This is a genomic window from Streptomyces sp. NPDC041205 (assembly GCF_055591765.1).
Map to the genome: position 1 here is coordinate 21130 of NZ_JBVIZH010000004.1, position 230686 is coordinate 251815.

The following is a 230686-nucleotide window of genomic DNA, read 5'->3' on the forward strand; positions in this document are numbered from 1 at the left end:
CGACGCCCACACAACTTACCGAGTTGGTGTTTTGGGGCTTGCGTTTTTTGGGCGGAGTTTAAGAGTAGAGGGAGGGGATTGAATCCGGGGTCCGGGGGACACAAGGCCCCCCTCCCCCCCCCGGCACTCGGGCTTCTCGGTCAGACGCCCGCCAGACCTGCCAGTACTCCAAACCCGAGCGGCAGCACGAACGCGCTGCGGCTCTGCGCGGGCCGCGTTCCGCCTTGTCCGCTGAGGTAGTTGGCGAGTCCGGCTGTAACGATGCCGAAGGTCACCGCGTACAGCAGCGTGTCCGCCGCTGACGCATCGCTCCACCCGTGGGCGAACAATGCGGTGATCGTCATTGAGCCGCCGAACAGGGCCGCGCCGATCAGCGCGTCACCGCCGGTGAACACCAGGGGTTGTGTGCTGCCGTGGCGTTGCTGGCGCCAGACCTGGAAGACCAGGACGGCTACGAGGACTACTTCGACCGCCGTGGCGAGCACGAATGATGCCTTGAATGCGATTTCCATGGGTCATTGCCCCTCTTGCTCTTGACGAGCAGCTCAGCCGCATGCGGTGGCGACCGTGGCCAGGCCTGTGACTTCACCGAAGATGGCAACGAGGAGCTTGATCCGCTCCTCCTTGTTGCCAGCCTGCACGATGAGCTTGGCGCCCTTGAGTACCCCGCCGAACTTGGTGGCCTTGGTGACCAGGAGCGCGTTACCGGCGATGAACGCACCAATGGCTCCTACACACTTGGTCACCTTCCACGCGGTGCCCCAGTCCCAGCCCAGCGTCCGGACTCCCTGCCCGTCGAGCTTGGCTCCGTCGAGCTTGGCCAGGGCGGCGGCCTGGGCATTCTTGTCGCCCGGGTACATCGCCTCGACGAGCTGCTGGTTCGTGGGGTTGGGCGGAAGCGCCCCCAGGCGCTCGTCCAGCCCTTCCTCGACAATCTGCGGAGCGTCCGCCGCCTCGGCCACCGCACCCAATGTGACCGCTGCCGCTGTGAGTTCGGCGCTCTGGGCACGCTCGGCCTCGGAGGCGGAGGCCATCGGCCCGGCCACTCCGAGAGCGACCGCGGCGGCGACGCCGGCCGTGGTGGCGCGCAGAGTGGTTCTCGATATCGACATGTGTGTCCCCTCGTCTCATCGCATCGCGATGGGCCCGAGCCGGTTGAAGTCTCCCTGGTCGGGGGAGCCGAGGCGCCGGGCGTGGCTGGATTCTTTCGCTCGACTTCCCGAGGAGGCAATGGGGTTGAGGGTTATATGAGGTTCAGGCGGCGGCGGAAGTAAGAGGGTTGGCCAAGCCTCATTTCATTTAAGTTCGGATCAGAAAAAGATGGAGGCAAGTCGCCTGCCTGAACCGGGAGATACTCCGGATCACGAGCCAAGAAGCTGGCAATCATGCAGTTCAGATCCTCGTTGGGTGCTCGCACCGGTAGTGAGGGGATGCGGCTGGCCCAGCCTGGTCCCGTCGTTCGACCCTTGTGAGCAAGCCCGCGTGCACAGCGCATTCGACCGGTTGCCCCACAGCATTGGCCCCTCACATACGTGGGCCTGTTGGCGTTGAGTGGCAAGGCGGCCGGGACGGAGACGTCTTCATGTGTGGCGCAAAGTAGCTATTCGGTCTCGACCCGCCTGTGACCCTGCACCACCAACATCAGCTGTCGGCGTGCGCGATGGCCGTCCGGGGACGGGGCCCTGAGTCGCATCGCCCGAGCGCGGGGAGCGCCAGCACGCGGGGACTACGCCAGCTGGGAGCCCTGCTCGTGGATCTCCCGGGACAGCCAACCTAGTCCTTGGGGAGGAAGTGCCTCGGCGTACGCCGCTCGCGGAACGAGCCCGGAGTGATGCCCACGCGGCGGGTGAACAGTCGCGTGAAGTATCCCTGGTCCTCATAGCCGACGCGGCGGGCGATTGCCGCGACCTTGAGGTCGGTGGTGGCCAGGAGGTGTTTGGCCAGGTTGAGGCGGATGCCGAGGATGAAGTCCTTGGGCGTGCACTGGGCCAGTTCGCGGACCGTGTCGCGCAGTTCGGGCAAGGTCATCGACAGCTTCCGGGCGTGCTCGGCGACGGGTATGGGTGAGCAGGCCGCGTTGGCGAGTGCCTCGAGTACGGTGGGCCCCTCCCGCTTGGCGCCGATCCGACTGCGACGGATGACGGTCAGGATTTCGTGCAGGCCGGCGGTAATCGCCGTGCTGAAGCAGGGCTCGCTCTCGTCGCACACCATGGCCAGCTTCTGGACGACGCGGCGGATCGGCTCGGCCGAGGCGAGCGGGACGATGACCTCGCCGCGGGGGAGGAGGTTCTGCTTTCCGCCGTGGGCCTCGATCGCCCCCGTGGGAGTGAGTCCGGCTCTCAAGCCTGCGAGGGCCGAAGGGTGTTGAGGGGCATGGTGGGGGGTGGGGGAGGCAGACTCCTCGAACTCGACGAAGCATTCCGACCAGCCTGGCGCGTGTGGTCCGAAGCTGTGCTCGATGCCGGGCCGCAGCCACAGGAGGACGGGCGCGAACACGCCGACGGGGTCGCACCCTTCCCACGCGAACCAGCCCGTCCCAGAGGCGATCACCAGCGCGACGGGGTGATCGAGGACGCGTGGGCCGACGGCAGGCAGGTATCCGGATCGCATGCCGAGCGCCGTGCAGGCCAGCGGTGGCGGAGGCTGGATAGTCGGCGGCGTGAACGAGCGCCGCCACTGGGCACCGCGCTCGTGCCCGGGAGCCCTACTCCGCGCTCCGCGCACCGACGATCACCCGCCCCGGCGCGAACTGGCCCTCCTGCGATCGAGCTGGCCTGCGGCGGTGTGCCGTAGCACTGGCGATTGACGTTCGCGCAGGGTCATACATGGTCGTTCACGCACTCCGCGCGGTCGTGTCTTCTCTCCGGTCTGTGCCGACAAGAGGTTGTCAGACGTACCGTCATGTTCACTCCCGTACCGTCGTCGGTCTCGACTCGTGCGACGCAGATGGATCAGTCCATCAACTCCGGGGAGCGGTAGGGGCGTTGAGTATCCCGCTGTGTTGTGAGTTCGTTATCCGGAAGCGTTGCGCCACGGACCCGGAGGATCAGTCGGTCTCCGCCAGCACGTGATCCACCTGTGCCGGTGACTGCGCGCGCTCGATCCCCAGCAATACCCGCTCCGGCTGCGGCCCTGTCCGCGTGCGCAGCCCGCACCGCTTCGGCCTTGCCGTCCCGGGTGACCGGACCGCAGGCCAGACCTTCGACGCGGTGGGCGGCTCCTGAGCGGCGGTAAGGAGGACGTGCTCTTCACGGCACTCACCGTAGAGATGTGTTCGTCCTCCAACAAGAGAAAGTGAGCTCGTTCATCGGCCAAAGCTGCCGACAAAAGTCCATATGTGGGTTCTGCTTTCGTCCTTGACGGTCCAAAGGTCCCCCGGGACATTGCCAGTCATGCTGAAGATGCGAGACGTGTCCAAGAGCTTCCTCGGGGTTCGAGTGCTCCATGGAGTGTCACTCGACCTCGCGCCGGGGGAAGTGCACGCGCTGGTGGGAGAGAACGGCGCCGGCAAGTCGACGCTGATGAAGGTGCTCGCCGGTGAGTACGCACCGGACCACGGGAGCCTCACGCTCGACGGGAGGGTACTGGCCTTCTCCCATCCCTCCCAGGCCCAGGCCGCCGGAATCGGTCTGATCCACCAGGAGTTCGCCCTCCTGCCCCACCGCACTGTCGCCGAGAACGTGTTCTTGGGACGCGAGCCGTTACGCCGCGGACTCGTCGACCGCCGCCGGATGGAGCACCGCACAGCCGAGCTCCTGGCCGAGCTGGACGAGACGCACATCGCCCCGGGAATGCTGGTCAAGGACCTGTCCGTGGCCCGCCAGCAGACAGTGGAGATCGTCAAGGCGCTGGCCGCCTCTGACGTCCGCGTGCTGATGATGGACGAACCGACGGCCCCGCTGGCGGACAACGAGGTCGAGTCGCTCTACAGGCTCGTCCGCCGCCTGGCCGGGCGCGGCATCGGCATCTTGTACATCTCCCACCGGCTGCGGGAGGTCTTCGACCTCTCCCAGCGCATCACCGTCCTCAAGGACGGTCACAGGGTCACCACACTCGCCACTGCCGAGACCAGCTCCGACGAAATCGTACGGGCGATGGTGGGCCGTGACCTCGGCGCCTACTACCCGCCCAGAGCCCGACCGGAAGAGATCGGCGAACCGCTGCTCGCGGTCTCCGGTGGCGGCAACGACCGTTTGGACGAAATTGAGTTGACCCTTCTGGCAGGCGAAGTCACCGGTGTCGCCGGGCTGCAGGGCGCTGGACGCACTTCGCTGCTGCGTGCCCTCTTCGGAGCCACGCCCTTTACCCGGGGACAAATGACCGTTGCTGACCGGCCGTTGAGACCCAAGAGCCCTCGGCAGGCCATCCGCGGCGGCGTCGCGCTGGTCACCGAGGACCGCAAGGGGGAGGGCCTCGCTCTGCGACAGTCCGTGCGTGACAACGCGCTGCTGGTCACCCGTGCCGTGCCGCGTCGTGGATCATCCGACATAGGTGGGCTGTTGAGGCGGGTCGAACTGCGCGCCCGCGGTGAGGACCAGGAGGTGCGCTACCTCTCCGGCGGCAACCAGCAGAAGGTCGTGATCGCCAAGTGGCTCGCCGCCCGCCCCCGGGTGCTCCTCTTCGACGAGCCGACCCGGGGTGTGGACGTCGGAGCCAAGGCCGCCATCCACACCTTGGTCCGCGAACTCGCCCGTGAGGGCATGGCAGTCGTGATCGTCTCGTCCGAACTGCCCGAGCTGATCGGGATGAGCGACCGGATCCTCGTCATGGCCCACGGCACCCTCGCGGGGGAACTCCCCGCCGGTGCCACTGAGGAGCAGATCATGCGCGTGGCCACCAGCGAGCAAGCGAAGGAGTCCGCCGCATGACGGCCTTACAGACCCAGACGCCTCGAGGAGCGTCCCCGGCGCGGACCACGAGAAGAACCCTGAAGTTGAGCGATCCCGTCGTCGGGGTCTGGCTGGCGGCGGCCGCCGTCACACTCATCGGCTGGATCGTCGTCGCCCTCGACGGCGGCGACTTCCTGACCCGCGCCAACATCACCAGCATCCTGCAGAACAGCGTGGCCCTCGGACTGGTGGCCGTGGGCCAGTCCGTGGTGATCCTCACTGGCTCGCTGGATCTGTCGGTGGCGTATCTGATCAGCCTCGGAACCCTGGTCGCCGCCGAGACCATGCAGGACGGCAGCGTCGTCACAGGTGTCCTCGCCGTGCTGGCACTGAGTGCGGGTGTGGGGCTCGCCAACGGACTGATCGTCACGGGGTTGAAGGTCAACGCCTTCATCGCCACGCTCGGCACGGCGTTCATCCTGCGCGGCTACGTCGAGGACAACTACACGGGCCCGTCCGGCGAGGTGCCCGCCTCCTTCCAACACCTCGGCTATGACCGTATCGGACCCGTCCCGGTCTCCCTCTTCCTGCTCCTCGCGGTCGCCGCCGTGCTCTGGCTCGTCACTCGACGTACCCGATGGGGCCACCACATGTACGCCACCGGTGGCGACGAGCACGCCGCCCGGCTCTCCGGCATACGCACCCGGCGCACTGTCGTCGCCGCGCACGTCCTGTGCTCCCTGTGTGTGGGCGCCGCAGCACTGTTCCTGGCCGCGCGCCTCGGTGCGGGCGCGCCGTGGGCGGGGACGGAGGCGCGTTACGACCTGGAATCCATCGCTGCCGTGGTGCTCGGCGGGACCGCGTTGGCCGGCGGTCGCGGCGGCGTCGCCGGGACGCTCGGCGGTGTGCTGGCGCTGTCGGTGCTCGACAGCGTCTTCAACCAGCTGGCGGTCGACCCCTTCTTCAAGAACGTCGTACGCGGCGTTGTGATCATCGCGGCTGTGGCGTTGTACGCGCGGCCACCACGCCGCACTTCAGTCGGGAGGAAGCCCGCATGACCACGGCAACACCCGCGGCTGCACTGGTAGTTCGCGCCGGGAGACGCCTGGGCGCAGGCGCACCCGTATACGTCCTGCTGGGGCTTCTGCTGATCGGCCTGGCCGTCTCCGACCCCGGTTTCTACGAACCCGACCGGTTCCTGGCCTTCATGAAGCGTGCCGCCCCTTTGGTGATCCTGGCCGCGGGCCAGTACCTGGTCATCGTCTGCGGCGAGTTCGACTTGTCCGTCGGTGCTGTTGTCACCGTCGGCGTGGTCGCGGCCGCCGAATTCTACGGCTCGTACCCGGACGCCCCCTGGTTCCTCGTGACCCTGGGACTGCTGGTGGCGGGAGCGATGGCCGGGCTGCTGAACGGTCTGATCACCACGGTGCTCAGAGTGCCGTCGTTCATCGCCACCCTGGGCATGATGCTCATCCTCGAAGGCGCGGTGTTCTTCTGGACCGGCGGCTCCCCGCACGGCGCGCTACCGCAAAGCTTCCGTGAGTTCGGCCGCGGCACCGCCGGCGGCTGGCTGCCCTGGGCGGTGCTCGCCTGCCTCGTCACGGGAGCTTTGGCCGTCTGGCTGATGCGCTCGAACTACGGGCGCACGCTGATCGCCACGGGCGACGCCGAACGGACCGCCGCCCTGGCGGGCGTACGGGTGGCCCGCGCCCGGACCCTGGCCTTCGTCCTCTCCGGTACGGCGGCCGCACTGGCCGCCGTACTCGTCGCGGGATTCTCCGGCGTCTCGGCGCAGGCGGGCCGGGGCTACGAGTTCGAGGCCATCACCGCCGTGGTGCTCGGCGGAGTGGCGCTCGGCGGTGGCCGGGGTTCGGTCGTCGCCGCCATGGCGGGCGCGTTCTCCCTGCAGGCGCTGTTCACACTGCTCAACCTCCAGGGCGTCTCCGGCGCTCTGGAGTCCACCGTCCAGGGGTTCATCGTGATCGCCGCCGTGGGACTGGGGGCCGCCGACTTCTCCCGGCTTCGCCGCCATCGCACTCACCCGTCAAAAGGGGACGCAGCATGAGCCGTATCCGTCATCGCAGTCTGCCCATCGTCGGCGCGGTGCTCACCGCTGTCCTTGCGGTCGCCTCCTGCTCCTCCGACCTGCCGGAGGAGGCACCCGGCGACGGGGGCGGCTCCTCCGCACCGTCTGGGCAGAGCGGCGACGGCACAGAGTCGAAGTTCTTCGACAAGCGCGAGTACGAGCGGCAGCTGTCGCTGGCCGCGGCGGCCGCCGAGGGGCCTGCGGACAAGCCGTGGGAGCAGATGCTGGAACCGAAGATGATCGATACCGCCCAGTACAAGAAGAAGGGCTCTGGAGGCGTGCACCTCTGCTTCTCCAACGCCGGTGTCTTCAACCCCTGGCGTCAAGTCGGCTTGAAGAACATGAAGGCCGAGGCGAAGCTCCACAAGGAGATCACCGACTTCTCCGTCCTGGACGCCCAGGGCAAGGACGACAAGCAGATCTCCGACATTCAGGAGCTCGCGGGCAAGAACTGCGACGCGCTCATCGTCTCGCCGAACACCACCTCCACCCTGACCCCCGCCGTCAAGGCGGCCTGCGGCAAGGTGCCGGTCATCGTCTTCGACCGCGGGGTCGAGACGGACTGCCCGGTCACCTTCATCAACCCCGTCGGCGGCTACGCGTTCGGCGCCACGTCCGCCGACTTCCTGGTGAAGAAGGTCAAGCCCAAGGGCAAGGTCGTGGCGCTGCGGATCTCACCCGGGGTCGATGTGCTCGAGACCCGCTGGTCCGCCGCGAAGGCCGCCTTCGACAAGGCTGGGCTGAAAGTCGCGGAGGTCAAGTTCACCGACGGGGACCCCGCCAAGACGAAGTCGATCGTCGCCGACGCCATCTCCCGGCACGGCAGCATCGACGGCGTATGGATGGACTCCGGGGCCACCGCCGTCGCCGCGGTAGAGGCGTTCGAGGACGCCGGAGCCGACGTGCCACCGATCACCGGCGAGGACCAGCAGGACTTCCTGGAGGCATGGAAGGACAAGAAGCTCACGGCCGTCGCCCCGACCTACCCGACCTTCCAGTGGCGCACCCCGGTCATTGCCGCACTGAAGATCCTCAATGGTCGGCAGGCGCCCGAGGAGTGGAAGCTGCCGCAGCCCGCCGTCACCGAGGACAACCTCGATGAGTACCTCAACCCCGGCATGCCACCGCTGCACTACGCCATGTGCGGCTGCCAGCAGCTGCCGGGCTATCCGAAGGGCTGGGGCGGCAAATGAAGAAGTCCCAAGCCCGGGGCCACGGACCGGACTTCGCGCCGCCGCTGGGCGCCAACCCCTGGATCTGGCACTCACCGGTCAGCGGCTCCGCGCTGACGAAGACCCTGCCCAGGCTGTCCGCCTGGGGCTTCGACTGCGCCGAACTACCGCTGGAACAGCCGGGCGACTGGCGTCCGAAGGCCGTCACACGGCTCCTTGAGGACACCGGTCTTGCGGCCTCGGCGATCATCGCCGTCATGCCGGCAGGACGTGACCTGGTTCGCGCAGCCCCCGCGGTTGTCCGCGCCACGCAGGACTACCTGCTGCGGTGCGTGGACGCCGCCCATGAGGTGAGCTCGCGGGTCGTCGCCGGTCCCGTCTACGCCGCCGTCGGCCGCACTTGGCGGATGGACGAGGTGGAGCGGGCCGCGGCGTACGCGCAGTGGCGCGACAACATCGCCCCGGTTGTGGCGCACGCCGCCGACGCCGGGGTGAGGATCGCCGTCGAGCCGCTCAACCGGTACGAGACCAGCTTGTTCAATACCGTGGCCCAGACGCTCACCGCGCTCCACGGGCTGCCCGAGGGCACGATCGGCATCGCCCTCGACACGTACCACCAGAACATAGAAGAACACTCGCTGCCGCAGGCCGTGCGGGCGGCCGCGGGACGCATCGGCCACGTCCAGGTCTGCGCGAATGACCGCGGGACGCCTGGTGCCGACCACCTGGACTGGTTCGGGTTCCTCGACGCCTTGCAGGAAGCGGGCTACGGCGGAGACCTGTGCATCGAATCCTTCACCGCCCACAACGCCAGCATCGCCGTCGCCGCCTCCGTGTGGCGGCCGCTCGCCCTTAGTCAGGACGCGATCGCGACGGAGGGGCTGGCCTTCCTGCGCCGCACCCTCGCGCGTGAGCGTCGGCAAGCCCCGACAAACCCACCAGAGGAGTAGCGATGAAAGCCTTATCCAGACGCTCGATCCCGGTGCTGCTCAGCGCCGGGCTGGTGACGGCGGGCGTGGCCGCACCAGCCACAGCAGACCCGGACGGTCTGGACGTCCTGCTGTTCACGAAGACAGCGCCCGGAGCCTATCGTCACGACTCCATACCCGCGGGCATCAAGATGTTCGAGGAGTTGGCGGGACCGCGGGGATGGGAGGTGACGAAAAGCGAGGACTCCGCGGTCTTCAAGGACGACGAACTCGCCAAGTACGACGTGGTGGTGATGCTCCAGACGTCAGGCATGGTGTGGGACAACGACGCCCAGCGCCAGGCGATGCAGAAGTACGTGAACAACGGCGGCGGGGTCGCGGCGATCCACAACGCTCTCGACATGGGCATAGAGAACGACTTCCCGTGGTGGGACAAGCTGGTCAACGGCGGTGCCCACATGCCCACCCACTCGCCGGGCGTCCTGCAGGGCACCGCCAAAGTCGCCGACCGCGTGCACCCCTCCACCAAGACGCTTCCCGAGCGCTGGAAGCGGGCGGAGGAGTGGTACAACTTCGACAAGAACCCCCGGGGCGACGTGCACGTCCTCGTCACCGCCGACGAGACCACGTACACCCCGGGCCCCGACGCGATGGGCGCCGACCACCCCATCTCCTGGTGCCGCGACGCCGAGGGCGGCAAGGTGTGGGCCACCGCCATGGGCCATGAGGCGGCCGCGTACAGCGAAGAGGCCTTCCGTGACCACATCGTCGGCGGCGTGGAGTCGGCGGGAGGCAAGGTCGCGTCGGACTGCGGCCCGACGACCTGGTCCAACTACGAGAAGGTCGCCCTCGACGAGAACACCGTCGGGCCCGCCGCGCTGGACGTGGCCAAGGACGGCCGGGTGTTCTACGCCGAGTACGGCGGCAAGGTGAAAGTGCACAAGCCGGACTCCGGTGAGGTCGTCACCGCGGGCACCCTCGACGCGTACACGGGTGGGGAGGACGGACTGACCGGCCTGGCGCTCGACCCGGACTTCGCCGCCAACAAGTGGATCTACCTGATGTACTCGCCGGCAGGCGGCACGGAGGACATCGCGCGTGTGTCGCGGTTCACCGTCGAGGGCGACTCCCTGGACAAGGCCAGTGAGAAGGTGCTGATGAAGGTGCCCTCGTCGCGGCAGGCTCCCGAGCCGGGGCACACCGGCGGGTACATCGCCTTCGGACCCGGCGGCAACCTGTACATCGGCACCGGCGATGACACGGAGCCGTTCCGCTCCGACGGGTACGCGCCGATCGACGAACGCGCCGGACACGCGGACAACGACGTCCAGCGCACCTCGGCCAACACCAACGACCTGCGCGGGAAGATCCTGCGGATCCATCCGGAGCCCGACGGCACGTACAAGATTCCGTCCGGCAACATGTTCGCGCCGGGCACGGCGAAGACGCGGCCCGAGATCTACGCCATGGGCTTCCGCAACCCGTTCCGGTTCTCTGTCGATCCGGCGAACGGCACGCTTTACGCGGCCGACTACGGAGCGGACGCCGGGAACGACGACCCGAACCGCGGGCCTGCGGCGATCGTGGAATGGAACGTCGTCAAGTCACCCGGCTTCTACGGCTGGCCGTACTGCGTCGGCGACAACATCCCCTACAACGACTACGACTTCGCGACCGGCAAGTCGGGGGAGAAGTTCAACTGTGCCAAGCCGGTCAACAACTCGCCGAACAACACGGGCCTGACCGAACTGCCGGCGGCCAAGAAGGCCGACGTCTGGTACGGCAACGGCGCGAACGGCAACAAGTTCCCCGAGATGGGATCAGGAGGCGAGGCGCCTGCGGCATTCCCGGTCTACCACTACGACGCCGACAACCCGTCGGAGACGAAGTTTCCCGCCTACTTCGACAAGACGCCGTTCTTCGGCGAGTGGTCGCGCAACAAGCTGTGGGAGTTCCGGCTCGACAAGGATGGGAAGCTGCTGAAGATCAGCGACTTCGTGTCGAAGATGAGCTTCAAGTCACCGATGGACATGAAGTTCGGTCCCGATGGGGCCCTCTACCTGCTGGAGTGGGGCACCGGCTTCGGCCGGGACAACCCGGACTCCGGTCTCTATCGCATCGACTACACCAGAGGTGACCGTCGGCCGGTCGCGAAGGCGACGGCGAATCCGACCTCGGGCAAGACCCCCCTCGAAGTGAAGTTCTCCAGCGCGGGCTCGAGCGATCCGGAAGGCAGTGCCCTCACCTACAAGTGGGTCTTCGGTGACGGTGGCACCTCGACCGATGCCAACCCGACGCATACCTACGCCGCCAAGGGGCAGTTCACCGCGCGCCTGAGCGTCACTGACTCCGGTGGCAAGACCGGGACCACCAGTGTGGTGGTCACCTCGGGCAACACTGAGCCGTCGGTCAAGCTGTCCATCCCGAACGGGGGCATGTACGACTGGGGGGACTCGATCCCGTACACCGTGGACGTCACCGACTCCGAGGACGGCACGGTGGACTGCGCCAAGGTCAAGACAGTGCCCTCGCTGGGGCATGACGAGCACGCACACGACTCCGACGCGATCAACGGGTGCTCGGGCACGATCAAACCCGAGACCGACACGGGACACGCCAACCTCAACTCGTTCTACGTCGCAACCTCCAGCTACACCGACAAGGGCGCCGCCGGGGTGCCCGCGCTGACCGGCAGTACGAAGGCGATCCTGCAGCCCAAGCACAAGCAGGCCGAGTACTTCAGCCGCCAGTCCGGAGTGCGCGTGGTGTCGCAGTCGGGTGCCGAGTCCGGCGCGCGGATCGGCGACATCAGCAACAACGACTGGATAGCCATCAAGCCGGTCAACTTCACGGGCATCAACCAGGTGTCACTCAGGCTCTCCTCACCCTCCGGCGGCGGAACGGTCGAACTGCGCGACGGCTCGCCGACGGGGCAGCTGATCGCGTCGGTTCCGGTGCAGAGCACCGGCGGCTGGGACACGTACGCGAGCACGGCGCCCGTGGACATCACCAGGCCCGGCGGGAGCACGGAGCTGTTCATGGTGTTCAAGACGCCGGGGAACAACGCGTACGACATCGACTCCATGAAATTCATCGGACCGGGCCTCGGCGAGGGGGGCGCCCCTGGAGCGAAGTCGATCGTCGGCATCGGCGGCAAGTGCGTCGACGTCGACAAGGCAGGCACCGCGAACGGGACAAAGGTTCAGCTGTGGAGCTGCAACGGCGGTGCCAACCAGAAGTGGTCCGCCGCCGGAAGCACACTGCGCGCCCTGGACAAGTGCCTGGATGTCGATGGGCCAGGCGGCACGGCGAACGGCGCGAAGGTACAGCTCTGGGGGTGTAACGGCGGTGCCAACCAGGGCTGGGACGTGCAGCCCGACGGCACGATCCGCAACCGGGGCAAGTGCCTGGACGCCAAGGGCGTGAGCAGCGCCGACGGCACTGAGCTGATCATCTGGGACTGCAACAGCGGTGCCAACCAGAAGTGGGTCCTCAAGTGACTGGCTGTCCAGTGACCGGCTTGCACTGACACGACGCGTTCGACGCGAGCTTCGCCAAGGGAGCGCCACCGGTGCGAACCATGTCCGCCTTGCGAACCGCACCGGTGGCACTCAGCGCAGTGATCGCGATCTGTCTGCGCCGCCCCGGCCAAGCGCTCTTCCCGGCAATGTCACTGGATCGGGGCTCGTGCACGGGAAGGCGGCGCCCGACGCCACCGGTACCGGCGCGCAGTGGCGGGTGATCTCCGACATCACCAGTGGCCGCGTACGGCTCATCGGCGGCGATGTCACCGGCGCCGCCGAATCGCTGACCACCGCGCTCAGCGAGGCTGTCCGCCGGCGCCTGCCCCACCAGGTGCAGCGCGTCATCCGCACCGCCGACGGCCACCTGCCCGACGTACGGGACAGAGCCACGGTGGCGCTCGACGGCCTGCGACAGGAGATGGCAGCCTGAACCCGCCTCGGCAACCATCGTGCCGAGCGTCGCCTCGCCGGATGCTGCTTCCGGTTGCATGGGTGCGGTCTCCCCTCGTAGCGCTGGAACGGGACGGCTGACGGAACCCGCGACGCCTCGGCCATCACATCGGGACCCAGCGCGGTGCGGGCGGGCTGCAGCACGGTACGGTCCTCAGCTGCCGGAGGTCTGCTCGGCCAGGGCGTTGAGGAGCGCTGAGCGAGCTCCTTCGCTCCGGCGGGACGGATGCGTTCAGCGAGCGCGAGGGCCGTACGGTAGTGCTCGCGGGCGCCGATGAGCCCGCCGGCCTCCATCGCGATGTCGCCGCGTAATCGGTGCACGCGGAACCGTCCCCGCAGGCTGCCGGTGGTTGTGAAGTCGTCCTCGGCGACATCAAGCAGGAGCCTGACGTTGGCGCCGAGGAAGACGTACGCACGCACCAGGACCAGCAGCGCGCGACCGGCCTTGACAGCGTCGCCCTCGCCGCCCAGGGCGACGTGGGCAGGCCCCCCACCCTCGATCGCCCGGCGGGTGCACTTGTCCTCCAGGTCCATCTCGGTCTGGACGATGCGCGTCAGGGCCACGGCTCTGCGGTCCGAGATGGTCTCGCGGATCCTCAGGGCCTGCTCCAGCAGCGCTTTGGCGCTTTCCCGGTCTCCGTTCGCCTTCGGGCACAGGGCCAGTTCCTGCCTGACCTGCGCGACGGCTCGCTGGCCACGATCGCGCTGGACGGACCCTCCTCCGCCCGCGTGACGCCGACCGGCAGGCGGGCGTCGGGTCACGCGCACAGCGCGGTCCCCAGATGGGTAAGCACCCGATTCAGGCGGGCACGGTTGTAGCGGTAGAGGTGCAGGGCGTGGTCGGACACGGCGTGGGTGTCGGCGTTGTCGATGACCTTGACATGGTCAAGTGCGGCCTCGAGTCCTCCGGCGGCGTACGCGCGGTCGATGCGCTGAGGTCCGCCCTGGCGCGGCTTGTTGAATCCGGCGGTTGCGGCGAGAGCGCCGTGTTGTCCTAGATGGTCGGCTGCATGCCGTGCGAGGTCGACGAACCCGGCATCACGCAAGGTCAAGTCGGGCCTGGTGTCAGTGCGGCGGCTCCCGTGGGCGTCCACGTAGGTGCGCTGGACCATGTGTGCTCGATCACTGACCTTCTCCCAGTCGGGCAGGGCGATCGGTTCAGGACGGGCGACGTAACTGTTGGTGTCACCGGCTGCGAATGTAGCCACGCCGGTTTGGGCCTGGGTGGTGAGCCAGCCCGTTTCGGTAAGGCGCTGGTCGGCGTCGAACCAGCACATGTGGAAGGAGATGAGGTTCAGCGGCACAGGGCAATCGTCGAGTGTCACGGCGACGTGGCAGGGGTGGAGCCACCAGGGCTTCGCACGAGGCCGGACTTCCGCCACCTGGAACATGTCGGGGCGTAGGTACACGGCCGTTGCGATGTCCGCGTCGGCGTCCGGGTTGGGTGCGGACAGGAACCCGCGGAGCTTCAACCGCTTCTCGGTAGTGTGCATGAGCTGGTTGCCCCGCTCCCGACTGAACTTCGCTTCCTGCTGTAGCAGTACGTCCGGGCCGCCGTCTCCGAGGCTGGCGACAATGTCGACCGCGCAGTCGCGGCGTTCGCCATTGCGGCCGCCATCTGCCTCGATGTTCCAGACGGCGATGTCGACGGTGCTGGCGTCCATGAAGTCCTTCATCCCTAGATTTGTTAATTGCGTTTGGGGCGAGATGAGGTGATGGGTGAGCAGGTAGTCGGGCTTGAGCCTGCGGGTAGTCGACTCGGGTCAGTCGGCGAAGACGTCATCGAGGGCGTCGAACGGGTCGTAGCTGATCCCTTCGGCCGCGGGCGCGCGCGGAAGAGCTTGGCTGAACACCCTGGTGGCCTCGCCGTTGGTGGAGGCGGGCTTCCTCATGCAGTGGGCTGCGGTGGCGTCGTCGACGGTTACCAGCACGTCGCTGATCCGGCGCGAACGGCCGACCCAGACCAAATCGGGGGCGAAGTACACCTCGAAGGCGGTGTACCTGGGTTCCGAGAGTGTCCTCACTACGGCTCGTGTGGTGGCCGCGGCGAAGGCCATCGGATGCTTCTCCCACTTCGCGACTGCTGACCGGTGCCGCCCCGGTGCACGGTACTCGTAGCGGCGGACCTGCCGGTGGAGGAGTTCATGTGGGGGCGCGCTCCCGCTTGTCGAGTTGCTGGCCTAAGGAAGCGAACCACCTACTCGTAGCGCCTGGAATGGGGTTGAGGGTTCACGGGTGGTCAAGGTGGTCAAAGATCGTTTATCGGCCACCCGTTCGCTCTGGCAGGAATCGCTACGCAAGCGCGCGGCCCTTGATGCCCCGCGCGGGCCACCGGTGGCCCGCGGATGCTTCAGTCAGCCCGTAACTCCCCATCGTCCGAGCATGGTTAAGGGGCGGGGACGGGTTCACAATGAGCCACCTAGGGAGTCTTGGCGATTCCTTTGCCTCACGATGAGTGCTCACCGGCCTCACCCGCCTCACCGGTCATGGTTCGCCCTGCGGGCTGAAACTGCACGTGCTGCAGCAGGAGGCCGAAGTGCTTCATGTGAGTCCGACGGGCGTCTGGGAGTAGCCTTCCTCCGCTGATCCTGCATCGTCGCGGTGGAATGGCTGCCCGTCATCTTGGCTGCAGCGAAACGTAGTTGCGCACTGGCGTAAGGCTACGGTCTGGCCGGCTGCGGGCGAACGTAGCTTGGTCAACGTGGTCAAAGATCCTTCTTGTTGGCGGAGGCGCAAGGATGGCGCGGGAGCGGAACGAGAAGTTAGCCGCACTGTTGGAGGAAGCGAGCTGGTCACGGGCCCAGGCGGCGAACGCGTACAACCGAGTGGCCGCTGAGGCTCTGAACGGCGAGGTACTGGAGAACTCCCAGATCGGCCGCTCCCACGTGAGTATGTGGGTCGGCGGGACCAAGCCGACCGGTGTCGCGCCCGCTATCTTGATTCAGGCACTGTCCCGTCGCTTGAAGCGTGAGATCACGCCACAGGAAGTCGGGTTCCCTGGCGCGGTCCCGCAGGCGCTGGGGATGCTGGACTGGAGCGTTGATCCGCTGATCGCGCTGAACGACTTGGGGAGTGGCGTGGACGCGGATCGGCGTCGTTTGCTCGCGGGGTGCATGTACTCCGCAGCGCCCCTGATATTGCCGGACGAGTCGTGGTGGGCCGCCATGTCGCAGCCTCCGTCCGAGAAGCCCTCGACCGGAAAGCGCGTCGGCCAGGGAGATGTGGAAACAGTACGAGAGCTGACACAGGCTTTCTCACGCCTGGACCAGCGGCGTGGCGGCGGACACGGCCGACGCGCAATCGAGGAGTACATGAAGGCGGAAGTGCTCCCCTTCCTCCACGGCCGGTTCGCCTCGGACGAGACGCGCCGCTCGATGTTCGCGGCCTCAGCGGAACTCACCTACGTATGAGGGTGGATGGCGTTCGACAACAGCGAGCACGCCGTCGCACTCAGCCGGTTCAACACCGCAGTGAAATTGTCGGCCCGCGCAGGAGACGCACCACTGAGCGGACACATCCTGCGGGCCATGGCACACCAAGCACTCGACCTGGGACACAGCCGCGAAGCCCTCCAGATCTCACGGCTCTCTGTCAGCGGAGAGCGGTACTCCGCGGCTACGCCCCGCGAACGAGCGCTCCTGGGCGTCGTGCACGCCCGAGCCCTGGCGGCGAACAAGCTCAGAGCGGAGGCCGCCCGTGCACTCCTGCGGGCCGAGGACGACCTGTCCAACGCACACGACGGAGTCGTAGAGCCAGACCGCACCTTCTTCTTCGGTGAGGCTTCCCTCGCGCACGAGACCGCGTGCAGCCTGCGAGACCTCGGTGACCACAAGGCGGCGGTCAAGCAGTTCCGGTGCTCCGTGCGTACCCGCGGGGCGGCCTTTCGGCGCACGCACGCCGTCACACTCGGATACATGGGCGCGACACAGCTTGCGCACGACGGCGTTGAGGAAGCATGTGCGACCTGGACCAGCGTCCTGGACACGAGGGAGGACGGAATTCATTCCGGACGAGCCCGTCAGGCGGTCGTGGACATGAGGGTTCTGCTGTCGCCCTACCGCAGGCGTGGCATTCCTGCGGTGGGTGCGCTCGATGCACGCGCGGCCGCTTACCTGGCCCAAGTAGATTGACCGTACCGTCATTGAGGCAAGACGAAGGGCTGGCACACAACCTTGGAGATCAAGCCGATTGGAGAAGTCGTCGAGGGCCGCACCGAGGTTGCCGACGACTACTGGGGCGGCATCGAGTCCGTGATCCAACTCCACGAGTCCGAGTTCCCCCTCGATTCCGTACAGGGCCTCGAGGAGTTTTCCCACCTGGTGGTGGTGTGGCACTTCAACCTGGCCTCGCCCGACGACGTTGAGTACCACGCCCGCAGCCCACGAGGGAACGTGCAGTGGCCGGCAACGGGGACGTTCGCGCACCGCAATCACCGGCGCCCCAACCAGCTGGCCCAGAGCTTCCCCCGGCTCCTCAAGGTCGACGGACTCACATTGCGGGTGACCGATCTGGACGCTGTGGTCGGAACGAAGATCTACGACATCTCGCCGTACTTCGCCGAGTTGGGCCCGCTAGGATCTATCCACGAGCCTGCTTGGCCTGGCGAGATGCTCGCTGACTACTGGTCGAGTAAGGCGTGACCAAGGCATAGCCGGAGCCGAGTGGCTGCCTCGGCCGGGGCGCTCGGTATCGAACGGCATCGATACCGGGGTTCATGTTGCTGAGCCGTCGGGGTGCCTGCGGTGTGCACAGGGACCCTTGGTAACGGCCGAGGGCCTGCCGCTCGCGATTCTGGGCCCTGTGCTCGGCCTGCACTCGGTCGCCGTTGCCCAGCGGCGCCGACGCGTCGCGGCCGACTGGACCGCCTGAAGGTTGTCCCGTATGGGGCTGGGGTTATCCCGTGAGGGCCATGCTGTGCAGGCGTGCAACGCCGAGCATGGTCTGATGGACGCCGCTGCCCTTGAGCCGGCAGTCCCGCAGAACCTTCCAGTTCTTCAGCCGGGACAAGACATTGATGTGTGAGGGCTCAGGACTTGCTTGACGTTCCGTCCTCAAGACTCTCTTGACGCGGCTCGCGTGATTGACGGCTCGGCCATGCTTTGATCCGAGTGACGGGCTTGTCGCTGGTGCGGGGGAAAACGGCCAGTTCCGTGCCGTTGTGGACGACGCGGAAGTGGGTGTCCTCCACGATGACGTTCACGGTCTTGCCGCGGTGCGCGTAGCCGATCAGTAGTGGTTGACGGGCCACCATCACTCGACCGGTGCTGAAGGTGGAAGAGACTCGTTCGTCGTGGTTGTCCCGTGTCGGGGTGCGGCTTGTCCTCAACCGCGATCTGCTGGACCACTGCGGCTGTCCGTAGGCCGGTCTCCTCCGGTCGCGACGCCGCACCTGCTACGCCGGGCCTGCCAAGGAGCGGGCGATAGTGAACTGGCGTTCCGCCTCGGTCGGGTCGCCCGCCGCCGCGTAGGTGTGGCCCAGGCGGCGGCGTACCTCCATCTCCAGCGGTCTGCTGGTGTGTTCGGTGAGCGTGGCCAGGGCCTCGCGCTGGAGGGCGATGGCCGCGGCCAGGTCTCCGCGGCCGTGTTCCGCGGCGCCGAGCAGGGACAGACTCGTCGCGCGCAGTTGCAGGTCACCGACCTCCTGCGCCAGCTCCGCCGCGCGCCGCGCCAGGTCCTTGACCTCCAGGTGCCGGCCGAGTGCCAGGTGGGCCTCGGCGGTGAAGCACAGGGTCTTGCTGATCATTCTGGGGCGGCCGATCTTCTCGGCGAAGGTGAGAGAGGTGGCGTAGAACGTCAGTGCCTTCTCGTGCCGGCCCTCCTGGTCGTGCAGGGCGCCGAGCTGGCAGCTCGACATCCCGGCCAGCCAGTCGTCGTCGAGCCGGGACGCGAGACCCATGACCTCGCTCAGGTGGGCCGCCGCCTCCGGAAGACGCCCCAGTGCGCGTTCCGCGGCGCCCATGACGGCGATCGCACGGGCCTGCTCGCGCAGGTCGCCCCGGGCGCGTGCGATGCTCAGCGCGTCGGCGCACCAGGCGTACGCCTGCCCGAAACGCCCCTGGTAGATGTCCGCGATGGCCAGGCAGTTGCGCAGGGAGGACGGCATCCGCCGGTCCTCGGCCAGGTCGGCGCCGGGCAGCGCGAGTTCCAGGGCGGAGCGGCACTCGTGATAGCGGCCCTGCCGGACCAGCGGGTCGACCAGCGACTCGGCGATCCAGCAGGCGTGGTCACGCTGCCCCTTGGCCGCCGCGAAGGCGACCACGTCGAGGAGTTGGCCGCCCGCCGCCTCCAGCCACGCGTCGGCCTCCCGCCAGTCCGCGAAGGGGGAGCCGGAGACGTCGGGGCCCGTCGGATACCCCTCGGGCCCCCAGTCGCTGGCGATACGCCCGGCGGCCGTATACAGGTGCAGTACGGCGGCGCGGTCCGCCGCCGCCTCCTCCGGCGCGGTGGCGGCGAGGCGGCGCGTGTGATCGCGTACGAGATCGTGCAGCCGGTAGCGGCCGGCCCGCGGCTGCTGCAGCAGGCTCGCGTCGACCAGCCGCTCCAGGAGGTCCTCGGCGTCGTGGAGCGAGCGGCCCAGCATGACGGCGGGGGTGAGCCCGTCGAACTCGGCGGTCGGCGCCTGGCCCAACGCCCGGAACCCGCGGCGCAGTTCGGGGGCGAGCAGGTCGTAGGACATCCGGAAGGCGGCCTCCACGCTGCGGTCCTCCGCCCATAGCTCACCGAGCCGGCGCTCGTCGTCCGACAACCGGCCGACCAGGTGTGCCACCGTCCAGGACGGCCGGTTCTGCAGCCGGGCCCCGGCGATCCGCAGCGCCAGCGGGAGGCCACCGCAACGGCGGGCGAGCTCCTCGGCGGCCGCCGGCTCCTGTCCGGCGCGCGTCTCGCCGAGCAGGCGCGTGAGCAGGGCGACCGCGTCGCCGGTGTCCAGGGGGTCTACGGTGATCCGCAGGTCGGCGTCGAGGCCGGGCAGGCGCTGGCGGCCCGCCACGAGGACCCTGCTGCCCGGCCCCGCGGGCAGCAGGGGGCGTACGTGTTCCGCGCTGCGGGCGTCGTCCACGACCAGCAGAAGACGCAAGGAACTGGTGGCCGCGCGCCAGGCGGAGACCAACTCGGGGAGCTCGTCGGGGAGTTCGCCGTCGACGCCGTTGACTGCGCGCAGCAGCTGATGGAGGGCGCGCTGCGGGCGCAGGCTCTCGTGCGGGGCGCCGTGCGTGTGCAGGTCCACGAACAGACAGCCGTCCGGGTACTGCTCGTGCAGCGTCCAGGCGGCCCGCACCAGGAGCGCGGTCTTGCCGACGCCCGCCGTGCCGTCGACGGCGGCCACGGAGACGGATCCGGCGGGCACCGGCGCGGTGAGCAGGCCGAGCTCCGCCTCCCGGCCGACCAGCCAGGCGGTGTCACCGGGGAGTTCGTTGCGGCGGGGGCGTGTGGGGGGTGGGGTGGAGGGTGCGGGTGCGGGTGCGGGTGCGGGTGCGGTGGCGGGCGTGGGGGTGGGTGCTGTGGTCGTGGGCGGTGTCCCTGTGGCGGCGGGGGTCGGGGGGCGGGACGGCTCGGCGCCACCGAGCAGCACGGGATCGTCGCGGCGCAGTACCGCCTGGTGCACGCGGCGCAGTTCCTCGCCGGGCTCCACGCCCAGTTCGTCACGGAGCCGGCCCCGGGTCTCCTGGTAGACGGCGAGCGCTTCGGCCTGCCGGCCGCCGCCGTACAGCGCGCGCATGCGCAGGGCGGCGAGTGGTTCGTCGTACGGCCGCGCCATGGGCGCCGCAAGGAGTTCGTCCAGGGCCTCCGCGTACCGGCCGAGGAGCACCAGGCACTCCACGCGCTCCTGGTGCAGGGTGCGGCGCTGCCTGGTGAGGCGCCGCCGTTCGGCGTCGGCGAGCGGGCCGGGCAGGCCGGCCAGCGGCTCTCCGCGGAACAGGCACAGGGCCCGCGTGCACGCGTCGAGGGCGGCGGGAAGGTCCCCCGCGGCCTTCGCGGCGCGTATCGCGCTGCTGCGGCCCGCCAACTCGCCGATGTCCGTCGGGACTTCGCCGAGTACGGGAGCGGGCGCGGACGCGGGCAAGGGTACGGGTACGAAGCGGTAGCCGCCGCGCTCGCCGCGGATCACGGAGGCGGTGGGGGCGGTGCCGGGGGCGTCCAGCGCTTTGCGCAGGGGGTAGACGTAACTGGGCAGGACGCGACGGCCCGTGCCCGGCGGTTCGAGTCCCCATACGTCGTCCAGGAGTTGCTGGTGGGTGACGAGCGTCCCGGCGCGGAGGACCAGCGCGGCGAGGACCGCCTGCCGGCGTACGGGTCCGAGATCGAGCGGGACCTCGCCCCGGTGGGCGGTGACGGGGCCGAGGAGGGTGAGACGCAGCGGGCCTTCGGCGGCGCGGGCGCCATTTGTACTGGCGGGGCGGATGGCCTCCGCCGGGGCCGCTGCCGGGTTCGTCCTGGTCCTGTCCGGCGGAGTCGGTGCTGGGCTTGGGTTCGTGGTGGACGTGTCCGGTGGGTTTGCCGCCCCGCGCCGGGCGGTCGACTCCGCTGAGCCTGGCGCCCCGTCCCGGCCGGCCGCATCCGCTGGCCTCGCCGTGCCGGTCGTACCTGTCTGGTCCGTCGTGCCGGTCGTGCCGGTACAACCCGTCGTACCCGCCGTACCCGGCGCGCCTGCGGTACCCGACGCGCCAGGCCCACCCGGAATACCCGTCCTGCTCCAACCCACCGCTATCTCCCCCGTGGTCTACGCACCGTCCCGCGGTTCCCCGTTATCCCCGCGGCCACCGAATCCTCTGCTTCAGCAGAATTTCATCGGCATTGCAGTGTCTCGCGAGAGGGTTCGGCGCGTCGTGTCCGGTCCCGGTCGATCTCCGTTCCGGCCTGCCTCGGTACGGGTTCCCGCCGTCCCGAGGGTGTGAACCGTAGGAAAGCGAGCTGCATCGTGAGTGAGAACCCGCAGGTGAACCCCCCACAGGGGTTCGGCCAGGCGTACCAGGGTCCCGGCCAGGCGCCGCCTCCGATGCCCGGTCAGGCGCCGCCGCCCGTCCCGCCGCAGGCGCCGGGTGGCGCACCATCGGCCTGGTCGCAGCAGGTACCGCCCGGCGGTCCCGGCGCGCCAGGTGGCCCCGACGGCCCGGGAGGCCCCCGCGGCCGCTCGCGTGCCTGGCTGATCGGTGGCGCCGCGGCACTCGTCGTCGCGGTGATCGTCGGCGTGGTCGTCGCCACGTCTGGGGACGACGACAAGGACACCGCGTCGGGCAAGCCCACCGGCCTGCCGGGAGGCGTCGCCAAGCCGAAGGGGCCGCCGAACGAGGAGTCCTCGGGGGGCAAGGCGTACACCAAGGTGCCCAAGGGCTGCGAGCTGATCAAGCCGTCGACCATCGCGAAGATCGCCCCCGGCGCCACGTGCACGCCCGGTGTGACGGACGAGGGCGACCTGGCCACGATGATGACCAGGATGCCGAGTTGGGACCCCGCCGGCTCCGGCGCCGACTTCCAGAGTCTGGACGTGAACCTCACGGTCGGCCCGTCGGCCAAGTCGATGTACGACATCAACAAGAAGACCGCCATGAAGGTCATGGGGCCCACGCACAAGGTGGAATCCCGTGAACTCAACGGGCTCGGCGAGGAAGCCGTCGTCGTCCACGCCGTCGATGACACGCTGGTCTGGGTGAAGGTGCTCACCCGCAACGGCAACGCCACGATCCGCACGGAGTTCGTCTACAGCACGACGTCCTCCGACCGGACGCAGAAGCAGACCGAGGCGGACGCCATCACCGCCGCCCGTGACGTACTCGGCTCCCTGAGCTGACCGCTCCGGCCACGACGTGCGCATCCAGCCCCGCGGAGGCGGCGATCCCAGGGCCACGCCCACGCCCACGGCCGCCCGGTCCGACCAGCCCCCGCACACCACCGTGCCGCAGTCACCCGCCATGCCGACGCCGACCCGGCCGGTCACCACCGCCGCGGAGCCATCGGCCGGGGTCCAGGACCGGGCTCGGATTCGGGCCCACGGGCAGCAGAGCCCCACCCGCATCGGCCCCTACGAGGTCTTCCAGCTCCTCGGCGAGGGCGGTATGGGCCGGGTGTTCCTGGCCAGGTCGCCGGGGTCGTGGCTGGTCGCCCTGAAGGTCATCCGGCCCGAGTACGCCGAGGCACCGAACTTCCGCGGGCGGTTCCGGCGCGAGGCCGAGTCCGCGCGCCGCGTCAGCGGCTTCTTCACCCCGCCCGTGCTCGATGCGGACGCGGACGCGCCGCAGCCCTGGCTGGCCACGGCCTGCGTCCCCGCGCCCTCGCTGCACGATGTCGTACGCGGCTTCGGCGTGCTGTCCGAGCCGGGGCCACGAGCCTTGGGCGCCGGTCTCGCGGAGGCACTGCCCGCCATCCACGACGCGGGCATCGTGCACCGCGACCTCAAGCCCGGCAACGTACTCATCACCGAGGACGGGCCCCGCGTCATCGACTTCGGCATCAGCAGCGCGGTGGACGCCACCCAAGTGACACGTACCGGTGCCGTGATGGGGACGCCCGGGTTCATGGCGCCCGAGCAGATCGTGTCGAGCCGCGACGCCGGGCCTGCGGCCGACGTCTTCTCGCTGGGCTGCGTCCTGGTCTTCGCGGCCACCGGCAGTGAGCCTTTTCAGCATTGACGCTCCAGGGTGAGGACGGCGGCGGCGATGACGGTCATGCGGTTGGGACTGCAGCGGGCTTTGCGGAATATTCGCCAGGACTTCAGTCCCGCGATGCAGCGTTCGACCGGTGCGCGTGCCGCTGACAGGGCCCGGTTGATCGTCCGCTGGGTCGTGGTGAGGTCCTGATGAGGAAGCCGTCTGATCGGGGTCGTCACCCAGGAGCCGGCCCCGATGTAGGCGCGGTCGGCGAGGACGGGAACGCCCTGGCGTTCGCAGATCCGGATGATGCGGTGGGTGCGGGCCGCGGTCAGGTCGTGGGTGCGGCCGGGCAGCGCCGGTGAGATCCACAGCAGCTTGCCCGCGGGATCGGCCACGACCTGAACATTCACGCCGTGACGACGGTGCTTCTGCGAGAAGTCGGCCCGGCTGTCGCCGACGCGGTCGCACTCGGCGAGCGTCCCGTCGAGCAGGACGTGATCAGGATCGGCCTCTCGCAGGATCCGCAGCAGTCCGGGCGCCCGGCGGGACAGGTGCTCGACGACGGCTGTCACGTAGGCGTGTGCGGTGCCGACGGATATGCCGAACCCGGCGGCGATCTGCGCGAGTGTGTCGTGCCGGCGAAGGTAGACCAGGCCCACGAGCGCACGCTGGTGGGGCGGGAGCTTGCAGCGTCGGTCACCCTCACGGGTGACGATGAGCATGGATACCCACTCGACCAGGGCGTGAGGCAGGTCGAGTGCGGCAGGATAGGGAACCAATGAGCTTCTTCGAGGTGGCCACCGATCAGGTGATGGTTCGTGAGCCGCAACGAGCGAGGCCCCCGGGCTGTTGATCGAGATGTCTGACGTCTCAATCATGCTGCTCGGGGGCCTCGTTGGTCATCTATCCTGCCGCACTCGACCTGCCTCATGCGCTCGTGGAGTGGGTCACCATGCTCATCGTCACCCGTGAGGGCGACCGGCGCTGCAAGCTCCGCCTGTCTCAGCGCGCGATGGTGGCACTGGTGTACCTGCGCGAACACGTCACCCTGGCGAAGATCGCTGCCGGGTTCGGGATCAGCGAGTCCACCGCCCACGCCTACACCAGCGCGGTCATCCATCTGCTCGCCGAGCGTGCGCCGGGCCTGCTGAAGGTCCTGCGCGAGGCGGACCCCGACTTCGTCCTGCTGGACGGCACCCTCGCCGAGTGCGACCGAGTCGGCGACTCACGCGCGGACTACTCCCACAAGCACCGCCGGCACGGGGTGAACGTGCAGGTGGTCACCGATCCGGGCGGGGGACTGCTGTGGCTCTCGCCCGCGCTACCAGGCCGGGCCCACGACCTGACCGCCGCCCGCATTCACCCGGTCATCCGTTTCTGTGAGCGCCAGGGCGTCCCCATCCTGGCTGATCTCGCCTACCAGGGCGGTGGCCCGTGGTTGACCACGGGCCACAAACGCAGGCCGCTTCAAGAGCTCACCCCCACCGAGAAGACCGTCAACCGCGCCCTGGCTGCGGCACGTGCACCGGTCGAACGCGGCGTCGCCCGCCTGAAGTCCTGGCGGATCTTCCGCAGATCCCGATGCAGCCCAAACCGCATGACGTCAATCGCCAAGGCGGTCCTCACCCTGGAGCGGCAACGCTGAAGAAGCTCAATGAGGCTCCTGCGCTGATGAGTTGAGACGTCGAACACCTCTCTCAACGGCGCAGGAGCCTCGTGCGTTGCGGGATGCCAGCCCATCACCCGATCAGTGGCCACTCTGAAAGGGCTCAGTTCGTCGCCCAATGCCAGAGCTGGGTCCCTCGAAGGTCTATATCGGGTGTTGGAGGATTGCCTCGGCAATTACACAGGAGTGGCCGAAAGGGTGGGATCTGTTGGCCGACAACCACAGCTTTCTAACGCAGTGTTAACGAACCGGAAGTGGTCGCGGGAGGCGGTAGAGCGACGCCACCTCGCTCTTCGCACACGCCTGTGAGTCTGTCAGCGGAAGGCGGCACACCTCTCCGTATGTTTGCAAGCAAGACCCACACCCGCCCGTGGCGCGACAGCTTCATGCACCGACCCACCTGATGAACATAGGGACTGCGTGCTCATCCCCGCCGCGGCTGTTCACGGCCGCCGTATGCAGATCGGCGACTCCGCGCGCAGGAATCGCCGCAGGCCGAGGACCGTTTCCGGTTTCCGCCGCACGAATAGCGCATTCTTTGCCAGCTCTGCTGCACCTACTCGCCGGGTGCGAGGCCCGCGACCGTCGTCGGGCCGAACGACGTATTCGGGCCGCCCACTTCCTGCAGAAGAAGTCCTTACGCGAGTTCGACTACACCGCCGACCCCAACATCGACTCGGCCCGTTATCCACGACCCCGCCAGCTGCGACTGGTGGAGCCCCTGACGCCTGCCCCAGCCACGAGGGGCGTTAGATCGCGGGCTGCAGGCGTCCCCACATGAGAGCTGTACCAGGACGTGCTCCGGCCGGTCGGATGCAGAGGGCAGGCCGTCGCAGCTTGGTCGAGGTCGTCAGGCTGAAGGGGGCGGGGAGGGCCCCTTCGCCAGGCCAGGTGCCTGCAGATGATCTTTGACCACCTTGACCGCCTCCGGGCCATCGCCCCCATGTTGAAATGTCGGGTTGCGCGTTCCACTTGTGAGCCAGGTACTCGACAAGCGGGAGCGCCCCAGATGAACTTCTCCACTGGCGAATTCGCCTACCCGCCGGGACAGCCCGGGGCAGACGGTGCAGCCCGTCCAGGCCCCTGCGCAGGCGTGATCGCACCACTGCCTCAGCGCTCCGTCGACTCCGCCCGGATGATTCCGCCCGCCGGAGAAGCCGCCTTCACCACCCGCACCGAGACGATCAGCCACGAGGACGTCGCCCTGGACATGCGCGACCTCGCCACCCGGGTCCGGAGCCTGATGGGCTTTCAGAGCGGCCACCCGGTCCGCCTTCCGCTGGGCGGGCGCCTCTTCGACGTCGTGGCCACCGCGAGCGGTGATGCCGCGCGGGCCGTCGTCCGGCTCATGGACGAGGTACAGATCGACGGCTGCGGACCTGTGATCGAAGACCCGGTCAGGTCGTGGCTCTACTGGCTCGTACCGCCGGGCTCCAGTGCACAGTGGGCGCCGCACCGCTACGGCGCCTGTCTCGGACGGCCGCACGAGATCGCCCTGCCGCCCCTTGACCATGTCGATCCACCCGGTCAGTACTGGCTGCGGCCCTTCAAGAGCGATCGCCTCGTGCCTCCAGCCCCCCTGCGGGACTACCTCGATCGCCTGCAACCCGCCCCCGTGCCGCACGAAGCGCTGCTCGCGTCCCAGCTGAGGTTGGCGTGAGGCGGCGACATGACCTTCGGCGACCTCTCCCTCAGCGCATACCTTCCGTACCGGGACGACCACTGCGGCGCGTTCCTCCCGTACGAGGACGACCCGAAGACTCCCTGGAATCAGGCTCCGCGGCTCGAGGGCCTGCGCGTCGACTCCATGCAGGAGCTGTTCCAGGAGCACGACCGGACCGGCGCCAGGGTCAGCGTGGCTCCGTACGTGGTGGCAACCTCCAGCGACGAGCGGCGTGCGGCGCTGCAGCGGCTCCGGCGGTTCGCTACGGACGAGCAGGGCTGGGACGTCGTACGGACTTCGTTCACCGACTCCGATCCGGCCTCGCCCATCGAGTATCGCTCGAGGTTCGGGGCCGTGTGCCGCTACGTCGGCCTGGGGCTTGCCAGCGGCGTGCTTGCTCCGGGGCGTCCCGACCTCACCTTTGATGACCCAGCGTTCGAGCGCGTCCTGACCTACCTCCACAAGCGCCAGGCGTTTCTGGCCTTCCTGCCTCTCCTCGGTGGCCGAGGGGCAGAGCAGTGACTGTCTCCCACGACATTCCGCCGACCGACCCGGTGAATTCCCTTCGACCAGTAGGACCATCGCCGAGGCGGCCCGGCCTGGGGTGGCGATGCCGCGCCACGAGACCCCGTCGCACCCGAGTACGCGCTGATCGGCTGCATGAAGGCGTTGCCTCCTACGTTCCGTGAGGACGCTCGCGTATCAACGCGCCCAGAGCTTCGTCCTGCATCGGGCGGGGCCGACCGCCATCGCGTCACTACGAGTTGTGGCCGTACACACCCATTTCACCGCCCGCGCCGTGCATTTCCTGCTCGACGTGGCCAAAGAAGGCAGAAGCCTATGAGTCCTGAGCAGCACTCCCCAGACCTGCAGGGCGACAGCGCCCTCGACTTCGCGGCCATCGGCCGCACCGTGGGCCACGCCCTCGCTCTGCTTCCCCCGCCCAGCGGCGACGACATCCTCTTCCATTTCTATGGAGGCGAACCGCCCGAATACACCACGGAGGAGCTGACCAAGATGCTCCTGGCCGACCTGTCGACGCTGCTGTTCGCTTGCCAGGAGGTCCCCGTGGAGGTGTGGGACGGCGAGCCCAAACAGATGCTGCTGAGCATGGTCCAGGAGGGCCACGCGCTCATCGAGAGGCGGCCTGTGGCCCCGGACGCCGCCCACGCCTATGACTACCTTCAGCGGCTCGCCCACGCCACCAGAGCCCTTGCCGTCGTTGCCTACAGAACGCGATAGACCATCGCGCACCGCTGACGGACGTCGCCTTATGCCTTCGGGCCTGAGGAGCGCGTGCGGGCGGAGCCCGACACCTACGGATGGTGCTCGGGCATCAAGAGGGCTGCGCGCGTCCGTGGCCGCGCTGTCCTCGTCGTATCTCCCGCGTCGCGTCCGTGGCCCAAGACCTGCTGGTCGTGACGTCACCGATTTCCACCGAGCCGAAGGGCACAAACACGTGACCACCTGTGACATCCGCCATGAATCGGACCGGCATCCGGAGCTTACCCATCAGGTGGGCGCGATAGCCGAGATAGTGGCGACTGCTGTGGAGAAGATCACCGGACTCTCCCTCGGCGGCCGTCCTGTGATTCGCATCGTCGGGCACGAGGAGTTCATCACCGAAGCGATGATGGAGCGACGGCGCCAGGCGGCCCTCGACACGAAGCAGTTCAGCTTGTCCCACGAGGCGACCAGGGCCCTGCGTTCCCGCCTGGACACTGAGGAGACGGAACTGCGGCTGTCCTGGATGGGCAGTGGCGCGCAGACCATCGCCAACGTCGCTGGCGAACCGCAGGCCTTGATCGCGCCCGAGTCCTTTCACCACGCCGGCTTCGGGACCGAGGAGATCACCAAGGCGCTCGCGCACGAGCTCGCGCACGTTGCGCAACACCATGCAAGCCGCGGCCGGGCGTCCCTCGCCTACAACACCCTCCGGCCGGACCTGTACGGTCTCGTCGACGTCGCAGTCGGGCACCTGCTGCACGGCCACGCGGTGTGGACGGATGAGCGCGTCACCCAGCGCGTGGTCGGGCATGCAGTCGAGCTGCGGCCCACCGGTCGGGAGACGCCCGAGTACCTTGCCATGCGAGACCGGTTCGCGGAGCGGATGCGGGATTCCGAAACCGCGTCCGCGCACCCTGCTCCGTCGCCGGATGCCTACGACGACGGTGCCCAGTTCATGACGGTCGTCATCGAACGGCTGGGAATCGCGGCCTTCAACACGGTCTGGGGGGACCTGTCGCTCACACCGACTACCCGGGAGATCAAGGACCCCGACCGGTGGATCCGCCGACTGGCCCAGGACGCCCGCGCTCTGAGCACGACCCAGGAGAACACGTGATCTGGTGGTTCTTGTGGCGTCTTAAGCCTCCCGTTCTGGTCCCGGGGGCATTTCACCAGAACGCGTCCACCGCGCGTTCCCCGCCGGAGAGGCAGAACGCGGGCACGTAAGACCCCCTGTTTCCTGGTCACAGCACAAGCCGCAGCCGGAACGTGACGGAGCCCGGGAGCATGTCCAGCTCCCGGGCTCCAGCTTGCCACCCATTTGCGCACACCGGCGGCGTTTAAGAACCGCGGGTCATGTTGAGATCGACGTGTTCTGCCTTTGAACTACAGCGCCACGAGAGAGGCGCCGGAGGGACTTGAACCCCCATCCGTCGATGTTCGCCCACGCTCGGTCGATCCGGTGTTCGGCGGCGAATACTGAGACTGGAGCGAGAATCTGAGTTTCATGGGGCCGCCTCTGCCAGGCTTGGGCCACCCCCGCACGTGGTGCGGGGAGAGGGATTCGAACCCCCAACTGACACCCCTTCATCAGCTTCAACATCAGTTTCAGCTTGCGCTCATCGCGCACCCTCCGCTCGCGACGGAGGGCGTATGTGGGGGCTACCGGAAGAGGTAGCCGAATACCGCGTCGCCGACCCGCTGGTCGGTGACCTCGGTGTTGTTCGCCTCCTCGCGGGCGAACTTGACGGACTGCTGGAGCTTCTCGACGCGGTCGAGGAGCTCGTTGACCCGCCGGGCGGGCAGCGCGCCGGAGAATTTCACCGTAGTCCAGTAACCGACCGGGACGTCCTCGTAGTACACCTCGACCTGCGCCGGGTGCTTATCCGTGGCCTCGGCCTTCACATGGTTGCGCGGAACCTTCTTCGTGCGGATGGTCCGCACCGGGTCCGTCTTCCACGAGTCCGTCGAGGGGTCCAGGTTCCACGACTCGGAGGCGTCGAGCACCGGCAGCTTGCGCACGAAGGTGTGCAGGTCGGTGAGTTGCTTCTCCAGGAACAACAGGTACGGGACGGGCACCTGGGGCAACAGCACCGTACCGTCAACCACCACGTCCGCGACCGCGGACCGGTTCGCCCAGTCCTTCGTCGCGGTCACGTCGAAGAGCCGCGTCAGCGTCCCGGCGGTCGCCCGCAGAGCGTCCTCGGCCTTGATCTGCACCCGCGTGGACTCTGGTGGCAGCTGCTCGCCCTCTTCGTCCTTGGGCTGGTAGGTCCGGGAGATGCCGGCCAGCAGGGCGGGCTTCTGCACATCCTGGTGAGCCTGGGTGAGCTCCTGGAGAGCCTTGGACTTGACGCCCTTTTCGACTGCGATGATCTGATTCAGCTTCGGCACACGGCGAACCTACCAACTCCGTGCCGTACGCACATCCGATTAAACGCCTGGCTGCGAGGGCGGGGCGGCGAGTGTGAGCCCGGACCGGGGCGCGAAGGTCACCAACCGTAAGGCGGCCGCCCGGCCGGCGACCCGTGCGGTGCATCGCAAGGCGGAGGGCCACGGCTCCTACCGGGGACGTACCTCGGTGGTCCGACAACGCGTCGAGGTGCAGTGTCGGCCGTCGCGACATGGTGAACCTTCGCGGTCACAGCCCTTAGCCTCGATCTTTCGCTTGGGGTGATGCGGCGTGGTTGATCGTCAGTTGCTGTGTGGCCGAGGTGTTTTCGGTGTCTGGGCATGGCGGAGTCCCGGCGCGGTGGTCGGGTTCTCCAAGGTCCTTCACGTCGTGGGCGGGCCGGGGCCGGTTGATCAGGCGGCGGGCCGGGGCAGTGCGGCGAGCCGGTGGAATGCCGTGGCCAGTTCGCTTCTCCAGGGCCAGGTTGCCGATATCCGCAAGCGCAGGGGGCGGCCGCCTCGGGTGAGACGGGCGGCGACGTGCAGCAGCCGATAGCGAAGTCTCTTCGGCTCGGCGGTGGCGAGTTCGCCGTCCAGCAGTAGGACGCGTGTCCAGGCGGGCAGGTCGATTGCCGCGAGGCTGAGCTCGAGCCAAACGGTGTTGATAGCGAAGTCGCGGGAGGGGAAGCGGCCGAAGCCGGTGTCCTTGCCCGTGCGAATGTGGTCCTCGACGGTTGCATGCCCGCGGTGGCGGGCCTCCAAGAACTGCGCGGAGCCGCCGCCGGAATAGGAGGTGTCGGTGAGGAGCACCCGATGGCGCAGGCCCTCATCCTGGTCGAACAGGGACAGTTGGGCACCGGGGTGCGGGCGTTCGCGGCGCGCGATGATGCGGGTGCCGGCCGGGTAGCCTTTCAGGTCGACCATGCCGGTCAGCTCGGTGACCTCGGCCCCGTCGCGCAGGGTGCCGTCCTGGTCCAGGGCCGGGTGCCACAACCGGTCGGGGACGGCCTGGATAGCGCGGCGGACCGGCTCGGTGATGGTGTATCCGACCGAGAAGCGCAGGTTGATGCCCTGTTCGCGGCGGTTGCCGAGGTGGGCGAGGAAGGCTTTCGCGGATCCGGCGCTGTCGGCGCGGACGAGGATGTCGGTGCCGTGCCGGTGGGCGTCGGGAATCTGGGCGAGAGCCTGGTCGAGCACCGTGATGTGGTCAGCAGCGGTGTTGGCGCCAGCGTTCCCGGGGCGTAGTCGGCCGGCCAGGGCTTCGCCGGTGTTGGCCAGGAAGCACAGCAGTGGGTGGAAGCCGAAGCCGCCTTTGTATGTGGGGGCGGCCTGGTCCTTCGCGGAGTGGCAGGTGACCAGCGTGGCATCCAGGTCCAGGACCAGACCGGGAAGTTCCTGGCCGCCGGCCCGGGCCGCAGGGATGCCCTCGCTCTGTTCAGCGGCCTGTAGCCAGGCGATTTCCCGGGCCCGCCCGCGAGCCGAGCGCAGAGAAGCCAGTGCCTGCTCGTCGGTGTCGGCGAGTAGCCGCCAGGCCGTTGGCGTCGAGGCGACCGGCCCGAACACCCCTTCCTGGTCCCGTAGTACAGCCAGATCTGTGATGGTCTCGCCGCCGTCGGCGAGCATCACCGCGAGATCGGTGGCGATCCGTCCCGGGCCGTGCCCGGTGCCGCGCGGCCGGAGCCGCCTGAGCGCGGTGGAGTACGCACTCGTCAGGCCGGTGGCATCGGCGAGATCCGCGAGCAGCCGTGCCCCGGCATGCCCGACCACCCCGGAACCATCCGTGCTGACAAGGAGCTTGGGACGCGAGCCGATACCCTGCACGCAGAGAGTGCCTTCCGCTTGGTCTGATCGAACCCCCCGGCAGGGTTCATCGTCCCAGTTCAGAAGACACTCACTCTTGCGTTTCTGCCCCACGCCGATCCTCACCCCAACCGAAGCGCCGAGGCTAGGGTGTGGTCGGGCCACTGAGGTGGCGGATGGTGGGAAATGGGTCAACCCGAGGGGCAGAAGGGGCACTTGATGGGTCAACGTGCGACATCGACGCAGGCCCCGGAGAGACAGGATCCGCGATTTGCAGCTGAGGTAGGTTGACCTTCGATCAAGGGGACGTGGAGAGCGGGGGGACCGCGTGAGGGCACTCGGCAACGGCGATCCGTCGCACATCGGGGCATATCGGCTCCTGGGCCTGCTCGGCGAGGGCGGTATGGGCCGGGTATACCTGGGCCGGTCCGAGGGCGGGCGTACCGTCGCCCTCAAGGTCGTGCAGAGCGAGATCGCCCAAGTACCGGATTTCCGAAGGAGGTTCGCGCGGGAGGTCGCCGCCGCGCGGCGCGTAGCGGGCCCGTGGACCACGGCTGTGCTCGACGCGGACGTCGACGCGGCCGTCCCCTGGGTCGCCACGCAGTACGTACCCGGTCCGGATCTGCACACCGTCGTCTCGCGGGACTTCGGCCCGCTGCCGGAGGGCACCGTAGGCGTCCTCGCCAACCGACTCGCTCTCGCACTCCAGGCGATCCACGGCAACGGGCTGATCCACCGCGACCTCAAACCGACGAACATCCTAGTCACCGTCGACGGGCCGCGCGTCATCGACTTCGGCATCGCACGGGCCCTGGACTCCTTGGAAACGATCGCCCAGGAATCGGCAATGACCCGTACGGGCATGGTCATCGGTTCGCCCGGTTTCATGTCCCCTGAGCAGGCGCGCGGGCGTGATCTCACACCCGCGAGCGATGTGTTCTGCCTGGGATCCGTCCTCGCCTACGCCGCCACCGGGCGGCAGCCCTTCGGCGCCGATGGGAGCGCAGGGCTCGCCGCGCAGTTGTTCCGCGTGGTGGAGGACGAGCCGGACCTTGAGGGAGTTCCAGCGCCCCTCGCCGCTCTCGTTCGCGACTGTCTGGAGAAGGACCCGCAGCGCAGGCCCACACCGGGCGAGATAGCCGAGCGGGCCGCGGACAAATCCACCGAGCCCTGGCTGCCCGGCGAGATTCTGCAGCAACTGGGGCGTCGAGCTGGCGAGTTGCTGGACTACGACCCCGCGGTGGCCGTCCCTGCCGTGCAGGCATTGGCACCCATACACGCGCCGACGTTCCACACCCCCGCACCGCCACCCGCGTTGCCGACCATGCCCGCACAGCCTCCGGGCGCCCCGCTCCCGCCGAACCCCCGACAGCGCCGAACCCGCACGATCATCGCGGGCGCGGTTGCGGCCGCGGTCATCGCCGCCGCCGGCGGCCTGGCGGCGCTCAAGCCCTGGGACAACGGCAACGACAAGAACACCCAGGGCGGAAAAGGCAGTTCGCCGGGAACCAGCAACCCCACCCGTGTCTCCATGCCGAGCGACTTCAACGGAACATGGGAGGGCCGGCTCACCGAGCCCGGTGAGCTGTCGAGCAAGCGCCTCGTACGTATCGAGATACAACCCCGCGCGGACAGGTTCTGGATATGGACTGTTGACGCAGAGCGGACTTGCGACGTCGAGGTCACCGCGCTCAAGGTGACGAAAGAGTTCAACGACAAACCCGCTATGACGCTCAGCGCGCCCAAGCTCAGCAGCGCCTCGCCCGCGTCCGAAAAGGGCGGGTGCACGCGACAGCCGACCGGCAAACTCATCGCCGATGGTGAGGAAACGCTCCGCTGGAAATTCGGCGAATACGAGGTCAGGCTCTACAAGAAGCCGAAGCCAGCGGTCATGCAGCAGGTACCGAGCATCTTCGTGGGCCACCGGAAGATGGAACACGATGACCGCGGCTTCTCACCCGACCGCCGACTCCAGCTCCAGACGGTCACCATCAACGAGGGAACCGTCCTCAACACCAGCACCGTGCGGGTCTCTGTGTTGGCGGGGAAGCCGGGAGCGGCGGGCTGGTGCTACTACCGGGGCCTCGTGTTCTCAGTAAGCGGGGAGAAACAGGACATGCTCTCCACCACAACACTGGAGTCGGAGTCGACCCCTGACGCGGCGCCCTGTCCGGCATCCCTGCCGGCTCAGTACTACTTTCCAGGGCCCAAAGGCTCGTACCTGCTGGTCTCGACGATGGGCCAGCAGGGAGTCTCCGGAACCGTCGTGCGCGCCGACCCCTAACCTCAGCTGCACAGCCCCCGCCCCACGTCGTAGCGCCAGTGCCGTCGTCTATCGCCCGGTCGGGCCCGGCTTTGCGATCCGCCTCGACCAGCAGTACTGAGCTGATTCCAACCTCAGGCTGATGATGCGTGGTGGAGGGTGAGGACTGCCTTCACGATGTCGGTGATCCGGTTGGTGCTGCAGCGGAGTTTCCGAAGCAGGCGCCAGCCCTTCAGCGTGGCCATCGCCTGCTCACCGTCGCAGCGGATCTTGGCGTGGGTGGTGTTGTGGCGCCGCTTCCATCGCTTGAGGCGGCGTCCCCGGAACGGGACGCGGACGGGGTGGTCGGCTCCCTGGTACGCCTTGTCCGCCCAGCACTTGAGATCCGCCGCGGCGAGCGCGCCGATGATCCCGTGGTGGCGGGCGGCGGTCAGGTCGTGGGTGGAGACGGGCAGCGCAGGCGAGGCCCACAGCAGGCGGCCGAGCGGGTCGGCGAGGACCTGGACGTTCATGCCGTGGCGCTTGTGTTTCCCGGAGTAGTACGGAGTGTCGGCGGCGATGCGGTCGATCGGCAGCCGGGTGCCGTCGAGGATGACGAACGCCTTGCCCCGGATCGTGTCCATGGCCTCGGCCAGGGTGGGGGCGAGGGCGGCCAGGACGTCGACCGCCTCGCGTATGTAGCGGTACACGGTGGCGATCCCGATACCGAATCCGGCGGCGAGCTGGGCATAGGTGTCGCCGCACCGTAGGTGCGCCAGGGCGAGGAGCGACTGACGACTCGACGGCAGACGCCGCCAGCGGGTGCCGATTTCCCGCCGTCGGGATGTGAGTCGTCCGGTCAGGTACCGCAGGGTGCGGCTGGACAGGTCGATCGACGACGGGTAGACAAGCACACGAGGCTCCTGACAGCACGGTGGATCTTGGTCGTGACACCGTCTACCAGGAGCTTCGTCATTCCACCCACTCGTCCAACTCGTGGTCAGCACTGCAAGGTTGGAAAGGGCTCAGTGCCATCTGCCCGAGACTGGGTGGGGGATGCTCAACCTGTCGGGCGGCGTCATCACCGCGGGCAAGGAGTGGACGGACGACGGCGCGGTGCACGAGGTGCACTCGCTCAAGCGCCGCGCGGCTACCGCGACCCGGCCTGTGCGCATCCCGCCGCAGTTCGTGCGGATCCTGCGCGCGCACATCAAGCGGTTCGGTGTGGCGCCGGACGGCCGACTGTTCCGGAACCAGGCCGGCAACTACGTGGATGCGTCTGCGTATGGCATTACGTGGGCGCGGGCACGGAAGCACGTGCTGACCCGCACGGAACTCGCCTCCGGGCTGGCCAAGCGTCCCTACGATCTCCGGCACGCCGGGATCTCGTTCTGGTTGTACTCCGGTGTGGACCCGGCTGAATGCGCTCGCCGCGCGGGCCAGAGCATCGAGGTCCTCTTCCGGCATTACGCCAAGTTCCTGGACGGCGTCAGGGAACAGGCCAACCAGCTGATTGAGCAGTCCATGCAGGAGTGGGACCGCGTCAGTCAGAGCTCGGCGCCTGCGGGGTGAGTCGTGACTTGGACCGGAAATAGACCGGAAGAGCTGGTCAGGAGCGGGATAGCGGTGGGAGGAACTGGGAGTTACGGCGTAAACCGGGCCCTGCTCTGAGCGGGCCGAGCGGAAGGCGCCTGACCGGCAAAATCCCAGGTCAGGCGCCTTTTTTCGTGCTCCTAGAAGAAGCCGAGCTTCTTCGGAGAGTACGACACCAGGAGGTTCTTCGTCTGCTGATAGTGTTCCAGCATCATCTTGTGCGTCTCACGGCCGATCCCGGACTGCTTGTAGCCGCCGAACGCCGCGTGTGCCGGGTACGCGTGGTAGCAGTTCGTCCACACGCGCCCCGCCTGGATCGAACGGCCCGCTCGGTAAGCGGTGTTGATGTCCCGCGTCCACACCCCGGCACCCAGCCCGTACAGGGAGTCGTTGGCGATTTTGACGGCGTCGTCGAAGTCGTTGAACGACGCTACCGACACGACGGGGCCGAAGATCTCCTCCTGGAAGATCCGCATCCGGTTGTTGCCCTCGAAGATCGTGGGCTGCACGTACCACCCACCCGCCAACTCGCCGTCGTACTCGATGCGCTGCCCGCCCGTCAGGACCTTCGCCCCCTCCTGCTGGCCGATGTCCAGGTACGAAAGGATCTTCTCCAACTGGTCGTTGGAGGCCTGCGCGCCGATCATCGTGTCCGTGTCGAGCGGGTGCCCCGGCTTGATCGCCTCGGTGCGGGCGACCGCCGCCTCCAGGAACTCGCTGTAGTGACCGCGCTGGATCAGCGCCCGCGACGGACACGTACAGACCTCGCCCTGGTTGAGCGCGAACATGGTGAAGCCCTCGAGCGCCTTGTCGCGGAAGTCGTCGTCGGCGGCCCACACGTCGTCGAAGAAGATGTTCGGGCTCTTGCCGCCGAGCTCCAGCGTCACCGGCTTGATGTTCTCCGAGGCGTACTGCATGATCAGCCGCCCCGTCGTCGTCTCCCCGGTGAAGGCGACCTTCGCGACGCGCGGACTCGACGCCAGCGGCTTGCCCGCCTCCACGCCGAAGCCGTTGACGACGTTGACCACGCCGGGCGGCAACAGGTCGCTGACCAGGCTCAGCCAGACATGGATCGACGCCGGTGTCTGCTCGGCGGGCTTCAGGACGACCGTGTTCCCGGCGGCGAGCGCGGGCGCCAGCTTCCACGCCGCCATCAGGATCGGGAAGTTCCACGGAATGATCTGCGCCACCACACCCAGCGGCTCGTGGAAGTGGTACGCGATGGTGTCGTCGTCGACCTCGCTGAGCGAGCCCTCCTGTGCTCGGATCACCCCCGAGAAGTAGCGGAAGTGGTCGATGGCCAGGGGAATGTCGGCGGCCAGCGTCTCCCGCACCGGCTTGCCGTTCTCCCAGCTCTCCGCCACCGCGAGGGTTTCGAGCCCGGCCTCCATGCGGTCGGCGATCTGCCTCAGGATGGCCGCGCGCTCACCCACGGACGTACGCCCCCACGCGGGCGCTGCCGCGTGCGCCGCGTCCAGGGCGCGCTCCACGTCCTCGGCCGTGCCCCGGGCGATCTCGGTGAACGGCTGTCCGTTCACCGGGCTCGGGTTCTCGAAGTACTGCCCCCGCGCCGGGGCCACATACTCCCCGCCGATGAAGTGGTCGTACCGGGCCTCATAGGTGACGGCTGCGCCCTCCGAACCGGGCGCTGCGTAACGGGCCATCTTGATTGCCTCCCCGGACACGCCGCCCGCCATTGGGCAGCTCTCCGCCGGAGGCTAGGGACATGGAGGTTGCAAGTACGTTGCGCGCCACGGACGCGAGGCCGTGTCGCGCGTGCACGGAGGGCCCGTGAGGCTCGGGATGGTGTCTTCGCGTGTGAGGCCCGGGCGTGGCGTCGGGGCTCGTGAGGCTCGGGGTGCTGTCTTCGCGTGTGCGGCCGGGGCGTGGCGTCGGGGCTCGTGAGGCTTGGGGTGATGCCCTCGCGTGTGAGGCCCAGAGGAACGTGTGAGGCCCGGAGGGAGACGTCACCGTCCGTGAGTCCATGGCAACGGCGTTACCGGGGGGCGACGGCAGGCGCTGTCCTCCGCGTCGGCCGTCAGCTCGCTGTCGAGGGATCGCAGTCTCGCCACCACCGACGCCGTCGGCCGCACAGCCGCCAGGGCCCGCCACACCTCCGCGTCCTCCGCGCCCCACGACGCGTGCACCCAGTCCGACAGGAGGTCGGGGTCGCCGCGCGCGATGAGCGCCGCCCGCACCTGGTCGGTCAGCCGCCGCCGCAACCGCACCACGGCCGGTGCCTGTGACCCCGGAAGCAGTGGCCCCGCGTACCCGGACACCGCCGCCGCCACCGCCCCGCACCCCAGGCGTCGCTCCACGACGTCCACGTCCGACATGACCCGCATCGCCAGGCGGTACGGCCGTGACCGGAGCATCTCGGGCCCGAGCACCTGCCGCAGCCGTGCCAACTCCGCCCGCAAGGTCACCGGCGTCACCGACTCGTCCTCGTACACCGCGCACAGCAACTCATCGCCCGTCAGCCCCTCCGGGTGCCGGGCAAGCAGCACCACGATCTCGCTGTGCCGTCGACTCAGCCGCAGCTTGCGACCGTTCGCGACGAGCAGCGCCTCATCCCGCCCGAGCGCCGTCAGCTCCAACGTGCCGTCCGCCTCCACCGGCGGCGCCAGCAAGGCCAGTTGGGACTCCGCCGCCCTCGCCACCGCCTGTACGAAGGCCAGGCTGTGCGGGTGCGCCAAACCGTCCCCACCGGTGATGTCGACGGCCCCGAGCAGTCGGCCGGAGCGAGGGTCGTGAACGGGGGCGGCCGCACACGTCCAGGGCTGCACCCTGCGCACGAAGTGCTCCGTAGCGAACACCTGCACCGGCCTGTCCACGGCGACCGCAGTTCCCGGCGCGTTCGTGCCCATCGCCGACTCGGCCCACCGCGCGCCCGGGACGAAGTTCATGCGCCCCGCGCGCATCCGGGTGGCGGGGTGCCCCTCGACCCATAGCAGCCTGCCGTGCGCGTCGCACACCGCCAGCAGATGCTCTCCGTCCTTGGCGAAGCCGCCCATCAACTCTCGGAACACCGGCATCACCCGCGACAACGGGTGTTCCGCCCGATACGCCCCCAGGTCTCCGCCCGTCAGCTCGACCGATGCCCCGGTGTCCTCCGGGCTGACCCGCGCCCGCATCGAGCGGCGCCAGGACTCGGCCACCACGGAGCGCACGGGGCGGGTTACGGTGCCCGCCACAGTGAACCGCTCGTGTGCGTTCCGTATCGTCCGGACCCGCTCGGCAGGGTCGGTGCCGAACTCCAGGGCTACCCATGGATCGGTCAACTCGGTCCTCCCGGGGCGGCGATGCGGTGCTGCCATCGTCACCCCGGGAACTCAAGCCGACAAGCGTCCGCGTAGGGGCGTCGGCTGGTCCTCGACCGTCTGCGATTGGTCCTCACCTGGCCCTGAGCCGGTTCGCAGGTCCTGAGCTGGTTCGCAGCCGGCGTCGGCCGCTGCGGTGCCGGGCTGTCGGTGCTGCGGTCAGGCGAAGTTCACCATGCGTATGTAGCGTGACCAGTCCCAGTATCGGCCGGGGTCGGTGTGATCCGTCCCCGGTACTTCGACGTGGCCGATGATGTGCTCCCGGTCCTTCGGGATGCCGTACTTCTTGCAGATCGCCGCGGTCAGGGCTGCGGACTGCTCGTACATTTCGTTGGTGAAGTACTCCGGCTTGTCCACCCACCCTTCGTGCTCGATGCCGATGCTACGTGTGTTGTAGCTCCAATTGCCCGCGTGCCAGGCGACGTTGCGCTCGCGAACGCACTGGGCGATGTGCCCGTCCGCCGAGCGGACGACGTAGTGCGCGGAGACCTTCTTCGCCGGGTTCTTGAAGATGGCGAGTGTGTCGGCGTACGTCTCCTGCGTCACGTGAATGATCACGTACTCGACCGGATAGGTGGTGGGGCGATTGGCTGCGGTGTAGTTGGAGGTGCTGGCCGGGACTGACTCGGCTGGGGGATAGTCGACCGCCCGTGCTTGCGCGTCGGCCGGACGTGCCGTCAGGAGCGCGGAGGGGAGGGCGGCGAGAGCGGCGCCTTGGAGGATCCGACGTCTGGCCGGCCGGATTGGCGGTGCGGGTGTTGCGTCCTGTGGTGTGTCCTTCGCTTGGTGTTCTGCTCGATCCATGGCTGTTCTGCCTCTCGGTGGGGGGAGCAGCTGGATGCACGGCTCCTTGAGGGAGGGTGCGGCACGGCGTCGTAGTGGTGAGGGGTGGTGCAGGGCTGTAGTGGGGGGATCGAGGGAGGACGCAGAGGGAAGGGCAGGCGCCCGGTGCCTGCACAGTGTGAGTGGCGAATTCGTAGGCGTCCAGGGAGCGGTAGGCGAAATTCTCGCAGTCGATCTGGTTGCCTGGGGTGAGTTTCGAGTCGGTCCTGAGCCGTTCCTCCGCATTCTTTCCTGAGTCGTTCGCGTGAACTGTCTGCGCTTTTTTGCCCGCGCTGTCTTCCTTGAATCATTTGTGGCCTGGCGGGTCTGCCTGCGTCCGTGCGGCCACGCTCCCGCCCCGCCGCCGGCGCGATGCGACCTCACGCGAAATACGGTACGGGCCAAGTCTGTTGAGGCGGAAGGGCCTGAGCAGCATCTGTGCACGGGGCGGCGAGTGTGGATAACTCGACCACTCGTGTGGGGGACGGGGACGGATGCTTTGGGACGCAGGAGCGGAATCCTGGATTCATTCGCCATGTCCGCAGTGGGCTGGACATCCGTCGGTCAGGCAGGGCTGAAGTCGCTTACGCAGTTCCGTCATTGGGCTAAACCGGTGGCATTCCCGCGCCCCCGAAAGGGAATTCCCGACGAGTGAGAGCCGGGCGGCGCCCAAAGCGGCCGGTTGAGCCGCCCAGGGCGCGTATCGGAAGCGGATCTTGGATGTGTGATGATCTTGGGTCATGTCGCGAGGAGACCTGACGGACAAGCAACTGGGTCTTCACGGACAAGCAACTGGATCTTCCTGTGGAATCGCTGTTGCCCGCTGGCAAGAAGCCAGGACGACCGGCGGCATGGACGCGGCGGCGGGACGGTACCTGGCAGCTGATCTTCACCGCGCTGCAGGCTCAGGTGGACGCCAAGGACCTGATCACCTGGGGCATCAACGTCAACGTCGACTCCACCGTCTGCCGGGCCCACCAGCATGCCGCCGAGGCCAGGAAAGGGGCACCTGCAAAAGGAACGGCCCGGCGGCGTTCACGACGAGCCGGCCGCCCACGGCCTCGGCCGCTCGCGCGGCGGGCTGACGACCAAGCTGGGCCTGGCCGTCGAGCAGGGCGAGCGCCCAATGTCCATCGTGATCACGGCCGGCCAGCGGGGCGATTTCCCCCGCAGTTCGAGGCCGTGGTCGATCGCGTCCGGGTGCCCCGCCTGGGGGCGGGACGTCCCCGCACCCAGTCCCGCCGTGTTCGCGCCGACAAGGCGTACTCCTCCCGCAAGAACCGCGCCTACCTGCGCAGGTGTGGGATCCGCTGCGCCATCCCGAACAAGACCGATCAGCTCGCCAACCGCTGCGGGATCGGCTCTTGCGGCGGCCGACCGCCGAAGTTTGACAAGGCCGACTAACCGCGAGCGTCATGCGGTCGAGTGCGGCATCAATCGCCTCAAGCGCCACCGCGCCGTCGTCACGCGATACGACAGGCTCGCTGTCCGCTACGAAGCGACCGTCCTCGTCGCAGCCATCAACGAGTGGCTGTGTCCAGCACGTTGTTTCAGTCGTCTCGGCCCTGCCATGTGGTGACGCAGGCTTCGTTCCCCTCCAGGTCGGCAAGCACCCAGAACGCGGGGGCACGGGTCGCGGATACAAGCCGCCCCCCAGCGGCCAGCGCGGTCTCGATCCGTCGGGGTGCCTCGTCGTGCGGAACACTGATGTCGAGGTGGATGCGATTGCGCTGCGGACGCGCGCGGTCCATTTGCTGGAACCAGATGGCCGGGCCCTGCCTGAGCGGATCAACGAGCGGATCCTCCGCTCCCTCGGCGCCTGCCTCATCGGTATAGCCCAACACCGCCTTCCAGAACGGCCGAATCCCGGCGATGTTCAGGGCATCGATGGCGATCTCCAGAAGCTGGACGGGCCGTGGTGCCCCCGTTCCGGGTCCGGGCGCGGGCAGAAAACCGGACTTGCCAGCGGTTGCAGAGATCCGGCGCGCGAGCTCGACATCCCGGGTGGTGACCGTCGCATGGTCCAACGACTGCAGAGTGAAGAGGGTCCGATCGGGGCGGACATCGATCCGGAGATGGCGATCCGCATCGTCGCCACACACCGCGACGGCGTCCGCTGCCAAGCTGATCGCTTGAGCCAACGTCCCGACCGGAACCGACGTTTGCAACGAGCCCAGCAAGTAGCGCCATCCGTGATCCTGGACCGCTTCCGACGCTTCCCGCCGACTCAATATCTGCTCCATGACCGCATCCTTGCAGTGCCACTGTCAGCCCCGCCCGTCGGTACTTCCGGTCACGTCCTAGCGGGGCCTGGGAAGCCGCTCAGAGCAGCCGGGCAAGCCGCCCTAAACCACCCCCAACGGATCATCGAGCACCGCCCGCACCACCGCATGAGCCGCCCCCAGCAGCGGGCCGTCCGACCCGACGCCGGAGACGACGACCTCGCAGCCAGGACCCGTGATGCGCCGCCCCAACTCTCCCTCCAAGGAAGAAAGAAGCCACGGCGCGAGCCGAGACAGCGCGCCGCCGAGCACCACCGCCCCTGGATCGAGGAGATTCACCGCACCGGTGAGAGCGATCCCCAGCGCGGCCCCGGCGTCACGCAGGGCCTCCCTGACCTTGGCGTCACCCGCGTGGGCCTGCTCGGCGAGTGCCTTCACCCGGTCGGCCCCGGGCGCCAGACCCGCCGCCCGCAGCACCGCCTCCTCGCCCGCGTACTGCTCCAGACACCCACGGCCACCGCACGCGCACTCCGGCCCCTCCGGCCAGACGGGCACGTGCCCCAACTCGCCGGCGAAGCCCCGGCTTCCCCGCAGCAGCCGCCCGTCGACCACCAGCGCCGCACCGATGCCGATCTCGGCCGACACGTGCAGGAAGTCCGCCGGTGCCGTGCCGCCGAGCCACAGCTCCGCCAAGGCGCCGAAGTTCGCCTCGTTGTCCACGGTCAGCGGCAGCTCCGATGGGAGCAGGACGCCGAGGTCGGCGTTGTGCCAGTCGAGGTTCGGGGCGCGTACGACCGTGTGCGTGTCGCGCGCGACCAGGCCGGGGACGGCGACCGCCAGGCCAGCCGGACGCAGCCCTTCCGTCTCGGTCGCGTCGACCACCTCCCGCACCAGGGAGGCGAGGTCGGCGAGCACGGGTCGGGGAGCGCGGCCTCGGTTGCCGACCCGCCGTACGGCACGCGCGCGTACCTCGCCGCGCAGGTCGACCGCACACACTGCCAGGCGATCGACACCGACCTCCGCCCCGATGCCGGCCGGCCCTCGAGCGCTGACCGCGAGCGCGGAGCCCGGGCGGCCCACCCTGCTCGGACGCTCGGGGCCCAGTTCCTCCAGGAGCCCCGCACGGATCAACTCGTCCACCAACGTGGACACGGCGGCCCGGGTCAGGCCGATCCGTGACGCCACAGAGGCGCGCGACAGCGTGCCCTGCGCGGCGACCGCGTGCATCACCCGGGAGAGGTTGCGGCGTCGCATGCCCTGCTGGGTGTCGGCGAGTCGCTCGCGGGTGCCGCGGGTGGGCCGTTCCCGTGGTGCGGCGGTGAGTGTTCGCTCCCGCGCGGCACCCGCCTCCGCCGGACCTCGGCCGTCCTCCACCCGCTCCGTACCGTCACGCCCCATGAGCCCCATCCAGCAAGGGTGCCGCATCGGCGAGGAACGACGAGATCCTGGAGAGTGTCGACTCGTCCCGTTCGACTGCCTCCAGGACGGGCCCCCGGGCGGTGCCCCAGCGCCGTGCCACCGCGGCGGGGTCTTCCCCGGAGAGGAGCCCGGCGGCCTGTGCGGCGGCCCCCAGGGCGACGAGTTCGCGGGCTTCGGGGATGTGGACGGGCCTTCCGGAGAGGCGTCGTACGGTCTCCTGCCAGGCCGTGCCGCGCGCGCCGCCGCCGATGAGCAACAGGGGCCCGGAATGGTCGGCACCCGCGTCCTGTACGGCGTCCAGCGCGCCCAGGAGGGCGTGGACCGCGCCGTCGTACGCCCCCTGGAGCACCTGCCCCGGTGTTGTGTCGTGGCGCAGGCCGTGCAGCGTCCCTGAGGCGTGCGGCAGGTCAGGCGTGCGCTCGCCGTCCAGGTAGGGGAGGACGGTCACGGCTCCGCCGGGCTGTACGGCTTCCCGGTCGAGGCTCAGGAGCGCGGCCACCCGGTCGATGGCCTGGGTGCAGTTGAGCGTGCAGGCCAGCGGCAGCCACGCACCGCGCGCGTCGGCGAAACCGGCGACTGTTCCGGTCGGATCCGTGGGGCGGCGTTCGGAGACGGCGTACACCGTGCCGGACGTGCCGAGGCTCAGGACCGGTGTGCCGGGCCGCAGCCCGAGGCCGAGGGCGGCGGCGGCGTTGTCGCCGGTCCCCGGCGCCACCAGTGTCCCCTTGGAGAAGGGCAGTTCATCGCTGCCGCGCACCGTCCCGGCAACCTCTCCGGAGTGCACGACGCGCGGCAGGAGCGTCGGGTCGAGGTCCACCAGGCGCAGGATCTCCTCGTCGTACGACTCGGTCGCCGACGCCCACCAGCCCGTACCGGAGGCGTCCCCACGGTCCGTCGTCCCGGAGCCCGTCAGGCGCTGCGTCAGGTAGTCGTGGGGGAGGCGCACCGCGGTCGTGGCGCGGACCGAAGCGGGCTCGTGCTCGGTCAGCCAGGCCCACTTGGTCACCGTGAACGAGGGCCCCGGCACGCTTCCGACGCGGTCCGCCCACGCCTTGGCGCCGCCCAGCCGCTCCACCAGCCGTCGGGCCTGCGGCACGGACCGCACGTCGTTCCACAGCAGCGCCGGCCGCACAGACCTGCCTTGGGCGTCCAGCGTCACGAGTCCGTGCTGCTGGCCGCCGACCGACACCGCGGCGGCCTCGCGCGCGGCGGCGCCGCACTGGTGGAGGGCCTCGCAGAGCGCGTCCCACCACTGCTCGGGGTCGCTCTCCCGGAGGGCCCCGGAACTGACCGTGTGAGGGGCCTGGCCGCTCGCCACGACCTCTCCGGTGCCCGCGTCGACGACGAGGGCCTTCGTGGACTGCGTGGAGCTGTCCACACCGACGACGAGGGGGCCTGATGGCGCTGATGACATCGACGACTCCGTTTCTGATGGCTCTCCCGGGCGCGCGCGGGAACTTGCCCAGGTAGGTCCCTGCTCCCAGGAGCGGGGCTCTCTCCCGGGCGTGCGCGCGGGAAATTGTCTTCCTTCGACCTTCCCAGTGGTGTGTGAGGACACTAATTTGTAAACCGCCATGACGAAATGGTCGAGGAGCCCGTGAGGAGTCGCACATGAACTATCAGCCCACCCCTGAGGACAAGTTCAGCTTCGGCCTGTGGACCGTCGGCTGGCAGGGCAGGGACCCGTTCGGGGATGCCACCCGGGCTCCACTGGATCCGGCCGACTCCGTGCGGCATCTGGCCGAACTGGGCGCCTACGGAGTCACCTTTCACGACGACGACCTCATCCCGTTCGGGTCGACGGACGCCGAGCGTGCCGGGCACATCAAGCGCTTCCGGGAGGCCCTGGAGGCTACCGGTCTGGTCGTGCCGATGGCGACCACCAACCTGTTCACACATCCGGTGTTCAAGGACGGCGCGTTCACCGCCAACGACCGTGACGTGCGCCGCTACGCGCTGCGCAAGACGATCCGCAACATCGATCTGGCGGCCGAGCTCGGAGCCCGCACCTACGTCGCCTGGGGCGGCCGGGAAGGCGCGGAGTCCGGTGCTGCCAAGGACGTACGCGACGCCCTGGACCGGATGAAGGAGGCCTTCGACCTGCTCGGCGCCTATGTGACCGAGCAGGGGTACGACCTGCGCTTCGCCATCGAGCCCAAGCCGAACGAGCCGCGCGGCGACATCCTGCTCCCCACCGTCGGACACGCCCTCGCCTTCATCGAGCGCCTGGAGCGGCCCGAACTGTACGGCGTGAACCCCGAAGTGGGCCATGAGCAGATGGCGGGCCTGAACTTCCCGCACGGCATCGCCCAGGCCCTGTGGGCGGGCAAGCTCTTCCACATCGACCTGAACGGCCAAAGCGGCATCAAGTACGACCAGGACCTACGGTTCGGAGCGGGTGATCTGCGCAGCGCCTTCTGGCTGGTCGACCTCCTGGAGAGAGGAGGTTACGAGGGGCCGCGTCACTTCGACTTCAAGCCGCCGCGTACGGAGGACACTGCCGGAGTGTGGTCTTCCGCCGCCGGGTGCATGCGCAACTACCTGATCCTGCGCGACCGCGCGGCGGCCTTCCGGAAGGACCCCGAGGTGACCGAAGCACTGCGGCAGGCGCGCTTGCCCGAACTGGCGCGCCCCACCGCCGAGGACGGGCTCGCGGGCCTGCTCGCCGACCGCGGCGCGTACGAGGCCTTCGACGTGGAGGCGGCCGCCGCGCGCGGTATGGCCTTCGAACGGCTCGACCAGCTGGCCATGGATCACCTGCTGGGCGTGCAGGGCTGAGAGCGGTCCGCCTGTGGTGGTGCCGACCGGAGCGCACCGGGATCTGCGCCGGAATCGTCCGGTCTGTGGGGCGGGCGTGGAGCAACCTCCGCGCGAGGGTCGCTTCTTGACCGGTTCGGGGCGACTCTTGGTGGTATGAGCATGCCGCCGGTACCGCCGCAGCCTCCCCCTCCGCCGGGTGACGTACCCCCTCCAGGGAGTGGCGACTTCGGGCCACCTCCCGGAGGGTACGGCCCTCCACCGGGCGGATACGGTCCGCCTCCCGGAGACGACGGACTGCCGTCACAGCCACCGCGGGGCAGGCCGCCCGGACGGCGCAACGGACTGGTCATCCTGCTCGCCGTGATCCTGGCTGTCGCAGCCGTCGTCGTGGTGGTGCTCCTCGCCACCGGAGGCGAGGACTCCCCGGACAAGAAGAACCCTTCCGAGAAGACCAAGAGCCGCGAGCCCAGGCCCACGCCCTCGCTGAGCATTCCCTCGGAGATCCCCTCCGAACTGCCTAGTGACATCCGGACCCGCTTGCCCAGCGACCTCCCCACGGGGCTACCGAGCGACCTCGAGTCGCTGATCCCGACGGGCTGAGGAGTCCTGCGCCTAGTGGGGGTCACAGCCCCCTGGGGAGCCGCACGTACGTCACGCTGGTCTCGATGCCGCTGTCCACCAGCCGGCCGTGCTTGTCGAACGCCTCCGGCCCGTCGGTCATCCCGAAGTCGTTGTCGTTGATCAGTGCCAGCGTGCGGTCGTCCACCCGGGCTACGCCCTCGATCTTCCCGGGCAGGCCGTCGACGGTGCCCAGGTCGACCACCAGGCGCTTGCGCAGGACCGGCACGCCGGAAGCGGCCGGGTCCTCCAACTGCTCCAAGGACGGGCGGGTGGCCGCGTCGTCCCAGCGGCTGCCGAGAATGTCCGCGCGCCGGTCAAGGCGTACGACCTGCAGCCGGGCCGCCCTGTCGGTGCGCTCCTCGACGAGCAGCCGGTCACGGCCCACGGCGACCACGGAGGAGATCTTGAGCTCGGAGGTGTCGTCCTCGCCCGGGTCCACGACACCGACCGGGTCGAACCGGTACGCGTACTCGGCGGTGACCGCCTGCTTCCGCGGCGAGAACCGCAGCAGCCGTGCCGTCCGCGAGCCGTCGCCCGCGTCCCCGTCCGGAAGGGACAACGGGCTCTGTACCGCAAGGACCAGCTCACCGTTCGGCAGGAGAGCGAGCCCTTCGAAGCCGCGATTGATCTTCCGGTGCAGCAGCACCGCGGGCAGCGACTCCGACACCGGATAGCCCGCGCCACGCAGCTTCAGGCCCTTGGGGACGTACCGCTTGATGACCTTCCCGCGCGCGGAGACGTGGACCAGCGACGGACCGTACTCGTCGACCAGCCAGAAGGAACCGTCCTTGGCCCGGACGATGCCCTCGGTGTCCAGGCCGTTCGGGTCGTAGGAGAGCGGCTTCTGGGCGTTGTACGTGTACGGGGCCTCGTCGCGGCCCTCCTGGTTGGGCAGACCAGTGACGGGCTTCCCGGAGCGGGTGGTGACCGGCAGTGCGTCGATCACCTTCACGGAGCGCCCGGACACTCGGACCTTCACGATCGCCGGATTGAAACCGGGCACGGGGAACGTGCGGCGCTTCTTCCCGTCGACCTTGATCTGGCCGTTGGGGCCACGGTCGGTGACTGTCCAGAACTCGCCCTTGCGGCCCGCCGGGTAGATGTCGCTTCCGATGCCCCCGAGGTCCACACTCCGGTCGTCTCGCACGGTGCCGGGGAGCAGGCGGTTGCTGAAGGGGCCCAGAGGGATGTCGCCGAGTGTCGCGGTGGCGGTGACGCGTGCTCCATGGACCTTGCTCCGAGCATCGTCCGCCGAGCCGGTCGGCGCGCCCACCGCGGTCCCGGTGACCACCGCGGCGGTGAGCAGGGCGAGCGGGACGCCGAAGACGACGGAGCGGTGGACACGACGCTGGTCGGCGGCGCGCGAGGGCATCAGGCCTCCTGGGGGCACGATTTCGGTGACGGCGCCACCCTTCGCCGCCGTCACGAACGCCAGGAAGCCCCAAGGTGAACGGCGCATGGCGACGCGCCGACGGCGCCTCCCGCGAGGGGCAGGAGGCGCCGTCATCACCGGGGCGATCAGCAGTGGCGGGGGCACAACGCCCTCTCATCTCCCCTTCGGCTTGACCCGCACGACTGAACCGGCGTGATCCACGGTCCTGGATGTCATGACCGCACTCAATCGCTGACCAGGGTGAGTGCGTGCGCCGGTGTTCCCGGCGCACGTGTCACCACCGTCGTCACGCCGGTGGCCGCTGACTGGCTTTCAGCCACAGTCGCCGTGCCGGTCACTCACCCGCGGTGACAGCGGCCAGCGCGGTCGCCGGGTCGTGCGCCGCCGGGCCGGCGGGCACCCAACGGCCGCGCTCCTTGCGGTAGGGCCACCAGCGTCCGTCGCGCCCGTGGCGCAGTTGGGCGTCGGCACCTGCCACCGTCCAGCGGTTGCGGGCCGCGCGCAGCATGGGACGCTCGCCCTCGTCCCAGGCCGCGTCCAGCGCGGCACGCGCGCGTGCCGACGAGTCCGCCTCCAGGGCCCACTCGTCCTCAAGGACGGCCAGCGCGGCACGCCCCCCGTACTCCCACGCCCGTACGGCACGGGCCAGACCGTCCCGGTCGCGGCCCGAGGCGGCGGCGAGTCGGTCGACGATCGCGGACTCCGGAGAGGCGACGGCGAGCCGGACGGCATCCTCGTCGAGCGTCAGCCCCGGCTCGGCGGGCTGCTCTTCGTGCCCTGGGGCGAGTGCTTCGGCCAGCAGGCGGTGCGCCTCGGCCGCCGCGCGCGCCGCCAGGAACTCCAGCGCGGACACGTCCACGCCGGGCGCGGGTTCCACCTCCGTGTCAAGCGAAGGCGGCAGGCCTGGTTCTGCGGGCAGAACGGGCGGTTCGGGCAGCGGGGGCAGCACGGCGCCGTCCGCGTATGCCTCAGCGGCGTCCACGCCCTCCTGGGCGGCCTCTGGCGCTTCTTCCTGCGGGGAGTCCGACGCGGACTGCTGCGCGACGCTGCGGACTTGCAGTTCGTCGAGGAGTTCGCGTTCACCGCGCCCCCGCATCAGGAGCAGCACGAACGGGTCCTGGTCGAGCAGGCGGGCCATCTGGTAGCACAGCGCGGCCGTGTGCCCGCAGTGGTCCCAGGCGTCGCAGTCGCACTCCGGCTCCAGATCACCGATACCGGGCAGCAGTTCGACGCCGGCGGCTGCGGCGTCCTCGACCAGGTGCGGGGGCATCTCCCGGTCGAGGAGCGCGGCGATGTGCCCCGCCCGTTCGACGGCCATGTCGAGGAAGCGGTCCCACTCGTCGTCGCTCAGCTCCTGGAGCAGCACGTCGGAGCGGTGCGGTGTGCGGTCCTTGTCCTGCACGACCGCGGTGATGCGCCCGGGGCGCACGGAGACCGCGCCCACGGAACCGGCCCGCGCGAGCCGACGACCCGTCTTGAGCTGCTGGAGGTCCAGCGCCGTGTCCTCCAACGCCTTCAGCCATGCCTGGCCCCACCAGGTTTGTGCGAAGCCCCGCCCGTGGGCCGGAGGCAGCGCCGCGAAGGTCCGTTCGTTGTCCTGCTCGGTCGATTCGTCGTGCCCGCTCAATGCGTCGCCCCCGCCGTCGGTCCTGCTGTCCTCGTGTGCCTCGTCGTGCGTCTCGTCGTATGTGTCACTCATCGCGTCGTCCCCCCTCGCAGCGCGACCAGGTCCGCCAGTTCGGCGTCGGTCAGCTCGGTGAGCGCCGCCTCCCCGGAGCCGAGGACGGCGTCGGCGAGTTCACGCTTGCGCAGCAGCATCTCGGCGATGCGGTCCTCGATGGTGCCTTCCGCGATGAGCCGGTGCACCTGCACGGGCTGCGTCTGCCCGATGCGGTACGCGCGGTCGGTCGCCTGGGCCTCGACGGCGGGGTTCCACCACCGGTCGTAGTGCACGACGTGCTCGGCCCGCGTGAGGTTCAGGCCCGTACCCGCCGCCTTCAAGGAGAGCAGGAAGACCGGGACCTCACCGTCCTGGAAGCGCCGGACCATCGCCTCGCGCTCGGCCACCGGGGTGCCGCCGTGCAGGAACTGCGAGGGGACGCCGCGGGACGACAGATGCTGCTCGATGAGGCGCGCCATCTGCACGTACTGCGTGAAGACGAGCACGCTCGCGTCCTCGGAGAGAATCGTGTCGAGCAGTTCGTCCAGGAGCTCCAGCTTCCCGGAGCGCCCGGTGATGCGCGGCTTGTTCTCCTTGAGGTACTGCGCGGGGTGGTTGCAGATCTGCTTGAGCCCGGTCAGAAGCTTGACGATGAGGCCGCGCCGGGCGAAGCCGTCGGCTCCGGAGATCTCGGCCAGCGTCTCCCGGACCACCGCTTCGTAGAGGCCCGTCTGTTCCGCGCTCAAGGAGACGGCGCGGTCAGTCTCCGTCTTCGGGGGCAGTTCGGGAGCGATGCCCGGATCCGACTTGCGACGCCGCAGCAGGAAGGGGCGCACCAGTTGGGAGAGCCGTTCGGCCGCGGCAGGGTCGGAGCCGCTCTCGACAGCCTGCGCGTAGCGGGTGCGGAAGGTGCCGAGCTTGCCGAGCAGCCCGGGAGTCGTCCAGTCGAGGATCGCCCACAGCTCGGAGAGGTTGTTCTCCACAGGAGTTCCGGTGAGCGCCACGCGCGCGCGGGCGCCGATGGCGCGCAGTTGTTTGGCCGTCGCCGAGTACGGGTTCTTGACGTGCTGCGCCTCGTCGGCGACGACCATGCCCCAGCCGACCGCGTCGAGCCGGTTCGCGTCGAGTCGCATCGTTCCGTAGGTGGTCAGTACGAACTCGCCGTCCGCGAGGTCGTCGAGTCCGCGCTGTGCTCCGTGGAAGCGGCGTACCGCCGTGCCGGGCGCGAACTTCTCGATCTCCCGCTGCCAGTTGCCCATGAGGGAGGTGGGGCACACGACCAGCGTGGGGCCCGCGGTCGCCTCGTCGGTCTGACGGTGCAGATGCAGCGAGATCAGGGTGATGGTCTTGCCGAGGCCCATGTCGTCGGCGAGGCACCCGCCGAGTCCCAAGGACGTCATCCTGGCGAGCCAGTTGAGTCCCCGCAGCTGATAGTCGCGCAGGTCCGCGGCGAGAGCGGCGGGTTGTCCGACGGGCTCCATGCCCTCCGGGTCCGTCAGCCGCTCACGCAGGGTCGCGAGCCAGCCCGTGGGCTCGACGTCGACTCGGCGGCCGTCCACCTCGGTGGAGCCGGTCAGGGCGGCGCTCAGGGCGTCGATCGGGGTGACCTTGTGGTCCTGCTGTGCGCGGGCGCGCCGTGCCTCGTGGGGGTCGATGAGCACCCACTGGTCCCGCAGGCGCACCACCGGGCGGTTGGCCTCCGCGAGCCGGTCGAGCTCTGCGCGGCTCAGCTCCTGGTCGCCCAGAGCGAAACGCCAGTTGAAGGCGAGGAGCGCATCGGCCGAGAGGTATGACGGGGTGTCCGACCCCAGCTTGTCGGGCCCCTTCCCGCCTTCGCTCCCGGCATCTTCGGGGCCGATGTACGCGCGGGCGGTGAGGCTGCGCGCCAGCTCCCTGGGCCAGTGCACATCCACCCCTGCCGCCGCGAGCATGCGCGCTCCCGAGCCCAGGAGTTCGGTGACGTCCTCGTCCGCGAGCTCGACCGCGTCCGGCACCGGTGCCGAGAGCAGCGGCCCGAGCGGCGCCCACGCGCGCGTGGCGCGACGCAGGGCCAGCAGGGCGTCCATCCGGGCGCGCGGCCCGAAGCCGCTCGCTGCGGAGCCGGAACCGGCCCACACCTCGGCGGCGTCCGCGAGGAGTGAGGGGTCGCTGACGCTGTGGATCTGCAGGACGGCCCGGAACGGCAGCCGGGTCTCGGCGGAGGTGTCGGCCAGCAGGCCAGGCACCTCGACGCGCAGTGAGATCCGCACACCGGCGTCGTGGCCGGCCGCGACGTCCATGGCCCAGGTGCGCTGCGCGGGCAGGTGCTGGGGTTCCGGCGAGGCGAACGCGGGCTGGCCGGCCGCCGCGGCGGCTGCGGGAGAGCGCGGCAGCGTATCGGCCACGGCGTCGAGGAACTGGCGCAGCAGCCGCTCCGGTGCGGGCAGGCGCGGCGGCGTGTCGGTGTCGAGAGGAACGGCGTGGGCGGCCGGCGGCATCGACGCCGCGAGGTCACGCAGCCGCCGCAGGTCGTCCGCGTTGAGCGGGCCCGCACGCCAGGCGTCGTGGTCGCTGTCGGTGAGCCCTGGCAACAGCAGGCCTCGGGCGGCCAGTTGCAGGGCGAGAACGGCCGCCGCCCCCCAGAAGGCGGCGGTGGGGTGCGTGCCGGACGCGGCCCGTGCGCGGGTGAGGACGGGCAGTGCGGCGCCGACCGGCAGCAGCGCCGCGGGTACGACGGCGAGGTGGATGCCATCGGTGCCGGGCACGGCGACCGTCAGCTCACCGGCGTCGCCAACCGCCGGGGCGGGCGGGGTGCGGCCGTCGGCATGCCAGAACGCGACCTGGCCGGTGCGTCCGGGGTCACCGGGGACGAACACAACAGAGCAACGGGACAGTTCTGCGAACTCGGAAGGGGTGACAGCGGAGTGCTTGTGCACAGCTATGGCGCATTCCTCAAACTTGACTAATGTGACGGGAGCGGCCGAGAGTACCTCGCAATCTGCATCCTGAGGTGCTTCGCGTGCTGTGATGCGTGCCACTTCTCGCGAAGGGTGTACCCAGCACCTCTGTGTGCGGGCGCTTGCCCCCGGTGGAACACGGGGGGTGGCGCCATGGTCGCCGGAGGTCACAGATCCGTACGTTTCCAGAGGTCAGAGCATCCTCACGGAGACCGGAGAACTCGTCATGGCTCAGGCTGCCGCAGCCGTCGCGGAACGCCCCGGTGGCGTCAGCGCACGGCATCGCTCCGGGAGCGACTTCGCACCACTCCTGAGGGCCGTCAAAACGGAAGGGCTCCTCGACCGTCGCACCGGCTGGTACGCACGCGGCATAGTCCTGAACGCCACGGCCCTGGCGGCCGTCGGCGCGGGACTGTTCGCCATCGGCCACACCTGGTGGGTGCTGCTGCTCGCGCCGGTGCTCTCCGTCCTGTGCGCGCGCACCGCCTTCATCGGGCACGACGCCGGGCACTCCCAGATCACCGACAACCGCGCTGTGGCGCGCCTGATCGGCCTCGTCCACGGCAACCTGCTCCTCGGGATGAGCGTGAGCTGGTGGAACGACAAACACAACCGCCACCACGCCAACCCCAACCACACCGAGAAGGACCCCGATGTCGCCGCCGACATCCTGGTGTTCACGGCACGGCAGGCCGGGCCCCGGGCCGGATTCCGGCGCTGGCTCACCCGCCATCAAGCCTGGCTGTTCTTTCCCCTGACGCTGCTCCAGGGCATCGCCATGAAGGTGTACGGATTCCGTGACCTGCGCCGCCAGAGCCGACGTGAGCGAGCCGTCGAGGGCCCTCTCCTGGTCGCCCATCTCGTGGGATACGTGACGCTCCTGCTGACGGCCATGCCCGTGGGGCACGCGCTCGCCTTCGCCGCCGTCCACCAGGCCCTCTTCGGGCTGCACCTGGGAATGGCCTTCGCCCCCAACCACAAGGGCATGAAAATGCCCGACCCGGACGGAGAACGCTGGGGCCACCTGAAGCGCCAGGTCCTCACCTCACGGAACATCCGCGGCGGCGCGGTCACCGACTGGTTCCTCGGCGGGCTGAACTACCAGATCGAACACCATCTCTTCCCGAGCATGCCCCGGCCGCATCTGCGGCTCGCCCAGCCCCTTGTCCGTGCGCACTGTCATGCTGTGGGTATGTCTTACGCGGAGACCGGGCTCGTCGACTCCTATCGGCAGGTGCTTCGCCACATGCACGAGGTGGGCGAACCGCTGAGAGCACTCAGGGTCGAGTAGGGGACGCACGTCAGGGATTGGTCAGGGTCGCGGCCTGGAACTGGGTGCGGTCCGATCCCGTTTCTCAAGACAGAGAGCGGCACCTGCCGCGAAGGAGGCGACGGACATGTCGAAGAAGGCGAAGATCGCCGCAGGAGGCGTGGCGGCCGGGCTCATCCTGCTCATCTGGCTGCCCTGGTGGCTTGCGTTCCTGATCGTGGTCGGCGTCCCGGCCGCGGCCTATCTGACCCTCGATTCCGGGCAGCGGCGCAGGCTGCGTCGCGTCACCCGCAAGGAGCTGGGCCGCTGAGCCGCCAAGGCTCAGCAGCGCGTCCAGCACGGTCGGATACGGCATGAGGCGGTGCCGAACGCCTGCGTCAGGAGGGGCGCACCGCCATCTTGTCGAGCGCTTCGAGCAGCCCCGGGAGCTCCGGCCCGCGTCCGACCGGCAGCACCTCTCCCGGCTCCTCGTCGAGCAGGACGAAGGCGATGTCGTCGGTCCTCGCGACGATGGACCAGCCGGGACCGTCAGCGCGCAGCGTGCGTGCCTCACCGGAGGCGAAGGACGACCGCACCCGCCCCAGCGGCGGCGGCGTCTCCACGTACGCACGCGCCTCGGCGAGGACCCGTCGCACACCGGTCAAGGGCGCTGAGGCCGAGTCTTCGGGGCTTCCCCCTCCGGCGGGACGGGCCCCGTCGGCATCCCCGCTCGGGTCTCCGTCCACGGGGGGCTCGGCCTTCGTACCGCCGGCGCCCGCCGCGCCGTCTTCCTTAGCGGCGCTGTCCGTGGCGAAGTCCGCGTCGTCGATCTGCTCGCGCCACGCGGCCCACTGGAGGGCTATCTCGTCGGCGCCCAGACGGCGCTGGGCCGGCCCCCAGGCGTCCGACTGCGGCGGGGAGAGCGGGAGCTGGTCGGGCTGTTCGGGGTCCGGCTCGGGGTCGTGCGGCGCGGGCACGCCGGGGGCCGCGACCGCCACCGCGAGGGGCCAGCCGGGCAGCGCCGCGACCACGGTGCGCTCATCGGGCGACAGGTCGTACTCCATGCCGCAGTCCCAGGAAGCGATCGCGACGGCGACGAGCGACACATCGTCGGTGACGACGGTCCAGCGCGCACCGGCGCTGTCCTGCCCGAGCACCAGGCCGTACCCGGCGGCCAGCGGTGGAAGCCCCAGCGCGGCACAGGCTTCCGGATAGTCGTCGCCGAGCACGCTCGGGAACTTCGCGGGCGTCAGCAAGACCGCCGTCAGCACGTACAGCGCGTCGTCATCGGCGGCGACAGCGTCGTCCGTCGCGGCCATGCTGCCTCCCCGTCACCAGCCACTGCTTGCTCCGTCGGCGCACCTTAACCATTGGCTCAACGCGCCGTCGAGGGTGGATGACCAGGAAATTCGCTCGTACGCCGACGGAACGGCCACCTAAGCTGCCGGTCATGCCCAGCGCCAGAGCGCACTTCCTCTGTCTGCCGTGCCGCGCGTCCTTCAAGAAACCGGCCGACTTCGCGCGGGTGCGCCACGACGTCTGCCCGCAGTGCGGTCACCAACTGCTCGACGCGGGCACCGCCCTCGCCGTGCCCAAGCGCAGGGACACCGCCGCATGGCGAGCCCTCGCGGTCCTCCTGACCGCCGGTGTGCGCTTCCGGCCGGACTGCTGCGGCTCGGGGCCCGGCTACCGGCCCCGTACGCCCCGAGAGGTCCGCGAACGCCTCCTGCACGCCGCCGAGTCAGGGGTTCCCCTCAGCGCGGCGCTCGTGTGCCCGGACCCGACGCACACCGACGTCAGGCGGCAGGCAGGCCGAGGAGCGTACGCGCCACGGCGCGCGGCGACTCGTCGCGCTCCCGCGCGAGAGCGATGACGGCGCGGCAGGCGAGTTCGTTCACCCCGAAGGACAAGGCCTCCGGAGACACCCAGCCCGAGGCCTCGTCGACGCCCTCCTGGTCGTCCTCGGCGCACGCCGCCACATAGACGGCGGCGGCCTCGAAGAGATTGTGCGGGCGCTGCTTCTCGGCGACCGCCGCAGGTGTCGCCGGGTCCGTCGACGCGCCTCGACGCCAGCGCTTGCGGATCTTGTCGAACATTCCGACCGCCTTCCCCCATGTGGGTCACGCCGTGAAGCGCTTGAACTGCAGATCCCCAACGTAGAGTTGGAGTCCCGGCTGTAGAAGGGGGACCGTGCGGTGAAGCGTTACGAACGGCTCCGGCAGATCAGGCGTCTGGACCCGGAGAAGGACTTCCTGACGATCTACCGGCTCTCGGCGACGTACGAGTTCCCCTGGGACTTCACCCGCGCCCTCGAGCTCGCGCTCTACCGCACCTACGCCGTCCCGAGCATCGGCCGACTCCTCGCGCGGACCGCGGAACTGACGGACCGTACGCAGAAGCGGTACGACGACACGGCCCTGCTCCTCGACGCTGTCGTCGAGCACGGCTTCGACAGCGACGTGGGCCGCGCGGCCCTGCGTCGCATCAACCAGATGCACGGCAGCTACGACATCACCAACGACGACATGCGGTACGTGCTCTGCACCTTCGTGGTGACGCCCAAGAGGTGGATCGACACCTACGGATGGCGCCGGTTCTCGCGGCACGAGGCCGCCGCGTCCGCTGTGTACTACCGCACACTAGGACGGCACCTGGGCGTCCAGGGCATCCCCGGCTCCTACGAGGAGTTCGCCGTGTGCCTCGACGCCTACGAAGAGGCCCACTTCGCCTGGGACGCAGACGCGCGAACGGTCTCCGACGCGACCATCGATCTGATGGCGTCCTGGTATCCCCGCCCCCTCGCTCCCCTCCTGCGCGCGGCCACCGTCGCCCTGCTCGACGACACCCTGGTGAAGGCCTTCCGCTACGACCAGCCCCATCCCGTCACCAGGACGCTCGTCCGTGGCGCGGTGCGGCTGCGGGGCCGCGCGGTCCGCCTGCTCCCGCCGCGCACGGCCCCGCACTACGCCCGGCAGAACCGTGAGATCAAGGGTTATCCGGACGGCTACCGGGTGGACGAGCTCGGTACGCGCCCCGTGCCCGGCGTACGCGGCTGTCCGGTGAGCTTCGCGGATCCGTCGACGGCGCCGCATCCCGAGTGACCTTGGCCTGACCGCCCGCCGGCCTCAGCCGAGTGACGCCAGGGTCTTGCGGAGCCAGGTGAGTTCCGCCCGGCTCGTGGCGCGGGCGATGGTGAGGATGCCCTGCCGGAACGGATCGTCGAGCTCTTCGGCACGCAGCGGGCGGTCGCCCTCGTAGAAGAAGCTCGCCGGCTCCTGCAGGAAGTCCAGACGGCGCCGCAGCACATCGGCCTGGGCGTCGGCGTCGTCGAGGTGGCGCAGGAACGCCAACAGCGTGAACCAGCGGTTCTCGTCCGTGATGTCCGCCCGCGCGGGCTCCGTGAGACGGCGACGCAGCTCGCTCTTGCCGGCGTCGGTGAGGCTCAGGACGTGGCGCGGCGCGGCGACGGCGCCGGGCTGGGTCTCACGGGCCAGCAGCCCGGCCTTCTCCAGGCGCTTGATAGCCGGGTAGAGCGTGCTCTCCGCGACCGGGCGCACGTGCCCGGTGAGGGCCGTGATGCGTTTGCGCAACTCGTAGCCGTGCAGCGCGTGGTCGTAGAGGAATCCGAGGATGGCGAGTTCCAGCATGCCCGTATTGTGCCGCATTCACGGTGTACATCGAGCCCGTAATACTACGAGGACGATGTATAGTCTCCGGAGTGTTGAGGCAATGGGACGTCAGGGCGAGGGCAGGGGGATGAACGTGGCCATGTGTGACGCGCGGTTCGACAAGCGAGGAAGCCGGATCCGGTGGACGGAGTCCGAAGGCACGGGACCGGCGCGCGTGTACGTCCACGGCCTCGGCGCGGCCTCGGCCGCCTACCACGCGCATATCGCCGCACGGCCCGAACTCGCCGGGCGCAGATCGCTGTTCCTGGACCTGCCGGGCCACGGTCTCAGCGACCGACCCGCCGACTTCGGCTACACACTGGAGGATCACGCGGATGCCGTGGCCGCCGCATTGGACGGGGCCGCGGTGGGCGGGGCGGAGCTCATCGCGCACAGCATGGGCGGCTCCGTCGCCATCGTGCTCGCGCATCGGCGGCCGGACCTTGTGTCACGCCTGGTCCTCACAGAGGCCAACCTCGACCCGGCACCTGCCCGGACGGCGGGCAGCAGCCGAATCGCTGCCTACGAAGAGGAGCAGTTCGTGAAGGAAGGACACGCCCGTGTGCTGGAGCAGGCGGGGCCCGTGTGGGCTGCGACCATGCGGCTCGCCGACCCGCGCGCACTGCACCGCAGCGCGACGGGACTTGTCCGGGGCACCGACCCCACCATGCGCGTGATGCTGATGGGGCTCTCCGTAGAGCGCGTTTATCTGCAGGGCGCGCTGAGCGGCGAACTCGAGGGCCACGAGGAACTGGTGGCGTCCGGGGTGCGGGTCGTCACTGTGCCGGGCGCCGGGCACAACGTCATGCTGGACAGCGCGACGGCCTTCGCTGCAGCTGTCGCCGACCGGCTCTGATCCGCTGGCGCAGCGGCTTGTGGGTGACGCCAGACGCTGGGACCAGGCGTCACCGGCCGTCGTCAGCCTTCGCGTACGGCCAGCGCGAGGAACTGGGCGTCTTCGTCGACGTACGACTTCATGTGCCAGCCCGAACCGGACAGGAGCGGCCGGAGGTTGGGCTCCGCGCGGAGATCGTCCGGCGTGATCTGACGTCCCTGCCGGGCCGCGAGCGCCGCCCGGCCGATGGGGTGGAACAGGGCGAGCAGCCCGCCGGGGCGCACCACGCGAGCCAGTTCCCGGAGGTTCGCGGTCGGCTCGGACAGATGAGAGATCAGACCCGCGCCGAACACGGCGTCCAGGGAATGGGTACGCACCGGCAGCCGCGCCACGTCGGCGAGCAGCAGCTGTCCGTGGGCATCCCTGCCCGCCCGCACGGCGGCTTCCAGCATCGCCGGGGTGAGATCCGCCCCGAGGACGGCGCCGGCGGGCCCCACGGCGTCCCTGAGGGCGGGCAGGGCACGCGCGGTGCCGCAGCCCGCGTCCAGGACACGGTCGCCCGGCCGCAGGCCGAGCTCGGCCACCGCCGCGCGGTACGCCGGACCGTCGTCCGGGAAGCGGCTGTCCCAGTCGGCGGCGCGTGCGGTGAAGAACTCCTGGACGTGCGTGTGGTCGTCGGTCATACGAATCATGATCCCGCACGTGCATGCGTTCGTGTGGGGTGCGATCGTTCAGGGACAGCAGGTGTCGCATCACGGCAGCATTCGAAACTTCGGCGGCAGCTTTCGAACTGCGCCCCCGTCGTGCGCCCCCGGCGGGTCTAGCGTCCTTGGGCCATGGGACACCTGGACCACGCCACGTTCGGCTGGCTGACCCCCGTGCTGTCGTACGCGATGGCCTGCGTCGGTGCGGCGCTCGGACTGCAGTGCACCGTGCGAGCGCTGGGCACCACGGGACGTTCGCGCCGCAACTGGCTCATCACCGCCGCCTCCGCGATCGGCACCGGCATCTGGACGATGCACTTCGTCGCGATGCTCGGATTCGGCGTGAGCGGCACAGAGATCCGCTACGACGTGCCGCTCACGCTGCTGAGCCTGCTCGTCGCGATGATCGTCGTGGGCGCGGGAGTCTTCGCCGTCGGCTACGGCCGTGAGCGCGGCCGCGCCCTCGCGCTCGGAGGGCTCACCACCGGCCTCGGGGTCGCGAGCATGCACTACCTGGGCATGGCGGCGCTGCGGCTGCACGGTGACGTGCGGTACGACCCGATGCTGGTCGCGCTGTCCGTCGTCATCGCCGTGATCGCGGCGACGGCCGCGCTGTGGGCTGCCCTGAACATCACGTCACCCCTCGCGGTGGCCGGAGCGTCGCTCGTCATGGGCGGGGCGGTGAGCAGCATGCATTACACCGGAATGCTGGCCGTCAGTGTCCGCGTCACGCCCTCGGGTGCGGAGCTGCCCGGGGCGACGACGATGCAGTTCATCTTTCCGCTCGCCGTCGGCCTCGGCTCCTACCTGTTCCTGACCTCGGCGTTCGTCGCACTGTCCCCGACCGCCGGTGAGCGGGCGGCCACCGTGTCGGCCCAGCGGCCCGTCGAGAGCGCCACTCCGTAGCACACGCGGACCGGCCACGGCCGGGAGGCACACGTCGCGCACCCTGCCGAGCGAGGAGGCCATGGAGACACCCCGGACCACCCCCGAAACCGGCTCGCCACACCCGAGTGCGGCACATGCTCGAGGCCGCCGTGCCCACGCGGGCCCGCCCGCCCACGAGAACCGCGCCACGGAGGAACCCCGTACGGACGGGCGGCCGGTCACCTCGCCGCCCACGGCACGTTGGCGACTGCGCCCGCGGACCGTCCGGGCCAAGGTCGTCTGCCTCCTCATGGTGCCGGTCGTCTCCCTGCTCGCCCTGTGGGCGTTCGCGACGGTCAGTACCGCCCAGGACGTCGCAGGCCTGCGGCGGACGCAGCATGTGGACTCCGTGGTACGCGCGCCCGTCGTCGCGGCCGTCACCGCGCTCCAAGCCGAACGCACCGACGCCGTGCGGTACGCGACGAAGCCCGCCGCCGACCGCGCAGCCGCCCTCAAGCGGCAAGCCGCGCGCACCGACCGGGCAGTGGCGACGCTGCGCCTCGGCAAGGGCAACACCGTGGCCGACGGCGCGGGCCTTCCCACACCGGTGGGGGACCGGCTCGCAGAGTTCGTCACGGGAGCCGAGAGGCTGCGTACCGTGCGCACGTCCGTGCTCGACCGTCGCACCGGATGGGACGACACGTACGGGCAGTACACCCAGGCCATCACCGCCGCCTTCAAAGTCAATGGCGCGCTCTCCGCCCTCCAGAGCGGCGAATCGGGCTCCCACGCGCGCGTACTGCTCGAATTCTCACGGGCGGGCGAGATGCTGGCCCGCGAGGACGTGCTGCTGGCGAGCGCCCGGCTCACGGGTACCTTCGACGGCGAGCGACTGCGCAGGTTCACCGGCGCCGCCGACACCCGGCAGACACTCATCGAGACGGCGGCGACCGACCTGCGCGGCCCTGAACGCGCCGCGTGGCAGCGACTCGTGGCAGGGACCGCGTACGCCGACGTGAGGGCCACCGAGGACAAGGTGCTCCTCGCCGAGCCCGGGGAGCAGGCCCTCGCGGCGGTCCCGACCGGCACCTGGGACTCCGCCCACGCGACCGTGCTGGACAGGCAGCGAGCCATCGCCGACCGAGCGGCACAGGATGCAGCCGACCGTGCTGCCCCCTTGACCCGGGGTGTGTTCACCGCGGCCGGGGCCGCGGTGTTCCTCGGGCTCGTCGCCGTGGTGGCCTCCCTGGTCATCTCCGTACGCATCGGCCGCGGCCTCGTCGTCGAACTGGTAGGGCTCCGTAACCGCGCCCTGGAGATCGCCCGCCGCCAACTGCCGCACGCCATACGGAAGCTCAGGGCGGGGGACGAAATCGACATACACGTAGAGGCGCCGCAAGGCCCCCCGGCCGAGGACGAGACGGGGCAAGTCGCCGAAGCGCTCGGCACGGTGCACCGCGCCGCTCTGCGCGCCGCCGTCGAGCGGGCCGAACTCGCGAGCGGCATCTCCGGAGTGTTCGTCAACCTCGCCCGCCGCAGCCAGGTCCTGGTCCACCGGCAGCTCAGCCTGCTCGACACCATGGAACGCAGGGCCGACGACCCGAACGAACTCAGTGACCTGTTCCGCCTCGACCACCTGACCACCCGCATGCGACGGCACGCTGAGAGCTTGATCATCCTCTCCGGAGCCGCGCCCGGCCGGGCCTGGCGGATGCCGGTCCCGCTCACGAACGTGGTCCGCGCGGCCCTCTCCGAAGTCGAGGACTACGCGCGCGTGGAGGTACGCCAACTGCCCGCCGCCGAGGTCGTGGGCGGCGCTGTCGCCGACCTCACCCACCTCCTCGCCGAACTCGTGGAGAACGCAGCGCAGTTCTCACCACCCCACACCAAGGTCCGCGTCAGCGGTGAACCTGTGGGCAACGGATACGCCCTGGAGATCGAGGACCGCGGACTGGGCATGGGCACGGAGGTCCTGGCCGAAGCCAACCGCCGTGTCACGCAGTCCGAGGCGCTGGACCTCTTCGACAGCGACCAACTGGGCCTCTTCGTGGTGAGCAGGCTCGCCGCCCGGCACAGCATCAAAGTGCACCTGCGGACCTCGCCGTACGGCGGCACCACAGCCGTGGTCCTGCTGCCGACCGCACTGCTGCACAGTGGCACTGCCGAGCCCCCCACGGAGCGTACGACGGATCGTCACGAGCACGAAGAGACGCGTGAGACCGAGGCCGCCGAGTACGCGGGGGTGGGCGGGTCGGCGTCCCACAACGCCCATCTGACCGCCACGTCCGGACGCCCCGCCCTCGCCCCGACGGCGGAACCCGGCCGCCCCGCTCCGCCGCCCCCTGGCGTCACCGCGCTCCACCTGCGCAAGCAACCGGAAGGCGCGCCGCCCGGGACCGCGGAAGTCGGCGCCCCGGACGCCTCGGACGAACTCCCACGCCGGGTGCGCCAGGCGAGCCTCGCCCCACAACTGCGCCACGCCCCGCCCACGGCCGCACCCGGGGCCGCCGACGCCCGGCGCGACAACGAGCGCAGCCCCGAACACGTACGGGACCGCATCTCCGCCTACCGGGACGGCTGGGCCCGTGGCGGCGGACGGCTGCCCGGCGTCATCGGAGCCGTGCCGGACCCGGACGGGGCCCACACAAGCACTGACCGCAGCGAAGGAGAGCCCACATGATCCGGGATTCGAGTCTCACCGCCGGACGGTCCGGTGAGCTGGACTGGCTGCTGGACGACCTGGTGCTGCGCGTCGGAGATGTGCGGCACGCCGTGGTGCTGTCCAACGACGGGCTCGCGGTCGGCGCCTCCACGGCGCTCACGCGCGAGGACGCCGAGCATCTGGCCGCCGTCGCCTCGGGGTTCCACAGCCTCGCCAAGGGCGCGGGCCGGCACTTCGGAGCCGGGGGCGTGCGCCAGACGATGGTCGAGATGGACGAAGCGTTTCTGTTCGTGGCCGCCGCGGGCGACGGGTCGTGCCTCGCCGTGCTCAGCACGGTCACGGCGGACATCGGTCTGGTCGCGTACGAGATGGCACGCATGGTCAAGCGCGTCGGCGAGCACCTGGACACCCCGGCGCGCTTCTCCGGCCGCGAGCCGGGCTCCGGGTGACCGAGGCGGGCGGCAGCATGACCGACGACAGGAGCGGTGCCGAGTACCGGCACGGGAGCCAGTGGTACGACGTCGAGGCCGGGCCCCTGGTCCGTCCGTACGCCATGACCGGGGGACGGACCCGGCCGGGACCCAGCGGTGTGCGCTTCGACCTGATCGCCCTCGTCACCCTCACCGAATCCGGAACCGCCGCGACCGGGCCGGGCGGCGACGGGGCACTGGGCCCGGAGCATCGCGTGCTCATCGGACTGTGCCGCGTCGAGACCCAGTCCGTCGCGGAGCTCGCCGCCGGTGCCGACCTGCCCGTGGGCGTCGTCCGGGTGCTGCTCGGCGACCTCATGGAGGGCGGCCACGTCGTCGTGCACCGGCCCGTTCCGCCTGCCCAGCTACCCGACGAGAAGATCCTGCGAGAGGTGATCGATGGGCTCCGAGCGCTCTGACGCCACAGGCGGCGACACCACGGTGACCGGCGGGACCACCGGTCCCGAAGGAACCGCCGAGAGCACCGCCATGGCGTTGAAGATCCTGGTCGCCGGAGGCTTCGGCGTGGGCAAGACCACCCTGGTCGGCGCCGTCAGCGAGATCCGGCCCCTGCGTACCGAGGAACTCCTCAGCGAGGCGGGCCAGTCGGTCGACGACACCGAAGGTGTGGACCGCAAGGTCACGACGACGGTCGCGATGGACTTCGGCCGCATCACGATCAGAGCCGGCCTTTCCCTGTATCTCTTCGGGACGCCGGGGCAGGACCGTTTCTGGTTCTTGTGGGACGAGCTGTCACAGGGAGCGCTCGGTGCCGTCGTCCTCGCGGACACCCGTCGGCTCGAGGACTGCTTCCCCGCCGTGGACTACTTCGAGCACCGGCAGATTCCGTTCGTCGTGGCGGTCAACTGCTTCTCGGACGCACGGACGTACGGCGCGCACGACGTCTCACGTGCCCTGGACCTCGACCGTGGGACTCCTGTGGTGCTGTGCGACGCACGTGACCGTGATTCGGGGAAGGAGGTGTTGATCCGACTGGTCGAGTACGCCGGGCGGAGGCATACCGCCCGGCTGCTCGACTCCATCGGGTGAGTTGTCCGTGGTGCGACGGTCAGTCGGAGACCGCGTCGAACGCCAGCACCTTGTCGATCCTGACCCGGACCAGCAGTTCACCGGGTACGCCGTTGCGCTTGCCGAACTCCTCGGCCCGGTCCTCGCCCATGTACCGGCCGCCGAGACGGGTCGCCCAGTGACGCACCTGCTCGATGTCCTCGATCAGTTCGGCGCGGCCCTGCAGGAGGACGAAGGCGAACGGAGGCTGATCGTCGTCCACACACAGCGCCACGCGCCCGTCGCGCGCCAGATTGCGCCCCTTGACAGTGTCCTTGCCGGTGTTGAACACCAGGTCGTCCCCGTCGAGGAGGAACCAGATCGGTGCGATGTGCGGGCTGCCGTTCGCACGAACGGTCGACAGCTTCGCGGTGCGGGTGCCGTGCGAGACGAAGGCCCGCCACTGTTCATCGGTCATCTTCTGTGCCATGTCCCCATCATGCTTGCCGGGACGCCGGAGGTGGGGAAGGCTGGCAGAGCAGATCCTCCAGCCAGGGGGAGCGACGCAGGGGGAGAAGGGATCATGGCCCAGAACACGGGGCTCGGCTGGCTGCTCGACGACTTGACCAAGCGAGTGGAGCACGTACGGCACGCACTGGTGCTGTCCAACGACGGCCTGGTGACCGGGGCGAGTTCGGACCTTGAACGGGAGGACGCCGAACATCTGGCGGCGGTGTCGTCCGGGCTGCACAGCTTGGCGAAGGGGTCCGGGCGCCATTTCCGCGCGGGCAACGTACGCCAGACAATGATCGAGTTCGACGACGCCGTCCTGTTCGTGACGGCGGCGGGCGACGGAAGTTGTCTGTGCGTGCTCAGCTCCGCGCAGGCCGACATCGGCCAAGTCGCGTACGAGATGACGCTGCTGGTGAACCGCGTCGGCGAACACCTCGGCGTGGGCGCCCGGCATCCGGGAAAGACGCCCGTTGTAGACCTCTGACCTGGGGAAACGGGCGCTCAGGCAGAGTTATCCACAGGTCGAGCGGGACATGGGGCGGCCAGGCTACGGTTTTTCCACGAGCAATGACCACGCACGGGGGAGAACCGCCATGAAGGGCGACACGCAGACTATTGCCCATCTTGTAGCCGCAGCTCGACCGGGGCCCGCATTCGGGCCTGGCGGCGCGGCCGATCAAGTCAGGTCGGCCACGGCGTCGGCCAGGCCCAGCCCTTCGGGTCCTTCAAGCCACCCGCCGACCTCACGGGCCGGGGCGGCGCCGACCGTCGCGCGCAGCAGTGCCGCGCGAGAACTGGGTCTGAAACGCGGCGAGTTCGACTTGGCCGTGATGCTGGGCCGGATTCGTACCGTCGCGGATCCGGCCGGAGGACGCCGTCGTGTCCGGCGAGAGGAGATCGACCGCGTGCGCGCGGCGCCAGGCTTTCCGGAGTCCCTGCGGCAACGTGTCAAAACCGTGGGGACTGCGGAGGGCGCGGCCCTCTTGGACATCACGTCGGCCCGGTTCACACGTCTCGCTCGCGCGGGTGTGCTGACGCCGGTGAAGTGGTACGTGAATCGCTACCGGGCGGTTGTCTGGCTGTATCTCGAGGAAGAGCTACGCCAGTTCACCGCCTCCGCGGCCAGCACGACCCTGCTCACCGGGCGTGCGCCGGAAGGGCTGCGCACCCGGCTGGAAGGAGGCGCCGACCTGCGGGCGCGCACCTGGCGGAGCAGGTACGCGGGGTTCCTGTTGCGTCAGTCGGAGGACCCGTGGGAGCGCGCCGCCGCCGGTGCGTCGCTCCTCGACCCGGTGCAACTCGCGGAGGTGGTCAGGGACCCCTACGAACGCGCCTACCTCAACCGACTCAAGCCCGAGCCGCTGACGCAAGCGGCACCTGAATCACCCACGACACGGATCGTCGAGCGGATCGTGACCGCCGATGACCCGAACGAGATCAGCTGGCTGCGGGCCAACGTGATCCTCACCTTGGAGGAGGCCAGGCGGCTGCGCCCCGCACCCCGGCCGGGCCGCCCTCCCATCTCCGCCTCACCCCGCCCCCATCCGGCGCTCGACCCGGTGCCCTGGCCGACCGCGCCCACCACCGGGGCGGTTCCCCGCCAGCGGGCGCACGAGACAGAGCCGCCGGAGGGCCGTATGCCGGAGCCGGACAGGGACGGGCGACGCGAAGAGCCGAGAGGGCTCCTCAAGTGGCTGCGCCGCAGGCGGACCTAGCCGACGCGGGCGGATCCAGCCGACCCGAGGGGACCTGACCACCGGGTGGTCCCGACCAGCGCGCGGACCTTCCGAGCGGACGGACCTGGCTAGACCGTCGCGTCGAGATCCTTGGCGTAGTGCTCGATGGCGGGGCCGTACAGGGCGATGCCCTGATCCCGGCTCGTCGCCGCGAGCAACTGCAGCAGGATCCCCATCGCGTCGTGGGCGTGGCCCGTGTTGTACAGCGCCATGGCCAGGAACGTCTTGAGGGCTCCGTCGTCGGGGAACTCCTCGGACGCGTGGCTGAGCGCGGCGACGGCCTCCTCGTACCGGCCGAGGACCCGGTAGGTGCTGCCGAGACCCAGGAGCGCGCCGCGGCGGTCGCTCTCCGACAGACCGGGCCGCTGGATCGCGCGCAGGTAGTACGGCAGGGCCTCGGCTTCGAGGCCGAGGGTGTCGTGCACCCACGCGGTCTGGTACGCCACCTCGGGGTCGTCCGGGAAGCGCTCGCTGAGGGGTACCAGGAGAGCGCGCGCCTCCTCGCGGTGGCCGGTCTCGCGAAGCCGTACGGCCTTGGCGAGTACCTCGTTGCGACTGCCGTCGGATTCCGGACAGGCGTTCGTGCTGGTGCTCATCGTCTCGCTCTCGTCCGGTCTGTGGCTGTCGTTCATGCCGGTTGTCCCTTGCGATGGATGCGGTGGCTCAGGCGTCCGGAGTGGGCGTGCCCATGTGCCGGGGGGTGTGCGGACGGAAGAGCCCCTCCTGGACGACCGAGACGAGAAGCCGGCCCTCGGTGTCGTAGATACGGCCCCGGGCGAGACCGCGGCCGCCGGTCGCGATCGGGGACTCCTGGTCGTAGAGGAACCACTCGTCGGCGCGGAAGGGCCGGTGGAACCACATGGCGTGGTCGAGCGAGGCCATGTCGAAGCCGCGCGGGCCCCACAGCGGCTCCACCGGGATGCGGACGGCGTCGAGCAGGGTCATGTCGCTGGCGTAGGTGAGCGCGCAGGTGTGCACCAGCGGATCGTCGCCGAGCGGGCCGACGGCGCGCATCCACACGGCGCTGCGCGGCTCGGCGTCCTTGATCTCCTCGGCGGTCCACCGCAGCCGGTCCACGTAGCGGATGTCGAAGGGCTGCCGCCGGGCCATCCGCTCCAACTGCTCCGGGAGCGTGCCCAGATGCTCCTTGATCTCCTCGACGACCGTCGGCAGTGACTCCGGGGCGGGCGCCTCGACGCGGGGCGGCAGCTGGTGTTCGAAGGCGCCCTGTTCGGGCTGATGGAAGGAGGCGGTGAGATTGAAGATCGTACGACCCTGCTGGATCGCCGTGACGCGGCGTGTGGTGAACGAGCGACCGTCGCGCACCCGCTCCACCTGGTACACGATCGGCACACCCGGGCGGCCGGGACGCAGGAAGTACGCGTGCAGCGAGTGCACCGGCCGGTCGCCCTCGGTGGTGCGGCCAGCCGCGACCAGCGCCTGCCCTGCGACCTGCCCGCCGAAGACACGCTGGAGGGACTCCTGCGGGCTGCGGCCGCGGAAGATGTTGACCTCGATCTGTTCCAGGTCAAGCAGATCGACCAGGCGGTCGGCGGGATTGTTCATGACGGCTCTTCGACTCCTGTCCGGGGGCTGGGGGCGCTCAGAGCTGGCCGACGTCCGTGACGCGGACGACGGCACGGCCCTCCTCGTCGGAGGCCGCGAGGTCGACCTCCGCGCTGATGCCCCAGTCATGGTCGCCGTTCGGGTCGGCGAACGTCTGGCGGACGCGCCACAGACCGTGTTCCGGATCCTCCTCGATGCGCAGCAGCTTGGGTCCGCGCGCGTCGGGGCCGGTGCCGAGGTCCTCGTACTCGTCCCAGTACTTGTCCATGGCCGCGCCCCAGGTGTCCGCGTCCCAGCCGGACTCGGCGTCCAGCTCGCCCAGCTCCTCCACGTGGTCGAGGGCGGCGAGTTCGACGCGGCGGAACAGGGCGTTGCGGACCAGGACGCGGAAGGCGCGGGCGTTGGCCGTGACCGGTTTGACCTGGTCGGCCTTCTCCTGGGCCTCCTCGGCCGTCATCACCTCGGGGTTGGCCAGCTGCTCCCACTCGTCCAGGAGGCTGGAGTCGACCTGGCGGACCATCTCGCCGAGCCAGGCGATCAGATCTTCCAGGTCCTCGGACTTCAGGTCGTCCGGGATGGTGTGCTCCAGGGCCTTGTACGCGCCCGCGAGGTAGCGCAGGACGATGCCCTCGGTGCGGGCGAGTTCGTAGAAGGAGGTGAACTCGGTGAAGGAAAGCGCCCGCTCGTACATGTCCCGGATCACGGACTTCGGGGACAGCGGGTGGTCGCCGACCCACGGGTGGCTGGTGCGGTACGTGTTGTAGGCGTGGAAGAGGAGCTCCTCCAGTGGCTTCGGGTACGTGATGTCCTGAAGGCGCTCCATCCGGTCCTCGTACTCGACGCCGTCGGCCTTCATCAGCGCGACGGCCTCACCGCGCGCCTTGTTCTGCTGGGCGGCGAGGATCTGACGGGGGTCGTCGAGGGTGGACTCCACGACGGAGACCATGTCGAGGGCGTAGGAGGGCGACTCGGGGTCGAGGAGTTCGAACGCGGCGAGGGCGAAGGTCGACAGCGGCTGGTTGAGCGCGAAGTCCTGCTGGAGGTCGACTGTCAGGCGCACGATGCGGCCGGTGGCGTCCGGCTCGTCGAGCTTCTCGACGACACCGCCGTCCAGCAAGGAGCGGTAGATGGCGATCGCGCGGCGGATGTGGCGCAGCTGCTGCTTGCGCGGCTCGTGGTTGTCCTCAAGGAGGTGGCGCATCGCCTCGAAGGCGTTGCCGGGCCGAGCGATCACCGAGAGCAGCATGGTGTGGGTGACGCGGAAACGCGAGGTGAGGGGCTCGGGCTCGGAGGCGATGAGCTTCTCGAAGGTGCCTTCGGTCCAGCCCACGAAACCCTCGGGAGCCTTCTTGCGCACCACCTTCCGGCGCTTCTTCGCGTCGTCGCCGGCCTTGGCGAGCGCCTTCTCGTTCTCGATGACGTGCTCGGGGGCCTGCGCGACGACGAAGCCAGCCGTGTCGAAGCCCGCGCGCCCGGCGCGCCCGGCGATCTGGTGGAACTCCCGCGCGCGCAGAGTCCGGACGCGACTGCCGTCGTACTTGGTGAGAGCCGTGAACAGCACCGTGCGGATCGGCACGTTCACGCCGACGCCGAGGGTGTCCGTGCCGCAGATGACCTTCAGGAGGCCCGCCTGGGCGAGCTTCTCCACGAGACGGCGGTACTTCGGCAGCATGCCCGCGTGGTGCACGCCGATCCCGTGCCGCACATAGCGCGAGAGGTTGCGGCCGAACTTGGTGGTGAAGCGGAAGTTGCCGATCAGCTCGGCGATCTGGTCCTTCTCGGCCCGCGTGCACATGTTGATGCTCATCAGCGACTGCGCCCGCTCCACGGCCTGCGCCTGAGTGAAGTGCACGATGTAGACCGGTGCCTGCTTGGTCTCGAGCAGTTCGGTCAGCGTCTCGGTGATGGGGGTGAGGCGGTACTCGTACGAGAGGGGGACGGGGCGGGTCGCGGAGCGGACCACCGACGTGGGGCGGCCGGTGCGGCGGGTGAGGTCCTTCTCGAACATCGAGACGTCGCCGAGCGTCGCCGACATCAGGATGAACTGCGCCTGCGGCAGTTCGAGCAGCGGGATCTGCCAGGCCCAGCCGCGATCCGGTTCCGCGTAGAAGTGGAACTCGTCCATCACGACCTGGCCGATGTCGGCGTTCTTGCCGTCGCGCAGCGCGATGGAGGCGAGGACCTCGGCGGTGCAGCAGATCACCGGGGCGTCGGCGTTCACGGAGGCGTCGCCGGTCAGCATGCCGACGTTCTCGGTGCCGAACAGCTTGCACAGGTCGAAGAACTTCTCCGACACCAGCGCCTTGATCGGAGCGGTGTAGAAGGTGACCTTGTCCTGGGCGAGCGCGGTGAAGTGCGCACCGGCCGCGACCAGGCTCTTGCCGGAGCCGGTGGGTGTCGACAAGATCACATTTGCCCCGGAGACCACCTCGATCAGCGCCTCCTCCTGGGCCGGGTAGAGAGTGATCCCCTGGTCCTCGGCCCACGACGAGAAGGCTTCGAAGAGGGCATCGGGGTCGGCATCCGGCGGCAGCTGATCAATAAGGGTCACACCCCCATCTTGCCTCCCTTCCCGCCCGATGAGGGAACCGGACGGCCGTACGAAGATCACGAACGCTACGCTGTCTCGCCAACAGGGCGTCAGAACAACAGGAATGGGGCGGGGAGCAGCGATGATGGGACCGGCACACTCACTGTCGGGGGCGGCGGCCTGGCTGGGCGTCGGCGCCGCCGCGGCGGCCGCGGGGCACTCGATGCCCTGGCCGGTCCTCGTCGTGGGAGCCCTGATCTGCGCCGGGGCCGCGCTCGCGCCCGACCTCGACCACAAGTCGGCGACCATCTCGCGTGCCTTCGGACCGGTCTCGCGCGGCCTGTGCGAGATCGTCGACAAGCTCTCCTACGCCGTGTACCGGTCGACCCGGAAGCCGGGCGACCCGCGTCGCTCCGGGGGCCACCGGACGCTCACGCACACCTGGGTCTGGGCGGTGCTGATCGGCGCGGGCTCGTCGGTGCTCGCGGTGACGGGCGGGCGCTGGGCGGTGCTCGCGCTCCTCTTCGTGCACATGGTGCTCGCCATCGAAGGCCTGCTGTGGCGGGCCGCGCGCGGGTCGAGCAGCGATGTGCTGGTGTGGCTCCTCGCCGCGGCCAGCGCGTGGATCATGGCGGGGGTGCTGGACAAGCCGGGCAACGGTTCGGACTGGCTGTTCACGGCGCCGGGCCAGGAGTATCTGTGGTTGGGTCTGCCGGTCGTGCTCGGTGCGCTGGTGCACGACATCGGGGACGCGCTGACCGTCTCCGGCTGCCCGATCCTGTGGCCCATCCCGATCGGCCGCAAGCGCTGGTACCCGATCGGGCCGCCGCGGATGATGCGGTTCCGCGCCGGGAGCTGGATCGAGCTGAAGGTGCTGATGCCAGTGTTCATGCTGCTCGGGGGAGTGGGCGGCGCGGTCGCGCTCAACTTCATCTGAGGCGCCGACGCAGATGAAGCCGATTACTCGGCGGACGCAGGAGCGCCACAGTGCGCATGAGTGCCCGGGCGGTGCCACTGCCCGGGCAGTGGCACCGCCCGCGAAGCGGATGGCGTGGCTGCTCAGCTGTCCGATCTGCGCAGGAGGTGTTCCCGTGCGGCTGGATCCCGTGGCCCGTCGCGCGCCAACAGGCGTGTGGCGACCGCTGAGCGGTGCGCCTCGTCCACGTTGCCTCCGAATTTGAACTTGCCGGTGACCTCTCTGATGGTCAGCCGCAGCGCACGGATCTCCCGGAGACGATGCTCGTGCACGGACGGATCTGCGATGCCGCTCTCCGGCTCCAGCTCCTGGATCTGCTTCCGCAGGACATCGAGCTTGTCCTCCGGGGTCTCCAGTACCTCGGCCGTGCATCGCAGTTGCACAGCCGCGTAATACACCGTTGGAATTCCCTGCGCGGGATTCTCGTTGTTGATCGCCTTCCAGGCGCCTGGAATGTAGGTCCAGTCGCCGACGACGCTCAGCAGAGCGGCAGGATTTTCGAGTACTGCGGGGAAGACGGGATTCCCTGACGCCAGGTGCAGCAATACCGTCTCGCTGTTGGCCAGTAAAAATTGTGCGGGTACCGCGACGGGGAAATCGCGGTTGCGTCCTGCGGCGATGAGTTGTCCGAATCCGTGACTTCGCACGAATTCCAGTGACTCCTCGCGACTGCCGCGATCATGAGGTCGTATCAGCATGGGGTTACGGACGCACCTCTTCTGGTTCTGCGTTGGGTTCCGCGGCTGCGGCTCCCTGTCGCGTTCGGGTTCGCGTGCCCCAGCGTTCGAGCGGTGGGCCGAAGGCGCCCGCGGCGGCGAAGAACGCACCGAGGAGCAGCCAGCCGGCGGTGCCCAGTCCGAGCACGACCGTGGTGAGGACGGCGGGGGCGAGCGCCTGGCCCGCGCTGAAGCCAAGCCCGAGAAGCCCTTGGTACTGGCCTTGGGCATGGTCTGGTGCCAGACCGAAACCAAGGGCGAAGCCAGCCGAGGACTCCCATATCTCCCCGAGGCTGTGGACGAAGATCGCTGCGACCGCTAGGCCGACGGCGGCCCACACGGGGGCGTACGCGGTCAGGGCCATCATCGGGCAGCTGAGGAGGAAGAGCAGTCCTGCCGTGCGGAACGCTCTGCCGCCATCGCGAGGGGTTTCGATTCGGGATCCGATTCTGGTCTGCAAGAGGACGCAGACCGCGGAATTGAACGCGGATACCGCCGCCACGGTCCAGCGCGGTGCGTCTGTGTGCTCCGAGATCCAGATCGGAAGAATCAGGGACACCACTGTGTATTGCAGACCCATCGCCCCATGGAGCGCTGTGAAGGTGACGTAGGGGCGGTCGGCGAGAGCGATCCAGCGACGTTCCCGTGGCGGTGATGCCAATGCCTTGTAGCGGGGAAGCAGGAAGAGGAGGAGGGCGCACAAGGTGAAGCTGGCCGCGTTGCCGAGGATCAGCACGATGTAGGCAGCACGAGTATTCACTGTCACCGCGAATCCGGCACCGACCGTTCCCAGGACGACGCCCAGATTGACGTACGTACGGAGCTTCGCCCGGAAAAGCGCGGGGCGGTCGGTACCGACCCGGACGACCAGGGCACCCCAGGCCGCGCCGCCGACGGCCGCGGCAAGCTGGTCAACGGTGGCGATGACCGCGAGGGCGCCCCAGCTCTCGACGAGCACGAGAGCGGACATGGCCACGGCCTGGACCATCAGAGCGAGCATCATGATCGTGCGCGGCCCACGTCGATCGGCCAGGTGGCCTCCGGGTATCCCCGCGAGGAGGCCGATCAGGCCGGCGACAGTGAGGGCGGCACCCACCTGCACCGCCGGTAGATCCACGATCAGCGTGAAGTAGAGCGCCGCCACCGTGTTGAAGAGCCCGTTGCCGACGCGGTTCACGAAGCTGGCCAGGATCAGTACGCGCTCTGACCTGTTGCTCCCCGCCATGTGAGCTATTCGGCCGGACGATCCCCCCATGATCATGAGCGCAGGCTAGCAGCGGTCGTCCACACCGTCACTGGTGCGCAGTTGCCAGCCGTTCACGAGACCGCCTCCGTGTCCTTCACCTTCATCGACAACGCGCTGACGTGTACCTGGAGTCATGTCTTGACCAGCGCCGGCGGGGATCCGGTGTCGTGCCCTGAAGGTGGGGAGGGCTCCGGCTCCGGCGGCGGTTCGGGGGTCCCGGTGCGGAGGACTCGGTTGACGCGGGCGGTGTCCAGCACGCCTTCCCAGCGGGCCACCAGGAGGGTGGCGACGCTGTTGCCTGCGAGGTTGGTCAGGGCGCGGCACTCGGACATGAACTTGTCGATGCCGAAGATCAGCATGATGCCGGCCGCGGGTACGGTGCCGACGCTGGAGAGCGTGGCGGCCAGGGCGATGAACCCGGCGCCGGTGACGCCGCCCGAGCCCTTGGAGGTGAGGATCATGACGGCAAGCAGGCCGAGTTGCTGCCCGAGGGACAGCGGGGTGTCCGTGGCCTGGGCGATGTAGACGGCCGCCAGGGAGAGGTAGATGGAGCTGCCGTCGAGGTTGAAGGAGTAGCCCGTCGGGACCGTCAGGCCGACGATGTCACGGCGTACGCCAAGGCCCGTGAGCTTGGTCATCAGACGGGGCAGCACGCTCTCGGAGGAGGATGTGCCGAGGACGATGAGGAACTCCTCGCGCAGGTAGTGCAGCAGCCGGAAGATGCTGATCCGCAGGAGTGCCAGGGCGCCGCCGAGGACCACGACGACGAAGAAGAGCGAGGTGCCGTAGAACAGGCCGATGAGGCGGCCGAGGCTGGTCAGGGTGGAGATGCCGTACTTGCCGATGGTGAACGCCATCGCCCCGAAGGCGCCGACGGGCGCCGCCAGCATGACGTAGTGCAGGATCTTGAACACGACGGTGCTCAGCCGGTTGATCCCCTCGACGATCGGGGCTCCGGTCGGTCCCACGGCCTTCAGCGCGATGCCGAACAGCACCGAGAAGAAGATGACCTGCAGGATGTTGCCCTCAGCGAAGGCGCCCACGGCGCTGGAGGGCACCACGTCGGTCAGGAAGTGCCACCAGCTCTGGCCCTCGCCGTCCTTGACGTACTGGGCGGCGTCCCCGGCGAGGCGCAGTTCGCCGGGGTCGGCGTGGACTCCCGCGCCGGGCCGGAACACGTTCACGGCGATCAAGCCGAGAGCCAGCGCCACCAGCGTGCCCACCTGGAAGCAGGCCAGGGACTTGAGCCCGACCCTGCCGACGCGGCGCAGGCTGTCGACACCGCCGATCCCGCCGACGATGGTCAGGAAGACGATCGGCGCGATGAGCATCTTGATGGCGGACACGAACGTGGTGCCCACCGGCTCCAGGCCCACACCGGCCTCCGGCCAGAGCCAGCCCGTCAGGATGCCGAAGACGATCGCGGTCAGGACCCAGAAGTAGAGCTGTCGGTACCAAGGTTTGGGCGGCGGGCGATCAAGGGCGGGGGAGGGGCCGGGGGACGTGGGCGCTGCCATGGTGGTTCTCCTCGTCTCTCCTCGTCGAGCAACGTGGAAGCTGAACGCGGCCGGTACGCCGGAGCGGTGAGCGCGGGGTGGCGCGGTACGAGCGGTGCGGTGCGAGCGGTGCGGACGGTCAGAGCAGGTCGAGGAGCTTGGCGGTGAACTCGGCGGTCGTCGCGCCGCCCCCGAGGTCCGGCGTGCGGACATCCGTCTTGGCCAGCACCGCGGCGATCGCGTCCGTGACGTCCTTGGCCGCCTCGGGGTGCCCGAGGTGGTCGAGCATCATGGCGGCCGACCAGATCGCGCCGAGCGGGTTGGCGATGCCCCGGCCCGCGATGTCAGGTGCGGAGCCGTGGACCGGCTCGAACATCGAGGGGAAGTCGCGCTCGGGGTTGAGGTTGGCGGCCGGGGCGATGCCGATGGATCCCGCGACGGCGGCGGCGAGGTCGCTGAGGATGTCACCGAACAGGTTCGAAGCGACGACCACGTCGAAGCGGGCCGGGTCGAGGACGAACTTCGCCGCCAGCGCGTCGATGTGCTCCTGGTCCCAGGAGACCCCCGAGTGCGCGGCGGCCCGTTCGGCGACGAGTTCGTCCCAGAACGGCATGGTGTGCACGATGCCGTTGGACTTGGTGGCCGAGGTCAGCGTGCTGCCGCGCCGCGCGGCCAGGTCGAAGGCGAAATCGAGGACCCGGGTCACCCCGGCACGCGTGAAGACCGCTTCCTGGACGGCCAGTTCCTCGGGGGTCCCCCGGTTCAGCCGGCCGCCGATCTCGCTGTACTCGCCCTCCACGTTCTCGCGTACGACAACGAACTCCACGCCACCGTCGACGCCACCGGAGGCGGCGGCACGCAGAGGGCTCTCGACCCCCTCGAAGACGCGGATCGGCCGCAGATTGACGTACTGGCGGAAGCCACGCCGGATCGGGATGAGCAGTCCCCACAGGGAGACATGGTCGGGCACGCCCGGGTAGCCCACGGCACCGAGCAGGATCGCGTCCTTGTCGCGGAGCTGATCCAGGCCGTCGGCGGGCATCATCGCGCCCTCGCGGAGGTATCGCTCGCAGGACCAGTCGTACGTGGCGTACGAGAAGTCGATGCCGTGGCGGGCGCCGACGGCGTCCAGCACCTGCTGGGCGGGCGGCAGGACTTCGGCGCCGATGCCGTCGCCGGGGACGAGTGCGATGTGGTGGCGGGTCACGGGGTGGTGGCGGGTCATGCGCCGATTGCAGCAATCAGGCCGGTGGACCGTCCAAGTCGCTCTGCCGATCTGGCATATAAGGCCGGGTTATCAGCGGCCCACGTGCAGGTTTCCCTGCTCTTTGACGGCCTCCAGTGCGTACGCGACGAAGGTGCGGGCAGCCGGGGACAGCCCTGTGCGGCGGCTCACCAGGGCGATCCGCAGCGTCGTCTTCGGCTCGATGTCCATGACCAGCGCCCCGGCCCGCTCGGCCATGGTGCGCCAGGACTCGGTGACGACGGCGAGCCCGACCCCGGCGAGGACCAGGGGGAGGATCGCCACCCGGTGCTCGGTCTCCGCCGCGACGGTGATGTCGATGCCGCGTTCGCGCAGGCCGTCGACGTACGCGCGCATGCCCGTGCCCGGCTGCCCGACGATCAGCCGCTGCCCGGCCAGGTCCTCGCAGGCGATCGCCCGACCGGCAGGAAACGGCCCGTCGGGCGGCGTGACCAGGACGAAGCGCTGTTCCCCGGCGGCATGGGACACCACTTCCTTGTCGGGAAGCGGCCCCGACGTGGCGAGGAGGCCCAGCTCGGCGGCGCCGGTGCGCACCATGTCGACGACGTCGCGGGAGGTGAAGGCGGCCCGCACACTCACCGACACGCCGGGGTAAGGGTCGCTGAACGCGCGGACCATCGTGGTCAGCGGCTCGACCGCCTGGGAGGGCATGGCGGCGATGTCCAGTCGGCCCGCGCGCAGCTCGTGCACGGCCGCGACGCTGGCGCGGGCCGTCTCCAGGCCGCGCACGGCGGCGCGGGCCGGTTCGATCAACGCCGTCCCGGCTTCGGTGAGCACCGCGCGGCGGCCGATCCGGTGGAACAGGCTGCCGCCCAGGTCCCGCTCCAGCGCCTGCACGGCCTGGGAGAGCGCGGGCTGTGAGACGTACAGGGCGTTCGCCGCCCGGTTGAACCCTCCCTGGTCGACGATCGCGAGGAAGTACTCCAACTGCCGGATGTCCATGACGGCCATCCTGCCTGCGGCTCGGCGGGAGTTTCACGCTCGCGGCGCGCGACGCCCCGTGCCGTCCGACGTTGCCCGAAGTCCGACATCGCCCGAAGCTCGACGTCCCCTGCCGTTCGACGTCACCCGCCGCTTCACGGCCACCTCACCCGTGCCAGGACCTCCACAACGCCGCATACGCCCCGTCCGCCCGCACCAGCTCGTCGTGGCTGCCCAGTTCGCTGATGCGGCCGTTCTCGACCACGGCGATGACGTCCGCGTCGTGCGCGGTGTGCAGCCGGTGGGCGATGGCCACGACCGTGCGGCCGTCGAGGACGCGGGCCAAGGAGCGCTCCAGATGGCGGGCCGCGCGCGGGTCCAGGAGCGAGGTCGCCTCGTCCAGGACCAGCGTGTGCGGGTCGGCCAGGACCAGACGGGCCAGCGCGATCTGCTGCGCCTGCGCGGGGGTGAGCCCGGAACCGCCGGAGCCGACCTCCGTGTCGAGCCCCTCGTCCAGGCCCCGCGCCCAGTCGCCCGCGTCGACTGCGCCCAGCGCCGCCCACAGCTCGGCGTCGCTCGCGCCGGTCCGCGCGAGCAGCAGGTTGTCCCGCAGCGAGCCCACGAAGACGTGGTGCTCCTGGTTGACGAGCGCCACATGCGCGCGGACGTCCTCGGCGGGCATCCGCGTCAGTTCGGCGCCGCCCAGCGTGACCTGGCCGGTCCGCGGCCCGTAGATCCCGGCGAGCAGTCGACCCAGCGTGGACTTGCCCGCGCCGGAAGGACCGACGAGCGCCACCCGCGAACCGGGCTCTACGGCGAGGGAGACCTCACGGAGCACGTCCACGCCCGCGCGGTAGCCGAAGTACACGTCGTCCGCGCGGACGGCGCGCCCCTCCGGCCGCACGGAGGGGTCGCCCGCGTCCGGCTCGATGTCGCGCACGCCCACGAGCCGGGCCAGCGACACGTGCGCCACCTGCATCTCGTCGTACCAGCGCAGGATGATGTTCAGCGGGTCGACCAGCATCTGCGCGATCAGCGCGCCCGTCGTGAGCTGACCCACGCCGATCCAGCCCTGGAGCACGAACACGCCGCCGATCATGAGGACCGAGCAGAGCACGATGATGTGGGTGGCGTTGATGACCGGGAAGAGGACGGAGCGCAGGTAGAGGGTGTAGCGCTCCCAGGCGGTCCACTCCTTGATGCGCTGCTCCGACTGCTCGACGCGGCGCGCCCCGAGCCGGTGCGCCTCCACGGTCCGGCCCGCGTCGACGGTCTCGGCGAGCGCGGCGGCGACGGCCGCGTACCCGGCGGCCTCCGAGCGGTACGCGGACGGCGCCCGGTTGAAGTACCAGCGGCAGCCGATGACCAGCAGCGGCACGGCCAGGAGCAGCGCGGGCGCGAGCGGGGGCGCGGTGACGGCGAGGCCGCCGATGAGGAGGCTCGCCCAGACCACGCCGATGGCGAGCTGCGGAACGGCCTCGCGCATGGCGTTGGCGAGCCGGTCGATGTCCGTGGTGATCCGGGACAGCAGGTCTCCGGTGCCCGCGCGCTCCAGGACGCCCGGCGGCAGGCCGACCGACCGGACCAGGAAGTCCTCCCGCAGGTCCGCCAGCATCCGCTCGCCGAGCATCGCCCCGCGCAGTCGCACCTGGTGCACGAAGAAGGCCTGCACAAGGAGGGCGACGGCGAACAGGCCGATGGTGCGCTCCAGATGGAGCTCGCGGGCGTTGTCGGAGACGCTCTCGACGAGGTCCCCGAGGAGGTACGGGCCCACCATGGAGGACGTCACGCCGATCGTGTTCACGGCGATGAGCGTCAGGAAGGCGCGCCGGTGGCGCCGGAACAGCTCGCGCACATAGGCCCGTACGGTGGCGGGCGCCCCGACGGGCAGCGTCTCCGCGGTGGTCGGGGCGGCCGGGTCGTACTCCGGCGGCGCCAGGCCGATCATGCGGGCTCCTCGACGTCGATGCTGATGGGGAGGTCGATTCCGGTTCCGGTGGTGGCACTCACGCTGTCGCTGTCGGCCGCCTCGTCGTCCGTCTCGCGGGTCACCACGGCCCGGTAGCGGGGCTCGCCGACGATCAGTTCGCGGTGCTCGCCGACCGCGGCGACCTCGCCGTCGTGCAGGAACACGACTCGGTCGGCCCGGTCCAGGAGCAGCGGCGACGAGGTGAGGACGACGGTCGTGCGGCCGGCGCGCAGGTCGCGCAGGCCGTCCGCGATCCGGGCCTCGGTGTGCGAGTCGACGGCGGACGTCGGCTCGTCGAGGACCAGGGCCTCCGGGTCGGTGACCAGCGACCGGGCGAGTGCGAGGCGCTGGCGCTGGCCGCCGGACAGGGAGCGGCCGCGCTCGGTGAGACGGGCGTCCATCGGATCGTCGGCGACCGATCCCTGGACGAGGGCGTCGAGCACGTCGTCGCACTGTGCGGCGGTGAGGGCCTGCTTGGCGCTCACGGCTCCGGACGACGGTACGTCGAGGAGCGTGCGGAGCGTCCCGGACAGCAGTACGGGGTCCTTGTCCTGGACGAGGACGGCGGTGCGGGCGGTGTCCAGGGCCAGGTCGTCCAGCGGCACGTCGCCGAGCCGCACGGACGGCAGGTCCGCCGCCTCCGCGAACGCCGGGTGCCCGCCGAGCCGCTCCGCGAGCCGCCCGGCCGCGTCCGGGTCGCCGCAGACCACGGCGGTGAGGCGGCCGGCCGGGGCGAGGAGGCCGGTGGCCGGGTCGTGCAGGTCACCGGAGGGCACGGCGTCGTCGGGCGTGACCTTCGCGGAACCAGAAGCGGCCTTCGCGGACGTACCGGACGAGGAGGTTGCGCCGGGAGAGGTCGTGGAGGCCGAGATGTCGGACGCCGAGAAGTCCGAGGCGTCCGAAGGCGAACCCTTCGCCTCCGTCGTCCGCTGGAGGGCGAGCACCCGGGCCGCCCGCTTCGCCGACGGTCGCGAGAAGGAGTACGCCATCGCGATCTCCTCGAAGTGCCGCAGCGGATAGTTGAGCAGCATCACCGCGCTGTACACGGTGACCAGTTCGCCCACCGTGATGCGGCCCTCGCGGGCGAGATGAACGCCGTGCCAGAGCAGCACGACCAGCAGCAGTCCGGGCAGCAGGACCTGGATCGCCGAGATCACCGCCCACATGCGCGCGCTGCGCACCGCCGCCGTCCGCACCTGCTGCGAGGCACGGCGGTAGCGCTCCAGGAACAGTTCCTCGCCGCCGATGCCGCGCAGCACCCGCAGGCCCGCGACCGTGTCCGACGCCAGCTCGGTGGCGTGCCCGGCCTTCTCCCGCTGGACGTCCGCGCGCCGCGTCGCGCGGGGCAGCAGGGGCAGGACGGCGAGCGCGAGGACCGGTATGCCGACGGCGACGACGACGCCTAGCGAGGGTTGGTACACGAGCAGGCCCACGCACACCGCGACCACGGTGAGGGCGGCCGCCGCGAACCGCGACAGCGCCTCCACGAACCAGCCGATCTTCTCGACGTCCCCGGTGGAGACGGCCACGACCTCACCCGCGGCCACGCGCCGGGTGAGCGCGGCACCGAGCACCGCGGTGCGGCGCGCGAGCAACTGCTGGGTGCGGGCGGCCGCCGTGATCCAGTTGGTGACGGCGGTGCGGTGCAACATCGTGTCACCGGCCGCGACGGCGATCCCGGCGAGCAGGATCACACCGCCCGCGAGGGCGAGCCGGGTGCCGGAGCGGTCGACGACGGCCTGCACCGCGAGCCCCACGGTGTAGGGCAGCGCGGCGATGCCGAGGAAGTGCAACAGGCCCCAGCCGAGCGCCTTGAGCTGGCCGCCGAGTTGGTTGCGGCCGAGCCAGAGCAGGAAACGAGGGCCGGAGCGAGTGTCGGGGTCGCCTGGATCTGCATATGGAAGATCGCGAATGTGCATGATGTCCCAGCGCGCGGAGGTAACAAACCGTGAAAGGTTCGCCTCGTACGGTGGTGTGAAGCAAACGATTTTCCGTGGCTGGGCAAAGAGTCGGCCATCCTGCCGGGGCGGCGCGCGTCCGTGGCGAGGGGCGTGAGCGCCCGGTGCGACGATGGGGGACATGCGAATAGCTGCTCTGGTGCGAACGGCGGCCGCGACAGCGGCCTGCTCCGTCCTGTTGACGTCCTGCGGTGGTTCGGGCGACGACGGGGACGGCGGGAGCGAGGGCGCTGCACGCGAGGCGGGGCGCACGGACGCCGGGGCGGCCGAGAGTTCGCGGCTCATTCCGGACGTGGGCGACCGGCTCCAGTCGCGGATCCCGGAGAACTCCCGTCAGGTCGTGGCGGTGTACGGGGAGGGCAGGAACTCGGCGGACGCGACGGTCGTTCTGTACACGAAGACGGACGGGAAGAAGTCCGGCACGGGGAAGTCCGGGTCGGGAGCGTCCGGCCCCACCTGGAAGAAGACCCGCAGCTGGCCCGCCCACAACGGCAAGAAGGGCTGGACCCCCGACCATCGCGAGAACGACAAGCGCAGCCCTGTCGGCGTGTTCACGCTCAGCGACGCGGGCGGCGTCCTGGCCGACCCCGGCGCCCGGCTGCCGTACACCGAGTCGGCCGCCTTCCAAGCACCGCACTACTGGCCCAAGACCCACTGGCACGACTTCGACCACGTCATCGCCATCGACTACAACCGCGTCAAGGGCACCCCGCCCACCGACCCGACGCGCCCTCAGGGCCAGTCCAAGGGCGGCAGCATCTGGCTGCACATGGACCACGGCAGCGGGACGTCCGGGTGCGTGAGCCTGTCGAAGTCCGGCATGCGCTATCTGCTGCGCACGCTGGACCCGAAGCTGCGTCCGGTCGTCGTGATGGGGGACAAGGCGGCCCTGCGGGGCTGAGCCGTGGGGTGGGCCCGGTGGGCCCGGGCCCACCCCACGGCTTCAGGACTCCTTCGGCTTCTCCGAGTCCATGCCCGGGCGCGCCTTCTTCCACAGCCCCCGGGTGAAGTCCGGGATCGCCTGCGGAGCGCCCTTCGCCTTGATCGAGGCGTGGCTCAGGGGCACCGGCGCCGTCCACGTCGCCGCGTCGTACACGTCGAAGTCCGGCAGCAGCCCGAGCCGCATGCACTGCATCAGCCGGAAGATCATCATGTAGTCCATGCCGCCGTGCCCACCGGGCGGGTTGGCGTGCTCCTTCCACAGCCAGTGGTCGAACTCGGCGGCGTACTTGCCGAAGTCGCCCCACTCGTCGTTCGTGTGGTCGGGCTCGATGTAGATGCGCTCCGGGTAGTCCTCGAAGACGCCCCTCGTGCCGCCGAGACTGTTGATGCGGCTGTAGGGGTGGGGCGTGGAGACGTCGTGCTCCAGGCGGATCACGCGGCCCTTGGCGGTCTGTACGAGGCTGATGGTGCGATCGCTCTCGATGTACGTCTCCTTCCAGCTCGGGTCGCCGGGCGGCATGTGCTCCTTGCGGTACTCGGCGAGGCCGAGGGAGGGCGTGCCGAAGCTGGATATGTGCGTGACGCGGTCGCCGCGGTTGACGTCCATGTAGTTGGCGACGGGGCCGAAGCCGTGGTTCGGGTAGAGGTCGCCGCGCAGCCGCGTGTGCCACAGGCGGCGCCACGGGCCCTCGTAGTACTTGGGGTCGAACATCAGGCCGCGCAGGTCGTGGTTGTACGCGCCCGCGCCGTGCAGCAGGTCGCCGAACTTGCCCGCGTGCGCCATCCGCAGGACCCGCATCTCGTTCTTGCCGTAGCAGCAGTTCTCCAACTGCATACAGTGTCTGCGGGTGCGCTCGGACAGGTCGACCAGCGCCCACAGTTCGTCGAGGCGCATCGCGATCGGACACTCCACGCCGACGTGCTTGCCGTTCAGCATCGCCGACTTGGCCATGTCGAAGTGCAGGTCCCAGGGCGTCGCCACGTACACGAAGTCGAGGTCGCCGCGCTCGCAGAGCTTCTCGTAGGCGTGGTCGCCATTGGTGTACGTCGCCGGGGCGGGCTGGCCCGCGGCCACCACCTTCTTCGCCGCCGCCGCCGTCTTGTCCTTGACCGGGTCGCACAGGGCGACGACGCGGACGCCGGGCAGGGCGAGGAACAGGTCGATCATGCTGCCGCCGCGGTTGCCGAGGCCGATGATGCCGACGCGGACCGTGGAGCGGGGCTCGAACGGCACGCCGATCATCGTCTTGCCCTTGCGGGCGGGGGCCCCGGCGGGGGACTGGGCAGAGCCCGCGGGGGCTTCGGCGGGGGTGTCCGCGTGGGCGGTGCCGGACGCGAAGGCGCCAAGGCCCAGGCCTGCTCCGGCGATTCCTGCCGTGCGGAGGACCGTGCGCCTGGAGTGACCGCCAGTGGATTCGTCGGTGGACTCTTCGGGTGCCGGTGTCGCGTTCTCGTCGTGCATCGGACCTCCGTCATCGCGGTGCCTACCTATGGGCGGAAGACACCTTGATGGCGGGGTGGTCGGGGCGCAAGAGACCGAAGTGGTCAGGGGGTTGGACTTTTCGCGGGGCGGGCTTGCACGTGCGGACCCGGCGGGTCCGGGGGGAGGACGGTGATCCGCCCCGCGCCGCTGACCCGCCCCGCGCCGCTGGCCGAGTGGGTCGGTCAGCGCGTGACGACGTTGTGCGCCGGGATGATCTGCGGCTCGCCGTCGGCGTGGCCGAGGTCGGCGAGGATGGGCTGGAGGATCTTCGCGAAGTTCTCCAGGGCTTCCTCGGACTCCCATACGTCGATGACCCGCCACCCGCCTTCGACCGGCCCGGCCGCGTGCGAGATCAGCCCGGGTGCGGGAATGTCGGCGAGCGACGCGAACTCGCCGCCGTCGGTGAGACGGCTGATGCAGGCGTCGTAGAGCTCCTGTCCGACGCCCGGAATCTCGAAAGTGACGATGATGGCCATGTCGTCCCCCCACTGCTCGCTCAACTCGTGCGGCGATCGCTCCGGTCGGTGCGACGCCCTTCATGCCTACCCGGCGGCTGTGCGCGCGTCGATGCCTTGCGGGGGTTGGGAGGGGGGAGGTGAAGTGCGCGGGGGCGTCCCGCGCCCCTGGTGAGCCGACTGCCACTTGACGTGCGCCGCACGGCGCCGTTCGAGGACGGCGGTCCGGAAGCACCCACCGGAGGTACGAGCCGTGTCACGCCGGGCTCGTCGGCCGCGTGGCCCGCTCCAGCTCCTGCAGCACCGAGCCGTACTCCCGGCCCGTCGCGTGCTGCATGCCCACCTCGCACAGGCGGTTCGCCGAGAGATGGGCGTCGAAGTGACGGGACGTCACCTCGGCGGCCTCCCGGTGCGTGGCCGACTCGGTGAGTTCCTTGTGGAGCATGCCCCGGTCGCCCGCGAACGCGCAGCAGCCCGCGTCGTCCGGTACCACGACCTCGTCGGCGCAGGCCTCGGCGACGGCGGTCAGCTGCGGCTCGTCGCCCAAGTGGTGCATGGAGCAGGTGGGGTGGAGGACGGCTGAGGCCGTGGTGCGGTGGATGGTCAGGTGGGGGAGGAGGTCGTCGGCGGCCCAGACGACGGAGTCGAGGACCGTCAGCTCCTTGTGCAGTTGGCGGTTGTCGGGCGTGAGGTACGGCGCGACCTCGTGCGCGATGCCGAGCGTGCAGGACGAGGCGTCCACGACCAGGGGCAGCGCGCCACCCGCCGTCCAGCCCCAGGCCGCCTCGACGATGCGGTTGGCCATCACGCGGTTCCCCGCCTCGTACCCCTTGGAGTGCCAGATCGTGGCGCAGCACGTCCCGGCGACGTCGTCCGGGATCCACACCGGCTTGCCCGCGCGGGCCGAGACCGCGACGACGGCCTGCGCGAGGGGGATCTCGCCGGGACTGGCGAAGATGCGGTTCACGCACGCCGGGTAGTAGACAGCGGCCGCGCCCACGCGCGCGGTGCGCGGGAGCCGGGCGGGGGCGGCGCCAGGGATCTCCGGCAGCCACTCGGGGACCAGGTCGGGGCGGACGGCCCTGCGGGCGGACCGGGTGACGGCGGTCAGGATCCGGTCGCCCCGGCCGCCGCCGAGGCGGGCGCCGAGCAGGTCTGCCGCGGCCACCGCGAGCCGGGCGGACGCCTCGACCGCCTTGAAGTTCCGCGCGGCGAGCGCGGCCGCCCTCTCCTCGCGCGGCGAGTGCCGGGTGTGCCGGAAGTCCTTCATCAGGGCGCCCGTGTCGATGCCGACCGGGCAGGCCAGCTTGCACGTCGAGTCGCCCGCGCAGGTGTCCACCGCGTCGTATCCGTACGCCGCCACGAGGCCGTCCTCGACCGGTGAGCCCGGCCGCTGGCGCAGCATCTCGCGGCGCAGCACGATGCGTTGGCGCGGTGTGGTCGTCAGGTCCTCGCTGGGGCAGGTCGGTTCGCAGAAGCCGCACTCGATGCACGGGTCCGCGAGCAGCTCGATCTTCGGGATCGTCTTGAGGCCCCGGAGATGGGCCCGCGGGTCACGGTCGAGGACGATGCGGGGCGCGAGCACGCCGTCAGGGTCGATGACCCGCTTCGTGCGCCACATCAGCTCCGTGGCCTTTCGGCCCCATTCGAGCTCCAGGAACGGCGCGATGTTGCGGCCCGTTGCGTGCTCGGCCTTCAGCGAGCCGTCGAACCGCTCGACGGTGAGGCGGCAGAACTCGTCCATGAACGCGGCGTACCGGTCCACGTCGGCGGGCCTGCCCGCGTCGAAGGCGAGCAGGAAGTGCAGGTTGCCGTGCGCGGCGTGCCCGGCGACGGCCGCGTCGAAGCCGTGCCGCTTCTGGAGTTCGAGCAGACTCTGGCAGGCGTCCGCGAGGCGCGCGGGGGGCACGGCGAAGTCCTCGGTGATCAGCGTCGTGCCCGCCGGGCGGGAGCCGCCGACGGCTGTCACGAACGCCTTGCGGGCCTTCCAGTAGCCCGTGATCGTCTTCGCGTCCCGGGTGAAGCCGTTCGTCACGGAGGCCACCGGCGCCACGAGGGTGAGGTCGTCAAGGACCCGCGCGGCCGCCGCCTCGTACGCCTCCTGGCGGGCCTCGTCCGGTGCGCGGAACTCCACCAGGAGCGCGGCGGTGTCCTTCGGCAGCCGGGCCCAGTCGGCCGGGACGCCCTGGACGCTGACGGACGCGCGCAGGGTGTTGCCGTCCATGAGTTCCACGGCCAGGGCGCCCGCCTCGTTGAAGCGCGGCACGGCGGCAGCGGCGGCGGGCAGGGACGGGAAGAAGAGCAGCGCAGTCGACACGCGCCGGTCCAGGGGCAGCGTGTCGAAGACGACTTCGGAGATGAAGCCGAACGTGCCCTCGGAGCCGACCATCAGGCCGCGCAGGATCTCCACGGGCGTGGCGCCGTCCAGGAACGCGTCCAGGCGGTAGCCGTTCGTGTTCTTGATCTCGTACTTCGCGCGGATGCGGGCCGTGAGTTCCGGGTCCGCCTCGATCTCGCGCTTGATGTCGAGCAGGCCCGCGCACAGGGCGGGCTCGGCGTGCGCGAGCTGGTCGTCGGCGTCCGGCTCGGCGGTGTCGATGACGGTGCCCGAGGGCAGCACGCACGTCAGGGACGCCACCGTGCGATAGGAGTTGCGGGTGGTGCCGGCCGTCATCCCGGAGGCGTTGTTCGCGACGACGCCGCCGACGGTGCAGGCGATGGCACTGGCCGGGTCCGGGCCGAGCACCCGTCCGTGCCGGGCGAGGGTGGCGTTGGCGCGCGCGATCGTCGTGCCGGGGCCGATCCGTGCGCGCGAGCCGTCCCCGAGGACCTCGACGCCCGCCCAGTGCTTGCGTACGTCGACGAGGATGTCCTCGCCCTGCGCCTGGCCGTTGAGGGAGGTCCCGGCGGCGCGGAAGACGACCTCGCGGCCCCGGCCGTGCGCGTACGACAGGACGGCCGAGACGTCGTCGATGTCCTCGGCGACGACCACGACCTGCGGCACGAAGCGGTAGGGGCTCGCGTCGGACGCGTACCGGACCAGGTCCGACACCTTCGTCAGGACCTTCCCGGCGCCGAGGATCGCGACGAGATCGGCGCGCAGCGGCTCTGGGGTGCCGGCCGCGCGGCTGTCAGGGACCCGGTCGGGGGACGGCACGCGGCCGTCCGGGGCGGGGCGCAGTGCGTCGGGGTCGGGCTCCAGCAGGGGCATGGCCTCTCCTCGGCAGATCGGCTGCGGTTCCTCGCGGGCCGGCCGCGGTCCCCGGCGGGGTCAACAGCGGTGCCGCTCCGGCACGTCGAACAGGGCGTCGAGCAGGCCGCCCAGCTGCGCGCGCTGCGCGGCGTCCAACGGAGCCAGGATGTCCTCCGCGGCGGCCCGGCGCGCGCCGCGGAGCCGTCCGAGGGCCTTGAGCCCGCCTTCGGTCAGCTCGATGCGGATGACCCGGCGGTTCGTGGGGTCGGGGACGCGGCGCACCATGTCGGCCGCCTCCAGGCCGTCGACCAGGCTGGTCACGGCACGCGGCACGACTTCCAGGCGCTCCGCGAGGTCGGCCATGCGGGGCGGCTGTTCGTAGTGCGCGAGGGTGCGCAGGAGGCGGGACTGCGCCGGGGTGACGCCGGTGGGCTCCAGATGGCGCTTTTGGATGCGGTGCAGTCGACGGGTGAGCCGCAGCAGCTGCTCGGCCAGCAGTCCGTCGGTGTCCGGGGTGTTCATGGGCGGAGGTCCGGGGTGCTCATGCCGGGAATATTATCAGGATCTGTTTCATTGTGAGTATAGGTAACAATGAGCTACGCTCTCATGGTCATCGTCGGTGCGCTGTCGACGTCGGCGCGGATGCGCCGCCGCCCGCGCGCCGCCCTCCGTCACCCTCCCGTAGGAGCCCATGCGCCACGACAACCCCCTGTGGAAACCCCCGGCCGATGATCCCGGCGCCGCGGAACAACCGCGCCAGCTGCGCCGGATCCTGCGTCTCTTCCGTCCCTACCGCGCCCGTCTCGGGCTTGTCGGCCTGCTGGTCGCCGCCGCGTCGCTGGTGTCCGTGGCCACTCCCTTCCTTCTGAAGGAGATCCTCGACACCGCGATCCCCGAGGGTCGCACGGGCCTGCTGAGCCTGCTGGCGCTCGGCATGATCCTCAGCGCGGTCGTCACCAGCGTCTTCGGCGTCCTGCAGACCCTGATCTCCACGACCGTCGGCCAGCAGGTCATGCACGACCTGCGCACCGCGGTGTACGGCCGCCTCCAGCGCATGTCGCTCGCCTTCTTCACGCGCACCCGCACGGGCGAGGTCCAGTCCCGCATCGCCAACGACATCGGCGGCATGCAGGCGACGGTCACGTCCACGGCGACGTCCCTGGTGTCGAACCTGACGAGCGTCATCGCGACCGTCGTCGCCATGCTCGCCCTCGACTGGCGCCTGACGGTCGTCTCCCTCCTGCTGCTCCCGGTGTTCGTCTGGATCAGCCGCCGCGTCGGCCGCGAACGCAAGAAGATAGCGACCGAACGGCAGAAGCAGATGGCCGTGATGGCCGCCACGGTCACCGAGTCGCTGTCCGTCAGCGGCATCCTGCTCGGCCGCACGATGGGCCGCGCCGACTCGCTGACCCGCTCCTTCGAGGAGGAGTCCCGCCGGCTCGTCGACCTCGAGGTCCGCTCGAACATGGCCGGACGCTGGCGCATGGCCGTGATCACGATCGTGATGGCCGCCATGCCCGCCGTCATCTACTGGAGCGCGGGACTCGCCTTCCAATTCGGCGGCCCCACCGTCTCGATCGGCACCCTCGTCGCCTTCGTCTCGCTCCAGCAGGGTCTGTTCCGGCCGACCGTGAGCCTGTTGTCGACCGGCGTGCAGATCCAGACGTCCCTGGCGCTGTTCCAGCGCATCTTCGAGTACTTGGACCTGCCCATCGACATCACCGAGCGCGCCGACGCGATCCGCCTGGAGACGATCAAGGGTGAGGTCCGGTTCGAGAACGTCTCGTTCCGGTACGACGGCCAGGGCGCCGCCCTCCTCGACGGCATCGACCTCGCCATCCCCGCGGGCGGCAGCCTCGCGGTCGTGGGGCCGACGGGATCGGGCAAGTCCACCCTGAGTCACTTGCTGCCCCGCCTGTACGACGTGACCGGCGGCCGCGTCACGCTCGACGGCGTCGACGTGCGCGACCTGGACTTCGACACGCTCGCCCGCGCGGTCGGCGTCGTCTCCCAGGAGGCGTATCTCTTCCACGCCTCGGTCGCGGAGAACCTGCGCTTCGCCAAGCCGGACGCCACGGACGAGGAACTGCACGCGGCCGCGCGGGCCGCCCAGATCCACGACCACATCGCCTCCCTGCCCGACGGGTACGACACCGTCGTCGGCGAGCGCGGCCACCGCTTCTCCGGCGGCGAGAAGCAGCGCCTCGCCATCGCCCGCACCATCCTGCGCGACCCGCCCGTCCTCATCCTCGACGAGGCGACCAGCGCGCTCGACACCCGCACGGAGCACGCCGTGCAGCAGGCCATCGACGCCCTGTCGGCCAACCGGACGACGCTCACGATCGCCCACCGCCTGTCGACCGTCCGCGACGCCGACGAGATCGTGGTCCTCGACTCCGGGCGCATGGCCGAGCGCGGCACCCACGGCGAGCTGCTCGACCGGGGCGGCCGGTACGCGGCGCTGGTCCGAAGGGACGCCCAACTGGAGCCGGTGACGTGAGGCAGTGGGGCGAGCTGCGCTCAGATATGCGGCAAATAGGAGGAATGTCGGGTTAGCGTGCCCGCATGCACAACACGACCCCCCGACGGGGCTTGAAGCGGGGCGCGATCCGGCTGACGCGCCGGGGCCGGATCGCCGCGATCGCCATCGGTACCGCGGCGGCGGCCTCCGCCGTGGCGGTGCCGCTCCTGCTGCCCGAGGAAGAACCCCGGCCCAAGACGCTCACCATCCCCGAGGGCTGGCGCTCCGTCCAGGTGTACGAGGCCGTCGACAAGGCCCTTGACGTGCCGTCCGGCACGACGAAGCGAGCCGTGTCGAAGGCCGACCTCAAGCTCCCGGGCGACGCGGGCGGCAACCCCGAGGGCTACCTCTTCCCCGCGACCTATCCCCTCAGCTCGCAGTCGACCCCCGCCTCCGTCCTGTCGTACATGGTCAACACCGCGAACAAGAAGTTCAGCGGCGGCCATGTCACCGCAGGGGCCGACCGGAACGCCGTGAACGTCTACCAGACCGTCACCATCGCGAGCATGGTCGAGGCCGAGGCGGACAACCCGGCGGACATGGGCAAGGTCGCCCGCGTCATCTACAACCGCCTCGACCGCGGCATGCCGCTCCAGATGGACTCCACCATCAACTACGCCCTGAACCGCTCCACCCTCAAGACCACCAGCCGCGACACGAAGATCGGCAGCCCCTACAACACCTACGCCCGCATGGGCCTGCCGCCCACCCCCATCGCCAACCCCGGCGAGGCCGCCATGCGCGCCGCGACCAGCCCGCCCCAGGGGGACTGGCTGTACTTCGTGACGGTGAAGCCCGGGGACACGCGGTTCACCGCGAACTACGAGGAGCAGCAGCGCAACGTGGCGGAGTTCAACAGGAACGGGCAGCCGGCCGCCTGAGGAACAGCCTTGTGCCGTCCCGAGGCGCGCGAGACGCTGGCGTGCGCTCCTCGCCGTACCGCGGGCACCCCCCGCGCCGCGCCGAACCACAGGCCTCGTACGCCCGGCGCGCGACCCGCAATGCACCGCACATGACCCGACCCGTCCATGGTCCATGAAAGGTTCAGGTGCACCGCAGATGAGAACGTCCATACGTCGTCGCCCGGCAGCGCTGGTGCTGCCCGGCGTGCTGCTCGCCGCAGGTCTTCAGCTCGGCGCCGGTCCCGCCGCCCAGGCCGCGTCCCCCTCCGGGGCCGCGCCCGCCGACCGGGCGGCCCCGGAGGGGAAGTTACGGCTGGCCGGTACCGGCGAGACCGCCGTGCCGGACAGCTGGATCGTCGTCCTGAGAGAGCCCAGGGGCGCCGCGCCCACCACTGGGTCCCCTTCCCCTTCCTCCTCTTCCGCCACCACGGCCTCCGTCGATGTGTCCGCGGTGGCGCGCGACCTCGCCGGGCGAGCCGAAGGGGCACGCGTCGGGCATGTGTACCGGGCGGCGCTGCGCGGCTTCTCCGTGCGGATGAGCCACGCGCAGGCGGCCCGCACGTCCGCCGATCCCCGCGTCGAGTACGTCCGCCAGGACACCCGCGTCCGGATCGCCGCGGCACCGGCGCGCCCGGCACCGACGCACCGGGCGACCACCGACCAGACGCAGCCCGACGCCCCCTGGGGCCTCGACCGCGTCGACCAGCGACGGCTGCCGCTGTCCACGACGTACACGTACCGGACCGCCGCGCCGAACGTCAGCGTGTACGTGATCGACACCGGACTGCGCACCACGCACGCGGAGTTCGGCGGCCGGGCCTCGGTCGGGATCGACACCGTGAACGACGGGCAGAACGGCAACGACTGCCACGGTCATGGCACGCACGTCGGCGGTGTCGCCGCGGGTGCCACCTACGGGGTGGCCAAACAGGCCAAGCTGGTGGCGGTGCGTGTCCTCAACTGCCAGGGCTCCGGCACGACTTCAGGGGTCGTCGCGGGTGTCGAGTGGGTGACGGCCAAGGCGGCAAGGCCCGCCGTCGCGAACATGAGCCTGGGTGGCGGGATCAGTGACGTCCTGGACCGCGCGGTGCGCAACTCCATTCGCTCGGGTGTCACTTACGCCGTCTCGGCGGGCAGCTCCGGACAGCCGGGCGGTGCCTGCTCCACCTCGCCCGCGCGGGTGCCCGAAGCGGTCACCGTCGCCGGAAGCGACCGCTCCGACCGCGTCATGTCCTCGTCCAACACCGGCAAGTGCGTGTCGCTGTTCGCCCCCGGTGCGCAGATCCTCTCGGCCTGGAAGGACAGCGACACCGCCACGGCCACCCTCAGTGGCACGTCGATGGCGACCGCGCACGCCACCGGGGCCGCCGCGCTGCACCTCGGACTGCGGCCCGGGGACACCCCGGCGCAGGTGAAGCAGGGCCTGGTCGACAACGCCACCACCGGGGTGCTGCAGGGCCCCACGCCGGTCGTGCCCGACAAGCTCCTCTACACCCTGTATCTGCCCTAGTCGCTCCCTGGACCCGCCCCGAGTCACCCCCCGGCCCGTACCCGGCACGACCCCGGTGGACGGCTGGCCTGTCCGGCGCCGTGTCGCCGGACAGGCCTGTGCGGGACGTGTCGGCGGCTCCCGCCGCCGTGGCACCGGGCGGCTGCAGTGGCCGAGGGCCGGTCGCAGGGGTCGCGCTGCTGACATCTGGTCAGTAACTGACCTTGCCGCGAACTGATTTGAGTCAGCATGAGTCACTGATTGTTCCCCGATCGCCAGTTTCAGTCGCCGACGCCGCGCGAAGGTTCCATGCTGGGCTCCCGGTTCCCGGCACCAGGGCGTCCACAGGCGTCCGAGGGGTCGGCTCCGGACTCGGACGCATATCTCGAACGCATATAACGCGTATAACGCATATGAGGAGCCTGATGCACAGGCGAGACAGGAAAGACCCAGGCGGCGGGCACGACGAGCTGGGCCCACCACCGGCCGGCCGGGGTGAGGAGGGCGCCGGGTGACCGGCAAGGCCATGTCGCCCGAGGGCACCCCGCGCAGCAGGCGGGGCCGCAAGCTCGGGCCGATCACGGCCGGGACGGGTCGTGCGCACCGCGCCTGGCTCGAGCCGCTGCGCGGGTCCTACCAGGCAAGCGGCCTGACCATCGGCCAGTTGGAACGCGAGACGGGCTGGTCCCGCTCGAAGATATCCGAGCTGCTGCGCGCCGCGGGACGCTACCCGCGCTGGGAGTTCACGCGCAGCCTGCTCACCGCGCTGCGCTGGCCCGACCCGTCGATGGCGGACATGCGCGCGCTCTGGGCGCTGGCCGCCCGCGAGGCCAACAAGCGAACCATCTGGATCAACAGCTGCCTGCAGGGGGACGGCCTGTCCGCCGACGACCGCCTTCCCGTGCACTTCTCCGCGTTCCAGGACCTCTACCGCGACGCCTACACCGGCTACGCGCACACGTTCCTGCGCCGCCGCGCCGAGGCGCGCCGCGCCGTCAACGACGTCTTCATCCTGCTGCTGTTCCTCTGGGACGAGGCGCTCGCCAGCGACAACCCGGAGCGGTTCGCCTGGCGGATCCTGCGCCAGACCGTCATGGAGCGCACCCCGCATCCCGACAACAGCCCCGCGCTCGTGGAAGCGGCCTTCGACACCCTCGCCCTGCGTACGGCCGCCGACCCCGTCGCGCAGATCGAGGAGTCGATGTTCCTCTTCGACGGGCTGCGCAGGCTGCCGGCCGGGCAGCTCGACGTGATGGTGCTGCTGCATCTGCGCGGCCTGGACGAGACCGCTGTCGCCGCCGTCCTCGGCATTCCGCTCGCGGCGGTGCGCTCCACCGCCCGACATGCCCGGCGCCACCTCGACGGCCGCCTCCGCACCGCCACCCAGGAGGGACACTCCGGTGACCGTAGCGATTGATGAACTGCTCGCCCGCGCCCGGCTCCTCGACGACACCGACACCCCCTACGACCATGTGCGCGCCGTCCGCCCCGGCGCCGCCCCCGCCCACGGGCGGCTCGCGGCCGCCGGCGCCGGTGTGTGCGCCGCCGCCGGACTCCCGCCGGGGTCGGTGCACGCCGTCATGCGGTCGGCGGGCCGGGGCAGGAAGGACGGCGTGGCCCGGGCCGCGGCACGGGATCTGCAGAGCCTGTGCGAGGCCGTCGTGACCACCGCGGCGGTCACCTCGCTGAGCGACTTCCTCACCCAGGCGCTGCCGAAGCCGCCGGGTGCCCGGGTCCTTGGCTGCATCCTGCAGTTGAGCGGCGCTGAGGACTCGGCCCGGTTCTGGTGGCAGTACGCGGCGGGCGCGGGCGACACCGCCGCCTCGTACTGCCTCTATCTGCATCACCTCTCGCTCGGGGAGCGAGGTGAGGCGGCGTGGTGGCAGCAGCAGACGCCGAGCGCGGTGCTCCCGGCACGGGCCGCGGACGAGCCGGGCGGCTGCCCGGAACCGGGCTTTCCGCTCAACCATCCGCCCGTGCGGACGGACCCGAGCGTGCCGACGACCCTGCGCGTCCTGAGCAGGCTGAAGGTCTCCGAACGGGCGGCGGGTCTCGGGACCAGGCCCGCGGTCGTGGGCGCGGTCATGGACTATGTGGCGACCGCCGTCAGCTATGTCGATCCCGACATCGAACTCCCGCTGCCCGACGCCGACTTCACCGATCACATCCGCGTCCTGACGGCCAGGTCCACCGGTGCCCCCCGCGCGGCGTCGCGGCGCCGTCCGCTCGACGTACGACGTCGGACGCGTTCGGAGAGCGGGTGAGTCGGATGGAGAAAAGGCGCATAGCGAGCATATGGGTGATACTTGGACGGAATTTCCCTGACAAGTAGGTACTCAGAGGGCCTCCGGACCGGTGCGCGGTGAGCGCACGGGGCCGGAGGGCCGCGGAGGGATGAGATGTCCCGTGGCCCGTGACCTGGACTCCTCGGGCCCCGCCGCGGACAGCCGTCCGACGCCAGGGCGCGGCCGCTGGGCCGCGCTCGCCGTGCTGTGTGCCAGCCTGCTCCTGGTGGCGATGGACGCCACCATCCTCAATGTGGCGCTGCCGTCGCTGATCGACGACATGCGGCCCACCGCCGTCGAGCAGCTGTGGATCATCGACATCTACGGTCTGGTCCTCGGCGGTCTGCTCGTCACCTCCGGCGCGGTCAGCGACCGCCTCGGCCGCAAACGCCTGTTCCTCACCGGCTTCGTGCTCTTCGGCCTCGCCTCGATCGTGGCCGCGACCGCCGCGGACCCGTGGCAGCTCATCGCCGGACGCGTCCTGCTCGGCATCGGCGGCGCGATGGTCATGCCGTCGACGCTCTCGCTGATCCGCAACATCTTCACCGACCCGCGCGAGCGCGCTCTCGCCATCGGCGTCTGGGCGGCCGTCGCGGGCGCGGGGGCCGCCGTGGGCCCGCTGGTCGGCGGCCTGCTGGTCGAGAGTTCCGGCTGGTCGGCGGCGTTCTGGGTCAACGTCCCCGTCGTCGTGGTGACCGTGGTCGCCGGTGTGCGGCTCCTGCCCGAGTTCCGCGGCGGCGCGAGGGGTCCACTGGACTGGCCCGGCGCCGCGCTCTCCGTGGTGGGCGTGATCGCGCTCGCGTGGGGCATCAAGCACGTCGCCAAGGGCAGCCTGGCCGTCGGGGACCTCGCGATCCTGGCCCTCGGCGTCGTGCTCCTCGTGGTGTTCGCCCGCAGACAGCTCACGCGCGACGACCCGCTGCTCGACGTCCGGCTCTTCACCGACCGCGCGTTCACCGCGGCCGCGCTCGCCACGTTCCTCGCGATGCTCGCCATCGGTGCGGCGCTCTTCCTGATGTCGCTGTGGCTCCAGTACGTCCACGGATACTCGCCGTTCGGCGCGGGCCTGCGGACGCTGCCCGCCGCCGGGGCGATGCTCGCGGGGTCGCTGCTCTCGCCCCTCCTCATGGAGCGGTTCGGGGTACGCGCCGTGATGGCCCTGGGGCTCGGCGGTCTGATCGCCGGGTTCCTGCTGCTCGCCCTGTCGGCGGAGCCGACCCCGTACGGGGTCGTGGCGGTCGTGTTCGTCGCGCTCGGCCTCGGCGACGGTCTCGCCATCACCGCGGCCGCGTCCGTCCTGGTGTCCACGGTGCCCGCGGCACGGGCCGGGCAGGCCGGTGCCGTGTCGGAGACCTCGTACGAACTCGGCGTCGGCCTCGGTGTCGCCCTGCTCGGCTCCATCCACGGCTCCGTGTACGCCGCCCACATGGAGGGCCGGACGGCGCAGGCGCGGGAGTCCGTCGGCGGGGCCGTGGAGGCCGCGGACCGCCTGGGCGGCGCGGCCGGGGAGCGGCTCATGGACGCGGCCAGGGCGGCGTTCGAGTCCGCGCTGACGACCACGGCGTACGTCAGCGCAGGGATCGTGACCGCCGTCGCGCTGCTCGTCGTGTGGCTGGTGCCGCGCGGGCCGCGGGTCGGCGGCGGCCACTGAATCCGGGATTCCGGGCGGGAGCCGAGGACCGGCTCCGGCGGCTCCTCGTGATCTCGATGCGTCTGTGGCGCAAGTGACGGTGTAGACGCGTGAGTTGGGGGGTAGTCCGCTTTCCGGCAAGTAGTTCGAATACTTGCCGCGCGTCACCCGGGGCCCTCGGACCGAGGGCTCCTTCATCTGTCAGGGCACCTCACGGGAGGAATCCATGGAAGACAAGACGGGTATCGACGAGCGCGACCAGGCCGCCGGCTACGAGCCCCCGGCTCTCATCGCCGTCGGCGACTTCTCCGAGGACACGCTGGGCTTCGGCTCCCGGTACACCGACGTCCTCGGCGAGCAGGGCTGGTGACCGATCGTTCCGGAGCCTGACACCGGACATGTGTGGTGTCGGCCCCCTTCCCAGGGCGGGCCTCGTGCGCGAGGCGGGCCCCTTTTGAGATCGATGGTCATGAGCTCGATGAGAACTGAGGCCGTGTGACATGAGTGCCGGTTTCGTCGTCCTTCCGGATACGCCGGGTACGCCGCCGCTCGACGGCGCGTACCCCTTCGCGGCGCCCCGGCTGATACCCCATCCGTCGGGCCGTCTGTGGCTGGTGGGGAGCTGGGAGCTGGACGAGATCCGGCAGGTGACGGTGGGGCCGGTACGGGTGGTGGTGATCGGGCGCTGCCCGGTCGCCACCACCCACCTCGAGCGGCTGTGCCGCCGGCTGCGCACGCTGGCCGATGTCGACGCCCTGGCACGGCAGTTGCCGGGCAGTTTCCACCTGGTGGCCGCCGCCGGGAACGCCACCCGCGTGCAGGGGAGCGTCACCGGACTGCGGCAGGTGTTCCACGCGCGACTCGACGGCGGGATCCCCGTCGCCGCCGACCGGGCCGACGCGCTCGCGGCGCTCACCGGCGCCGGGATCGACGAGCACACCCTCGCCCTGCGCGTCGTCTGCGGCGGCATGCTGCCGCCCCCTCTCTCCGACCGCAGCGCGTGGACCGGCGTGTCCACGGTGCCGCCCGACCACTGCCTCGTCCTCGAACCCGACCGCGCCCGCGAACGCCGCTGGTGGTCGCCGCCCTGCCCCGAACTCGGCCTGGAGGAGGGCGCGTCGGCGGTCCGCGAGGCGCTGGTCGCCGCGGTGGACGGGCTGAGCGGGGCGAGCGGGGCGGTCCGGGCCGGTGGAGACACAGCCGGGGTGGCCACGGCTTCGTACGACGAAAGCGGTGCGAGCGCCGAGCGCGGTCCGGTCGCCGAGCGCGGTCTGAACGCCGACACCGGACTCAGTGGCGCCAGCGGCCGCAGCGCCGCCAGCAGGCCCAGCGCCGACAGCGGGCCCCGCGCCGACAGCGGGCTCACCGTCGGTACGGGGCTCAGCGCCGACATGTCCGGCGGCATGGACTCCACCTCCCTCGCCTTCCTCGCCGCGCGGCACACCCCCGACCTGCTCACCTTCCGCTGGGCCGAGGCCGAGGCGGGCAACGACGACGCCCGCTTCGCCGCGCTCGCCGCGGCCGAACTGCCCGGCGCGCGCCACCTCGTGGTGGCTCAGAGCGACCTGCCGTCGGTCTTCACCGATCCGGCCGCGCTCGCCGACACCGAACGGCCGTACCTCTACACCCGCACCCAGGCCCGCATGCGGCACACCGCCGCCGTCCTCGCCGAGCACGGATCCCGGCGGCACGTGGCCGGGCACGGCGCCGATGAACTCTTCGGCCGCATGCCCGGCTATCTGCACCGCCTGGCGCGCCGCCACCCCCTCACCCTGCTCCGGCACCTGCGCGGCAGCCGGGCGCTCGGCCGCTGGCCGCTGTGGGGCTGTCTGACCCAGCTCGCCCGCGCCGAGAGCGTCGCCCAGTGGTGGCGCGCCCAGGCCGACGACCTCACCGCCCCGCCCCCGCCCGCCCGGCTGCCGTCCATCGGCTGGGGCCTCGCACCGCTGCGCGCGCCCGCCTGGGCCACGGACGCCGCGATCGAGGCCGCCCGTGCCGCCCTGCGCGCGACCGCCGAGCACGCCCGCCCCTTCGCCGAGGACCGGGGCCCGCACCAGAACCTCGCCGCCCTGCGGATCACCTCACCGGCCTACCGCCAGGTGTCCCGCCTGTTCGCCGCCGAGGGCGTCCGACTCGAACAGCCCTTCCTGGACGACCGGGTCGTCGAGGCGGTCCTGGCCGTCCGCCCGCACGAACGCACCACGCCGTGGCAGTACAAGCCGCTGCTCGCCCGGTCCATGCGCGGGCTCGTCCCGGACACGATCCTGGACCGGACGACGAAGGGCGACTTCAGCGCCGACCTGCGGGCCGGTCGACAGGCCAACCTCGCCGCGATGATCGACGTGTTCTCGTCCGGCACCGTCCTCGCCGACCTCGGACTCATCGATCCCGACGCGGTGCGCGCCTACCTGCTGGCCCCGCAGGCCGACTCCTCCCGGGACATCGCCGTGGAGCAGCTCCTCGGCTGCGAGACCTGGGCCCGCGCCGCCCGCCGACCCCTCCCGCTCGGGAGCCCGTGACGGCCGCGACCGACGGTTCCCCGTCCCCTGACCGCGAGGCGTCGACCCCTCCGACGGCGAGGCACCGATGCCCCTGACCGCCGTGAGGCACCGCCCCCCGACCGCCACGAGGCACCGACACCCTCGACCGCCACGAGGCACTGCCCCCGACCCGACAGACCCCGACGACCACGACCGGGAGACCCCGATGACCCTGACCCTGCACCCCGACGTCTCCCTGGCCGAGACCGACGACGGCGCCGTCCTGCTCCACCAGCGCACCGGCCGCTACTGGCAGCTCAACCCCACCGGCGTCCTGGTCCTCAGGAACCTGCTCGACGGCCGCACCCACGATCAGGCGGCCCAGGAGCTGACCACCCGGCACCGAGCCGCCCCCGACGCCGCGCACCGCGATGTGTCCCGCCTCGTCGAGGCGCTGCGCGAGGCCCGCCTCGTCGTGGAGTCGCGATGAGCGCCCCCGTCGCCCTGTCCGCCAGGGACCGGCTTCCGCTGCACCGCAGGATGCTGCCGCTGCTCGCCGTCGCGGTGGCCCGGCTGCTCGCGGGCACCCGCCCGGCCCGGGTGCGCGCGGTCCTGGAGTTCCTGCGCCGCGGGGCCCGGCCCGCCACCGCCGAGCAGGCCCGTGCGGCGCGCCGCGACATCGTGTCCGTGAGCCTTCGCTGCGCGGGCCAGGCGTGTCTGCAGCGGTCCATCGCGACGGCCCTGTTGTGCCGGAGCCGGGGGGTGTGGCCGACGTGGTGCACGGGGGTGCGGACCAGCCCGTTCCAGGCGCACGCGTGGGTGGAGGTCGCGGGGGAGCCGGTGGGGGAGCCGCATCCGGCGGGGCACTATCAGACGCTCCTGTCGATCCCGCCGGTCGAGTCGGCGCGGAGTGAGAGCGCCTGACAGTAAGCCAACGTCACGTCGGTGGACCACATGGGCGTCTGGCAGTGCGTCATGCGGCAAGTCGGCGGGGCACAAGAGCGCCTGACGGCGCATCACGCGTCACCTCGCCGGAGCATGAGAGGGCCTCGCGGACGGCACCATCGAGTCGCCCGATGGCCGGTCGGCCAGACGGAGAGCCCCGCCCGCCCGGCAGTACGTCACACGACGGCAGGTTCCCCCTCCAGCAACCGCACGATCTCCCGCACCGCCGCCCGCCCCGCCCGGTTGGCGCCGATGGTGCTGGCCGAAGGCCCGTACCCGACCAGGTGCACGCGCGGGTCGGCCGCCGCGCGCGTGCCGTCCATGCGGATCCCGCCGCCCGGCTCGCGCAGCCGCAGCGGCGCCAGATGCTCGATCGCCGCGCGGAAGCCGGTCGCCCAGAGGATGACGTCCGCCTCGACGTGCCGTCCGTCGTCCCACGCCACGCCGGTCGGGGTGATCCGGTCGAACATCGGGAGGCGGTCCAGGACGCCGTCCTCGCGTGCCTTGCGCACCGCGTCGTTGACGGGGAGCCCGGTGACCGACACCACGCTCAGCGGCGGCAGGCCCTGCCGCACCCGCTCCTCGACCATCGCGACGGCGGCCCGGCCCCGCTCCTCGTCGAAGGGCCCCTCGGCGAAGACGGGCGGGCGCCGCGTCACCCACCAGGTCTCGGCCGCGTACGGCGCGATCTCCATCAGGTGCTGGGTGCCGGACGCGCCGCCACCCACGACGATCACCCGCTGGCCGCGGAAGGCCTCCGGGCCCGGGTAGATCGCGGTGTGCAGCTGCCGGCCCCGGAAGGTGTCCTGCCCCGGATAGCGCGGCCAGAAGGGCCGGTCCCAGGTGCCCGTCGCGTTGATCAGCGCCCGGGTCGACCAGACGCCCGCCGAGGTCTCGACGAGCAGCCGCCCGTCGGCGCCCTCGCTGACGCGGTGGACGTCGACGGGACGGCGTACGCGCAGGTCGAACCGCTGCTCGTAGCGGTCGAAGTACTCCCCGATCACCTCCGAGGAGGGCCGCTCGGGGTCCGCGCCCGTCAGCTCCATGCCCGGCAGCGCGTGCATGCCGTGCACCTTTCCGTACGTCAGTGACGGCCACCGGAACTGCCACGCGCCGCCCGGCCGGGGCGCGTGGTCGAGGACGACGAAGTCCCGCTCCGGCTCGAACCCCCTGCGCCGCAGGTGATAGGCGCTGGACAGACCCGCCTGACCTGCGCCGATCACCACAACGTCCACGTCGGTGACGCCCGCGTCTCGTACCCCGATGTCGTTCACGCTTCTACTAACTACGGCAGGAGCCGAGATCTTCCCCGGGCCCGCGGGCGTGCTCAGGGCCCCCCGGCCACCAGCAGCGGCGCCCCGCCCGGAGCGGACGCGGGCCGCCCGTTCGCCGCCGGGACGCCGGTCAGGGGCGAGGCCGGGATGCGGGGGAGCAGACCGCGTGCGGCGAGGTCGGGGAGCACGCCCTCGCCGAACCAGTACGCCTCCTCCAGGTGCGGATAGCCGGAGAGCACGAAGTGCTCGATGCCGAGCGCGTGGTACTCCTCGATCCGGTCGGCCACCTCGGCGTGGCTGCCCACGAGCGCGGTGCCCGCGCCGCCGCGCACCAGGCCGACGCCCGCCCACAGGTTGGGCGAGATCTCCAGGTCGTCGCGGGAGCCGCCGTGCAGCGCGAGCATCCGCTGCTGGCCCACCGACTCGCTGCGGCCGAGCGCCTCCTGGGCGGCGGCGACGGTGTCCGGGTCGAGGTCGTCGAGCAGCCGCGCCGCGGTGGCCCAGGCCTCCGCGGAGGAGTCGCGGGAGATGGTGTGCAGCCGGATCCCGAAGCGCACGGTGCGCCCCTCGGCCTCGGCGAGCCCCCGGATCCAGTCGATCTTCCGCTTCACCTGCTCGGGCGGCTCGCCCCAGGTGAGGTACACATCGCTGTGCCGGGCGGCGACGGGGCCCGCAGCGGCCGACGAACCGCCGAAGAAGATCTCCGGCAGCGGGTCCGGCGGCAGCGCGGTGAGACCGCCCTCGACGTGGTAGTGCTCGCCCTCGAAGTCGTAGGGACGGCCGCTCCACACGCCACGCACCACCGAGAGGAACTCGTCGGTGCGGGCGTAGCGGCGGTCGTGGTCCAAGTGGTCGCCGAAGCGCCGCTGTTCGGTGGAGTCGCCGCCCGTCACGACGTTCAGGAGCAGTCTGCCGCGGGTGATGCGCTGGTACGTCGCCGCCATCTGCGCCGCGAGGACCGGCGAGATCACCCCGGGCCGGAACGCCACCAGGAACTTCAGGCGTTCGGTGTGCTGGGCGAGCGCCACGGTGGTGAGCCAGGCGTCCTCGCACCAGGTGCCGGTCGGCGTGAGCACGGCCTCGAAGCCCAGCTGTTCGGCGGCCTTGGCGATCTGGGCCAGGTACTCGATGTCGGGGGCGCGCACGCCGGAGACCGGGGTGACGCGGGAGCGGGTGATGCCGCCGTCGGTGTAGGCGTGCCGGTCGACGAGGGTGCGGCCGTCGCCGCCGGTCGGCAGGAACCAGTGGAGGTGCACGGTCATGCTCAGGACTCCTTGTACGTACGGGGCGCGGTGGTGGAGGGCGGCAGCGTGCCGTTGAACCGGGTGTCCGTGAAGTCGCCGAAGTCGACCCGGCGCGGGATGAGCTTGAGTTCGGCGAAGGCGTCGACGATCTCCTGCTCGGAGTCGATGGCGTTCTGGTCGACGGCGACGAACACGCGGGTGCCGTTGGTGCGTTTGACGGCATCGAGCGCCACCTCGTACGGCAGCCCGGTGTCCTTGGCCCACACCTTCGCCCACGCCTCGGGGTGCTTGAAGACCCAGTCCTGGGCCTTGCGCAGCCGCTTCAGATAGTCGGCGATGGCCGCGGACTTCTTCTTGTCCTTCAGCGCGCCGGGCGCGGCCACCTGGAAGCCGAGCCCGTTGACGACACCCTCGCCGTCGGTGAGCACCCGGGCCTTGCCGCCCCGCAGCACCTGCGAGGTGTACGGGTCCCACACCGCCCAGGCGTCCACCTTGCCGCCGCTGAACGCCGCGAGCGCGTCGGCGGGCTGCAGATACTTGACGTCGACGTCCTTGAGCGTGAGCCCCGCCTTCTTGAGCGAGGCGAGGAGTTGGTAGTGCGCGGACGAACCCTGCGCCACGGCAACGGACTTGCCCTTCAGGTCCGCGGTGTCGCGCAGCTCGGAGCCCTGCGGCACGGCGATCACCTCGCCGTGCGCGGTGCCGTGCGTCGCCGCGATCACGGAGACCTTCGAGCCCGCACCCGCGGCGAACACCGGCGGCGTGTTGCCGACCGCGCCGACGTCGACGGCCTTGGCGTTCACGGCCTCCAGCAGCGGCGGACCGGACGTGAACGTCGACCACTTGATCTTGTACGGGAGGTCGTCGAGCTCCCCGGCGGCGCGCAGCACGGCCTCCGAACCACCCTTCTGGTCACCGACGTTGAGGGTGAGCGACCCCTTGCCGTCGGTGCCGCCGCCGCCGAGGCCCCCGCTGGAGGTGTTGGCGGAGGAGGCGCCGGCGCAGGCGCTGAGCGTCAGGGCCAGGGGGAGGAGCAGGAGTGGGGCGAGACGTCGGAGTCGGCGTGCGTGCGGGGAGTGCGGTGGGCGTGGCATGGGCGGGGGTCCGTTCTGCGAGGTCGCTGGGAGGGGACGGGGATGACGCGGCGGCGGAGGTGGTCGAGGGGGCGGTCGGGGAGGAGGCGGCTAGGAGGTGGCCGCGGCGGCGGTCGGGGTGGTGGCGGTGCTCGGGGCCTCGACGCCGAGGCGTTCCAGGAGCCCGGTGCGCAAGGCGGCGAAGCGGGGATCGGCGATGTCGCGCGGGCGCGGCAGATCGATCCGCTGCTCGTGCGCGATGACGCCCTCGTCCATGATCAGGACCCGGTCGGCGAGCAGCACCGCCTCCTCCACGTCGTGCGTGACGAGCAGGACGGCACAGCCGCGGCGCTGCCACAACTCGTCGACCAGTCGCTGCGCCTTGACCCGGGTCAGCGCGTCGAGTGCGCCGAACGGCTCGTCGAGGAGCAGCAGATCCGGTTCGCGCACCAGCGCGCGGGCCAGCGAGGCGCGCTGGGCCTCGCCGCCGGACAGTGTCTTGGGCCAGGCGTGCGACCGGTGGCTGAGCCCCACCTCCTCCAACGCCCGCTCTGCCGCGGCCCGTTCGGGCTTGCCGGGAAGGCCGAGGAGGACGTTGCGCCACACCCGCTTCCAGGGCATGAGGCGCGGCGCCTGGAACGCGACGGCCTTGCGGCGCGGCACGAGCGCGGTGCCCTCGATGTCACGGTCGAGGCCCGCGAGGATCCGCAGGAGAGTGGACTTGCCGCAGCCGCTGCGCCCGAGCAGGGCCACGAACTCCCCTGCCCGGACGTCGAGATGGAGCCGGTCGATGACGGCGCGCCCGTCGAAGGCGCGGGTGAGGCCGTCCACGCGGACGACGGTGGCGTCGGATCGGCGGGAGGGGCCGGTCACCGGCCGGTGAACGTCGGTCGCCATTGCAGCAGGAGCCTTTCGAGAGTGCGGACCACGAAGTCGGCGAGCAGGCCGAGGAAGGCGTACACGATCAGGCAGACGACGATCACGTCGGTCCGCAGGAAGTCCCGCGCCTGGACCATCAGGAAGCCGATGCCGGAGTCGGCGTTGATCTGTTCGGCGAAGACGAGGGCGAGCCAGGCGATGCCGAGGGAGTAACGCAGGCCCGTCATGGCGCCGGGCAGGGCGCCGGGGAGGATCACATGCCGTACGAGCCCCCACCGTGAAAGGCCCAACGACTCACCGGCCTCGATCAGTTGGGAGTCGACGCCGCGGATTCCGGCGTACACGTTGAGGTACAGCGGAAACGAGACGCCGAGCGTGATGATGGCGATCTTGGGCGCCTCGCCGATGCCGAACCAGATGATGAACAGCGGGATGAGCCCGACGAACGGCACGGTCCGCAGCATCTGCACGCTGGCGTCGACCAGGTCCTCGCCGATGCGGAAGAGGCCGGAGACGAGCGCGAGGCCGGTGCCCACGAGGGTGCCGAGGAGCAGCCCGACCGCGACGCGCTGGAGCGACACGCTCATGGCGGAGGTCAGCGAGCCGTCCTCGATCAGGTCCCCGGCGACCCGGGCGATGGTCTCGGGGGAGGCGAGCACGTCACTGCTCAACACTCCTGTGGCGCTGAGGACTTGCCATAGGGCGAGCAGCAGTGCGGGTCCGGTGGTGCGGCGGAGCCAGCGGGGGACGCGGGCGCGGCGGGTGGAGGAGGGGGCGAGCGCGACGAGATCGGGCGGAGCCGCCGCGGGCTCGGCCTCGACCGGCCCTTTCTCGGGTTTTCCTGAAATGTCGGGTGCCGGGACGGATGAGGGCGGGGCATGACTGATGCTCATGGCGCTCCAGGGCAAGGGGGAGTTCGGCGCGGGGGAGGACTCCGGCGCGGGGAGGAGGAGCGGGCTCGTACGGCCGCAGGGAAGCGTCCCTCAGGGCCGGGCGGGCTCAAAGGGGGCGGCTGGGGCCGGGCAGGACCGCGGAGAGAGCGGCGGGGAAGCCGGAGAGCGGAGAAGGGAGGGCGTCAGTGGCCGCGACGACACGCGGCGGAAGCCACTCGCAGCAGGTCGATGTGACCGCGCGAAGTGAGCAGAGCTGAACGCAACATGCGGCAGAACGTAGCGATCCGCTCCGCTGACGGTCAACGATGTCTCGCAAAATGGACGCCACGTATCACGGACTGGAAGGACGCCCGGTGTGCCGACTCGCCGGAGAGCCGGACTGGGGGAGGATGGGAGGCATGCCCGATGCCTTCACCACCCGCATCCTGAACGTCGCGACCGGTTCGGCGGAGACGGTCGTCGACCTCACCCACCAGTGCGAGAGCTTCCTGAGCGAGGCGGCCCGCGGCCGTGACGGCCTGCTCAATGTGTTCGTTCCGCACGCCACGGCCGGTGTCGCGGTCCTGGAGACCGGCGCGGGCAGCGACGCCGACCTCATCGCCGCGCTGCACACGCTCCTCCCGGCCGACGACCGCTGGCAGCACCGCCACGGCAGCCCCGGCCACGGCCGCGACCACGTCCTGCCCGCCCTGGTCGCCCCGCACGCGACGCTGCCCGTGATCGGTGGAGCCCTGGAGCTCGGGACGTGGCAGTCGGTGTGCCTGGTCGACACGAACAAGGACAACCCGAACCGTCAGGTGCGGCTGAGCTTCCTGGGCTGACCCGCCCGAGGCCTCCCTGAGTCTGTGGGGTGGCTGCGCCCTTGCGTCAGCCGCTGCCTCAGCGCTTCGCGGTGGCGCTCCCGCTCTCCGCCCCGTCCTCCGCCCGGTGTGCGAACCGCTGCGCCGCCCGCCGTCCCCGGCTCTCCACGGGCAGGCTCCCGGTGGCCGCCGCGAGGCCGAAGGGCGGCATGTCGAAGTAGATGGACTCGTACGAGCCCTCGGGGGCGATGTACGTCTCGTGCCACAGGCCGACGTGCCCGCGCAGCCTGCCCGCGCGCTGTTTGCGGTTGGCGATGCCCCAGACCTTGTGGTGGAACGCGTCGGGCGCGGCGGCGTACGCGTACAGCTTCTCCTTGGACTCCCAGTACTGCACCACGTAGTACGTGCGCGGGGACGCGGTCAGCAGGACGCGGCCGAGCAGCCCGCGGTCCGGATCGGCGGCGAGTTCGCGCAGCATGCGCAGCATCGCGTAGAAGACCGGTACCCACTGGTGCACCGCCCAGAAGTGGTTGACGCGCATGCCGATCAGCAGGACCACCGTGTCGCCCTCGGCGGCCGCGGTGGTGTAACCGGTGGCTGTCTTGGCGGACATGCGGCCTCCAGGGGCGGGGTGAGGGCTGGCTGTGCGGGTCGCGGGGCGAGGACTGGCTGTGCGGATCAGGGAGACGCGCTGCGTGAGCACCGCTTACATAGGGCGTGAGCGGTGATTACATCAAGGGGTGCGATGTCGGTCAAGGGGTAAGAGGCCCTGCGGGAAAGGGAGTTGGGTCAGGTCGCCGGGATGTTGGCGACGCCGATGCCGAAGAGGTCGAGGACCTGCTCGGCCACGTGCTCCGCCTCGGCCTCCGGCAGGAAGCCGTCGACGATCATCTGGGAGAGGCCGTAGACCAGGGCCTGCCCTGCCAGCGCCACCAGGGTGGGGTCGCCCGGGCGCAACGTGCCGGACTCCTGGTCGGCGACGATGAGGTCGGTGAAGGCCCGCTCGATGCCGGAGACTCGGGCCTGCAGGCCCGCGGGCTGCCCGGGGCGGAACACGCTGGACTTGACCAGCTCGAACCGGTGCGGATGACGAATCGCGTAGCGCACGAAACCCAGACCGATCGCGCGCGTCGCCGGGGCGTCGGCGGCGGCCACCTGGTCGCGCTGCCACCGCTCCAGGTCCGCCAGGATCAGGTCCGCGACCGCCGTCAAAAGCGCCTGCCGGTCCGCGAAGTGCCGGAACGGCGCACCCGGCGACACCCCGGCGCGCCGTGCCACCTCGCGCACCGTCACCTTCTCAAGGCCCTGCTCGTCGAGGAGTTCGAGCGCCGCCGCGGTGAGCGCCGCGGGCAGGGAGCCGTGGTGGTAGCCGGTGCGTACGGCGGACTTGTCCTTCATGGCAGCAGTGCTACCACAGGGCGCAGGCGGGGCGGGGGTCGCCCGTGGCGTCCGGGCGGGCTCGCCGGGGCCGCGGTCGTCCCCATCCGGCAGGCCGTCATCGCGGAGGCGTCGGGCGAGCGCACGGGCGGGGCACGGGCGTCGCCGACGTACCCCCGCCGCCGCCCGAACCGGAAACCGACCCCGAGCGCGACCCCGAGCCCGCATCGGCGCCGAAGAGCTCTCTCGCGAAGGACTCCGCCGGGGAGAAGTGTGCCGAGGAGGGCGCCGCCGTGAAGAGTGCGCCCGCGAAGGAGGAGCCCCCAAGGGCCCGGGGGCGGCTTCTTCGGGGACTCGGGCGGCACGCGGCCGCATTCACCGTCGTGCAGGTGCTCCTGATGCTGGTGGGGCTCTCGTGGCACCGCGATCTGGTCGCCCAGGGCACCGTCGATGTGCTGCTCCACGGCGGCGGACAGGGTTCGGGCTGTGCCCGGGTGCTGGAGGACGGCGGCAGGATCTGGGTGTTCATCCTGGTCACGCGCGCTGTGGGCCGGTGCGAAATGCCTGGCCATGATGCTCGGCCGGGGCGAGCGCGACTGGCCTCGGCACTGTCGTGGCCTTGCTCCCGGCGCGCGGCGCGGGCTCCGGCGTGTGTCAGCGGGAATCAGCCAACTCTTGTTTAATGCAGGGCAGTTGCATTATTCTTCGCCCGTCGGGTATGCCAAGGGCAAGAACGTGCCACCCCTGCCCCCGGTGGCGACGGCTCATCGCTCAGACCCCGCCGGTGGATCGCGCAGACTCACCCCGGAGCCGCGCACTCACGGTGCCATGAGGGGGAACGATGCTCGAGGACCACGCCGAGTTCGGCCTCCGCGCCGAGGTGCGGCAAGAGCGGCTGGTCGTCGCGTTCTGGGGCGAGCTGGACATCCTCGCGGACGAGGTTCTCGCCGCCCCGCTCACGCGACTGGCACGGGAGAGTCACCGTGACCTCGTCCTTGACCTGCGGGCGGTGTCGTTCCTCGACTGCGGGGGGCTGACGCTGCTGTGCCGCGCTCGGGACGGGGCACAGCAGCGTCAGGCGGGGGTGGCCCTCGTTGTCGACAACGCGTTCTTCCGCAAGATCCTTCGGCTGGCCGGATTGGCGGACACGTTCGAGATCACCGCGGATCTGGAGAGTGCGCTCACCGCGGGCGCGGAGGGTTCACCGGTGTGACGCCGGGCCCGGTTTCCGTGGCCCGGCTCCTGACTCCTCATGCCCCCGGCCCGGCCCCGACTGCCCGCCCGGCCCTCGGCTGAGCCTGTCGCTCAGTCCTCACCACTCTCGCGCTGCTTCTCCTTCAGGCGCGCCGCTTCCTTGCGGACGTCGGCCTGCGTGGCGCGCTCCCGGCGCAGCCACTCCGGGTTCTCCGTCTTCAGGGCGTCGATCTGCTCCGTGGTGAGCGCCTCGGTGACGCCGCCGCGGGCGAGGCCCGAGATGGAGACGCCGAGCTTCGCCGCGACCACCGGGCGCGGGTGCGGGCCGGTGCGGCGCAGGTCCTGCAGCCACTGGGGCGGATCGGCCTGCAGCGCGTTGAGCTCGGCCCGCGAGATCACGCCCTCCTGGAACTCGGCGGGGGTGGCCTCGAGGTACACACCCAGCTTCTTCGCCGCGGTCGCGGGCTTCATCGTCTGGGTGGTCTGGTGCGACGTCATGGTCACCAGGGTATCGAGCGCCTGAGCGACCTCTGACCACGCCGGGTAGCCTGGCGGGGTGACAGGCTCGGAAGTAACCCCTTCGTTCCGGCTCGCCTATGTCCCGGGGGTGACACCCACAAAGTGGGTGCGTGTCTGGAACGAGCGGCTGCCCGACGTCCCCTTGACCCTCGTATCGGTGGCGCCCGCCGACGCGGACGCGACGCTGCGGGACGGCGCCGCCGACGCCGGCCTGGTGCGGCTGCCGGTCGACCGGACCCTCCTCAGCGCCATCCCCCTCTACACGGAGACGACCGTGGTCGTCGTCCCCAAGGACCACGTGGTGACGGCCGCCGACGAGGTGAACGCCGAGGATCTGGCCGACGAGATCGTGCTGCACCCCGAGGACGACACGCTCGACTGGGAGAGCCTGCCCGGCCGCCCCGCGCTGGAGCGGCCCGCCACCACGGCCGACGCGATCGAACTGGTGGCCGCGGGCATCGGCGTGCTCGTCGTACCGCAGTCGCTCGCCCGCCTGCACCACCGCAAGGACCTCACCTACCGGCCGGTCACCGACGCGCCCCAGTCCGGCGTCGTGCTCGCGTGGCCGGAGGACGCCACCAGCGACCTGGTGGAGGAGTTCATCGGCATCATCCGCGGCCGGACCGTCAACAGCACCCGCGGCCGCCGCGCCCCGGCCGCGCAGGCGAAGGCCCAGAGCACGGAGAAGGACGGCGCTCGCCGCAGGGGCGGGACGGGGACCGGCAAGGCCGGGGGCAAGCAGGGGTCCGGTACGTCGGCGTCGGGCAAGGGCGCGGCTCGCAAGGCGTCGGCGGGCAAGCCCACCGGGGGCAAGGCCACCGCGGGCAAGAACCCGCGGCGCGGCACCGGCGGCTCCCAGAGCGCGAAGCGGGGGAAGCCCCGCCGCCGCTCGTAGGGGCCCCGCCCCGCACCCGCGGCGCGGCAGTCGTCGCGTCCCGACGCGTCGGCGCCGCCGTAGTCGTCCGGCCCGGGGCCACTCGCGCAGCCGTACCGTGCCGCCGTACCCGCGGCACGGTGGCCGTCCCAGCACCGCCGGTGTCGTGCCGTCCCGCCGTGCCGGCGCTGCCCGTGGCGGTCCGATACAGGGCCACCCGACGCCGCCGTACTCGCGGCGCCCGAGTCGTGCCGTCCCGTCGCCGCGACGCCGCCGCGGTCCTCCGGCCCCGGGCGCCCGTGAAGCCGTCCCGCGCCGCCGTACTCCCCACAGCCGTCCCGGGCCGCCCCACCCACCCCCACGCCCCCTTGCGGCGCTTTGTGGTGTCCATGACTATGGCCGCATGGCGGAGCAGACGGGTGCGTCCCGGCGCAGTGTTCTCGCGGTGGCCGCGGCCGCCACCACGGCCGGATCTTTCGGCCTTCAGACGGGCGCCGCGGCGGCGCGCGACGGTGCCGGGCGGAGCCGTACCGCGCAGGAGCCGTCGCGTGAACTGCGGGCGCTCCTGCGGGAGATCGACCACCGGCGCATCGAGGCGACCGTGCGGCGGCTCGCCGCGTTCGGCACCCGGCACACGCTCTCCGCGCAGGACGACCCCCGGCGCGGCATCGGCGCGGCACGGGACTGGATCCTCGCCGAGATGCGGCGCCACGCGGGCACGGCGGGCGGGCGGATGCGCGTGGAGCTCCAGTCGTACGTCCAGGAGCCGGGCCCCCGCATCCCGGCGCCGACGCGGATCACCAACGTCGTGGCCACGCTGCGCGGTTCGGCGTCCCCGGACCGGCTGTACGTCGTGTCGGGGCACTACGACTCGCGGGCGAGCGACGTCATGGACTTCACCAGCGACGCGCCCGGCGCCGACGACGACGCCTCCGGGGTCGCCGTCGTCATGGAGCTGGCGCGGGTCATGGCGCGCCGACGACTCGGCGCGACCGTCGTGTTCGCGGCCGTAGCCGGTGAGGAGCAGGGCCTGTTCGGCGCGGCGCACATGGCGGAGCAGTACAAGCTCCAGAAGGCCGACGTCCAGGGGATGTTCACCAACGACATCGTGGGCAGCCCCACCGCCGACGACGGCACCCGCGACCCGCGCACGATCCGCCTCTTCGCGGAGGGCGTGCCCTCGTCCGAGACCCCCGACGAGGCCGCCGTGCGGCGCTCGGTGGGCGGCGAGAACGACTCACCGTCGCGCCAGCTCGCCCGCTTCGTACGGGACGTCGCCGACAACGACGCGACCGGCATGAAGGTCCGCGTCGTCCACCGCCGCGACCGCTACCTGCGCGGCGGCGACCACATCCCCTTCCTCGAACGTGCCTACCCGGCGGCCCGGTTCACCGAGCCCGCCGAGGACTACGCCCACCAGCACCAGGACGTCCGCGTGGAGAACGGCAAGCAGTACGGGGACCTGCCGGAGTTCTGCGACTTCCCGTACGTCGCGCGCGTGGCCCGCGTGAACGCCGCCGCCCTGTGGAGCCTCGCCCAGGCCCCCGGCACCCCGCGCGGCGCGAAGATCCTCACCGCCGCGCTCACCAACGCCACCGAACTCGTGTGGGCGCGGGGCCCGGAGCCGGACCTCGCGGGGTACGAGGTCGTCTGGCGCGAGACCACCGCGTCCGAGTGGACCCATGTGATCGACGTCGGTGACGCCACCCGTCACACCGTCGACCTGTCCAAGGACAACGTCTTCTTCGGCGTGCGCGCGGTCAGCCGTTCCGGTCTGCGCAGCCCCGTCGCGTTCCCCTCGCCGCAGCGCTGAGCCGCGGAGAGCGTGGCGAGCGCCGCGCGGGACGGCGTGCCCTCGTCGGCCGCGTACGTGACCAGGGCCTGGTCGGGCGCGTCGGGCAGGCGCAGCGTCTCGCGGCGCAGGGTCAGCTCACCGGCCACCGGGTGGCGCAGCCGCTCCACGCCGTGCGAGTGCTCGCGCACCAGCTGCTCGGCCCACAGCGCGCTGAACTCGTCGCTGCGCACGGAGAGTTCGCCGAGCAGGTCGCAAAGGCGGTCGTCGCACGGGTGGCGGCCCAGGTCCATGCGCAGCGCGGCGACGGTGTCGCGGGCGGTCTCCTGCCACGCCTCCGCGTCCGGGTAGAGGCCCCGCACGCCCGCGTCGAGGAAGTGCAGCCACGCCACGTTGCGCCGCTCGGTGGGCAGCGCGTCGAAGTCGGTGAACAGCGCGCGGGCCGGGCCGTTGGAGTCGAGGATGTCCAGGCGGCGCCCGACGACGTACGCGGGCACGCCCTCAAGGGCACCGAGCAGCACCTTGACGCCCACCCTGACCGGCTGCGGCGCGGGCGGTGTGGAGGCGGGGTGGCGCAGGGCGCGGGTGAGGTGGCCCAGGTGCGCGCGCTCGGCGCCGTCGAGCCGCAGGGCCCGGGCGACGGCGTCCAGGACGGTGTCGGAGACGTTGTGGGTCCTGCCCTGTTCCAGTCGTACGTAGTAGTCGACGCTGACCCCGGCAAGCTCCGCCAGTTCCTCGCGGCGCAGGCCCGGCACGCGCCGCCGCCCGCCGAACGGCCGCGCCCCGGCGTCCTCCGGCCGCAGCCGGGCACGGCGGGAGCGGAGGAAGGCGGTGAGTTCGGTGCGGAAGTCCATGGGGTGATTGTCCGGCACGAGGTGGTTCGGTCCGGAGCCAGGGGGTTGCCCGGCCGAGGTGGTGCCGCCCGGAGCGACGAGGCGGACCGGCCGATGTGGTTCTGCCGGGCCAGGGCTGGTTCCGCCGGGCCGGTCCCGCTGGTGCCGCCGACGCGAGGGTGGTTCTGCCGGACCCAGGGTCGAGCGGGGCCCTGGGCAGACGCGTGGATCTCCCGCAGAGTCGTTCCTGGCCGCACAACGCGGCCACCAGGGCCACCGCGGCGACGCGGTCCCGCACCGGCCCGGCACACCCGTGCCCCGCCCCGACACGGCTCGACGCCCCGTGCGCGTATCCGCACCGGCGCGCCCCGCCCCCGTACCTCCGGGAGACCACCGTGACCCTCACCACCGCTCAGGCGACGTCCCTCGCCCGCCCCCTCACCGGCCGCCTGGCCGTCGTGACCGGTGCCTCCAGTGGCATCGGCGAGGCCACCGCGCGGGAGCTCGCCGCCCAGGGCGCGCGGGTCGCCCTGCTCGCGCGGCGCGGCGAGCGGCTCGCCGCGCACGTGGCACGGATCGAGGAGGCGGGCGGCAGCGCGCTCGCCCTCCCGACGGATGTGACCGACCCCGCGTCCCTGGCGGCGGCCGCCGTCGACGTCCGCGACCGGCTCGGCCGCGTCGACCTCCTCGTCAACAACGCGGGGCTCGCCCTGCCCGACCAGCTCGACGGGGCCGCGGGGAACTGGCAGCGCATGATCGACGTGAACGTCACCGGGGCCTTCGCCGTCGTCGAGGCGTTCGTCCCCGACCTGCTCGCGGCCGCCGCCGAACGGGGCCACGCGGACCTCGTCAACATCTCATCCGCCGCCGCCCAGAGCGTCCTGCCCGGCTTCGCCGGATACGCCGCCACCAAGGCCGCGTTCAGCCACCTCTCCCGCAATCTGCGCGCCCGCCTGAACCCCGCCGACGTACGCGTCACGAACATCGAACCCGGCACCGTCGACACCGAACTGCGCGACCACATCGACGACCCCGCGATCAGCGCCGCCGTCCAGGAGGCCGTCGGGTCCATCGAGGGCATCCCCTCCGGAACCGACGTCGCCGAACTCATCGCCTTCGCCGTCGGCCGCCCCCGTCATGTGAACCTGCCGCACCTCTCCGTGCTCCCCACCCGCGAGGTCTAGGCGCCGCACGGGGGTCGGGAACAGTGCCTCGTGCGCGCCCGCCGGCTCGACTCTCGCCGGTTCAGCGCTCGGAGTAGACGTCCCTGTCCGCCGGGGCTGTTCGCGGGGCGTCCGACCACGCCTTCGTACGGCCCACGGACAGGAACTGTTCCTCCAGGAGCAGGGCCAGGGCCGCCACCGTCATCAGGCCACCCACGAGGAACGTGCCACGGACGCCGAGGACCGGCAGGAGCAGGCCGCCGGCGAGAGCGCCCGCGGCCACTCCGGTGTTGTACGCGGCGCCGTTCGCCGCGATGGCGGTCTCCGTGCGGCCGGGCGCGAAGTGCATGACCTGGCTCTGGGTGGCCATGAAGACCGGGCCGAGCGAGGCGCCGAGGAGCACCATCATGAGCACGGCGACGGCCTTGGAGCCGCCCGCCGTGTACAGGCCGAGCAGCCCCACCGCCTGCGTGGTCACGGGGAGGGTGAGCGTGGCGCGGGGGTAGCGGTCCAGGAGGCGGCCGTACACCGCGACGGACACGATGCCGGTGACACCGAGGACGAGCAGCAGCGTGCTGACCGTGGACTCGGTGAACCCGCTCTCGTCCACGAGGAACTTGGAGATGTACGTGTAACCCGCGAAGACGCCCGTGACCGTCAGACCGGTCACGGCCAGGACGACGGCGAAGCGGCGGGTGTCGGGGGCGACGCCGCGCACCGCGTGGCTCTCCTCCGGAGGCGTGGACGGCAGGGCCGTGGCGATGAGGACGAGCGGCGGGATGGCGAGCGCGCCGACCACCAGGAACGGCACCTGCCAACTGCTGTGCTGGCCGAGCCAGGTGCCCCCGGGCACCCCGAGGACCAGGGCCGCCGAACCGCCCACGGACAGCGCGCCGATGACCCGGCCGCGCACATGCGGCGGGAAGAGCCCGACCGCGACCGGCCCCATCACCGCCCAGAACAGCGCCTGCGCGACCGCCGTCACCAACCGGCAGGCCAGCAGCACCCAGTACGAGGAGACCACCGCCGCCACCACGCTCGCCAGGAACAGCGCGCCGAGCAGGAGGCACAGCACCAGGCGGCGCGGCACGGCCCGGGTGAGCTGGGCGATCGGCACGGAGACCACGGCGACGGTCAGGCCGTACCCCGACACCAGGAGCCCGACGGCGGCCAGGGAGACGTCCATGTCGTCCGACATGAGCTTCAGGACGCCGATCGGCAGATTCTCGGTCGTGTTGAAGGCGAACGCGCCCAGCATGAGCGCGGCCACCACGGCCACGCCGCGTCGGTTCCCGGCCCAGCCGGTGCCGGGTGGGGTAGCTGTTCGGTCCGTCGCCATCCATCCTCCACGTTCACAGTGCGTACACGAGAGTTCGGAACTGCTGGTTCTTGCTTCAACGGGCTGTAGGCAAAGGGAGTTTGTGCGGTCGCCCTGATGATCGTGAAGGCAGCCGCAGGCCAGCGTAAACCCTGGTCGTCAAGGTGTGGCCGATATGCGTCGAGTTGGCCGAGTCCAATAGTCGTCGCTTTGCGTGATTACGGCTTCGGTAACAGAGCCGGTGGTCATTGCATTCAGTGACATTGGCACATGCCCTCCGATTGGGTATGGACGTTCGATCAAGTGACGGGTAGGCTACCGTTCGTTGTCCTGGGCCCCCACCAATCCCCCCACCACTTCCCGGGCTTCGAAACTGTTCCCCACCAATGGGTACGCGCGACCGATACATGGTGTCCGTGACGTCTGTGTGATGTGGCGTCGATTTAAGCAAGTGTCCTCTTGAGGAGGGTGAACGTTGCTTAATCGCGAGAGAACAGAACTACCACTGCTGGCTACGCAGTTGCGCACATGGATGGCTCAAGCTGAAGATCTCGCCAACCCTGTCTACTGTATTTGCGACTATCTCGACATCCGCGGGCGCATTGCCCCGGAACTGATGGTGCTGGCACATGAACAGGTGGAGCGCGAGGCCGAGGCATTGCGTCTCGCCATTGTCCCCGTAGATGAAGTCGAGGGCGGATACCGCCAATTCCTGAGAGCCGATCCCGCTCCGCTCGACATCATCGACGTGAGCACCGGGTCCGATCCCGGGGCGGCGGCCAGGGAATGGATGGAAAAGGACGCCCAAGGGCCCGTCGACCCACAGATGTTGTGCCGCGCGGCGCTTCTGAAAGTCGCCGAGGACCACTTCATCCTGTATCGGCGCGTGCACCACGCCGTCGTCGACGGATACAGCCTCGCGCTCATCTTCAATCGCACGGCCGCCGTGTACACGGCACTCGCGCGCCGGCTCCCCGCCGACGCGGGCGCGTTCCCCGCGTTCACGCGCCTCACGGACACCGAGGCCGCCTACCGCGAGGGGAAGAGCTTCGCGCGCGACCGCGCCCACTGGCTGGACAAGATGGCCGACCGCCCCGCACCGGTCAGCCTCTCAGGCCGCAGCGCCGGGCTCGCCATCGGCCGCCGCCGCACCACCGAACTCACCCCGGACCGGGTCGGCCGCCTCGAAGACGCGGCCGACAGACTCGGCGTGACCTGGTCGGACCTCGCCGTCAGCACCATCGCCGCCTACGTGGGCGTGCGCACCGGCGCCCGCGAACTCCAACTCGGACTGCCCACCGGCGGACGCCTGAGCCCTCAGGTGCGCAACGTCCCCGGCATGACCATGAACATCCTGCCGCTGCGCCTCGACGTCGACGCGGCCCTGCCCCTGAGCGAGTTCGCGCGGCGCGTGTCGCGGGAGGTGCGGCAGGTCCTGCTGCACTCCCGCTATCCCACCGCCGAGATCTCCCGGGAAGCCGCGGAACAGGGCGGCGGGGCACGGTTGTGGGGGCCCATGGTCAACGTGATGAAGTTCGACTACAAACTGGATTTCGCGGGAGCCACCGCGTCGATGCGCACCATGTCGATTCCCCTCACGATCGATATGACCGTGTACTTCTTCCAGACCGCGGCCGATGGAACGACAGAAGTCATTCTCGACGTCCACCCCGAACTCTTCAGTCCGCGGGAAACGGACGCGCACCTGGACGGAATCCTGGCCTTGCTCGACGCGATCGAGCAGGCCGACCCGGATACCCCCGTGCGCGACCTTCCCACCGCACCGGTGCCCGAGGCAGCCGGCTGACCGCCGCACCCTGAACGGAGCGGCACCCCCAGCGGAATCCAAAAGAGCGGCATACGGCCTGTCCGGGTGCCGTCGTGATGCCGCGCCGTACCGCGCCCGGAAGCACGGGCGGACATCTTCGGGCAGCGCACGTCCACCACGCCCCGATATCGAACTGGCCCCGTCCGGTCGCCGCACGACGGTCAGTCGCGCCGTCATGCCGTGAGCCGCGCGCGGTGACGCACAGCCACCGGGAAAGCTACTGGGAAATCGAGGGAACAACGATGGATCTGACAGCGGGTGACGCCGTCGACCCGGCCATGCGGAATCCACAGGAGGCCACCGAACTCAGAGCGTCACTGAAACATCTGCGCACCGAGCCCCGGGGCTGGGTGTTCTCCCTCAAATTCGCCCTGTGTGTGGCACTCACCGTCCTCGGCGTGGTGATTGTGCTGCAGCCGGTCCTCTGGTGCCGCGTCGTCGGAGTCGTCCTCATCGGCTGCATGCTCGCGCACGCCGCGGAACTCCAGCACGAGACGCTGCACAATCTCGCGTACCGCAGTCGCAAGGCGAACACGGTCACCGGCATCATCCTCGGACTGCCGATGCTGATTTCCTTCGCCGCGTACAAGGCGGCACACATGCGGCACCACCGCGATCTCGGCACACCGGAGAACCGTGAGTTCTTCGACTACGGAGATCAGTACGGAGACAAGGAACGCTCCAGGTTCGGCACTTTCATCGACTGGACCGTGCGCTTCACCATGGTCCATCATTACGCGCTGTTCGTGGTGAATCTCGGACGGTCCCTGCTCGGCCGGGAATTCGAGGGCGAGAGCGTCCGCGTATCGCGCAGGATACGACGGGACCACTTCCTTGCCCTCGGTGCGCTCCTGGCCTTCTCCGGCCTTTCCCTGGCGCTGGGTTCGGCGGTCGTTCTGTGGGTATGGCTGATCCCGCTGGTGCTTGTGGCGGGGCCCGTGCACGCCTTCATCGAACTGCCCGAGCACTTCGGCTGCGAGGTCCTGAACCGCGACCCGTTCGCCAATACGAGGACGATTCGCTCCAATCGCATTCTGACGTGGTTCACGAACGGCAACAACTACCACGTCGAGCACCACCTGATGCCGAACCTCCCACTGGAGCGACTGCCGGATCTGCACGGTGAGGTGAAGGACCGCATTCGCTACTTCAACCGCGGCTATATCGAGTACTTCGGAAAGCTGCTCCGCAAGTGAGCCACCGGGTGAGCCATCGCGACACGGGTGAGAGGAGAGTCAGGTGGACGTGACCTTCAAACTGGCGCGCACCGAGGCCGACAAGGCCGACGTGCTGCGGCTCCGGGACGCCGTCTACGTCGGGGACCAGGGCCGACTCGCCGACGCGGCCGACACCGCCGCGACCTTCGACCGGTTCGACGCCCACGCCGAATACATCCTCGGATACGTCGACGGCAAGGCCGCGGGCACCGTCAAAGTCGTGCCGGACTCGGCGGCCGGACTGCCGTGCGACGACACCGTGGACATCTCGGCGCTGCGCGTCGGCAACAGGCTCGTGGAATTTGGGCACTTGATGACGCTGCCGTCGATGCGGCACCGCGAGATCGGCATGGCGCTGATGCGCGAGGCAGTGATCCACAGCGCCAGGAAACACGACATGACGCACATCCTCGGCGACTTCTTCGTGGACGACTCCGAAGGGCTGCGGGGCTTCTACAAGGAAATCGGCTTCTTCGCCCTGCACGAGCCCTACGAGGACACCCGGTTCAAGGGCGCCCCGCTCAGCCTCGTCGCGGCGCTCGACGTCACCGAGGCGGTCAGCAGGGCCCGCACGCCCGAAGGCCGCAAGAGCCGACTGCTCCAGTACTTCTTCGGCGACTACGACAGCTATGTGAGCGAGGAGGTGGCGGATGCGGACACGGCGCCAGCGGCTGGCTGAGACCAAAGCGGCCCACAACCACCCCGCCTACGCCAAAATGGCGTTCGTCATGGGCTGCGGCGTCCAGGGAAAGGGGACGGGAAGCCGCGTTCTGGACGACGACGAGGGAACGCCCTATCTCGCCCTCTTCGACCAGTACGGCAACCAGTCCTTCGGCTACTCCCACCCGCGCATCGTCGCCGCCGTGCGCGACCAGCTCGACACCGGCGTCCTGAACAGCACGAAGATCATGTTCGAGGAGGTGCAGATCCGGCTCTCCGAGCGCCTCGCGGAGGCCACCGGACAGCTCCTGCCCTACTCGTACCTGGCCAACGGCGGCGGCGAGACCATCGACAACGCCCTCAAGCTGGCCCGCGCCGCGACCGGCCGCCCCGGCATCATCAGCGCCCGCGGCTGTTTCCACGGCAAGACCTTCGCCACGCTCAGCGCCTCCGACCGCCCCGAACACCGGGAGCTGCTCGGCCCGTTCATGCCGCACTTCCGGCAGGTCGGCTTCGGCGACCTGGACGAGCTGGCCGCCGCACTGGACGACACCGTCGCCGCCGTGCTCCTGGAACCCGTCCAGGCGGAGGCCGGAGTGATCGTGCCGCCGCCCGGCTACCTCCAGGAGGTGCGCAGGCTCTGTACGGAGGCGGGGGCGCTGCTCGTCCTGGACGAGATGCAGACGGCGTTCGGCCGCTGCGGCACCTTCTTCGCGTACGAGCAGTTCGGCGTCACCCCGGACCTGGTGTGCGTGGGCAAGGCGTTCGGGGGTGGTCTCCTTCCGCTGTCGGCCGTGCTCGGCACCGAGCGGGTGTGGGAGGTCCTGCGGGTCCTGCCCTCGACCTTCGGGTCCAGCCTCGGCGGCAACCCGCTGTCGTGCCGCGTCGGCCTGGAGTCCATCGCCATCGCCTCCGAAGAGGCGTTCCTGACCGGCGTCAAGGAACGGGCCCGCACCATCGACGAGCGCCTCAGCGCCGCCGCCGAGCGCCACTCCGGCATCGTCACCGAACACCGCGGCCTCGGCATGATGCACGGCCTGGAGTTCACCGACGGAGCGACGGCGGGACTCGTCCTCGGCCGGCTCCTCGAAGAGGGCGTGACGTCCACGTACTCCCTCTACCACCCGAACGTCCTGCGGGTGCAGCCGCCCATGGTGATCTCCGAGGACGACCTCGACCACGGCTTGTCCGTGCTCGAAGGGATCCTGGCGGAGGCCGACGCCCACCGGAGCGCGGCAGCCGACAGCCCGCACGCGGTCGAGCTGTCCCCGGTGACCCGCACCGTACGCCTGCCGCACCCGCCCGAGCGCGTCCTTGACCTCCTGCGCGCCCGCCCCCGCCTGCTCGACCCGTTCGCCGCCGACACCGGCCTGCGCGCGGGCGAGGGCCCGGTGGCGGAGTTCGCAGGGCGGCTCGGGGACGACGCCGTGGTCTGGGCGGACCGCAGTCGGCTCCGCGCGGACGGCGTCCTGTTGAGCGCCGAGCCGGACTGGCTGTGGCGCACCCTCGAACGCCGGGTGACCGTCACCGGCGACGACGGCGGCAGCCGAATCGACGTCCACGTCGCCTGGGACACCGACAGCGGGACGTACGAGGACATGCTCGGCGGCCGGATCGGCTTCCTGGCGGGCACGAGGCTGGACGAGCTGATCACCGCCCTCGCGGCGGAACTCGACGCACAGGCGCACGCACCCGGCGAGGCGCGACCGGACACCCCAGGAAGGAAGTCGGCCGACACGTGAGCATGAACCTCGCGGGCCTCTTGGACCGCTCCACCCACCACACGACCGCCCGCGTCGTCGACATCGACATCTCCGGCAAGCGGCGCGAGCTGACCCAGAGCGAGCTGACCGCGCTCGCCCGCACCCGGGCCGACCAGCTCACGGCGGCCGGCGTACGCCCCGGCCACGTGATCGGCATCCGCGCGGGCAACAGCATCGACTGGCTCGCCTGGGACCTGGCGGCCCTCGCCACCGGCGCGCGGCTCAAGGCGTTCGGCGACGCCACCGAGATCGACGACCCGCGCGCGTTCATCGCCCGGCACCGCCTCGCCCTGCTGATCGCGGACGAGCCCGTGCCCGCCGACACGCCCGCCGTCGTCCGCCCCGGCGGCGCCCCCGCCCCGGGCTCGGCGGCCCCCGACGCCGTGGTGATCGACGTCGACGACATCCACAGCCTGGTCTACTCCTCGGGCACCTCCGGGCGGCTCAAGGGCGTGGAGATCAGCGCCAAGGGCACCGAGTACGTCATCAACCGCTTCATCGACGCCTTCGGCATGACCGAGCGCGACCGGCACCTGATCTTCCTGCCGCTGGCCAACAACCAGCAGCGCCTGTCGGTCTACCTCTGCCTGTGGCTGGGCGCCGACCTCGTGCTCGCGCCCTACCAGCGGGTCTTCCAGGCCGTCCGCAAGGAGGGCCCGACCTTCCTGATCGGGCCGCCGGTCTTCTACGACACCGTGCTCCAGCTGTATGTGAAGTCCGGCGGCGACGCCTCGCTCGGCGACTTCCTCGGCGGCCGCATCCGCTTCATGATCACCGGCATGGCGCCGATCCGGCGCGAGACCCTGGACGGGTTCTGGAGCCGCGACGTGCCGCTCCTTGAGGCCTACGGCCTGACCGAGACCGGCATGGTCGCCTGGAACACCCCCGACCGCCACCGCGTCGGCACCGTCGGGCAGTTGATGGACCCGGTGTCCGTGACGTTCCTCGACGACGGCGAGGTGATCATCACCCGGGAGGCGCCGCTCGGCCGCGGCTACTTCGACACCGACGGCGACCCGTCCGCCGAGGGCATCTTCCGGCCCGACGGCTCCATCCTCACCGGCGACTACGGCCGCCTGGACGAGGACGGGTTCCTCACCCTGATCGGGCGCAAGAAGGACGTCATCGTGCTCGGCAGCGGGCGCAAGGTGCACCCCGCCGAGATCGAGGCGGCCTTCGCGGACGTCGAGGGCGTCGCCGAGATCGTCGTCGTACCGACACCGCAGTCCAACCGGCTGGGCGCCCTCGTCACCCCGGCCGACCCCGCCGACACCGCGCTGCGCGCGCACATCGAGAAGCGGATCGAGGAGGTCAACGCGGGCCTCGACGCCCATGAGCGGGTGATGTCCCTGGTCTTCTCGGACACGCCGCTGCGGGCCGACCCCGCCTTCATGACGGCCAACATGAAGCTGAGCCGGGCACGGGCGGCCGAGCACTTCGCCGAGCGCCTCGCGGGCGGCGCCGGAGCGGGGGCCTGATGGCGGCAGCGGCGGCGGACACCCCCGGGCCGGGCCCCGGCGGTCCCGCCGGACACCGGATCGTCGACGCGCAGGTCCAGCTCGGCAGCCAACTCGCCATCCCGCGGGCGTTCCTGGAGTACCAGGCGGCGAACGCGCACCACCGCCTCAGCGCGTACGGCCACAGCGTGCGGCCCGAGCGGATGCTGGACCGGGTGCTCTCGGTGCACCAGGACGACGACGCGGACCGGCTCGTCGCGGAACTGGACGAGGCCGGGGTCGACGAGGCGTTCCTCGTGGTCCCCGACTACTCGCACGCGGCCCGGTGCGCCCTGACCCCGGCCGAGCTCGCCGGCCACCTGGACAAGGTGAACCGCCGTCACCCGGGGCGCTTCCGGGTCTTCTGGGGCGTCGACCCGCGCGGCGGCAAGGACGGCCTCGACCTGTTCGAGCGGTGCGTCACCGACTACGGCTTCGCCGGGCTCAAGCTGTACCCGCTGTGCGGCTACTCGCCGAGCGACCGCCGTCTGTACCCGTACTTCGAGCTGTGCGAGGAGCGCGGCCTGCCCGTGCTCAGCCACACCGGTCCCGGCTGGGGCCAGCTCGACTTCGAGTACGGCATGCCGCTGCTCCTGGACGAGGCCGCCCGGGACTTCCCCCGGGTGAACTTCATCCTGGGGCACGGCGGGGTCACCCACGTCGACGAGGCGACCTACCTGTGCGCCCACCGTCCCAATGTGCACCTGGACATCAGCCAGTTCCACTCCGTCCTCGCGGCGGACGGCTGGCAGGCCCACCTGAACCGGCTGTTCCGCCTCGGCATCAGTCACAAGATCCTCTTCGGCACCTGCTGGCCGTCGTACCGGCTCTCCGAGTCGCTGCCCGGCCTGGTCGCCGCGTTCGCCAAAGGGCAGCCGGCGGTGGCGGGGATCAAGGAGGCCGACCGAAGAATGATCATGGGCGGGAACAGTCTCCGCCTGGTCGGGGCCGCACGGACCGAGACCCAGGGCCATGCCCGGGGCACCACCAACGACACCATCACGGAGCGGGGAGGCCGGGCATGAGCGCGGACACGGCAGAGCTGGAGAAACTGCTGGTCGAGTGGGTGGAGCGGTGGATCGAGGGGGAGTCCGACATGGCCATCGGGGCCAGGACCAACCTCAGCCACACCGGTCTGCTCGACTCCATGGCCATCGTCGGCCTCATCTCGTACCTGGAGGAACAGGCGGACGCCGAGTTCGACTTCGCCACCTACGACCCCATGAAGGGCGTCAGCATCCAGGGCCTGATCAAGCACTGCGTCGGATGACCGGGATCTTCGACGGCCACTGCCACGTGGCGTCGAGCCGCTTCATCCCGCGGGCCTTCGTCGAGGACGTGGCGAGCAACGTGCAGTGCAGGCTCGGCTCGATGGGCGTCGCCCCGAAGCCGGGGCGCGTCGCCGACGGGCTCGCCGCACAGCACGAGGACCACCTCGCCGACGGGCTCGTCACGGAGATGGACGCGGCCGGGGTCGAGCGCGCCGTGCTGCTCGTGCCCGACTTCGGGCTGCGGATGGCGGGCACGGCCGAGCCCGCGGAGGCGGCGCGGCTGCACCACGAGATCCGGCTGCGCCACCCGGGCCGCTTCTGGGTCTACATCGGTGTGGACCCCCGGCGCGGGTCCGCGGGCGTGGCCGCCTTCGAGGCCATGGTCGACGCCTACGGCCTCGACGGGGTGAAGCTCTACCCGCCGTGCGGCTACTCGCCGTCGGACCCGGGCCTGTACCCGTACTACGAGATCTGCGCGGCCCGGGCCCTGCCGGTGTTCGTGCACACCGGGCCCACCGCCCGCAGCCTCGACTACGGACCGGCGCACCCGATGCGGATCGACCGGGCGGCCCGGGACTTCCCGACCGTGCCGTTCGTCCTCGGCCACGGGGGTCTCACACACGTCGAGACCTGTGCCTACCTCGCGGCGTACCGGCCCAACGTGTACGTGGACACCGGCGGGTTCGCGAGCGGCCCGAGCCTGCCGCACTGGCCCGGGCACCTCAACCAGTTGTTCCGGCTGGGCGTCAACCACAAGATCATCTTCGGTACGGACTGGCCGCTCGGCCGCCTGAACGGCGGTCTGAAAGGGCTGATCAACGAGGTCGTAGACGGTCCGACCGTGTTCGCCGGGGTCTCAAGGACGGACCGGAACCTGCTGCTGCGCGAGAACCTGCTGCGCGTCCTGCCACCGGGCAGCCGCCCGGCGGGCTGAGGCGCCGGGGGCATCGGCGGACGAGCGGGGTGTGCGCCGGGCACCGCCTAGCGAGCGGTGTGCGGGCCCCGGCGGCACCGGCATGCGGGCGGCGCGCGCGGCACACACACGGCACGAGCACGGTCACGAACGGCACAACGCGACAGCGTCGGCGAGCGACCAAGGGGCTTGGCAATGGCAATCACCGGATCGGACAGTGCATACACCGGCGCGGACCGTGCCCTCACCGGATCGGACCGCGCCCTCGCCGAGGCAGACCGCGCGCTCACCGACCACCGCCGGACGCGGCCAGGACCACCCCCGGGCACCCCCGCCGACCCCGCGCCGGGCCGGGCCGCCGCCCTCACGGACCTGTTCGAGGCGCGGGTGACCCGCCACCCGGACCGTGTCGCCCTCACCCTGGGCGGCGAACACCTCGACTACGCCACGCTGAACGCCCGCGCCAACCGGCTCGCGCACGCCCTGCTCGCCCGCGGCGCCGGGCCCGAACGCCTCGTCGCGCTCGCCCTGCCGCGCTCGGTGGACGCCGTCGTCGCGATCCTCGCCGTCCTGAAGTCCGGCGCCGGCTATCTCCCGCTCGACCTCGACCACCCGCCGGATCGCGTCGACCGGACCCTGGCCGACGCCCGCCCCGTGCTGCTCCTCAGCCAGGATCCGATGGACGTCCGCGCCGAGATCCCCCGGCTCGTGCTGTCGGCCCGCGGCACCGTCGAGGAACTCGCCGTACGGCCCGACACCGACCCCACCGACACCGACCGCCTCGGGCCCGTCACGCCCGAGACCACCGCGTACGTGATCTACACCTCCGGGTCCACCGGCCGCCCCAAAGGGGTGGTCGTCTCGCACGACAACGTCGTGCGCCTGTTCACCGAGACGGCCGCCGAGTTCCGCTTCGACGAGCACGACGTGTGGAGCCTGTTCCACTCCTACGCCTTCGACGTGTCGGTGTGGGAGATCTGGGGCGCCCTGCTCCACGGCGGCCGCCTCGTGGTCGTGCCGTACGAGACGAGCCGGGCGCCCGAGCGCTTCCGTGCGCTGCTCGCCGCCGAGCGGGTCACCGTCCTCAGCCAGACGCCGTCCGCCTTCTACCCGCTCATGGAGGCCGACCGGGACGGCGCCGCGCACGGCGGTGAACTCGCCCTGCGCCTGGTGGTGTTCGCGGGCGAGGCCCTCGACTTCGGCAAGCTGGCGCCCTGGTACGCCCGTCACCGCGACGACGCCCCCGTGCTCGTGAACATGTACGGCATCACCGAGACGACCGTCCACACCACCCTGACCCGGCTCACCGCCGAGGACGCCGCCCCGCACGCCCCGAGCCGCGTCGGCACCGGCATCCGCGACCTGTCCCTGTACGTCCTGGACGAGGCCCTGCGGCCGTGCGCGCCGGGCGTCGCGGGGGAGTTGTACGTCGCCGGGCCCGGTGTCACCCGCGGCTATCTGGGCCGCCCCGGCCTGACGGCGGGGCGTTTCCTCGCCGACCCGTTCGGCCCGCCCGGCGGCCGCATGTACCGCAGCGGGGACGTGGTGCGCGGCGACGAGCACGGCGTCCTGGAGTTCGTCGGCCGCGCCGACCAGCAGATCAAGATCAGGGGCTTTCGGATCGAGCCCGGCGAGATCGAGGCCGCGCTCGGCGCGCACCCCGCCGCCCGGCAGGCCGCCGTCGTCGCCCGCGAGGACCGGCCGGGCGACCGGCGCCTGGTCGCCTATGTCGTACCGGAGTTCCGCCAGGAGCCCGACGCGGCGACGGCCGACGGCACCGCCGCCCGCCAAGTGGGCGACTGGGAGAAGGTGTTCGACGCACAGTACGCCGGGACCGGTGCCGGAGCGGCGCGCCCCGCGTTCGGCGAGAACTTCGCCAGCTGGTTCGACAGCTACACCGACCGGCGGCCCATCGCGCCGGACCACATGCGCGAGTGGCGCGACACCACCGTCCGCCGCATCCGGGAACTGCGCCCCCGCCGCGTCCTGGAGATCGGCGTCGGCACCGGCCTGCTGCTGTCCCGGCTCGCCCCGGAGTGCGCGGAGTACGTCGGCACGGACGTCTCGGCGCGGGCGATCGAGGAGCTGACCCGCGAGCTCACCGCCCGCCCCGGGCTCGGTGCCCGGGTACGTCTGCGGCACCAGGCCGCGCACGACATCAGCGGCCTGCCGCAGGGCCACTTCGACGCCGTCGTCATCAACTCCGTACTCCAGTACTTCCCCAGCGCCGACTACCTCCTCGACGTCCTCGCCAAGGCCCTGGAGCGCACCGCGCCCGGCGGCGCCGTCTTCGTCGGCGACGTCCGCGACCTGCGGGCCCTGCGTTCCTTCGGCACCGCCGTGCAACTGCGCAGGGCCGCCCCCGACGCCGAGCGCGCCACCGTGCGGCACGCCGTCGAGCGGGCCCTGGTGCGCGAGGAGGAACTGCTGCTCGCGCCGGACTTCTTCCACGCCTTCGCGGCCCGCGAGGACGCGGTCGGCGCGGTGGACATCCAGGTGCGCCGCGGCACCCGGCACAACGAGATGACCCGATACCGCTACGACGTCGTCCTGCACAAGGCGCCCGCGGCGACGGCACCCGGCGGCGGGACCCGGCTCGGCTTCGGCGACGACGTGCCGGACACCGGAGCGCTCGGCGCCCACCTGGAGCGGCACACCCCCGAACGGCTGCGCGTGCTCGGCGTCCCCAACCGCCGCACCGCCCAGGAGACCGCCGCCGCCCGGGCCTTCGACAACGGCGCCGCCGTCGCCGACGCCCACCGCCTCCTCGCCCAGGAGCCCCACGGAGTCGACCCCGAGGACCTGTATCTGCTCGGGGAGCGCCTGGGCTACCGCGTCGCGGTCACTCCGGCGGCGACGGCGGTGGACGCGGTGGACGCGGTGTTCGTGCGGCGCGAGGAAGCGAGCGGGGGGAGCGGCGGGGACGGGGACGTCGGTGTCGCCGGTGTCGCCGGTGTCGGTGGTGCCGTCCTGGAGGCCTACGAGCCCGACGGCACCCCCGGCGATCCGCTGACGTACGCCACCAGCCCGGTGGCCGCGCGCCGCGGCGGTCAGCTCACCGCCGCGCTGCGCGAGCACCTGCGGGAGCGGCTGCCCGACTACATGCTGCCGTCGGCCATCGTGCTCCTCGAACGGCTGCCGCTGACCGTCAACGGCAAGCTGGACCGCGCGGCGCTGCCCGCGCCGGTCGTCGAGGCGCAGTCGGCGCGGGCCGCGCGCACCGAGCGCGAGGAGGTGCTGTGCGCCCTGTTCGCGGAGATCCTCGGCGTCGAGGGCATTGGCATCGACGACGACTTCTTCGCGCTCGGCGGCCATTCGCTGCTCGCCACCCGCCTCGCCGCGCGGGTACGGACCCGGCTCGGTGCGGAGCTGACCATCCGCGCCCTCTTCGAGCACCCCACCGTCGCCGGACTCGCCGCGCACCTGGACGCGCTCGGCGCGCCGGGGACCTCCGGCACCGCCGATGCCCCGGCCGCCCGCCCCGTCCTGCGCGCGGCCGAGCGCCCCGACCCGCTCCCGCTGTCCTTCGCCCAGCGCCGCCTGTGGTTCCTGCACCGCCTCGAAGGCATGAGCCGCGCCTACAACGTCCCCTGGACCCTGCGGTTCAGCGGCGACCTGGACGTCCCCGCGCTGCGCGCCGCCGTCGCCGACCTCGTCGCCCGCCACGAGTCCCTGCGCACCGTCTTCCCCGACCACGACGGCGAGCCCCGCCAGCACATCCTGCCCCCGGAGCGCGCCCGGCCGCCGCTGCCCGTGACCCGCACGACCGACGCGGAGCTGCAGGGCGTCCTCGCCGCGGCGAGCGGCCACCGCTTCGACCTGGCGGCCGAGATACCGGTGCGCACACACCTCTTCCAGGTCGGCGCGACCGACCATGTGCTGCTGCTCCTGGTGCACCACATCGCCTGCGACGGCTGGTCGTTCGCGCCGCTGACGGAGGACCTGATGGCGGCGTACGAGACGCGCCGCGCGGAGGCGGCGGAGAGCCCCCGCGCACCGCACGACGGCCGGGCATGCGCCCCCGAAGCCCTCGCCCCCGCCGTCCAGTACGCCGACTACGGCCTCTGGCAGCGCGACCTCCTCGGCGACCCCGACGACCCGGCGAGCCCCCTCGCCCACCAACTCGCCTACTGGCGGCGCCAGCTCGCCGACCTGCCCGAGCAGGTGGACCTGCCCTTCGCGCGTCCGCGCCCCGCCGCGCCGGGCTACGGCGGCGAGACGCTCTCCGTGGCCTGGGACGCCGAGTTGCACCGGCGGCTCTCCGCGCTCGCCCAGGAGACCGGGACCAGCCTGTTCATGGTGCTCCAGGCCGGGCTCGCGGCGCTGCTCACCCGGCTCGGTGCCGGGTCCGACATCCCCATCGGCTCCCCGATCGCCGGCCGCACCGACCAGGGCCTCGACCGCTCCGTCGGCTTCTTCGTGAACACGCTCGTCATCCGCAACGACACCTCAGGCAACCCCGCCTTCCGCGACCTGCTCCACCGGGTCAAGGACGTGTCCCTGAGCGCGTACGAGCACCAGGACGTGCCCTTCGAGTACCTGGTCGACGACCTCAACCCGCCCCGCGCCATCGGCAGGCACCCGCTGTTCCAGGTGTCCCTGGTGGTGCAGAACGCACCCGCGCCGCGCCTCGACGTCCCCGGCCTGGAGATCGCCACCGACCTCCTGCACCCCGGCTCGGCCCGCTTCGACCTCCTCCTCAACATCGAGGAACGCTTCACCGAGGACGGCAGGCCCGCCGGTCTGACCGGGTTCTTCGAGTACAGCACCGACCTGTTCGACCCCGGGAGCGTGGACGCCGTGGCGACCCGCCTCGCCCGGCTCCTGAGCGCGGCCGCCGACGACCCGCAGCTGCCGATCGGCCGCCTCGACGTGCTCAGCGCCAAGGAACGAAGGCTGCTCCTGGAGGAGTGGAACGACACCGCACGGCCCATCCCGCCGCTCACGGCGGTGGACCTCTTCGAGCAGCAGGTGGCGCGCACCCCGGACGCCCCGGCCGTCGTCTTCGGCGACGTGCGTCTTTCGTACGCGGAGCTGAACACGCGCGCCAACCGTCTCGCGCACCGGCTCATCGCCGAGGGCACCGGCCCCGAGCAGATCGTGGCCCTCGCCCTGCCCCGCTCGGCCGAGCTGATCGTCGCCCTCGTCGGCGTCCTGAAGACCGGCGCCGCCTATCTGCCGGTCGACCCGCGCCACCCCGCCGACCGCGTCGCGTTCATGCTCCGGGACGCCGCGCCCGCCTGCGTCGTCACCGCGCACGACGTGGGCTGCGCACTCCCCGCGGACGTGCCGCGCGTGCACCTGGACACGGACGTCGACGCGCCCGCCACGGACCCGCGTGACAGCGACCGGGTCAGCCCCCTCACCCCGGCCAACGGCGCCTACGTCCTGTACACCTCCGGCTCCACCGGCCGCCCCAAAGGAGTCCTCGTCCCGCACGCCAACGTCGTGGACCTCGTCCTGTGGGGCCGCGAGACCCTGGGCACCGCGCACCTCGCCCACGCCCTGGCCGCCACGCCGCTGACCTTCGACGTCTCCGTCTTCGAGATCTTCGGACCGCTGCTGTCCGGCGGGGTCGTCGAGGTCGTCGCCGATGTGCTGTCCCTCGGCGAGCGCGCGGGCGGGCAGTGGCGGGGCACCCTCGTCTGCGCCGTCCCCTCGGCCCTCGAAGAGCTCCTGAGCCACCACGACGTGGACCTGGGCGCGGACGTCGTCGCCCTGGGCGGCGAGGCGCTGCCCGCGCACACCCTGGCGGAGATCCGGACCGCGGTGCCGGGCGCGCGCATCGTCAACGTCTACGGCCCGACCGAAGCCACCGTCTACACCACCGCGTGGTTCTCGGACGCAGACCCCGCCGACTCCGCGGACTTCGCCACCTCGGCCGACCCGGAGGCACCGCCCATCGGCCGCCCCGTCCGCAACACCCGCACCTACGTCCTCGACGAGCACCTCCAGCTCGTACCGACCGGCGTGACCGGCGAGTTGTACGTCGCCGGGGCCGGGCTCGCCCGCGGCTATCTGCACCGGCCCGGGCTCACCGCCGAGCGGTTCGTGCCCGACCCCTTCGGCGCGCCGGGGGAGCGGATGTACCGCACCGGTGACCTGGCCAGGCGCCGCGCCGACGGGAACCTGGAGTACCTGGGGCGCGCCGACCACCAGGTGAAGATCCGCGGCTTCCGGATCGAGCCGGGCGAGGTGGAGTCCGCCCTGGTGGCCCACCCCGGCGTCGCGCAGGCCGCGGTCGTGGTGCGCGAGGACAGGCCGGGGGACCGCCGCCTCGTCGCGTACTGCGTGCCGGGCGCGGCCGGACAACGCGTCCCGGACGGTGTCGAGTTGCGGGACCAGTTGGCGCGGACCCTGCCCGAGTACATGGTCCCCGCCGTCTTCGTGCCGCTCCAGCGGCTGCCGCTGAGCCCCAACGGCAAGCTCGACCGGCGTGCCCTGCCCGCCCCGGACGAGGGCGCGGGGCGTCCGGCCGGACGGGGGCCGCGTACCGCGACCGAGTCGGCGCTGTGCGCGCTGTTCGCCGACGCCCTCGGCGTACCGGACGTCGGTGTCGACGACAGCTTCTTCGACCTCGGCGGGCACTCCCTGCTCGCCGTGAAGCTCGTGTCCCGCATCCGCGCCGCGCTGGACACGTCCCTCGGGATCCGCGCGGTCTTCGAGGCACCCACCGTCGCCTCGCTCGCCCTGCGGGTGAGCCATCACGGAGCAGAAGGGAAGTGAGTGACAGCATGCCCAAACCCTCAGCGGACACCGGTGGGCCGGGTCCGGACGCGGTGGCGCTCTACCGCACCATGCGACTGATCCGCCGCTTCGAGGAGCGCTGCATCGAGCTGGTGAAGGCGGGCGAGATCGTCGGCGGCATCCACCCCTACATCGGCCAGGAGGCCGTGGCCGCCGGGGTGTGCGCAGTGCTGCGCCCCGACGACGTCATCACCAGCACCCACCGGGGCCACGGCCACGTCCTGGCCAAGGGCGCCGACCTGAACCGCATGACGGCCGAGCTGATGGGCCGCACGACGGGACTGAACAAGGGGCGCGGCGGCTCCATGCACGCCGCCGACGTCGGCCTCGGCATCCTCGGCGCGAACGGCATCGTCGGCGCCGGTGCCCCGATCGCGACCGGTGCCGCGTGGGCGGCGGCGCGCGCGGGCGCCGACCGGGTCGCCGTGAGCTTCTTCGGCGACGGCGCGGTCAGCCAGGGCGTCGTCCTGGAGTCCCTCAACCTGGCGTCGCTGTGGCGGCTCCCGGTCCTCTTCGTGTGCGAGAACAACGGCTACTCCTCGACGGCCACCGTGGAGGACATGGTCGCCGGCACGATCGTGGGCCGCGCCGCCGCCTTCGGGATGCCCGCCGAGATGGTCGACGGCATGGACGCCGAGGCCGTGGCCGCCGCCACGCGGGAGCACACCGAGCGGGCCAGGGCGGGCGGGGGACCGGCGTTCCTGGAGTGCCGCACCTACCGGTTCGACGCCCACCACACCTGGGAGCACCGGTCGTTCGTGCGCTACCGCACCCCCGAGCAGGTGGACGAGGGCCGCCGCCGCGACCCCGTGCGGATCCAGGCCGACCGGATCCCGGAGGGCGAGCGCGCCCGCGTCGACGACGAGGTGGAGGCCGCCCTCGACGCGGCGGCGCGGTTCGCGCTCGACAGCCCGAGGCCCGACCCCGCCGACGCACTCGACCATCTGTACGCGACGGGCCTGCGGCCCCGGGCGGGAGTGAGCACCCATGCCTAAGCTCGGCTATCTGACCGCGCTCACCCGCGCCCTGGGCGACGAACTGGAGCGGGATCCCGACGTCTGCGTGTTCGGCGAGGACATCCGGGTGGGCGTCGCCAACGTCACCAAGGGGCTCGTGCAGCGCTTCGGCCCGGAGCGGATCGTCGACACCCCGCTGTCGGAGCAGGCGTTCACCAGCTTCGCCACCGGCGCCGCCCTGTCCGGGCACCGGCCCGTCATCGAGTTCCAGATCCCGTCGCTGATGTTCCTGGTCTTCGAGCAGATCGCCAACCAGGCGCACAAGTTCTCGCTCATGACGGGCGGTCAGGTGAAGGTGCCCGTCACCTATCTGGTGCCCGGGTCCGGCTCCCGGACCGGCTGGGCGGGCCAGCACTCCGACCAGCCGTACAGCCTGTTCGCGCACGTCGGTCTGAAGACCGTGGTGCCGTCGGGGCCCGCGGACGCCTACGGCCTCATGGTGTCGGCCATCCGTGACGACGACCCGGTCGTGGTGCTCACCCCGGCGGCCTCGTCGATGAGCTTCGAGAGCGTGAACCTCGCCGAGCTCGCGCCACTGCCGCTCGGCGTCGGCCATGTGGCCCGGGCGGGGACGGACGTCACGGTGGTGGCGGTCGGCCAGTTCGTGGGGCAGGCCGTGGAGGTGGCGGAGGAACTGGCCGACGAGGTGTCGGTGGAGGTGTTCGACCCGCGCACGGTGTACCCGTTCGACTGGCAGGGCCTCGCCGCGTCCGTGAACCGCACGGGGCGCCTCGTCGTCATCGACGACTCCAACCGCTTCTGCGGGCTCGGCGCCGAGATCGTCGCCGCGGCCGCCGAGGAGATGCGCCTGGTCGCGCCGCCGCGCCGGATCACACGGCCCGACGGCGCGGTGCTGCCGTTCGCGCTGGAGCTGGACCGCGCGGCGCAGCCGCACCGCGACCAGCTGGTGACAGCGATTCAGCAGGTGCGCAAGGAGGGGCGCTAGCGGTGGCCGGGGAGGCAGGGCCGTCGGCGGCCGGTCCGCAGAGGAGGCCGTTGGCGGCCGGGCCGCAGGGAAGAGCGTTGGCGGCAGGTCCACCAGGGAGCCGCTAGCCGTCCGTGGCCGGCGCCCGGCCCCCCGGCGCGCCGGCCCGCAGGCCGTCCATGACGAGGTCGAGCAGGCGCCCGGCACGCGGCTGCCACTCCTGGTGCGGGTCGATCTGCCACAGCCCGGCGATGGCCAGCAGGAAGTCGTCGGCGGTGACGCCCGAACGGATCGTGCCCGCCTCCTCGTTGGCGTCGAGCAGCAGGGTGATCGCCGACGTCAGCGGGCCGTGCGCCACGCTGATCAGCGTGCCGTGGCTGGTGGTCGCCACCCGCATCGCGTCGGCGAGGCCCACTTTGGTCATCGCGTACCGGGCGAGGTGATCCATCCACTCCCGTAGCGCGCACGCCGGCGACCGGGTCTCAAGGAGCCGCCCGGCCGCGTCGGCCACCTGCCGTACCTCGTTGCGGTAGACCTCGAGGACGAGTGCCTCGCGGCTCGGGAAATGGCGGTAGAACGTGCCCTGTCCGACGCCGGCCTTCTTGGCGATCGCGCTCAGCGGGGCGTCGCCGGACCGCGTCAGCTCCTCGAGCGCGACAGCCAGAATGCGCTCGCGGTTGCGTTGCGCGTCCGAGCGCAGGGGTGTCTCGCGCTTCTCCCGCACTCGTCGTCCTCCAGTCGGTTCGGGCGCGTGTCCCGCGCCGGGCGAGGAACGGCCTTGCTAAGCGGACAGGTGTCCGCTAAATTTCCACGGGTAACGGACAGCTGTCCGTTTGAGTCCACTCCACCATAGCGTCAGGTATGGCCGGATGCAGACGGCCGGTGGCATCTGACTGCCGTCAGCGCTCGGTGCCCTCACCAGGACGCCTGCCCTGAACCCCCGAGGAGACGCCGCCGTGCGCGGCGCCCGCCCTTCTGCTTCAGCCTGGCCGCCTCCCCGCACCCACGTCAGTTTCCGGACACCGCTCACCTCCCGAAGCTCCCCTTCCCGCGCCGCCCCAGCACTCCGGCGCCCGTCGCGCACCGCACCAGCAACCGCGAAAGAAGGCCGACCATGGCTCCACCGACGCCCGGCGCCACCACGACGTCCAGCGGCATCACCCTGAACGTCAACGGCGAGAAGTACACCCTCCCCGTCGACCACCGCACCACCCTGCTCGACGCGCTGCGCGAGCGCCTGGACCTGACCGGCACGAAGAAGGGCTGCGACCAGGGCCAGTGCGGTGCCTGCACGGTCCTCCTCGACGGCCGCCGCAGCCTGTCGTGCCTGCAACTCGCGGTCGCCGCCGACGGCCGCGAGATCACCACCATCGAGGGCGTCGCCGACGGCGACCGGCTGCACCCGGTCCAGCAGGCCTTCCTCGACCTGGACGGCTACCAGTGCGGCTACTGCACACCGGGCCAGATCTGCTCCGCCATCGCGGTCATCGAGGAGCACGCGGCGGGCTGGCCGAGCGCCGCCACCGCCGACGTCCGGCCCGAGGCGGCCCCGCCGCTCGATCCGGACGAGATCCGCGAACGCATGAGTGGCAACCTCTGCCGCTGCGGGGCGTACGTGTCCATCGTGCGGGCGGTCGCCCGCGCCGCCGACGAGATGCGGGCCGATGACACGGCGGCCAAGGAGGCGGTGGCATGAGGGAGTTCGGATACCAGCGCGCCCACGACGTCGCCGGAGCGGTCGCCCTGCTCGGCGCCGACCCCGAGGCACGCTTCCTCGGCGGCGGCACCAACCTCGTCGACCTGATGAAGTCCGGCGTCGAACGGCCCGCGCTCCTCGTCGACGTGCGGGAACTGCCCCTCGACGGCATCGAGGTGACAGCCGACGGCGGCCTGCGCGTCGGCGCGACCGTCACCAACAGCGACCTCGCCGCCCACCCCGAGGTCCGCCGCCGCTACCCCGCGCTCGCCCAGGCCGTCCTCGCGGGCGCCTCCGGGCAACTGCGCAACATGGCCACCGTCGGCGGGAACCTGCTCCAGCGCACCCGCTGCGGCTACTTCGCCGACACGGCCAGGCCCTGCAACAAGCGCGTGCCCGGCAGCGGTTGCTCCGCCCACGAGGGCGAGCACCACAACCACGCGATCCTCGGCGCCTCCGCGCACTGCGTCGCGACCCACCCCTCCGACATGGCGGTGGCACTCGCGGCCTTCGACGCGGTCATCTCGTACGAGACCGTCGACGGGCCCGGCGAGACGCCCCTGGCGGACTTCTACCTGCCCGTCGGCGACACCCCGCACCGCGAGACCGCGCTGCCGCCCGGGGCCCTGATCACCGGCATCACCCTGCCGCCCGCCGCCGTCGCCGCCCACTCGCGCTACCGCAAGGTCCGCGAGCGCGCCTCGTACGCCTTCGCCATCGGCTCGATCGCCGCCGCGCTCGACGTCCAGGACGGCGTCGTACGCGAGGTGCGACTCGCCTACGGGGCGGTCGCGTCCCGGCCGTGGCGGGCGCGGGCGGCCGAGGCGGCCCTGACCGGCGGACCGGCCACGGCCACCGCCTTCGCCGCCGCCGCGGACGCCGAACTGGCCGCCGCCGAGCCCCTGTCCGACAACGGCTACAAGGTGCCGCTCCTGCGCAACCTGACCGTGGCCCTGCTGAGCGAGCTGACCGAAGCGACCGAGGGGGCCGCCCGATGACCACCGCCACCGGAACGGCCCGGGGCAAGGGCGCCGTCGGCGCCGCGCGCACCCGCATCGAGGGCCTCGCCAAGGTCACCGGAGAGGCCCGCTACTCGGGCGAGGTGCCCTACGCCGAACTCGCCCACGGCTGGATCGTCGTGTCCACCGTCGCCCGCGGCCGCGTCCGCTCCGTCGACGAAGGACCCGTCCTGCGGATGCCCGGCGTGCTCGCCGTCCTCCACCACGGCAACGCGCCCCGGCTCCAGGAGAACTTCGTCGGGCAGTTCGGGCCCGACCCGGTCGCGGAGATCCTGCAGCGCGACCGGGTGCCGCACATCGGCTGGCCGGTGGCGTTCGTCGTCGCCGAGACCTCCGAACAGGCCAGGGAGGCCGCCGAGGCGCTGGTCGTCGAGTACGACACCGAGCCGCACGACGTCGACTTCCACGCCGACCACCCCGCGCGCTACACGCCGGAAGCCAGCGCCATGGGCCCCGCGGTCACGGAGAAGGGCGACCTGGACGCCGAACTCGCCGCCTCCGCCGTGCTCGTGGACGAGCGCTACAGCACGCCCGAACAACACCACAACGCCATGGAGCCGCACGCGGCGATGGCACGCTGGGACAACGGCCGGCTCGAGATCGTCGACTCCAGCCAGGGCACCTTCGCGACGGCCAACGAGATCGCCACGCTGTTCCAGCTCGACCCGGCGTCGGTGCGGGTGCGCTCCGAGCACATCGGCGGCGGCTTCGGCTCCAAGGCCATGGCCCGCGCCCACAACGTGCTCGCCGTGATGGCGACCACCGTCGTCGGCCGCCCCGTGCGCGTCGTCCTGACCCGCCGTCAGATGTTCTCCCTCATCGGCTACCGCAGCCCCACCACCCAGCGCGTCAGGCTCGGCGCCGACGCCGACGGACGGCTGCGCGCCTTCGACCACGACGGTGTCTCGCTCACCTCGACCCTGACCGAGTTCGTCGAGGCCAGCAGCGCGTTCGGCCGGGCCCTGTACGACGCCGACGCGCACCGCACCGCCAACCACGTCGTGCCGCTCGACGTGCCCACGCCGACGTTCATGCGCGCTCCGGGAGAGGCACCCGGGTCGTTCGCCCTGGAGTCCGCCCTCGACGAACTCGCCGAGAAGTGCGGCCTCGACCCGATCGAGCTGCGCGCCCGCAACGAACCCACCGTCGGGCCCGTAACGGGGCTGCCCTTCGAGGACAACGACCTGCTCGCCTGCTTCCACGAGGGCGCCCGCCGCTTCGGCTGGGCCGACCGCGACGCGCGCCCCGGCGTGCGCCGCGAGGGCCGCTGGCTCATCGGAACGGGCACGGCCGCGGCCACCTTCCCGGCCGGTGCGGCCCCGTCGACCGCCGCGGTCACCGCCGAGGCGGACGACACCTTCACCGTGCGGATCAACGCGGCCGACGTCGGCACGGGCGCCCGCACCGCGCTCGCCCAGGTGGCCGCCGACGCCCTCGACGTGCCGACGGAGCGGGTCCGGGTACGGATCGGCGACAGCGACCTCGGCCAGGCCTGGCTGTCCGGCGGCTCCATGGGGACCCGGTCGTGGTCCTGGGCCGTCATGGCCGCCATCACCGAGCTGCGTGAACGCCTCGCCCTCGGCGCGGACATCCCGCCGGAGGGCATCACCGTCCGCTCCGACACCACCGAGGCCATCGGCGCGCAGTCCGAGCTCGAACGGCACTCCTACGGCGCCCAGTTCGCCGAGGTCGCCGTCGACGTCGGCACCGGCGAGGTGCGGGTGCGCCGCATGCTCGGCATCTTCGCCGCCGGACGCATCGTCAACCCCCTCACCGCACGCAGCCAGCTGATCGGCGGCATGATCTGGGGCCTGTCCATGGCCCTGCACGAGGAGGCCGTCAGGGACCGCGCTTCGGGCGCCCTCGCCAACGGCGACCTCGCGGGCTACCACTTCGCCGCCAACGCCGACGTCCCCGTCATCGAGGCGGACTGGATCGGCGAACCCGCCCCCGGCGACCCGGTCGGCATCAAGGGCATCGGCGAGATCGGCATCGTCGGCGGCGCCGCGGCCATCGCCAACGCCGTCTGGCACGCCACCGGCGTCCGCCACCGCGCGCTGCCGATCCGCCCCGACCGGGTGCTCGGCGCGGGCGCCCGGCTCGAAGGGCGGACCCGTGCTTGACATCGCCGACGAACTGCGCCGGAGGGCCGGGAGTTCGCCGTGGCCACCGTCGTGGCCGTCGGCGGCAGCGCGCCGCGGCCGCCCGGGGCCGCCCTCGCCGTCGACCGCGAGGGCACCGTCATCGGCTCGGTGTCCGGCGGCTGCGTCGAAGGCGCCGTCTACGACCTGTGCGCCCAGGCCCTGGACGACGGTCACAGCGTCCTCGAACGCTTCGGGTACAGCGACGACGACGCCTTCGCCGTCGGCCTGACCTGCGGCGGCGTCATCGACATCCTCATCACCCCGGTCGGCGCCGGCGCCCCGGACCGCCCGGTGTACAAGGCGGCCCTCGACGAGGCCGCCGCCGGGCGGACCGCGGCGTTCGTCCGGGTCGCCCGGGGCCCGGACGACCTCCTGGGCGGTGCGCTCCTGGTGCGGCCCGACGGCACGTACGAGGGCGGGCTCGGCGGGGAGCGGGGCCTGGACCGCACCGCGGCCGCCGAGGCGCGGGCGCTGCTCGACGCGGGCCGGACCGGGACCGTGGAGGTGTCCGAGGACGGCGCGCACTGCCCCGGCGGGCTCACCCTGCTCGTCGAGTCGAGCGTGCCGCCGCCGCGCATGATCGTGTTCGGGGCCGTGGACTTCGCGGCGGCGCTGGTGCGGGCGGGCAAGTTCCTCGGCTATCACGTGACGCTGTGCGACGCCCGGCCCGTCTTCGCCACGCCCGGCCGCTTCCCCGAGGCCGACGAGATCGTCGTCGACTGGCCGCACCGCTATCTGGAGCGCACCGACACCGACGCGCGCACCGTGCTGTGCGTGCTCACGCACGACGCCAAGTTCGACGTGCCGGTGCTGGTGCGGGCCCTGCGGATGCCGGTCGCCTTCGTGGGCGCGATGGGGTCGCGGCGCACCCACGAGGACCGCAACGCCCGGCTGCGCGACGCCGGGGTCACCGAGGGAGAGCTGGCCCGGCTGCACTCGCCCATCGGGCTCGACCTCGGCGCCCGGACGCCGGAGGAGACGGCGCTGTCCATCGCGGCGGAGATCGTCGCCGCGCGCCGTGGCGGGACGGGCGTGCCCCTGCGCGGGGCGCACACGCCGATCCACCACGACGCGGTGGCCGCGTGACGAAGGGGCGGTGTCAGCGCGGCCCGCGCAGCGTCACCGTGAAGCTCCGGCCGTACGCGTGGCGCGTGGCGACGTCGATGCGGGTGCCCTCGGGCACCGCCCGCACCCGCACCCCCTCGTCCGCCGTCACCTCCCGCAGCCGTCCCCCGCGTAGCAGCACGCTGACCGTGTCCCGCCGCATGGTCGGGTCGGACACGGCGAGGGACGTCAGGCCGGAGTCCGGTGGGCGGCGGACGAGGAGGGACGACGGGCCCGCGACGCGCAGGGACCCGACGTCGTGGCGGCCCGAGGTGAAGGTGTTGAGGGCCGTGAGGCCCAGGCCGCGGTGGGACACGGCTTGCGCGCGGGGGGAGTTGGCGAGGACGCGCAAGGGCCCCTTCGCGTACGACCGCAGCCGGGACGCGTCCGCGTTCGGGACCAGCGCGTAGGCGAGACGGATCGGGCGCGCCCCGGCCGCCTGGTCCACCGACACGCCGAGGACCTGGCGGGTCACCGCCGTGTCCGGGTTCGCGGCGCGCACGACGCGGCGGCTGCGCGTCACCCGGTCCAGGGCGACCCGCACCGGCGGCGCGTCGAGGAAGAGATAGCCGACGGCGGTGCCCTGCGTGGCGTTGGCGTACCGCAGCCAGCGCAGCTCCGCCGTGCCCGGGCCGGACCAGGGCCGCCCGTCGTCGCGCACCCCCGTGACGGACACCGCGTCGTCCGGCGCCGCGATCCGCGCGTCGACGGCCGTCGTCACCGCCCGCCCGGCCGGGTCCCCGACCCCCGCCGCGAGAACGACGATCTCGTCGTCGAGCAGGAACCACGACTTGGTGGCCGCCGCGTTGCGGTGCACCACGAAGTCGTCCGGCAGCACCTCGCGGTCCCGGAAGGCGACGTCGCTGGACTGCACCATCCCGGCCGCGCCGTACGCCCCGAGCACCGCGCCGCCCGAGTGCGCGTGGGTGCCGCGCGGGAAGTAGACGTACTTGTTCTGCGACTCCGACGAGGAAGTGAAGTTCAGCGGGTGTCCGGGGTTGTCGTAGTACGGCTTGCCGTACAACTCCGGTACGGTGCGCCGCTGTTCGGCCGGGGCGGTGACACCCCCGAGCGCGTACGGCGACACCGTGGTGAAGTAGTCCACGCCGTACGCCCGGGTCTGGTCCTGCCCGGACAGATAGAGGTAGTGCGCGCCCTCGCCCTGGAACCAGGGCATGAGGTTCTCGCCGTTCATGTACTCGTACTTGCTGATCCGCGCCGAGCTGCGGGACAGCGCGAAGGCGTAGCCGGGTCTGCGGTGCACGGTCTTGTCCATCGCGTTGAAGGCGACGCTGCGCGCGGCGGGGTTGAGGTCGGCCGCGGGGACGGACGCGTCGGCGAGGATGTCGGCGTACCGCACGACGCTGATCGGTGAGACGAAGCGGGCCGGGTCGAGCGTGGCGCGGGAGGTCTCGCGGATGTGCTTCACATAGCCCTTCAGGGCGGTGGCCACGGCGCCGTCGGCGAGCGAGGAGAGATCGACGGCGGCCTCGACGACGACGGCGACGTCCGTGTAGCCGGAGTCGGTCCGCGACACCGCGCGCCCCTTGACGATCTCCATCATCCAGCCCTCGAAGATCAGCGGCGCGAACCCGTTCCGCACCCACCCGTGCACCACGGGCACCAGCTCCTCGCCGTGCGCGAAGCCCGTGCCGTCGAGGATCTTCAGCGTCTGCACGACCCGGGTCAGCAGCCCCTTGCCGTAGGAGCCGGTGTACGCCACGGAGGCGTGCTGGATGAAGGAGCCGTCGGCGTAATAGCCGTCCGTGACGCCGTGGTCGAGGTGGTACGGGTCGATGGTGGCGAACACCGTCAGCTGGTCGGTGAGGGCCTTGCGGATGCGGGCGGTGTCGTCCAGGAGCGCGCCCTGCAGGACGCGGTTGGTGGTGATGTCCGCGAGGTTCGCGCCGGTGTGGAAGCGCGAGTCGAGGTTCACGTCGCCGTCGGTGCCGTTGCGCAGATAGGCGTCCATGGAGGCGACATAGGTGCGCGCGAGGTCCGGGCGCTGGGCGAGCACCTCGTCGTACAGCAGGACCAGGGTCTTGCTGACCTGCTGGGAAATGCCGATCTCCCAGTTGAACCAGTTGCCGTAATAGCCCTTCGACTGATCGCCGTAGTACCGCTCGTGGAGCCACACCAAGCCGTCGATCACGCGCCGCCGCGCGTCCGCGTCCCCGTACAGGCCGCCGCCGTGGGAGCGGGTGGCGAGGGCGACCTCGTACAGCCACCGGTAGGCGGTGTGGAGGTTCGCGTCGTCCGTGCCGAGGACCAGACCGGCGAACAGCTCGCCCGCGCCCGCGCCGTCCATCGCCTTGAGGTTCGCCCGCGCCGCTCTCTCGACGGCGGCGAGCTTCGCGGCGGCCTCCGGGCGGGCGTTGGACTCGGGCGTCCCGGCGAACACCGCCACGGTGTTGGCGCGCAGCCGTGCCACCCCTTCGGCGGCGGCCGCCGCGCTCACCGGCCCCGCCGGGACCACGGCGAGGAGTCCCGCCGCCGACAGCGCGGAGAGCAGGCGTCTGCGGGTGATGTCCATCAGGGTTCCTCCGCCCGTGAGGTGCCGCTCCGGCGGGCGGAGTCAAGCAGAAGCCCCGACCGGCAACAAGAGGGCTCGCTCGGTCGATCCGCCCTGCCCGAACGGACTCCACCGATGCGCGGCGAACCGGGGTCCTGGCTGCTCCATTCGTGTCAGGCTGACCCCCGAGGACCGCGGAACGCACGCTCAGGGGGATTTGTTGACGCCGCGCAGGTTGCTGTCGTTCGGGGACGCGCTGAGACTCCTGGGCGGGGATCCGCCCGCCGTGGCGGCGCTCGACCGCGCCCTTGGCGGCGCGCTGAACCTGGCCACCGGCGGCCTGAGCGGCGGCGTGCTCGGCATGTTCGACGCCCGGGGAAGAGTGCTCGGCCTGGGGCTCGACGCCTGGCGCGGTCTGGGGGAGCGCCTGGGGCGTACGGACGGCCGGGTGGAGCGCGCCTCCGTCCTGGAGGCGGCCCACACGGTGATCGTCGTCCTCGCCTTCTTCGACGCCCTGGAGAAGGTCGAACTGCCCTTCTCCCTGGACGAGGTGGCGCTGACCGGCCGGGAGCAGATGCTGGTCGCCGGTGGCGGCTACCTCTCGGGCGAGGGCTTCACGCAGGACACGGCACAGGTCGACGCGCCACGTCCCGCGCCGCACCTGCCCTATGAGAACCACGTCGTCGAACTCCGCGGCTGGTACGAGCACTTGGCGATGCGGATGCTCGACTTCCTGCGAGGGCTCGCCGTGTGGGAGGGGCTGAACGATGCCGTCGGCGCCGCGGCCGCCCACACCGTGCGCGTCGTGGTGCCGGGCCTCGCCGTCCAGGAGTACGAGGCCCTGTACGCGCGGCTCGCCCTCGAGGCACCGGAGTTCGGCTTCTGGTCGGGCCAGGTCGAGCACCAGGCCACGCGCGCCGAACTGCGCAGGGCGCTCGCCGGTCTGGAGCGGGCCCTGGCCGCGAGCGCCGCACTCCGTCAGCGGCCGGTGGACGTCGCGGGCGCCCTCTCCCGGGCGCACCAGTCGGCGCTGGAGCAGCGGATCCTCGACGCCCAGGAGGCCCCCGAGGGGATCCTGGTGCCGACCCTGGCCCAGGCGTACCTCGACCCCGACTTCCGGGTGCGGGCCGTTGACGGGCAGGGCAGCCCGGCGGACGAGGAGTGGTGGGCGCGCGCCCCGGTCCGGCAGGACCTGACCGAATACCTCGCCGGGGCACTGACGTCGGAGGGCCTGACGGCCGCCCCGCTGCTCGTGCTCGGCCAGCCCGGCGCCGGGAAGTCCGTGCTGATGCGGATCCTCGCGGCCCGGCTTCCGTCGGCGGGATTCCTGCCGGTGCGGGTCGCGCTGCGTGACGTACGCGCGGACGACGAGATCCAGGACCAGATCGAGCAGGCGATCCGCGAGGCCACCGGAGAGCGGGCCACCTGGCCCGACCTGGTGCGCTCGGCGGGCGCGGCGGTGCCGGTCGTGCTGCTCGACGGCTTCGACGAACTCCTTCAGACCACCGGGGTGCACCAGAACGACTTCCTGGTGCGGGTGGCCCGATTCCAGGAACGCGAGGCGGAGCAGGGGCGTCCGGTCCTGGCCGTGGTCACCAGCCGGACCGCGGTCGCCGACCGGGCGCGCTATCCGCAGGGCACCGTCGCACTGCGCCTCGAACCCTTCCAAGAGGAGCAGATCAAGCTCTGGATCGAGCAGTGGAACCTCACCAACGCCATGAACTTCCAGGCCCTGAGGCTGCCCCCGCTCACCTGGGAAGCCGTCGCACCGCACCGCCCCCTGGCCGGACAGCCGCTGCTCCTCACCATGCTCGCCCTGTACCAGGCCGCGGGGAACGACCTGCGCGGCGAGGACGAACGTCCCCTGGACGAGGCCGATCTCTACGAGGCGCTGCTCGGCTCCTTCGCCCGGCGCGAGGTGTGGAAGGACGTCCGGGTCTCCGAGACCGAGGTGGAGCAGCGGGTCGAGGAGGAACTGGAACGGCTCTCGCTCGTGGCCTTCGCGATACTGAACCGGCGGCGCCAGTGGGTGTCGACCGCCGAGCTCGACGAGGACCTTGCGGCGCTCATCGGGCGGGCCTCGACACGGCACTCCGGGCTGCGCGCACCGCTCGGGCAGGCCGAGGCCGCCTTCGGGCGCTTCTTCTTCGTGCAGCGCGCGCAGTCGATCAGGGACGGCCAGACGCTGTCCACCTACGAGTTCCTGCACGCGACGTTCGGGGAGTATCTGGCGGTCCGTCTCGCCGTGCGGCTCGTGTCCGGGCTCCTCGATCACCGCCCGGTCCTGTCGATGGGCAGCGAGCCGCTCAACGACGACTTGATGTTCGCCCTGCTCTCCTTCTCGCCGCTCTTCTCCCGGCAGATGCTCCGCTTTGCCCGAGCACGCGTGGAACGACTCCCGGAGGCGGAGCGGGCAGCTCTGGGCCCACTCGTCGTACGGGCCATGGGGGAGCGGGAGTTGCGTGCCGAGCAGCCGTACCCGACGTATCTCCCGCGACGCATCCGCGTCGCCTCGCGGCAAGGCATCTACAGCGCGAATCTGGTGGTGCTCGCCCTGCTCCTGACGGACGGCACGACGGCCGGCGCGCTGTTTCCGTACGGCGGCGACGCGGGCAGCTCGTGGCACCGGCACGCGCTGCTGTGGCGATCCTCCCTCAACGAGGCGGAGTGGACCGACCTCGCGGTCTCGCTGCGGGTGCGGCGCACCAGGCAGGGGCGGGAGCGGGATCTCGAAGTGGACGTCGAACGAGGTGAGTTGGGCGCACCGGACCAGGTGGACGCCTACTGGCTGTATCGGGCCCCGTGGGAGGAGGGGCACACCGTCTGGCACCGCACGTACTGGAACGAGATCTGGCACAAGATGGATATCTCGGCCGGGACGAACGACGGTGTCGTGCTGCAGGCGCTGCGTCCGTTGTTCGAGTCACTGGGGCCGCTGGTGACGACGTTCAGCGGCGACCGGACCCGGCTCGCCACCTCCACCGCACACGACCTGCTCCGGCTGTGGCTGATGGGCGGATCGGAGCTGACCGCCGAGGAGATCGTGGACTCGTACCGCAGGATCGGTGCGGCCTTTCCGGTCCTCGCCTCGTCGGAGGCGGTCACCCGGCGTCTCGCGCCCATCCTGATCGAACTGCTCGACCGGGACCTGCCCCGGCTCAGCCTGGAGCAGTCCCGGCTCGTCTTCAGGTGGCTGATCTTCAGAGAGCGCATGGCGCTCGTCGCTCGGATCAGCGATCACGTCGAGACCCGTCATCGCAGTCTGCTCACCATGCTCACCGACGGCAGCAACGATTCATGAGCTCTTCGGCAGCCCCCGCGGATTCAGCTCCGAGGAAGGGACCGCCTCGTCCGTAAGGCCCCAGCGCCTGAGGACCCGACCGTAGCTCCCCTCGTCGATGAGGTGCTCCAGTGCCTGGTGAAGCGCCTTCACCAGGCCGTTGTCCTTCTTCGTGGTGGCGGCGATCTTGCCCTGGAGTCCGTCGCCCGCCCCCGAGAAGCTGCCGATGACCTCGGTCCTGCCGGTGCTGAGCGCGTGGTGGGCGGCGACGGGGTTGGGGCCCAGATAGGCGTCGATGCGGCCCGAGCCGAGCGCGAGGTAGTAGTCGCTGGTGTTCTGGAAGTACTTGATGTCGGTGGCCTCGCGGCCCGCCTTCACGTTCTGCTTGCTCCAGTCGACGAGCAGCTTCTCCTGGTTGGTGCCGGAGGAGACCCCGATGACGCGGCCCGCCACGTCCTTGGGGCCCTTGACCTTCCAGCCGCGCCCCTTCTTCGCCTCGAAGGAGATGGTGTCGAGGCGGTACGTCGCGAAGTCGTACTTCTCCTTGCGCTCCTCGGTGACGGTGATGTTGCTGAAGCCGACGTCGTACTTCCCGCTGTCCAGGCCGACGAAGATGTTCGCCGAGTCCACCGCGTGCGCGCGGACCCGGAGGCCGAGCACGTCGGCGACGAGGTGGGCGATGTCCGTCTCCACGCCGATGACGGTCTTGTCGTCGGTGGCGTAGAACGTCAGCGGCGGCACCGAACCCGCCGACGCGACGACTTCGAGGGTGCCCCGGTCCCGGATGCGCTTCGGTACGAGTCGGGCGATGGCGTCGACCTTCCTGGCTCTGACGCGTTTCTGGTCGGGGCCGAGATTGACCGCGGCGCCCTTGGTGCCGGGCTCGGCCCGGCCCGCGTTCTCCGTGCTCTCGTCGTCGGGCATGCCGCAGGCGGCGGTGGTGAGGGCGAGCGCGGAGGCCAGGGCGAAGGTGAGGGCGGAGCGGCGGCTGAGGGGGGTGGTGCGGGTGGGCACGGGGAACTCCTCGGGGCTTGGCTGGTCCCTACAGGACCTTGGACAGGAACGCCTGGGTGCGTTCGTGGCGCGGGCGGTCCAGGACGTCGCCGGGCGGACCCTGTTCGACGATCACCCCGTCGTCGATGAAGACCACCGTGTCGGCGACCTCGCGGGCGAACCCGATCTCGTGCGTGACGACGATCATCGTGGTGCCGGCCCGGGCGACGTCCTTGATGACGTCGAGGACCTCCCCGACCAGCTCCGGGTCGAGCGCGGACGTCGGCTCGTCGAAGAGCAGCACCCGGGGTTCGAGGGCGAGCGCGCGGGCGATGGCGACCCGCTGCTGCTGGCCGCCGGACAACTGCCGCGGATAGGCGTCCGCCTTGTCCGCGAGCCCCACCCGGGCGAGCAGCGCCTCGGCCCGTTCCTCGGCCTCCACGCGCGGCCTGCGCAGCGCGGAGACGGGTGCCTCGGTGATGTTCTCCAGGACCGTGAGGTGCGGGAACAGATTGAAGTTCTGGAAGACGAAGCCGATGCGGGTGCGCTGGCGCAGGATCTCCCGCTCCTTGAGCTCGTACAGCTTGTCGCCGCGCCGCCGGTAGCCGACCAGCTCGCCGTCGATGCTGACCGAGCCCCGGTTCAGCTTCTCCAGGTGGTTGATGGCGCGCAGCAGCGTGGACTTGCCGGAGCCGGAGGGGCCGATGACCACGGTGACCTCACCCGCGCGCACCTTCAGGTCGATGCCGCGCAGCACCTCGTGCGTGCCGAAGTTCTTGTGGACGCCGCGGATGTCCACCATCACGGGGCTCGTGCTCATCGGTTCTCCCGGTGGAGTTGAAGGGACGCGAGGGTCCCGCGGTTCTTGAGGGTCGTGAGGGTGCGGGCGAACGCGCGGGCGCGCTGCAGGGGCGTGGGCGGGGGAGTGCGGTCGGCGCCGCGCGCGAAGTGCCGCTCCACGTAGTACTGGGCGATGGAGAGCAGCGTGGTGAGGACGACGTACCAGGCGGTCGCGACCATGAGGAGCGGCACCACCCGGCCGTTGCGGCCGTAGATCACCTGCACCTGGTAGAACAGCTCGCCGATCGCCATCACCGAGACGATCGAGGTGCCCTTGAAGAGCGAGACGATCTCGTTGGCGGCGTTCGGCAGGACCGAACGCATCGCCTGCGGCAGCACGATCCGGCGCAGCTGGCGGAGGCGGGGGATGCCGAGCGCGGCGGCCGCCTCCAACTGGCCCGGCTCCACGGCGAGGAAACCCCCGCGCAGGATCTCGGCGGCGTACGCGGCCTGATGCAGCGCGAGGCCGATGACGGCCGCCGACATCGCCCCGACGAGATGCACGGTGCCGAAGCTCCACACGACCGGGCCGAAGGGGATGCCGATCCCCAACTCCTCGTACAGGTAGGCCAGGTTGAACCAGAACAGCAGCTGCACGATGAGCGGGATGGAGCGGAACGCCCACACGTACAGCCAGGCGACGCCCGCGAGGAGCGGGCTGCGCGAAAGCCGCATCAGGGCGATGACCAGGCCGAGGGCGAAGCCGAGTGCCGTGCCGTACACCGTCAGTTGCAGCGTCACCCAGACCGCCCGCAGCACGCTGTCGGCCAGCACATAGCGGAAGAAGACCTCCCACTCCCACGCCGGGTTGGTGACCAGGCCGTGGGCGAACTGCGCGAGCAGGACGAGGACGGCGACACCGGCCGCCCAGCGCCAGTAGTGCCGGGCGGGGACGACGGCCGGCTCGGTACCGGCCGCCGACGGGGCCGACGGTTCCTTGGTGTGTGCCCGGGCCCCGGCACCCGGCCTCGGTCCGGCGCCCGGCTGGACCCCGGTGCTCATGGCTTCTCCAACTGCTTCTCGAACGGCAGCGGCCCGATGGACTCCGGGTCCGCCCCGGTGTCGAACAGCGGCGTGTAGCCGGTGGCCAGATACAGCTCGCGGGCCTCGGGCTGGCGCGGCCCGGTGGTGAGGTACGCGCGCCGGTAGCCGCGCGCCGCGGCCTCGCGCTCCAGCTCCGCCACGACCCGCCGCGCCAGGCCGCGCCTGCGGTGTGCGGAGTGCGTCCAGATGCGCTTGAACTCGGCGGTGCCCGGTGCCTCGTGGCGCCGGAAGGCACCCCCGGCCACCGCCTCCCCTCCGGCCACGAGCAGCAGCAGCGAGCCGTGGGGCGGCGCGAACTCCTCGGCGGGATAGCGCAGCAGCTCGGCGTGCGCGTCCTTGCCGTAGCGGGCGGAGTACTCGTCGCCCAGCTCGCGCAGCATCGGCCGCACCAGCGGATCGCCCACGGCGGCCCGCACCACCGTGAGGCCCGGGTGCGCGGGCTCGGCGATCGACGTCATCCGGCCGCCGCCAGTCCGCTGAGCGTGCGCTCCAGCGTCTGCGGGCCGCGCTCGGCCCGCTCCCGGTCGCGCTTGGCGACCTCCTCGCGGACGATCGGGATGACGTACCGGCCGAAGTCGATGGCGTCGTCGAGCAGGTCGTAGCCGCGGGCGGAGAGGATGTCCACGCCCAGGTCGTAGTAGTCGAGCAGCGCCCGCGCGACGGTCTCCGGGGTGCCGACCAGGGCGTTGGAGTTGCCCGCGCCGCCGGTGGCCGCGGCGGTCGGCGTCCACAAGGCGCGGTCGAAGCGCTCGCCCTGCTCGGCGATGGCGATGAGGCGCTGGGAGCCGGTGTTCTCGGGGGAGTCGGCCGCGTGGCGGCGCGTGCGGGACTGCCCGCCCGCGCGCCGCTCGCGTATCGCGCCGACCGTGCGGTGTGCCTTCTCCCAGGCCAGCTCCTCCGTCGGCGCGATGATGGGCCGGAAGGCGACCTGGATCCGCGGTACGTCCGTGCGCCCCGCCGCGCGGGCCGCCCGGCCGACCTCCTCGATCTGCTGCGCGGTCTGCGCCAGCGGTTCGCCCCACAGGCAGTAGACGTCCGCTTCGGCGCCGCCCGCCGCGTACGCCGCGGGCGACGAGCCGCCGAACGAGACGCCGGGGTGCGGCTGTTGGACGGGGAAGACGTCGCTGACGAAGTCCTGGAACCGGTAGTGCGCGCCCTCGTGGTCGAAGGCCTCCCGCCGCGTCCAGACCTTCTTGACGATCTCGATGTACTCGCGGGTGCGGGCGTAGCGCTCGTCCTTGGTGAGCGTGTCGCCCTCGCGGCGCTGTTCGTGGTCGCTGCCGCCGGTGATGAAGTGGACGGTGAGCCGCCCGTCGCTGACCTGGTCGAGCGTCGCGAACGTCCGGGCGGCGTACGTCGGGTACGACACGTTGGGCCGGTGCGCGAGCAGGATCTGCAGCGAGTCGACCTTCGCCGCCAGATACCCGGCGGCGGCCGCGGGGATCGGCGAGCCGGAGCCGTACGCGAACAGGACCCGGTCCCAGCCGTGGTCCTCGTGGGCCCGGGCGAGCCGCAGGGTGTACTCCTTGTCGAAGGAGACACCGGAGCGCGGCGTAGTCTCCGAGCCGTCGTTGGTGGCGGCGATGCCGAGGAACTCCACGGGCATGACAGGGCCTTTCGTACGCGGGATGAGCGGCCGCGGCCGGATGGGGGCACGGCCGGGCGCGGTGCGGTGGCAGCGATGCGAGCGCTGGAGATGGGGTACGACGGCGACCCGAAGTGCCGTACGTGGCAGGTGCGTTGGCGACATGGGAACGCGGCCGGGAAGAGAAGGGGAAGGGCCGGTCAGACGGCCCGCTGCCGGATCAGGAAGAAGCAGGACACGCGGCCGACCACACCCGACAGAAGTCGATGTGGCCGCGTGAGACCAGCGGCAGTGAGGGGAACATGCGAACAGTTGAGCACCGGACTTTCGGCCCCGTCAACGGCCCCGGGGTGCCACCCGAGGCCCTGCCACACGCTGTTCACACGGCCGTAGCAGCCGCCGGCCGACAGTGTGGAGAACCCGGCGCCGGACACACAGAAGTGCCGCCGCCCCCAGCGGGACGACGGCACACCTGCGGATGCGGAGCGGGCTACGTCAACCCGTCGGCCACCGCCCCCAGCGACAGCGCCGGCAGGAAGTTGAGCAGCGCCAGGACGATGGACGCCGCCGTCGCGAGGACGACGAAGTTCGGGCCCTGGGCGCGCAGCGTGCCGACCGTGACCACGCCGGGCTGCTGCTTCGCGAGGCGGCCCGCGAGGGCGAGGACGCAGATCATCGGGAGGTAGCGGCCCGCCATCATCGCGCACACCATCAGGAGGTTGTGGAAGTCGGTGGCACCGTTGAAGCCGGCCATCGAGCTGCCGTTGCTGTTGGTGTTGCTGGTGTACGCGTAGATCAGCTCGGTGAGCCCGTGCGCGCCCGGATTGCCCATCGAGGACTGCCCGTTGCCGGTGGCGAGCGAGACGCCCGTGCAGCTGAGGATCACCGTCGGCGGGATCAGGGCGTACACCACGACCCAGCGCATCTCGGCGAAGCCGATGCGCTTGCGCAGGTACTCGGGCGTGCGGCCCACCATCAGACCGCCGATGAAGACAGCCACCAGGACCACGACGATCAGGCCGTACAGACCGCTGCCCGTCCCGCCCGGCGCGATCTCGCCGAGCATCATCGCGGACAGCAGCACGCCGCCGCCGAGGCTGGAGAAGCTGTCGTACGCGGAGTTCGCCGCGCCGTCCGCCGAGCCGGTGGCCGCCACGCCGAACAGCGTGGAGCCGGGGACGCCGATGCGGGTCTCCGTGCCCTCGTGCGGGCCGCCGACCGCTTCGGTGACGGTGCCCGTGTGCGCGCTCTGGGCGATCGAACCCGCCGCGAGCAGCAGGCCGAAGAGGATCCCGACGACCGTCAGGAGCGTCCAGCTCTGCTTGAGGCTGCCGATCATCCGCCCGAACATGCGGATGCAGGCCGTCGGGATGACGAGCATCAGCACGATCTCGAAGGCGTTCGTCCACGCCGTGGGGTTCTCGAAGGGGTGCGCGCTGGAGGCGTTGAAGACGCCGCCGCCGTCGCCGGAGAACAGCTTCACCGGCTCCCACGACGCGACCGGGCCGTCCAGCAGCGTCTGCTCGGCGCCCGCGACCGTGTCGACGGTGTGCCCGCCGCCGAGGCTCTGGATCACACCGCCCGCCATCAGGACTAGGCCGCCGACCACCGCGATGGGAACCAGGACACGGAAGACGACACGCAGCAGGTCGACCCAGAAGTTGCCGAGGTCATCCGTCGAACGGCGCGTCAGACCGCGGATGAGGACGAGCGCCACGCAGATGCCGACCGCCGCCGAAGCGAAGGCCTGCACGCCGAGGCCCGCCATCACGGCGAGGTGCCCGGTCGTGGACTCACCCGCGTAGTTCTGCCAACTGGTGTTGGTGGTGAAGGACACCGCCGTGTGCAGCGCGAGCCGCCACGGCATGCCCTCGTGCCCCGTCGACCAGGGCAGCTCGTCCTGGAGGGAGAACAGGGCGAACAGCGCCGCGATGCTCATGAACGTGAAGGCGAGCAGCGCGGTCAGGTAGTTCCGCCAGTTCTGCTCCTTGTCGGGGGCGATGCCGCAGACGCGGTACACCGCCTTCTCCACCCGCCCGTGCCCGCCCCCGTCGAGGACGCGGGCCATGTAGTCGCCGAGGGGCACATGCAGGCCCACGACCACGGCGAGGACGAGCGATGCCTGGATCCAGGCCGCCATGGTCAGGCTCCCTGCTTCGAGGAGGAGGACGACTTCACGGGGTACGCGCGGTCGAGGGCGATGTTGAGCTTCACGACGTTCACGCCCGGCTCACCGAGCACACCGAGCGAACGCCCGGTCGTGTGCTCGGAGACGAGCTCGCGCACGGCGTCGGTGTCGGCGCCCCGCTCCCGGGCCACGCGCGGCGCCTGGAGCTTCGCGTACGCGGGGCTGATGTGCGGGTCGAGGCCGCTGGCGCTCGCGGTGACCGCGTCCGCCGGGACCTTCGGGTCGGCGGGGGCGTCGCCGCGTACCGGAACCGTCAGGGCGCGGCCGTAGTCGGCGCCGGACTTGGCGCACTCGACGTCGACGCCCTCGTACGTGGCCCGGAACGGCCTGGCCGGGCAGGCCTGGTTGAGGCTGACGACCCGCGTGACGCGGCCGGTGGTGCCGTCCTCGCGGAAGACACCGAGGACCGCGCCGACCCCGTCGGGCGTGCAGAACGGCCGTGCGCCGTCCACGCCCTCCAACTCGCCGACGGCCTTGCTGCGCCCGCACACCAGCGTCAGCAGGCTCGGCTTGTCCTCGGCGTCCACGACGGACTCGGGGCCCTGGTTCCCGGCGGCGGACGCGGCGCCGTCGTAGCCCGTACCGGCGTTGGAGGGACGGGACTGGAAGTACTGCGTGAGGGGCTTGCCCTTGGCGTCGGTGAAGGACTGGCCGATCAGGGAACTGCCCGCGTCCTCGCCGTCGGCGCCGGTGACCTTGGAGCCCTCGGCCCTGCCCTTGAGGCCCGGCACCTGGGCGGCGGCCGTCAGGACCAGCGGGTAGGCGAGGCCCACCAGCAGGGTCAGGACGAGCACGACGCGTACGGCGACGGTGTTCTGGGCGAGCCAGGGCGGCAGGTGCTTGTTCATGGTCAGACCCCTGGGACGAACTGGACGAGGGCGAAGTCGATGAACTTGATGGCCAGGAAGGGCGCGATGACGCCGCCGAGGCCGTAGATCCACAGATTGCGGGTGAGCAGGGCCGACGCGGAGGAGGGCCGGTAGCGGACGCCGCGCAGCGCGAGCGGGATCAGCGCCACGATGACCAGCGCGTTGAACACGACCGCGGACAGGATCGCGGACAGCGGCGAGTGCAGGTCCATGACGTCGAGGCGGCCGAGTCCCGGATACACCGCGGCGAACATCGCGGGCAGGATCGCGAAGTACTTCGCGATGTCGTTGGCGATCGAGAATGTCGTCAACGCGCCCCGGGTGATGAGGAGTTGCTTGCCGATCTCGACGATCTCAATGATCTTCGTGGGGTCGGAGTCGAGATCGACCATGTTCCCGGCCTCCTTGGCGGCCGACGTACCGGTGTTCATCGCCACGCCGACGTCCGCCTGCGCGAGGGCCGGGGCGTCGTTCGTGCCGTCGCCCGTCATCGCGATGAGCTTGCCGCCCGCCTGCTCCTTCTTGATCAGTGCGAGCTTGTCCTCCGGCGTCGCCTCCGCGAGGAAGTCGTCGACCCCCGCCTCGTCGGCGATGGCCTTGGCGGTCACCGGGTTGTCACCCGTGATCATCACCGTGCGGATGCCCATGGTGCGCAGCTCGTCGAAACGTTCGCGCAGCCCCGGCTTGACGACGTCCTTGAGGTGCACCACCCCGAGGACCGAGGCGGTCCCGCCGGCCGTCAGCTCGGCCACCGCGAGCGGCGTGCCGCCGGACGCGGACACCTGGTCCACCGTCGCGTCGAGCGCGTCCGGGACCTCGCTGCCCTGCTCGCGCACCCACGTCGCCACCGCCGACGCCGCGCCCTTGCGCAGCCGCCGCCCCGACGGCAAGTCGATGCCGGACATCCGGGTGGTGGCGGAGAACGGCACCCATTCGGCGCCCGTCGCGTCCCGGGTCTCCTCGACCACCGCGTGGTACTCGGTGTTGGCGAACTCCACGATCGAGCGGCCCTCGGGCGTCTCGTCGGCGAGGCTGGAGAGCAGCGCCGCCGCCGCGAGCCGGTCCGCGGGAACCGACCCCACCGGCAGGAAGGCGCTCGCGCGGCGGTTGCCGTAGGTGATGGTGCCGGTCTTGTCGAGCAGCAGCGTGTTCACGTCGCCCGCGGCCTCGACGGCGCGGCCCGACATGGCGAGCACGTTGCGCTGCACCAGGCGGTCCATGCCCGCGATGCCGATGGCGGAGAGGAGCGCGCCGATCGTCGTCGGGATCAGACAGACAAGGAGCGACACGAGCACGATGCCGGTGACGCCGTCCGCGGTGAGCGCCGTGGTGTCGTTCGACGCGCCCATGGCCTCCTTGGAGAAGATCGCCATCGGCTGCAGCGTCACGACCGCGACCAGGAAGACGAACGTCAGCATCACCAGAAGCAGGTTGAGGGCGAGTTCGTTGGGGGTCTTCTGGCGGCCCGCGCCCTCGACCAGGGAGATCATCCGGTCCAGGAAGCTCTGCCCGGGCTCCTGGGTGACGCGCACCACCAGCCGGTCGGAGAGCACCCGGGTGCCGCCAGTGACCGCGCTCCGGTCGCCGCCGGACTCACGGATCACCGGCGCGGACTCCCCCGTGATCGCGGACTCGTCGACGCTCGCCGCACCCTCGATGACATCGCCGTCACCGGGGATCAGCTCGCCCGCGGGCACGGCCACGATGTCGCCGCGCCTGAGCTCCCCGGCGCCGACCTCCTCCTCGACATAGCTGCCTGGCGCGGCGCCGGGCTCCCAGCCCGCGAGACGGCGCGCCGTGGTCTGCTGCCGGGTGCGGCGCAGCGAGTCGGCCTGCGCCTTGCCGCGGCTCTCGGCCACCGCCTCGGCGAGGTTGGCGAAGACGACCGTCAGCCACAGCCAGACGGTGATCAGCCAGCCGAAGCCCGAGGGGTCGACGATCGCGATGCCCGTGGTGAGCGCGGCGCCGACCTCGGTCACGAACATGACCGGGTTGCGCAGCAGCGCCACCGGATTGAGCTTCCGCAGCGCCTGCGGGAGCGCCCGCCACAGCTGCGTCGGGTCGAGCATGCCCGCGCCGATCCGGCGCGGTCGCCCGGGCTCTTCGGGCGGCACGGACGCCGCGGGCGCGGGCCGTACCTGTACGGGGGCTGTCATCAGAAACGCTCCGGCTTGATGAGGGCCGACACGAGGTAGGCGAGCAGCGCGACGGCCACGATGAGGCCGACGACGTTTTCCACGGACATCGCGAGAGACCTTGTCTAGTGCTTACAGGTGGGGCCCTCCGCCGGACCGGTCCGGCGGAGGGCGAGATGCGCGGGGGCGGAGCGGCGGGCTAGAGGCCGACGTCCCTGCGGCTCATGTCGTCGAGGGACTCCCGGCGCACCAGCGTGCGCGCGATCCCGTTCACCGCGGCGACCACCGGGGGGCGGCCGACGAGGTTGTAGCCGGACGCCATCGACAGGTGGTAGGCCCCGGCCGCGGGCACGGCGATCAGATCACCGGGCCGTACGTCACCGGGCAGCGGCACGTCGTCCGCGAGGACGTCACCGGCCTCGCAGTGCCTGCCGACCACCGTGACGAGGTCGGGCGGCGCCACCGAGTGCCGGCCGATCAGACGGGGCGAGTACCGCACCCCGTACAGCGCGGGCCGTGGGTTGTCGCTCATGCCGCCGTCGACGGCCACGAAGGTGTGTGAGCCCGTGCGCTTCACCGAGAGCACCCGGTAGACGACGACTCCGGCGGGACCCACGACCGCGCGGCCCGGCTCCAGCGTGAGCCGGGGCACGGTCAGGTCGGCGCAGTGGCAGCCCTCCTCCAGCTCGGCGCGCACCCGGCCCGCGAGCACCGACACATTGAGGGTGTCCTCGCCGGGGCGGTAGGCGATGCCGTGCCCGCCGCCGATGTTCAGCTGGGGGAGCTGGACGCCGTGCTGGTCGCGGATGCGGGCGAGCAGACCGGTCATGCGGCGCACCGCGGCGAGGTAGGGCTTGACGGTGGTGATCTGCGAGCCGATGTGGCAGTGCAGGCCGACGAGTTCGAGGCGGGTCTCGGCCAGGACGCGGGCGACGGCGTGCTGCGCGGAGCCGTCGGTGATGGACAGGCCGAACTTCTGGTCCTCGGTGCCGGTCTGCACCTTGGTGTGCCCGCCCGCGGCGATGCCCGGCACCACCCGCACCATGACCCGCTGGCGGGAGCCCGCGGGCACGATCGCGGCGAGGCGCGCGATCTCCGACGTGCTGTCGACCACGATCCGGCCGACGCCGAGGCGCACGGCGGTCTCCAGGTCCTCCGGGCTCTTGGCGTTGCCGTGCATCACGATCTTCTCGGGCGGGAACCCTGCGGCGGCGGCGAGCGCCAGCTCACCGGCCGAGCACACGTCGAGCCCCAGGCCCTCCTCCTGCACCCAGCGCACCATGGCGCGGCACAGGAACGCCTTGGCGGCGTAGACGATGTCGGCCTCGGGGAACGCGGTCTGGTAGCTGCGGCAGCGCTCGCGGACCTCCGTCTCGTCGAGTACGTAGACGGGGGTGCCGAAACGGTCGGCGGCCTCCGTCAGCGAGACCCCGCCGACGAGGACGTCGGCGTCGGCGGCGGGAGTCGCCGAGCGGGGCCACACGGAGAGGCCGTCGCGGTCGGCGGCGATGGCGGCGGACGCGTCCGGCCCGAGGGCCCGGGTGGAAGCCACGGAAACAGTCATGACGCCTCCTCAGCCGTTCAGCGGGTTCAGGGCGGGCACGGTGCCCGGCACGGACGGCACGGAAGCGGTGGGGCCGCTCTGCCGTGCGGCGGTCCGCGGCCGGGCGGCGCCTGCGTGCCGCGGGGTCCAGTCGCACCGCGGGTCCCTGTCGGTGCCGCTCACGGCCGCGGGGGCGGACAGTTGGGGGTCGACGGTGACCGTGGTGACGCCCAGCGGCTCGGCGAGGGCGCGCAGCGCGGGCTCGGCGAGCCGGATCCAGGGGTGCCCCGCGCCGAGGGTGGCGGTGAGCTGTGCCTCGGAGGTGAATCCGACGGCCGTGCGGTCCCCCAGGGGGGTACGGAAGAACCGGGCCGCACAGCCCGTGGTGCCCGACCGGACCGGTACGCAGAGAACGCGCTGGGATCCGGCCGGTTCGGGTTCGGAAGGCTCCGGATCCTCGGCGGGGTCGAGTGGAGACATGGTGGTGCTCCTCGCAGGTGGTGATGTGCGCCGTCCGGCCGGGTGGCCGTTCGTGCTGCCGGTGACGCTATGCCCGCCGGTCAGGGGCCCGGCCACCGCGCTTACGGGTGCTTGACGCCGAGGGGGGCCGCCGTAACGCGATGCTGACGTCGCCCCGCCCACGGAGAGCCCGCGGGGCCCCAGAGCTAGGCCCGCCCCTCCGTCAGGTCGCTCGCGAGCAGCGTCCGACGGCGCCCGAGGCGACGGTGCACGGCGGCCAGTTCGCTCTGCAGCGGCGACGGCGGCACGGCGAGGACCGGGCAGCGGGCGTGCGCGACGCAGTACCGCACCACGTTCGGGAACAGCACATGCCGCACACCGCCGCGCCGCCCCGCGCCGATGACCAGCACGTCCCCGGTCCGGTCGGCGCTCTCCACCAGGGCGGGCCCGGGCGTGCCGCGCACGACGAAGCCCTCCCAGGGGACGCCGGGCCCGTCGGCACCGAAGGCGTCGTCGACGGCGCCTAGCAGCCGGTCCGCCGCCGCGCGCCGCAGCGCGTCCTCCGGTGGCGGGAACGGCGCCTTCCGGTGCGCGAGCTCACCGCCGGGCGGCACCCAGGCGAGCACGGCCACGAGTACCGCGCCGGTGCGCCGTGCCTCGTCGGCGCCCCGGTGGAGCGCGGTGAGACTGCCCAGCGAGCCGCTCACGCCGACGACGACCCGCCGCTCTCCCGGCAGCCGTCCGCACGTCTGCTCCTCGCCACCATCCATCGCCGACCACCTCGCGTACACCCCGTGGTCTGCCCCACGGACTCCGAGCCACCAGGACACGCCCCACCGCGCCCGCGCACGGCCCGCGTTGGCGGGGGCCTGACGCGCGACGGCACAGTCATGACGGGTCCTTGACGCGGAGCGTGTGGAACCTGCGGGGCGCACGGGCCACGCGAGGCGCAGGGACCACGCACGGCGCACGGACCACGCGTGGCACCGTGCGGACGCACACACGACCGGCGGCCGGGGCCAGGCCCCGGCCGCCGGTCGACCTACCGGTCCGGCTCAGTCGGCAAGCCTCAACGCCCCTGCAGCGCCTTCACGTTGTCCCCGAAGGTCCACCCCTTCGACCCGTCCCAGTTGATCGACCAGGTCATGAGGCCCTTCAGGGCGCCGTTGTAGTTCCGCCAGGCCTGGCTCACCAGACCGGGCGACATGTGGCCGCCGCCCGCGCCCGGCTGGGCGGGCAGCCCCGGCACCTGCTTGTCGTAGGGGACCTTGATGGTCGTGCCCTGGATGACCAGGCCCTTGTTGAGGCAGTCCGTCTGGGCGACGAAGCCCTGGACGGTGCCCGCGGAGTAGGAGTCACCCGCGCAGCCGTACATGCTGCCGTTGTAGTACTGCATGTTGAGCCACCACAGGCGGCCGTTGTCCGCGTACTTCTTGACGATCGGCAGGTACGCGCCCCAGATCGATCCGTACACCACGCTGCCGCCGGTGACGTAGGCGGTCTCGGGGGCCATCGTCAGGCCGAACTCGGGCGGCATCTTGGCGAGGACGCCGTCGATGATGCGGATGAGGTTGGACTGGGACGGCGACAGCTGGTTGATGTTGCCGCTGCCGACCAGGCCCGTCTCGATGTCGATGTCGATCCCGTCGAAGTTGTACTTCTTCAGGATCGGCACGATCGTCTCGACGAAGCGGTCCGCGACCTTGCTGGAACTGAGGTCGATGCCGGCCGTCGCGCCGCCGATGGACATCAGGATCGTGGCGCCGTTGGCCTTGGCCTGACACATCTCGGCGGGCGTCGCCACCTTCACGGTGGAGTCCATCCCGTCCTCCCACAGCACGGTGCCGTCGGAACGGATCACCGGGAAGGCGGCGTTGATGACGTTGTAGCCGTGGGCGCCGATGCGGGAGTCGGTGATCGGGGTCCAGCCGAACGGCGGGTGCACGCCGTTCGAGGCGCCGTCCCAGTTCTCCCAGTACCCCTGGAGCACCTTGCCCGCGGGTTTCGACTTCACCGCACAGGTGTCCGCTTGCGGAGCTCTGGGCGCTCTGGGCGCGCTGGGCGCGTCCGGCGCCGCCGCGGCCGGCAGCTGCGCCGCGAAGGCCAGCGCGATGGCCGCTCCCAACAGACGTACCGACCGACCGATCATGGCGTGCTCCCTCGGGGAGGCCTTGCTGCGGATGGGACGTGATGCGGCAGACGGTAAGTAGGTATAGACCTTTCGTCAATAGATCTGGGCCAATGTGGAGTTGAAGCGGAACGCCGGGTTCGGGAGGGGTGTGCCGTCCTGGGTGGCGACCCGTCCTGCCGTCGGTGCGGCGAAGTGGCTGCCGAGCAGCAGGGTGTCCGTGTCCGCCACCGAGGCGAGCAGTGCGCGCCGGGTGCGCTCGGCGAGGGCGGGGTCGATGTCCACGCAGGAGCCGATGCCGGGCCGGGCCAGCTGGACGGGGTGGTGGACGGCGTCGCCGGTGATCAGGGCGGTCCGGTCGTCGCCGCGCAGTTCGACGGCGACCTGGCCGGGGGTGTGCCCGGGGGCGGGCAGGAGGCGCAGGCCCGGCGCGACCTCGACCGGCCCCGCCGAGACGTCGATCAGGTCGAACAGGCCCGCGTCCCGGACGGGGTGGACGGAGTCGCGGAACATCTGGCGCCGGGGCGCCTCCATGTCGGCCGCCGCCCAGTGGTCCCACTCCGTACGGGTCGTGAGGTGGCGGGCGTTGGGGAAGGTGGGCACCCAACTGCCGCCGTCCAGGCGGGTGTTCCAGCCGACGTGGTCGGCGTGCAGATGGGTGAGGACGACCAGGTCGACGGAGTCGGGCGCGAATCCGGCGCGGGTCAGGCGGTCCAGGTAGTCGGTGTCGAGGTCGTGCCAGGCCGGGTTGGCGCGCTCCTTGCCGTTGCCGATGCCTGTGTCGACGAGCACGCGGCGGCCGCCGAGGGTGATCGCAAAGCTGTGGCTGCTGAGGCGGAGCGTGCCCGTGTCGTCGGCGAAGTCGGGGTGCAGCCAGGGTGTGCCGGTGACGACGTCCGGGGTGGCGTCGGGCAGCAGCCAGGGGCCCGTTTCGGGCGGGAGGGCCACCTCGTCGACGCGGTGGGCGACGATGCCGCCGAGGTTCCAGGCGGCGGGGGGCAGTGGGGGCATGACGGGCCTTTCGGGCGGGCGGCGGATCGCTAAAGGCAATCCCTTTGCGTTAAGTGACGCTAGGGGTTACGGTCCACTAACGCAAGTGGTTAGCTTTTGCGGCGCCCGGAAGGGCCCCGCCCCACACCCGGAGGAACCCATGCCCCCCGAAGCCCCCGCGCCCGAAGACCTCACCCCCCAGGAAGCCGCCCAGTGGGCCCGCCGCGCCGGGCTCCCCCTGGACGGCGAGCGCCTGGACGCCGTGACCGCCACCGCGAACCACATCCAGGCCGTCGTCGCCACCCTGCGCGAACTGGACTTCGGCGATGTGCCGCCCGCCTCCGCCCACACCGTGGGGTCGGAGGTGCCCGATGCGGCCGTATGAGCTGACCCTCGCCGCGGCGGCGGCCGCGATCCGCGCCGGGGAACTGTCGCCCGTCGAACTCGCCGACTCCGTGCTGGAGCGCGTCGAAGCCGTCGAGGACCGGCTGCACGCGTTCGTGACCGTGCGGCCCGACGAGGCGCGCGCCGCGGCCGCGGCGGCCGCGCGCGAGATCGCCGCGGGCCGCCCCCGGGGCCCGCTGCACGGCATCCCGATGGGACTCAAGGACCTCATCGACGTCAAGGGGCAGCCCACGACCGCCAGTTCGTCCGTCCGCGCCGACCACGTCGCGGACGCGGACAGCGCCGTCGCCACCCGCCTCGCCGACGCGGGCGCGGTGTTGCTCGGCAAGACCCACACCCACGAGTTCGCCTACGGCCTGACGACCCCGCAGACACGGAACGCCTGGGACGCCGAGCGGGTCGCGGGCGGCTCCAGCGGCGGCTCGGCCGTCGCCGTCGCGGCCGGTGAGGCGACCTTCGCGCTCGGCACCGACACCGGCGGCTCCATCCGGGTCCCCGCAGCCCTCAACGGCGTCGTCGGACTCAAGCCGACGTACGGCCTGGTGCCCCGGCACGGCGTGACCTCGCTGTCCTGGTCCCTCGACCACGTCGGCCCCCTCACGCGCACCGCCGAGGACGCGGCCCTCGTCCTCGCCGCCCTGGCCGGCGGCGACCTTCCCGGCCAGGACCACCTCCCGCACTGCGAGGGTGACTTGACCGGCCTGCGCGTCGGCGTCCCGCGGAACTACTACTTCGACCGGGTCGCCCCCGACGTGGAGTCCGCCGTACGGAACGCCATCGACCGCCTGCGCGACCTCGGGGCCGAACTGGTCGACGTGGAGATCCCCATGACCCGCTACATACAGGCGGTCCAGTGGGGCCTGATGGTGCCCGAGGCCAGCTCGTACCACGAACGGACCCTCCGGGCGACGCCCGAGCTGTACGCCCCCGACGTACGCGTACTCCTCGAAGCGGGCGAACTGCTCCTCGCCGGCGACTACTTGCGCGCCCAGCGCGCCCGGACCCTGATGCGGCGCGCCTGGGCACGGATGCTGGACGCCGTCGACGTCGTCGCCGCCCCCACCGTGCCGCTGACCGCCGCGCCCGCGGGGCAACACTCCGTGGCGTGGGCCGACGGGAGCGTGGAGAGCGTGTCCGACAGCTATGTGCGGCTGTCCGCGCCCGCCAACATCACCGGCGTGCCCGCCCTGACCGTGCCCGTCGGGCAGGACCGGGCCGGGCTGCCCATCGGCATGCAGATCGTCGGGCGGCCGCTGGGGGAGCCGACGGTGCTGCGCGTGGGGCGGGCGTACGAGGCGACGCGGGCGGACACGGGGCGCCTCGCTCCGGACGTGGCCACCCCCGCGGCGGCGGGACCGACGCCCCCGGAGGCCCCGCTCCCGCCTAGAAGCTAGAACTTAGCGTTAAGGTGACCGATATGAGCCCCAAGCCCATGGCCCGCCCCGGCGGCCGCAGCGCCCGTGTGCAGGCGTCCGTGCACGCCGCCGTGCGCGAACTGGAGACCGAGCGGGGCCGCGCGGCCCTGACCGTGCCGCTGGTCGCGGCCAGGGCCGGGGTCACCCCGTCGACGATCTACCGCCGCTGGGGCGACCTCCAGGAACTCCTGTCGGACGTCGCCGTGGAGCGGCTGCGCCCGGACACGGAACCGGCGGACCACGGCGGCCTGCGCGCCGACCTGACGGCCTGGGCGGAGCAGTTCCTCGACGAGATGTCCTCCACCGCGGGCCGCGCCTACATCCGTGACGCGCTCCTCGGCGACCCGGACGGCGGCAACGCGGGCCAGTGCTCCGCCTACGCCGCCGCCCAGGTCGACCTCGTCCTCGACCGGGCCCGCGAGCGCGGCGAGAACGGTGCGGGCGGCGAAGGCGGTGAGGCCGATGCTCCGGCACGCGAGGCCGTCATGGACCACGTCGTCGCGCCGATCATGTACCGCATCCTGTTCCGCCCGGAGGGCCTCTCCGCGGCGTACGCGCGTGAGCTGGTGGAGCGGGCACTGGACGGGCTGTCGGACTGAACCCGGCGTTCTCTGCTCAGCGGGGGAGGATGAACTTGCTGGCCGCGCCGTCCGCTGACTCACCCTCGAGGAGGTCCGCGGCCACTGCGCGCGGGGCGCCGGGATCTGGGGCTGGGCGGGCAGCGAGGCCGGGCACGCGAACCTGCGTGTGCGCGGCTACAAGGCGGCTACAAGAAGGAAGGCGCCACCACGCCTTTCGGCATGGTCGTACGCAACGCCCTCGACCGCTACCGCCTCGTCATGTACGTCATCGACCGCGTACCCGGCCTGGCGGTGCGGTCCGTCCGGTGCGTCTCACCGGGTCATCCGGCCGCAGTTGGTGCCGCTCCTGTCGGCTGACTCACCGGCGACCACGCCGCCCCAGGAGACGCAGGCGCCTCTGGCATCGATATGGACCGGGCCCGCGTACGACCGGTAGTAGCCGTCGTCATCGGCGTAGTCCCTGGTGTCGTCCCGCTGGACCCAGGCGTACATGTGGACGGCGGGACCCGGCCTGCTGCGGATGGTCACGGCGCAGTTCTTCCCGGTCGCGGAGTTGTAGGTCAGGTAGGACGTCCCCACCTTCTCGATGTCGATCTGGTTCACGACGTTGTAGCCGGTACCGCACGCCTTGTTGTACGCAGCCGCGGCTTTGGCCGGGGCCGCTGCCGCCCCGGTGGCCGTGGCCATGACGCCCCCTGCTGTCAGTGCCACCGCGGTCCCCGCCATGCGGAGGTATCCCCTGCGTTCCACGCCTGCTCCCTGACGTTGGTTCCCCATGCGTTACCTGATGCGCCGTCACCTCTTGTCGACGGCTCACCCGATGGCGCTCTTGCCTGCAAGGACACGGTCGAAGCCCGTGCCAGTTGCGCCCCGGGCCTCCTCGTCCCCGGCACCGCGGCAGCCCGGCACCAGGGCGCACAGCGGCCCCCGTCGCACGCCGAACGGTGGGTCGGGCGCCGCCTTCCGTCGGAGCCCCGCCCGCGATTGGCGTACTCCTTCCGACCGCGGTGCGGGGGATCCGGGCGTGGCAGAGGTCCTGGCCGCTGAGATGCCCCCAACTCGCTTCTCAGAAATGGCCTGTTACGGGGATGGTCGTCTTCGCTGTGGCGATCCAGTCTTCTTGGAATGCGACTTGGTGTGCGTGGGATCGCGGCCCGGATATTCGTGGTGCTCGGACTCGCGGTCGCCCTGATTACCCCTGGGGTGACCGCCGATTCGGTTCCGGCGGCTGGACAGGTCGACCTGCCGTCCTGGCGCTTCACGCCGACCGCCACAAGCAACACGCTGATCACGGTCGACGTGGTGGACCGGGAGGTGGTGTGGGCCGTCGGTGGCGGATTCCGGGGTGCCACCGACGACGGGGCCGTGGTGCGGACGGTGGACGGCGGACGTTCCTGGCGAAACGTCACCCCGCCGGGTGGGGTCGTCGAGAAGTTCCGCGACGTCGAGGCGTTCGACCGTGATCACGCCCTCGTCCTCACGCTTCCCAGAGGTGACGAACCTTCGCGGATCTATCGCACGGCGGACGGCGGGGCCACCTGGCAACTGGTGTTCCGCAACTCGGTGCCGAACGCCTTCTACGACTGCATGGCGTTCTTCGACGACCGCCACGGCCTCGCGGTCAGTGACCCCGTCGGCGGCAAGTTCCCCATTCTGCAAACCGAGGACGGCGGCTCGACGTGGCGCCCGGCACCGGCTGACGGAATGCCTGCCGCGACACCCGACGACGGTGCCTTGGCGACCGGCACGTGCATGGTCGCGCACGACCGGCGCCACGCCTGGTTCGGCACGACCGGCACCCGCGGCGGAACCGGTCACAACCCTCAGGTGTTCCACACCGGTGACGGCGGCAAGACATGGAGTGCCGCCGACACCCCGATCCCCGGCGAGACGGCCAGCATCGCCTCGCTGTCCTTCCGGGACCCCCGGCACGGGCTGGCCGTCGGTGGGGATTTCGATCCGGACAACGGGATCGATTCGGGTGCGACTGCCTCCACTGCCGACGGCGGCGCGTCCTGGTCGCTCGGCGACGCGCCCGGTGGGTTCCGCAACAGCGTGGCCTGGGTTCCCGGCGGCGCGCACACCGCTGTCGCGGTCGGCCCCAACGGCAGCGATGTGAGCACCGACAGCGGAAGGTCCTGGACGCTGTTCGACCGAACCCGCCTGTTGGGAGTCAACTGTCGGCCCGGAGCGGGGTGCTGGGCCGTCGGGGAGCACGGCACAGCGGCTCGTCTCGTCATCCGTCACCCTTGACGGACTGTTGTGGCTGCGGGTTCAGGAATTCGGCTCGGTCACCTTCTCTGGCCTCACGGTTCTCCTTCGCGATCTTCCGGCAGCTTGAAGCCGAGGCCGGTGGAGGCGCGCGAGCGGGGGGTACGGGGCCGTCATCCCGACCGTCGTGAAAGGCCGCGATTCTGACGCCAGAGCTGCGGAACGAGATTCACCTGATCGAGGAACGCCGTCCGGGCCAAAAATGCTGTGCTCAGGCCCGCCGATCTCGCCAAAGAACATGAGGCCAAGAAGCTCGAGAGGAATGGGGGGGTAGGAGTGCGCGGGTGCACGTTCTGGGGCCCACGGGCACAGTGAAAAGAACGAGCATGACAGAATATGTCGAACCTTTGCCAAGTTCCGCACATTCGATCTTTGCGAATCCTTTTACGTCGTCATTCTGTCGATTTCTGCACCCTATTCTGCTCCGCATCTTCCCTGCGTCGAACGCGGCTGCGAGACTTAACCGTCGCGGGCCCCTGGGGAGGTGCCGTGAGGCACCCCAGCAGAACAGCCTGTGCGCTGCCCTTGGGGGGGGAATTATGCGCTTCAACGCGCCACCGGGTTGGCCACCGCCGCCGCCGGGATGGGTCGCCCCACCGGGTTGGCGTCCCGACCCGAATTGGCCGCCGCCACCCGTGGGCTGGCCCTTGTGGGTCGATGAGAACGCAGAGCCGAAGGCGCCCCCGAGCCCTGGCGGCTGGATGGTGGCTGTCGCCGGCGTGCTTCTCGTCATCGGTTCGCAGCTCACGTTCTTTGAACTCCGTAAGGACTACTTGACCGTCAGGATGATAGATTCCGACTTCCTCCGTATGTACCTGCTGTACGGCTTGGCGCTCATCGTGGTCGGCTTCATCTGTTACATACGGCCACGCGGAAAATTCTGGGCCGTCGCGGTCATCGTGTCATCCATCGGCATGGCCTTCTTCCTGGCGCTCTTGTTCTACGCCGGAGTCGCAGGCGTGGAGGATGACACACCATTTGGAGCCGAGAAGGTCTACTGGGACCCGGGCCCTGGCGCGTACCTCGCAGCCCTCGGCTGTGTGCTCGCGGTCCTGGGAGCGGTCAGCGTGCTACGGGCGGGTTCGACGTCGTCACTCAAGTCGGCTCCCATCGTTCGGACACGCCGCGACGAGCAAGATTGAGACGCGCGACGCTTCTCTGAAAAGACGCGCAGGTATCGACTGTTCGCTCGCCGACGATCCCGCCGCCTACTGCAAGGCGGCCGACCGCTTCATCCCCTTGCCCCGGGCAGTTCACCACCACCAAGGTCCGCTGGTTGGGCCCCGCTGCTCGAGGCGATCCCACCGATCCACGGCCGGGTAGGCCGTCCCCGCCGCAAGCCGGACCCGCTGTCCGCAGGCCGAGGCTGCGGTCATGCGTGGCTGCACGGCTCGGCTCATCGTGTTCGGCGTTGCCACACCACGGCTCCGTGCGCCGACCGGGCCGGGCCCGCTTCGAGGACGGTGGGCCTGGCGGACATCGTGCGAACGCCACGGCCGCCCAGTCCGGCCGGCCGGGGGAGTCGCGCTTGACCGGACGTGCTGTCGATTCTGGATGAGTCCCGTCGGTGTCCGGGCAAACATCGCGCGGGCGCGATCATCGTATCGAGTTAATGTCGACGACTTCCTTGGCCCGCGGGGCGAGGCGGCGATTAGTGTTCCTCGGGATCTGGACTGATTACATGTTATTTGCCCCTCTTTCGCTCCTGTTGACCAGTGACGCCCGTATGCGCGCGTCACTGCCCTGACCAAGGAGAGCTCGCCCGATGACTGTTGACTCGCGCCTGGAAGCACGGCCGGAACCGCCCCGGCGATCCAGCCTGGGCACGGCGGCCGCCCGCAACCTCGCCCATACGACCAAGTCCGCGCCGCAGATGCAGGAGATCACCTCTCGCTGGCTGCTGCGGATGCTCCCCTGGGTGGAGACCAAGGGCGGGGCCTACCGGGTGAACCGTCGCCTGAGCTACACCGTCGGCGACGGGACCGTGGAGTTCATTCAGGACGGCGGCGACGTCCGGGTGATCCCCCGCGAGCTCGGTGAACTGGCCCTGCTGCGCGGCTTCGACGACGTGGAGGTGCTGACGGCCCTCGCCGATCGATGCGTCCAGCGCGACTTCCGGATCGGCGAGACGCTGGTGGAGCGGGGGACGCCGGCCGACCGGCTGCACCTGATCGCCCACGGCCGCATCAGCCAGACCACGGTGGGCCCTTACGGCGACGAGCTCGCTCTGGACGTACTCGCCGATGGCGACCACTTCGGAGAGACCGCGCTGCTGGACGAGGACGCCCGGTGGGAGCAGACCGCCACCGCGGAGACCTCGGGCACCCTGCTGAGCCTGTCACGCGCCGAGTTCGCGGCCGTGGTGTCCGCGGCGCCGGGCCTCCAGAGCCATCTCGAAGCGTTCACATCGCTGTCCCGTCGGCGGCAGAACCACCGCGGCGAGGCGGAGATCGCGATGTCGGCCGGCCACACCGGCGAGCATGAACTGCCCGGAGCGTTCGTCGACTACGAAGAGAAGCCGCGCGAGTACGAACTCTCGGTCGCGCAGACCATTCTGCGGATCCACACAAGGGTCGCCGACCTCTACAACGGGCCGATGAACCAGACCAAGGAGCAACTCAGGCTCACCATCGAGGCGCTGCGCGAGCGCCAGGAGCACGAGCTGATCAACAACCGGGAGTTCGGCCTGCTGCACAACGCCGACTTCAAGCAGCGCCTCCAGCCGCACTCCGGCCCGCCGACCCCGGACGACATGGACGAACTGCTCTGCCGCCGTCGCGGCTCGAAGTTCTATCTCGCGCACCCCAAGGCGATCGCGGCGATCGGGCGTGAGTTCAACGCGCGCGGGCTCTGCCCGGACAACGTCGACCTGGGCGGCCAGCAGGTCCCGGCCTGGCGCGGGGTCCCGATCCTCCCCTGCAACAAGATCCCCATCACGAAGGAGAAGACCAGCTCGATCCTCTGCATGCGTACCGGCGAGGAGAACCAGGGCGTCATCGGTCTGCATCAGACCGGTCTGCCGGACGAGTACGAACCGGGTCTGTCGGTCCGCTTCATGGGCCTCGACGAGAAGGCGATCACGTCCTACCTCGTCAGCACCTACTACTCCGCCGCGATCCTCGTGCCGGACGCGGTGGGTGTGCTGGAGAACGTGCAGATCGCCCGCTGGCCCAGGTAGCGGACCCGGTCGGCACAGCAGGGCGGGACACCCCGGACCCTCCGGGGCGGTCGCGCATGCCCGAAGTCCGGCCCCGGGACAACCCCCCACCCCACCAAGGAGAATTGGATGCCCTCGCCTGAGCTGACACCTCCGCGGTCGAGCCTGCCAGAGGCCGCTTCTCACTTCGGGGCGCATGTACTCACTGACGCCGCGGCCCGTGCCTGCGACATCAAGAGCGCCACCGGCGGCCCACCCTGCGCACCTTCCTTGCCCGCTCCGGCTGCGGTCTCCGTACCCGGCCCGGCTGCGGTCTCCGCACTCGGCCCGTCCGCCATCGAGGCCCCGGCAGCCGAGGTGCCGCCCCCGAGCGCCGACCTCGAACGGATCCTGCGGGGCCCCAGCGGCCTGGGCACGGCGGGTCTGCGCCTGATCCTGCGGGAGCAGCCCCCGACACCGCAGTCGCCGTCGGAGCCGCCGGCGGCCACGGCGGAAGGCAGGCCGATCCCGGGCCTCTACCACCACCCGGTGCCCGAGCCCGACCCGGTGCGGGTCGAGGAGGTCAGCCGCAGGATCAAGTCCTGGGCGTTGGACGAGGTCGCCCTGTACCCCGAGGACTGGGCGGAGGAGTTCGACGGCTTCTCCGTGGGCCGCTACATGGTCGGCTGCCATCCGGACGCGCCCACCGTCGACCACCTGATGGTCGCCACCCGCCTGATGGTGGCCGAGAACGCGGTGGACGACTGTTACTGCGAGGACCACGGGGGCTCGCCCGACGGCCTCGGCCAGCGCCTGCTTCTTGCGCACACCGCCCTGGACCCCCTGCACACGACGCGGGAGTACCAGCCGCACTGGGCGAAGTCGCTGCACGAGGACGCGCCCCGGCGGGCCTACCGCTCCGCCATGGAGTACTTCGTCCAAGCGGCCAGCCCCTCCCAGGCCGACCGGTTCCGGCACGACATGGCCCGGCTGCACATGGGGTACCTCGCCGAAGCCGCCTGGGCCCAGATGGACCACGTCCCCGAGGTCTGGGAGTACCTGGCGATGCGCCAGTTCAACAACTTCCGACCCTGCCCCACCATCACCGACACCGTCGGCGGCTACGAACTGCCGATGGACCTGCACGCCCAGGCCGCCATGCAGAAGGTCATCGCACTCGCGGGAAACGCGACGACCATCGTGAACGACCTGTACTCGTACACCAAGGAACTCGACGCTCCCGGCCGGCACCTGAACCTGCCCGTCGTGATCGCCGAACGTGAGGGCCTCTCCGACCGGGACGCCTATCTGAAGTCGGTCGAGGTCCACAACGAGCTCATGCACGACTTCGAGTCCCACGCCGCCGCCCTGGCGGCCGACTGCCCGGTCCCGAGTGTGCAGCGCTTCCTGCGGGGCGTGGCCGCGTGGGTCGACGGCAACCACCACTGGCACCAGACCAACACCTATCGCTACAGCCTGCCCGACTTCTGGTAGGAAGAATGGACTCATCTGTGACCAGCACCGAATTCACCGCCACCGACGCCCCTGTGCGCATCCCCGGCCCGGCGACGCCCTACCAGGGGGACATCGCCCGCTACTGGGACGGGGAGGCCAGGCCCGTGAACCTGCGTCTCGGCGATGTCGACGGTCTCTACCACCACCACTACGGCATCGGCGACGTCGACGACACCGCCCTCGGCGACCCCCAGGACAGCGAGTACGAGAAGAAACTGATCGCCGAGCTCCACCGGCTGGAGTCGGCGCAGGCCGAAGTCCTCCTGGGGCACCTCGGCGACATCGGGCACGAGGACACGCTGGTGGACGCGGGCTGCGGCCGCGGGGGCTCGATGGTGATGGCGCACCAGCGCTTCGGATGCCGGGTCGAGGGAGTCACGCTGTCGGCCAAGCAGGCCGAGTTCGCCAACCGGCGCGCCCGCGAACTCCGCATTGAGGACCACGTCCGCGCCCGTGTCTGCAACATGCTCGCCACGCCCTTCGAGACCGGGCAGGCCGCGGCGTCGTGGAACAACGAGTCGAGCATGTACGTCGACCTGCAGGACCTGTTCGCCGAACACTCCCGCATCCTGAAGGTCGGCGGCCGCTATGTGACCATCACCGGCTGCTGGAACCCGCGGTACGGCCAGCCCTCGAAGTGGGTCTCCCAGATCAACGCGCACTTCGAGTGCAACATCCACTCGCGCCGTGAGTACATGCGCGCCATGGCCGACCATCGCCTCGTGCCGCAGGCCGTCGTCGACCTCACCCCCGACACCCTCCCCTACTGGGAGCTGCGGGCCACGTCCTCGCTGGTCACGGGCATCGAGGACGCGTTCATCAACTCCTACAAGGACGGGTCGTTCCAGTACCTCCTCATCGCGGCCGACCGGGTCTGATCTGACCGGGTCCGATCCGGCCATCCGCTGACCGGGCGGGCCCGTACCCGCCGGTTGTGCCCTGCCGGGGCATGACCGGCGGGTACGGCGGTTCGCGGGCCGAACACGCCGCGCGCACCGAGACGTTCAGCACGGGACCGCACGCGATGGCGCCGTTCGGCCGCCGCCTCGCCGTCGACGAGAACTGCAGCACCTTCGTGCCTACCCCGCGATCGAGGGGGGAGGCGCATCCCGGGCCGGCGGGGGAGGGGAGAGCGGCGGCCGAACGACTGAGGCGTATTGCACATCTGTCGCAACTACTATGGGAAGGCGGTAGGCGCGGAAAGAAAGCGCAAAATCGAACGGCGTCGGGAGAACAGTCATGGCCGCCCCTCGGATCGTGCTCGGAATCGAGTCGTCCTGCGACGAGACCGGCGCCGGCCTCGTCCGCGACGGACGGCTGCTCGGGCACGCGGTCGCGTCGAGCATGGACGAGCACGCCCGCTACGGCGGCGTCGTCCCCGAGATCGCCGCCCGCGCCCACGTGCACGCGCTGACACCGGTCGTCCGCCGCGCCCTGGACACGGCGGGCCTCGGCCTCGGCGACATCGGCGCGGTCGCCGTGACGACGGGCCCCGGCCTGTCCGGCGCCCTCCAGGTCGGCCTCGCCGGGGCGAAGTCCCTCGCCTACGCCCTGGACGTACCGCTGTACGGAGTGCACCACCTCGCCGGGCACGTCGCCGCCGACACCCTGGAGCACGGCCCGCTGCCCGACCCGTGCGTCGTCCTGATCGTCTCCGGCGGCCACACCTCGCTCCTGCTCGTCCGGGACCTGGCCCGCGATCCGATCGCCCATCTCGGCGACACCCTGGACGACGCGGCGGGCGAGTGCTTCGACAAGGTCGCCCGCGTCTTCGGGCTGCCCTACCCGGGCGGCCCCGCCGTCGACCGGGCGGCGCGGTCCGGCACCGCGGACGCCGTGGCGTTCCCGCGCCCGCTGACCGGCCCCGGCGACGATCCGTACGCCTTCTCCTTCTCCGGCCTGAAGACGGCCGCCGCGCGCTGGGCCGAAGGCCACGCGGACGGCGACCTGCCGGTCGCCGACGGCGCCGCCGCGCTGCAGGAAGCCATCGCCGACGTCCTGACCCGCAAGGCCGTCGCCGCTTGCGCCGCGCACGGCGTGGACACCCTCGTCGTGGTCGGCGGTGTCGCCGCCAACTCCCGGGTGCGGGCCCTCGCCGAGGAGCGCTGCCGGGCCGCCGGGATCACCCTGCGCGTCCCGCCGCTCGGCCTGTGCACCGACAACGGCGCGATGATCGCCGCCGTCGGTGACCTGCTGGTCCGCGCGGGCGCCGAACCGGCTCCCCTGGACGTGTCGATCGATCCGTCGGCGCCGCTGGAGCACGCGGCGCTGCACCCCACGGCGACGCTCGCGAGGGCCGCCTGATGACCGACGCCCTCATACACCGCCTGCCGGGCCCCGACCTGCTCACCCACCGCGACGGCATCCGGCAGGTCTACGCCGCGGCGTTCGCCGAGCCGCCGTGGAACTCCGACCCCGCCGAGGCCGACGTCTACCTGGAACGCCTCGCGGGTGACCTGGACCGTCCCGGCTTCACGGGCGCGGTGGCCCTCGACGGCGACCGGGTGCTCGGTTTCGCCACCGCCTGGACGACCGGGACCCCGCTGCCCGCCACGCGTTCCTATCCGCGCGTCAGCGCCGCGCTCGGCGCCGAGCGCACGGCCGCGTGGCTGTGCGGCGGCCTGGAGGTCGACGAACTCGCCGTCATGCCCGGCGCGCACGGCCTCGGCCTCGGCCGCAGGCTCCTCGAAGAGGTCACGCGCGACGCGCCCGGCGGCCGCTGCTGGTTGCTCACGTCCGTCAAGGCCGACGCCACCGTCCGCTTCTACCAGCGGCTCGGCTGGCGACAGGTCACCCCTGCCGGGCCGAACGGATACGGCACGGCCGTCTTCCTCGGCCCGCGCCACCCCGCGCGCCCCGACACCTTCCCGCCCGCGTAGTCCCCCAGCAGCCCAGCCCCGGCAGCCCGCACTCCCGAGTCCCCGCCAGTCCCCAGTCCCCGTAACCCCTTCGACCGGCTCAAGGCCGCCGACCGCGAGAACCAGCGGCTGCTCGGCGGGCGGGGCGGGGGCTCGGACGAGGTGGCGCAGGGCGGCGGAGCGGCCGCGGCTGACCTGGCGTCCGCGCTGGCGGGGCTGGCCGGGGTCGTGCGTACGGAACTGGGGGCGTAGCACCCCGGTAGGAGCCGGATAGGGGGTTCCCGCGGCAAGTGGGAACCCGTCGGCTGTGGACTTACTAGGAAGTCCAAGTATATGTTCGTGACGAAGCCCGCGGTGCAGGGAAGCCGGTGTGAATCCGGCGCGGTCCCGCCACTGTGACCGGGGAGTGCGTTCTCGCGTGAGACAACGCCACTGACGGAGAAGTCCGTTGGGAAGGCGGGAGAACGGACGCTGATCCGGGAGTCAGGATACCGGCCGTGGGGTGATCCGTGTTGTCCACGAGGATGGAGCAGACACGCATGGCCCCGGTGCGCACCCACGACCCCGGTGATCCGCCGATGCGAGCGACAACCCCCGCTGTCTGACGGCCCCCTGGCCGTTCGCGTCCCCTTTCCGTCCGTCACTCCGGCCTGCCCGCGCACGCCGCCGACGGCCGGTCGGACGCGCCCGTCCCCGGATCCCACCTGACGAAAGAGCAGGCTCCCATGGTCCGTGAACTGACCCACTTCATCGGCGGCAAGCACATCCCGGGAACATCGGGCGCGCTCGCCGACGTGTACGACCCGAACACCGGCGAGATACAGGCCCGCGTCCCGCTCGCGAACCGCGCGGAGACCGAGGCGGCCATCACCGACGCGGCCGAGGCGCAGCGCGAGTGGGGCGAGTGGAACCCGCAGCGCCGCGCCCGCGTCCTGATGCGGTTCCTGCGGATCGTCGAGGGCGAACGCGACGCGTTGGCAAGGCTGTTGTCGGCCGAGCACGGCAAGACCGTCGCCGACGCGCACGGCGACCTCCAGCGCGGCCTGGAGGTCGTGGAGTTCGCCGCGGGCATTCCGCACCTGCTCAAGGGCGAGTTCACCGACAACGCGGGGACCGGCATCGACGTGCACTCGCTGCGCCGCCCCATCGGTGTCGTCGCCGGCATCACGCCGTTCAACTTCCCGGCGATGATCCCCCTCTGGAAGGCCGCCCCCGCCATCGCCTGCGGCAACGCCTTCGTCCTGAAGCCCTCCGAGCGCGACCCGTCCGTGCCGCTGCGGCTCGCCGAGCTCTTCCTGGAGGCGGGCCTGCCGCCGGGCGTCCTCAACGTCGTCAACGGCGGCAAGGAGGCCGTCGACACCCTCCTTGAGGACCCGCGCGTCGAGGCGCTCGGCTTCGTCGGCTCCACGCCGATCGCCGCGCACATCTACGCCACCGCCGCCGCCCACGGCAAGCGCGCCCAGTGCTTCGGCGGCGCCAAGAACCACATGATCGTGATGCCGGACGCGGACCTCGACCAGGCCGTGGACGCGCTGATCGGCGCGGGGTACGGCTCCGCGGGCGAGCGCTGCATGGCGATCTCCGTGGCCGTGCCGGTCGGCGAGGCCACCGCCGACGCCCTCGTGGCCCGCCTCAAGGACCGCATCGGCGAGCTGCGGATCGGCCGCTCCGACGACCCCGAGGCCGACTTCGGCCCGCTGGTGAGCCGCGACGCCCTCGACCGCGTCCGCTCCTACGTCGACCTCGGCGTCGAGGAGGGCGCCGAACTCGTCGTCGACGGCCGCAACTTCACCCTGGCCGGGCACGAGGGCGGCTTCTTCGCGGGCGCCTCGCTCTTCGACCGGGTCACCCCGGACATGCGGATCTACCAGGAGGAGATCTTCGGCCCGGTCCTGTCCGTCGTACGCGCCGCCGACTACGAAGAGGCGCTGCGGCTGCCCACCGAGCACCCCTACGGCAACGGCGTCGCGCTCTTCACCCGCGACGGCGACACCGCCCGCGACTTCACCCGCCGCGTCGACACCGGCATGGTCGGCGTCAACGTCCCCATCCCGGTCCCCGTCGCGTACCACACCTTCGGCGGCTGGAAGCGCTCCGGCTTCGGCGACCTCAACCAGCACGGACCCGACTCCATCCGCTTCTACACCCGCACCAAGACCGTCACCTCGCGCTGGCCCTCCGGGGCCAAGGAGGGCGCGAGCTTCACCATCCCGACGATGCGGTGACCGCCATGACCAGCGCACTGCTCACCGAGGACCAGCTCGCCATCGTCGAGACCACCCTCGACTTCGCCCAGGAGCACCTCGCCCCGCACGCCCTCGCCTGGGACCAGGAGAAGCACTTCCCGGTGGAGGTGCTGCGCAAGGCCGCGGACCTCGGCCTCGGCGGGATGTACGTCGCCGAGGACGCGGGCGGCTCCGGGCTCACCCGCGCCGACGGCGTCCTCGTCTTCGAGGCCCTCGCCTCCGGCTGCCCGTCCATCGCGGGCTATCTCTCCATCCACAACATGGTCGCCTGGATGATCGACCGGTACGGCGACGAGGCCCAGCGCGCCCGCTGGCTCGGGTCGTTGACGTCCATGGACTGGCTCGGCAGCTACTGCCTCACCGAGCCCGGCGCGGGCTCCGACGCCGCCGCGCTCAGCACCCGCGCCGAGCGCGACGGCGACAGCTACGTCCTGACCGGCGTCAAGCAGTTCATCTCCGGCGCCGGTGCCTCGCACGTGTACATCGTGATGGCCCGCACGGGCGACAGCGGTCCGGGCGGCGTCTCCGCGTTCGTCGTCGAGCGCGACGACCCCGGCCTGTCCTTCGGCCCGAACGAGCAGAAGATGGGCTGGAACGCCCAGCCCACCCGGCAGGTGATCCTCGACGGGGTGCGGCTGTCCGCGGACCGGCTGCTCGGCGGCGAGGGCAACGGCTTCCGCATCGCCATGAACGGCCTCAACGGCGGCCGCCTCGGCATCGCCGCCTGCTCGCTCGGCGGCGCCCGCAGCGCCCTCGACCGCAGCCTCGGCCACCTCGCCGACCGCGAGGCGTTCGGGGCGCGGCTCCTGGACGCGCAGGCGCTCCAGTTCAAGCTCGCCGACATGGCGACCGAGCTGACCGCGGCCCGCGCCCTGGTCCGCCAGGCCGCCCAGGCCCTCGACGCGGGCGACCCGCAGGCGCCCCAACTGTGCGCCATGGCCAAGCAGTTCGCCACCGACACCGGCCACTCGGTCGCCGACCGCGCCCTGCAACTGCACGGCGGCTACGGCTACCTGACCGAGTACGGCATCGAGAAACTCGTGCGCGACCTGCGCGTCCACCGCATCCTGGAAGGAACCAACGAGATCATGCGCCTGATCGTCGCCCGCGGTCTGACGGGGGCGCTGCGATGACGCCCACCGCCGCCGCGCAGCCCGCCGCCCCGGAGCCCGACGACTCCGTGCTGCTGCGCACCGAGGGCCGCGCCGGGTACATCGTCCTCAACCGGCCCCGGGCCCTGAACGCCCTCACCCACGCCATGGTCCGCCGCATCGACGCGGCCCTCGCCGCCTGGGAGCACGACCCGGCCGTCGAGACGGTCGTGCTCACCGGCGCGGGAGAGCGCGGCCTGTGCGCGGGCGGCGACATCCGCGCCATCTACGAAGACGCCCGCACCGGCGGCAGCGCCTCCGCGGACTTCTGGCGCGACGAGTACCACCTCAACGCCCGCATCGCGCGCTACCCGAAGCCGTACGTCGCCGTGATGGACGGCATCGTCATGGGCGGCGGCGTCGGCGTCTCCGCGCACGGCGGCGTCCGTGTCGTCACCGAGCGCTCCCGGATCGCCATGCCCGAGACGGGCATCGGCTTCGTCCCCGACGTCGGCGGCACCTATCTGCTCGGCCTCGCCCCCGGCGAGCTCGGCACCCATCTGGCCCTGACCGGCCAGCAACTGGGCGCCGGCGACACGCTCCTGTGCGGGCTCGCCGACCACTTCGTACCCTCCGACCTGCTGCCGCGCCTCGTCGCGGACCTCGCGTCCGATCCGGTACGCGAGGTCCTCGCCCGGTACGTCGCCGAAGCGCCGCCCGGCGTCCTCGGCGACCAGCGCGAGTGGATCGACGCCTGCTACCCGGCGCACGGCGTCGAGGAGATCGTCGACCGGCTGCAGAACCACGGCGCGCAGGCCGCCAAGGAGGCCGCCGAGACCCTGCACACCAAGTCGCCGACCGCCCTGAAGGTCACGCTCTCCTCGCTGCGCCGGGCCCGGCAACTCGGCCCGCTGGAACGGGTCCTGGAGCAGGAGTACCGGGTGTCGTGCGCGGCCCTCGCCTCCGCCGACCTCGTGGAGGGCATCCGCGCCCAAGTCGTCGACAAGGACCGTGACCCGCACTGGTCCCCGGCCACCCTCGCCGACGTCACCGACGACGACGTGGCCCGCTACTTCGCCCCGCTCGGCGCGCGCGAACTCGCCCTCGCCGCCGACCGCTCCCCGCAGGAGGTGCCCTGGTGAGCCCCGTCATCGCCTTCGTCGGCCTCGGCCACATGGGCGGCCCGATGGCCGCCAACCTCGTCAAGGCCGGATACCGGGTCGTCGGCCACGACCTGGTACCGGACGCCGTGGACGCCGCCGTCGCCGCGGGCGTCGAGGCCGCCCCCTCGGCCGTGGCGGCCGCCGCCGACGCGGACATCGTCCTCACGATGCTGCCCGCGGGCCGCCACGTCCTCGCCCTCTACGGGGACGAGGGGCTGCTCGCGGCCGCCCGGCCCGGCACCCTCTTCGTCGACTGCTCCACGATCGACGTCGCCGACGCGCGGGCCGCCCACGAAGCGGCCGTCGCTGCCGGGCACCTGGCCGTGGACGCCCCCGTCTCCGGTGGCGTCATGGGCGCCGAGGCGGGCACGCTCACGTTCATGGTCGGCGGTGACGAGGCCGGGTTCGCGCGGGCCGAGCCGCTGCTCGCCGCGATGGGCAAGAAGGCCGTGCACTGCGGCGCGGCGGGCGCCGGACAGGCCGCGAAGATCTGCAACAACATGATCCTCGGCGTCTCGATGATCGCCGTCAGCGAGGCCTTCGTCCTCGGCGAGAGCCTCGGCCTCTCCCACCAGGCGCTGTACGACGTGGCGTCCACCGCGTCCGGCCAGTGCTGGGCGCTGAGCGTCAACTGCCCGGTGCCGGGACCGGTCCCGGGCTCGCCCGCCAACCGGGACTACCGCCCGGGCTTCGCCGCGCCCCTGATGGCCAAGGACCTCGGCCTCGCCGCGAACGCCGTGCGCGCGGGCGGCGTCGACGCCGAACTGGGCCTGCGCGCCGCCGAGCTGTACGCCGCCTTCGCCGAGGGCGGGGGAGCGGCCGAGGACTTCTCCGGGATCGTCCGGGCCATCAGGGAACGCTCCGGACAGCAACTCGCCGACGACAAGAGGAACCAGCGATCATGACCGACCCCACGGCCACCACGGACTCCCCGGCCGCCACGGACTCGTACGAGACGATCCTCGTGGAACGCAAGGGCAGGGTGGCGCTGCTCACCCTGAACCGCCCCAAGGCCCTCAACGCCCTGAACCTCCAGGTGATGCGGGAGGTCGTCGCCGCCGCCGAGGCCCTCGACCGGGACCCGGAGGTCGGCTGCATCGTCCTGACCGGCTCCGCGAAGGCGTTCGCCGCGGGCGCCGACATCAAGGAGATGAGCCCGCAGAACTACCTGGACATGTACCTGAGCGACTGGTTCACCGCCTGGGACCGGCTCGGCCAGGTGCGCACCCCGACGCTCGCCGCCGTCTCCGGCTACGCCCTCGGCGGCGGCTGCGAGCTGGCCATGCTCTGCGACATCCTGCTCGCCGCCGACACGGCCGTCTTCGGCCAGCCGGAGATCAAGCTGGGCGTCATCCCCGGCATCGGCGGCTCGCAGCGCCTGACCCGCGCCGTCGGCAAGGCCAAGGCCATGGAGCTGTGTCTGACCGGCCGCACGATGGACGCCGAGGAGGCCGAGCGCGCCGGACTCGTCTCCCGGGTCGTCCCGGCCGACGAACTCCTCGCCGAGGCGCTGACCGTCGCGGAGACGGTGGCGGGCATGTCCCTGCCGGTCGCCATGATGGCCAAGGAGTCGGTCAACCGCTCCTTCGAGACGACCCTCAGCGAAGGCGTCCGCTTCGAACGGCGGCTGTTCCACGCGGTGTTCGCGACGGCGGACCAGAAGGAGGGCATGACCGCCTTCACGGAGAAGCGCAAGCCGCAGTTCACCCACCGCTAGAACTGAGACGGAGCACGGCGCCCGCCCACGGGCGCCGCGTCCGGGGCAGGCCGCCGCTCAGCGCACGTACGCGTTGAGCGGCGACACGCCGTCGAGGTCGATCTGGAGCCCGTGCAGCGCCTTGGAGTACAGGAACGTGCGCATCGGCACGTACACCGGCACGGCCGCGGCCTGCTCCATCACCCGGCGGTCGACCGTCGACCACAGCTCGCCCGCGGCGCTCAGCGACTGCGCCGAACCGGCCGCGTCGATCGCCGAGTCGACGGCGGAGTTCTTCAGACGCGAGTAGTTCGACGAGGTGGGGTAGGTGTACTTGCCGTCGAAGTACTCCGGCAGGGTCGCGGAGCCGACGGGCATCCCGGCGCCCACGGGCAGCCGGAACAGGTCGTACTTCCCCCTGCCCGCGTTCTTGTAGTAGTCCGTCGTGTCGTCCTTCTGCAGCTTGACCCGGAAACCGGCCCGGTCGAGCGCCGTCTTGATCACCTGGGCCCGCTCGGCGTCCGTGGCGTCCGCGTGGCCGAGGGTGAGCTTGAACCCGCTCTCGTCCGCGTCCTTGAGCAGCGCGCGGGCCTTGGCCGGGTCGCCGCGCTCCCCGGCCCCGTACAGGTCGAAGGGGCGGGCGCCGCGCACGCCGGGCGGCAGCAGGTTGTGGTGGACCGTGCCGTCCTCGCCGCTGGCCGCCAGGACGTCCGCGGCGGGCAGTGCCGTGGCGATGGCCTTGCGGACCTTGATGTCCTTCACCCGGCGGGTGTTGATCTGGTACGCGTGGATGAAGGGCGACGGCGCGGACAGACGCCCCGCGCCGCCGGGGGTCTTGCCGAGCCCGTCCTTGCCGAGGGAGCCGGTGAACGACATGATCGCCTCGCCCGAACCCGCGCCCACCGTGCGGGACTTGACGTCCTCCACGGAGAGCCCGCCCTCGATGTGGTAGCTGTCCGGGTAGGCGGTCCGCAGCGGGTCGCTGTCCGCCTTCCACTCGGAGTTGCGGCTCAGGACGACGTCCTTCGCGCCGGTGAAGGTGCTCACCTCGTACGGGCCGGTGGACGGCACCGTCGGCGAGCCCGTCGAGGTGTCCTTCACCCGGTCGGGCACCGGTGCGCCGCTGGGACTGGCGAGCGCGACGTTGAAGTCCGGCCGGGCGCTCTCCAGGTGGAAGACGATGGTGCGGTCGTCGGGCGTCTCGATGGTGCCCGGCGGCAGGGTGCGCTCGCCGGTGATGCCGTCCGCCCCCTTGGGGCCGAGCAGCCAGTTGCGCAGGGTCCGGTCGCCGATGGCGAACGACGGGTCGAGCGTGCGCTCGATGGCGTTCACGAAATCCTTCGCCGCGACCGGAGTCCCGTCGTTGTACGTCAGTCCGGGCTTGAGCGTGAACGTCCAGGTCCGGCCGCCCGACGAGACGCGGCCGCCGTCGGTGGCCAGGTCGCCGACGAGCTTGACCCTGCCGTCGGGCAGCGTCTTGAGGCCCGTCAGGCTGCGGTGGACCAGACGGGACACGATCCTGTCGGTGCCGGACCACATCTTGCCGGGGTCGACGGTGGTGAGGTCGGCCGGTTCCAGGACGGTGACCTTGCCGCCCTTGCGGGCCCCCGCGACGGCGGGCGCCGGGCCCTCGGAGTCGTCCGCCGTGCCCAGGACCAGCGTCTCGGTCTTGGCCCTCTCGGCCACGGTGTCGCCCTTGGGTCCGGGCTTGGGACGGTCCGACGTGCCCCCGGACGTCCCCGTGCCCGAGTCGTCCTTCGCCCCGTCGAACGGGTTGGTGATGGCGAGCGTCGCGACGAGCGCGGCGACCGCCACGGCCGCACCGCCCGGGACCCACCAGTTGCGCCACCACGGCCGCCCGGCGGGCGCCGGACCCTGGTGGGCGAGCGGGGCGGGCCACTGCGGGGGCGGCGCGGTCGGTCTCGGCGGGGGGAGGGGGTAGGAGGTGGGGACGGACTGGGGGCCGGAGTCGACGGGGTGTCCGTTCTGGCCCAGAGGGGCCGGGGCCGCCGCCCCGAAGGGGGCCAAAGTGGCGGGCGCCGGGTTGGCGGGAGCGGGCGGGGCGGGCGTCGATGCCGGGGGCGTCGGCGTGCCCGGGGCGGGAGTGCCGGGAGCCGGTGCGGCCTGCGCGGCCGGTGCGGCCTTCGTCAGGCCGACGGACGCCTCCTTCGCCCGTGCCTCCAGTTCGCTCCGCGCCTGCTCGGCGTCCGGCCGGTCGGCGGGCGCCTTCGCCAGCATCCGGCCCACCAGGTCGTCCCACGCGGGCGCGAGCCCCGGGCGCCGCAGGGAGGGCCGGTCCGGGGCCTCGTACACATGGCAGTGCATCAGCGCGGCCGCCGACGGGGCGTCGAACGGCGGGGCGCCGGTCAGCATTTCGTGGACCATGCAGCCCAGCGAGTACACATCGGTGCGGCCGTCGGTCTCGCCGTGCGCGAACCGCTCCGGGGCCATGTAGTGCAGCGTGCCGATGGGGGAGTCGGAGGTGCGGGTGAGGTAGCCGCCGGCTCCCGTCGCCGCGTCCAGGAACTTGGCGATGCCGAAGTCGAGGACCTTCACGGTGCCCTCGTCGGTGACCATCACATTGGCGGGCTTGATGTCCCGGTGCACGATGCCCGCCCGGTGCGCCACGGCGAGCGCCCGGCACACCTGCGCCGCGATGTCGGCGACCCGCTGCGGCGAGAGCCCCTTGCCGTTCCTGAGCAGGTCGGTCACCGTACGTCCGTTCAGGAGCGGCATCACCAGATAGGGGATGTCGCCCTCCGAACCGTGGTCGAAGACCGGCACGATGTACGTGCTGTCGAGTGCCGCCGCGGCCCGCGCCTCCCGCACGAACAGCGCCAGCATGCGCTCGCGGTCCGGCGCCGACGTGTCCGCCGGAAGGCCGAGCAGTTTGACGGCCACCTCCCGGTCGAGCCGGGCGTCCCGGGCCCGCCAGACCGCCCCCATGCCGCCCGCGCCTATTCGCTCCGTGAGCGTGTACCGCCCGTCCAGGACTGCGCCGCGCATCCCCTGCTCCACCCCACCCACCCCGTAGAAACACGCCCGCTGCGGGCGGCAAGGTCAATTTACCCGTGCCGTGGAGAAGTTGGAGAGGTGTTGTGCCGTGGGCGCCGTTCTCATCGGCGGTCGGCGCGGCAGATCGGCTGCGCGTGGCGTGTTTCCCACGCTCGGTGTTCAGGACTTGATGCGTCATGCCGAAGTTATTGACGTGACTCGTTCATGAAATTTATGGTCCGTGGACCCTCACCTCACCATGACGGAGAACAATGACGTACTCCCTCGTATCGCGGCCGAACGCCGTCGGACTGTCCGCGGCGCTGCTCGCCGGAGTGCTCGTCGCCGCGGTCCCTCCGACGGCCCCCTCCCGCGCCGACGCCGCCCCCGCCTCGCGCACCGCCACCGACTGCCGTCAGGGCGACGGCTGGACGCTCGACTCCACCCGCGTCGATCCCAAGGACAACCACCACGCCTTCGTCGGCAACGGCTACCTGGGGCAGCGCGTGCCGCCCAACGGCGCCGGCTACGCGCACAGCGAGGCCAAGACCGGCTGGCCCCTGTTCACGCCGCGCTACGACGGCTCGTTCGTGTCCGGCCTGTACGCGCACAACAAGCAGACCGCCGAGAACCGGCAGGCCGCCGCGGCACTGCCCACCTGGACCCCGCTCACCGTCACCACCGGCGGCAAAGGCTCCGACACCTTCAACTCTTCGACGACACCCGGCCGCATCTCCGCCTACCGGCAGAGCCTCAGCATGCACTGCGGCCTCGTCACCACCACCCTCACCTGGACCGCCGCGGACGGCCGCCGCACCGACCTCACGTACGAGGTCCTCGCCGACCGCGCCAACCCGCATGTGGGCGCCGTACGGCTGAAGATGCGCCCGCACTGGAGCGGCGAGGCGACCGTCACCGACGTCCTCGACGGCCGCGGCGCGCGGCGCGTGCAGCAGACCGGCGGCGGCGACCGCACCGGCGGCGAGCGGCACGGGCGCTCCGGGCCGACCATGGACGTCGCCTTCCGCACCGACGGCACCAAGGTCAAGGGCGCCGTCGCCTCCACGCTGCGCACCGGGCACGGCGTGCGCGACGCCCGGGAGCGCCGGGCGGGACGGGCGGCGAAGCTGACGAACCGGCAGGCCCTCACCCTGCCGGTCCGCAGCGGAGAGTCGTACGAACTCACGAAGTTCGTGGGCGTCGACACCGCGCTGACCTCGCGTGCCCCGCGCGAGGACGCCACCGCCGCCTCGCGGCGCGCCGCCGAGCGCGGCTGGGACGCCCTGCTGCGCTCCCACACCGCCGCCTGGGCGCGGCTGTGGCGCAGCGACATCGAGGTGGCCGGGCGGCAGCGGGAACTGCAGACATGGGTGCGCTCCGCGCAGTACGGGCTGCTGTCCAGCACGCGGAAAGGCGCGGCGAACAGCATCGCCCCGGCCGGACTGACCAGCGACAACTACGCGGGACTCGTCTTCTGGGACGCCGAGACGTGGATGTACCCGGGGCTCCTCGCCACCCGCCCCGACCTCGCCAAGTCCGTCGTCGACTACCGCTACCGCACCCGCGCCGGAGCCCGCGACAACGCCCGCAAGCTCGGCTACGACGGACTCTTCTACCCCTGGAACAGCGGCAGTTCGGGCAACCTGGCCAAGGAGTGCCACAGCGTGGACCCGCCGCACTGCCGCACCCAGATCCACCTCCAGTCCGACATCTCCCTGGCCACCTGGCAGTACTACCTGGCCACCAAGGACACGAAGTGGCTGCGGGCGCGCGGCTGGCCCGTCATGAAGGGCATCGCCGAGTTCTGGGCGGGCCGCGTCCACCGCAACACCGACGGCAGCTACTCCATCAAGGACACCGCGGGACCCGACGAGTACAGCAACGGTGTCGACGACGCGGTGTTCACCAACGCGGGCGCCGCCACCGCGCTGCGCCACGCCACCCGCGCCGCGAAGCTCCTCGGCCAGCAGGCCCCCGCCGAGTGGACGTCGATCGCCGACCGGATCCGCATCCCGTACGACAAGGAACGCAAGGTCTTCGAGCAGTACGACGGCTACAAGGGCAGCAAGATCAAGCAGGCCGACACGGTGCTCCTGATGTACCCCCTGGAGTGGCCCATGGCCGATGGCGCCGCGGCCGCCACGCTCGACTACTACGCGCAGCGCACCGACCCGGACGGCCCGGCCATGACGGACTCGGTGCACGCCATCGACGCCGCCGGGATCGGCGAGCCGGGCTGCTCCACGTTCACCTATTTGGAGCGCTCCATCAAGCCGTTCGTGCGTGGCCCGTTCGCGCAGTTCTCGGAGGCACGCGGCGACAAGGCGGGTGCGGAGGACCCGCTGGCGGGCTCGCCCGCGCACGACTTCCTCACCGGCAAGGGCGGCTTCCTGCAGATCTTCACCAACGGCCTGACCGGCATGCGGATGCGGGAGGACCGGCTGCGCCTCGACCCGATGCTGCCCCCGCAGCTCTCCGACGGCGTCACCCTGCGCGGACTGACCTGGCAGGGCCGTACCTACGACGTCGAACTCGGCGCCCACCACACCACGGTGCGGCTCACCTCCGGCGCGCCGATGACCCTGGACACGCCGCAGGGCAAGCAGGTCGTCAGCGAGGGCACCCCCGCCGTCCTCAAGACCCGCCGCCCCGACCTCACGCCCACGGGCAACGCGGCCCGCTGCACCCCCGCCAAGGCATCGTCGGAGGAGCCAGGCATGTACGCGGGCGCCGCGGTCGACGGCAACACCGCCACCGCCTGGGTCCCGGCCGAGAAGACCGGCACCCTGACCGCGGACCTCGGGGAGCCGGTGCGCGTCAAGAAGGTCACGCCGACGTGGACCGGCGTGAAGCCCGCGTCGTACGACATCGAGGTCTCCCTGGACGGCCATCACTGGCACGGCGTGCATGGCACGTCGGGCACGGAAGCCGCAGAAGGCGCGCAGGGCACGGACAAGGCGCGGCTCGCGCGTTATGTGCGGGTGACGGTGCGCGGTGCGGCGCAGGCCGAGGAGCACCCGGGCGTCGCGGAACTCACGGTGGGCTAGCCGGGTCTGTGGTCCCTCGTGCGGGCGGCGCGCACGGCGTCCGCGCCGCCGCCGCCCGTACGAGGGACATCCTGCATATCAGCAGGTCGGCGAGGGCAGCCATGTCGGCGCTCAGGATCTTCGGGACGCGTCCCGGAGGCCCAACACCCAAGAGAAACAAGGTGGTTCCATGCGCCGTTCCGTCGTCCTCGTAGCCGGAGCGCTCGCCGCGATGACCGCGCTCGCCACACCCGCCGTCGCCGTCACGGCGGCCCCCGCGGCGACTCCCGCGGCGGCGAACCCCGCGCCGAGCCCGCTGCCGCCGCTGCCCGCCGCGGAGTCCCTGATCACCGAGGGCGTCACCATCGAGGGCCCGCTGATCAACAACCTGGGGCTGCCGCATCTCCTGTGACACCGAACGGGGCGGGTCCGCCCGTCCTGGAGTGGTGTCCGTGCCTGGAGTCGTGTCCGTGGCACCTCAGCCCGAGGGCTCGTCCGGCACCGGCCGGTCGGGCCCCGGGCCGTGCGCGTGCGGGGCGCCGCGCCTGCCGGTCCCGGCCTCGTCCGTGTCGGGCACGTCGTCGTCGGCGTCCGGCGCTTCACCGCTGTGGGCCGCCTCATCCTCCGGCTCCCAGGGGTCCCGCTGGTCCGTGGCCTGCTGGTCGGGCAGGTCCCGCGGCACGGGCGGGCCGTCCATACCGGCCGAGGGGGGCTTCTGCTCGCTCACGGTCCTGCCTCCGTTCCTTCGGGGGTGCTGCGGTGCCGGCGCGGCCGCCCGCACGCGTGCGTGTCAGGGGCCGCGCCGCTCAGCGGGTACCCGGCTCGACCGCGAGCCAATCAAGTGCGGCCCGCGCCGTGAACTCAGCCTGGCCGCCGCGCAGCAGCAGGTCCGCCGACGCGAACGCCGGGTCGTCGGCCTGCGCGGCGACGTAGGGGATCGCCACGCACCGCATGCCCGCGGCCCTGGCGGCGAGCGCGCCCGGAGCGGCGTCCTCCAGGACCACGCAGTCGGCGGGGTCGGCGCCGAGGAGGGCGGCCGCCGCGAGGAACACATCGGGTGCGGGCTTGCCGTGGGCGACCTCGTCCGCCGAGACGAGCGTCTTGAGGTGGGCGTCCAGGCCGGTGCCCGCGAGGATCGCCTCGATGGCGGCGCGCGAGGACCCCGACGCCACCGCCATCGGCACCCCGGCGTCGGACAGCCGCTCCACGAACGCGCGCATCTGCGGATACACCCGGGTGGAGGCGCGGGCCAGCTCCAGATAGCGGTGGTTCTTCTCCGCGAGCAGATCGGCGAGCGGCGCGGTCAGGCCGTACCGCTCCCGCCAGTCGGCGAGGGTCTCGCGGGTGGAGATGCCGACGTACCTCTCGTGGTCGGCCCAGGTGAAGCCGGTGACGCCGTGCGCGGCCAGTAGCTGACGACCCGCTTCGAAGTAGTTCGGCTCGCTGTCCACGAGGGTGCCGTCGAGATCGAAGATGACCGAGGTGTGGTTCAGGGCGCTCATGTGACCCAGCATGCCAAGACGCTGATCCGCCTCGCGGCGGCGGTGCTCACTTCTCCGTCGCGGCCAACCTGCCCACCGACTCCACCAGCGGCAGGAGCCGGTGCGGCACGCGCTCGCGCAGCGCCATCTCCGTCCGCGTGCGGACCACGCCCGGCAGCTGGATCAGACGCTGGACGACGTCCTCCAGGTGTCCGTTGTCGCGCGCCACCACCCGGGTCAGGAGATCGCCGCCGCCGGTCATCGAGAACGCCTCGATGATCTCCGGCACGGCCGCGAGCGCGTCGCCGACCTCGTCGAGGCGCCCCTGGGTGACCTCGATGTGCACGAAGGCGAGTACCGGGTGGCCGAGGGCGGCGGGGGAGAGCTTCGGTCCGGTGCCGGTGATGACGCCCTCGCGTTCGAGCCGGTCGAGGCGCGCCTGCAGGGTGCCGCGCGCGATGCCGAGGACGCGCGCGTACTCCCGCACGCTCGTGCGCGGCTGCTCCAGGAGGAGCCGCAGGATGCGGGTGTCGAGTTCGTCGACGGCCATGGTGCGTGGGCCTCCCGGTGTGCGAGTCGATCACCGTGACCGTACCAATGGCACGGCGGGCCCCGCGCGGCGCCGACCGTTGGACCGCCGCGGGGGCCGGTGCGCGGACCTGGGTGCGGAGCCGCCGCGCTGTTACGTACCTGTTTCACTTCCCCCTGCAACGAGTCGGCCCCTTCCACGGTCTAGCTGTCGGAAAACGCGCAACGCACACGTATGGCGCGTACGAAGACGAACGAGGAGTGGACCGCAGTGGGGGACATACACAGACGAGCCGTCGTCGCCCTGGGGATCACCGCGCTGGTGGCCCCGCTCACGGTGGCCCTGGGGAGCACCACCGCACAGGCCGCGTCGTGCTCGGCGCAGGCCGGGCCGTACCAGAAGCAGGTCGAGAAGTTCTTGGGCCGTCCGGTGGACGGCAGGCAGTCGAGCGCCGACTGCAAGGCCATCAAGGCCTTCCAGACCAAGCACGGCATCAGCCCCAACGCCGGCTACGCGGGCTCCGTGACCTGGGGCGTCATGAGCCTGATGAACAAGCAGAAGGCCGCGGGCAACAACCCGAACAAGGCGGGCAAGTGCCCGGTCAACAAGGGCCGGATCGCCTGCGTCGACCTGACCCGGCAGCTCAGCTGGATCCAGGACGGCAAGACCCTCAAGTACGGGCCGGTGCCGGTGCGCACCGGCCGCAACGGACATGAGACCCGCACCGGCCTGAAGAAGATCTACTGGCGGGACATCGACCACATTTCGAGCATTTACCACGTGCCGATGCCCTACAGCCAGTTCTTCGACGGCGGTCAGGCCTTCCACTCGGTCGGCATCAGCGTCTGGTCCCCGCCCGGCTCGCACGGGTGCGTGAACATGACGAAGAAGGACGCCACCAAGTACTGGAACACGCTGCGCAAGGGCGACGACGTCTTCGTCTACGGCCGCAAGCCCGGCACCTGAGAGCACCGCGGAGCGTAAGCCCGCAGGCGGCGTCGGTGTGGCCCGTTGGCCCGCCGACGCACCATCCTGCGGGCCCTCGACTGGGCCAATGGCCCAGTCACGACTGCCCCGGTTGAGCCACCGGGCCCCCGAATGATGAGATGGATCCGTCGATGGCGCTGCGGGATTCCGCGGCGCCTTATTCATGTCATTCATGTCGCGCGCGGTCCCTGTCATCCGGGCCGCGAGACGTGCCGGGTCCGCAGTGGCCGCGCGCCGCGACCGCCGGGACCGTCGAGGGGTGGGCAAAGCTGTGCTGAGGTCGATGTTCGTGGCACCGGATCCGGGGCGGCTGCGGCTGCGCTTCGCGACCCGGGCCGTCCTCGGCATCTCCCTGGCGGTCACCGTCTGCGCCCTCGTCGGGCACACGCTCGTCGCGGCCATCATCGCCGGTCTCGCCGCGCTCCTCGCCCTGTTCACCGTCACCGACACGACGGTGCGCGGCCAGGCCGTCACCACCGCGCTGCTGCCCGCCGTCGGCTTCCCCGTGCTGGCCCTCGCCGCCGTCCTGCACGACTATCCGGTGCTGCGCGACCTGGCGTTCCTCGCCGTCATGGGCGCCGGGGTGTACGCCCGCCGGTGGGGGCCGCGCGGCCACTCGCTCGGCGTCTTCGCGTTCATGACCTTCTTCGCCGCGCAGTTCCTGCACACCGAGCTCCCGCAACTGCCCGACCTGTACGAGGCCATCGGCATCGCCCTGCTCGCCTCGTCCACCGTCCGCTTCGGCCTGTGGTGCTACGAACGGCGGCTCCCGCCCGCCACGGTGCCGACCCTCGCCGTACGCCGCGGCCTCGCGCGCGCCACCACCCGCCAGGCCGTCCAGGCCGCCCTCGGCGGCGGCGTCGCCCTCGTCATCGGCCACGCGCTGTCCGGGGACCGCTGGTACTGGGCCATCGGCGCCACCTGGTGGATCTTCGTGAACACGGTGTCGCGCGGCGAGACGCTGGTCCGCGGCTTCCGCCGGGTGCTCGGCACGCTGATCGGCATCGCCGTGGGCGTCGTCGCCGTGCTGCCGCTGCACGGCGCCCTCGTTCCGACCGCCGTGATCGTCGCCATCTGCGTCTTCGGGATCTTCTACACGGCAGCCGTCTCGTACACCTGGATGATGCTGGCCGTCACCGTGATGGCGGGCGGCCTCTACGGCCTGCTCGGCGTCCTCGACCCGGGGCTGCTCGCCCTGCGGCTCCTGGAGACCGGGGCCGGGGCGCTCGGCGCGGTGCTCGCCGTGCTGCTCGTCCTGCCCATCACCACGCACGCCACGACCAACGCCTGGATCGAGCGCGCCGTCCGCACCGTGCACGCCTGCACCCGGGAGGCGGCGGCCCGCCTGTCCGGCTCGGCCACGGCCGACCCGGCCCCGCACATCGCCGACCTCGAAGTGATCCTCGGCCGGGTGCGGCTCTCGCTCGCCCCGCTGGTGCACCCCCTCAGCCCGCTGCGCGCCCGCCGCGTCCGCGCGCGCCAGGTCATCGCCCTCCTGGACGAGTGCGCCGACCAGGTCCGCAGCCTCACGGCCATCGCCACCGACCCGGAGGCCTCCTGCGACGACCGGCTCGCCGCGGCCTGCGCGCGGGTCGAGGCGGCCGTCGAGGCCCTCATCGCCTCGGAGGAGGCCCTCACGGCCCCGGCCGCCCCACCCGCCACGAAGCACGCGGGAGCCCTCGAACCGGCCCTGGCCCATCTGCACGGCGTGGAGCGGGCACTCCTGGAACTGGCGACGCCGGTGCGCAGTTCGCCTCGTACGCCGTTGATCGGGGCGTGAGGGGAGCCTGGCGGCGGTGGTGGGGGCTGGTCGCTGCCGATGAGGCAGGCCCTGACCTCGACCTTGACCTCGGCCGGGTGGGGCGTGTGCTGCTCGTCCGGGGGCGCCTGTCCTCGGGGTGGTCGCCACGCGTTCCCTCGGCGGCCGCATGGGCCGGCCCGCACTAGTCGTGATGCCCACGTCTCCGTGCGGTGCGCGGTCCGGGTGGGTGTGGCGCCTGGCGCGTGGCCGGGACGGGGGTGCTCCTCGGCGGACGTGGTGCCTGACCTCGGGTCGGTTGCCGTGGGGGGGCGGTCCCGGTGGTGGTCCCTCGCCGCTCACGACACCCGCTCCTCGTCGGTTGTGGCCTGGATGCGTGGTCGGCCGGGGGGCGGCGGCCGGATGGGTTCGGGGTCTGTCGCGGGGCTGTCCGGGTGCCGGCGGCTGCCTGGTCAGGGCGCCTGTCGTCGCCAGGTCCCCGTGGCGGCGCATCGCCCGGTCGTCGTGTCTGCCTCCGGCGGGCACGGTGCCTGCCCCGCGTTGGCCGCCGCCCTCGACGCCTGGCCGAGCGAGGTAGCTCTCGCGGGTCGTGGTGCTTTCCCCCACCCTGCCCCTTCCGGTTCCCCTGCCTTGCCGCCGCCCCTTTCGGGGCGCGCCTGCTCCTGGTGAGGCCCGGCGGACCGCTCCTCCTTGACGGCGACGATGGCCGCTCGACGGTGACGATGGTCGCCCGGCGGCAACGACGGCCGCCTCCCTCGACCATGACGGCCGCCCCCTTCGACAACGACGCCTGCCCCGCTGATCGACATACCCCCCCACTGGTCCAGACCAACTGCTAGCGTCGCCCATGGATGCCGCCCCGAAGCGGTGTCCACGGGGCGAGCCGAGAGGGGCATGCAGTGGGTGGCGGGCAGGCGCAGCGGGCGTACATCGGGTCCTTTACGCAGGCGGGAGGGCCGGGCATCGTCACCGCGGCGTTCGACGCCGACACCGGCGCGCTGACCGTGCTCGGCGTGACGGACGCCGTGCCCGATCCCTCGTACCTGGCGTTGTCACCGGACGGCGCCACGCTCTACGCCGTGAACGAGACCCCCGACGGCGCCGTCGCCGCCTTCCGCACGGCGGGGGACTCCGTCCGGCCCGTCGGCGCGCCCGTGTCCGTGCGGGGCGCGGGCCCCACCCACCTCGCCGTCCACGACGGCCACGTCCACACCGCCAACTACGGCTCCGGCAGCGTCACCAGCGTGCCCCTGGGCGCCGACGGAAGCCTCGCCTCCGCCCCGGCGGGCGTCCTGGAGCACAAGGGCTCGGGCCCGGACCCGGAGCGCCAGGAGGGCCCGCACGCCCACCAGGTCCTGCCCGACCCGAGCGGCCGCTGGGTGCTGAGCGTCGACCTCGGCACCGACTCGGTGCGGGTCTGCGCGCCGGGCCCCACCGGGCTCGCCCCGCGCCACGAGGTCGCGCTGCGCCCCGGCACCGGGCCACGGCACCTCGCCTTCCACCCCGGCGGCCGCGTCGCCTACGTCCTCAACGAGCTCACGCCGACCCTCACCGTGTGCTCCTGGAACCCGGCCGACGGCACGCTCGGCCCGCTCACCGAGACCCCCGTGCTGACCACCGAGCCCGACGGCGACGCCTACCCCTCGGAGGTCGCCGTCGCGCCCGACGGCCGCTTCCTGTGGACCGCGACCCGCGGCGAGGACGTCATCTCCGTGTTCGCGCTCGACGCCGAGGGCACCGGCGCCCGCCTGACGGCCTCCGTGGCCTGCGGTGGCGCCTGGCCCCGTGACCTGGCCATTGACCCCTCAGGGCGCTTTCTGTACGCCGCCAACGAGCACTCCGGGGACGTCACCTGGTTCACCCTGGACACCGAGACGGGTGTGCCGCGCCGCGCCGGAGCGATCGACGTGCCCGCGGCGAGCTGCGTCGTCTTCGGCTGAGCGCCGGGACCACCGGCGGTTCGGGGACTCGCTGTACGTCGATGGGTCCGCCCCCGAACTCGGGGCGGGCCCATCGACGTCGTGCTGCGGGGTTGCGCCGCGCGAACCGCGTGTCAGTGCACCGGCGCGCCCGACGGCTGCTGCGGGGTGATGCCCAGCGCCGTCGTGTACTTGGACAGGGCCAGCTTGCCGATCGCCGGGTACGCGCCGAGCGGCTCGGCGATGGCGCATCCCGCCTCCTTGGCGGCCGCGTCCAGGAGACTCGCGTCGACCTCCGGGCCGATCAGGTACGGAGCGAGGGCCAGCTGGGCCGAGCCGGAGCCGCGCAACTGCTCCGTGATCGCCGCGACCGAGCCCTCCTCGTCCAGGGCGGCGGCCATCACCGGCACCGCGAGGCGCGCCGCGAGCAGCATGCCGGTGATCCCGGCGGCCTGCACGGCCTCCTCGCCGCCGACCGTGGCGAGGACGATGCCGTCCGCCGCGGTCGCGACCGTGAACAGCCGGGCCCGGTCGGCGCGGGCCAGGCCCGCCTCGGAGAGCCGCACGTGCAGGCCCTCGGCGAGCAGCGGGTGCGGGCCGAGGACGTCGGTCAGCTCGGCGGCGGCGCGGCTGTCCATGACGGCCTGGCGGACGCGGCGCATCAGCGCGTTGTCGGGGCCCGCGAGCAGGGGCACCACGACGGCGACGGGACCTTCGGGGCGGCGGGCGTCCTCGACGCCGGCGGCCAGCGCCTGCTCGTAGCGGGCGGTGCGCTCGGCGGCGGTGTGCGCGAGCACGGCCTGCAGCGTGGGGAACTCGGCCGACGGGCCGGCGTCGGCGTCCGTCCCGTCGACGTAACCGATTCTGGCGTCGAGACCGGGCAGCTCGGAGCGCGCGATGGAGACGACTTCCTCGGCGATGCCGCGGGTGGCGGCGCTGGGGACGCCCGGCACGGCGAGGACGAGCGCGGGCGCGCCCTCGGGAGCCGCGACGGGTTCCGGGCGGCGGTGCCGGCCCGGCTGACGGGGGCGCGGCATTCGTACGGGCAGGCCGGATGCGGGCCCAGTGGGGGAGCTCATGGCGCCGCATGCTACTGGCTTGAGGGGTTTCACTGTTCGGGGAGGGTGCAGGTCAGTGGTATTAGTCCGCTTTGTCGGGTGAGTTGGGGAGCGTGGGCCGGTAGGAGGGTTTGGGTGCGGTGTTGGGGGTGCGAGGATTCCGTGGACGCTCTTTCCCGGACGCTGTGCGGCCCGTCGGACACGCGGCACGGGTGGTTGAGTACCGTCCGGGGCGCATGACTGCGCGACGTACGCGCCGCGTTACGGCGCGTACGAACGCGTGCGCGGCGGCGATGGTGTCAGTCCGCGACGTACAACAGGCGCGGGTCGCGAGGGAGCTTGAGGGTGTCGGTCGCGAGGTCGGCCGCTATGCGGACGGCGCCGTCGAGGGGGTCGCCCGCGGCGGCGACGCGGCGGGCGTGCGGGAGACGCTCCGTCAGTTGTGCCTCCAGCGGGTCGAGGAGTACGTCGCCGAGCTTCAGCAGGCCGCCGGTGAGGGCGACTTCGCAGGCTCCGTCCGCCGGGCAGGCCGCTGCCGCCGCGTCCGCGATGTGTCCGGCCGCCTCCCGCAGCACCCGCGCGGCCACCGGGTCGCCGTCCGCCGCGCACCGCCCCACCTCGGGCGCGAACGCGGCGAGCACGGCGGGCCGGTCCGGGCGCGGATACAACTGCCCCGGAAGCCCCGACAGCGGACTGCCGAACATCTCCTCCGCGCGGGCGCGCAGCGCGGCCGACCCGCCCCGGCGCCCGTCGAAGTCCCGCATCGCCGCCTCAAGGCCGGCGCGGCCGATCCACGCGCCGCTGCCACAGTCGCCGAGCAGATGCCCCCAGCCGTCGGTCCGCCGCCACGCCGTCAGATCCGTGCCCAGGCCGATCAGGCCGGTGCCCGCGGCGACGACGGCGCCGGGCCGCTGGCCGAGCGCGCCCGCGTAGGCGGTGACGGCGTCGGCGGCGAGGGCCACGCGCCGCACCCCGAACAACTCCGCGAGCGCGGACGGCAGCCGGTCCCGCAGATCGTCGCCGAGCGTCGCCATTCCGGCGGCGCCGACGGCGACGGCGACGAGCCGCCCACCACCCGCATCGGTCAGCAACTGCCGCACCATGGGCGCCAGTTGCTCCCGCAGGTGCGCGGCGTCGATCCCGCGGGGGCCGGTCCGCACCGGCTCCGCGGAGCGCACCGGAGCGGGCGCGCGCAGCCCGTCGGGGACGCCCAGGACGGCGCGCAGCCCCGAGCCGCCGGAGTCGACGCCGAGCACGACCGGGGGCTCGGTCACGGCAGCCGCCAGTCCACCGGCTGCGCGCCCTGCCGCTCCAGGAGGTCGTTGACGCGGCTGAACGGGCGCGAACCGAAGAAGCCGCGGTCCGCCGACATCGGCGAGGGGTGCGAGGACTCCACCGACGGCAACTGGCCGAGCAGCGGCCGCAGATTGCGGGCGTCCCGGCCCCACAGGATCGACACCAGCGGACGGCCGCGCGCCGCGAGCGCCCGGATCGCCTGCTCGGTGACCTCTTCCCAGCCCTTGCCGCGATGTGCGGCGGGCTTGCGCGGGGCCGTCGTGAGCGCCCTGTTGAGGAGCAGCACGCCCTGCTGGGTCCAGGGCGTGAGGTCGCCGTTGGACGGCTGGGGCAGGCCCAGGTCGCTGTGCAGCTCGCGGTAGATGTTGATGAGGCTGCCCGGCAGGGGTCTGACGTCGGGTGCCACCGAGAAGGACAGGCCCACCGCGTGCCCGGGCGTGGGGTAGGGATCCTGGCCGACGATCAGGACGCGCACCTCGTCGAACGGCTGCTGGAAGGCGCGCAGCACATTCGGTCCCGAAGGGAGGTACGTGCGTCCCGCGGCGATCTCCGCGCGCAGGAAGTCCCCCATGGAGGCGATCTGTTCGGCCACCGGTTCCAGGGCCTTGGCCCAGCCGGCTTCGACGATTTCATGCAAGGGTCGTGGTGCCACGGAGCGTCACTCTACTGCCGTACACGCGGCGGCGATCAACCGATGGCCGAAGCTCGCGGAGCGGCCCGCCGCCGCTCGATCGGCCAACGCCGCCGCGGTCCGATCGGCGGAGGCCGCCGCGGTCCGGATCACCCGACGACCGCCGCGCGGACGCACAGCACGTCCGGCAGGTGCGAGGCCAGCTCCTGCCAGGAGTCCCCGTCGTCCGCGGACGCGTACACCTCGCCGTTGCGGTTGCCGAAGTACAGGCCCGCCGGGTCGGCGCCGTCGGTGCACATGGCGTCCCGCAGCACCACGCCGAAGTGGTCGCCCTGCGGCAGGCCCGCGCTCAGCGGCTCCCAGCTCTTGCCCGCGTCCGCCGTGCGGTAGACGCGACAGCGCCGGTCGGCCGGGACCCGGTCGGCGTCCGCAGTGATCGGGAAGACGTACGCCGTGTCGCCGCGGTGCGGGTGGGCGACCGCCGCGAAGCCGAAGTCGGAGGGCAGGCCCTCGCCGATGTCCGTCCAGTGGGTGCCGCCGTCGTCGCTGCGATACACCCCCCAGTGGTTCTGCAGATACAGGCGGTCCGGGTCGGCGGCGTCCTTGGTGACCTTGTGCACGCACTGGCCGAACTCCGGGTTCGGGTCGGGCAGGAACACCGCCGACACGCCGGAGTTGGACGGCTGCCAGCTCGCGCCGCCGTCCTCGGTGCGGAACACGCCCGCCGTCGACACCGCGACGGTCACGGCGGCCGGATCACGGGCGTCGGTGAGGATCGTGTGCAGGCCCTCGCCGCCGCCCCCAGGCTGCCACTGCGAGCGGGACGGATGCTCCCACAGGGGCCTGACCAGCTCGAAGGACTCGCCCCTGTCCTCGGAGCGGTAGAGCGCCGCCGGTTCCGTGCCCGCGTACACCACGTCCGGCTCGGCCGCCGCCGGGTGCAGCTGCCACACCCGCTCCAGCGACGCCCCGGTGTCCTTGGGGAACTTGACGGCGGCCTTCTTCGGCTCGGTCCACGTCCGGCCGAGGTCGTCGGAGTGGAACACCGAAGGCCCCCAGTGGGCGCTGTCGCCGCCGACGAGGAGGCGTGGATTCGGTGTGCGGGTGTCGATCGCGATCGAGTAGATCGCCTGGGCGTTGAAGTACGGACCTTCGTCGAACTGCCAGACGCCGTGTGTGCGGCGCCCGACGAACAGGCCCTTGCGCGTACCAACGGTGAGCAGGACGTCAGCCATGACTGACACCTTTCGGACGACGTTGTCTCAGGTACCGCTCAGTCTGCACCCAGCCACTGACAATGACGCCTTGGCGCGTTTCTCCCCAGGTCAGGGTGTGCGGCGCCGCCACGGACCGGGCATCCGCCACCGGATCGCCGACACCCTCCGCAGGCACCCGATCGACCACGGGCGAGCGCCACGCGCGCCCTCAGCCGCGCACTTCCTCCGCCACCTTCGCGATCGCCTCAGGACCCACCCGGCAGCAGCCCCCGATGAGGCGCGCCCCCGCGTCGCGCCAGGCGCCGGCCTGCCGGGGCGCGAAGCGGGCCGGGCCCTGCCAGGTGCGGCTCGCTGCGTCCCAGGACTCGCCCGAGTTGGGGTAGACCACGACGGGCTTGCCCGTGACACGGGCGGCCAGCGGGACGGCGGTGTCCGCGTCGTGCGGATCGCAGCAGTTGACGCCCACCGCGATGACCTCGTCGGCGTCCGCCGCGAGTGCGAAGGCCTCGGCGAGGGGCTGCCCCGCGCGGGTGCGGTCACCGGTCACGGTGAACGACAGCCACGCGGGCACGCCGAGGCCCCGCACCGCACGCAGCAGGGCACGGGCCTCGTCGAGGTCGGGGACGGTCTCCAGGGCCAGCACGTCGGGTGCCGCGTCGGAGAGGACCTCCAAGCGGGGGCGGTGGAAGCGCTCCAGGTCGGCGACGCTCAGGCCGTAGCGGCCGCGGTACTCCGAGCCGTCGGCGAGCATCGCGCCGTACGGGCCCGCCGACGCCGCCACCCACAGGGGGCGCTCCGCCGCGGTGAGCGTCGCCGCCTCGCGCGCGAGGGTGACGCTCAGACGCAGGAGCTCGGCGGTGCTGACCGCGTCGATGCCGTGCCGCGCGAAGCCCTCGAACGTGGCCTGGTAGCTGGCCGTGGTCACGATGTCGGCGCCCGCCTCGTAGTACGCCCGGTGCGCCGACCGTACCGCCTCGGGCCGTTCGGCGAGCAGTCGCGCCGACCACAGGTCGTCGGACAGGTCGTGGCCCGCGGCCTCCAGCTGGTTGGACAGGCCGCCGTCGAGGACCAGCGGCCCGCGTGCCAGCGCCGTGGCCAGGGCGGAGCCGCCGTTGTCGGGGCCCGCCTGCGTACTCGCCACCTCGTTCATACCGCCGACGCTAGCCGAGGCGCGGCCAGGGGGAAGTGGCAGGCGACCTGATGCCCCGCCCCGTTGGGGGTGCTGACCGGTGGTTCCGTGCTCGCGCAGACCTCCTCGGCGAACGGGCAGCGGGTGCGGAAGCGGCAGCCGGACGGGGGCTTCGCCGCGGACGGCGTCTCGCCGCGCAGCGGCTCGCGGTCCCCGCCGGTCGCCGCGGCCGGGTCGGGCACGTTCACCGTGTCGAGCAGGCCGCGCGTGTAGGGGTGCAGCGGGTGGGCGTACACCTGCTCCGCCGGGCCCGACTCCACGAGTTTGCCGAGGTACATGACGCCCACGGTGTCGGCGAGATGGCGGATCACCGCCAGGTCGTGGGAGATGAACAGATAGGTGAGGCCGCGCTCGCGCTGGAGCTCCCGCATGAGGTTGAGGATCTGTGCCTGGACCGACACGTCGAGCGCCGACACCGGCTCGTCCGCCACCACCAGGTCCGGGGAGAGCGTCAACGCCCTTGCCAAGCCCAGGCGTTGGCGCTGGCCGCCGGAGAACTCGTGCGGGTAGCGGTGCACGGCGCCGCGCGGCAGGCCCACGGCGTCCAGGAGTTCGGCCGTCAGCCGCTCCTGGTCGGAGCGGGAGCCGATGCCCTGGATGACCAGCGGCTCGCGCAGGATCTCACCGACCCGCATGCGGGGGTCCATCGCCGCCGTCGAGTCCTGGAACATCAGCTGGACGCGGCGCCGGTGCGCGCGGCGCTCCGCGCGCGAGAGCCCGGACAGGTCGCGGCCGTCGAAGCGCACCGTGCCCGCCGTCGGCTTCTCCAGGCCCGCCACGATCCGGCCCAGCGTCGTCTTGCCGCAGCCGGACTCGCCGACCATGCCGTACGTCTCGCCCCTGCGGACGGTCAGCGAGACGCCGCCGACCGCGCTCACCGTGCCTCGGCGACGCGCGAACGGCCCGCCGGTGAGCGGGAACTCCTTGACCAGCGCGTCGAGTTCGAGCAGCGCGTCGCCGGGCTCGGTGGTCGCGGCGGGCGGCGGCGTCACGACCTGCTCGGCGGGCGCGTCGCCGTACGGCACGGGGTGGAAACAGGCGAAGCGGTGGACCGTCCCGGCCCCCTTCGTGGCCTCCGTCACCGCGCCCGAGCGAGGTGCGTCGGCCAGACCGGACCTCAGGCCCGGCTCCGGCGCCACATCCGCCTCGAGCTCCGGCTCCCGCTCCCCGCACTCCTCCGTGGCGAACGCGCAGCGCGGTGCGAACCGGCACCCCGTCGGCCGCACCGTGAGGCTCGGCGGCAGGCCGGGAACGGTGTGCAGCTCGGTGCCCCGGTCCGCAGCCCGCTCCGGGAGCGCCGCGAACAGGGCCTCCGTGTAGCGGTGGCGGGGTCGGGCGAACAGGTCGCGTACGTCGGACTGTTCGGCGACCTTGCCCGCGTACATCACCGCGACGCGGTCGACGCGGTTGGCGATGACGCCCAGGTCGTGCGTGACGAGGATCATCGCCATGCCGAGGGTCTGGCGCAGGTTGTCGATGAGTTCCAGGATCTGGTGCTGCGTCGTGACGTCGAGCGCGGTCGTCGGCTCGTCGGCGATGAGGAGCTTCGGCTCGCACACCAGGGCCATGGCGATGGCCACGCGCTGGCGCATGCCGCCCGACAACTGGTGCGGATAGTTCCTCATGCGCTCGGCGGGCTGCGGCATGCCGACGAGCCGCAGCATCTCCTCGGCCCGCGCCCACGCCTCCTTGCGGCCGATGCCCGCCCGGTGGAGGAGCAGCGGCTCGGCCACCTGCGCCCCGATCGTCATCGTGGGATTGAGCGAGGTCAGCGGATCCTGGAAGACCATGCCGACGGTGTTCCCGCGAACGTTCTGGAGGGTCGGCGCGGTCGCCACGGCCAGGTCCTGGCCGTCGAAGAGGATCCGGCCGCCGGTGACGGCGCCGCCGGGCGGCAGGAGCCCGAGGACGCTCAGGGCGGTCATGGTCTTGCCGCAGCCCGACTCGCCCACGATGCCGAGGGCCTCGCCCGGCGCGAGGTCGAGACCGACGCCGTCGAGGGCGTGGACGGTGCGGTCGCGCGAGGTGATGTCGACGTGCAGATCGTCGATGCTGAGCAGGGGCGCGGGGGTGTCCGGCGCGGCTTCGGTGAGCTGAAGCTCCGTCATGTCTGTGAGGTCCTTTACTTGCGCAGCCGTACTTCGAACGCGTCCCGCAGCCCGTCGCCGATGAAGTTGAACGCGGCGACGACCAGCACGATCGCGATGCCCGGAGGGAAGATCAGCCACCAGTAGCCGTTCTGCGTGTACGTGATCCCGGCCGACAGCATCGAGCCCCAGTCGGCCGACGGCGGCGGGATGGAGAGGCCGAGGAACGCCAGGTAGCTGACGTAGAGGATGGCGTCGGCGATCTGGAAGGTGCAGTTGACGATGACGGTGCCGATCGCGTTCGGCACGATGTGCTTGAAGACGGCCCGCGCGCCCCCGCCGCCCATCATCCGCATCGCCTGGACGTACTCGCGGTTGCGCAGCGAGAGCGCCTCGCCGCGCACGAGCCGTGCCGGGGACAGCCAGGCGACGGCCGCGATGATGAGGATGAGGACGCCCTTGCTGGGCGTGATGATCGCGGCGACGACGACGAGCAGGAACATCGCGGGGATTGCGAGCGCCGCGTCCGTGATCCGCATCATCGCTGCGTCCACCCAGCCGCCGAAGTAGCCGGAGACGGCTCCGTACACGGTGCCGAAGAGGGTGGCCAACAGGCCTGCCGCCAGGCCGATTTCGAGGGACGTCCGGCCCGCGACCATGAGGCGGCCGACCATGTCGTAGCCGAGGTCGGTGGTGCCGAGCAGATGGCCGTCGGTGCCGGGGGAGAGGTTCGCCCGGGACAGGTCGGTGTGGATCTGCTCGGTGTCGTACAGGAGCGGGCCGAGGTAGCTGAAGGCCAGGAGCAGCGCGAGCACGACGACGCCGGTGAGGGCGAGCTTGTTGCCGGTGAAGACCTGGAGGGTGCGGCGGGCGAGCGAGGGCGTGGCCCGCGCGGCCTCCTCGTGCCCGGGCGCGGTGCGCGGGGCCGTCGTGGTGGTCATGCCACGCTCCGTATCCGGGGGTCGAGGACGGCGTACAGGATGTCCGTGAGGAGTGAGCCGAGGACGGTGGCGATGCCGACGACGAGCGTCACGCCGAGCAGCACGGGGAAGTCCGAGCCCTGGGCGGCGTTCCAGAACAGCAGCCCCATGCCCGGGTAGTTGAACATCGACTCGACGACGAGCGCGCCGCTGAACAGCGTCGGCAGATACAGGCCGAGCAGCGTCGCGAGCGGGATGAGCGCGTTGCGCAGGACGTGCCGGACCAGGATGCGACGGCTCGACTGGCCCTTGGCCATGGCGGTGCGGACGTACTCCTCGGTGAGGTTGTCCAGGACCGCCGAGCGCATGTAGCGGCTGAACATCGCCACGATGCCGAACGCCATCGTCACCACCGGAAGCACCAGGCCCGTGAAGTCGCCGAGGAGTTCACCGACCGACTCGCCCTGCGGCGCTTCCGCCGGGAGGACCGGGAAGACCTGCGCGAACAGGATGATCATGATCAGGCCGAGGAAGAACACCGGCGTCGCGTACAGCAGGAACGCGAGCCCGGTGAGCGCGTAGTCCGAGGCCTTGCCGCGCCGGACCGCCTGAAGGAGTCCGAGCGGCACCGCGATGACGACGGCGAGCGCGGTCGAGAGGACCGTCAGGAGCAGTGTCTTCGGCAGCCGCTGCTTGAGCAGCTCGAAGACCGGCGAGTTGAGTTTGTACGAGTCCCCGAGGTCGCCGGTGAACAGCCGCTTCAGGTACATGAGGTACTGCGTCGGCAGTGAACGGTCGTACCCCTGCTGGTGGTTGAACTGTTCGATCTGCTGCGGGGTGCCCTTCGGGCCGAGGATGGCGCGCGCGGGACCGCCCGGCAGCATGTGCAGGAGCACGAAGACGATGATCGACACCAGGAAGAGGACGACGAGCGCCTGCAGGAAGCGCTTGACCAGAAAGCCGGTCACTTGTCGGCCTCCTTCTTGTTCTTGACGTAGTACCAGTCCTGCGGCGCGAACGTGACCGTCGGGTTCTGCTCGATGCCCCGCAGGTCGTTGCGGATCACCGAGACCTGGTACGCGGGGTTGGGCATCCACATCACCGGCAACTGGTCGGCCAGGTAGGCCCCGTACTCGTGCACGGCCTTCATGTCGGGGGAGTACTGCACGGAGCGGATGATGCGGTCGGCCTTCTTGTCGCTGTAGTTGCCGAAGTTCGCCGACGCGCCGGTGGAGAACAACTGCTCTCCGCTCGGGTTGAGCGGGTAGTACCAACTGCCCGCGGTGCCGAAGAAGGACATGTCCCAGTCGCAGCCGGGGTCCTTCGCCGTGCACGGGACGGAGTTGCCGAGCACCGAGTTGAGCGGCTGCTGGCGGACCGTCAGGTCGATGCCGGCCTTGGAGAGCGACGACTTCAGCTCCTGCATCATGTTCGTCGTCTCCGTGGAGCCCGACTGCGAGAGCAGGGTCAGCTCCAGGGGATCGTCCCGCTCGATGCCCTTGCCGCACTCGTCGGCGCCCGTGCCGGGGCGTACGCAGCGCGCGGTGCCGTCCTTCGTCTCCCAGCCGTGGGCCTTGAGCAGGGACGTGGCCTTCGCCACGGAGAACGGGTAGCGATTGCGTTCCATTGCCTTCGACAGGTACTGGCTCTTCGGCGTGACCGGCACCGGGCCGAGCGTCGGCGTCGCGCTGCCCTGCCAGACGACGTCGCTCATCGCCTTCTGGTCGACGAGGTGCTGCATCGCGCGGCGGATGTAGAGCTGGCGCATCAGCGGGCCCGCGTGGGTGGAGTTGAAGTTGTAGACGATGTACGTCGCCGCCCAGCCCTCCCACGGATCGACGCGATAGCCCTTGTCCTCGAACTTCCCCTTCTGCGCCATGACCGACGGCGGGATGTAGCCGTAGTCGACACCGCCCGAACGCAGCACGTTGTACTCGGAGTCGGCGGTGGTGAAGGGCTTGAAGACGACCTTGTCCAGGTGCGGGCGCTGGGACCTCGGCCCGGTGAACTTCTCGTTCGGGACGATGGTGACCTGACCGCTGTCGCGCCAGCCCGCCAGCTTCCAGGGCCCGTTGACCGTCTTCCACAGCGGGTCGGAGCCGTACGAACCGAGGCTCTTCGCGTGCTGGGTGAGACGGGCGAAGACGGCCTTGGCGCCCTTCTTCGTACGGTCGAAGTCGCCGACCGGGCCGCCGTCGGTCCGCGCGCCCCAGGCGTGCTGGGGCAGCGCCCGCATCAGCGTGAGCTGGTTGGCGGTGAACCAGTCGGGGTTGTACGCCCGGGTCAGGCGGAGCCGCACCGTGTGGTCGTCGAGCGTCTCGAACCGCTTGACGTTGTCGGGCATCGTGCCGACCGAGTAGCTGCCCCAGTTCGCCTTGTTGGCCTTCAGGAGGTTGAACCAGAACTCCAGGTCGCGGGCCGTGACCGGCTTGCCGTCGGACCACTTCACGCCCTTGCGCAGCGGCACGGTCACGGTCTTGTTGCCGTCGGAGTACTTCGGCTTCAGGCCGAGCGTGCTCGGCCCGTGCGTGGTCAGCCCGCCCTTGTCCTTGTCGAGGACGGCGTCGTACACCGGCATGAACAGCAGGAACTGGATGCCCGCGTTGTACGAGGCGCCATAGCCCGGCGGGCCGATCGGGAAGATCCAGTTGGGCGTCGCGTTGGGCGGCAGGGCCATGGTCGCGGTGCCGCCCTCGACCGGGACGCCGCCGGTCGGACCCATGTCGACGCGGCCGCCCTCGCGGGTGCACCCCGTGAGGACCGCGAGCACGAGGCCTGCGGCTGCGGCCGCCTTGAGTGAGCGCATGGTGGTGGGCCTCCAGGAACTGCCGGGACCGATCCGTACACGTGAGCGGTAGGGAGGCCCGAACGCTAGGCCTGCGAGGAAAAGCAAGTCAAGAGCTTCGTTCGGCAAAGAATGCGAAAGGTCGGAAGTTCGGGCGCCTTTCTCGGAAGGTCTGGTCAACTTCGTTCGTCGCGACCTAGTGTTCGGCTCGTACTCGAAGCAACTCGTCGAACGAACGGGGTCCGTATGGCCAGCAACGCACACGGCGAACCCGGATCGGCGCAGCACATCGTGCGGCTGGTCTCGTCGGGCGCGGCCGCCTCCAGGGCCGACCTGGTGCGGGAGCTGGGACTCGCGCCGTCCACCGTGTCGCTGCGCGTCCAGGAACTCGTCGCCGCCGGAGTGCTCACCGAGTCCGGCGAGGGCGCGTCGCGCGGCGGGCGCCGCCCCCGGCTCCTGCGGGTGCGCGCCCAGGGCGGCATCGCGCTCGCCGCCGACCTCGGCAGCCACCACGCCCGGCTCGGCGCGGTCGACCTCGACGGCACCGTCCGCGACACCGCCGACCTGCCGCACGACATCACCGCAGGGCCCGAGTCGGCCGTGGACTGGCTGTGCGAGCGCGTCACCGAACTCGCCGCGCGGGAACGCGCGGCGGGCCGCACCGTGCGCGCCCTCGGCGTCGCCTTCCCCGGCCCCGTCCGCCCCGGCGAGGGCCGCGTCCTCAGCCCGTCCCGCATGCCCGGCTGGCACCGCTACCCGCTGCGCGAGGTCCTCGCCGACCGACTCGGCCTGCCCGTGTCCGTCGAGAACGACGCCACGATGATGGCCGTCGGCGAGCACGCCGTGGCCCGCCCCGAGCTCGACCACATGGTCGTCGTGAAGGCCGGCCGGGGCATCGGCAGCGGGGTCATCGCCTCCGGCCGCCCGCACGACGGCGCGAACGGCGCGGCCGGGGACATCAGTCACGTACGCGTCGAGGAGGCGGGCGACCGGCCGTGCAGCTGCGGGAACATCGGCTGCCTGGAGACCGTCGCGAGCGGCGCCGCCCTGATCCGCGAACTCGCCCGCCAGGGCGTGGAGGTGGCGACCACGGGTGAGCTGCTCCGGCTCGTCGCGGACGGCGACCCGCTGGCCACCACCCTGGTGCGCACCGCGGGCCGCCACATCGGCGCGGTGCTCTCCGTCGTCGTGAACTTCTTCAACCCGCAGGCCGTGTCCCTCGGTGGTGTCCTCGCCACCGCCGAGCCGCTGGTCGCCGCCGTCCGGGGCGTGCTGTACGAACGCTGCCTGCCCGTGTGCACCGCCGATCTGGAGATCACCACCACGGTGACGGGCCCGGACGCGGGGCTGCTCGGCGCGGGCCTCACCGCCCTGCGCCGCCACCTGCGGACGGGGCCCGCCGCCCAGAGTCCCGCCACGGACCAGGAGCCGTCCGGCACCCCCGCCCGGGACTCCACCCCCGAGGAGCCCTCCGCCCCCGCCGACCAGGAAGAGAGCGCATCCGCATGACCACCGCCCCGGCCGCCCCCGCGACCGCCCCGGCCGTCACCCACCGCCGCCTGCGCGTCGGCATCGGTGGCATCGGCATCGAGTCCTCCACGTTCTGCCCGCACCGCTCCACCGCCGACGACTTCCGCCAGACCCGCGGGCAGGAACTCCTGGACCGCTACACCTGGACCCAGGCGGACTCCGACCTGGCGGACCTCGTCGAGTGGGTGCCCCTGCTGCACGCGACCGCGCTCCCGGGCGGCCCGGTGGAGGCCGAGTCGTATCTGGCCCTCAAGGACGAACTGGTCACCCGCATCCGGCAGGCGGGCCCCCTCGACGGGCTCGTGTACGACATCCACGGCGCCATGAGCGTCGTCGGCCTCACCGACGCCGAGGCCGACCTGACCGAGGCCGTCCGCGCGGCCCTCGACTCCGTCGGCACCCCCGACGGCACCGGCCGCCCCATGATCTCCACCGCCATGGACCTGCACGGCAACGTCTCCCACCGCTTCGCCGCGCCCGTCGACCTGCTCACCGCGCACCGTCTCGCCCCGCACGAGGACGCCTGGGAGACCCGCGAGCGCGCGGCCCGCAACCTGGTGCGCTGTCTGCGCGAGGGCAGCCGCCCGCACCGCGCCTGGGTGCAGGTGCCCGTCCTCCTTCCGGGCGAGAAGACCAGCACCCGCCTGGAGCCCGCCGCGTCCCTGTACGCCTCGCTCGCCGACATCGAGAAGCTTCCCGGCATCCACGACGCCGCGATGTGGGTCGGCTACGCCTGGGCGGACGAGCCGCGCTGCCAAGCCGCGATCGTCGTCACCGGCGACGACGCCGAACGCGCCGCCGCCGAGGCGCGGAAACTGGCCCGGCGCTACTGGGACGCCCGGCGCGACTTCGTCTTCGTCGGCCCGACCGGCAGCGCCGAGGAGTGCGTCGAGCAGGCCGTGGCCTCGACGAAACGGCCGTTCCTCATCAGCGACTCCGGCGACAACCCGACGGCCGGCGGCGCGGGCGATCTCGCGTACATGCTCGGCAAGCTCCTGGAGAACGACGCGATCCGCTCCGGCGAGGTCACCGCCGTGCACCCGGGCATCACCGACCCGGTCGCGGTCGCCCACTGCTTCGACGCGGGCGTGGGTGCCGAGGTGACGCTCTCCGTCGGCGGCAAGGTCGACGCCCACCACGGCGGACCGTACGAACTCACCGGCACCGTCGAGGCGTTGCAGCGCGCCACCGACCGGAAGGACCGGGCCGAGGGCGGCGCCTACGACCGGGGCGTGGACATGGCGGCGGTCCGGGTCGGCGGGCTCACCCTGATCCTGGTCGAGCGCCGCAAGCCCTTCCACACGCTCGCCGACTTCACGGGCCCGGCCGAGGGCGGCCTCGGCATCGACCCGCGCACGTACGACCTGGTCGTCGTGAAGATCGGCTACCTGGAGCCGGAGCTGTACGACATGGCGGCCGACTGGCTGCTCGCGCTCACCCCGGGCGGCGTCGACCAGGACCTCAAGAGGCTCGGGCACCACCGCGTGGAGCGGCCCTTGTACCCCTTCGACGAGGACGCGTACGAAGACGGCGCGGGCCCCGACCTGACGGCGGCCCTGCTGCCGCCGCTCTCCCCGCACCGCGCCTGACGCCAGAGAGGAACCGCCCGCATGAAGCGTGCCGCCACCCTGTCCGCTCTCGTCTGCCTGCTCGCCGTCACCGCCGCCGCGCCCGCGGCGCCGGACGCGGGCCGCGACCACCACCCCGGGCCCAGCAAGGGCACCCTCCTCGACTCCGTGCCGAAGAAGGGCGTCCTCAAGGTGTGCACGACCGGCGACTACCGCCCCTTCACCCATCGCGACATCGACGGGAAGTACAGCGGCATCGACGTCAAGATGGCCCACGACCTCGCCAAGTCCCTCGACGCCGAGCCGATGTTCGTCGCCACCACCTGGAAGGAGATCGCCGACGACGTCGCGGACGGGCGCTGCGACATCGCCGTCGGCGGCGTCTCCATCACGCTGCCGCGTGCCCGTCAGGTGGCGTTCAGCGAACCCACCCGCGAGGACGGCAAGACACCGATCGTGCGCTGCGCCGACAAGGCCCGCTTCGGGGACGGGGCGCTGGCCGACATCGACAAGCCCGGCACCAAGGTCGTCGTCAACCCCGGCGGCACCAACGAGCAGTTCGCCCGCGCGCACATCAAGCGGGCCTCCCTCATCGTGCACCCGGACAACTCGACGATCTTCAAAGAGATCATCGACGGCCGCGCGGACGTGATGATGACCGACGCCAGCGAGACCCGCTACCAGGCGAAGATCCACCCCGAGCTGTGCTCGCTCCACCCCGAGAAGCCCTTCACCTTCGCCGAGAAGGCCTACGCCGTGCCGCGCGCGGACGCGCGATTCAGGGAGTACGTCGACCAGTTCGTGCACCTCGCGACGCACGACGGGACGTACGCGGCGTACGAGGCGGAGTGGCTGGAGTAATCCGATGGAGGTAGGTGGCCGGGCCATGTACTGTGGCGCGGTCATCTGGCCGACCGGGCATCTTTCCTGGTCAGCGGCGTCTCTCAGGGAAGAAGCAGGGCAGTGGAACACAGCGGATGGGCCGACGAACGGTTCGGGGCGGTCGCGGACGTCTTCGCGGAGAACTTCGCCGAGTTCGACGAACTCGGCGCGGCCGTCACCGTGTTCGTCGACGGCCGCGAGGTCGTGAACCTGTGGGGCGGCGTCGCCGACCAGCACACCGGCCGGGCCTGGCAGCAGGACACCGTCGTGCCCGTCTTCTCCTGCGCCAAGGGCATCGTCAGCGTCTGCGCCCACCTGCTCGCACAGCGGGGGCGCCTCGACCTGGACGCCCCGGTCGCCACGTACTGGCCGGAGTTCGCCCGCGGCGGCAAGGAGTCGATCACCCCGCGCATGGTGCTCGGCCACCGCGCCGGGCTCCCCGTCCTCGACGCCTCCCCGGCCTTCGCGGAGATCACCGCGTGGACGCCGGTGGTGCGCGCCATCGAGGAGCAGGAACCGCTGTGGGCGCCCGGTGAGACGTACGAGTACCACGCCCACGTCTTCGGCTTCCTCCTCGGCGAGGTGATCCGCCGCGTCACCGGACTCACCCCGGGCGCCTACTTCCGCGAGGCCGTCGCCGACCAGCTGGGCCTGCGCACCTGGATCGGCCTGCCGGAGCGGGAACTCGGCACCCTGGCGCGGCTCGTGGAGGCGCCGGGCAGGCCGCCGATGCCCGGCCCCGAATCGATGCTCACCCGCATGGTCACCATGAACGGCGCCTTCGTCTTCCCCGGTGTCGACGTCCCGCACGGCTGGAACGACCCCGCGCTCCTCGGCGCGGAGATCCCCGGCGCGGGCGCGGTCTCCTCGGCGCACGGCCTGGCCGCGCTGTACGCCGCCGCCGCGACCGGCGTCGACGGATCCGAGCGGCTGCTGAGCCGCGAGACCGTCACCGACGCGGTGCGTGAGCAGTCCGGCGGCACCTCGTGGCTCGGTTTCGACATGGGGGCACGCTGGGGCTCCGGCTTCCTCCTCGACGCCCCGGACTTCCGCCCCACCCTGGGGCCGCGCAGCTTCGCCAACGACGGTGCCGGCGGCCAGTTCGCCTTCGGCGACGACGAGTTCGGGGTGGGCTTCGCGTACGTGGCCAACAAGATGATCGGGCACGGAGACACGCGCGCCAACCGCCTCGTCGCGGCCGTACGGGAGTGCCTGGGGGAGCGCGGAACGCCCGCCTTGGGGTAATCCCTGGGCCCGCCCCCGAGGACGCGGCGCGCGCGGCGGTTCTACGGTGGCAGCGCCAGGAGCGGCAGGAGTCGGGGGACTTCTGCGACGGGGGGCTCCTGGTGAGCGGCTATCGGCCGGAGGTCCGGACATGCACCCTTCCCGCAGGCGCTGCGTACACAGCGGGACGAGCGGACGGCTCGCCACGACCAGCACCGACGACATCGACGCGCTCGTGGCGAGCCTCAAGGACCGGCCGCGTGTGGTCCTGCACTTCCACGGCGGGCTCGTCGACGACGCGCTCGGGTTCGCCACCGCCGAGCGGCTCACGCCGGTGTACGAGGCGGCGGGCGCCGAGCCCGTGTTCTTCGTGTGGAGCAGCGGCCTCCTGGAGATCCTGCAGGGCAACCTGCCGCAGATCCTCAGCGAGGGCGTCTTCCAGACGCTCCTGAACCGGGTGACCCGCTACGCCGCCGGAGTCGTCTTCCGGCGCCCCGGCCAGCGCGCCGCGGGTTCGCTCACCGCCCCGCCCGCCCGGGCCGTGGCCGCCGAACTCGCCCTGCTGCGCACCGGCCAGGAACCCTACGCCCGCCTGAACCCGCCCGCCGCCGTACCACCGCTCGGTGAGGCCGAACGCGTCCTCATCACCGCCGAACTGTCGGCGGACACCGAACTCGCCGACCGCAACCGGGAGATCGTGGGCTCGGTCCTGCGGTCGGCGCCCACGACGACCGCCGCGCGCGATATCGACGGGGGGCGCGCGGCGGTCGCCACCCTCATGTCACCGGACACGGTGGCCGAACTCGCCGCGGACACCGACGGGGGCAACCGGCGCGCCCTAGTCACGTCCGCGCTCCTCGTGCGCAAGACCGTGCGCGTCATCGCCGCGGTCGTGGGCCGCTTCCGGCTGCGCACCGACCACGGCCTGTACCCGACCGTCGTCGAGGAGATCCTGCGGGAGTTCTACCTCGCCAACGTGGGCGCCGCCGTCTGGGACGCCATGAAGCGGCAGACGGCCGACACGTTCGCGGCGTCCGACGAGATCCGCGCGGGCCGCTACTTCCTTGACCGCTTCAGCCAGCTCCTCGCCTCCGGCAGCCGCCCCAAGGTCACCGTCGTCGGGCACAGCGCGGGCGCCGTCTTCATCGGCAACCTGCTCACCGACCTCGCCCGCAGGCGCGCCGCCGCCGACGACCCGCTGCCCGCGGACTTCCGCGTCCGCGACGTCGTGCTGCTCGCGCCCGCCTGCACCGTCACCCAGCTCGCGCCGGTCGTGCGGCTGCGCCGCGAACTCTTCGACCGGCTGCGGATGTTCACGATGACCGACCCGGCCGAACGCGCCGACCACCTGGTGCCGCTGCTCTACCCGAGGTCGCTGCTGTACTTCATCTCCGGCGTCCTGGAGCGCGGGCCCGCCCGGCAGTCGGCCGTCGCGCCGATCGTCGGCATGCAGCACTGGTACACCGCCGACGGAGCCTTCGGCGGGCGGGACTCCGAGGAACTGCGGGCGTTCCTCGCGGCGGACCCGCGGCGCACCGTGTGGTCGCCCGTGGCGGCGGGGGAGCCGGGGCTGAGCTCCGGCGCCCGTACGCACGGCGCGTTCGACGACGACCCCGAGGTCCTGGCCAGCCTCGCGCGGATGCTCGCCGACTGACCGGCGCACGGGTTCACACACGGGTGCACGAGGGGGAAGCCCGATGAACGACCTGCACTACGCCGTGGTCGTCGGCATCAACCGCTATCCGGCGATCAGCGACCTGAGCGGCGCCCGCGGCGACGCGGCACGGTTTCACGACTGGCTCGTGGACTCGGCCGGAGGCAACGTACCGGCCCGGAACGTCGCGCTCGTCACGGCCACCGAACGCGACGAGCGCGAGGCCGACGTGATGAGCGCCGTCCCGACCCGGGAGAACGTCAACCGCGCCCTGTACCTGACCCACAGCGCGGTCCGCGCCGCCGTCGCGGCCGGCGGCGACTGGGCCAACACCCGGCTGTACGTGTTCCTCGCCGGGCACGGCATCGCGCCGTTCGGCGGCGACGCCGCGCTGCTCATGGCCAATGCCGCGATCGACCTGCTCGGCAACCACATCGCCGTACGCCCGTATCTCTCCTGGTACGAGTCGGCGTCGCCGTTCCACGAGATCGTCTTCTTCGCCGACTGCTGCCGCACCCGCTTCGGCGGCGTCACCGCGTTCGGGCCGCCCTTCACGGACACCACGGAGGCCCCCGACAAGGTCGAGAGCTTCGTCGGCTACGGCTCGGCACTCGGCGACCCTGCCTACGAACAGCTCTCGCCCCACCCCGACCAGTCGCGCGGGCACTTCACCAGCGCTCTCCTGGAGGGCCTGCGCGGGGCGGGCGGCGGCACCGTCACCACCGAGGGCGAGGTGACCTCCGACAGCCTCGCGCGCTACGTACGCCGCCACGTCCTCGACCGCACGGCCGGGGAACTCGTCCCGCAGGAGGCCCGGTTCCTGCGGGAGACCAGTACCCCGATCGTCTTCGCCAGAGGGCTCGGCGGGGTCGGATCGTACCCGGTGACCCTGCGCTTCCCGCCGGGCTTCACGGGCGGCGTCGAGCTGCGCGGCCGGGGCTTCGACGAGCCGCGCAGGCTCGACATCGACGGGGCGGACCATGTCGCGTCCCTGGTGCCCGGGCTCTACAAGGTCGTCGCGGACAGCTTGACCGCGCCGGAGTTCAGGGACGGCGGATTCTTCGAGGTGGTGACCGGGGGTGGCAGCGTTGTCCAGTTCTGACCAGTCGCGTACGGAGGAGGCGCAGCGGCGTCCGGAGGTGCCGTTCGTCGTCGTCCCCGACACCCCGTCGGTCCTCATCACTGTGACCGACGAGGCCCTGACCGAGGTCGCCCACGGCATGGGCACCATGGAGACGACCGTCGCCCCCGGCATCTACCGCATCGAACAGCGCTTCGCGGGCGCCGTGGCGAGCCAGTTCGTCGAGGTCGGCACGACCGCCTTCACCGCCCGCCTCCCGCTGCCCCGCGTCCCCGCCCCCGCCCCCGTCGAACACACCGTCACCACGCGGGCCGCGCACCGCGAGGCCACCCTGCGCTGGAGCACGGAATCCACGCACCGGCGGGGCCGGCCCAGCCTGATGGTGCTGCTGCGCAACCTGCGCCGCGACTGGCACCTCGACCCCGGCGCCCTCCAGATCACCGACGGGAGCGGCACGGCCGTGGACGGCGGCGAGACGGGCTGGCGGGCGGACCCGCAGCAGGGCTGGGCCGCCTGGAGCGGCCGCCTCGCGCCCGGGGGCTACCGGCTGCGGCTGCGCGAACCGTCCGGCGACGGGCTGCCGCTGGCCCAGGCCCTGTGGGTGTCGGAGGGCTGGACGACCCTCGTCTTCGTCGGCAACGGGCCGTACGGGCCGCTGCCGCAGCACGCCACGGTCGAGATGGCCCCGCTCGGCACCGGCTGGCGCCCGGCCGACGAGGCCCTGAACCTCGCCCGCGAGGCCGCCCTCTCCGGGCTGCGCCAGGGCATGGACCTGACGTCGGAACGGCAGCTGTTCCCGATGCTCGAATCGGAGCGCCTCGACCCGTTCCTCGGCATCCTCGGCGCGCACGCGATGCTCCTCGACCGGGCGCCCGACCTGCGCCGCCTGGACCAGGTCGTGCAGCGCCTCGCCCCGCACGTCCCCGGGCACCCCGACCTCGCCGCGCTCAGCACGCTGTTCGACGGGGCGGCCCCGCAGGTCTCGTCGCCGCCGATGCTGGCCGCCTCCTGCCAGCTCCTCATCCGGGCCGACGGCGCCGACCCCGGAGTGATCAAGGACGGTTCGACGGCGGAGAGCGTCGCCGAGCACCTGGTCGGGCGCGGTGTCTGGACGACGTGGCTGGAGGAGGACCGACGGCCCGCGGCGGGGGCGCGCGGCGGCCTCACGGCGGCTGCCGCCGGGCCCTCGGCAGCCGACCCGGTGAACCGGGTCCAGGCGTACGTGCGCGAGATCGCGACCCTCGCCGACAAACCCGTGGACGAGGTCCTGCGGGACGTCCCGCGCGACGAGCTGTGCCGCAGGACGGGATTGCCGCACCGGCCGGTGGAGCGGGCGATCGAGCGGTTGCGGGAGTCGGGGGAGGGCTGAGCGGGGCCGGGCCGGGTCGGGCAGCGGGGACCGGCCCCGGGGCGGGGGATGAGTGGAGGGGCCGGGCGGCTCGGGGGAGCCCGGCCCCTCCGGCATGGGTGCGCGGGCATGCCTGTGGGCGGTGAAGCGAGGCAGTCCTGAAGGCGGGTGGACGGCGAAAGCCAGCAGGCAGGCGGACGGCGAACGCGCGACGGCCGGTGGGCCGCGAGGGCGCGCGGGGAGAGGCAGGTGCCCCGCGGGTCGGCCGTGTCGCGGCCTCCCGCGGAACTTGGGCACCCCGTCCAGGGCGTGAGCGACCACCCAGGTGGTGGCCGTGACGGCCGGCGCGTCGCTCAACCAGGGGAGATCCCCCTTCTCCCCGCATCCTGGACGGGGCACGTCCCATCGTGACGGCCGGGCGTCACCGCGGCGTCACATCATCCGTGGGTGCCGTGTCCGGCGCCCCGCCCCCGCGAACCCGGAGCGTGCCGCCCTCCCGCCCGCACGAGGACGGACCGCCGCGCCCTCACACCAGAGCGTGCCGCAGCATCGACGAGAACTGGCCCGAGGGCTCCACGCCGAGTTCCCTCAGGAGGAGTTCGCGGAACGTCTCGTACTGCCGCACCGCCTCCGTGAGGTTGTGCTCCGCGAGGTGCACGGACACGACCGCGCGGTGGGCGCTCTCGCGCAGCGGGTCGACGCGGGTGCTCTCCAGGGCGGCCTCCAGCGCGGGCGCGTACAGGCACCGGGCGACGAGCCGCGCCGACAGCGCCTCCAGGGCGTGCAGCCGCAGCTGATGCAGCCGCTCGCGCTCGAAAGACACCCAGTCCTGCTGCCAGCCGGGCAGCAACTCGCGGCCGCAGAGCAGCACGTGGTAGGCCGTCCGCATCCGTTCCCGCGCGGCGGACAGGGCGTCCCCGGACAGCACGTGGTGCGCCGCGTGGGTGAGGTCCTGGATGTCGACGCGCACCCGGTGGCTGAGCGAGAGGGCGCCGTCGTGGGTGTCGGTGAGCGCCGAACCCGCCCCGTTGAGCCGCCACACGGCGGTGCGCAGGCTGGCGCGGGCCCGCGCCTCGGTGACCTCGGGCCACAGCGTGCCCGCGAGCGCCGAGCGCGTCGCCGCCCCGCACAGCGCGAGCCGCGCGAGCACCTGACGGCCGCTCGCGGGGACGTCCAGCGGCTCGCCGGCGCGCGCGTCGAGACAGCCCGGGTCGTCCGGACACACGGCGGTGCAGTCCGGGTTCCCGCAGGCGGGTTCCGGCGCCTCCCGGCTGAGGAGGAATCCCCCGAGCAGCCGCAGCCGCAGTGTCGGCCGCTCCTCCCCGGCCGCCCCGTACCTGATGGAAACCATCGGGCCACCTCCAGTGGGCTCCCGCGTTCGCCCTGCCCTACCGGCTCGACCGTACGAGCGGGGCGCGGCGCGCGCCTCCGGGACCGTGCCGGGGATTACCCCGGTTCGCTCAGCCCGCCGACGGCGACGAGGACGGCGGCCCGATCCGTCGGACGAGGCCGATCCGTGAGGTGATCCCGAGCTTCGCGTAGGTGTGCCCCAGGTGGTATTCGATGGTCTTGACGCTCAGGGCGAGCGCCGTGGCGATCTGACGGTTCGTGAGGCCCTGGGCGGCGAGGCGTGCCACGGCCAGCTCCTGGGGGGTGAGCGTCCCGTCCAGGGCGTCGGCGGCGGCGTCCCGCTCCCGGCCGCCCGCCGGAAGGTCGGGCGCCGCCCGGCCGCAGGCGTTCAACTCCCTCAGGCACAAAGCCCGGTAGGGCCCCGCGCCGAGCGCCGTCATCGTCGTGTACGCGGCCTGCAACTGCGCGATCGCCAGGGACCGGCGGCCGATCCTGCGCAGGAACGACCCGTGGTCCAGCTCCACCCGCGCCCGCACGAACGGCATCGGGACCTGCGCCGCGTGGTCCTGCGCCCGCGCGAACGCCGCCTGCGCGCGCTTGGGGTCGCGGCGCGCGGCGGCCAGATTGCCCCGGGCCCGCGCGGCCGCGGCGAGCGACCCGTGCCGGCCACGGGCCCGCGCCCGCTCCTCGAACGGGCCGAGCACCGCCTCCGCCTCGTCCAACTCGCCGACCTGCACCAGCGCGTCGCCGAGCAGCGGCTGCCAGTCGACCACCCCCGGCTCGTTGACGCCGTCCTGCTCGGCGAACCGCAGCAGCGGCCGCAGCGCGTCCACGACCTCCCGCGGCTCGCCGCGCGCGTCCGCGAAGTGCCCCCGCGCGCACACCGCGTACGCGTACGCGACGGGCGTCTCGGCGCCGCCCGGCACGTCGAGGGCGGTCCGCAGATGGTCCGACGCGCGCTCCCAGGCGCCCCGCGCGGCCAGGATCTGCGCGGACACGCCGTGCGTGACGGGCTTCAGCCACGACTGATCGGTGTCGTCGGCGATCGACGCGGACGACTCGGCGTGGATCAGCGCCTCGTCCCAGGCGCCGAGCCGGTGCAGGGTCTGGGCGAGCGCGGACGCCGAGAGCAGCCGCAACGGCACGGTCGTCGTACGGCAGTTGGCGACGGCGCCGAGCAGATCCTGGCGCGCCCCCGGCAGGTCGTCCGACCACAGCTTCAACTGCCCGCGTGCGAGCAGCAGATCGATGCTCTTCAGCGGCACGATCATGGGGTCGGGCAGATCCGCCGCGATCGCGATGCCCTCCTTGGCGCGGCCGCTGAGGCCCAGGGCGATGAGGTGGTTGAAGCGCAGCATGCGGCTCGGTCCCTGCGCGGTGGACAGGCGCTGGGCGCGCTCGGCCCACTGCGCGGCGAGCGCGGCCCGGCCGCACATCACGGCCGCGTAGCTCAACTGCTCGGCGGCGCGGGCCGCGAGGGACGGGTCCCGCTCGCGGTCGCACTGCTCCCAGGCGTCCGCGAGCAGCGTCCGGGCCGCCTCCGTGCGCCCCTGTACACGCGCCACATAGCCGCGTACGTACCCGCGCAGCGCCGGATCGGCCCCGTCGGGCACGCCGTTGGCCAGTTCGGCGGCCTCCTGCACGCGGCCGTCGAGCAGCAGTGCCTCGACGGCCTCGACGGTGAGCCGGTCCCGCTCCCGTGGGCTCGTCGCGACGCGTGCGGCGTGCCGCAAGTGCGTACCCGCGACGGCCCATTGGCCGGTGGCGGCCTCGCGGCGCGCGCAGGTCGCCAGCGCGTCGGCGAGCTGCTCGTCGGGTCCGGTGGCGGCGAGGACGCGGTGGCGCAGCTTGGTGTACTCGTCGTCGACCAGCTCCGCGGCCCGGGTGTGCAGGGCGGCGCGCTGGGCGGGCCCGATGTCCTGGTAGACCGCCGCGTGCACCAGCGGGTGCGGGAAGGCGACCTCGGGCGCCACCCCGGCGGGGGTCTCGCGCAACAGGCCCGTCTTGACGGCCCGTTCGAGTGCGGGCAGCGGCTGGGTGACCCGCGCGAGGTGGGCGGCGGTGCGCAGTCGGCAGGAGAGTCCGAGCACGCTCACCGCCTGCACCAGGCGCTGGGTGGCCGCCCCGCAGTCGGCGAGGTTGGCGAGCACCAGCATGGCGTACGACCGGGGCGCGGGCAGCGGCGTCGCCACGTCGAGCAGGACGTCGGGCGGCACCTGGCCGAGCAGCGCGCGGGCGTGCAGCGGATTGCCGTGCGTGTGGGAGTGCAACCGCTGCGACGCCGAGTGCGGAAGGCGCGCGGAGCCCAGGCGCACGCTGAGCGCGGCCAGCTCGCCGGGGCTGAGGCCGTCGAGGGCGAGGCGGCGCGTGGGGGTGTCGGTGAGCAGGCGGCGCAGTCCGTCGGGCAGTTCGGGCACCTGCGGGTCGCGCAGCGCGACGATCGCGAGGACCCGGTCGTGGCGCAGCCGTCGCAGCGCGAACGTCAGCGCGTTCAGGGACTCGGGGTCCGACCAGTGCGCGTCGTCCACGACGAGGATCACGGGCCCCTTGCCCTGCACCTCGCTCAGCAGGTCGAGCAGCCCGAACCCGGCCGCGAGCGGCGGCAGGTTGGCGTGCAGGGACTGCGGTACGCGGACGAGACCGGCCAGGGTCTCCGGCACCGGCAGCGGGCTCTGCCCGACGAGCTGGGCGAGCACGCCGCACGGCAGCGCGCTCTCGTTCTCCTCACCGCTCGCGTGCAGCACACAGGTGCCGTGCACCGAGTCGAGGAACCGGCGCACCAGTGCCGTCTTGCCGATGCCGCCGGGCCCTTCGAGCAGCACGAGCCGCGGCGAGCCCGCGCAGACAGCGGCGAAGTCCTCCTGAAGCGCCGCCAGTTCGTGCGTGCGGCCGCAGAACGCGTCGCCGGGCGGCGGGGCGTGGAACAGGTCGTTCGCTGTGTCCTCGGGTGTCATCACCGCCCCCGCGCATCGGCACCGGCCGCGGGTGACCCGAAAGGGACAGTGACCCGTGCCGGGCGCATGGCCAGGACACCACGATGATGGGCGACCGGCGCTCCGCACAAGGCGAATTCCGACTTCCGTGCATGAGGACCGGCCTGGCCGCGGCCGTGCGGGCGCTCGCTCGGCCGCCCGTTACGGAGCGGTCAGCCCGCCGCCCGGCGGCTCCCGGCGCGGCGTGTTCCGCCCGGCGCCCGGCGACTCCTGGTGCGGCGGCGCGTCCAGGCCCGCGCCTTCCGGCAGGGGAGGTTCGAGCAGCGCGAGGAGTTCGAGCCAGCCGTGGAAGGGCCGCGGACTCCCGCAGCTCTCGGCGGCGACGCTCCCGCACACACCGTCGTGCTCGCGGTACACCTCGATGACATAGCGCACAACGCCTCCCGGGGACCGGCCCAGGACGTGAGCCGTGACGCATGGCGACGCCGCCCAGAGTAGAAGCGCCCCGCCGGGCGCCGCGTCGGTGCGGCACCTAGGGAAATCCCTAGGGTGGCAAGGGAGTTGTGACCGTAGGTGCTGGGGGCGTCCGGTGCGCGCGCTGCACAAGGTGCGCGTGGTGCGCGGGCCGCAGCCTGCGGCGCCAGGCCCCTCGCGGGCGACGCCGCAGGTCGCGTCCCTGCGGCAGCAACGCGCCGACGAGGGCGCGGACGACGGACGGCGGGGGTGGGGCCGCGGGCGGCAGCGGTACGGGGGACGGGCACATGGCGCCGATCATGGCACCCAGCGAACAGGGCCTCCGGCGCGTATCTGCCCCTTGCCCGGCCCCTTGAGCCTGCCCCTTGCCCGGCCCCTTGAGCCTGCCCGTGAGCCCGTGAGCCCGTGAGCCCGCGGCGGCGGGGGTGCCCGTGCCCACGCGTTCCGCCACGCCCCTGCCCGCCAGCCCAGTGACACCTGTGACCCCCCGCGCAGGCGGTGTTGCTCAGCGCAGCGTGGTGAGCGAGTGTTCCTGGCATGGATCGCGACAGGAACCACACCCCCCTCCCTCCTCCTCGTTCCTTCCAGCCGTCACGCCGTCAACTGCTCGTCGCCGCAGGCGTGGCCGGGGCGGCCGGTGCCGTCGGTGCCGTCGGGGCGGCGGGCGCCGGGCCCGCCGCGGCGCGGGAATCCGCCGGTGTGCCCCTGTCGTTCAGACGGGCCACCAACGGCTCGGCGACGCTCTCGCCCTCCGGAGACCGGCTGGTCGCCGAGGTGCAGCACGTCCTGTGGTCCCAGCCGCGCGGCGGGGGCAAGGCGACCCGGCTCACCCCGCCCGGCCTGGAACCGAACCGGCCGGTGTACGCGCCGGACGGCGGACTCGTCGCGTTCTGCGCCTTCCAGGGCGGCGGCTTCCACATCTGGACCATGCGTCCCGACGGCTCGGAGGTCGAGCAGCGCACCGAGGGCCCCTGGGACGACCGCGGTCCGGCCTGGTCGCCCGACGGCACGCGGCTCGCCTTCGCCTCGGAGCGCGGCGGCGACCCGGTCGTGGGCAGCCCGTACCGCGTCCACGTCCTCGATCTGCGCAGCGGCGAGCTGTCCCGCGTCACCGGGGTGCCGGGGCAGGACGGCCCGCTGCAGGACGGCCCCTGGGAGGACTTCGACCCCGCCTGGTCGCCGGACGGGAAGCGGATCCTGTTCGTCCGGGCGAAGGGGGTCACCACGGCCACCGGCCTGGCCCTGGAGGCACGGACCGTCGCCGTCGCCCCGGCCGACGGGGCGGGCCCGGTCGTCGTGGAACACACCGAGACCGAGAACGCCCAGGTCATGACGCCCGCCCCGAGCCCGGACGGCCGCCGCCTCGCGTATCTGCGCACCACCCCCTCGCCCGCCGCGTCCTGCGCGCTCGTCGTCGACGGCAAGCGCGTGGACGTCACCGGCGACATCGCGCCCGTACCACCGCGCTGGACGAAGGACGGCAAGCTGCTCCTGACCGTCGACGGCCGTTTCACCCTCGTACGCCCGGAAGCACCGGGCACGGCGGAGGCGCTCGCGTTCGACGGTGTGCTGCGCGTGGACCGGCCGCGCTACCGGGTCAAGGAGTACGACCTCGGGCTCGTGGAGCAGCGGGTGCGGCCCGTGCGGGGGGTGCATCTGCCCGCGCTCTCTCCGGACGGCCGCAAGGTCGCCTTCGCGGCCCTCAACTCGCTGTGGCTCGCGGACGCGAAGGGCGGCCGGGCACCGAAGCGGCTGCGCAGGGCGGAGCCCACGCGCTATCTCCTCGCCCCGTCGTGGGCGCGGGACGGGCGTTCCCTGGTGTACGCCGACGACCGCGACGGACTCCTCGGCGTCTACCGGCGAGACCTGGCGACCGGCAAGGAGACCGCGCTGGCGACGGGCGGCCGGGTGCACCCGGCGCTCTCGCCCGACGGCCGCAGGCTCGCCTGCCTCGACATGACCGGCAGGCTCGTCGTGCGCGACCTGGACGCGGGCACCGAACGCGTCCTCGCCGACCCGCTCGGCGGCGGCGGGATTCCCGGACGGCCGAGCTGGTCGCCGGACGGCCGTCTGCTCGCCCTGTGCGACCGCAACCGCCTCAACCTCCGCTTCCGTGAGGGCTACAACCTCATCCGTGTCGTCGACGCCGGCACCGGTACCGCCCGGCTGCACGCCGTCGCGCCGCACACGTCCGTCGCCGACCGGTACGACTCCGGGCCCGTCTGGTCGCCGGACGGGCGCTGGATGGCGGTGATCGTCGAGTCCGCGCTGTGTCTGCTGCCCGTCGCCCCCGACGGCAGCCCGCGCGGCGAGCTGCGCACCCTCACCACCGAACCCGCCGACCACCCCACCTGGTCGGGCGACTCGAAGACGCTCCTGTACCTTTCGGGCGCCAAGCTGCGCCTCATCGGCGTCGACGGCGGCCACGCCCGCACCGTGCGCGTCCCGCTCGACCAGCGCAGGCCCGCGCCCGCCGACACGGTCGTACACGCCGGACGGCTCTGGGACGGCACCGGCGACACGGTCCGGGAGGACGTCGACATCGTCGTACGCGGTGGGCGCGTCGCCGCCGTCGAACCGCACCGCGCCTCCCGCGAGGGCACCCTCCGGCGTGTCGACGCCTCGGAGGGCACCGTCCTGCCGGGGCTGTGGGACACCCACACCCACCCGTGGCAGAGCACCTACGGCGGCCGCCAGACCGTCGGCCAGCTCACGTACGGGATCACCACGGCCGTCTCGCTCGGCGGCTTCGCGTACGAGCAGGCGCGCATCCGTGAGGCGGTTGCCACCGGGCAACTCGCCGGGCCCCGCCTGCTGACCACCGGCGAACTCCTCGACGGCGGGCGCGTCGCGTACAGCATGGGCCGCGCCCACCGTACCCGCGCGGGCCTGCGCCGCTCCCTGGAGCGGGCCGCGCAACTCGACTGGGACTTCGTCAAAACCTATGTGCGGGCGCCCAGTTGGGTGATGGAGGAGGCCGCCCGGTTCGCGCATGAACGCCTGGGTGTGCGTTCCGGCAGCCACTTCCTGTCGCCCGGCATCCAGTCCGGGCAGGATCTGACGACCCATCTGCAGGCGACCCAGCGCGCCGAGTTCGGGCACGCCATCACGGCGTCAGGGCGTGCCTACGACGACGTCACGGAGATCTACAGCGCACGGGGAGCGCGGTTCGCGATGATCGCGACGCCGTTCACCTCGGCACCGCTCCTGGGTGCCGACCCCGGCCTCGCCGACGACCCCCGGGTCACCGCCGTGATGGCGCCGTGGGACGCGGCGGCGGTCGTCAAGGGCGCGGGCACCCCGCCGACGGCCGCCCAACTGGCCACGCTGCGCACGGAGACCGACATCTACCGGCGCGTCCTCGCCGCCGGGGGCCTCGTCGCGCTCGGCACCGACCAGCCCCTCGTCCCGATCGGCCTGTCCCTGCACCTGGGCCTGCGCGCCCTGCACCGCGGCGGCCTCTCCCCGGTCGAGGCGCTGCGCACCGTGACGGTGCTGCCCGCGCGGCTCTTCGGCGTCGCGGACGACCTCGGGACAGTCGAGTCGGGCAAGGTCGCCGACCTGACGGTCGTGGACGGCGACCCGTTCACGGACTTCACGTCGCTGGTGCGGACCGTGGCGGTGCTGCGCGGCGGCACTCCGTACGAGACCGACGACCTGGTGTCCGCGTTCCCGAAGGCGACCCGGCACGCCCACGAAGGCTCCGACTGGCTGAAGGTGGGCCGCCTCATGCGGCGGGACGGCTGCTGTGATCCCGGGGTGTGAGCCCGGAGGCCGCGAACGTCGCCCGGTGCGGGGTGGGGCCCACCCCGCACCGGGCGACAGCTCAGCTCAGACGGATCGCAGGTACTGCTGCGGCACCCGCACCTCGGCGCCCAGCTCACGCGCCGCCTGCCGTGCCCACGACGGGCTGCGCAGCAGCTCACGGCCGAGCAGGACCGCGTCCGCCTCGCCATTGGCGACGATCTTCTCGGCCTGCTCGACGCCGGTGATCAGACCGACCGCGGCGACCGGGAGCCCCGTCTCCTCGCGGACCCGCGCGGCGAACGGGACCTGGTAGCCGGGCCCGACCGGGATCTTGACGCCCGCGGCGTTGCCGCCGGTGGACACGTCGAGCAGGTCGACACCGTGCTCCTTGAGGAGCGCGGCGAAGCGCACGGTGTCGTCCGCCGTCCAGCCGCCCTCCTCCAGCCAGTCGGTCGCGGAGATACGGAAGAACAGCGGCTTGTCCTCGGGCCACACGGCGCGGATGGCGTCCACGACCTCCAGGGCGAAGCGGACGCGGTTCTCGAACGACCCGCCGTAGGCGTCGGTGCGCCGGTTGGAGTGCGGCGAGAGGAACTCGCCGACCAGATAGCCGTGCGCGCCGTGCACCTCGGCGACCTCGAACCCGGCGTCCAGGGCGCGCCGTGCGGCGTCCGCGAACTGCCGCGCCACGTCATGGATCTGATCGACGGTCAGCTCCGTCGGTACGCTGTGCCGCTCGTCGTACGCCACCGGGCTCGGCCCCACCGGCTGCCAGCCCTCCGCCGAACCGGGCGCGAGCGGCGCGCCGCCCAGCCACGGCCGGTCGGTGGACGCCTTGCGGCCCGCGTGCGCCAGCTGAATGCCCGGGACGGTGCCGTGCTGCTTCAGGAAGCCGGTGATGCGGCGGAACGCCTCGACCTGCGTGTCGTTCCAGATGCCGAGGTCGGCCGGGGAGATGCGGCCCTCGGGGCTCACGCCGGTCGCCTCGACCAGGATCAGGCCGGTGCCGCCGGTGGCGCGCGCCGCGTAGTGCGCGAAGTGCCAGTCGGTCGGCACGCCCGCCTCCGGGCCCGACGCCGCCGCCGAGTACTGACACATCGGCGCCATCCACACGCGGTTCGGGATGGTCAGCGATCGCAGGGTGTAGGGCTCGAACAGCGCGCTCACGGCGGCCTCCAGTAGTGACGGCGGCGGTACGGAAGGGGGCGCCTGCGGCCGGGGCCATGGGGGCGCCTCCCACTCGTACGATAAGCATCGTAGTACGGCATCTGTCAAACTACGATGAGTCTCGTACAACTCGTACACTGGAGGCGTCCGCACCGCACACGGGCGCCCCCGGCCGCCCAGGGAGAGTGGAGCCGCCATGACGACCGCCGCACCGAGCGCCCGCGCGCTCGCTCACCCGGCGCGCGAGGAGATCCGCCTCGAAGGCGTGCTGCACGCGCTGTCCGACCCGCTGCGCATGCTCATCGTGCGGGAGCTGGCCGCCGGTGAGGAGGCGGGCCTGACGTGCTCGCACTTCGACCTGCCCGTCACCAAGTCCACGTCCACGCATCACTTCCGGGTGCTGCGCGAGGCGGGCGTGATCCAGCAGAACTACCGGGGCACGGCGAAGCTGAACGGGCTGCGCAGGGACGACCTGGACGCGCTGTTCCCCGGGCTCCTCGACAGCGTCCTCGACGCGGCCGCGCGGCAGGTGGACCGGCTCGGTGCCTGACCTCTGCGGCGGGCCTGCCTCGCTTGGGGGTCTGGCGCCCGGCTGGCCGTGCGCCCGGAGTGGGTGGAGGGGTGCGCGTGGGCTCGGCCCGCGCGAAGTGGGGGCAGGGGTGCATGTCGGCTCGGCCCGCCCGGAGTGGGCGCCGAGGTGTGCGTCGGCTCAGCCCGCCCGGTCGGGCGGTCCGCCGCGCGCCGCCGAGAGCAGTCCCGGCCAGTCCGGGATCTTCACGGAGCCGCGCCCGAGCGAACGCCCCAGCTCCGCCTCCGCCCGCTCGATCGCCAGCCATCCCGGCCACTCGACCGGCTCGGCCCCCGCGGCACGCAGCGCCGCCGCCGGATCACCCGGCACCGCCCGCTCCAGCAGGGCCGGGGCGTCGTCGAGCAGGGACAGCGCCGTCTCCTTGGCGCAGGGGCGGTTGGTGCCGATGACGCCTGTGGGGCCGCGCTTGATCCAGCCCGCCACGTACTCGCCGGGGGAGACCGTGCCGTCGCGCAGCACCCGCCCCGCCGCGTGCGGCACCGTGCCGGTCCCCTCGTCGAACGGCAGCCCCGCCAGCGGCACCCCGCGATAGCCGACGGACCGCAGCACGAGCTGGCCCGCGATGTCCTCGTACGTCCCCGAGCCCGTCACCCCGCCACGGCCGTCCGGGAGCGTCCGCTCGAACCGCACCCCGCCGACCCGGCCGTCCGCGTCGAGCACGGCGACCGGCCGCAGGAAGAACCGCAGCCGGATCCGCCGGGCGGGCGCCTGCTCGGGCCGCCCGGCCGCCCAGCCGCGCATCACCTCGACATTGCGCCGGTTCGCGGCGGGCAGCCCCGACGGATCCGCGTACGCCGGGTCCAGCGCCAACTCCGCCGGATCCACGACGACTTCGGTGTCCGGGAGGGAACCGAGCTCCCGCAGCTCCTTCGTGGTGAACCGCGCCTGCGACGGCCCGCGCCGCCCTACCACGTGCACCTCGCGTACCGGGCTTTCGGCGAGGACGCCCAGCGCCTCCTGCGGAATGTCGGTCGGCATCAGCTCGGCGGCGCCGCGCGCCAGCATCCGCGCGACATCCACGGCCACGTTCCCGACGCCGATGACCACGGCCGACTCCACCCCGCGCACGAAGCGGTCGGGCGGCCCCGCGCCGTTGACCGTCACATCCGGGTGGGCGCTGTACCAGGACACGAACTCGGTGGCCGAGCAACTGCCGGGCAGGTCCTCGCCGGGCACGCCCAGGTGCCGGTCGGTGGCCGCGCCCACGCAGTACACCACCGCGTGGTACATGCCGAGCAGCCGCGCCGGTGACAGCGCCCGGGGCCCGATCTCGACGCCTCCGAAGAACCGCACCCGCTCGTGTTCCAGGACCGTGCGCAGGTTGTTCTGGAGGGACTTGATCTTCTCGTGGTCCGGCGCCACGCCGTAGCGCACCAGTCCGTACGGACACGGCAACCGGTCGAGCACATCGACCCGCACGTCCGGCACGCGGTCCTGCCGCACCAGACTCTGCGCGGTGTAGACCCCGCTCGGACCCGATCCCACGACGGCGACCTGCACGGTGGCGCTCCTTCCGCGAGGGTGTCCCCGGGACGCCTTGCGGCCGGCTGCTGCCCGCCTGGCATCAGCATCGCACCCCTGTGCGCCCAGGGGGAGATGTGCCGCGACGCGCGGAGGCGGGCGTGGCGGCGCCCGCGAGCCGTGTGCCGCTGTCAGGGTGCCGTGCCCCGGACCCTCGCGCGCGCCGTTCCTGGCGGAATGTGACTGTACGGCTACCGTGCGACTGTGCAGAAAGGTTCATATCGCAACGAGAATGATCATTTCCGATCGGATGGCGGGCGGACCTGGCGGGAGCCGCAGAGGGAGGCGTCGGCGTCGGTGCCCGGGTCGGGTTCGGGGGGCCCGGAGGTGTATGGCGGGGTGGGGGAGCCGCGCGGGGTGGGGCCCGCGGGGCTGGCTGGGCTGGTGGCGGGTCCGGCCGGTGTGGAGGGTGACGCCGCCCCGGGGGCGCACGGTTTGGAGGGGCGGGTGGCCCCGGGGGCGGCCGGGGTCGGGTGGCCGGGGGAGGAGGGTCTGGCCGAGGTGTCGTCGTGGTGGGCGGATGCGGGGGGTGTGGGGGCGGGTGCGCCGGAGGGGTGGGGCGTTCCGTCGGTGGGGAGTGCGGTTGGTCGGGCGGAGTCTGTGGTGGACGGGCCCGGTTGGCCGGCGGGGTGGGTCAGGGATGTGGATGAGGGGTGGTCGGGGGATGCGGCAGGGGTGGTCGAAGCCGAGGTGGAGGGGGGCATCGGTCAACCCATGGGTCCGGGAGGTGGGTTCGTCCCACTCGTGGGGCCGGGAGGCGAGTTCACCTCGCCCGTGGGCCCGGGAGGCGAGTTCACCCCGCCCGTGGGCCCGGGAGGCGAGTTCGTCCCATCCATGGGCCGGGGTGGCGACTTCGGCGCGGCGAGCGCCGATCTGGTCGCAGGCGCGGGGGATGCGGCGCTGCGGGATGACGCCCCGCCGTCGCTCTTCCACGTGCATCTCGCCTTCGGCGGCGACGGCGCCGGTGGCGGAACCGGACATGGCGGCGCCGACGGCGGCGCCGAGGGCCGGTGTTGCCCCGACGCGCCCCGCGGCGCCGACGTCCTCGCGGTCGTCTCGGACGGCCGGATCGCCATCGAGGAGATGCGCGCCCGCCCTCCGCTTCCCCTGGACGACCTCGCGGCGCTCGCCGCACGGATCGAGGGCCCCCTCAACGACGCCTTCCGCGGCCTGGCCGACCGGCACGGAAACGTCGACACGCCCTGCCGGAACGGCGGCGGCCCCGCCCAGGAGCCGCCGGGCACGCGCCGGGGCCGCCCGTCCGCGCGCCGTGGCGGCGCGGTGCGGAACGCGGCGGCGGAGGCCTATCGCGGGGCGCTGGCCGACGGCGAGGACCCCGTGCTCGCCGTGATGCGCGCGACGGGGCGCAGCCGCCGCAAGTCGCTGCGCCTGATCGCGGGGGCGCGGGACGCGGGGCTCCTGATGTCGCGCCACCACCGCCGTTAGGCACCCGTGTCCGGGGGCGTCGGCGGCCTCGGGTCTCCGGTCGCGCGCCCCTGCGCGCAGCCCGCCTCAACCTCCCGGCCGGTCAGGCCGCCACCTCACCCCGGCGTGCCCCATCAGCCCATCCCGCGCATCCGGTTGATCTCACTCGTCTGCTGCGCCACGACATCGTTGGCCATCTCCTCGACGAGAAGATTGTTGCCCTGGGAGAGCGCGTCGGTGGCCATCGTCACCGCGCCGGTGTGATGGGTGATCATCAGCTTCAGGAACAACTGGTCGAAGGCCTCGCCCTTGGCCGCGCGCAACTGCTTGAGCTGAGCCTGGGTCGCCATGCCCGGCATGCCCGCGTGGTCGCCGTGACCGTCATGACCGCCGTGTCCGGGCTTCGAGGGCTTCGCCCCTGGCTTCCCCTTCTTGGTGTGGACCTTCAACCACCGCTCCATCGCGCCGATTTCCGGCTTCTGGGCGGCGGTGATGCGGTCGGCGAGACGCTTCACCTTGGTGGACTTGGCCCGCTTCGGGACGAGTTGGGTCATTTCCAGGGCCTGGCTGTGGTGCGGGATCATCTTCTCGACGTACTCGAAGTCGGCGGAGTTCGGGCTGTCGTCGTCGGTTCTCTTCTTCGCGGCGTCCTCGGCGGAGAGCGTCGCCGCAGTCTCGCCCGGTTTGCCGGGCGCGATGACCGAAGGGCCGGTCGAGGACGGGGACTTGGCCTTGCTCCCGGAGTCCGAGTCCGAGCCGGAGTCGCAGGCCCCGAGCACGAGGACGGCCGCCGTGAGCAGTCCGGTCGCGACGCAGGCGCGCTGGACGGACGCGGCGTACGCGGGGGACGTACGGGCGGCGGACGTACGGCGGTGGGGCACGGCGACCTCCTGTGACACGCGGGGCGGTTGGGTACGTCCTAGCACGCCGATGAGCATCAGTGATCAGAAATGTTCATTACGACTGCGTTGCCATCTGTTGATTTGTACATGAGGAGCACGATACTGCGGGTGTCCGTGAACCGTTCGTCCCCGAACGGGCACAAGGGAGGACGCAGTGACCCTGTTGAACGAACCCAGAACGCGCCGCAGACGCCTGGGAGTTGTCGCGGCCGCGGCCGGGCTGCTGGCCGCGCTGCTGACCGCGGCGCCCGCCGGGGCGACCCCGGACCCGGGTGACACCCCCAAGGCCCCCAAGAAGGTGTCGAAGAGCGACGCCGCCGACACCAGGAAGGCGATATCCGACGGCAAGATTCCGGCGCCGGACGAGATAGTCCACTCCGACAACATCGAGCACCTGACGAACATCCCCAAGGACGCGCTGCCCGGGACGAACTCGGACCTCGCCTTCCAGGGCAAGTACGCCTTCGCGGGCAACTACGACGGCTTCCGCATCTTCGACATCAGCAACCCGAAGAAGCCCAAGACGGTCGCGCAGGTCCTCTGTCCCGGATCGCAGAACGACGTGTCGGTCTCCGGCGACCTGCTGTTCCTGTCGACGGACTCCTCGCGCAGCGACAGCTCCTGCTCCAGCACGACGCAGCCCGCCACGGAGAAGTCGTCCTGGGAGGGCATGAAGGTCTTCGACATCAGCGACAAGCGGAACCCGCGCTACGTCGCCGCCGTCGAGACCGCCTGCGGCTCGCACACCCACACGCTGGTCCCCGAGCGCCGCAACGTCTACGTGTACGTCTCCTCGTACGCGCCGAGCGCGTCGTTCCCCGACTGCCAGCCGCCGCACGACGGCATCTCCGTCATCAAGGTGCCGCGCAAGGCCCCGCACAAGGCCGAGGTCGTCGGCTTCCCCGTGCTGTTCCCGGGCGAGGGTCCGGACGGCGGCGGCAACCCGGGCGGGCCCACCAACCCGGGCGTCTCCAAGACCACCGGCTGCCACGACATCACGGTCCTGCCCTCCAAGGACCTGGCGGCGGGCGCCTGCATGGGGGACGGCATCCTGTTCTCCATCAAGGATCCCGAACGCCCGAAGGTGATCGACCGCGTCCAGGACAACGTGAACTTCGCGTTCTGGCACTCGGCGACCTTCAACCAGCGTGCCGACAAGGTCGTGTTCACCGACGAGCTGGGCGGGGGCGGCGGCGCCACCTGCAACGCCGAGATCGGTCCGAACCGCGGCGCCGACGGCATCTACGAGATCAAGGGCTGGGGCGACAAGCGCAAGCTCGTCTTCAAGAGCTACTTCAAGATCCCGCGCCACCAGGCCGACACCGAGAACTGCGTGGCCCACAACGGCTCGCTGATCCCCGTCAAGGGCAAGGACCTCATGGTCCAGGCCTGGTACCAGGGCGGCGTCTCCGTCTGGGACTTCACCGACTCCACCAAGCCCAAGGAGATCGCCTACTTCGAGCGCGGCCCCCTCTCCGCCGACCAACTCGTCGGCGGCGGCTCCTGGTCGGCGTACTACTACAACGGCCACATCTACTCGAACGACATGGTCAAGGGCTTCGACGTACTGAAGCTCAACGACAAGCGCACCAAGCCCGCCGAGCGGGTCCGGATGCATGAGCTGAACGTGCAGACGCAGCCGGAGTACTTCGGCTGGGACGACTGACACCCAAAACCCGTCTCGGAACCTTTGATCCGGAGGTTCCGAGACGGGTTCCCCTGTGCCACCGATGTCGTACGGCGGGGGCGTGCGGCCCCTCAGGGAACGCGTTCCGCGACCTTGGTCACGCGCTGGAGCAGCGCCTCCAGCGGGCCGCGCCGGAAGAACCGCGTCCACAGCGCCGCCAACACGGTGACGCCCGCGACGAAGCCGAGGAGCACCAGCGTCGACTGCGGCAGTTCGTCCCCGCCGAGGAGGCGGATGGCGACGATGTGCAGGACGTACGCGGTCAGCGACATGCTGCCGACCGCGATCACCGGACCTGCCAGGCGCCGGAAGCGCGGCAGCGCGTCGACGGCGAGCAGACAGGCGGCGAGCACGGCGACGGCCACGCCGGTGTTCGCCACGATCGACAGGGTCGTCTCGCTGTGCGGAGCGGCGACGAACAGCCAGCCCCAGGTGTCCTCCTCGGGCCAGCCCGCGACGTCGGACCACCAGGCCGTGCCCGTCCCGCCGGCCTGGAAGCCCGCGTCGCGCAGGGCCCGTGCGACGCCGGGCAGGTGGTGCAGCGCCAACCAGGACCCGCCGTAGCCGAGCACGGCCAGGCCCACGCCGGTGGCGGCGAGGCGGATCCGGACGGCGGTGTCCGCCAGGTCGAGCCGTGCCACGGCCATGCCCGCGATGACGAACGGCAGCCAGGACAGGGCCGGGTAGGAGCCGGTGAAGAGCAGCGAGACCAGGCCGTCCGCGGTGCGCGGCCAGGCGAGGGGGCCGGTGGCGCCACCGCCGAGGGCGCCGTCCTCGTACACCGCTCGCGCGATGAAGAACAGCAGCTGGGGGAGGACGAGCGCCGTCACCACGGCGATCTCGGCGAGCGTCCGCGCCGACAGCCGGTACAGCGGCAGGACGAGCAGGAAGTACAGACCGTAGAAGGCGAGGATCACCTCGACCGGCGTGCCGGTCATGGTGAGTGCGGTGCCGAGGGCGAGGAGCACGACGGCGCGGAGCGCGACCTTCGCCACGGCCTGGCGGCCCGCGCGGCCGGTCTTCGGCGCCCGGCGCCCCGTCATCAGGACGACGGAGAAGCCCGCGAGGAACGCGAAGAGCGCGGACGACCGGCCGTGCGCCAGTTCCATCACGAACCCCCGCACGCCGCCCGCCGTCGTGGGGTCGGGACCCACATGGGCCGCGTACATGCCGAAGACAGCGAGGCCACGGGCGAGGTCGACGCCTATGAGACGGCCGGTCGACCGCGCGTCGGCCACCGGTGGCGCGGCCGGTGCCACTGCGTTCTGTGTCATGCCCGCAAGCCTTGGCGGCGGGAACCGCGCGCCATATCCGGCAGTCGTCCGGCACCGCTCCGCCGCCTGGCCCGCCTCTCCCCCCGAACGGCTGGAACCCCCACGCCGGGTGGCTGCCGTACGGGACTGCCCCCGCGCGCCGCCGACGCCGCCGCCTAGAGTCGTCCGGGGACGATCACGAGGGCGCTCCCCTCGCGGACGGCCGGTCGCCCGGCCCGCGGGACGACGACGGCGAGGCGGGACAGCGTGATCCGGGTAGTGGTGGTGGACGACGAGGCCCTGGTGCGGTCCGGGTTCGAGCTCATCCTGAACGCGGCCGACGACGTGCGTGTCGTCGCGACCGCTGCCGGGGGCAACGCCGTGGACACCGTGCGGCGCGAGCTCCCCGACGTCGTGCTCCTCGACATCCGCATGCCGGACGTCGACGGCCTCACCGTCCTGCGGGAGCTGCGGGCACTGCCCGAGGCACCCGTGGTGGCGATGCTGACCACCTTCGACACCGACGAGTACATCGTGACCGCGCTGCGCTCCGGGGCGGCCGGGTTCCTGCTCAAGGACACCGAGCCCGACCAGCTCGCCCAGCTGGTGCGCACCCTCGCCGCGGGCGGCGTCGTGATGTCACCCAAGGCCTCGCGCTCCATGATGCGCGCCTACCCGGATCCCGGCGGCGGCACGTCCGGCGCCGACCGGGCCCGCGTGGAGCGCCTCACGGACCGCGAGCGCGCCGTCCTCGTCCTCATCGCCGAGGGTCTGACCAACGCCGACATCGGCACCCGCCTCCACCTCAGCGCGGGCACCGTCAAGGACCATGTGAGCGCCATCCTCACCAAGCTCCGCGTCACCAGCCGCGTCCAGGCGGCCCTGCTCGCCGAGCGCGCGGGGCTCCTGGACGCGGAGGGCCGGGCGGAGGACCCGCGGTGAGCGAGCGGGCGGACGACGAGGGGGTGTCGACCCCGACGGCGGGGCCGACGGCGGCGGACGGGGCTGCGGCGGACGACGAGCAGGCGTCGCGCTCCGCGGCGGGCCGCCGGGCCTCGTTCCCCTCAGCGGACCGCAGGACGTCACGGCCGTCGGCCGACCGGGCCGAAATGCTCGCGGCACTCAAGGCCCCGTGGCCGCGCCGCCTCCCCCCGTACCTCATCGACCTGGTCATCGTCGTCTGCGCGGTGATCGACATGGCCTTCAGCACCGACTTCTACGACGAGACCCCGGAGGCCCTGACCGCGGCGGCGGTGGCCTGCGCCGCGCTGGTCCTCCGGCGCCGGTTCCCGCTCGCCGTCGTCCTGCTGACGCTGCCGTCCAGTCTGATGGTCGAGCTGACGGTGCCGCCGTTCGCAGCCCTGTTCACGCTGGCCGACCGGACGCGGGACCGCAGGCTCCTCGCGGCGTGCGCGACCCTGTCGGCCGCCGCGTCCGCCTTCCCCTGGCCGCCGGGTTCGCTGACGTCCGACGACCAGACCGGGACCCTGATCTACTTCGTCTACACGCTGACGACCGCGGCCGCCCCCGTGCTGCTCGGCCAGCTCACCCAGGCGCGCCGGGACCTCTCCCGCCGCCTGGCCGAGATCGACGAGGTGCGCGAGCACGAGCGGGCGCTGCACGCGCAGGCCGTGCTCGCCCGGGAGCGCGCGCAACTGGCCCGCGAGATGCACGACGTCGTCTCGCACCAGGTGTCGCTGATCGCGGTGCGGGCGGGCGCCTGGCAGGTAGCCGCCAAGGACACCGACTCAAGGGAGGCGGCCCGTACGATCCGCTCCCTGAGCGTCAACACCCTCGACGAGCTCCGGCACATGGTCACGCTGCTGCGCGCGTCCGGCGGCCGCGCCACCGAGCTCACGCCGCAGCCCACCCTCGCCGACCTCCGGGCCCTGGTCGGCTCCAGCGGCATCGAGGCGGAGCTGACCGGCGCGCTGCCGCCGGACATCGCGACGCCCGCGCAGCGCACCCTGTACCGCACCGTGCAGGAGGCGCTCACCAACGTGCGCAAGCACGCGCCGGGCGCCCGCGCCCGCGTCCACCTGTGGGACGACGGCACGGAGTTCGGCGTCACGGTCACCAACAGCCCGCCCGGGCGCCCCTCCCTGCCCCTGCCCGGCTCCCAGCAGGGACTCATCGGCCTGCGCGAGCGGGCGGACCTGCTGCACGGCACCTTCCACGCGGGCCCCACACCGGACGGCGGCTACCGGGTCAGGCTCGGCGTCCCGAACACGGATGGCTGAGTACGCCACGCCCGCACCCGTCGCCCGCTGAGACCGGGCATACGGGCAGCCGCCGCCATGACGGACCCCGGCCGAGGCATCCGGCGAAAGGGCGAAGGGGGGGGGACGGGCCATCGGTCGCTGCCCGGCCGGCGGGTGCTGAACCAGCGCACCACCTCCGCCGTTGCCCGCACGTTCGAGCCGAGGTGCCGTGACTTCCGGTGGTCGACGGCGCCGAGGTCGACGACCGGCACCCGCATTCCCCTCTCCTGGAAGGCCGCGGCGCGGT

185 protein-coding genes, 3 pseudogenes and 1 riboswitch are annotated in these 230686 nt (G+C 71.6%); of the genes and pseudogenes, 99 read left to right on the plus strand and 89 right to left on the minus strand.

Annotated features, from left to right (window positions below; translation table 11 throughout):
- Positions 1 to 140 precede the first annotated feature (140 nt).
- The 3 genes from ACZ6BG_RS19980 to ACZ6BG_RS19990 form a co-directional block, all read right to left on the minus strand.
- A complete protein-coding gene (locus ACZ6BG_RS19980; protein ID WP_469003099.1) occupies positions 141 to 512 on the minus strand; it encodes a hypothetical protein in 372 nt (123 codons plus the stop codon).
- A 33-nt stretch (positions 513 to 545) separates the two neighbouring features.
- The gene (locus tag ACZ6BG_RS19985; protein ID WP_469003102.1) at positions 546 to 1112 is read right to left on the minus strand and encodes a hypothetical protein; all 567 of its coding nucleotides are present in this window, start codon (positions 1110 to 1112) and stop codon (positions 546 to 548) included.
- A 661-nt stretch (positions 1113 to 1773) separates the two neighbouring features.
- A complete protein-coding gene (locus ACZ6BG_RS19990; protein WP_469003104.1) occupies positions 1774 to 2610 on the minus strand; it encodes a helix-turn-helix transcriptional regulator in 837 nt (278 codons plus the stop codon).
- A gap of 782 nt (positions 2611 to 3392) precedes the next feature.
- Between ACZ6BG_RS19990 and ACZ6BG_RS19995 the strand changes: the two genes are divergently transcribed.
- From ACZ6BG_RS19995 to ACZ6BG_RS20025, 7 genes are all read left to right on the plus strand, one after another.
- Positions 3393 to 4868 (plus strand): sugar ABC transporter ATP-binding protein, encoded by a 1476-nt coding sequence (locus ACZ6BG_RS19995; protein ID WP_469003106.1) that lies wholly within the window; start codon positions 3393 to 3395, stop codon positions 4866 to 4868.
- Positions 4865 to 5887 carry an ABC transporter permease gene (locus ACZ6BG_RS20000; protein WP_469003108.1) on the plus strand — a complete coding sequence of 341 codons (1023 nt, stop codon included), beginning with the start codon at positions 4865 to 4867 and terminating at the stop codon, positions 5885 to 5887. The genes ACZ6BG_RS19995 and ACZ6BG_RS20000 overlap by 4 nt, the downstream gene beginning before the upstream one ends.
- Entirely contained in the window at positions 5884 to 6894 is a 1011-nt protein-coding gene (locus tag ACZ6BG_RS20005; RefSeq protein ID WP_469003111.1) for an ABC transporter permease, read from the plus strand. Before ACZ6BG_RS20000 ends, ACZ6BG_RS20005 begins: the two co-directional genes overlap by 4 nt.
- Complete coding sequence (locus tag ACZ6BG_RS20010) at positions 6891 to 8108, plus strand: substrate-binding domain-containing protein (protein ID WP_469003114.1); 1218 nt, start codon at positions 6891 to 6893, stop codon at positions 8106 to 8108. Before ACZ6BG_RS20005 ends, ACZ6BG_RS20010 begins: the two co-directional genes overlap by 4 nt.
- Positions 8105 to 9037, plus strand: a complete 933-nt coding sequence (locus tag ACZ6BG_RS20015; protein ID WP_469003116.1) for a sugar phosphate isomerase/epimerase family protein — start codon at positions 8105 to 8107, stop codon at positions 9035 to 9037. The genes ACZ6BG_RS20010 and ACZ6BG_RS20015 overlap by 4 nt, the downstream gene beginning before the upstream one ends.
- A 2-nt stretch (positions 9038 to 9039) precedes the next feature.
- Positions 9040 to 12516, plus strand: a complete 3477-nt coding sequence (locus tag ACZ6BG_RS20020) for a ThuA domain-containing protein (RefSeq protein ID WP_469003119.1) — start codon at positions 9040 to 9042, stop codon at positions 12514 to 12516.
- A 187-nt stretch (positions 12517 to 12703) separates the two neighbouring features.
- Positions 12704 to 12970, plus strand: coding sequence for a hypothetical protein (locus ACZ6BG_RS20025; protein WP_469003122.1), 267 nt, complete (start codon positions 12704 to 12706; stop codon positions 12968 to 12970).
- 778 nt (positions 12971 to 13748) lie between these two features.
- Here the strand turns inward: ACZ6BG_RS20025 and ACZ6BG_RS20030 are convergent.
- Together ACZ6BG_RS20030 and ACZ6BG_RS20035 are read right to left on the minus strand one after the other, a co-directional pair.
- Positions 13749 to 14654, minus strand: coding sequence for a hypothetical protein (locus tag ACZ6BG_RS20030; RefSeq protein ID WP_469003124.1), 906 nt, complete (start codon positions 14652 to 14654; stop codon positions 13749 to 13751).
- Positions 14655 to 14753: 99 nt separating this feature from the next.
- Positions 14754 to 15047, minus strand: coding sequence for a hypothetical protein (locus ACZ6BG_RS20035; RefSeq protein WP_469003126.1), 294 nt, complete (start codon positions 15045 to 15047; stop codon positions 14754 to 14756).
- Between the two features lie 681 nt (positions 15048 to 15728).
- On the opposite strand from ACZ6BG_RS20035, the gene ACZ6BG_RS20040 reads away from it, so the two are divergent.
- The 3 genes from ACZ6BG_RS20040 to ACZ6BG_RS20050 are packed head-to-tail and all read left to right on the plus strand — an operon-like array spanning position 15729 to position 17630.
- Entirely contained in the window at positions 15729 to 16400 is a 672-nt protein-coding gene (locus ACZ6BG_RS20040; protein WP_469003129.1) for a hypothetical protein, read from the plus strand.
- 6 nt (positions 16401 to 16406) lie between these two features.
- On the plus strand, positions 16407 to 17120 hold the full coding sequence (locus ACZ6BG_RS20045) for a hypothetical protein (protein ID WP_469003131.1): 714 nt from the start codon (positions 16407 to 16409) through the stop codon (positions 17118 to 17120).
- Between the two features lie 42 nt (positions 17121 to 17162).
- A complete protein-coding gene (locus ACZ6BG_RS20050) occupies positions 17163 to 17630 on the plus strand; it encodes a TrmO family methyltransferase domain-containing protein (protein WP_469003133.1) in 468 nt (155 codons plus the stop codon).
- A gap of 253 nt (positions 17631 to 17883) precedes the next feature.
- On the opposite strand, the pseudogene ACZ6BG_RS20055 reads toward ACZ6BG_RS20050, so the two are convergent.
- The 4 genes and pseudogenes from ACZ6BG_RS20055 to ACZ6BG_RS20070 form a co-directional block, all read right to left on the minus strand.
- Positions 17884 to 18003: pseudogene (locus ACZ6BG_RS20055) on the minus strand (IS5/IS1182 family transposase); the annotation flags it as partial.
- A 13-nt stretch (positions 18004 to 18016) separates the two neighbouring features.
- Positions 18017 to 18241 carry a hypothetical protein gene (locus tag ACZ6BG_RS20060; RefSeq protein WP_469004152.1) on the minus strand — a complete coding sequence of 75 codons (225 nt, stop codon included), beginning with the start codon at positions 18239 to 18241 and terminating at the stop codon, positions 18017 to 18019.
- A gap of 141 nt (positions 18242 to 18382) precedes the next feature.
- The gene (locus ACZ6BG_RS20065) at positions 18383 to 21097 is read right to left on the minus strand and encodes an ATP-binding protein (RefSeq protein ID WP_469004100.1); all 2715 of its coding nucleotides are present in this window, start codon (positions 21095 to 21097) and stop codon (positions 18383 to 18385) included.
- Between the two features lie 27 nt (positions 21098 to 21124).
- Positions 21125 to 21691, minus strand: a pseudogene (locus tag ACZ6BG_RS20070) (AfsR/SARP family transcriptional regulator); the annotation flags it as partial.
- A 216-nt stretch (positions 21692 to 21907) separates the two neighbouring features.
- Here ACZ6BG_RS20070 and ACZ6BG_RS20075 point away from each other — a divergent pair.
- Both ACZ6BG_RS20075 and ACZ6BG_RS20080 read left to right on the plus strand, forming a co-directional pair.
- A complete protein-coding gene (locus tag ACZ6BG_RS20075; protein WP_469003135.1) occupies positions 21908 to 22777 on the plus strand; it encodes a hypothetical protein in 870 nt (289 codons plus the stop codon).
- A 121-nt stretch (positions 22778 to 22898) separates the two neighbouring features.
- Positions 22899 to 23615 (plus strand): serine/threonine-protein kinase, encoded by a 717-nt coding sequence (locus tag ACZ6BG_RS20080; protein WP_469003138.1) that lies wholly within the window; start codon positions 22899 to 22901, stop codon positions 23613 to 23615.
- Here the strand turns inward: ACZ6BG_RS20080 and ACZ6BG_RS20085 are convergent.
- On the minus strand, positions 23606 to 24355 hold the full coding sequence (locus ACZ6BG_RS20085) for a transposase (protein WP_469003141.1): 750 nt from the start codon (positions 24353 to 24355) through the stop codon (positions 23606 to 23608). The genes ACZ6BG_RS20080 and ACZ6BG_RS20085 overlap by 10 nt on opposite strands.
- Positions 24356 to 24471: 116 nt before the next feature.
- Here ACZ6BG_RS20085 and ACZ6BG_RS20090 point away from each other — a divergent pair, with 116 nt between their 5' ends.
- The 5 genes from ACZ6BG_RS20090 (at position 24472) to ACZ6BG_RS20110 (ending at position 29249) form a co-directional block, all read left to right on the plus strand.
- Positions 24472 to 25221, plus strand: coding sequence for a transposase (locus tag ACZ6BG_RS20090; RefSeq protein WP_469003143.1), 750 nt, complete (start codon positions 24472 to 24474; stop codon positions 25219 to 25221).
- Positions 25222 to 26335: 1114 nt separating this feature from the next.
- Positions 26336 to 26902, plus strand: a complete 567-nt coding sequence (locus ACZ6BG_RS20095; protein ID WP_469003145.1) for a hypothetical protein — start codon at positions 26336 to 26338, stop codon at positions 26900 to 26902.
- Between the two features lie 9 nt (positions 26903 to 26911).
- Positions 26912 to 27427 carry a hypothetical protein gene (locus tag ACZ6BG_RS20100; RefSeq protein ID WP_469003147.1) on the plus strand — a complete coding sequence of 172 codons (516 nt, stop codon included), beginning with the start codon at positions 26912 to 26914 and terminating at the stop codon, positions 27425 to 27427.
- Between the two features lie 318 nt (positions 27428 to 27745).
- A complete protein-coding gene (locus ACZ6BG_RS20105; protein WP_469003149.1) occupies positions 27746 to 28147 on the plus strand; it encodes a hypothetical protein in 402 nt (133 codons plus the stop codon).
- Positions 28148 to 28364: 217 nt separating this feature from the next.
- The gene (locus ACZ6BG_RS20110) at positions 28365 to 29249 is read left to right on the plus strand and encodes a zinc-dependent metalloprotease (protein ID WP_469003151.1); all 885 of its coding nucleotides are present in this window, start codon (positions 28365 to 28367) and stop codon (positions 29247 to 29249) included.
- A gap of 545 nt (positions 29250 to 29794) precedes the next feature.
- Here ACZ6BG_RS20110 and ACZ6BG_RS20115 read toward each other — a convergent pair.
- Together ACZ6BG_RS20115 and ACZ6BG_RS20120 are read right to left on the minus strand one after the other, a co-directional pair.
- Positions 29795 to 30526, minus strand: coding sequence for a DUF7873 family protein (locus tag ACZ6BG_RS20115; protein WP_469003153.1), 732 nt, complete (start codon positions 30524 to 30526; stop codon positions 29795 to 29797).
- A 411-nt stretch (positions 30527 to 30937) separates the two neighbouring features.
- Entirely contained in the window at positions 30938 to 32344 is a 1407-nt protein-coding gene (locus ACZ6BG_RS20120) for an IS1380 family transposase (RefSeq protein ID WP_469003155.1), read from the minus strand.
- A gap of 307 nt (positions 32345 to 32651) precedes the next feature.
- Here ACZ6BG_RS20120 and ACZ6BG_RS20125 point away from each other — a divergent pair, with 307 nt between their 5' ends.
- The gene (locus ACZ6BG_RS20125) at positions 32652 to 34607 is read left to right on the plus strand and encodes a serine/threonine-protein kinase (RefSeq protein ID WP_469003158.1); all 1956 of its coding nucleotides are present in this window, start codon (positions 32652 to 32654) and stop codon (positions 34605 to 34607) included.
- A gap of 113 nt (positions 34608 to 34720) precedes the next feature.
- Here ACZ6BG_RS20125 and ACZ6BG_RS20130 read toward each other — a convergent pair whose 3' ends face one another.
- Positions 34721 to 35479, minus strand: a complete 759-nt coding sequence (locus ACZ6BG_RS20130; protein WP_469003160.1) for a transposase family protein — start codon at positions 35477 to 35479, stop codon at positions 34721 to 34723.
- 142 nt (positions 35480 to 35621) lie between these two features.
- On the opposite strand from ACZ6BG_RS20130, the gene ACZ6BG_RS20135 reads away from it, so the two are divergent.
- On the plus strand, positions 35622 to 36137 hold the full coding sequence (locus ACZ6BG_RS20135; protein WP_469003162.1) for a hypothetical protein: 516 nt from the start codon (positions 35622 to 35624) through the stop codon (positions 36135 to 36137).
- A 161-nt stretch (positions 36138 to 36298) separates the two neighbouring features.
- On the opposite strand, the gene exaC is transcribed toward ACZ6BG_RS20135, so the two are convergent.
- The 6 genes from exaC to xylB all read right to left on the minus strand — a co-directional run bounded on the left by exaC (position 36299) and on the right by xylB (position 45355).
- Positions 36299 to 37822, minus strand: a complete 1524-nt coding sequence (gene exaC / locus ACZ6BG_RS20140) for an acetaldehyde dehydrogenase ExaC (RefSeq protein WP_469003164.1) — start codon at positions 37820 to 37822, stop codon at positions 36299 to 36301.
- A gap of 303 nt (positions 37823 to 38125) precedes the next feature.
- The gene (locus ACZ6BG_RS20145; protein WP_469003166.1) at positions 38126 to 39439 is read right to left on the minus strand and encodes a GAF domain-containing protein; all 1314 of its coding nucleotides are present in this window, start codon (positions 39437 to 39439) and stop codon (positions 38126 to 38128) included.
- A 198-nt stretch (positions 39440 to 39637) separates the two neighbouring features.
- Complete coding sequence (locus ACZ6BG_RS20150) at positions 39638 to 40282, minus strand: N-acetylmuramoyl-L-alanine amidase (protein WP_469003168.1); 645 nt, start codon at positions 40280 to 40282, stop codon at positions 39638 to 39640.
- A 1568-nt stretch (positions 40283 to 41850) separates the two neighbouring features.
- Positions 41851 to 42543, minus strand: coding sequence for a VOC family protein (locus tag ACZ6BG_RS20155; protein ID WP_469003170.1), 693 nt, complete (start codon positions 42541 to 42543; stop codon positions 41851 to 41853).
- A gap of 102 nt (positions 42544 to 42645) precedes the next feature.
- Complete coding sequence (locus ACZ6BG_RS20160; RefSeq protein WP_469004102.1) at positions 42646 to 43776, minus strand: ROK family protein; 1131 nt, start codon at positions 43774 to 43776, stop codon at positions 42646 to 42648.
- Between the two features lie 133 nt (positions 43777 to 43909).
- Positions 43910 to 45355: a xylulokinase gene (gene xylB, locus ACZ6BG_RS20165; RefSeq protein ID WP_469003172.1), complete on the minus strand. Its 1446-nt coding sequence runs from the start codon at positions 45353 to 45355 to the stop codon at positions 43910 to 43912.
- A gap of 197 nt (positions 45356 to 45552) precedes the next feature.
- Between xylB and xylA the strand changes: the two genes are divergently transcribed.
- Both xylA and ACZ6BG_RS20175 read left to right on the plus strand, forming a co-directional pair.
- Positions 45553 to 46719: a xylose isomerase gene (xylA, locus tag ACZ6BG_RS20170; RefSeq protein ID WP_469003175.1), complete on the plus strand. Its 1167-nt coding sequence runs from the start codon at positions 45553 to 45555 to the stop codon at positions 46717 to 46719.
- Positions 46720 to 47061: 342 nt separating this feature from the next.
- A complete protein-coding gene (locus ACZ6BG_RS20175; RefSeq protein WP_469003178.1) occupies positions 47062 to 47301 on the plus strand; it encodes a hypothetical protein in 240 nt (79 codons plus the stop codon).
- 22 nt (positions 47302 to 47323) lie between these two features.
- On the opposite strand, the gene ACZ6BG_RS20180 is transcribed toward ACZ6BG_RS20175, so the two are convergent.
- The 3 genes from ACZ6BG_RS20180 to ACZ6BG_RS20190 form a co-directional block, all read right to left on the minus strand.
- Positions 47324 to 48694 (minus strand): esterase-like activity of phytase family protein, encoded by a 1371-nt coding sequence (locus ACZ6BG_RS20180; protein WP_469004104.1) that lies wholly within the window; start codon positions 48692 to 48694, stop codon positions 47324 to 47326.
- Positions 48695 to 49049: 355 nt separating this feature from the next.
- On the minus strand, positions 49050 to 50414 hold the full coding sequence (locus ACZ6BG_RS20185) for an SWIM zinc finger family protein (protein WP_469003181.1): 1365 nt from the start codon (positions 50412 to 50414) through the stop codon (positions 49050 to 49052).
- Positions 50411 to 53290 (minus strand): DEAD/DEAH box helicase, encoded by a 2880-nt coding sequence (locus tag ACZ6BG_RS20190; RefSeq protein WP_469003183.1) that lies wholly within the window; start codon positions 53288 to 53290, stop codon positions 50411 to 50413. Before ACZ6BG_RS20190 ends, ACZ6BG_RS20185 begins: the two co-directional genes overlap by 4 nt.
- A gap of 247 nt (positions 53291 to 53537) precedes the next feature.
- Here ACZ6BG_RS20190 and ACZ6BG_RS20195 point away from each other — a divergent pair, with 247 nt between their 5' ends.
- Entirely contained in the window at positions 53538 to 54602 is a 1065-nt protein-coding gene (locus ACZ6BG_RS20195; protein ID WP_469003185.1) for a fatty acid desaturase family protein, read from the plus strand.
- A 106-nt stretch (positions 54603 to 54708) separates the two neighbouring features.
- Complete coding sequence (locus ACZ6BG_RS20200) at positions 54709 to 54891, plus strand: hypothetical protein (protein ID WP_030359293.1); 183 nt, start codon at positions 54709 to 54711, stop codon at positions 54889 to 54891.
- 67 nt (positions 54892 to 54958) lie between these two features.
- On the opposite strand, the gene ACZ6BG_RS20205 is transcribed toward ACZ6BG_RS20200, so the two are convergent.
- Both ACZ6BG_RS20205 and ACZ6BG_RS20210 read right to left on the minus strand, forming a co-directional pair.
- On the minus strand, positions 54959 to 55879 hold the full coding sequence (locus ACZ6BG_RS20205) for a hypothetical protein (RefSeq protein WP_469003188.1): 921 nt from the start codon (positions 55877 to 55879) through the stop codon (positions 54959 to 54961).
- Between the two features lie 477 nt (positions 55880 to 56356).
- Positions 56357 to 56656, minus strand: a complete 300-nt coding sequence (locus ACZ6BG_RS20210; protein ID WP_469003190.1) for a hypothetical protein — start codon at positions 56654 to 56656, stop codon at positions 56357 to 56359.
- A 99-nt stretch (positions 56657 to 56755) separates the two neighbouring features.
- Between ACZ6BG_RS20210 and ACZ6BG_RS20215 the strand changes: the two genes are divergently transcribed.
- Entirely contained in the window at positions 56756 to 57661 is a 906-nt protein-coding gene (locus ACZ6BG_RS20215; protein ID WP_469003192.1) for an oxygenase MpaB family protein, read from the plus strand.
- Between the two features lie 24 nt (positions 57662 to 57685).
- Here the strand turns inward: ACZ6BG_RS20215 and ACZ6BG_RS20220 are convergent, their stop codons facing one another.
- A complete protein-coding gene (locus tag ACZ6BG_RS20220; RefSeq protein WP_469003195.1) occupies positions 57686 to 58207 on the minus strand; it encodes a PadR family transcriptional regulator in 522 nt (173 codons plus the stop codon).
- 121 nt (positions 58208 to 58328) lie between these two features.
- On the opposite strand from ACZ6BG_RS20220, the gene ACZ6BG_RS20225 reads away from it, so the two are divergent.
- Positions 58329 to 59084, plus strand: coding sequence for an alpha/beta fold hydrolase (locus ACZ6BG_RS20225; RefSeq protein ID WP_469004106.1), 756 nt, complete (start codon positions 58329 to 58331; stop codon positions 59082 to 59084).
- 62 nt (positions 59085 to 59146) lie between these two features.
- On the opposite strand, the gene ACZ6BG_RS20230 is transcribed toward ACZ6BG_RS20225, so the two are convergent.
- Positions 59147 to 59746, minus strand: coding sequence for a class I SAM-dependent methyltransferase (locus ACZ6BG_RS20230; RefSeq protein ID WP_469003197.1), 600 nt, complete (start codon positions 59744 to 59746; stop codon positions 59147 to 59149).
- A gap of 153 nt (positions 59747 to 59899) precedes the next feature.
- Here ACZ6BG_RS20230 and ACZ6BG_RS20235 point away from each other — a divergent pair, with 153 nt between their 5' ends.
- The 5 genes from ACZ6BG_RS20235 (at position 59900) to ACZ6BG_RS20255 (ending at position 64816) form a co-directional block, all read left to right on the plus strand.
- Positions 59900 to 60673: an MHYT domain-containing protein gene (locus ACZ6BG_RS20235; protein WP_469003200.1), complete on the plus strand. Its 774-nt coding sequence runs from the start codon at positions 59900 to 59902 to the stop codon at positions 60671 to 60673.
- Between the two features lie 61 nt (positions 60674 to 60734).
- A complete protein-coding gene (locus ACZ6BG_RS20240) occupies positions 60735 to 63314 on the plus strand; it encodes a sensor histidine kinase (protein ID WP_469003203.1) in 2580 nt (859 codons plus the stop codon).
- Complete coding sequence (locus tag ACZ6BG_RS20245) at positions 63311 to 63745, plus strand: roadblock/LC7 domain-containing protein (RefSeq protein WP_468455689.1); 435 nt, start codon at positions 63311 to 63313, stop codon at positions 63743 to 63745. Before ACZ6BG_RS20240 ends, ACZ6BG_RS20245 begins: the two co-directional genes overlap by 4 nt.
- Positions 63746 to 63762: 17 nt before the next feature.
- Complete coding sequence (locus ACZ6BG_RS20250) at positions 63763 to 64185, plus strand: DUF742 domain-containing protein (protein ID WP_469003206.1); 423 nt, start codon at positions 63763 to 63765, stop codon at positions 64183 to 64185.
- A complete protein-coding gene (locus ACZ6BG_RS20255) occupies positions 64166 to 64816 on the plus strand; it encodes a GTP-binding protein (protein ID WP_469003209.1) in 651 nt (216 codons plus the stop codon). Before ACZ6BG_RS20250 ends, ACZ6BG_RS20255 begins: the two co-directional genes overlap by 20 nt.
- 19 nt (positions 64817 to 64835) lie before the next feature.
- Here ACZ6BG_RS20255 and ACZ6BG_RS20260 read toward each other — a convergent pair whose 3' ends face one another.
- Positions 64836 to 65264, minus strand: coding sequence for a PPOX class F420-dependent oxidoreductase (locus ACZ6BG_RS20260; protein ID WP_469003213.1), 429 nt, complete (start codon positions 65262 to 65264; stop codon positions 64836 to 64838).
- Positions 65265 to 65357: 93 nt separating this feature from the next.
- Between ACZ6BG_RS20260 and ACZ6BG_RS20265 the strand changes: the two genes are divergently transcribed.
- Together ACZ6BG_RS20265 and ACZ6BG_RS20270 are read left to right on the plus strand one after the other, a co-directional pair.
- A complete protein-coding gene (locus ACZ6BG_RS20265; protein WP_469003216.1) occupies positions 65358 to 65771 on the plus strand; it encodes a roadblock/LC7 domain-containing protein in 414 nt (137 codons plus the stop codon).
- Between the two features lie 346 nt (positions 65772 to 66117).
- Positions 66118 to 67002, plus strand: coding sequence for a DUF6397 family protein (locus tag ACZ6BG_RS20270; protein ID WP_469004108.1), 885 nt, complete (start codon positions 66118 to 66120; stop codon positions 67000 to 67002).
- 89 nt (positions 67003 to 67091) lie between these two features.
- Here ACZ6BG_RS20270 and ACZ6BG_RS20275 read toward each other — a convergent pair whose 3' ends face one another.
- The 3 genes from ACZ6BG_RS20275 to ACZ6BG_RS20285 form a co-directional block, all read right to left on the minus strand.
- Entirely contained in the window at positions 67092 to 67619 is a 528-nt protein-coding gene (locus tag ACZ6BG_RS20275; protein ID WP_469004111.1) for a tetratricopeptide repeat protein, read from the minus strand.
- Between the two features lie 67 nt (positions 67620 to 67686).
- Positions 67687 to 68589, minus strand: coding sequence for an acyl-CoA thioesterase (locus ACZ6BG_RS20280; RefSeq protein ID WP_469003218.1), 903 nt, complete (start codon positions 68587 to 68589; stop codon positions 67687 to 67689).
- 37 nt (positions 68590 to 68626) lie between these two features.
- The gene (locus ACZ6BG_RS20285; RefSeq protein WP_469003220.1) at positions 68627 to 71200 is read right to left on the minus strand and encodes a DEAD/DEAH box helicase; all 2574 of its coding nucleotides are present in this window, start codon (positions 71198 to 71200) and stop codon (positions 68627 to 68629) included.
- A gap of 61 nt (positions 71201 to 71261) precedes the next feature.
- On the opposite strand from ACZ6BG_RS20285, the gene ACZ6BG_RS20290 reads away from it, so the two are divergent.
- A complete protein-coding gene (locus tag ACZ6BG_RS20290; RefSeq protein WP_469003222.1) occupies positions 71262 to 72056 on the plus strand; it encodes a metal-dependent hydrolase in 795 nt (264 codons plus the stop codon).
- Positions 72057 to 72178: 122 nt separating this feature from the next.
- Here the strand turns inward: ACZ6BG_RS20290 and ACZ6BG_RS20295 are convergent, their stop codons facing one another.
- The 7 genes from ACZ6BG_RS20295 to ACZ6BG_RS20325 all read right to left on the minus strand — a co-directional run bounded on the left by ACZ6BG_RS20295 (position 72179) and on the right by ACZ6BG_RS20325 (position 81626).
- Complete coding sequence (locus ACZ6BG_RS20295) at positions 72179 to 72793, minus strand: FMN-binding negative transcriptional regulator (RefSeq protein WP_469003224.1); 615 nt, start codon at positions 72791 to 72793, stop codon at positions 72179 to 72181.
- 4 nt (positions 72794 to 72797) lie between these two features.
- A complete protein-coding gene (locus ACZ6BG_RS20300; protein WP_469003226.1) occupies positions 72798 to 74036 on the minus strand; it encodes an MFS transporter in 1239 nt (412 codons plus the stop codon).
- Between the two features lie 152 nt (positions 74037 to 74188).
- Positions 74189 to 75574: a C4-dicarboxylate transporter DctA gene (gene dctA / locus ACZ6BG_RS20305; protein ID WP_469003228.1), complete on the minus strand. Its 1386-nt coding sequence runs from the start codon at positions 75572 to 75574 to the stop codon at positions 74189 to 74191.
- A gap of 118 nt (positions 75575 to 75692) precedes the next feature.
- Positions 75693 to 76778 (minus strand): tartrate dehydrogenase, encoded by a 1086-nt coding sequence (locus tag ACZ6BG_RS20310; protein WP_469003231.1) that lies wholly within the window; start codon positions 76776 to 76778, stop codon positions 75693 to 75695.
- Positions 76779 to 76850: 72 nt separating this feature from the next.
- Positions 76851 to 77759: a LysR family transcriptional regulator gene (locus tag ACZ6BG_RS20315; protein WP_469003233.1), complete on the minus strand. Its 909-nt coding sequence runs from the start codon at positions 77757 to 77759 to the stop codon at positions 76851 to 76853.
- A 145-nt stretch (positions 77760 to 77904) separates the two neighbouring features.
- On the minus strand, positions 77905 to 79686 hold the full coding sequence (locus ACZ6BG_RS20320; RefSeq protein ID WP_469003236.1) for an ABC transporter ATP-binding protein: 1782 nt from the start codon (positions 79684 to 79686) through the stop codon (positions 77905 to 77907).
- On the minus strand, positions 79683 to 81626 hold the full coding sequence (locus tag ACZ6BG_RS20325; RefSeq protein ID WP_469003238.1) for an ABC transporter transmembrane domain-containing protein: 1944 nt from the start codon (positions 81624 to 81626) through the stop codon (positions 79683 to 79685). The genes ACZ6BG_RS20320 and ACZ6BG_RS20325 overlap by 4 nt, the downstream gene beginning before the upstream one ends.
- 160 nt (positions 81627 to 81786) lie before the next feature.
- On the opposite strand from ACZ6BG_RS20325, the gene ACZ6BG_RS20330 reads away from it, so the two are divergent.
- Entirely contained in the window at positions 81787 to 82566 is a 780-nt protein-coding gene (locus ACZ6BG_RS20330) for a L,D-transpeptidase family protein (RefSeq protein ID WP_469003240.1), read from the plus strand.
- A gap of 42 nt (positions 82567 to 82608) precedes the next feature.
- On the opposite strand, the gene ACZ6BG_RS20335 is transcribed toward ACZ6BG_RS20330, so the two are convergent.
- From ACZ6BG_RS20335 to ACZ6BG_RS20350, 4 genes are all read right to left on the minus strand, one after another.
- Positions 82609 to 84069: a Gfo/Idh/MocA family protein gene (locus ACZ6BG_RS20335; protein ID WP_469003243.1), complete on the minus strand. Its 1461-nt coding sequence runs from the start codon at positions 84067 to 84069 to the stop codon at positions 82609 to 82611.
- A 203-nt stretch (positions 84070 to 84272) separates the two neighbouring features.
- A complete protein-coding gene (locus ACZ6BG_RS20340; protein WP_468455723.1) occupies positions 84273 to 84566 on the minus strand; it encodes a hypothetical protein in 294 nt (97 codons plus the stop codon).
- A gap of 235 nt (positions 84567 to 84801) precedes the next feature.
- Positions 84802 to 87756, minus strand: a complete 2955-nt coding sequence (locus ACZ6BG_RS20345) for an FAD-binding and (Fe-S)-binding domain-containing protein (RefSeq protein ID WP_469003247.1) — start codon at positions 87754 to 87756, stop codon at positions 84802 to 84804.
- A 60-nt stretch (positions 87757 to 87816) separates the two neighbouring features.
- A complete protein-coding gene (locus ACZ6BG_RS20350; RefSeq protein ID WP_469003249.1) occupies positions 87817 to 88260 on the minus strand; it encodes a MarR family winged helix-turn-helix transcriptional regulator in 444 nt (147 codons plus the stop codon).
- 169 nt (positions 88261 to 88429) lie between these two features.
- Here ACZ6BG_RS20350 and ACZ6BG_RS20355 point away from each other — a divergent pair, with 169 nt between their 5' ends.
- The 10 genes from ACZ6BG_RS20355 to ACZ6BG_RS20400 all read left to right on the plus strand — a co-directional run bounded on the left by ACZ6BG_RS20355 (position 88430) and on the right by ACZ6BG_RS20400 (position 99969).
- The gene (locus tag ACZ6BG_RS20355) at positions 88430 to 90238 is read left to right on the plus strand and encodes an ABC transporter ATP-binding protein (RefSeq protein WP_469003251.1); all 1809 of its coding nucleotides are present in this window, start codon (positions 88430 to 88432) and stop codon (positions 90236 to 90238) included.
- Positions 90239 to 90303: 65 nt separating this feature from the next.
- Positions 90304 to 91140, plus strand: a complete 837-nt coding sequence (mltG, locus tag ACZ6BG_RS20360) for an endolytic transglycosylase MltG (RefSeq protein ID WP_469003253.1) — start codon at positions 90304 to 90306, stop codon at positions 91138 to 91140.
- Positions 91141 to 91318: 178 nt separating this feature from the next.
- Entirely contained in the window at positions 91319 to 92671 is a 1353-nt protein-coding gene (locus tag ACZ6BG_RS20365; RefSeq protein WP_469003255.1) for a S8 family peptidase, read from the plus strand.
- A 490-nt stretch (positions 92672 to 93161) separates the two neighbouring features.
- Entirely contained in the window at positions 93162 to 94067 is a 906-nt protein-coding gene (locus ACZ6BG_RS20370) for a helix-turn-helix domain-containing protein (RefSeq protein ID WP_469003257.1), read from the plus strand.
- Positions 94051 to 94914, plus strand: coding sequence for a hypothetical protein (locus tag ACZ6BG_RS20375; protein WP_469003259.1), 864 nt, complete (start codon positions 94051 to 94053; stop codon positions 94912 to 94914). The genes ACZ6BG_RS20370 and ACZ6BG_RS20375 overlap by 17 nt, the downstream gene beginning before the upstream one ends.
- Positions 94915 to 95056: 142 nt before the next feature.
- A complete protein-coding gene (locus tag ACZ6BG_RS20380; RefSeq protein ID WP_469003261.1) occupies positions 95057 to 96586 on the plus strand; it encodes an MFS transporter in 1530 nt (509 codons plus the stop codon).
- Between the two features lie 205 nt (positions 96587 to 96791).
- Complete coding sequence (locus ACZ6BG_RS20385) at positions 96792 to 96935, plus strand: lasso RiPP family leader peptide-containing protein (RefSeq protein ID WP_469003264.1); 144 nt, start codon at positions 96792 to 96794, stop codon at positions 96933 to 96935.
- Positions 96936 to 97065: 130 nt separating this feature from the next.
- Complete coding sequence (locus tag ACZ6BG_RS20390; RefSeq protein WP_469003266.1) at positions 97066 to 99084, plus strand: asparagine synthase-related protein; 2019 nt, start codon at positions 97066 to 97068, stop codon at positions 99082 to 99084.
- A gap of 187 nt (positions 99085 to 99271) precedes the next feature.
- Entirely contained in the window at positions 99272 to 99535 is a 264-nt protein-coding gene (locus ACZ6BG_RS20395; protein ID WP_468455744.1) for a lasso peptide biosynthesis PqqD family chaperone, read from the plus strand.
- Positions 99532 to 99969 (plus strand): lasso peptide biosynthesis B2 protein, encoded by a 438-nt coding sequence (locus ACZ6BG_RS20400; protein ID WP_469003269.1) that lies wholly within the window; start codon positions 99532 to 99534, stop codon positions 99967 to 99969. The genes ACZ6BG_RS20395 and ACZ6BG_RS20400 overlap by 4 nt, the downstream gene beginning before the upstream one ends.
- Positions 99970 to 100166: 197 nt before the next feature.
- On the opposite strand, the gene ACZ6BG_RS20405 is transcribed toward ACZ6BG_RS20400, so the two are convergent.
- The 6 genes from ACZ6BG_RS20405 to ACZ6BG_RS20430 form a co-directional block, all read right to left on the minus strand.
- Positions 100167 to 101264 carry an FAD-dependent oxidoreductase gene (locus tag ACZ6BG_RS20405; protein ID WP_469003272.1) on the minus strand — a complete coding sequence of 366 codons (1098 nt, stop codon included), beginning with the start codon at positions 101262 to 101264 and terminating at the stop codon, positions 100167 to 100169.
- 53 nt (positions 101265 to 101317) lie between these two features.
- The gene (locus tag ACZ6BG_RS20410; protein ID WP_469003275.1) at positions 101318 to 102526 is read right to left on the minus strand and encodes an LLM class flavin-dependent oxidoreductase; all 1209 of its coding nucleotides are present in this window, start codon (positions 102524 to 102526) and stop codon (positions 101318 to 101320) included.
- Between the two features lie 2 nt (positions 102527 to 102528).
- Positions 102529 to 103602: an ABC transporter substrate-binding protein gene (locus ACZ6BG_RS20415; RefSeq protein ID WP_469003278.1), complete on the minus strand. Its 1074-nt coding sequence runs from the start codon at positions 103600 to 103602 to the stop codon at positions 102529 to 102531.
- Between the two features lie 90 nt (positions 103603 to 103692).
- The gene (locus ACZ6BG_RS20420; protein WP_469003279.1) at positions 103693 to 104478 is read right to left on the minus strand and encodes an ABC transporter ATP-binding protein; all 786 of its coding nucleotides are present in this window, start codon (positions 104476 to 104478) and stop codon (positions 103693 to 103695) included.
- Positions 104451 to 105353, minus strand: a complete 903-nt coding sequence (locus ACZ6BG_RS20425) for an ABC transporter permease (RefSeq protein ID WP_469003281.1) — start codon at positions 105351 to 105353, stop codon at positions 104451 to 104453. The genes ACZ6BG_RS20420 and ACZ6BG_RS20425 overlap by 28 nt, the downstream gene beginning before the upstream one ends.
- Positions 105354 to 105535: 182 nt before the next feature.
- Positions 105536 to 105619 (minus strand): putative leader peptide, encoded by an 84-nt coding sequence (locus tag ACZ6BG_RS20430; protein ID WP_380832513.1) that lies wholly within the window; start codon positions 105617 to 105619, stop codon positions 105536 to 105538.
- A 132-nt stretch (positions 105620 to 105751) separates the two neighbouring features.
- On the opposite strand from ACZ6BG_RS20430, the gene ACZ6BG_RS20435 reads away from it, so the two are divergent.
- Entirely contained in the window at positions 105752 to 106174 is a 423-nt protein-coding gene (locus ACZ6BG_RS20435) for a secondary thiamine-phosphate synthase enzyme YjbQ (RefSeq protein ID WP_469003283.1), read from the plus strand.
- Between the two features lie 58 nt (positions 106175 to 106232).
- On the opposite strand, the gene ACZ6BG_RS20440 is transcribed toward ACZ6BG_RS20435, so the two are convergent.
- Complete coding sequence (locus ACZ6BG_RS20440) at positions 106233 to 106766, minus strand: DUF4188 domain-containing protein (protein ID WP_469003285.1); 534 nt, start codon at positions 106764 to 106766, stop codon at positions 106233 to 106235.
- Positions 106767 to 106942: 176 nt separating this feature from the next.
- Positions 106943 to 107551 carry a TetR/AcrR family transcriptional regulator gene (locus ACZ6BG_RS20445; protein WP_469003287.1) on the minus strand — a complete coding sequence of 203 codons (609 nt, stop codon included), beginning with the start codon at positions 107549 to 107551 and terminating at the stop codon, positions 106943 to 106945.
- An 820-nt stretch (positions 107552 to 108371) separates the two neighbouring features.
- On the opposite strand from ACZ6BG_RS20445, the gene ACZ6BG_RS20450 reads away from it, so the two are divergent.
- On the plus strand, positions 108372 to 108743 hold the full coding sequence (locus tag ACZ6BG_RS20450) for an STAS domain-containing protein (protein ID WP_469003289.1): 372 nt from the start codon (positions 108372 to 108374) through the stop codon (positions 108741 to 108743).
- Positions 108744 to 108835: 92 nt separating this feature from the next.
- Here ACZ6BG_RS20450 and ACZ6BG_RS20455 read toward each other — a convergent pair whose 3' ends face one another.
- Entirely contained in the window at positions 108836 to 109222 is a 387-nt protein-coding gene (locus ACZ6BG_RS20455) for a DUF5997 family protein (RefSeq protein ID WP_469003291.1), read from the minus strand.
- Between the two features lie 58 nt (positions 109223 to 109280).
- Between ACZ6BG_RS20455 and ACZ6BG_RS20460 the strand changes: the two genes are divergently transcribed.
- Both ACZ6BG_RS20460 and ACZ6BG_RS20465 read left to right on the plus strand, forming a co-directional pair.
- Positions 109281 to 110138: a LysR substrate-binding domain-containing protein gene (locus tag ACZ6BG_RS20460; RefSeq protein ID WP_469003294.1), complete on the plus strand. Its 858-nt coding sequence runs from the start codon at positions 109281 to 109283 to the stop codon at positions 110136 to 110138.
- A 382-nt stretch (positions 110139 to 110520) separates the two neighbouring features.
- The gene (locus tag ACZ6BG_RS20465; protein ID WP_469003296.1) at positions 110521 to 111930 is read left to right on the plus strand and encodes a M20/M25/M40 family metallo-hydrolase; all 1410 of its coding nucleotides are present in this window, start codon (positions 110521 to 110523) and stop codon (positions 111928 to 111930) included.
- Here ACZ6BG_RS20465 and ACZ6BG_RS20470 read toward each other — a convergent pair.
- On the minus strand, positions 111828 to 112763 hold the full coding sequence (locus ACZ6BG_RS20470; RefSeq protein ID WP_469003299.1) for a helix-turn-helix transcriptional regulator: 936 nt from the start codon (positions 112761 to 112763) through the stop codon (positions 111828 to 111830). The genes ACZ6BG_RS20465 and ACZ6BG_RS20470 overlap by 103 nt on opposite strands.
- Before the next feature lie 374 nt (positions 112764 to 113137).
- On the opposite strand from ACZ6BG_RS20470, the gene ACZ6BG_RS20475 reads away from it, so the two are divergent.
- Complete coding sequence (locus ACZ6BG_RS20475) at positions 113138 to 113926, plus strand: SDR family oxidoreductase (RefSeq protein WP_469003301.1); 789 nt, start codon at positions 113138 to 113140, stop codon at positions 113924 to 113926.
- Positions 113927 to 113987: 61 nt separating this feature from the next.
- Here ACZ6BG_RS20475 and ACZ6BG_RS20480 read toward each other — a convergent pair whose 3' ends face one another.
- Positions 113988 to 115244, minus strand: coding sequence for an MFS transporter (locus ACZ6BG_RS20480; RefSeq protein ID WP_469003304.1), 1257 nt, complete (start codon positions 115242 to 115244; stop codon positions 113988 to 113990).
- A 454-nt stretch (positions 115245 to 115698) separates the two neighbouring features.
- Between ACZ6BG_RS20480 and ACZ6BG_RS20485 the strand changes: the two genes are divergently transcribed.
- The 11 genes from ACZ6BG_RS20485 (at position 115699) to ACZ6BG_RS20535 (ending at position 133080) form a co-directional block, all read left to right on the plus strand.
- Entirely contained in the window at positions 115699 to 117030 is a 1332-nt protein-coding gene (locus ACZ6BG_RS20485; protein ID WP_469003307.1) for a condensation domain-containing protein, read from the plus strand.
- 263 nt (positions 117031 to 117293) lie between these two features.
- Complete coding sequence (locus tag ACZ6BG_RS20490) at positions 117294 to 118247, plus strand: fatty acid desaturase family protein (RefSeq protein WP_469003309.1); 954 nt, start codon at positions 117294 to 117296, stop codon at positions 118245 to 118247.
- Positions 118248 to 118290: 43 nt separating this feature from the next.
- Positions 118291 to 118947 carry a GNAT family N-acetyltransferase gene (locus tag ACZ6BG_RS20495; RefSeq protein ID WP_469003312.1) on the plus strand — a complete coding sequence of 219 codons (657 nt, stop codon included), beginning with the start codon at positions 118291 to 118293 and terminating at the stop codon, positions 118945 to 118947.
- The gene (locus ACZ6BG_RS20500) at positions 118919 to 120670 is read left to right on the plus strand and encodes an aspartate aminotransferase family protein (RefSeq protein ID WP_469003314.1); all 1752 of its coding nucleotides are present in this window, start codon (positions 118919 to 118921) and stop codon (positions 120668 to 120670) included. The genes ACZ6BG_RS20495 and ACZ6BG_RS20500 overlap by 29 nt, the downstream gene beginning before the upstream one ends.
- A 2-nt stretch (positions 120671 to 120672) precedes the next feature.
- On the plus strand, positions 120673 to 122169 hold the full coding sequence (locus tag ACZ6BG_RS20505; RefSeq protein WP_469004115.1) for an AMP-binding protein: 1497 nt from the start codon (positions 120673 to 120675) through the stop codon (positions 122167 to 122169).
- Complete coding sequence (locus ACZ6BG_RS20510) at positions 122169 to 123212, plus strand: amidohydrolase family protein (RefSeq protein WP_469003316.1); 1044 nt, start codon at positions 122169 to 122171, stop codon at positions 123210 to 123212. Before ACZ6BG_RS20505 ends, ACZ6BG_RS20510 begins: the two co-directional genes overlap by 1 nt.
- The gene (locus tag ACZ6BG_RS20515; RefSeq protein WP_289943370.1) at positions 123209 to 123457 is read left to right on the plus strand and encodes a hypothetical protein; all 249 of its coding nucleotides are present in this window, start codon (positions 123209 to 123211) and stop codon (positions 123455 to 123457) included. The genes ACZ6BG_RS20510 and ACZ6BG_RS20515 overlap by 4 nt, the downstream gene beginning before the upstream one ends.
- Positions 123454 to 124392, plus strand: a complete 939-nt coding sequence (locus tag ACZ6BG_RS20520; protein ID WP_469003318.1) for an amidohydrolase family protein — start codon at positions 123454 to 123456, stop codon at positions 124390 to 124392. The genes ACZ6BG_RS20515 and ACZ6BG_RS20520 overlap by 4 nt, the downstream gene beginning before the upstream one ends.
- 174 nt (positions 124393 to 124566) lie before the next feature.
- Positions 124567 to 131097 (plus strand): amino acid adenylation domain-containing protein, encoded by a 6531-nt coding sequence (locus ACZ6BG_RS20525; RefSeq protein WP_469003320.1) that lies wholly within the window; start codon positions 124567 to 124569, stop codon positions 131095 to 131097.
- Between the two features lie 8 nt (positions 131098 to 131105).
- Positions 131106 to 132113 carry a thiamine pyrophosphate-dependent dehydrogenase E1 component subunit alpha gene (locus ACZ6BG_RS20530; protein WP_469003323.1) on the plus strand — a complete coding sequence of 336 codons (1008 nt, stop codon included), beginning with the start codon at positions 131106 to 131108 and terminating at the stop codon, positions 132111 to 132113.
- Positions 132106 to 133080, plus strand: a complete 975-nt coding sequence (locus ACZ6BG_RS20535) for an alpha-ketoacid dehydrogenase subunit beta (protein WP_469003325.1) — start codon at positions 132106 to 132108, stop codon at positions 133078 to 133080. Before ACZ6BG_RS20530 ends, ACZ6BG_RS20535 begins: the two co-directional genes overlap by 8 nt.
- 103 nt (positions 133081 to 133183) lie before the next feature.
- Here ACZ6BG_RS20535 and ACZ6BG_RS20540 read toward each other — a convergent pair whose 3' ends face one another.
- On the minus strand, positions 133184 to 133783 hold the full coding sequence (locus ACZ6BG_RS20540; RefSeq protein WP_469003328.1) for a TetR/AcrR family transcriptional regulator: 600 nt from the start codon (positions 133781 to 133783) through the stop codon (positions 133184 to 133186).
- A 390-nt stretch (positions 133784 to 134173) separates the two neighbouring features.
- On the opposite strand from ACZ6BG_RS20540, the gene ACZ6BG_RS20545 reads away from it, so the two are divergent.
- Genes ACZ6BG_RS20545 through ACZ6BG_RS20560 form a run of 4 tightly spaced genes read left to right on the plus strand, consistent with a single transcriptional unit; the run spans position 134174 to position 139004 of the window.
- Positions 134174 to 134755 carry a (2Fe-2S)-binding protein gene (locus ACZ6BG_RS20545; RefSeq protein ID WP_469003330.1) on the plus strand — a complete coding sequence of 194 codons (582 nt, stop codon included), beginning with the start codon at positions 134174 to 134176 and terminating at the stop codon, positions 134753 to 134755.
- Entirely contained in the window at positions 134752 to 135753 is a 1002-nt protein-coding gene (locus tag ACZ6BG_RS20550) for an FAD binding domain-containing protein (protein ID WP_469003332.1), read from the plus strand. The genes ACZ6BG_RS20545 and ACZ6BG_RS20550 overlap by 4 nt, the downstream gene beginning before the upstream one ends.
- A complete protein-coding gene (locus ACZ6BG_RS20555) occupies positions 135750 to 137897 on the plus strand; it encodes a xanthine dehydrogenase family protein molybdopterin-binding subunit (protein WP_469003334.1) in 2148 nt (715 codons plus the stop codon). Before ACZ6BG_RS20550 ends, ACZ6BG_RS20555 begins: the two co-directional genes overlap by 4 nt.
- Before the next feature lie 39 nt (positions 137898 to 137936).
- Positions 137937 to 139004, plus strand: coding sequence for an XdhC family protein (locus ACZ6BG_RS20560; RefSeq protein ID WP_469003336.1), 1068 nt, complete (start codon positions 137937 to 137939; stop codon positions 139002 to 139004).
- A 13-nt stretch (positions 139005 to 139017) separates the two neighbouring features.
- Here ACZ6BG_RS20560 and ACZ6BG_RS20565 read toward each other — a convergent pair whose 3' ends face one another.
- Entirely contained in the window at positions 139018 to 141555 is a 2538-nt protein-coding gene (locus ACZ6BG_RS20565; RefSeq protein WP_469003339.1) for a polysaccharide lyase family 8 super-sandwich domain-containing protein, read from the minus strand.
- Positions 141556 to 141754: 199 nt separating this feature from the next.
- On the opposite strand from ACZ6BG_RS20565, the gene ACZ6BG_RS20570 reads away from it, so the two are divergent.
- A complete protein-coding gene (locus ACZ6BG_RS20570; protein WP_469003341.1) occupies positions 141755 to 144835 on the plus strand; it encodes an NACHT domain-containing protein in 3081 nt (1026 codons plus the stop codon).
- Here the strand turns inward: ACZ6BG_RS20570 and ACZ6BG_RS20575 are convergent.
- From ACZ6BG_RS20575 to ACZ6BG_RS20640, 14 genes are all read right to left on the minus strand, one after another.
- Positions 144830 to 145828 carry an ABC transporter substrate-binding protein gene (locus tag ACZ6BG_RS20575; RefSeq protein ID WP_469003343.1) on the minus strand — a complete coding sequence of 333 codons (999 nt, stop codon included), beginning with the start codon at positions 145826 to 145828 and terminating at the stop codon, positions 144830 to 144832. The genes ACZ6BG_RS20570 and ACZ6BG_RS20575 overlap by 6 nt on opposite strands.
- Positions 145829 to 145856: 28 nt before the next feature.
- Positions 145857 to 146627 carry an amino acid ABC transporter ATP-binding protein gene (locus tag ACZ6BG_RS20580; protein WP_469003345.1) on the minus strand — a complete coding sequence of 257 codons (771 nt, stop codon included), beginning with the start codon at positions 146625 to 146627 and terminating at the stop codon, positions 145857 to 145859.
- Positions 146624 to 147649, minus strand: coding sequence for an amino acid ABC transporter permease (locus tag ACZ6BG_RS20585; RefSeq protein ID WP_469003348.1), 1026 nt, complete (start codon positions 147647 to 147649; stop codon positions 146624 to 146626). The genes ACZ6BG_RS20580 and ACZ6BG_RS20585 overlap by 4 nt, the downstream gene beginning before the upstream one ends.
- Entirely contained in the window at positions 147646 to 148149 is a 504-nt protein-coding gene (locus ACZ6BG_RS20590) for a GNAT family N-acetyltransferase (RefSeq protein WP_469003351.1), read from the minus strand. The genes ACZ6BG_RS20585 and ACZ6BG_RS20590 overlap by 4 nt, the downstream gene beginning before the upstream one ends.
- Entirely contained in the window at positions 148146 to 149297 is a 1152-nt protein-coding gene (locus ACZ6BG_RS20595; protein WP_469003353.1) for an LLM class flavin-dependent oxidoreductase, read from the minus strand. Before ACZ6BG_RS20595 ends, ACZ6BG_RS20590 begins: the two co-directional genes overlap by 4 nt.
- A 469-nt stretch (positions 149298 to 149766) precedes the next feature.
- Complete coding sequence (gene kdpA / locus ACZ6BG_RS20600; protein ID WP_469003357.1) at positions 149767 to 151416, minus strand: potassium-transporting ATPase subunit KdpA; 1650 nt, start codon at positions 151414 to 151416, stop codon at positions 149767 to 149769.
- A gap of 2 nt (positions 151417 to 151418) precedes the next feature.
- Positions 151419 to 152312 (minus strand): potassium-transporting ATPase subunit C, encoded by an 894-nt coding sequence (locus ACZ6BG_RS20605; RefSeq protein WP_469003361.1) that lies wholly within the window; start codon positions 152310 to 152312, stop codon positions 151419 to 151421.
- A gap of 2 nt (positions 152313 to 152314) precedes the next feature.
- Entirely contained in the window at positions 152315 to 154489 is a 2175-nt protein-coding gene (kdpB, locus tag ACZ6BG_RS20610; RefSeq protein WP_469003364.1) for a potassium-transporting ATPase subunit KdpB, read from the minus strand.
- Entirely contained in the window at positions 154489 to 154578 is a 90-nt protein-coding gene (gene kdpF, locus ACZ6BG_RS20615; RefSeq protein WP_469003366.1) for a K(+)-transporting ATPase subunit F, read from the minus strand. Before kdpF ends, kdpB begins: the two co-directional genes overlap by 1 nt.
- 89 nt (positions 154579 to 154667) lie before the next feature.
- Positions 154668 to 156032, minus strand: a complete 1365-nt coding sequence (lysA, locus tag ACZ6BG_RS20620) for a diaminopimelate decarboxylase (protein WP_469003369.1) — start codon at positions 156030 to 156032, stop codon at positions 154668 to 154670.
- A 9-nt stretch (positions 156033 to 156041) separates the two neighbouring features.
- Entirely contained in the window at positions 156042 to 156491 is a 450-nt protein-coding gene (locus ACZ6BG_RS20625; protein ID WP_469003371.1) for an SAV_915 family protein, read from the minus strand.
- A 185-nt stretch (positions 156492 to 156676) separates the two neighbouring features.
- On the minus strand, positions 156677 to 157240 hold the full coding sequence (locus tag ACZ6BG_RS20630; protein ID WP_469003373.1) for a universal stress protein: 564 nt from the start codon (positions 157238 to 157240) through the stop codon (positions 156677 to 156679).
- Positions 157241 to 157539: 299 nt separating this feature from the next.
- Positions 157540 to 158619 (minus strand): chitinase, encoded by a 1080-nt coding sequence (locus tag ACZ6BG_RS20635; RefSeq protein WP_469003375.1) that lies wholly within the window; start codon positions 158617 to 158619, stop codon positions 157540 to 157542.
- Positions 158620 to 158694: 75 nt separating this feature from the next.
- Positions 158695 to 159609 carry an MBL fold metallo-hydrolase gene (locus tag ACZ6BG_RS20640; RefSeq protein ID WP_469003377.1) on the minus strand — a complete coding sequence of 305 codons (915 nt, stop codon included), beginning with the start codon at positions 159607 to 159609 and terminating at the stop codon, positions 158695 to 158697.
- A gap of 139 nt (positions 159610 to 159748) precedes the next feature.
- Here ACZ6BG_RS20640 and ACZ6BG_RS20645 point away from each other — a divergent pair, with 139 nt between their 5' ends.
- The 4 genes and pseudogenes from ACZ6BG_RS20645 to ACZ6BG_RS20660 all read left to right on the plus strand — a co-directional run.
- Positions 159749 to 159973: a hypothetical protein gene (locus ACZ6BG_RS20645; RefSeq protein ID WP_469003379.1), complete on the plus strand. Its 225-nt coding sequence runs from the start codon at positions 159749 to 159751 to the stop codon at positions 159971 to 159973.
- Positions 159960 to 161387 carry an amidase gene (locus ACZ6BG_RS20650; protein WP_469003381.1) on the plus strand — a complete coding sequence of 476 codons (1428 nt, stop codon included), beginning with the start codon at positions 159960 to 159962 and terminating at the stop codon, positions 161385 to 161387. Before ACZ6BG_RS20645 ends, ACZ6BG_RS20650 begins: the two co-directional genes overlap by 14 nt.
- A gap of 23 nt (positions 161388 to 161410) precedes the next feature.
- Positions 161411 to 162007 carry a TetR/AcrR family transcriptional regulator gene (locus ACZ6BG_RS20655; protein WP_469003383.1) on the plus strand — a complete coding sequence of 199 codons (597 nt, stop codon included), beginning with the start codon at positions 161411 to 161413 and terminating at the stop codon, positions 162005 to 162007.
- Positions 162008 to 162065: 58 nt separating this feature from the next.
- Positions 162066 to 162292: pseudogene (locus tag ACZ6BG_RS20660) on the plus strand (phosphoketolase family protein); the annotation flags it as partial.
- 9 nt (positions 162293 to 162301) lie between these two features.
- Here ACZ6BG_RS20660 and ACZ6BG_RS20665 read toward each other — a convergent pair.
- The gene (locus tag ACZ6BG_RS20665; protein ID WP_469004117.1) at positions 162302 to 162715 is read right to left on the minus strand and encodes a spore-associated protein A; all 414 of its coding nucleotides are present in this window, start codon (positions 162713 to 162715) and stop codon (positions 162302 to 162304) included.
- A 477-nt stretch (positions 162716 to 163192) separates the two neighbouring features.
- Here ACZ6BG_RS20665 and ACZ6BG_RS20670 point away from each other — a divergent pair, with 477 nt between their 5' ends.
- From ACZ6BG_RS20670 to ACZ6BG_RS20725, 12 genes are all read left to right on the plus strand, one after another.
- Positions 163193 to 164242 (plus strand): oxidoreductase, encoded by a 1050-nt coding sequence (locus ACZ6BG_RS20670; protein ID WP_469003385.1) that lies wholly within the window; start codon positions 163193 to 163195, stop codon positions 164240 to 164242.
- Between the two features lie 719 nt (positions 164243 to 164961).
- A complete protein-coding gene (locus ACZ6BG_RS20675) occupies positions 164962 to 165402 on the plus strand; it encodes a hypothetical protein (RefSeq protein WP_469003387.1) in 441 nt (146 codons plus the stop codon).
- Positions 165403 to 166025: 623 nt separating this feature from the next.
- Positions 166026 to 167438, plus strand: coding sequence for a family 2B encapsulin nanocompartment shell protein (locus ACZ6BG_RS20680; RefSeq protein WP_469003390.1), 1413 nt, complete (start codon positions 166026 to 166028; stop codon positions 167436 to 167438).
- 108 nt (positions 167439 to 167546) lie between these two features.
- Entirely contained in the window at positions 167547 to 168890 is a 1344-nt protein-coding gene (locus ACZ6BG_RS20685; protein WP_469003392.1) for a family 2 encapsulin nanocompartment cargo protein terpene cyclase, read from the plus strand.
- 5 nt (positions 168891 to 168895) lie between these two features.
- Positions 168896 to 169789, plus strand: coding sequence for a geranyl diphosphate 2-C-methyltransferase (locus ACZ6BG_RS20690; protein WP_469003394.1), 894 nt, complete (start codon positions 168896 to 168898; stop codon positions 169787 to 169789).
- Positions 169790 to 170150: 361 nt separating this feature from the next.
- Positions 170151 to 171215 (plus strand): tRNA (adenosine(37)-N6)-threonylcarbamoyltransferase complex transferase subunit TsaD, encoded by a 1065-nt coding sequence (gene tsaD, locus ACZ6BG_RS20695; protein ID WP_469003396.1) that lies wholly within the window; start codon positions 170151 to 170153, stop codon positions 171213 to 171215.
- Positions 171215 to 171790: a GNAT family N-acetyltransferase gene (locus tag ACZ6BG_RS20700; RefSeq protein WP_469003398.1), complete on the plus strand. Its 576-nt coding sequence runs from the start codon at positions 171215 to 171217 to the stop codon at positions 171788 to 171790. The genes tsaD and ACZ6BG_RS20700 overlap by 1 nt, the downstream gene beginning before the upstream one ends.
- A gap of 314 nt (positions 171791 to 172104) precedes the next feature.
- A riboswitch (cobalamin riboswitch) is annotated at positions 172105 to 172283 on the plus strand.
- Between the two features lie 211 nt (positions 172284 to 172494).
- Positions 172495 to 173994 (plus strand): CoA-acylating methylmalonate-semialdehyde dehydrogenase, encoded by a 1500-nt coding sequence (locus tag ACZ6BG_RS20705; RefSeq protein WP_469003400.1) that lies wholly within the window; start codon positions 172495 to 172497, stop codon positions 173992 to 173994.
- Between the two features lie 5 nt (positions 173995 to 173999).
- Entirely contained in the window at positions 174000 to 175148 is a 1149-nt protein-coding gene (locus tag ACZ6BG_RS20710; RefSeq protein ID WP_469003402.1) for an acyl-CoA dehydrogenase family protein, read from the plus strand.
- A complete protein-coding gene (locus ACZ6BG_RS20715) occupies positions 175145 to 176248 on the plus strand; it encodes an enoyl-CoA hydratase/isomerase family protein (RefSeq protein ID WP_469003404.1) in 1104 nt (367 codons plus the stop codon). Before ACZ6BG_RS20710 ends, ACZ6BG_RS20715 begins: the two co-directional genes overlap by 4 nt.
- Positions 176245 to 177174, plus strand: a complete 930-nt coding sequence (mmsB, locus tag ACZ6BG_RS20720; protein ID WP_469003406.1) for a 3-hydroxyisobutyrate dehydrogenase — start codon at positions 176245 to 176247, stop codon at positions 177172 to 177174. The genes ACZ6BG_RS20715 and mmsB overlap by 4 nt, the downstream gene beginning before the upstream one ends.
- A complete protein-coding gene (locus ACZ6BG_RS20725; protein WP_469003408.1) occupies positions 177171 to 177986 on the plus strand; it encodes an enoyl-CoA hydratase in 816 nt (271 codons plus the stop codon). The genes mmsB and ACZ6BG_RS20725 overlap by 4 nt, the downstream gene beginning before the upstream one ends.
- A gap of 57 nt (positions 177987 to 178043) precedes the next feature.
- On the opposite strand, the gene ACZ6BG_RS20730 is transcribed toward ACZ6BG_RS20725, so the two are convergent.
- Positions 178044 to 180971, minus strand: a complete 2928-nt coding sequence (locus ACZ6BG_RS20730; RefSeq protein ID WP_469003410.1) for an ABC transporter substrate-binding protein — start codon at positions 180969 to 180971, stop codon at positions 178044 to 178046.
- 260 nt (positions 180972 to 181231) lie between these two features.
- Between ACZ6BG_RS20730 and ACZ6BG_RS20735 the strand changes: the two genes are divergently transcribed.
- Positions 181232 to 184006: a discoidin domain-containing protein gene (locus ACZ6BG_RS20735; RefSeq protein ID WP_469003413.1), complete on the plus strand. Its 2775-nt coding sequence runs from the start codon at positions 181232 to 181234 to the stop codon at positions 184004 to 184006.
- Positions 184007 to 184175: 169 nt separating this feature from the next.
- The gene (locus tag ACZ6BG_RS20740; RefSeq protein WP_469003415.1) at positions 184176 to 184397 is read left to right on the plus strand and encodes a hypothetical protein; all 222 of its coding nucleotides are present in this window, start codon (positions 184176 to 184178) and stop codon (positions 184395 to 184397) included.
- 66 nt (positions 184398 to 184463) lie between these two features.
- Here ACZ6BG_RS20740 and ACZ6BG_RS20745 read toward each other — a convergent pair whose 3' ends face one another.
- The 3 genes from ACZ6BG_RS20745 to ACZ6BG_RS20755 form a co-directional block, all read right to left on the minus strand.
- On the minus strand, positions 184464 to 184712 hold the full coding sequence (locus ACZ6BG_RS20745; RefSeq protein ID WP_469003416.1) for a hypothetical protein: 249 nt from the start codon (positions 184710 to 184712) through the stop codon (positions 184464 to 184466).
- A gap of 79 nt (positions 184713 to 184791) precedes the next feature.
- A complete protein-coding gene (locus tag ACZ6BG_RS20750; RefSeq protein WP_469003418.1) occupies positions 184792 to 185487 on the minus strand; it encodes an HAD family hydrolase in 696 nt (231 codons plus the stop codon).
- 46 nt (positions 185488 to 185533) lie between these two features.
- A complete protein-coding gene (locus ACZ6BG_RS20755) occupies positions 185534 to 186016 on the minus strand; it encodes an Lrp/AsnC family transcriptional regulator (RefSeq protein ID WP_469003420.1) in 483 nt (160 codons plus the stop codon).
- A gap of 249 nt (positions 186017 to 186265) precedes the next feature.
- On the opposite strand from ACZ6BG_RS20755, the gene ACZ6BG_RS20760 reads away from it, so the two are divergent.
- From ACZ6BG_RS20760 to ACZ6BG_RS20770, 3 genes are all read left to right on the plus strand, one after another.
- Entirely contained in the window at positions 186266 to 186961 is a 696-nt protein-coding gene (locus tag ACZ6BG_RS20760) for a L,D-transpeptidase family protein (RefSeq protein ID WP_468482737.1), read from the plus strand.
- 292 nt (positions 186962 to 187253) lie between these two features.
- Entirely contained in the window at positions 187254 to 188762 is a 1509-nt protein-coding gene (locus ACZ6BG_RS20765; protein ID WP_469004119.1) for an FUSC family protein, read from the plus strand.
- A gap of 878 nt (positions 188763 to 189640) precedes the next feature.
- Entirely contained in the window at positions 189641 to 190681 is a 1041-nt protein-coding gene (locus ACZ6BG_RS20770) for a lactonase family protein (protein WP_469003422.1), read from the plus strand.
- Between the two features lie 113 nt (positions 190682 to 190794).
- Here ACZ6BG_RS20770 and ACZ6BG_RS20775 read toward each other — a convergent pair whose 3' ends face one another.
- The 9 genes from ACZ6BG_RS20775 to ACZ6BG_RS20815 all read right to left on the minus strand — a co-directional run bounded on the left by ACZ6BG_RS20775 (position 190795) and on the right by ACZ6BG_RS20815 (position 201864).
- Complete coding sequence (locus tag ACZ6BG_RS20775; protein ID WP_469003424.1) at positions 190795 to 191739, minus strand: sirohydrochlorin chelatase; 945 nt, start codon at positions 191737 to 191739, stop codon at positions 190795 to 190797.
- 278 nt (positions 191740 to 192017) lie between these two features.
- On the minus strand, positions 192018 to 192992 hold the full coding sequence (locus ACZ6BG_RS20780; RefSeq protein WP_469003426.1) for an N-acetylglucosamine kinase: 975 nt from the start codon (positions 192990 to 192992) through the stop codon (positions 192018 to 192020).
- On the minus strand, positions 192989 to 193666 hold the full coding sequence (locus ACZ6BG_RS20785; RefSeq protein ID WP_469003428.1) for a uracil-DNA glycosylase: 678 nt from the start codon (positions 193664 to 193666) through the stop codon (positions 192989 to 192991). The genes ACZ6BG_RS20780 and ACZ6BG_RS20785 overlap by 4 nt, the downstream gene beginning before the upstream one ends.
- Positions 193667 to 193794: 128 nt before the next feature.
- Positions 193795 to 194880, minus strand: a complete 1086-nt coding sequence (locus tag ACZ6BG_RS20790; protein WP_469003430.1) for a WD40/YVTN/BNR-like repeat-containing protein — start codon at positions 194878 to 194880, stop codon at positions 193795 to 193797.
- Positions 194881 to 195070: 190 nt separating this feature from the next.
- Positions 195071 to 196012: a homocysteine S-methyltransferase gene (gene mmuM, locus ACZ6BG_RS20795; RefSeq protein ID WP_469003432.1), complete on the minus strand. Its 942-nt coding sequence runs from the start codon at positions 196010 to 196012 to the stop codon at positions 195071 to 195073.
- Positions 196009 to 198159, minus strand: coding sequence for an ABC transporter ATP-binding protein (locus ACZ6BG_RS20800; protein ID WP_469003434.1), 2151 nt, complete (start codon positions 198157 to 198159; stop codon positions 196009 to 196011). The genes mmuM and ACZ6BG_RS20800 overlap by 4 nt, the downstream gene beginning before the upstream one ends.
- 14 nt (positions 198160 to 198173) lie before the next feature.
- Positions 198174 to 199079, minus strand: coding sequence for an ABC transporter permease (locus tag ACZ6BG_RS20805; RefSeq protein ID WP_469003436.1), 906 nt, complete (start codon positions 199077 to 199079; stop codon positions 198174 to 198176).
- Entirely contained in the window at positions 199076 to 200026 is a 951-nt protein-coding gene (locus ACZ6BG_RS20810) for an ABC transporter permease (RefSeq protein ID WP_468482742.1), read from the minus strand. Before ACZ6BG_RS20810 ends, ACZ6BG_RS20805 begins: the two co-directional genes overlap by 4 nt.
- The gene (locus ACZ6BG_RS20815) at positions 200023 to 201864 is read right to left on the minus strand and encodes a peptide ABC transporter substrate-binding protein (RefSeq protein ID WP_469003439.1); all 1842 of its coding nucleotides are present in this window, start codon (positions 201862 to 201864) and stop codon (positions 200023 to 200025) included. Before ACZ6BG_RS20815 ends, ACZ6BG_RS20810 begins: the two co-directional genes overlap by 4 nt.
- Before the next feature lie 225 nt (positions 201865 to 202089).
- Between ACZ6BG_RS20815 and ACZ6BG_RS20820 the strand changes: the two genes are divergently transcribed.
- The 7 genes from ACZ6BG_RS20820 (at position 202090) to ACZ6BG_RS20850 (ending at position 211151) form a co-directional block, all read left to right on the plus strand.
- Complete coding sequence (locus tag ACZ6BG_RS20820; RefSeq protein ID WP_469003441.1) at positions 202090 to 203352, plus strand: ROK family protein; 1263 nt, start codon at positions 202090 to 202092, stop codon at positions 203350 to 203352.
- Complete coding sequence (locus tag ACZ6BG_RS20825; RefSeq protein WP_469003443.1) at positions 203349 to 204962, plus strand: M81 family metallopeptidase; 1614 nt, start codon at positions 203349 to 203351, stop codon at positions 204960 to 204962. The genes ACZ6BG_RS20820 and ACZ6BG_RS20825 overlap by 4 nt, the downstream gene beginning before the upstream one ends.
- A 21-nt stretch (positions 204963 to 204983) precedes the next feature.
- Entirely contained in the window at positions 204984 to 205802 is an 819-nt protein-coding gene (locus tag ACZ6BG_RS20830; RefSeq protein WP_469003445.1) for a transporter substrate-binding domain-containing protein, read from the plus strand.
- A gap of 102 nt (positions 205803 to 205904) precedes the next feature.
- Positions 205905 to 207068 carry a serine hydrolase domain-containing protein gene (locus ACZ6BG_RS20835; protein ID WP_469003447.1) on the plus strand — a complete coding sequence of 388 codons (1164 nt, stop codon included), beginning with the start codon at positions 205905 to 205907 and terminating at the stop codon, positions 207066 to 207068.
- 130 nt (positions 207069 to 207198) lie between these two features.
- Positions 207199 to 208701, plus strand: coding sequence for a hypothetical protein (locus tag ACZ6BG_RS20840; protein ID WP_469003449.1), 1503 nt, complete (start codon positions 207199 to 207201; stop codon positions 208699 to 208701).
- Positions 208702 to 208744: 43 nt separating this feature from the next.
- Positions 208745 to 209803, plus strand: a complete 1059-nt coding sequence (locus ACZ6BG_RS20845) for a caspase family protein (protein WP_469003451.1) — start codon at positions 208745 to 208747, stop codon at positions 209801 to 209803.
- Entirely contained in the window at positions 209790 to 211151 is a 1362-nt protein-coding gene (locus ACZ6BG_RS20850) for a hypothetical protein (RefSeq protein ID WP_469003453.1), read from the plus strand. The genes ACZ6BG_RS20845 and ACZ6BG_RS20850 overlap by 14 nt, the downstream gene beginning before the upstream one ends.
- A 505-nt stretch (positions 211152 to 211656) precedes the next feature.
- Here ACZ6BG_RS20850 and ACZ6BG_RS20855 read toward each other — a convergent pair.
- The 3 genes from ACZ6BG_RS20855 to ACZ6BG_RS20865 all read right to left on the minus strand — a co-directional run bounded on the left by ACZ6BG_RS20855 (position 211657) and on the right by ACZ6BG_RS20865 (position 215848).
- On the minus strand, positions 211657 to 212481 hold the full coding sequence (locus tag ACZ6BG_RS20855) for an AfsR/SARP family transcriptional regulator (RefSeq protein WP_469003455.1): 825 nt from the start codon (positions 212479 to 212481) through the stop codon (positions 211657 to 211659).
- Positions 212482 to 212590: 109 nt separating this feature from the next.
- Positions 212591 to 215434, minus strand: coding sequence for a helix-turn-helix transcriptional regulator (locus tag ACZ6BG_RS20860; protein ID WP_469003457.1), 2844 nt, complete (start codon positions 215432 to 215434; stop codon positions 212591 to 212593).
- A 180-nt stretch (positions 215435 to 215614) separates the two neighbouring features.
- Positions 215615 to 215848: a hypothetical protein gene (locus ACZ6BG_RS20865; protein ID WP_469003459.1), complete on the minus strand. Its 234-nt coding sequence runs from the start codon at positions 215846 to 215848 to the stop codon at positions 215615 to 215617.
- A gap of 576 nt (positions 215849 to 216424) precedes the next feature.
- Between ACZ6BG_RS20865 and ACZ6BG_RS20870 the strand changes: the two genes are divergently transcribed.
- The gene (locus tag ACZ6BG_RS20870) at positions 216425 to 219652 is read left to right on the plus strand and encodes an amidohydrolase family protein (protein ID WP_469003461.1); all 3228 of its coding nucleotides are present in this window, start codon (positions 216425 to 216427) and stop codon (positions 219650 to 219652) included.
- Between the two features lie 66 nt (positions 219653 to 219718).
- Here ACZ6BG_RS20870 and ACZ6BG_RS20875 read toward each other — a convergent pair whose 3' ends face one another.
- Positions 219719 to 220801 (minus strand): NADH:flavin oxidoreductase/NADH oxidase, encoded by a 1083-nt coding sequence (locus tag ACZ6BG_RS20875; protein WP_469003463.1) that lies wholly within the window; start codon positions 220799 to 220801, stop codon positions 219719 to 219721.
- 196 nt (positions 220802 to 220997) lie between these two features.
- On the opposite strand from ACZ6BG_RS20875, the gene ACZ6BG_RS20880 reads away from it, so the two are divergent.
- A complete protein-coding gene (locus ACZ6BG_RS20880) occupies positions 220998 to 221351 on the plus strand; it encodes an ArsR/SmtB family transcription factor (protein WP_469003465.1) in 354 nt (117 codons plus the stop codon).
- Between the two features lie 159 nt (positions 221352 to 221510).
- Here the strand turns inward: ACZ6BG_RS20880 and ACZ6BG_RS20885 are convergent, their stop codons facing one another.
- A complete protein-coding gene (locus ACZ6BG_RS20885; RefSeq protein ID WP_469003467.1) occupies positions 221511 to 222890 on the minus strand; it encodes an FAD-dependent oxidoreductase in 1380 nt (459 codons plus the stop codon).
- An 855-nt stretch (positions 222891 to 223745) separates the two neighbouring features.
- On the opposite strand from ACZ6BG_RS20885, the gene ACZ6BG_RS20890 reads away from it, so the two are divergent.
- Complete coding sequence (locus ACZ6BG_RS20890; protein ID WP_469003469.1) at positions 223746 to 224357, plus strand: DUF6214 family protein; 612 nt, start codon at positions 223746 to 223748, stop codon at positions 224355 to 224357.
- A 113-nt stretch (positions 224358 to 224470) separates the two neighbouring features.
- Here ACZ6BG_RS20890 and ACZ6BG_RS20895 read toward each other — a convergent pair whose 3' ends face one another.
- Entirely contained in the window at positions 224471 to 225217 is a 747-nt protein-coding gene (locus ACZ6BG_RS20895) for a DUF305 domain-containing protein (RefSeq protein WP_469003471.1), read from the minus strand.
- Positions 225218 to 225392: 175 nt separating this feature from the next.
- On the opposite strand from ACZ6BG_RS20895, the gene ACZ6BG_RS20900 reads away from it, so the two are divergent.
- Positions 225393 to 226904 carry an LVIVD repeat-containing protein gene (locus tag ACZ6BG_RS20900; protein ID WP_469003473.1) on the plus strand — a complete coding sequence of 504 codons (1512 nt, stop codon included), beginning with the start codon at positions 225393 to 225395 and terminating at the stop codon, positions 226902 to 226904.
- Between the two features lie 92 nt (positions 226905 to 226996).
- On the opposite strand, the gene ACZ6BG_RS20905 is transcribed toward ACZ6BG_RS20900, so the two are convergent.
- Entirely contained in the window at positions 226997 to 228199 is a 1203-nt protein-coding gene (locus ACZ6BG_RS20905) for a DUF418 domain-containing protein (RefSeq protein WP_469003475.1), read from the minus strand.
- Between the two features lie 246 nt (positions 228200 to 228445).
- Between ACZ6BG_RS20905 and ACZ6BG_RS20910 the strand changes: the two genes are divergently transcribed.
- Together ACZ6BG_RS20910 and ACZ6BG_RS20915 are read left to right on the plus strand one after the other, a co-directional pair.
- Positions 228446 to 229120 (plus strand): response regulator, encoded by a 675-nt coding sequence (locus ACZ6BG_RS20910; protein ID WP_469003477.1) that lies wholly within the window; start codon positions 228446 to 228448, stop codon positions 229118 to 229120.
- A gap of 167 nt (positions 229121 to 229287) precedes the next feature.
- Positions 229288 to 230418, plus strand: a complete 1131-nt coding sequence (locus ACZ6BG_RS20915) for a sensor histidine kinase (RefSeq protein ID WP_469004121.1) — start codon at positions 229288 to 229290, stop codon at positions 230416 to 230418.
- The last annotated feature ends 268 nt before the right edge of the window (positions 230419 to 230686 follow it).

What these genes read in the sequence shown, in the direction of transcription:
- ACZ6BG_RS20275 (WP_469004111.1), bottom strand. Translation starts at nt 67,619, where the DNA reads ATGAGCACCAGCACGAACGCCTGTCCGGAATCCGACGGCAGTCGCAAC.
- ACZ6BG_RS20390 (WP_469003266.1), top strand. Translation starts at nt 97,066, where the DNA reads ATGAGTGCCGGTTTCGTCGTCCTTCCGGATACGCCGGGTACGCCGCCG.
- ACZ6BG_RS20420 (WP_469003279.1), bottom strand. Translation starts at nt 104,478, where the DNA reads ATGGCGACCGACGTTCACCGGCCGGTGACCGGCCCCTCCCGCCGATCC.
- ACZ6BG_RS20735 (WP_469003413.1), top strand. Translation starts at nt 181,232, where the DNA reads ATGACGTACTCCCTCGTATCGCGGCCGAACGCCGTCGGACTGTCCGCG.
- ACZ6BG_RS20280 (WP_469003218.1), bottom strand. Translation starts at nt 68,589, where the DNA reads ATGAACAATCCCGCCGACCGCCTGGTCGATCTGCTTGACCTGGAACAG.
- ACZ6BG_RS20180 (WP_469004104.1), bottom strand. Translation starts at nt 48,694, where the DNA reads ATGCCCTCGCGCGCCGCCGACCAGCGTCGTGTCCACCGCTCCGTCGTC.
- ACZ6BG_RS20550 (WP_469003332.1), top strand. Translation starts at nt 134,752, where the DNA reads ATGAGGGAGTTCGGATACCAGCGCGCCCACGACGTCGCCGGAGCGGTC.
- ACZ6BG_RS20595 (WP_469003353.1), bottom strand. Translation starts at nt 149,297, where the DNA reads ATGCCCGTGGAGTTCCTCGGCATCGCCGCCACCAACGACGGCTCGGAG.
- ACZ6BG_RS20545 (WP_469003330.1), top strand. Translation starts at nt 134,174, where the DNA reads ATGGCTCCACCGACGCCCGGCGCCACCACGACGTCCAGCGGCATCACC.
- ACZ6BG_RS20195 (WP_469003185.1), top strand. Translation starts at nt 53,538, where the DNA reads ATGGCTCAGGCTGCCGCAGCCGTCGCGGAACGCCCCGGTGGCGTCAGC.
- ACZ6BG_RS20100 (WP_469003147.1), top strand. Translation starts at nt 26,912, where the DNA reads ATGACCTTCGGCGACCTCTCCCTCAGCGCATACCTTCCGTACCGGGAC.
- ACZ6BG_RS20295 (WP_469003224.1), bottom strand. Translation starts at nt 72,793, where the DNA reads ATGCTGATACGACCTCATGATCGCGGCAGTCGCGAGGAGTCACTGGAA.
- ACZ6BG_RS20080 (WP_469003138.1), top strand. Translation starts at nt 22,899, where the DNA reads ATGCCGACGCCGACCCGGCCGGTCACCACCGCCGCGGAGCCATCGGCC.
- ACZ6BG_RS20530 (WP_469003323.1), top strand. Translation starts at nt 131,106, where the DNA reads ATGCCCAAACCCTCAGCGGACACCGGTGGGCCGGGTCCGGACGCGGTG.
- ACZ6BG_RS20680 (WP_469003390.1), top strand. Translation starts at nt 166,026, where the DNA reads ATGACTGTTGACTCGCGCCTGGAAGCACGGCCGGAACCGCCCCGGCGA.
- dctA (WP_469003228.1), bottom strand. Translation starts at nt 75,574, where the DNA reads ATGGCAGCGCCCACGTCCCCCGGCCCCTCCCCCGCCCTTGATCGCCCG.
- ACZ6BG_RS20200 (WP_030359293.1), top strand. Translation starts at nt 54,709, where the DNA reads ATGTCGAAGAAGGCGAAGATCGCCGCAGGAGGCGTGGCGGCCGGGCTC.
- ACZ6BG_RS20590 (WP_469003351.1), bottom strand. Translation starts at nt 148,149, where the DNA reads ATGACGTCGATCGCCGAGCCCGCGCACCCGGGCCTCACGGTGGTGCGG.
- ACZ6BG_RS20455 (WP_469003291.1), bottom strand. Translation starts at nt 109,222, where the DNA reads ATGACGTCGCACCAGACCACCCAGACGATGAAGCCCGCGACCGCGGCG.
- ACZ6BG_RS20255 (WP_469003209.1), top strand. Translation starts at nt 64,166, where the DNA reads ATGGGCTCCGAGCGCTCTGACGCCACAGGCGGCGACACCACGGTGACC.
- ACZ6BG_RS20040 (WP_469003129.1), top strand. Translation starts at nt 15,729, where the DNA reads ATGGCGCGGGAGCGGAACGAGAAGTTAGCCGCACTGTTGGAGGAAGCG.
- ACZ6BG_RS20430 (WP_380832513.1), bottom strand. Translation starts at nt 105,619, where the DNA reads ATGTTGCGTTCAGCTCTGCTCACTTCGCGCGGTCACATCGACCTGCTG.
- ACZ6BG_RS20045 (WP_469003131.1), top strand. Translation starts at nt 16,407, where the DNA reads ATGGCGTTCGACAACAGCGAGCACGCCGTCGCACTCAGCCGGTTCAAC.
- ACZ6BG_RS20565 (WP_469003339.1), bottom strand. Translation starts at nt 141,555, where the DNA reads ATGGACATCACCCGCAGACGCCTGCTCTCCGCGCTGTCGGCGGCGGGA.
- ACZ6BG_RS20635 (WP_469003375.1), bottom strand. Translation starts at nt 158,619, where the DNA reads ATGATCGGTCGGTCGGTACGTCTGTTGGGAGCGGCCATCGCGCTGGCC.
- ACZ6BG_RS20020 (WP_469003119.1), top strand. Translation starts at nt 9,040, where the DNA reads ATGAAAGCCTTATCCAGACGCTCGATCCCGGTGCTGCTCAGCGCCGGG.
- ACZ6BG_RS20310 (WP_469003231.1), bottom strand. Translation starts at nt 76,778, where the DNA reads ATGACCCGCCACCACCCCGTGACCCGCCACCACATCGCACTCGTCCCC.
- ACZ6BG_RS20000 (WP_469003108.1), top strand. Translation starts at nt 4,865, where the DNA reads ATGACGGCCTTACAGACCCAGACGCCTCGAGGAGCGTCCCCGGCGCGG.
- ACZ6BG_RS20725 (WP_469003408.1), top strand. Translation starts at nt 177,171, where the DNA reads ATGACCGACCCCACGGCCACCACGGACTCCCCGGCCGCCACGGACTCG.
- ACZ6BG_RS20690 (WP_469003394.1), top strand. Translation starts at nt 168,896, where the DNA reads ATGGACTCATCTGTGACCAGCACCGAATTCACCGCCACCGACGCCCCT.
- ACZ6BG_RS20580 (WP_469003345.1), bottom strand. Translation starts at nt 146,627, where the DNA reads ATGAGCACGAGCCCCGTGATGGTGGACATCCGCGGCGTCCACAAGAAC.
- ACZ6BG_RS20345 (WP_469003247.1), bottom strand. Translation starts at nt 87,756, where the DNA reads ATGCCCCTGCTGGAGCCCGACCCCGACGCACTGCGCCCCGCCCCGGAC.
- ACZ6BG_RS20480 (WP_469003304.1), bottom strand. Translation starts at nt 115,244, where the DNA reads ATGGCGACGGACCGAACAGCTACCCCACCCGGCACCGGCTGGGCCGGG.
- ACZ6BG_RS20185 (WP_469003181.1), bottom strand. Translation starts at nt 50,414, where the DNA reads ATGAGTGACACATACGACGAGACGCACGACGAGGCACACGAGGACAGC.
- ACZ6BG_RS20005 (WP_469003111.1), top strand. Translation starts at nt 5,884, where the DNA reads ATGACCACGGCAACACCCGCGGCTGCACTGGTAGTTCGCGCCGGGAGA.
- ACZ6BG_RS20245 (WP_468455689.1), top strand. Translation starts at nt 63,311, where the DNA reads ATGATCCGGGATTCGAGTCTCACCGCCGGACGGTCCGGTGAGCTGGAC.
- ACZ6BG_RS20655 (WP_469003383.1), top strand. Translation starts at nt 161,411, where the DNA reads ATGAGCCCCAAGCCCATGGCCCGCCCCGGCGGCCGCAGCGCCCGTGTG.
- ACZ6BG_RS20775 (WP_469003424.1), bottom strand. Translation starts at nt 191,739, where the DNA reads ATGAGCTCCCCCACTGGGCCCGCATCCGGCCTGCCCGTACGAATGCCG.
- ACZ6BG_RS20105 (WP_469003149.1), top strand. Translation starts at nt 27,746, where the DNA reads ATGAGTCCTGAGCAGCACTCCCCAGACCTGCAGGGCGACAGCGCCCTC.
- ACZ6BG_RS20880 (WP_469003465.1), top strand. Translation starts at nt 220,998, where the DNA reads ATGACGACCGCCGCACCGAGCGCCCGCGCGCTCGCTCACCCGGCGCGC.
- ACZ6BG_RS20210 (WP_469003190.1), bottom strand. Translation starts at nt 56,656, where the DNA reads ATGTTCGACAAGATCCGCAAGCGCTGGCGTCGAGGCGCGTCGACGGAC.
- ACZ6BG_RS20750 (WP_469003418.1), bottom strand. Translation starts at nt 185,487, where the DNA reads ATGAGCGCCCTGAACCACACCTCGGTCATCTTCGATCTCGACGGCACC.
- kdpA (WP_469003357.1), bottom strand. Translation starts at nt 151,416, where the DNA reads ATGGCGGCCTGGATCCAGGCATCGCTCGTCCTCGCCGTGGTCGTGGGC.
- ACZ6BG_RS20400 (WP_469003269.1), top strand. Translation starts at nt 99,532, where the DNA reads ATGAGCGCCCCCGTCGCCCTGTCCGCCAGGGACCGGCTTCCGCTGCAC.
- ACZ6BG_RS20520 (WP_469003318.1), top strand. Translation starts at nt 123,454, where the DNA reads ATGACCGGGATCTTCGACGGCCACTGCCACGTGGCGTCGAGCCGCTTC.
- ACZ6BG_RS20625 (WP_469003371.1), bottom strand. Translation starts at nt 156,491, where the DNA reads ATGTCTCCACTCGACCCCGCCGAGGATCCGGAGCCTTCCGAACCCGAA.
- ACZ6BG_RS20035 (WP_469003126.1), bottom strand. Translation starts at nt 15,047, where the DNA reads ATGGCCTTCGCCGCGGCCACCACACGAGCCGTAGTGAGGACACTCTCG.
- ACZ6BG_RS20605 (WP_469003361.1), bottom strand. Translation starts at nt 152,312, where the DNA reads ATGAACAAGCACCTGCCGCCCTGGCTCGCCCAGAACACCGTCGCCGTA.
- ACZ6BG_RS20825 (WP_469003443.1), top strand. Translation starts at nt 203,349, where the DNA reads ATGACCACCGCCCCGGCCGCCCCCGCGACCGCCCCGGCCGTCACCCAC.
- ACZ6BG_RS20705 (WP_469003400.1), top strand. Translation starts at nt 172,495, where the DNA reads ATGGTCCGTGAACTGACCCACTTCATCGGCGGCAAGCACATCCCGGGA.
- ACZ6BG_RS20890 (WP_469003469.1), top strand. Translation starts at nt 223,746, where the DNA reads ATGGGCCGGGGTGGCGACTTCGGCGCGGCGAGCGCCGATCTGGTCGCA.
- ACZ6BG_RS20340 (WP_468455723.1), bottom strand. Translation starts at nt 84,566, where the DNA reads ATGGCCATCATCGTCACTTTCGAGATTCCGGGCGTCGGACAGGAGCTC.
- ACZ6BG_RS20535 (WP_469003325.1), top strand. Translation starts at nt 132,106, where the DNA reads ATGCCTAAGCTCGGCTATCTGACCGCGCTCACCCGCGCCCTGGGCGAC.
- ACZ6BG_RS20450 (WP_469003289.1), top strand. Translation starts at nt 108,372, where the DNA reads ATGCTCGAGGACCACGCCGAGTTCGGCCTCCGCGCCGAGGTGCGGCAA.
- ACZ6BG_RS19985 (WP_469003102.1), bottom strand. Translation starts at nt 1,112, where the DNA reads ATGTCGATATCGAGAACCACTCTGCGCGCCACCACGGCCGGCGTCGCC.
- ACZ6BG_RS20300 (WP_469003226.1), bottom strand. Translation starts at nt 74,036, where the DNA reads ATGGCGGGGAGCAACAGGTCAGAGCGCGTACTGATCCTGGCCAGCTTC.
- ACZ6BG_RS20385 (WP_469003264.1), top strand. Translation starts at nt 96,792, where the DNA reads ATGGAAGACAAGACGGGTATCGACGAGCGCGACCAGGCCGCCGGCTAC.
- ACZ6BG_RS20350 (WP_469003249.1), bottom strand. Translation starts at nt 88,260, where the DNA reads ATGAACACCCCGGACACCGACGGACTGCTGGCCGAGCAGCTGCTGCGG.
- ACZ6BG_RS19990 (WP_469003104.1), bottom strand. Translation starts at nt 2,610, where the DNA reads ATGCGATCCGGATACCTGCCTGCCGTCGGCCCACGCGTCCTCGATCAC.
- tsaD (WP_469003396.1), top strand. Translation starts at nt 170,151, where the DNA reads ATGGCCGCCCCTCGGATCGTGCTCGGAATCGAGTCGTCCTGCGACGAG.
- ACZ6BG_RS20365 (WP_469003255.1), top strand. Translation starts at nt 91,319, where the DNA reads ATGAGAACGTCCATACGTCGTCGCCCGGCAGCGCTGGTGCTGCCCGGC.
- ACZ6BG_RS20820 (WP_469003441.1), top strand. Translation starts at nt 202,090, where the DNA reads ATGGCCAGCAACGCACACGGCGAACCCGGATCGGCGCAGCACATCGTG.
- ACZ6BG_RS20425 (WP_469003281.1), bottom strand. Translation starts at nt 105,353, where the DNA reads ATGAGCATCAGTCATGCCCCGCCCTCATCCGTCCCGGCACCCGACATT.
- ACZ6BG_RS20135 (WP_469003162.1), top strand. Translation starts at nt 35,622, where the DNA reads ATGCTCAACCTGTCGGGCGGCGTCATCACCGCGGGCAAGGAGTGGACG.
- ACZ6BG_RS20685 (WP_469003392.1), top strand. Translation starts at nt 167,547, where the DNA reads ATGCCCTCGCCTGAGCTGACACCTCCGCGGTCGAGCCTGCCAGAGGCC.
- ACZ6BG_RS20315 (WP_469003233.1), bottom strand. Translation starts at nt 77,759, where the DNA reads ATGGACATCCGGCAGTTGGAGTACTTCCTCGCGATCGTCGACCAGGGA.
- ACZ6BG_RS20445 (WP_469003287.1), bottom strand. Translation starts at nt 107,551, where the DNA reads ATGAAGGACAAGTCCGCCGTACGCACCGGCTACCACCACGGCTCCCTG.
- ACZ6BG_RS20290 (WP_469003222.1), top strand. Translation starts at nt 71,262, where the DNA reads ATGATGGGACCGGCACACTCACTGTCGGGGGCGGCGGCCTGGCTGGGC.
- ACZ6BG_RS20650 (WP_469003381.1), top strand. Translation starts at nt 159,960, where the DNA reads ATGCGGCCGTATGAGCTGACCCTCGCCGCGGCGGCGGCCGCGATCCGC.
- ACZ6BG_RS20855 (WP_469003455.1), bottom strand. Translation starts at nt 212,481, where the DNA reads ATGGTTTCCATCAGGTACGGGGCGGCCGGGGAGGAGCGGCCGACACTG.
- ACZ6BG_RS20155 (WP_469003170.1), bottom strand. Translation starts at nt 42,543, where the DNA reads ATGGAGCAGATATTGAGTCGGCGGGAAGCGTCGGAAGCGGTCCAGGAT.
- ACZ6BG_RS20265 (WP_469003216.1), top strand. Translation starts at nt 65,358, where the DNA reads ATGGCCCAGAACACGGGGCTCGGCTGGCTGCTCGACGACTTGACCAAG.
- ACZ6BG_RS20630 (WP_469003373.1), bottom strand. Translation starts at nt 157,240, where the DNA reads ATGGATGGTGGCGAGGAGCAGACGTGCGGACGGCTGCCGGGAGAGCGG.
- kdpF (WP_469003366.1), bottom strand. Translation starts at nt 154,578, where the DNA reads ATGTCCGTGGAAAACGTCGTCGGCCTCATCGTGGCCGTCGCGCTGCTC.
- xylA (WP_469003175.1), top strand. Translation starts at nt 45,553, where the DNA reads ATGAACTATCAGCCCACCCCTGAGGACAAGTTCAGCTTCGGCCTGTGG.
- ACZ6BG_RS20330 (WP_469003240.1), top strand. Translation starts at nt 81,787, where the DNA reads ATGCGAATAGCTGCTCTGGTGCGAACGGCGGCCGCGACAGCGGCCTGC.
- ACZ6BG_RS20915 (WP_469004121.1), top strand. Translation starts at nt 229,288, where the DNA reads ATGCTCGCGGCACTCAAGGCCCCGTGGCCGCGCCGCCTCCCCCCGTAC.
- ACZ6BG_RS20355 (WP_469003251.1), top strand. Translation starts at nt 88,430, where the DNA reads ATGCGCCACGACAACCCCCTGTGGAAACCCCCGGCCGATGATCCCGGC.
- ACZ6BG_RS20515 (WP_289943370.1), top strand. Translation starts at nt 123,209, where the DNA reads ATGAGCGCGGACACGGCAGAGCTGGAGAAACTGCTGGTCGAGTGGGTG.
- ACZ6BG_RS20250 (WP_469003206.1), top strand. Translation starts at nt 63,763, where the DNA reads ATGACCGACGACAGGAGCGGTGCCGAGTACCGGCACGGGAGCCAGTGG.
- ACZ6BG_RS20260 (WP_469003213.1), bottom strand. Translation starts at nt 65,264, where the DNA reads ATGGCACAGAAGATGACCGATGAACAGTGGCGGGCCTTCGTCTCGCAC.
- ACZ6BG_RS20060 (WP_469004152.1), bottom strand. Translation starts at nt 18,241, where the DNA reads ATGGTGGCCCGTCAACCACTACTGATCGGCTACGCGCACCGCGGCAAG.
- ACZ6BG_RS20230 (WP_469003197.1), bottom strand. Translation starts at nt 59,746, where the DNA reads ATGACCGACGACCACACGCACGTCCAGGAGTTCTTCACCGCACGCGCC.
- ACZ6BG_RS20640 (WP_469003377.1), bottom strand. Translation starts at nt 159,609, where the DNA reads ATGCCCCCACTGCCCCCCGCCGCCTGGAACCTCGGCGGCATCGTCGCC.
- ACZ6BG_RS20205 (WP_469003188.1), bottom strand. Translation starts at nt 55,879, where the DNA reads ATGGCCGCGACGGACGACGCTGTCGCCGCCGATGACGACGCGCTGTAC.
- kdpB (WP_469003364.1), bottom strand. Translation starts at nt 154,489, where the DNA reads ATGACAGCCCCCGTACAGGTACGGCCCGCGCCCGCGGCGTCCGTGCCG.
- ACZ6BG_RS20015 (WP_469003116.1), top strand. Translation starts at nt 8,105, where the DNA reads ATGAAGAAGTCCCAAGCCCGGGGCCACGGACCGGACTTCGCGCCGCCG.
- ACZ6BG_RS20755 (WP_469003420.1), bottom strand. Translation starts at nt 186,016, where the DNA reads ATGGCCGTCGACGAACTCGACACCCGCATCCTGCGGCTCCTCCTGGAG.
- ACZ6BG_RS20730 (WP_469003410.1), bottom strand. Translation starts at nt 180,971, where the DNA reads ATGCGCGGCGCAGTCCTGGACGGGCGGTACACGCTCACGGAGCGAATA.
- ACZ6BG_RS20790 (WP_469003430.1), bottom strand. Translation starts at nt 194,880, where the DNA reads ATGGCTGACGTCCTGCTCACCGTTGGTACGCGCAAGGGCCTGTTCGTC.
- ACZ6BG_RS20160 (WP_469004102.1), bottom strand. Translation starts at nt 43,776, where the DNA reads ATGCGACGCCGCAACCTCTCCCGGGTGATGCACGCGGTCGCCGCGCAG.
- exaC (WP_469003164.1), bottom strand. Translation starts at nt 37,822, where the DNA reads ATGGCCCGTTACGCAGCGCCCGGTTCGGAGGGCGCAGCCGTCACCTAT.
- xylB (WP_469003172.1), bottom strand. Translation starts at nt 45,355, where the DNA reads ATGTCATCAGCGCCATCAGGCCCCCTCGTCGTCGGTGTGGACAGCTCC.
- ACZ6BG_RS20905 (WP_469003475.1), bottom strand. Translation starts at nt 228,199, where the DNA reads ATGACACAGAACGCAGTGGCACCGGCCGCGCCACCGGTGGCCGACGCG.
- ACZ6BG_RS20435 (WP_469003283.1), top strand. Translation starts at nt 105,752, where the DNA reads ATGCCCGATGCCTTCACCACCCGCATCCTGAACGTCGCGACCGGTTCG.
- mmuM (WP_469003432.1), bottom strand. Translation starts at nt 196,012, where the DNA reads ATGAACGAGGTGGCGAGTACGCAGGCGGGCCCCGACAACGGCGGCTCC.
- ACZ6BG_RS20395 (WP_468455744.1), top strand. Translation starts at nt 99,272, where the DNA reads ATGACCCTGACCCTGCACCCCGACGTCTCCCTGGCCGAGACCGACGAC.
- ACZ6BG_RS20645 (WP_469003379.1), top strand. Translation starts at nt 159,749, where the DNA reads ATGCCCCCCGAAGCCCCCGCGCCCGAAGACCTCACCCCCCAGGAAGCC.
- ACZ6BG_RS20225 (WP_469004106.1), top strand. Translation starts at nt 58,329, where the DNA reads ATGTGTGACGCGCGGTTCGACAAGCGAGGAAGCCGGATCCGGTGGACG.
- ACZ6BG_RS20440 (WP_469003285.1), bottom strand. Translation starts at nt 106,766, where the DNA reads ATGTCCGCCAAGACAGCCACCGGTTACACCACCGCGGCCGCCGAGGGC.
- ACZ6BG_RS20410 (WP_469003275.1), bottom strand. Translation starts at nt 102,526, where the DNA reads ATGACCGTGCACCTCCACTGGTTCCTGCCGACCGGCGGCGACGGCCGC.
- ACZ6BG_RS20665 (WP_469004117.1), bottom strand. Translation starts at nt 162,715, where the DNA reads ATGGCGGGGACCGCGGTGGCACTGACAGCAGGGGGCGTCATGGCCACG.
- ACZ6BG_RS20470 (WP_469003299.1), bottom strand. Translation starts at nt 112,763, where the DNA reads ATGGACTTCCGCACCGAACTCACCGCCTTCCTCCGCTCCCGCCGTGCC.
- ACZ6BG_RS20715 (WP_469003404.1), top strand. Translation starts at nt 175,145, where the DNA reads ATGACGCCCACCGCCGCCGCGCAGCCCGCCGCCCCGGAGCCCGACGAC.
- ACZ6BG_RS20465 (WP_469003296.1), top strand. Translation starts at nt 110,521, where the DNA reads ATGGCGGAGCAGACGGGTGCGTCCCGGCGCAGTGTTCTCGCGGTGGCC.
- ACZ6BG_RS20150 (WP_469003168.1), bottom strand. Translation starts at nt 40,282, where the DNA reads ATGGATCGAGCAGAACACCAAGCGAAGGACACACCACAGGACGCAACA.
- ACZ6BG_RS20270 (WP_469004108.1), top strand. Translation starts at nt 66,118, where the DNA reads ATGCTGGGCCGGATTCGTACCGTCGCGGATCCGGCCGGAGGACGCCGT.
- ACZ6BG_RS20240 (WP_469003203.1), top strand. Translation starts at nt 60,735, where the DNA reads ATGGAGACACCCCGGACCACCCCCGAAACCGGCTCGCCACACCCGAGT.
- ACZ6BG_RS20525 (WP_469003320.1), top strand. Translation starts at nt 124,567, where the DNA reads ATGGCAATCACCGGATCGGACAGTGCATACACCGGCGCGGACCGTGCC.
- ACZ6BG_RS20675 (WP_469003387.1), top strand. Translation starts at nt 164,962, where the DNA reads ATGGTGGCTGTCGCCGGCGTGCTTCTCGTCATCGGTTCGCAGCTCACG.
- ACZ6BG_RS20220 (WP_469003195.1), bottom strand. Translation starts at nt 58,207, where the DNA reads ATGCTGGAACTCGCCATCCTCGGATTCCTCTACGACCACGCGCTGCAC.
- ACZ6BG_RS19980 (WP_469003099.1), bottom strand. Translation starts at nt 512, where the DNA reads ATGGAAATCGCATTCAAGGCATCATTCGTGCTCGCCACGGCGGTCGAA.
- ACZ6BG_RS20805 (WP_469003436.1), bottom strand. Translation starts at nt 199,079, where the DNA reads ATGACCACCACGACGGCCCCGCGCACCGCGCCCGGGCACGAGGAGGCC.
- ACZ6BG_RS20505 (WP_469004115.1), top strand. Translation starts at nt 120,673, where the DNA reads ATGAACCTCGCGGGCCTCTTGGACCGCTCCACCCACCACACGACCGCC.
- ACZ6BG_RS20320 (WP_469003236.1), bottom strand. Translation starts at nt 79,686, where the DNA reads ATGATCGGCCTGGCGCCGCCGGAGTACGACCCGGCCGCCCCGACCACC.
- ACZ6BG_RS20870 (WP_469003461.1), top strand. Translation starts at nt 216,425, where the DNA reads ATGGATCGCGACAGGAACCACACCCCCCTCCCTCCTCCTCGTTCCTTC.
- ACZ6BG_RS20815 (WP_469003439.1), bottom strand. Translation starts at nt 201,864, where the DNA reads ATGCGCTCACTCAAGGCGGCCGCAGCCGCAGGCCTCGTGCTCGCGGTC.
- ACZ6BG_RS20500 (WP_469003314.1), top strand. Translation starts at nt 118,919, where the DNA reads ATGCGGACACGGCGCCAGCGGCTGGCTGAGACCAAAGCGGCCCACAAC.
- ACZ6BG_RS19995 (WP_469003106.1), top strand. Translation starts at nt 3,393, where the DNA reads ATGCTGAAGATGCGAGACGTGTCCAAGAGCTTCCTCGGGGTTCGAGTG.
- ACZ6BG_RS20510 (WP_469003316.1), top strand. Translation starts at nt 122,169, where the DNA reads ATGGCGGCAGCGGCGGCGGACACCCCCGGGCCGGGCCCCGGCGGTCCC.
- ACZ6BG_RS20415 (WP_469003278.1), bottom strand. Translation starts at nt 103,602, where the DNA reads ATGCCACGCCCACCGCACTCCCCGCACGCACGCCGACTCCGACGTCTC.
- lysA (WP_469003369.1), bottom strand. Translation starts at nt 156,032, where the DNA reads ATGACTGTTTCCGTGGCTTCCACCCGGGCCCTCGGGCCGGACGCGTCC.
- ACZ6BG_RS20030 (WP_469003124.1), bottom strand. Translation starts at nt 14,654, where the DNA reads ATGGACGCCAGCACCGTCGACATCGCCGTCTGGAACATCGAGGCAGAT.
- ACZ6BG_RS20845 (WP_469003451.1), top strand. Translation starts at nt 208,745, where the DNA reads ATGAACGACCTGCACTACGCCGTGGTCGTCGGCATCAACCGCTATCCG.
- ACZ6BG_RS20700 (WP_469003398.1), top strand. Translation starts at nt 171,215, where the DNA reads ATGACCGACGCCCTCATACACCGCCTGCCGGGCCCCGACCTGCTCACC.
- ACZ6BG_RS20860 (WP_469003457.1), bottom strand. Translation starts at nt 215,434, where the DNA reads ATGACACCCGAGGACACAGCGAACGACCTGTTCCACGCCCCGCCGCCC.
- ACZ6BG_RS20010 (WP_469003114.1), top strand. Translation starts at nt 6,891, where the DNA reads ATGAGCCGTATCCGTCATCGCAGTCTGCCCATCGTCGGCGCGGTGCTC.
- ACZ6BG_RS20585 (WP_469003348.1), bottom strand. Translation starts at nt 147,649, where the DNA reads ATGAGCACCGGGGTCCAGCCGGGCGCCGGACCGAGGCCGGGTGCCGGG.
- ACZ6BG_RS20325 (WP_469003238.1), bottom strand. Translation starts at nt 81,626, where the DNA reads ATGCACATTCGCGATCTTCCATATGCAGATCCAGGCGACCCCGACACT.
- ACZ6BG_RS20235 (WP_469003200.1), top strand. Translation starts at nt 59,900, where the DNA reads ATGGGACACCTGGACCACGCCACGTTCGGCTGGCTGACCCCCGTGCTG.
- mltG (WP_469003253.1), top strand. Translation starts at nt 90,304, where the DNA reads ATGCACAACACGACCCCCCGACGGGGCTTGAAGCGGGGCGCGATCCGG.
- ACZ6BG_RS20840 (WP_469003449.1), top strand. Translation starts at nt 207,199, where the DNA reads ATGCACCCTTCCCGCAGGCGCTGCGTACACAGCGGGACGAGCGGACGG.
- ACZ6BG_RS20335 (WP_469003243.1), bottom strand. Translation starts at nt 84,069, where the DNA reads ATGCACGACGAGAACGCGACACCGGCACCCGAAGAGTCCACCGACGAA.
- ACZ6BG_RS20740 (WP_469003415.1), top strand. Translation starts at nt 184,176, where the DNA reads ATGCGCCGTTCCGTCGTCCTCGTAGCCGGAGCGCTCGCCGCGATGACC.
- ACZ6BG_RS20555 (WP_469003334.1), top strand. Translation starts at nt 135,750, where the DNA reads ATGACCACCGCCACCGGAACGGCCCGGGGCAAGGGCGCCGTCGGCGCC.
- ACZ6BG_RS20800 (WP_469003434.1), bottom strand. Translation starts at nt 198,159, where the DNA reads ATGACGGAGCTTCAGCTCACCGAAGCCGCGCCGGACACCCCCGCGCCC.
- ACZ6BG_RS20490 (WP_469003309.1), top strand. Translation starts at nt 117,294, where the DNA reads ATGGATCTGACAGCGGGTGACGCCGTCGACCCGGCCATGCGGAATCCA.
- ACZ6BG_RS20710 (WP_469003402.1), top strand. Translation starts at nt 174,000, where the DNA reads ATGACCAGCGCACTGCTCACCGAGGACCAGCTCGCCATCGTCGAGACC.
- ACZ6BG_RS20830 (WP_469003445.1), top strand. Translation starts at nt 204,984, where the DNA reads ATGAAGCGTGCCGCCACCCTGTCCGCTCTCGTCTGCCTGCTCGCCGTC.